The 230,686-nt window shown below is 72.0% G+C and carries 143 protein-coding genes and 1 pseudogene (1 of these 144 cut by a window edge); 64 read left to right on the top strand and 80 right to left on the bottom strand.

The features are described from left to right. Positions 1-87: 87 nt before the first annotated feature. Both ABEA10_RS19805 and ABEA10_RS19800 read left to right on the top strand, forming a co-directional pair. The gene (locus ABEA10_RS19805; RefSeq protein WP_345465770.1) at positions 88-1,308 is read left to right on the top strand and encodes an MFS transporter; all 1,221 of its coding nucleotides are present in this window, start codon (positions 88-90) and stop codon (positions 1,306-1,308) included. Between the two features lie 10 nt (positions 1,309-1,318). After that, positions 1,319-2,503 (top strand): MalY/PatB family protein, encoded by a 1,185-nt coding sequence (locus tag ABEA10_RS19800; protein WP_345465768.1) that lies wholly within the window; start codon positions 1,319-1,321, stop codon positions 2,501-2,503. Here ABEA10_RS19800 and ABEA10_RS19795 read toward each other — a convergent pair. Then, positions 2,474-3,874, bottom strand: a complete 1,401-nt coding sequence (locus tag ABEA10_RS19795; protein WP_345465766.1) for a cation:dicarboxylate symporter family transporter — start codon at positions 3,872-3,874, stop codon at positions 2,474-2,476. The two genes, ABEA10_RS19800 and ABEA10_RS19795, sit on opposite strands and share 30 nt — an antisense overlap. Positions 3,875-4,072: 198 nt before the next feature. On the opposite strand from ABEA10_RS19795, the gene ABEA10_RS19790 reads away from it, so the two are divergent. Both ABEA10_RS19790 and ABEA10_RS19785 read left to right on the top strand, forming a co-directional pair. Continuing rightward, positions 4,073-5,692 carry a sensor histidine kinase gene (locus ABEA10_RS19790; RefSeq protein ID WP_345465764.1) on the top strand — a complete coding sequence of 540 codons (1,620 nt, stop codon included), beginning with the start codon at positions 4,073-4,075 and terminating at the stop codon, positions 5,690-5,692. Beyond that, complete coding sequence (locus ABEA10_RS19785) at positions 5,689-6,372, top strand: response regulator (protein WP_345465762.1); 684 nt, start codon at positions 5,689-5,691, stop codon at positions 6,370-6,372. The genes ABEA10_RS19790 and ABEA10_RS19785 overlap by 4 nt, the downstream gene beginning before the upstream one ends. Here the strand turns inward: ABEA10_RS19785 and ABEA10_RS19780 are convergent. Next, on the bottom strand, positions 6,369-7,583 hold the full coding sequence (locus ABEA10_RS19780) for a phospholipase D-like domain-containing protein (RefSeq protein ID WP_345465760.1): 1,215 nt from the start codon (positions 7,581-7,583) through the stop codon (positions 6,369-6,371). The two genes, ABEA10_RS19785 and ABEA10_RS19780, sit on opposite strands and share 4 nt — an antisense overlap. A gap of 205 nt (positions 7,584-7,788) precedes the next feature. Here ABEA10_RS19780 and ABEA10_RS19775 point away from each other — a divergent pair, with 205 nt between their 5' ends. From ABEA10_RS19775 to fxsT, 5 genes are all read left to right on the top strand, one after another. Continuing rightward, positions 7,789-9,750, top strand: a complete 1,962-nt coding sequence (locus ABEA10_RS19775) for a potassium transporter Kup (RefSeq protein WP_345465758.1) — start codon at positions 7,789-7,791, stop codon at positions 9,748-9,750. A gap of 620 nt (positions 9,751-10,370) precedes the next feature. Next, complete coding sequence (locus ABEA10_RS19770) at positions 10,371-12,524, top strand: FxsB family cyclophane-forming radical SAM/SPASM peptide maturase (protein WP_345465756.1); 2,154 nt, start codon at positions 10,371-10,373, stop codon at positions 12,522-12,524. Positions 12,525-12,591: 67 nt separating this feature from the next. Continuing rightward, positions 12,592-13,308, top strand: coding sequence for an AAC(3) family N-acetyltransferase (locus ABEA10_RS19765; protein WP_345465754.1), 717 nt, complete (start codon positions 12,592-12,594; stop codon positions 13,306-13,308). Positions 13,309-13,378: 70 nt separating this feature from the next. After that, positions 13,379-14,590, top strand: a complete 1,212-nt coding sequence (locus tag ABEA10_RS19760) for a TIR-like protein FxsC (protein WP_345465752.1) — start codon at positions 13,379-13,381, stop codon at positions 14,588-14,590. Positions 14,591-14,605: 15 nt separating this feature from the next. Then, positions 14,606-18,529 carry an FxSxx-COOH system tetratricopeptide repeat protein gene (gene fxsT, locus ABEA10_RS19755; RefSeq protein ID WP_425550926.1) on the top strand — a complete coding sequence of 1,308 codons (3,924 nt, stop codon included), beginning with the start codon at positions 14,606-14,608 and terminating at the stop codon, positions 18,527-18,529. Positions 18,530-18,545: 16 nt separating this feature from the next. Here fxsT and ABEA10_RS19750 read toward each other — a convergent pair whose 3' ends face one another. Further along, positions 18,546-19,403, bottom strand: a complete 858-nt coding sequence (locus ABEA10_RS19750; protein WP_345466193.1) for an alpha/beta fold hydrolase — start codon at positions 19,401-19,403, stop codon at positions 18,546-18,548. 517 nt (positions 19,404-19,920) lie between these two features. Here ABEA10_RS19750 and ABEA10_RS19745 point away from each other — a divergent pair. Continuing rightward, positions 19,921-20,427, top strand: a pseudogene (locus tag ABEA10_RS19745) (double zinc ribbon and FHA domain-containing protein); the annotation flags it as partial. 430 nt (positions 20,428-20,857) lie between these two features. Here the strand turns inward: ABEA10_RS19745 and ABEA10_RS19740 are convergent. The 4 genes from ABEA10_RS19740 to ABEA10_RS19725 form a co-directional block, all read right to left on the bottom strand. Next, positions 20,858-21,190, bottom strand: a complete 333-nt coding sequence (locus ABEA10_RS19740) for a hypothetical protein (protein WP_329247246.1) — start codon at positions 21,188-21,190, stop codon at positions 20,858-20,860. Between the two features lie 394 nt (positions 21,191-21,584). Then, a complete protein-coding gene (locus ABEA10_RS19735) occupies positions 21,585-23,885 on the bottom strand; it encodes a xanthine dehydrogenase family protein molybdopterin-binding subunit (protein WP_345465746.1) in 2,301 nt (766 codons plus the stop codon). Beyond that, complete coding sequence (locus ABEA10_RS19730; protein WP_345465744.1) at positions 23,882-24,859, bottom strand: FAD binding domain-containing protein; 978 nt, start codon at positions 24,857-24,859, stop codon at positions 23,882-23,884. Before ABEA10_RS19730 ends, ABEA10_RS19735 begins: the two co-directional genes overlap by 4 nt. Further along, complete coding sequence (locus ABEA10_RS19725; protein ID WP_329247237.1) at positions 24,856-25,338, bottom strand: 2Fe-2S iron-sulfur cluster-binding protein; 483 nt, start codon at positions 25,336-25,338, stop codon at positions 24,856-24,858. The genes ABEA10_RS19730 and ABEA10_RS19725 overlap by 4 nt, the downstream gene beginning before the upstream one ends. A 78-nt stretch (positions 25,339-25,416) precedes the next feature. Here ABEA10_RS19725 and ABEA10_RS19720 point away from each other — a divergent pair, with 78 nt between their 5' ends. Beyond that, positions 25,417-26,067, top strand: coding sequence for a TetR/AcrR family transcriptional regulator (locus ABEA10_RS19720; RefSeq protein ID WP_345465741.1), 651 nt, complete (start codon positions 25,417-25,419; stop codon positions 26,065-26,067). A gap of 49 nt (positions 26,068-26,116) precedes the next feature. Here the strand turns inward: ABEA10_RS19720 and ABEA10_RS19715 are convergent, their stop codons facing one another. From ABEA10_RS19715 to ABEA10_RS19700, 4 genes are all read right to left on the bottom strand, one after another. Then, positions 26,117-28,009, bottom strand: coding sequence for an arabinofuranosidase catalytic domain-containing protein (locus ABEA10_RS19715; protein WP_345465738.1), 1,893 nt, complete (start codon positions 28,007-28,009; stop codon positions 26,117-26,119). A 250-nt stretch (positions 28,010-28,259) separates the two neighbouring features. After that, a complete protein-coding gene (locus tag ABEA10_RS19710) occupies positions 28,260-29,138 on the bottom strand; it encodes a DUF2207 family protein (RefSeq protein ID WP_486303799.1) in 879 nt (292 codons plus the stop codon). Continuing rightward, positions 29,053-29,625: a DUF2207 domain-containing protein gene (locus tag ABEA10_RS51525; RefSeq protein WP_486303798.1), complete on the bottom strand. Its 573-nt coding sequence runs from the start codon at positions 29,623-29,625 to the stop codon at positions 29,053-29,055. The genes ABEA10_RS19710 and ABEA10_RS51525 overlap by 86 nt, the downstream gene beginning before the upstream one ends. Positions 29,626-29,685: 60 nt before the next feature. After that, positions 29,686-30,945 carry a S8 family serine peptidase gene (locus ABEA10_RS19700; protein ID WP_345465734.1) on the bottom strand — a complete coding sequence of 420 codons (1,260 nt, stop codon included), beginning with the start codon at positions 30,943-30,945 and terminating at the stop codon, positions 29,686-29,688. A 193-nt stretch (positions 30,946-31,138) separates the two neighbouring features. Between ABEA10_RS19700 and ABEA10_RS19695 the strand changes: the two genes are divergently transcribed. From ABEA10_RS19695 to ABEA10_RS19680, 5 genes are all read left to right on the top strand, one after another. After that, positions 31,139-34,453, top strand: coding sequence for a right-handed parallel beta-helix repeat-containing protein (locus tag ABEA10_RS19695; RefSeq protein ID WP_345465732.1), 3,315 nt, complete (start codon positions 31,139-31,141; stop codon positions 34,451-34,453). A gap of 145 nt (positions 34,454-34,598) precedes the next feature. Then, the gene (locus ABEA10_RS19690; RefSeq protein WP_345465730.1) at positions 34,599-35,342 is read left to right on the top strand and encodes a sigma-70 family RNA polymerase sigma factor; all 744 of its coding nucleotides are present in this window, start codon (positions 34,599-34,601) and stop codon (positions 35,340-35,342) included. A 35-nt stretch (positions 35,343-35,377) separates the two neighbouring features. Further along, a complete protein-coding gene (locus ABEA10_RS19685; protein ID WP_345465728.1) occupies positions 35,378-35,611 on the top strand; it encodes a hypothetical protein in 234 nt (77 codons plus the stop codon). A gap of 96 nt (positions 35,612-35,707) precedes the next feature. Then, the gene (locus tag ABEA10_RS51180) at positions 35,708-35,956 is read left to right on the top strand and encodes an ATP-binding protein (RefSeq protein WP_425550931.1); all 249 of its coding nucleotides are present in this window, start codon (positions 35,708-35,710) and stop codon (positions 35,954-35,956) included. After that, positions 35,892-36,110, top strand: a complete 219-nt coding sequence (locus ABEA10_RS19680) for a helix-turn-helix domain-containing protein (protein ID WP_345465726.1) — start codon at positions 35,892-35,894, stop codon at positions 36,108-36,110. Before ABEA10_RS51180 ends, ABEA10_RS19680 begins: the two co-directional genes overlap by 65 nt. 5 nt (positions 36,111-36,115) lie before the next feature. Here ABEA10_RS19680 and ABEA10_RS19675 read toward each other — a convergent pair whose 3' ends face one another. Both ABEA10_RS19675 and ABEA10_RS19670 read right to left on the bottom strand, forming a co-directional pair. Beyond that, entirely contained in the window at positions 36,116-36,751 is a 636-nt protein-coding gene (locus tag ABEA10_RS19675; protein WP_345465724.1) for an NAD(P)-dependent oxidoreductase, read from the bottom strand. 14 nt (positions 36,752-36,765) lie between these two features. Beyond that, positions 36,766-37,686: an EamA family transporter gene (locus ABEA10_RS19670; RefSeq protein ID WP_345465722.1), complete on the bottom strand. Its 921-nt coding sequence runs from the start codon at positions 37,684-37,686 to the stop codon at positions 36,766-36,768. 107 nt (positions 37,687-37,793) lie between these two features. Here ABEA10_RS19670 and ABEA10_RS19665 point away from each other — a divergent pair, with 107 nt between their 5' ends. Further along, positions 37,794-38,294, top strand: coding sequence for a MarR family winged helix-turn-helix transcriptional regulator (locus ABEA10_RS19665; RefSeq protein WP_345465720.1), 501 nt, complete (start codon positions 37,794-37,796; stop codon positions 38,292-38,294). A 230-nt stretch (positions 38,295-38,524) separates the two neighbouring features. Here the strand turns inward: ABEA10_RS19665 and eccCa are convergent, their stop codons facing one another. Beyond that, positions 38,525-42,475 (bottom strand): type VII secretion protein EccCa, encoded by a 3,951-nt coding sequence (gene eccCa / locus ABEA10_RS19660; RefSeq protein WP_345465718.1) that lies wholly within the window; start codon positions 42,473-42,475, stop codon positions 38,525-38,527. 233 nt (positions 42,476-42,708) lie between these two features. On the opposite strand from eccCa, the gene eccD reads away from it, so the two are divergent. From eccD to ABEA10_RS19595, 13 genes are all read left to right on the top strand, one after another. Further along, complete coding sequence (gene eccD, locus ABEA10_RS19655) at positions 42,709-44,106, top strand: type VII secretion integral membrane protein EccD (protein WP_345465716.1); 1,398 nt, start codon at positions 42,709-42,711, stop codon at positions 44,104-44,106. A gap of 30 nt (positions 44,107-44,136) precedes the next feature. After that, positions 44,137-45,624 (top strand): type VII secretion protein EccB, encoded by a 1,488-nt coding sequence (gene eccB / locus ABEA10_RS19650; RefSeq protein ID WP_345465714.1) that lies wholly within the window; start codon positions 44,137-44,139, stop codon positions 45,622-45,624. A 107-nt stretch (positions 45,625-45,731) separates the two neighbouring features. After that, the gene (locus tag ABEA10_RS19645) at positions 45,732-46,073 is read left to right on the top strand and encodes a hypothetical protein (protein WP_345465712.1); all 342 of its coding nucleotides are present in this window, start codon (positions 45,732-45,734) and stop codon (positions 46,071-46,073) included. 44 nt (positions 46,074-46,117) lie between these two features. Beyond that, complete coding sequence (locus tag ABEA10_RS19640; protein WP_345465710.1) at positions 46,118-46,441, top strand: WXG100 family type VII secretion target; 324 nt, start codon at positions 46,118-46,120, stop codon at positions 46,439-46,441. Positions 46,442-46,525: 84 nt separating this feature from the next. Continuing rightward, complete coding sequence (locus tag ABEA10_RS19635; RefSeq protein WP_329247184.1) at positions 46,526-46,990, top strand: type VII secretion system-associated protein; 465 nt, start codon at positions 46,526-46,528, stop codon at positions 46,988-46,990. A gap of 50 nt (positions 46,991-47,040) precedes the next feature. Then, positions 47,041-50,184 carry an AAWKG family protein gene (locus ABEA10_RS19630; protein ID WP_345465704.1) on the top strand — a complete coding sequence of 1,048 codons (3,144 nt, stop codon included), beginning with the start codon at positions 47,041-47,043 and terminating at the stop codon, positions 50,182-50,184. Positions 50,185-50,224: 40 nt separating this feature from the next. After that, entirely contained in the window at positions 50,225-50,689 is a 465-nt protein-coding gene (locus ABEA10_RS19625) for a YbaB/EbfC family nucleoid-associated protein (protein ID WP_345465701.1), read from the top strand. Next, positions 50,682-51,044 carry a hypothetical protein gene (locus ABEA10_RS19620; RefSeq protein WP_345465699.1) on the top strand — a complete coding sequence of 121 codons (363 nt, stop codon included), beginning with the start codon at positions 50,682-50,684 and terminating at the stop codon, positions 51,042-51,044. Before ABEA10_RS19625 ends, ABEA10_RS19620 begins: the two co-directional genes overlap by 8 nt. Before the next feature lie 16 nt (positions 51,045-51,060). Then, complete coding sequence (locus ABEA10_RS19615) at positions 51,061-106,926, top strand: toxin glutamine deamidase domain-containing protein (protein ID WP_345465697.1); 55,866 nt, start codon at positions 51,061-51,063, stop codon at positions 106,924-106,926. Positions 106,927-107,133: 207 nt separating this feature from the next. Further along, positions 107,134-107,823, top strand: coding sequence for a type VII secretion system-associated protein (locus tag ABEA10_RS19610; RefSeq protein ID WP_345465695.1), 690 nt, complete (start codon positions 107,134-107,136; stop codon positions 107,821-107,823). 263 nt (positions 107,824-108,086) lie between these two features. After that, positions 108,087-111,146: a hypothetical protein gene (locus tag ABEA10_RS19605; RefSeq protein WP_345465693.1), complete on the top strand. Its 3,060-nt coding sequence runs from the start codon at positions 108,087-108,089 to the stop codon at positions 111,144-111,146. A 67-nt stretch (positions 111,147-111,213) separates the two neighbouring features. Further along, positions 111,214-112,173 (top strand): hypothetical protein, encoded by a 960-nt coding sequence (locus tag ABEA10_RS19600; protein ID WP_345465690.1) that lies wholly within the window; start codon positions 111,214-111,216, stop codon positions 112,171-112,173. Between the two features lie 74 nt (positions 112,174-112,247). After that, positions 112,248-113,333 carry an RICIN domain-containing protein gene (locus ABEA10_RS19595; protein WP_345465688.1) on the top strand — a complete coding sequence of 362 codons (1,086 nt, stop codon included), beginning with the start codon at positions 112,248-112,250 and terminating at the stop codon, positions 113,331-113,333. Between the two features lie 40 nt (positions 113,334-113,373). On the opposite strand, the gene ABEA10_RS19590 is transcribed toward ABEA10_RS19595, so the two are convergent. Then, positions 113,374-115,596 carry an ATP-binding protein gene (locus tag ABEA10_RS19590; protein ID WP_345465685.1) on the bottom strand — a complete coding sequence of 741 codons (2,223 nt, stop codon included), beginning with the start codon at positions 115,594-115,596 and terminating at the stop codon, positions 113,374-113,376. 309 nt (positions 115,597-115,905) lie between these two features. Here ABEA10_RS19590 and ABEA10_RS19585 point away from each other — a divergent pair, with 309 nt between their 5' ends. Then, positions 115,906-117,951 (top strand): ATP-binding protein, encoded by a 2,046-nt coding sequence (locus tag ABEA10_RS19585; RefSeq protein ID WP_345465682.1) that lies wholly within the window; start codon positions 115,906-115,908, stop codon positions 117,949-117,951. Between the two features lie 78 nt (positions 117,952-118,029). Here ABEA10_RS19585 and ABEA10_RS19580 read toward each other — a convergent pair whose 3' ends face one another. The 11 genes from ABEA10_RS19580 to ABEA10_RS19530 all read right to left on the bottom strand — a co-directional run bounded on the left by ABEA10_RS19580 (position 118,030) and on the right by ABEA10_RS19530 (position 130,979). Next, positions 118,030-118,821 (bottom strand): ABC transporter permease, encoded by a 792-nt coding sequence (locus tag ABEA10_RS19580; RefSeq protein WP_345465680.1) that lies wholly within the window; start codon positions 118,819-118,821, stop codon positions 118,030-118,032. Continuing rightward, the gene (locus tag ABEA10_RS19575; RefSeq protein WP_345465678.1) at positions 118,818-119,762 is read right to left on the bottom strand and encodes an ATP-binding cassette domain-containing protein; all 945 of its coding nucleotides are present in this window, start codon (positions 119,760-119,762) and stop codon (positions 118,818-118,820) included. The genes ABEA10_RS19580 and ABEA10_RS19575 overlap by 4 nt, the downstream gene beginning before the upstream one ends. A 447-nt stretch (positions 119,763-120,209) precedes the next feature. Beyond that, a complete protein-coding gene (locus ABEA10_RS19570; protein ID WP_345465676.1) occupies positions 120,210-121,721 on the bottom strand; it encodes a sulfatase family protein in 1,512 nt (503 codons plus the stop codon). Beyond that, entirely contained in the window at positions 121,718-123,223 is a 1,506-nt protein-coding gene (locus tag ABEA10_RS19565) for a sulfatase family protein (protein ID WP_345465674.1), read from the bottom strand. Before ABEA10_RS19565 ends, ABEA10_RS19570 begins: the two co-directional genes overlap by 4 nt. Then, entirely contained in the window at positions 123,220-124,242 is a 1,023-nt protein-coding gene (locus ABEA10_RS19560) for an aliphatic sulfonate ABC transporter substrate-binding protein (RefSeq protein ID WP_345465671.1), read from the bottom strand. Before ABEA10_RS19560 ends, ABEA10_RS19565 begins: the two co-directional genes overlap by 4 nt. Next, positions 124,242-125,066, bottom strand: a complete 825-nt coding sequence (locus tag ABEA10_RS19555) for an ABC transporter ATP-binding protein (RefSeq protein ID WP_345465668.1) — start codon at positions 125,064-125,066, stop codon at positions 124,242-124,244. The genes ABEA10_RS19560 and ABEA10_RS19555 overlap by 1 nt, the downstream gene beginning before the upstream one ends. Next, positions 125,063-125,890 carry an ABC transporter permease gene (locus tag ABEA10_RS19550; protein ID WP_345465666.1) on the bottom strand — a complete coding sequence of 276 codons (828 nt, stop codon included), beginning with the start codon at positions 125,888-125,890 and terminating at the stop codon, positions 125,063-125,065. The genes ABEA10_RS19555 and ABEA10_RS19550 overlap by 4 nt, the downstream gene beginning before the upstream one ends. Next, a complete protein-coding gene (locus tag ABEA10_RS19545; protein ID WP_345465664.1) occupies positions 125,887-127,128 on the bottom strand; it encodes an ROK family transcriptional regulator in 1,242 nt (413 codons plus the stop codon). Before ABEA10_RS19545 ends, ABEA10_RS19550 begins: the two co-directional genes overlap by 4 nt. Before the next feature lie 186 nt (positions 127,129-127,314). Then, the gene (locus ABEA10_RS19540; RefSeq protein WP_345465662.1) at positions 127,315-128,649 is read right to left on the bottom strand and encodes a family 43 glycosylhydrolase; all 1,335 of its coding nucleotides are present in this window, start codon (positions 128,647-128,649) and stop codon (positions 127,315-127,317) included. Positions 128,650-128,774: 125 nt separating this feature from the next. After that, complete coding sequence (locus ABEA10_RS19535) at positions 128,775-129,635, bottom strand: hypothetical protein (protein WP_345465660.1); 861 nt, start codon at positions 129,633-129,635, stop codon at positions 128,775-128,777. Positions 129,636-129,821: 186 nt separating this feature from the next. Further along, the gene (locus ABEA10_RS19530; protein ID WP_345465658.1) at positions 129,822-130,979 is read right to left on the bottom strand and encodes an RNA-guided endonuclease InsQ/TnpB family protein; all 1,158 of its coding nucleotides are present in this window, start codon (positions 130,977-130,979) and stop codon (positions 129,822-129,824) included. Between the two features lie 339 nt (positions 130,980-131,318). Here ABEA10_RS19530 and ABEA10_RS19525 point away from each other — a divergent pair, with 339 nt between their 5' ends. Continuing rightward, on the top strand, positions 131,319-132,476 hold the full coding sequence (locus ABEA10_RS19525; protein WP_345465655.1) for a low temperature requirement protein A: 1,158 nt from the start codon (positions 131,319-131,321) through the stop codon (positions 132,474-132,476). 10 nt (positions 132,477-132,486) lie between these two features. Here ABEA10_RS19525 and ABEA10_RS19520 read toward each other — a convergent pair whose 3' ends face one another. The 3 genes from ABEA10_RS19520 to ABEA10_RS19510 form a co-directional block, all read right to left on the bottom strand. After that, positions 132,487-133,710 (bottom strand): MFS transporter, encoded by a 1,224-nt coding sequence (locus ABEA10_RS19520; RefSeq protein WP_345465653.1) that lies wholly within the window; start codon positions 133,708-133,710, stop codon positions 132,487-132,489. A gap of 67 nt (positions 133,711-133,777) precedes the next feature. Further along, on the bottom strand, positions 133,778-139,246 hold the full coding sequence (locus tag ABEA10_RS19515) for a hypothetical protein (protein WP_345465651.1): 5,469 nt from the start codon (positions 139,244-139,246) through the stop codon (positions 133,778-133,780). Next, the gene (locus ABEA10_RS19510; protein WP_345465649.1) at positions 139,247-140,566 is read right to left on the bottom strand and encodes a GumC domain-containing protein; all 1,320 of its coding nucleotides are present in this window, start codon (positions 140,564-140,566) and stop codon (positions 139,247-139,249) included. Between the two features lie 500 nt (positions 140,567-141,066). On the opposite strand from ABEA10_RS19510, the gene ABEA10_RS19505 reads away from it, so the two are divergent. From ABEA10_RS19505 to ABEA10_RS19495, 3 genes are all read left to right on the top strand, one after another. Then, on the top strand, positions 141,067-142,392 hold the full coding sequence (locus tag ABEA10_RS19505) for a C40 family peptidase (RefSeq protein ID WP_345465647.1): 1,326 nt from the start codon (positions 141,067-141,069) through the stop codon (positions 142,390-142,392). A gap of 454 nt (positions 142,393-142,846) precedes the next feature. Continuing rightward, positions 142,847-143,476 (top strand): hypothetical protein, encoded by a 630-nt coding sequence (locus tag ABEA10_RS19500; protein WP_345465645.1) that lies wholly within the window; start codon positions 142,847-142,849, stop codon positions 143,474-143,476. Positions 143,477-143,701: 225 nt separating this feature from the next. Beyond that, a complete protein-coding gene (locus tag ABEA10_RS19495) occupies positions 143,702-144,913 on the top strand; it encodes a hypothetical protein (RefSeq protein ID WP_345465643.1) in 1,212 nt (403 codons plus the stop codon). Between the two features lie 6 nt (positions 144,914-144,919). Here ABEA10_RS19495 and ABEA10_RS19490 read toward each other — a convergent pair whose 3' ends face one another. The 3 genes from ABEA10_RS19490 to ABEA10_RS19480 all read right to left on the bottom strand — a co-directional run bounded on the left by ABEA10_RS19490 (position 144,920) and on the right by ABEA10_RS19480 (position 147,853). After that, positions 144,920-145,288 carry a hypothetical protein gene (locus ABEA10_RS19490; RefSeq protein WP_345465642.1) on the bottom strand — a complete coding sequence of 123 codons (369 nt, stop codon included), beginning with the start codon at positions 145,286-145,288 and terminating at the stop codon, positions 144,920-144,922. A 146-nt stretch (positions 145,289-145,434) separates the two neighbouring features. After that, entirely contained in the window at positions 145,435-147,234 is a 1,800-nt protein-coding gene (locus ABEA10_RS19485) for a chloride channel protein (protein ID WP_345465640.1), read from the bottom strand. Between the two features lie 115 nt (positions 147,235-147,349). Continuing rightward, complete coding sequence (locus tag ABEA10_RS19480) at positions 147,350-147,853, bottom strand: hypothetical protein (RefSeq protein WP_345465638.1); 504 nt, start codon at positions 147,851-147,853, stop codon at positions 147,350-147,352. A gap of 92 nt (positions 147,854-147,945) precedes the next feature. On the opposite strand from ABEA10_RS19480, the gene ABEA10_RS19475 reads away from it, so the two are divergent. Further along, positions 147,946-148,875, top strand: coding sequence for an ArsR/SmtB family transcription factor (locus ABEA10_RS19475; protein ID WP_345465636.1), 930 nt, complete (start codon positions 147,946-147,948; stop codon positions 148,873-148,875). Between the two features lie 66 nt (positions 148,876-148,941). Here ABEA10_RS19475 and ABEA10_RS19470 read toward each other — a convergent pair whose 3' ends face one another. Further along, positions 148,942-149,601 (bottom strand): TetR/AcrR family transcriptional regulator, encoded by a 660-nt coding sequence (locus ABEA10_RS19470; RefSeq protein WP_345465634.1) that lies wholly within the window; start codon positions 149,599-149,601, stop codon positions 148,942-148,944. A 209-nt stretch (positions 149,602-149,810) separates the two neighbouring features. On the opposite strand from ABEA10_RS19470, the gene ABEA10_RS51175 reads away from it, so the two are divergent. Both ABEA10_RS51175 and ABEA10_RS19455 read left to right on the top strand, forming a co-directional pair. Continuing rightward, the gene (locus ABEA10_RS51175; RefSeq protein ID WP_425550925.1) at positions 149,811-152,183 is read left to right on the top strand and encodes an MFS transporter; all 2,373 of its coding nucleotides are present in this window, start codon (positions 149,811-149,813) and stop codon (positions 152,181-152,183) included. Positions 152,184-152,206: 23 nt separating this feature from the next. Then, positions 152,207-153,025, top strand: coding sequence for a YceI family protein (locus tag ABEA10_RS19455; protein ID WP_345465632.1), 819 nt, complete (start codon positions 152,207-152,209; stop codon positions 153,023-153,025). Between the two features lie 12 nt (positions 153,026-153,037). Here ABEA10_RS19455 and ABEA10_RS19450 read toward each other — a convergent pair whose 3' ends face one another. From ABEA10_RS19450 to ABEA10_RS19440, 3 genes are all read right to left on the bottom strand, one after another. Further along, positions 153,038-153,898: a helix-turn-helix domain-containing protein gene (locus tag ABEA10_RS19450; RefSeq protein ID WP_345465629.1), complete on the bottom strand. Its 861-nt coding sequence runs from the start codon at positions 153,896-153,898 to the stop codon at positions 153,038-153,040. A gap of 183 nt (positions 153,899-154,081) precedes the next feature. Beyond that, positions 154,082-155,461: an MFS transporter gene (locus ABEA10_RS19445; protein WP_345465627.1), complete on the bottom strand. Its 1,380-nt coding sequence runs from the start codon at positions 155,459-155,461 to the stop codon at positions 154,082-154,084. 74 nt (positions 155,462-155,535) lie between these two features. Next, on the bottom strand, positions 155,536-156,726 hold the full coding sequence (locus tag ABEA10_RS19440; RefSeq protein WP_345465625.1) for a cytochrome P450 family protein: 1,191 nt from the start codon (positions 156,724-156,726) through the stop codon (positions 155,536-155,538). Positions 156,727-156,994: 268 nt separating this feature from the next. Here ABEA10_RS19440 and ABEA10_RS19435 point away from each other — a divergent pair, with 268 nt between their 5' ends. Both ABEA10_RS19435 and ABEA10_RS19430 read left to right on the top strand, forming a co-directional pair. Next, positions 156,995-158,044 carry an ROK family protein gene (locus ABEA10_RS19435; RefSeq protein ID WP_345465623.1) on the top strand — a complete coding sequence of 350 codons (1,050 nt, stop codon included), beginning with the start codon at positions 156,995-156,997 and terminating at the stop codon, positions 158,042-158,044. Between the two features lie 263 nt (positions 158,045-158,307). Further along, positions 158,308-159,876: a carboxylesterase/lipase family protein gene (locus tag ABEA10_RS19430; RefSeq protein WP_345465621.1), complete on the top strand. Its 1,569-nt coding sequence runs from the start codon at positions 158,308-158,310 to the stop codon at positions 159,874-159,876. A 69-nt stretch (positions 159,877-159,945) separates the two neighbouring features. Here the strand turns inward: ABEA10_RS19430 and ABEA10_RS19425 are convergent, their stop codons facing one another. From ABEA10_RS19425 to ABEA10_RS19350, 16 genes are all read right to left on the bottom strand, one after another. Continuing rightward, complete coding sequence (locus ABEA10_RS19425; RefSeq protein WP_345465619.1) at positions 159,946-160,713, bottom strand: sulfite exporter TauE/SafE family protein; 768 nt, start codon at positions 160,711-160,713, stop codon at positions 159,946-159,948. Positions 160,714-160,790: 77 nt separating this feature from the next. Further along, positions 160,791-161,549 (bottom strand): GntR family transcriptional regulator, encoded by a 759-nt coding sequence (locus ABEA10_RS19420; RefSeq protein WP_345465617.1) that lies wholly within the window; start codon positions 161,547-161,549, stop codon positions 160,791-160,793. 111 nt (positions 161,550-161,660) lie between these two features. Then, positions 161,661-162,599 carry a phosphotriesterase family protein gene (locus ABEA10_RS19415; protein WP_345465614.1) on the bottom strand — a complete coding sequence of 313 codons (939 nt, stop codon included), beginning with the start codon at positions 162,597-162,599 and terminating at the stop codon, positions 161,661-161,663. Next, positions 162,596-163,492: a shikimate dehydrogenase family protein gene (locus tag ABEA10_RS19410; protein ID WP_345465611.1), complete on the bottom strand. Its 897-nt coding sequence runs from the start codon at positions 163,490-163,492 to the stop codon at positions 162,596-162,598. The genes ABEA10_RS19415 and ABEA10_RS19410 overlap by 4 nt, the downstream gene beginning before the upstream one ends. 23 nt (positions 163,493-163,515) lie before the next feature. Beyond that, positions 163,516-164,148: a bifunctional 4-hydroxy-2-oxoglutarate aldolase/2-dehydro-3-deoxy-phosphogluconate aldolase gene (locus tag ABEA10_RS19405; protein WP_345465609.1), complete on the bottom strand. Its 633-nt coding sequence runs from the start codon at positions 164,146-164,148 to the stop codon at positions 163,516-163,518. Then, positions 164,141-165,106 carry an NAD(P)-dependent oxidoreductase gene (locus ABEA10_RS19400; RefSeq protein WP_345465607.1) on the bottom strand — a complete coding sequence of 322 codons (966 nt, stop codon included), beginning with the start codon at positions 165,104-165,106 and terminating at the stop codon, positions 164,141-164,143. The genes ABEA10_RS19405 and ABEA10_RS19400 overlap by 8 nt, the downstream gene beginning before the upstream one ends. Next, complete coding sequence (xylB, locus tag ABEA10_RS19395; protein WP_345465604.1) at positions 165,099-166,595, bottom strand: xylulokinase; 1,497 nt, start codon at positions 166,593-166,595, stop codon at positions 165,099-165,101. The genes ABEA10_RS19400 and xylB overlap by 8 nt, the downstream gene beginning before the upstream one ends. Beyond that, positions 166,592-167,626 carry an ABC transporter permease gene (locus ABEA10_RS19390; protein ID WP_345465602.1) on the bottom strand — a complete coding sequence of 345 codons (1,035 nt, stop codon included), beginning with the start codon at positions 167,624-167,626 and terminating at the stop codon, positions 166,592-166,594. Before ABEA10_RS19390 ends, xylB begins: the two co-directional genes overlap by 4 nt. Then, entirely contained in the window at positions 167,623-169,173 is a 1,551-nt protein-coding gene (locus tag ABEA10_RS19385) for a sugar ABC transporter ATP-binding protein (RefSeq protein ID WP_345465600.1), read from the bottom strand. The genes ABEA10_RS19390 and ABEA10_RS19385 overlap by 4 nt, the downstream gene beginning before the upstream one ends. Then, a complete protein-coding gene (locus tag ABEA10_RS19380) occupies positions 169,170-170,210 on the bottom strand; it encodes an ABC transporter substrate-binding protein (RefSeq protein ID WP_345465599.1) in 1,041 nt (346 codons plus the stop codon). Before ABEA10_RS19380 ends, ABEA10_RS19385 begins: the two co-directional genes overlap by 4 nt. 24 nt (positions 170,211-170,234) lie before the next feature. Next, on the bottom strand, positions 170,235-170,837 hold the full coding sequence (locus ABEA10_RS19375) for a glucose-6-phosphate isomerase family protein (RefSeq protein ID WP_345465596.1): 603 nt from the start codon (positions 170,835-170,837) through the stop codon (positions 170,235-170,237). Between the two features lie 86 nt (positions 170,838-170,923). Continuing rightward, positions 170,924-171,757: a GntR family transcriptional regulator gene (locus tag ABEA10_RS19370; protein WP_345465594.1), complete on the bottom strand. Its 834-nt coding sequence runs from the start codon at positions 171,755-171,757 to the stop codon at positions 170,924-170,926. A gap of 56 nt (positions 171,758-171,813) precedes the next feature. Beyond that, positions 171,814-172,467, bottom strand: a complete 654-nt coding sequence (locus tag ABEA10_RS19365) for a hypothetical protein (protein WP_345465591.1) — start codon at positions 172,465-172,467, stop codon at positions 171,814-171,816. Positions 172,468-172,813: 346 nt separating this feature from the next. Continuing rightward, on the bottom strand, positions 172,814-174,133 hold the full coding sequence (locus ABEA10_RS19360; protein WP_345465588.1) for an acyltransferase family protein: 1,320 nt from the start codon (positions 174,131-174,133) through the stop codon (positions 172,814-172,816). A 14-nt stretch (positions 174,134-174,147) separates the two neighbouring features. Then, positions 174,148-175,164 (bottom strand): hemolysin family protein, encoded by a 1,017-nt coding sequence (locus ABEA10_RS19355; RefSeq protein ID WP_345465586.1) that lies wholly within the window; start codon positions 175,162-175,164, stop codon positions 174,148-174,150. Next, complete coding sequence (locus ABEA10_RS19350; protein ID WP_345465583.1) at positions 175,161-176,501, bottom strand: hemolysin family protein; 1,341 nt, start codon at positions 176,499-176,501, stop codon at positions 175,161-175,163. The genes ABEA10_RS19355 and ABEA10_RS19350 overlap by 4 nt, the downstream gene beginning before the upstream one ends. A 410-nt stretch (positions 176,502-176,911) precedes the next feature. Here ABEA10_RS19350 and ABEA10_RS19345 point away from each other — a divergent pair, with 410 nt between their 5' ends. Then, positions 176,912-177,100, top strand: coding sequence for a hypothetical protein (locus tag ABEA10_RS19345; protein WP_329247021.1), 189 nt, complete (start codon positions 176,912-176,914; stop codon positions 177,098-177,100). A 55-nt stretch (positions 177,101-177,155) separates the two neighbouring features. Here the strand turns inward: ABEA10_RS19345 and ABEA10_RS19340 are convergent, their stop codons facing one another. Continuing rightward, a complete protein-coding gene (locus ABEA10_RS19340; protein ID WP_345465581.1) occupies positions 177,156-178,328 on the bottom strand; it encodes a hypothetical protein in 1,173 nt (390 codons plus the stop codon). A 278-nt stretch (positions 178,329-178,606) separates the two neighbouring features. Between ABEA10_RS19340 and ABEA10_RS19335 the strand changes: the two genes are divergently transcribed. Continuing rightward, on the top strand, positions 178,607-179,740 hold the full coding sequence (locus tag ABEA10_RS19335) for a GAF domain-containing sensor histidine kinase (RefSeq protein WP_345465579.1): 1,134 nt from the start codon (positions 178,607-178,609) through the stop codon (positions 179,738-179,740). Between the two features lie 76 nt (positions 179,741-179,816). Here ABEA10_RS19335 and ABEA10_RS19330 read toward each other — a convergent pair whose 3' ends face one another. Both ABEA10_RS19330 and ABEA10_RS19325 read right to left on the bottom strand, forming a co-directional pair. Beyond that, positions 179,817-180,119: a hypothetical protein gene (locus tag ABEA10_RS19330; RefSeq protein ID WP_329247013.1), complete on the bottom strand. Its 303-nt coding sequence runs from the start codon at positions 180,117-180,119 to the stop codon at positions 179,817-179,819. Next, positions 180,116-181,138, bottom strand: a complete 1,023-nt coding sequence (locus ABEA10_RS19325) for an alpha/beta hydrolase (RefSeq protein WP_345465576.1) — start codon at positions 181,136-181,138, stop codon at positions 180,116-180,118. The genes ABEA10_RS19330 and ABEA10_RS19325 overlap by 4 nt, the downstream gene beginning before the upstream one ends. Positions 181,139-181,423: 285 nt before the next feature. Between ABEA10_RS19325 and ABEA10_RS19320 the strand changes: the two genes are divergently transcribed. The 4 genes from ABEA10_RS19320 (at position 181,424) to ABEA10_RS19305 (ending at position 184,501) form a co-directional block, all read left to right on the top strand. Further along, the gene (locus ABEA10_RS19320) at positions 181,424-181,945 is read left to right on the top strand and encodes a MarR family winged helix-turn-helix transcriptional regulator (protein ID WP_345465574.1); all 522 of its coding nucleotides are present in this window, start codon (positions 181,424-181,426) and stop codon (positions 181,943-181,945) included. Between the two features lie 215 nt (positions 181,946-182,160). Further along, positions 182,161-183,198 (top strand): PP2C family protein-serine/threonine phosphatase, encoded by a 1,038-nt coding sequence (locus ABEA10_RS19315; protein ID WP_345465572.1) that lies wholly within the window; start codon positions 182,161-182,163, stop codon positions 183,196-183,198. A gap of 217 nt (positions 183,199-183,415) precedes the next feature. Next, entirely contained in the window at positions 183,416-184,150 is a 735-nt protein-coding gene (locus ABEA10_RS19310; RefSeq protein WP_345465570.1) for an acetate uptake transporter, read from the top strand. Positions 184,151-184,309: 159 nt separating this feature from the next. After that, positions 184,310-184,501: a hypothetical protein gene (locus ABEA10_RS19305; protein ID WP_345465568.1), complete on the top strand. Its 192-nt coding sequence runs from the start codon at positions 184,310-184,312 to the stop codon at positions 184,499-184,501. Between the two features lie 6 nt (positions 184,502-184,507). Here the strand turns inward: ABEA10_RS19305 and ABEA10_RS19300 are convergent, their stop codons facing one another. Next, positions 184,508-185,932 (bottom strand): MFS transporter, encoded by a 1,425-nt coding sequence (locus tag ABEA10_RS19300; protein ID WP_345465566.1) that lies wholly within the window; start codon positions 185,930-185,932, stop codon positions 184,508-184,510. A gap of 198 nt (positions 185,933-186,130) precedes the next feature. Between ABEA10_RS19300 and ABEA10_RS19295 the strand changes: the two genes are divergently transcribed. Next, the gene (locus ABEA10_RS19295; protein ID WP_345465564.1) at positions 186,131-187,000 is read left to right on the top strand and encodes a hypothetical protein; all 870 of its coding nucleotides are present in this window, start codon (positions 186,131-186,133) and stop codon (positions 186,998-187,000) included. Between the two features lie 96 nt (positions 187,001-187,096). Here ABEA10_RS19295 and ABEA10_RS51170 read toward each other — a convergent pair whose 3' ends face one another. Together ABEA10_RS51170 and ABEA10_RS51165 are read right to left on the bottom strand one after the other, a co-directional pair. Beyond that, positions 187,097-188,248, bottom strand: coding sequence for a hypothetical protein (locus tag ABEA10_RS51170; protein ID WP_425550924.1), 1,152 nt, complete (start codon positions 188,246-188,248; stop codon positions 187,097-187,099). 7 nt (positions 188,249-188,255) lie between these two features. Continuing rightward, positions 188,256-189,008: a hypothetical protein gene (locus ABEA10_RS51165; RefSeq protein ID WP_425550923.1), complete on the bottom strand. Its 753-nt coding sequence runs from the start codon at positions 189,006-189,008 to the stop codon at positions 188,256-188,258. Positions 189,009-189,274: 266 nt separating this feature from the next. On the opposite strand from ABEA10_RS51165, the gene ABEA10_RS51160 reads away from it, so the two are divergent. Further along, on the top strand, positions 189,275-189,640 hold the full coding sequence (locus ABEA10_RS51160) for a helix-turn-helix transcriptional regulator (protein ID WP_425550930.1): 366 nt from the start codon (positions 189,275-189,277) through the stop codon (positions 189,638-189,640). A gap of 92 nt (positions 189,641-189,732) precedes the next feature. Beyond that, positions 189,733-190,413, top strand: a complete 681-nt coding sequence (locus ABEA10_RS19285; RefSeq protein WP_345465560.1) for an esterase/lipase family protein — start codon at positions 189,733-189,735, stop codon at positions 190,411-190,413. Between the two features lie 127 nt (positions 190,414-190,540). On the opposite strand, the gene ABEA10_RS19280 is transcribed toward ABEA10_RS19285, so the two are convergent. The 3 genes from ABEA10_RS19280 to ABEA10_RS19270 all read right to left on the bottom strand — a co-directional run bounded on the left by ABEA10_RS19280 (position 190,541) and on the right by ABEA10_RS19270 (position 194,346). After that, on the bottom strand, positions 190,541-191,644 hold the full coding sequence (locus tag ABEA10_RS19280; RefSeq protein WP_345465558.1) for a calcium:cation antiporter: 1,104 nt from the start codon (positions 191,642-191,644) through the stop codon (positions 190,541-190,543). Between the two features lie 139 nt (positions 191,645-191,783). Beyond that, entirely contained in the window at positions 191,784-192,614 is an 831-nt protein-coding gene (locus ABEA10_RS19275) for an alpha/beta fold hydrolase (RefSeq protein WP_345465556.1), read from the bottom strand. A 139-nt stretch (positions 192,615-192,753) separates the two neighbouring features. Beyond that, entirely contained in the window at positions 192,754-194,346 is a 1,593-nt protein-coding gene (locus ABEA10_RS19270; protein ID WP_345465554.1) for an alpha/beta hydrolase, read from the bottom strand. Positions 194,347-194,566: 220 nt separating this feature from the next. Between ABEA10_RS19270 and ABEA10_RS19265 the strand changes: the two genes are divergently transcribed. The 5 genes from ABEA10_RS19265 (at position 194,567) to ABEA10_RS19245 (ending at position 198,934) form a co-directional block, all read left to right on the top strand. After that, positions 194,567-195,217, top strand: a complete 651-nt coding sequence (locus ABEA10_RS19265; RefSeq protein WP_345465551.1) for a hypothetical protein — start codon at positions 194,567-194,569, stop codon at positions 195,215-195,217. A 331-nt stretch (positions 195,218-195,548) separates the two neighbouring features. Further along, positions 195,549-196,118: an SCO family protein gene (locus ABEA10_RS19260; RefSeq protein WP_345465550.1), complete on the top strand. Its 570-nt coding sequence runs from the start codon at positions 195,549-195,551 to the stop codon at positions 196,116-196,118. Further along, positions 196,115-196,594: a copper chaperone PCu(A)C gene (locus ABEA10_RS19255; RefSeq protein WP_345465548.1), complete on the top strand. Its 480-nt coding sequence runs from the start codon at positions 196,115-196,117 to the stop codon at positions 196,592-196,594. Before ABEA10_RS19260 ends, ABEA10_RS19255 begins: the two co-directional genes overlap by 4 nt. After that, positions 196,584-197,894: a Dyp-type peroxidase gene (locus ABEA10_RS19250; protein ID WP_345465546.1), complete on the top strand. Its 1,311-nt coding sequence runs from the start codon at positions 196,584-196,586 to the stop codon at positions 197,892-197,894. The genes ABEA10_RS19255 and ABEA10_RS19250 overlap by 11 nt, the downstream gene beginning before the upstream one ends. Further along, positions 197,894-198,934 carry a cytochrome c oxidase assembly protein gene (locus ABEA10_RS19245; protein WP_345465544.1) on the top strand — a complete coding sequence of 347 codons (1,041 nt, stop codon included), beginning with the start codon at positions 197,894-197,896 and terminating at the stop codon, positions 198,932-198,934. The genes ABEA10_RS19250 and ABEA10_RS19245 overlap by 1 nt, the downstream gene beginning before the upstream one ends. A gap of 20 nt (positions 198,935-198,954) precedes the next feature. Here the strand turns inward: ABEA10_RS19245 and ABEA10_RS19240 are convergent, their stop codons facing one another. The 8 genes from ABEA10_RS19240 to ABEA10_RS19205 form a co-directional block, all read right to left on the bottom strand. Then, a complete protein-coding gene (locus tag ABEA10_RS19240; RefSeq protein WP_345465542.1) occupies positions 198,955-199,227 on the bottom strand; it encodes a DUF202 domain-containing protein in 273 nt (90 codons plus the stop codon). Next, positions 199,224-200,804, bottom strand: coding sequence for an MFS transporter (locus ABEA10_RS19235; RefSeq protein ID WP_345465540.1), 1,581 nt, complete (start codon positions 200,802-200,804; stop codon positions 199,224-199,226). The genes ABEA10_RS19240 and ABEA10_RS19235 overlap by 4 nt, the downstream gene beginning before the upstream one ends. Before the next feature lie 235 nt (positions 200,805-201,039). Beyond that, a complete protein-coding gene (locus ABEA10_RS19230) occupies positions 201,040-202,824 on the bottom strand; it encodes a SulP family inorganic anion transporter (RefSeq protein WP_345465538.1) in 1,785 nt (594 codons plus the stop codon). A 252-nt stretch (positions 202,825-203,076) separates the two neighbouring features. Continuing rightward, the gene (locus ABEA10_RS19225) at positions 203,077-203,847 is read right to left on the bottom strand and encodes a phosphatase PAP2 family protein (RefSeq protein WP_345465536.1); all 771 of its coding nucleotides are present in this window, start codon (positions 203,845-203,847) and stop codon (positions 203,077-203,079) included. Between the two features lie 99 nt (positions 203,848-203,946). Beyond that, a complete protein-coding gene (locus ABEA10_RS19220; RefSeq protein ID WP_345465534.1) occupies positions 203,947-206,109 on the bottom strand; it encodes an MMPL family transporter in 2,163 nt (720 codons plus the stop codon). A 136-nt stretch (positions 206,110-206,245) separates the two neighbouring features. Continuing rightward, positions 206,246-206,800 carry a TetR/AcrR family transcriptional regulator gene (locus ABEA10_RS19215; RefSeq protein WP_345465532.1) on the bottom strand — a complete coding sequence of 185 codons (555 nt, stop codon included), beginning with the start codon at positions 206,798-206,800 and terminating at the stop codon, positions 206,246-206,248. 98 nt (positions 206,801-206,898) lie between these two features. Next, positions 206,899-207,111 carry a P-loop NTPase family protein gene (locus ABEA10_RS19210; protein WP_345465530.1) on the bottom strand — a complete coding sequence of 71 codons (213 nt, stop codon included), beginning with the start codon at positions 207,109-207,111 and terminating at the stop codon, positions 206,899-206,901. Beyond that, complete coding sequence (locus ABEA10_RS19205) at positions 207,111-207,305, bottom strand: hypothetical protein (RefSeq protein ID WP_345465528.1); 195 nt, start codon at positions 207,303-207,305, stop codon at positions 207,111-207,113. The genes ABEA10_RS19210 and ABEA10_RS19205 overlap by 1 nt, the downstream gene beginning before the upstream one ends. Between ABEA10_RS19205 and ABEA10_RS19200 the strand changes: the two genes are divergently transcribed. After that, the gene (locus tag ABEA10_RS19200; RefSeq protein ID WP_345466189.1) at positions 207,237-207,518 is read left to right on the top strand and encodes a sensor histidine kinase; all 282 of its coding nucleotides are present in this window, start codon (positions 207,237-207,239) and stop codon (positions 207,516-207,518) included. The genes ABEA10_RS19205 and ABEA10_RS19200 overlap by 69 nt on opposite strands. Beyond that, entirely contained in the window at positions 207,455-207,985 is a 531-nt protein-coding gene (locus ABEA10_RS19195) for a LuxR C-terminal-related transcriptional regulator (RefSeq protein WP_425550922.1), read from the top strand. Before ABEA10_RS19200 ends, ABEA10_RS19195 begins: the two co-directional genes overlap by 64 nt. Before the next feature lie 67 nt (positions 207,986-208,052). On the opposite strand, the gene ABEA10_RS19190 is transcribed toward ABEA10_RS19195, so the two are convergent. Beyond that, positions 208,053-209,039: an alpha/beta hydrolase gene (locus tag ABEA10_RS19190; protein WP_345465526.1), complete on the bottom strand. Its 987-nt coding sequence runs from the start codon at positions 209,037-209,039 to the stop codon at positions 208,053-208,055. A gap of 190 nt (positions 209,040-209,229) precedes the next feature. After that, on the bottom strand, positions 209,230-209,856 hold the full coding sequence (locus ABEA10_RS19185) for a response regulator (RefSeq protein WP_345465524.1): 627 nt from the start codon (positions 209,854-209,856) through the stop codon (positions 209,230-209,232). A gap of 300 nt (positions 209,857-210,156) precedes the next feature. Here ABEA10_RS19185 and ABEA10_RS19180 point away from each other — a divergent pair, with 300 nt between their 5' ends. Then, positions 210,157-211,323 carry an acyl-CoA dehydrogenase family protein gene (locus ABEA10_RS19180; RefSeq protein ID WP_425550921.1) on the top strand — a complete coding sequence of 389 codons (1,167 nt, stop codon included), beginning with the start codon at positions 210,157-210,159 and terminating at the stop codon, positions 211,321-211,323. A 3-nt stretch (positions 211,324-211,326) separates the two neighbouring features. On the opposite strand, the gene ABEA10_RS19175 is transcribed toward ABEA10_RS19180, so the two are convergent. Genes ABEA10_RS19175 through solA form a run of 5 tightly spaced genes read right to left on the bottom strand, consistent with a single transcriptional unit; the run spans position 211,327 to position 218,642 of the window. Next, positions 211,327-212,445, bottom strand: a complete 1,119-nt coding sequence (locus ABEA10_RS19175; RefSeq protein ID WP_345465522.1) for an NAD(P)/FAD-dependent oxidoreductase — start codon at positions 212,443-212,445, stop codon at positions 211,327-211,329. Continuing rightward, positions 212,442-213,692 carry an MFS transporter gene (locus tag ABEA10_RS19170; protein ID WP_345465520.1) on the bottom strand — a complete coding sequence of 417 codons (1,251 nt, stop codon included), beginning with the start codon at positions 213,690-213,692 and terminating at the stop codon, positions 212,442-212,444. Before ABEA10_RS19170 ends, ABEA10_RS19175 begins: the two co-directional genes overlap by 4 nt. Before the next feature lie 20 nt (positions 213,693-213,712). Beyond that, a complete protein-coding gene (locus tag ABEA10_RS19165) occupies positions 213,713-215,443 on the bottom strand; it encodes a hydantoinase B/oxoprolinase family protein (protein ID WP_345465518.1) in 1,731 nt (576 codons plus the stop codon). Next, positions 215,440-217,491: a hydantoinase/oxoprolinase family protein gene (locus tag ABEA10_RS19160; RefSeq protein ID WP_345465516.1), complete on the bottom strand. Its 2,052-nt coding sequence runs from the start codon at positions 217,489-217,491 to the stop codon at positions 215,440-215,442. Before ABEA10_RS19160 ends, ABEA10_RS19165 begins: the two co-directional genes overlap by 4 nt. After that, complete coding sequence (gene solA, locus ABEA10_RS19155) at positions 217,488-218,642, bottom strand: N-methyl-L-tryptophan oxidase (RefSeq protein WP_345465514.1); 1,155 nt, start codon at positions 218,640-218,642, stop codon at positions 217,488-217,490. The genes ABEA10_RS19160 and solA overlap by 4 nt, the downstream gene beginning before the upstream one ends. A gap of 74 nt (positions 218,643-218,716) precedes the next feature. Between solA and ABEA10_RS19150 the strand changes: the two genes are divergently transcribed. After that, positions 218,717-219,601, top strand: a complete 885-nt coding sequence (locus tag ABEA10_RS19150; protein ID WP_329246913.1) for a MurR/RpiR family transcriptional regulator — start codon at positions 218,717-218,719, stop codon at positions 219,599-219,601. Positions 219,602-219,683: 82 nt separating this feature from the next. Here the strand turns inward: ABEA10_RS19150 and ABEA10_RS19145 are convergent, their stop codons facing one another. Then, on the bottom strand, positions 219,684-220,328 hold the full coding sequence (locus ABEA10_RS19145) for a cutinase family protein (RefSeq protein ID WP_345465510.1): 645 nt from the start codon (positions 220,326-220,328) through the stop codon (positions 219,684-219,686). 240 nt (positions 220,329-220,568) lie between these two features. Between ABEA10_RS19145 and ABEA10_RS19140 the strand changes: the two genes are divergently transcribed. Further along, complete coding sequence (locus tag ABEA10_RS19140; protein ID WP_345465508.1) at positions 220,569-222,443, top strand: serine/threonine-protein kinase; 1,875 nt, start codon at positions 220,569-220,571, stop codon at positions 222,441-222,443. A 120-nt stretch (positions 222,444-222,563) separates the two neighbouring features. Next, complete coding sequence (locus ABEA10_RS19135; RefSeq protein WP_345465506.1) at positions 222,564-223,790, top strand: choice-of-anchor Q domain-containing protein; 1,227 nt, start codon at positions 222,564-222,566, stop codon at positions 223,788-223,790. A 128-nt stretch (positions 223,791-223,918) separates the two neighbouring features. On the opposite strand, the gene ABEA10_RS19130 is transcribed toward ABEA10_RS19135, so the two are convergent. Continuing rightward, positions 223,919-224,347: a hypothetical protein gene (locus tag ABEA10_RS19130; protein ID WP_345465504.1), complete on the bottom strand. Its 429-nt coding sequence runs from the start codon at positions 224,345-224,347 to the stop codon at positions 223,919-223,921. Between the two features lie 224 nt (positions 224,348-224,571). Here ABEA10_RS19130 and ABEA10_RS19125 point away from each other — a divergent pair, with 224 nt between their 5' ends. The 4 genes from ABEA10_RS19125 (at position 224,572) to ABEA10_RS19110 (ending at position 229,601) form a co-directional block, all read left to right on the top strand. Beyond that, entirely contained in the window at positions 224,572-226,152 is a 1,581-nt protein-coding gene (locus ABEA10_RS19125; protein WP_345465502.1) for a RecQ family ATP-dependent DNA helicase, read from the top strand. Positions 226,153-226,283: 131 nt separating this feature from the next. Next, positions 226,284-227,000, top strand: a complete 717-nt coding sequence (locus ABEA10_RS19120) for an alpha/beta fold hydrolase (protein ID WP_345465500.1) — start codon at positions 226,284-226,286, stop codon at positions 226,998-227,000. Then, positions 226,987-228,378, top strand: coding sequence for a hypothetical protein (locus tag ABEA10_RS19115; RefSeq protein WP_345465498.1), 1,392 nt, complete (start codon positions 226,987-226,989; stop codon positions 228,376-228,378). The genes ABEA10_RS19120 and ABEA10_RS19115 overlap by 14 nt, the downstream gene beginning before the upstream one ends. Then, positions 228,378-229,601 carry a PP2C family protein-serine/threonine phosphatase gene (locus ABEA10_RS19110; protein ID WP_329246893.1) on the top strand — a complete coding sequence of 408 codons (1,224 nt, stop codon included), beginning with the start codon at positions 228,378-228,380 and terminating at the stop codon, positions 229,599-229,601. The genes ABEA10_RS19115 and ABEA10_RS19110 overlap by 1 nt, the downstream gene beginning before the upstream one ends. Before the next feature lies 1 nt (position 229,602). Here ABEA10_RS19110 and ABEA10_RS19105 read toward each other — a convergent pair whose 3' ends face one another. Next, entirely contained in the window at positions 229,603-230,409 is an 807-nt protein-coding gene (locus ABEA10_RS19105) for a cytochrome c oxidase assembly protein (RefSeq protein ID WP_345465495.1), read from the bottom strand. Next, positions 230,409-230,686: the 3' portion of a DUF2243 domain-containing protein gene (locus ABEA10_RS19100; protein WP_345465493.1), read on the bottom strand. Its footprint extends 304 nt past the window's final position; only the last 278 of its 582 coding nucleotides appear in the window; its start codon lies off the right edge, out of view; its stop codon occupies positions 230,409-230,411. Before ABEA10_RS19100 ends, ABEA10_RS19105 begins: the two co-directional genes overlap by 1 nt.

Below are 230,686 nucleotides of genomic sequence, written 5' to 3'. Positions count from 1 at the left end.
GGGAAATTGAAAGAAGGGCAGAGAGCCCACAGACCCTGCTTTCGCGGGACTTTCGGCCCCTCTGGTCTTCGGCGGTCATGGAGGCGGATGGCGCGGTTCAGCTTGCGTACGGAGACGGCGGCGGATCGGGCCACGGGACCGAGGCCGCCGCGACGCGTGCTGATCGGCCTGTGCGTCACCGAGGTCACCAGCTGGGGCGTGCTGTACTACGCGTTTCCGGTGACGCTGTCGTCGCTCACCCGCGACACGGGCTGGTCGACCGCGACCGCCATGGCGGCCTTCTCCGCCGGAGCGATCGTCTCCGCCCTCGCCGGCATTCTCGTCGGCCGGCTCATCGACGCCCACGGTCCCCGTACCGTCATGACCACCGGCTCGGTCACCGGCGTCGCCGCCGTCGTGGCGATCGCCGCCGCGCCGAACCTGCCGCTCTTCTTCGCCGCCTGGGTTCTCGCCGGCCTCGCCCAGTCGGCCGTGCTCTACCAGCCCGCCTTCACCGCGCTCACCGGCTGGTACGGTCCCGACCGCGTGCGCGCGCTCACCGCGGTCACGCTGGCGGGCGGCTTCGCCAGCACGGTGTTCGCCCCGTTGACCGCCCTCCTGCTGGACCACCTGACCTGGCGCGGCACCTACCTCGCCCTCGCCGTGATCCTGGGCATGGTCACCGTCCCGCTGCACGCCCTGTGCCTGACCCCGCCGTGGCGGCACGGCCGGGCCCGCGGCGCCTCGTCCGAGCGGGACGCCCACGCCCGGGCGGTCGTCCGCAGCGGGCCGTTCGTCGTGCTGACGGCCGCGATGACCTGCGCTGCGTTCGGGTCCTACGCCGCCACCGTGAACCTCGTGCCGCTGCTCACCTCGGACGGGATGGGCACCCACCTGGCCGCCGTCGCCCTCGGCCTCTGCGGCGCGGGCCAGGTGCTCGGGCGGCTGGGCTACCCGCGGCTGGCCGCCCGCACCGCCCCGCGTGGCCGTGCCGCCGTCATCCTGACCGCCGGGGCGGCCACCATCGTCGTCCTGGGCGTCCTCCCCGGCCCGGGGGCGGCGCTGATCGCCGTCGCCGTCCTCGCGGGCGCCGCACGCGGCATGTACACGCTGCTCCAGGCCACGACGGTCGCCGACCGCTGGGGGACCCGTGCGTTCGGCCACGTCAACGGCGTCTTCACCGCTCCGATCACGGTCGCCATCGCGCTGGCTCCCGGAGGCGGCGCCCTCCTCGCCCGCCTGGCCGGCGGGTACCCCGTCTCGTACTGCGTGCTGGCCGCCCTCACCTTCGCGGCGGCCGTGGCGATCCGCCGAAACCGCACTTCGTAGGATTTGTCAGGTGTTCGACGACCTTGACCTGGCCGGGCTGCGGCGGCGCCCGGGAGTGAAGTGGAGCCACGTCGCGCCGGATGTGATCCCCGCGTGGATCGCGGACATGGACTTCCCGCCCCCGCCGTCCGTCCGGGCGGCCCTCGTGCGGGGTCTGGACGACCTCGGCTACCCCGCCTGGGACGACCGTCCCGAGAGCAACCCGCTGCGGGCCGCGTACGCCGAACGGATGCGGCGGCGGTACGGCCTCGCCGTCGACCCCGGTCACGTGCGGGAGTTCACCGAGCTGATTCAGGGGCTGCAGGCGGTCCTGCACGTCGCGACCCGCCCCGGTGACGCCGTCGCGATGCACACGCCGACGTACCCGCCGTTCCTGGAGACGCTCACCGACATGGACCGTCGGCTCGTCCCGATCCCCATGGTCCAGGGCGAGGACGGCTGGGGCTTCGACGCCGGCCGGCTGGCCGAGGACGTCGCCCGGTACGGCTGCCGTGCCCTGGTGCTGGTCAATCCGCACAACCCGACCGGCCGCGTGTTCCGCCACGACGAGCTGGCCGCGATCGCGGAGGTCGCGGACCGGCATGACCTGCTCGTGATCGCGGATGAGATCCACGCGGAGCTCGTCCACGACCCGCACCGGCACGTGCCGTTCGCCTCGCTCGGTCCCGAGGCCGCCGCCCGTACTGTCACGCTCACCTCGGCGACCAAGGCGTTCAACGTCGCGGGCGTGCGCTGCTCGGTCGCTCACGTCGGCGACCGCCGGGTCCGCGAGGCGCTGGCCGCCCAGCCGCCGCTGCTGTTCGGCCAGGTGAGCGCGCTGGGCGTCCTCGCGACGCTGGCGGCCTGGCACGACGGCGACGACTGGCTGGCCGAGGCGCGGGCGACCCTGACCCGCAACCGCGCGCTGGTCGCCGAGGCGCTCCCACCCGGCGTCCGCTACCACCCGCCCGAGGCGGGCTACCTGGCCTGGCTCGACTGCCGCGGCCTCGGCACGGGCCCGGACCCAGCCGCGTACTTCCTCGACGAGGCCCGGGTGCTGCTCTCCTCCGGTCCGGCCTTCGGGCCGGGCGGCGAGGGGTTCGCGCGGCTGAACTTCGCCACGTCCCGGCCGATCCTGGAGGAGATCCTCCACCGTCTCCGCGACGCCGCAGGGCGTCGCGGAGACTCAGGCGTCCGCGCCCGCGACGGCGGGTGAGCCGCCGGTCCGCGAGCCGCGGGCGGTGTCCGGCCCCGAGGGGGCGTCGTCCAGCTGTGTCGTCTCGTCGAACGGGTTCCGCCCGGCCAGCACCAGCCGCGCCCGGTCCCGGTCGAACTCCCCGGTCAGCTTGCCGATGATCACTGTCGCGACCGCGTTGCCGGCGAAGTTCGTCAGCGCCCGCGCCTCGGACATGAACCGGTCGATGCCGACGATGAGGCCGACCCCGTCGACGAGTGCGGGCCGGTGTGACTGCAGGCCCCCGGCCAGTGTGGCCAGGCCGGCGCCGGTCACCCCGGCGGCGCCCTTGGAGGCGACGACCATGAACAGCAGCAGCGAGATCTGCTCGCCGATCGACAGCGGGGCGTCGGTCGCGGAGGCGATGAACAGCGACGCCATCGTCAGGTAGATCGCCGTGCCGTCCAGGTTGAAGGAGTATCCGGTCGGCACGGTGATGCCGACGACCGGCCGGCTCACGCCCAGATGCTCCATCTTCGCGATGAGCCGGGGCAGCGCGCTCTCCGAGGACGAGGTGGACAGGATGAGCAGGAACTCACGGGCGAGATAGCGCAGGAGCGAGAACAGGTTCACCCGCGCCACGACCCACAGGAGGAGACCGAGCACGACCACCACGAACAGCACGCAGGTGAGGTAGAAGGCCACCATCATCATCACGAGGCCCTTCAGGGCGTCGACGCCACTCGCGCCGACCACGGCCGCCATCGCGCCGAACGCGCCGACCGGGGCCGCCCACATGATGATCGCCAGCACACGGAACACCAGGCGCTGGATGTGCTCCAGCCCGCGCAGGACGGGCCGGCCCGTCTCGCCCATCGCCTGCAGACCGAACCCGACGAGCAGGGCGATGAGCAGCGTCTGCAGCACCTGCCCCTCGGTGAAGGCCGACACCAGCGTCGTCGGGATGATGCCGAGCAGGAAGTCGACGGTCCCCGTGCTGCCCTCGCCGACCTGCTCGTGGCCGGCGTGCCGCGCGGCGTCCGTCAGGTGCAGACCGGCTCCGGGATGCAGGATGTTGCCGACGACGAGGCCGATGGCCAGCGCGAACGTCGACAGGGTCAGGAAGTAGGCCAGGGCCAGGCCGCCGACCGCGCCGACCTTCGCGGCCCGGGTGACCGAACCCACGCCCAGCACGATCGTGCAGAAGATGATCGGGCTGATCATCATCTTGATGAGGTTCACGAACCCGGTGCCGAGCGGCTTGAGCTCGGTGGCGAAGCCCGGCGCCGCCAGGCCCACCACGACGCCGACGATCACCGCGGTGACCACCGCGAGGTAGAGGAAGTGCGTACGGTCGCGTCGTCTGCGGGGACGCGGTCCCGTCGGTTCTATCGGCGCGGTTGCGGCGGACATCCGATCTCCTTGCTCGTGGTGTCACCGGCGCTCGGTCACCGGTGTCACCGGCGCTCGGTCACCGGTGTCATCGGCCCGAAAGCTGCAAGGACTATGCGGCGTTCAGTGACTCAGGTCACGTTTTCGTTCATTACGTTCATCGAAATCCGCCTTCACGCGCCGGTAACGGGCAACGCGGACAGCGGGCACACTGACGAGATGCGCCACCTATCCCCAGGACACCGGCGTCGCAGCCTGGCGGGACAGCTCTTCCTCATGCAGGCGATCGTCGTCGCCGTCGTCGTGACCGGCGGTGCCGGCCTCGCCTCGGTGAAGGCCGAGCGCAGCACGGTCGACGCGGCCCGCCACCAGGTCACCGCCGCGGCGGCCGGCATCGCGGACGCGCCGACGACGGCCATGGCCGTGGCCGGCGCCGACCCGTCCGGGGCGCTCCAGCCGTACGCCGACCAGGTCCAGCGCGACACGGGTGTGGAATTCGTGACGATCATGAGGCCGGACGGCATCCGCTACACCCACCCCAACCCCGCGATGATCGGCAAGCGCTTCCTCGGCCACACCGAGCGGGCGCTCGCCGGGCACACGTTCACCGAGACCTACACCGGGACGCTCGGGCCGTCCGTCCGCGTGGTGACCCCGGTGTTCGGCCCGCGGCACCAGGTGGTCGCGCTGGTCAGCGTGGGGATCACCGTACGGACCATCAGCGCGCAGGTCAGGGCCCAAGTACTGGCGCTGGTCGCGGTCGCCGTGCTCGCCCTCGCGGTCGGCGGCGCGGGCACCTACCTGGCCAACGCGCGGCTGCGGCGGCACACGCACGGGATGAGCACCGCCGAGCTGAGCCGGATGTACGAGTACCACCACGCGACCCTGCACACCGTGCGGGAGGGGCTGCTGCTGCTCAGCCCGGACCATCGCATCGTCCTGGCCAACGACGGCGCGCGCGAGCTGTTCGGTCTGCCCGCCGACCTGGACGGCCGGCACGTGACCGACCTGGGACTCCCGGAGGCGCTCACCGAGGCGCTGTCGGGTGACACCACCTGCGTCGATGAGATCCATCTGACCCGTGACCGCGTCGTCGTGGTCAACAAGTCCGCCGTCACCTCGGGCACCCGTGACCTCGGCAGCGTCGTCACCCTTCGCGACCACACCGAACTGCAGGCGCTGAGCGGTGAGCTGGACTCCGTGCGCGGGTTCGCCGAGTCGCTGCGCTCGCAGACGCACGAGGCCGCCAACCGGCTGCACACCGTCGTCTCCCTCATCGAGCTCGGCCGTACCGACGAGGCCGTGGCGTTCGCCACGTCCGAGCTGGAGATCGCGCAGCGGCTCACGGACCAGATGATGGAGGCGGTCGCCGAGCCGGTGCTCGCCGCGCTGCTGCTCGGCAAGGCCGCGCAGGCGAACGAGAGGGGCGTCGAACTCGTCGTCACGCCCGACACCCGGGTCGACGATGACGCGATGCCGGACGATCTCGAGGCGCGCGAGCTGGTGACGATTCTGGGGAACCTGGTCGACAATGCCATCGACGCGGCGGCCGACGGCGAAACCCGCCCCCCGAGGGTCTTCGTCACCGTCCGCACCGACGCCGGCGCGCTCGTCCTCCGGGTCGCCGACACCGGCCGTGGCGTCGAGAGCGACGCCGTACGAAACGTGTTCCGGCGCGGCTGGTCGACCAAGCCCGGTGATCGCCCGTCCGGCCGGGGGCTGGGCCTCGCCCTCGTCGCCCAGGCGGCCGCCCGGCACGGCGGGCGCGTGGACGTGGACCGGGACGTCGGAGCGGTGTTCACCGTCACGCTCCCGCTGCACGAGGAGGTGAACGCATGATCGAGGTCCTCGTCGTCGAGGACGACCGGCTCGCCGCCGAGGCGCACCGGCAGTACGTCGAACGGGTGCCCGGCTTCGCCGTCGCGGACGTGGTCCACTCCGGCGCCGAGGCGCTCCGCGTGCTGGACCGGCGACCGGCCGACCTGATCCTGCTCGACTTCTACCTGCCGGACCGCCACGGCCTGGAGATATGCCGGCGCCTCCGCGCCGCCGGCCACCTCGCCGACGTGATCGCGGTGACCTCGGCGCGTGACCTGGCCACGGTCCGCTCGGCCGTGTCCGTCGGCGTGGTGCAGTACCTGCTGAAGCCCTTTACGTTCGCCACGTTCCGCGCCAAGCTCGAACGCTACGCCCGGTTCCACTCCACGCTCGGCCGGCCGGGCGAGGCGGCCGGCCAGGACGAGGTGGACCGCGCGCTCGCCACTCTGCGCAGCCCCGCCGGGTCCGTCCTGCCGAAGGGCGTGAGCGCGCCGACGCTGGAGTCGGTACGGGAGATCCTGCTCCGCACCGAGGAGGGCGTCACCGCCGAGGCGACGGCGAAAGCGGCGGGCGTGTCACGCGTCACCGCCCGCCGCTATCTGGAGTACCTGGTCGACCACGGCTACGCCGAACGATCGCCGCAGTACGGCCAGGTCGGCCGCCCGGAGCTCCGCTACCGGCGGGCGACGACTCGCGATTAGCTGTCGGCGGCTTCCTCCGGGTTGACCGGGATCGTGGGCTTCTCGCCGAGGGCCCGCTGCTTCGCGGTGATCGCCGGGATCGCCGAGAGCTGGTCGTTGAAGTTCGCCAGGTAGGAGGCGTACACCGACGAGTTCGTGACCTTCATGTCCGACTCATCGTTGTGGTACAGAGCGTTGGCGGTGTAGTTCGCCGAGCCGGTTATGACGATCTTCTGCCCGCTCACACCGTTGTACCTGCCGTCGATCAGCAGATACTTGTCGTGCGTGTAGTGCTCGGCGTATCCGTCGGCGCCCTGGCCGTGGGTGGTGTCCCGTACGTCGATCTTGGAGTCGGCCAGCGTGGACCGGACCGACGAGGAGACCTGGCTCTTGGTGTACGCCACGGTGACCTTGCAGCCCTTGGACGCCATGCCGGCGAGCTGCTTGGCGAGCGAGAGCCGGTTGTCGGTCCACTCGAACATCGCGACGCGGACCTGGCTCGGGTACGTCTTGGAGCAGGTGACCAGTTGCAGCACGCCCAGGATCGTGTCACTGGCCCCGCTGGCCTTGGGCCAGTAGTACGCCTTCGGGTTCGAGCCGTACGTCCAGTAGTAATTGGGCTTGTACGTGCCCGCCGCGCCCTTCGTCATGTCGGTGAAGGTCTTGACGTAGGCGTTGTAGAGGCCGGTGTTGCCGACCACGGTGTAGCTGTTGTTCGAGGCGACCTCGGCCTGCGTGTCGGTCGGGTTCGCGCTGGAGAGGGTCACCGTGCGCGTTCCGCCGCCGGAGAAGAGGAAGAACTTCGTGTGCAGGTAGGCCGACGGCGCCCCGCTGGTGTAATGGTGCGCGACGCACCCGCCGTAACACAGCGCCGCGTAGCTGCTGGCGCTCGTGGTGCTCACCTTGCTTCCCAGCTCGGAGACAAGGCGCGACCAGATCGAGTTCTTGGCGTGCTGGTCCATGAGGACCTTGACGTAGACGCCGCGCTTGTGGGCGGCGATCAGTTTGTCGGCGAAGTCGCCCAGATTGATGCTGTAGAACGCGGCGCGGATCACCGAGCCCTTGGGCGCGGTGTCGATGTTGTTCTCGATCTGCTGCATGATCGCGTACTGCGCGGCCGTGTCGCCCTCGGGATCGTTGAAGACCGGGCCGGCCTGCGGGTTGAACGCGGCGTCCGCCTGGCCCGTGCCGACATACCCGATACCCGCGCCGATCAGCACCACGGCGGCCATCCATGTGACCGCACGGCGGACCCAATGCGCCATTAGCTTCCCCCCGCTACACACACGCCCCAAAAAGACCCAAGCGGACCTTACCGTGAATGATCGACTCGACCTAGTACGCGGCCTGTGTCGGCCACCCGCGCGTATGGGCGATGTGCGCGACCAGGCATCCCCCTGGTGGGTGGGCGCCGGGCCGTCCGGTTAGGTAGGCACCATGACTGATTCCGCGCACGTCACCGGCGCTTCTTCCGCCAAGGCGCCGCACGGCTCTCGTCCCGGTGCGTCCGGGGGCGCCGCCGGGCAGCTGGCGCTGATGCTGGGCGCGCTCGGTGTCGTGTACGGAGACATCGGCACCAGCCCGCTGTACGCCCTGCAGACGGTGTTCTCGATCGACCACGGGGCGGTGCGCCCGACGAGCGGCGACGTCTACGGCGTGATCTCGCTGGTGTTCTGGTCGGTCACGCTCATCGTGTCGGTGAAGTACGTCGTCTTCATCCTCCGCGCCGACAACGACGGGGAGGGCGGGGTGATGGCGCTCGCCGCCCTCGTACGCCGGGTGCTCGGCGGTGTGCGCGGCAGGGCGGCCGCCGTCATGGCGCTGGGGGTGTTCGGCGCCTCGCTGTTCTACGGCGACAGCGTCATCACGCCGGCGATCTCGGTGATGTCGGCGGTGGAGGGCCTGAAGGTGGCCACGCCCAGCCTGTCCCACGTGGTGGTCCCGGTCGCGGCGACGATCCTGACGCTGCTGTTCGTGGCGCAGCGGTGGGGCACGCACCGGGTGGGGAGCTTCTTCGGGCCGGTGATGGTGCTGTGGTTCCTGGCGATCGCCGTCGCGGGCGTCCAGGAGGTGGTGCGGCGTCCCGGCATCCTCGCGGGCCTGTCGCCGACGTACGCGGGCGCGTTCGTGATCGACCACCCGTACGTCGCGTTCATCGCCATGGGTGCGGTGGTGCTGTCGATCACCGGTGCCGAGGCGCTGTACGCGGACATGGGCCACTTCGGCCGCCGGCCGATCCGGCGTGCCTGGTTCGCGGTGGTCTTCCCCGCGCTGACGCTGAACTACCTGGGCCAGGGTGCACTGATCCTGCGCGACCCGCACAGCACCGCGAACCCGTTCTTCCTCCTTCTCCCCGGCTGGGCGCGGGTGCCGATGGTCGTCCTGGCGACGCTCGCCACGGTGATCGCCTCCCAGGCGGTGATCACCGGCGCCTTCTCGGTGTCACGTCAGGCCGTACGGCTCGGGTTCCTGCCGTACCTGCGGATCCGGCACACGTCGCCGCGCGAGGTCGGGCAGGTGTACGTGCCGGCCGTCAACTGGATCCTGTTCGTCGGCGTGCTGGGCCTGATGCTCGGCTTCCGTTCCTCCGAACGCCTCGCGACGGCGTACGGGGTGGCGGTCACCGCCACTCTGATCATCACCACCGTGCTGTTCCTCGTGGTGGCGCGAGCGCACTGGGGCTGGGCCGCGTGGAAGCTCGTGGTGGTGGCGGTCGTGATCGGCGGCGCGGAGGTCACCTACTTCGCGGCCAACCTGACGAAGGTCGCCCACGGCGGCTGGCTGCCGCTGCTGATCGCGCTGTCGGTGTTCACGATCATGAAGACCTGGGAGCGGGGCCGCGAGATCGTCACCGAGCGCCGTACGGCGAAGGAGGGCCCGCTGCCGGAGTTCATCGGGACCCTCCGCGGGTCGGACGTCGTCCGCGTGCCCGGCGCTGCGGTCTTCCCGCACCCGACGAAGGAGACCACGCCGCTCGCGCTGCGCGCGAACGTCGAGCACAACCGGGTCGTCCACGAGCACGTGGTGATCGTCTCCACCGTGGACGAGAACGTCCCGCACGTCCCGGTGGCCGAACGCGCCGCCATCGACGATCTCGGCTACCGGGACGACGGGATCGTGCACGTCACCCTCAGGTACGGCTTCCAGGACGACCGGGACATCCCGGCGGCACTGCGCCGCCTGGCGTCGGACGGCGCGAACGCCGAGCTGGACATCGACCCGGACCAGGCGTCGTACTTCCTGTCGAGGGTGACGTTGCAGGTGACCCGGTCGCCCGGTATGCGAATGTGGCGTAAGCGCCTGTTCCTCGCGCTGGCCAACAACGCCGCGAGCCCGGCGGAGCGGTTCGCCCTGCCCGAGCTCCGGCTCGTGGTCATGGGCTCTCAGGTCGACATCTGATCCGGCGCCGTGTCCAGGGTTTGCTCTGGCTGGCGGGCGATGGCCGAGCGCCGGGTTTGGCTTTAGCCAACTCGGCACAAAATCACTTAAGAGAATCGCCTGATCCCGTGACGGCGGCGAGGTGATCTGGGGGTAAGTGAGTGTGCCGGATATGAGCCGCCCAATCCCGCTACGACCACGTCGTCTCGCGATCAGGTCGGTCGACAGAGCGGCAAGATGATTCGGACGGCTTGATACGTCGAGTTTGCGCAAGCTTAACGTCCGATCCTGCACGCTGGCGGCGGAAAGGAGTTATCTTGCTAGCCTGCAAAGTCAGGCTACCCTTCCGGCACGCCGCTGGGGATGTGGCGGTGTTCGGCGTAGGTCGCCGTGGACCCCAAGCGCTCCAGGCGTCGTGCCGTCCTTCTCAACCGAGCTGGATGGTCGATATGAACGACATAATGATCGCGGCGCCTTCGGACGCATCCGAAGTCATTGACCTCTGTGAGGCTCCATTGTCCGAGCTGCCCACTGGCCTGGCCGCAGAAGCGATGGTGGACCGGTTCGTCCACGAGGAGCGCAAACCCCGGGCCTACGCGGTCGGCGCCTTCAACTCTTACATATAGATCATAAGCCGCACGATGGGCACACGACTCCCGTTTCGGCAATTTGTGCTCAAGGTGCAGAGTAGATGTGATCTCGCCTGCGATCACTGCTACGTCTACGAACATGCCGACCAGAGCTGGCGCGGTAAGCCGATCACCATGGCCGTCGAGACGATGGCGCAGGTGGCGACCCGCATCGGGGAGCATGCGAAGAGCCAGGGGATCGACCGGGTCCACGCGGTGCTGCACGGCGGCGAACCCCTGCTCTGCGGCCCCGAGCGGCTGTCCGCGCTGATCCGCGCGCTGGAGTCGGGAGTCCGCGGAATCTGCGATTTGGACCTGCACATCCACACCAACGGTGTGCTGCTCGACCGCCGGTTCTGCGAGCTGTTCCGCGCTCACGACGTCAAGGTCGGTATTTCGCTCGACGGTGACCGTGCGGCGAATGATCGGCATCGGCGTTACCGGGATGGGCGGAGCAGTTTCGACAAGGTGGCCAGGGCCATCGAACTGCTCCGTACCGGATATCCCGAGATCTATTCGGGGCTCCTCTGCACGATCGACGTCAGAAACGACCCCATCGCGGTGTACGACGCCCTGGTGTCCCATGATCCGCCGGCGATCGATCTGCTGCTCCCGCATGCCACCTGGGACGATCCTCCATTCCGCGCCGGCGAGACCGATTACGCCGACTGGCTCGCCGCCATCTTCGACAAGTGGCTCGCCGACGGCCGCCCGGTACCGATACGCACGTTCGACTCCATCATCAGCACGAGCCGGGGCGGCCCCGCGCTGACCGAGTCGCTGGGACTCGAACCGAGCGACCTCCTGGTCGTGGAGACCGACGGGACGTTCGAGCAGGCGGACTCCATCAAAATCGCGTTCGACGGCGCCCCGGAGACCGGCAAGGACGTTTTCCGGCACTCGATCGATCAGGTCGCCGAGCACGAGGGCCTGGCCGCCCGGCAGCGGGGGAGCGACGGGCTGAGCGCGACATGCCGCGCCTGTCCGGTACTCGACAGCTGCGGAGGCGGCCTCTTCGCGCACCGCTACCGCACCGGCTCGGGCTTCGACAACCCCAGTGTCTTCTGCGCCGACCTGAAGAAGCTGATCGAGCACGTCGAACGGCGCGTATCCGCTCCCCGCCACCCCGTGCCCCGCGCGGCTCTGCGGTCGATCGCGGCCGGGCAGGGCACCGTGGAGGCGCTCACCATTCTCCAGCGGGGGCAACGAAGCATTCGCCGGGCGTTGATCGCCTCGGTGCGCGGTCAGGCCGGCCCGTCTCCGGAGTGGGATCTGCTCTGCCGCATCGAGCCCGCCATCGTGGACGAGGTGTTCGCCCATCCGTACAACCGGGTCTGGGCGGTGGACCGGCTGCGCGGCCCGGACCGGCGGGACGACGGGCGGCTGGCGGCCCTCGCCTGCGCGGCGGCGGCCCGCGCCGGCATGTCCGCGACCCTGCGCCTGCCGGTGACCGACGGAGCGGTCTTCCTGCCGACCGTCGGCCGCTACGAGGTCCCCGGCGCGAGCGAGACGACGGTCGAGATCCGGGACGGCGAGATCACGGTCGAGCGCGCCGCCGCCGTACACCGGGTGCGGCGGCTGGAGGTCGGCGGTCACCCGCTGATGGTCGAGGACCTCGATCCGGTCCGTGACTGCCACGGCCGGCCGGCCGCCGGGCGACTCACCGACGAGCAGGCAGGGCACTGGCAGGCGGTGTTCGGCGCGGCCTGGGACATCATCGCGGAGCGGTGCCCCGAATACCTTCCCACGCTGACGGGCGCCCTCTCCGCGGTGGTGCCGGTCGTGGGGGAGCCGGCAGGGTCATCGGCGCGGAACGCCTTCGGCTCGGTCGCCCTCGCCCTTCCGCCGGATCCCGAGACGTTGTGCGTGCTGTTGCTGCGGGAGACGCAGCGGATCAAGCTCGGTGGCGTCCTGGACATGCTGGATCTGTTCGAGCCCCGCGCCTCCACTGTGTCGGTCGACACACAACGCCTTCTGTCCGACTCGTATGCTCGGCTGGCCGTTACCGACTTCCGGCGACGGCGTTCGCAGGGGCGGTTCGGCATCGAGGCGGCGACGGATGTGAAGGCGACTCTCGATTCGATTCTCGCGTCGGACTCGCTGACCCGGCTCGGCCGGGGATTCGTCGAAGAGATGCGCCGCACGCTGGACGCGTGGTCGGCTTGAGATGACGCGGGACGACCTCCTCTCCGATCTTCACGCGTTAGGTCTGTGTCCCGGCGGGGACCTCCTGGTGCACGCGTCGATGCGGCGCGTCGGCCGGGTCGCCGGCGGTGCGACGACGCTGGTGGAGGCGGTCTCCGAGGCGCTGGGGCAGGACGGGACCCTCGTCGTGCCCACTCCGACGGCGGAGAACTCCGACTCCTCCCGCGCGTACCTGGCACGAGTCGAGGGGATGACGGCCGCCGAGCGGCGTCTCTACCGCGCCGCGATGCCCGCCTTCGACCCGGCGCGCACGCCGTCCACGGGGGCCGGGGTCTTTCCCGAATGCGTCCGGCTCGCCCCCGGCGCGCTGCGCAGCGAGCATCCGCAGATGTCGTTCGCGGCCCTGGGCGCGCGGGCGAAGGTGATCGTCGACGGTCATGCGCCGCACTGCCACCTGGGCGAGGAGTCCCCGCTCGCCCGGTTGTACGACCTCGACGCCGAGGTGCTCATGCTCGGCACCGGATATGACACGTGCACGGCTCTTCACCTGGCCGAATACCGCTACACCCGGAAACCGCCGACGCGCGGCTACAACTGCGTGATCGAGCAGGACGGGCGGGCGCGGTGGTGGAGCTATGAGGACGTCGTCCTCGACGACCGTGACTTCCGCGCGGTCGGCGCGGCCTTCGACGACACCGCGTACGTCAAACGGGGCCGGGTGGGTTCCGCCGACTCCCGGTTGGTATCGCTACGGCGGTTGGTCGACTTCGCGGCCGGCTGGTTCGCCGCCACGCGTAAACGCTGAGCGCATCTCTCAGAGAGAAGAGGGGGCTGTTGCCAGTTCCGCCCGTATAGTCGGAGATCGGGAGGAATGTATGACCTTGGGAATATACGGCGACGATGACCGGCGTCCCTACTTCTTTCTCAGCTATGCGAGGTCTCGCTTCCGGCCCGACGACGGTACCGACCCCGATCGCTGGGTGACGAAACTGTTCAATGATCTCTGCCACGACGTCGGCATCGTTACCGGAATGCCCACGCCTGGATTTATGGACAGGCAAATACCGGCCGGGACGCAGTGGCCCGATCATCTCGCCGAGGCGCTGGCGAGCTGCCGCGTGTTCCTGGCGCTCCTGTCGCCCGCGTACTTCACGAGTGAATACTGCGGCAAGGAGTGGGCGGCGTTCTTAGGCCGCGTGAAGAGCCAGCAGGCCGGCCTCGACCGTCCGTTAGCGATCATTCCGGCGCTGTGGACGCGGCTGGGCCCGTCCGAACTCCCACCCGACCTGAAGTCCATGCAGTACATCCCTCCCGGCTTTCCGTCCCAGTACGCCGCGGAGGGTTTCTACGGCATCATGAAGCTGGGACGCTACCGCGAGCAGTACAAACAGGCCGTCCTCCAGCTCGCCCGCCTGGTCAAGGAGACCGCCGAGCAGGCGGACCTGGCGACCGGGCCGATCTCCGACTTCGACGCCCTCGGCAACGCCTTCGCCGACTATCGCGGCGGTGAGCGAGGCCGCCGGCCGATCAAGCTCACGGTGGCCGCGCACCGCCTCGACAAGCTCCCACCCGGGCGTGACACGTACTACTACGGGCGGACCATGCCCGAGTGGACCCCGTATCGCAGCGCCGACTACACCACGCCGATCGCGCGGTACGCCGAGCAGGTGGTCGCCGAACTCGGCCACGAGCCCGTGGTGGACAGCCTCGACGAGCCCACGGCCGATCCGGACGCGTCGCCCACCGTCCTGATCGTCGACCCGTGGGTCAGCCGGGATCCGACGATCGGCGAGGAGCTTCGCCGGATCGACGAGGAGCCGGTGAACGTCCTCGTGCCGTACAACGCCGACGACCGGCAGACCGCCGACGCGGAGAAGGACCTCAACCGGACCGTCGACGCCGTGCTCAGCCGCAGCCTGGTCCTTCCCGGTTCGGTGAAGTCGATATCGAGCAAGGAGGCGTTCCGCGCGGCACTGCCGAAGGCCGTGGGTGAGGCGATCAACCGTTACTTCAAGGAGGCCCCGGTGCACCCGCCGGAGATCGAGCCGACGATGGCGCGACCGAGCCTAGAACTGCCGGAGAAATAGTCGTTTGGGGGACTCGTGGATAACACGACCGGAACTATAGTGACCTTCTATTCCTATAAGGGAGGCACTGGCCGCACGATGGCGCTGGCGAATGTCTCCTGGATTCTTGCTATGGCCGGTAAACGAGTTCTCGCCGTAGACTGGGATCTTGAGTCGCCGGGCCTGCACCGGTTCTTCCAGCCATTCCTCGATCAGGACGTGGTGGCCGCGACCGATGGCGTCATCGAATTGCTGACGCGATATTCGTGGGCCGCCACCGAGCAGCACGAGAACGCGCGAGACTGGCATCTGGAGTTCGCCCGGATACTCCGCTACGCGGTGTCGCTGGACTGGGACTTCCCCGGCGACGGGACACTCGACTTCGTCTCCGCCGGCCGCCAGAACCGCGACTACTCATCGTTGATCAGCAGCATGGACTGGGACAACTTCTACGGCCGGCTCGGCGGCGGCCAGTTCTTCGACGCGCTGCGCGCGGACATGAAGCGGCACTATGACTACGTGTTGATCGACAGCAGGACCGGCCTGAGTGACATCGCCGACATCTGCACGGTGCATTTCCCGGACGTCCTCGTCGACTGTTTCACCCTCAGTGACCAGAGCATCGACGGTGCGTCGGCGGTGGCCCGGCACATCGACGAGCGCTACGGCGACCGCGGCATCCGCATTCTTCCTGTTCCGATGCGTATTGAGTTCGGGGAGAACGCCAAGGTGGAGGCCGGCCGCGCCCTGGCGCGGGCGCGGTTCGACCGGTTCCCGAAAGGTCTCACCCATGAGGAGATGAACCGGTACTGGCTCTCCGTCGAAATCCCGTATCGGCCCTTCTACGCGTTCGAGGAGACTCTCGCGACGTTCGGCGACACGCCGGGCTCGCCCAACTCCATGCTGGCCGCGTTCGAACGGCTCGCCGCCGAGATCACCGAGGGGCGGATCGACTCCTTCTCTCCCATGGAGGAGCAGCTCCGCCTGGCGACGCTCGATCGCTTCGCCAGGCGTGGTCCCGCCGAGAGCTCCGAGGTGCTCGTCGTCTACGCCGCCGAGGACCGGCCCTGGGCGGACTGGATCGCCGGCGTGCTGGGCCTGGCGGGCTTCCGGGTCACGGCCAACTGCACCGACGTGGCGTCGCCGGAGGAGTTCGAGCTCCGGATGGACCGGAGCAACCACGCGATCGTCCTGCTCTCGCCGGCCTTCATCGGCTCCGAGCGCGGCCGGCGGGCCTGGGAGACGGTCGTGCCGGCGCGCAGCGGCGCGACCCTCCAGCAGGTGACGGTTCTCCGCATCCTGAACGCCAAGCTCGAGCCGTTCTTCTCGCAGCTGACGCCGCTGGACCTCACGGGCCTCGGCGAGGAGCAGTCCGCCGACGCCGTCCTGCGGGCGCTCGGCCGCCCGGGCCGTACCGCCGAGCCGATCAGCGAGCACGGGCGGCTGACCGCCCGGTTCCCCGGCGCGGCGAGGACCTCACCGCCGGTGTGGAACGTCGACCGCCGCAACGCCGTCTTCACCGGGCGCGGCCAGGTGCTCGAACAACTCCGCGACCAGCTGCTCGGCGCGACCCAGCGCGTCGTGCTGCCGCAGGCGCTGCACGGGCTCGGAGGCGTGGGCAAGACCCAGGTCGCGCTGGAGTACGCCCACCGCTTCCGCGCCGACTACGACGTGGTCTGGTGGGTGCCCGCGCTGCAACCCGACTCGATCAGAAGCGCGCTGGCCGCCATGGCCGGCCGGCTCGGACTGCGAGTGGGCGACAACGTCGCCGAAGCCGCCAACGCGGCTCTGGAGGCCCTTCGCCGGGGCACGCCGTTCGCGCGCTGGCTCCTGATTTTCGACAACGCCGACGACCCGGCCGAACTCGAGCAGTTCCTCCCCGGCGGCGACGGCCATGTGCTGATCACCTCGCGGGACCCGGCCTGGACCCAGTTCGCCAAGCCGATCGCCGTCGACGTCTTCACCGAGCGGGAGGCCGCCTTACACCTGCTGCGTCGGGTGCCGGGCCTCGCCCCGGACAACGCCGTGAAGATCGGCCGGGCGCTGGGGTTCCTGCCCCTGGCCATCGAGCAGGTGGCCGCGTGGCTGGAGGCCACCTCGATGCCGGCGAGCGAATACCTGAGCGCGCTCGAACAGCAGACCGCCTCGACGCTCAACCTCAGCACGAAGGAGTTCCCCCAGTCGGTGGCACTGACGTGGAACGTGTCCTTCCGGCAGCTCAGAGAGGCGTCGCCGGCCGCGGCCCGCCTGCTCGAACTCCTCGCCTTCTTCTCCTCCGACCCGATCTCCCTGGACCTGATCTACAGCGACCAGACGGCCGAGATCCTCGTCCCGTACGACGAGACCCTGCGGGACAAGCTGGTCCTGGGCAAAGTGGTGCGGGAGATCAGCCGGTTCGCGCTGGCCAAGGTGGATCAGGGCAACAACTCCATCCAGGTGCACACGCTGGTGCAGGCCGTCATGCGGGAGGGCATGGAGCCCGAACGCGCGAACGAGACCATGCACGACGTACACAAGATCCTCGTGGGTGCGCGTCCTCCGCGCGGAGACACCGACGACCCCGGCAACTGGCCGAGCCTGGACAAGATCATGCCGCACGTCGAATCCTCGCGCGCCGCGGAGTGCGACGAGGAGGACACCCGGCAGATGTTCATCGACCTCGTCCGCTACCAGTGGAAACGCGGCAACTACGAGGGTGCCCTGTCCAGCGGTCGGTACCTGGCCGACCTGTGGCGCGACCGGCTCGGCGAGGACTACTGGCAGCGGCTGTTCCTGCTGTCGCAACTGGCCAACGTCCACCGCTCGCAGGGCCGGTTCACCGAGGCCTACGAGCTCGACACGCACGTCTGGAACCGGCAGAAGAACTCACCCGCGATCGGGCCCACGCACCCGCACACGCTCATCACGGCCAGCGGGCTGACCGCCGACATGCGCGCGCTCGGCAAGTTCGACGACGCCCTCGAACTGGACGAGCAGACGTACGCGGCGCTTCAGGACCTCTACGGGGAGGACCACCCCCGGACGCTGATGGCGGCGAACAACCTGGCCGTGTCGCACCGCTCGGTGGGGAACTACTACAGCGCGCGGACGCTGGATGAGGACACCCTGGAGCGCCGGCAGGCGGCACTGGGGCAGAAACACCCCTACACGCTGTTCTCGGCCGCGAACCTGGCCCGCGACCTGCGGGAGGGCGGGCAGTACGAGGAGTCCGTGACGCGCCTGCGCGCGACCTACGAGACCTACATCGAGGTGCTGGGCGACCAGCTCCCCGACCCCCTGCGCGCCGCCAAGAGCCTCGCGGTGGCGCTGCGGAAGGCCGGGCGTACCGACGAGGCCCTCAAGCTGGCGGAGGGCACCTACGACCGCTACCGCCAGTTCTACCCCGACTCACCGGACGCCGTGGCGGCCGACGCGGAGGTCGCCGTGTGCCTGTGGGCGATCGGCGACGGCGCCGCCGCCCGGGACCGTACCCGCCGGACGCTCGGCGTGCTCCGCGACGCCCTGGGCGAGGACCACCACTACGGCCGGCTGCTGGAGAACAACCTGGCCGTCTTCCTCCGGGACGTCGGCGACGTCGGTGGCGCGTACGAACTCGCGGCGTCGACCGTGCCGAGGCTCCGCGCGACCTTCGGGGAGGAGCACCCGTTCACGCTGGTCGGCATGCTGAACCTGGCGAACAGCGCCGCCGATCTGGACCGGTACGCCGAAGCCGCCGAGCTGGAGCAGGAGGCGATCGCGAAGCTGACCGATCGCCTGCACGCGACGCACCCCGACACGCTGGCCGCTCGCTGCAACCTGTCCGCCAGCCTGGAGGCGCTGGGCCGCACCACGGAGGCGAGGGCACACCGTCAGGAGGCGATCGCGGTCCTGAGCCGGCTCCTCGGTGAGGACCACCCCGACGTCATCGCCGTCCGGCACGGCCGGCGTCTCTCCCGCGACCTCGAGCCGCAGCCCGCCTGATGAGACCGCCGGCCGATCAGGATCCGGCGAGCCAGCGCAGCATGTCGGGCATGACGTTCAACGCGCCGAAGTGCGCGCTGCCGCGTTCCACGATCACGAACGAGAAGGGGATGTGGTCGCCGAGCCAGCGTGAGTGACCGACCGGGGAGAACGTGTCCTCGGCGCCGTGCCACAGCATGATCGGCCGTTCGATGCCGCCGGGTTCGAAGCCCCAGGAGGTGGCGAAGGCGTGCAGGTCGTCGAACCAGCCGTCGGCGGAGTTCCGCACGGCCTCGGCGTAGTTCTCGATGAGCTGGCGCCGGATGCCCGCGTCGGCCACGATCCGGCGGTCGGACTGGGTGAGCTCGTCGTAGAGGCTCGTGACCAGCTGCGCGGGGTTCGCCCGGATCCGGTCGGCGATCGGCCGGAGGCGGGCCATCACCGCGCCCCCGTCATCGCGGACCGCCTGGTAGGCGTCCACGTTCGACTCGGTCATGTCGGCGAACCAGTCGAGCCCGTCGGCCTCGCTCGGCGCCAGCCCGACGAGTACCGCTGCGCGGGTCGTCCGTTCGGGCAGGAGGGCGGCGCACGCGAGGGCGTGCGGTCCGCCGCCGGAGCGCCCGAGGACGCCGAACCGCTCCAGCCCCAGAGCGTCGGCTATCTCCGACACGTCGGCGGCCACATCGGCGACCCTGCGGCCGGGCCTGCGGTCGGAACGGCCGTAGCCGGGCCGGTCGAAGGTGATCAGCCGGACGCCGAGCTGGTAGAGCACGAGGGGCCGCGGAACCGGGCCGAGACGGCTGCCCGGCGTGCCGTGAAGGAGTAAGACGGGACTCCCGTCCGGTGCGCCCCATTCCTCCACCGCGACTCTTCTTCCATCGCGCAGGTCGATCATGATCGTCAAGCCGGCCTCCCCTGAACACACCCGTGACCCGTCAGAGACTGACGTTTTTCCGGGGAGATTTCCAGCCCGTCGCGGATCGATTGATCACTCTCGCGGGCCAGATAATCTTGACCGGGTTCGTACGGTTTCGTGCGGGTAATGTCGCCGACCGGCCGGTGCCGGATTCGCCGGTACGGGCGGTTCGCTGAGATGGTGTCCGTCTGGACTGGACGCGCCACCGCACCGGCGAGGCTCTCCAGGGGCGGCGCAACGAGCGTCGCCGGTGGAGGTCACGACGCTTCTTCGTCACGGTGGGAACTCTTCGCCGCGGCGAGGTGTTGATCAGTCAACGTTTCGCCAACCCTCAGGCGGGATATCTTCAAGATCGTTTCCGGTTCGTACGCAGCGTGACGGGCGGCGTGCCGCGGACGAACCGAAGGCGTGGTGCCACCGGAGGACGAATGCCCGACGCGGGTGCCGTACGGTGCACGAGGCACCCCCGAAGCCACAGGTAGGAGGTGGAGCGACGATGCCGAGCGCTTCCTGTACGCAGTGCGGTCACACCAATCCGGACGGTGCCCGCTTCTGTTCGAACTGCGGCACTCCGCTCACTCACGGTGTTCCCCCGATGACAGACGAGCCCGGCGATTCGACGTCGACGATGTCGTTCAGCGCGATCGAGGACGCCGTCGCGGCCGAACTGGCCGACGAGCCGGTCGCCGATCATGTGGGAGTCGAGTCGCTCCCGCCCAACACGGCACTGCTCCTCGTGAAACGAGGACCGAACGCCGGCAGCCGGTTCCTGCTCGACCGCGAGACCACCACCGCGGGCCGTCATCCGGAGAGCGACATCTTCCTCGACGACGTCACCGTGTCGCGAGGGCACGCGGAGTTCTACCGGCAGGGCGCGCGGTTCTCCGTACGCGACATGGGCAGCCTCAACGGCACCTACGTCAACCGGCGGAGGATCGACGAGACCGCCCTGTCCAGCGGTGATGAGGTCCAGATCGGTAAGTTCCGCCTAGTCTACCTCAGCAACGCGCTCGAGAGCGTGCCCGTCGGTGCGCCGGAGGCCGCCCCCCGCCCCCGGCGTGGCTGGTGGTCCCGATGGCGGCGGTGACGCCGGGGTGATGTCAACCGTGGGTGTACACGCAGATGTCAACCGTGGACTGACGAAAGTCGCCCGGCGACTTTCGTATTCTCGCGGTCTGGGAGCGAAAGATTGGCCGGACCGCAGCGAGGATTGGGGGGTTCTCGCGCTCCGGCCGGATGGGGCCCGACTGTGTGTCGATGTCCACGGGGCCCCAGAGCGGACGTCCGCACCGGTTCCTTTGGGGGAGGGGACCGGGGTCGCGGACGTTCGCGCGTTCGGGACCAGGGCGTGTCTCAGAGTCCCCGGCCGCGCAGTAGGACAGCGGGACTTTGAGACTCGCCCCAGGGCCGCGGGCCGCCACTGATCGGCGGGGCTACTCGTCGGTCTCCTCGGGGATGGCCGGCAGCTTCTGGGTGAGCACGCTTTCGGACGTGACGTTCGCCCTGGCGATCATGTTCCGCCGGTGTCGCAGCGCGCCGTTCTCCCGCAGCAGGTCATCGACCTCGGCCCGCAGCCGGGCCACGCGCTTGCTCATCCGGAAGTGGACCGTCACACTGCCGACGCCGACCCCCACCGCGAGCGCGGCCAGGGCGGGCATCCACAGCACGGCGACCGCGGCGACCACCAGAGGCAGGACGATCAACATGACCCGGGCATGGTCGCCGATCCAGTCCAAGGCGGCGTTGAGACGCCTCGGGATCTTCACGCGTACTCCTTCCACTGCGGCGGCACCGGCGTCACGGCGCGCGGGCGTCCGCTCCTGTGGAAGCGAGAGCCGGCGCGCGCGACCGGTACCGCGCGTACCCCCGACAAGGCGAACGACACGAAGCATCCCGAGTGCCGGCCGCCCGTACATGAGGCCGGCCCTTGCGTACGGACCGCGCCGCGATGCGGCAAAGCGGGGCTGACCAGCACGAATCACCGGGCGTCGTTCGACTTCTTTCGGTGTCCAAGTCTGTCACGCGCCCGGGACCGGCCCGTCCCCACCCGTGCCACGCGGCAGTGTCACCACGGCCCGCCGGAGCGGGCCTGGTCACCGTCTCCCGGCTCAGGGCGAACTTCTGCGCCGTGGCGCCGTCGCAGTCCCGGAGTCCTGGTGCCTACCCGGGGAGGACCCTGTCCAGGGTGATCGGCAGGTCGCGTACGCGGCGGCCGGTGGCGTGGTGGACGGCGTTGGCGATCGCGGCCGCGACGCCGGTGATGCCGACCTCGCCGATGCCGACCAGGCCGAGCGGCATCGTCGGATCCGGTTCGTCCAGGTAACAGATGTCGATCGGCGGAACGTCGGCGTGCACCGGCACGTGGTACCCGGCCAGGCTCGGATTCATGATCCGGCCGTTCCGTGGATCGACCAGCGTCTCCTCCGACAGCGCCATGCCGATGCCCATCACGATGCCGCCGCGCAACTGACTCGCGGCGGTCTTGGCGTTGACCACGGTGCCGACGTCGAAGGACCCGAGCCAGCGCGACACCCGCACCTCACCGGTGTCCGGGTCGACGCGGACCTCGCAGAACTGCGCCCCGCACGCGGCCTTGACCCAGCGGCGCCGGTCGAGCAGAACCTTCCCCATGAAGCGGGCCTGCCCGACCGCCGCGCCCAGGCCACGGTCCGCGCCGACGGAGACCTCGACGTGTTCGCGCCCGGCTCGGGCGAGGATCGCGGCGTACGTCTCGCCGGGACCGGCCTTCTCCCAGAGCCCGCCGTCGCGCGCCTCCACGGCCTCCGGCCGTCGTGCCCGCAACGGCGAGCCGGTGCGCCGCGCGAGCGTGAGCACCGACCGTTTCAGCTTCTCGGACGCGGCCAGCAGGCTCGCGGCGACGCTCGCGGTCTGCATGGACCCGCCCGCGCCGGGGGCGATGGGCAGGGTCGAGTCGCCATACTCCACGCGCACCGCCGTGAACGGCACGCCCAGGGCGTCCGCCGCGATCTGCGCCTGCGCGGTGGCCACACCCATCCCCATCTCCTGCATGCCACAGCGGACGAGGACGGTGCCGTCGGCGGAGAGCCGTACGGTCACGTTGGCGGCGAACTGCAGCGACGGATGGTAAGCCGTCGCGACGCCCATGCCGACGAGCCACCGGCCGTCGCGCATCGACCCCGGCTCCGGTGTGCGGGCGGACCAGCCGAACCGCTCGGCACCCAGGGCGTACGCCTCACGCAGCATCCGGTGTGAGAACCGCTTGCCGTCGATCGGATTCCGCGACGGCTCATTGCGCATACGCAGTTCGATCGGGTCCAGGCCCAGCCTCCCGGCCAGCTCGTCGACGGCCGACTCCAGCGCGAACGTGCCGATCGACTCGCCGGGCGCGCGCATCGGGGTGTTCGAGAGCAGGTCCAACTCGACGATCTTCTGCTCGAGCAGGATGTTCGGCGCGTCGTACAGGTGCCGCGACTGCGAGGTGACCTGTTCGGGGCCACCGCCGACGTGTCCCCGGCGGGTCACGCTCGTGTGGAGCAGGGCGGTCAGGCGGCCGTCGGCGTCGGCTCCCAGCGCGACCCGCTGGATCGAGGGCGTACGGCCGCCGACCGTGCGGTAGACGCCTTCACGGGTCAGCGCGAGGCGTACCGGCCGGCCGGTCGCGCGGGAGGCCAGTGCCGCGATGATCGTGCCCGCCCAGACCATGCCCTTGCCGCCGAAACCGCCTCCGACATACGGCGCGATCACTCGTACGGAGTCCAGCGGTATGTCGAAGCGGAGGGCGAGGTGGCGGCGGAACCAGTCGATGTTCTGCGTGGAGTCGTACACGGTGAGGCGGTCGCCGTCCCAGGCCGCCGTGGTCGCGTGCGGCTCGATGGCGTTGTGGTTGTACGGCGGCGTGGTGAACCGCAGGTCCACGCTGACCGGTGCCGTCGCGACCGCGGCCTCGGCGTCGCCCTTGCGTGCGCCGCCGGGCATGATCATGTTGCCCTTCTGCGGGGTGGCTTCGCCCTCGTGCGCGGCGAAGTCGACGATGGCGGGCAGCTCGGCGTAGGCCGGGCGGACCAGGGCGGCGGCCTCGCGGGCGGCGTCGAGGCTCTCGGCGACGACGACCGCGACCGGCTGGCCGTTCCAGTGCACCTCGTCGGTGCCCAGGTAGTTCAGCGAGGTGCCGGAGACGAGCGTGCTCAGGTTCAGCGGGTTCACCGCCGGGGGCGGCTTGAGCGCGGGCGCGTTCTCATGCGTCAGCACGGCGATGACGCCGGGAACCTCGCGGGCGGCCGCGGTGTCGACGGCGGTGATCCGGGCCCGGCTCACGGTGGCGTGCACCAGGGCGGCGTGCGCGAGGTCGGGATAGGGATACTCGGCCGCGTACCGGGCGGCGCCGGTGGTCTTGGCCGGTCCGTCCACGCGGTCGATCGGGCGGCCGACGTTCTTGCCGCCGATGTCGCGGGGCAGGCTTGGAGCCTCGGTGACGGTCATGGTTCCAGCTCCCTCAGTGTCGCGACGATCGTGCGGCGGGCCAGGCCGATCTTGAACGCGTTCCCGGGACGGCCCACGGCGGCGGCCAGCTCGGCCTCGGCGGCGCGCCGGTAGCTCTCCTCGGTGGCCGGCGCGCCCGTCAGGACGTGTTCGGCCTCGTGGGCCCGCCACGGCTTGGGCGCGACGCCGCCGAGGGCCAGGCGGACCGCGGCCACCGTGCCGTCCCGCACCTCCAGCGCGGCTGCGACGGAGACCAGCGCGAAGGCGTACGACGCGCGGTCGCGCACCTTCCGGTAGCGCGACGTCGTGGCGGCCGGTGGGGGCAGCTCGACCGCCGTGACGAGCTCGTCGGGGGCCAGGTCGGTCTCCACGTGCGGCGTGTCACCGGGCAGGCGGTGGAACCCGGCCAGCGGGACCCGCCGGGCGCCGCGCACACTCTCGACCTCCACCTCCGCGTCGAGCGCGGCCAGCGCGACGCACATGTCGGAGGGGTGTGTGGCGATGCATGCGTCGCTCACGCCGAGCACGGCGTGGTCGCGGTTCAGCCCGCCGACCGCGTCGCAACCGCTGCCCGGCTCGCGCCGGTTGCAGGCGGCGGCTCCGTCGTAGAAGTACGGGCAGCGAGTGCGCTGGAGCAGATTGCCGCCGACCGTGGCCATGTTGCGCAACTGGGCCGAGGCGCCGCTGAGCAGCGCCTGCGACAGCACCGGATAGTGGGTGCGGATGAGCGGGTGCGCGGCCAGCTCGGCGTTGCGTACCGCGGCGCCGATCCGTACGCCTCCGCCGGGCAGCTCCTCCACCTCGGTGAGCGGCAGCCCGGTGACGTCGACGACCGTGGCCGGTGCCTCGATGCCCTCGCGCATCAGGTCGACGAGGTTGGTGCCGCCGCCGAGGAACTTGGCCTCCGGCTCGGCGGCAATCGCCCGCACCGCCGCCGCCACGTCGGGCGGGCGTACGTACGCGAACGACCTCATGACCCCGCCACCTCCCGGATGGCGTCGACGATGCCGTTGTACGCGCCGCAGCGGCAGAGGTTGCCGCTCATCCGTTCCCGGATCTCCGCGCCGGTGAGCGCCGTGCCGTCCGGCGGCGTGACGGCGCTCGGCGCGCCCGCCGCGTGCTCGGCCAGCATCCCGATCGCCGAGCAGATCTGCCCGGATGTGCAGTAGCCGCACTGGAGGCCGTCATGACGGACGAACGCCTCCTGGAGCGGATGGTCGAGTCCTTCGATCGTGGTGATGTCGCAGCCGTCGTACTGCACCGCCAGAGCCAGGCAGGAGTTGATCCGCCGGCCGTCGGCGAGGACCGTGCACGCACCACAGGCGCCCTGGTCACAGCCCTTCTTGGTGCCGGTGAGCCCAAGGTGGTCGCGCAACGCGTCGAGCAGGCTGACCCGCGGCTCGAGATCGAGCCGCTCCGTCGTCCCGTTGACCCGCATCCGTATCTCGGTCATGGCGCGAAGTTAACAGAACGCCGGACTCTTAACAAGAGAACATCGTTCTTTTAACATGCGTCGTATCCTGACGGCACCATGAAGCAGGCGTTCGTCCGGGCCCGGCGGCCGGAGCACAAGCGGCAGCGGCGCGAGGCGATCCTCGCCGCCGCGCGGGATCTCGCCGCCGAGTCGGGCGTGCGGAACGTCAGCCTGGGCGGTGTGGCGGCGGCGGTCGGGCTCGCCAAGTCCAACATCGCGCGCTACTTCGGCACGCGCGAGGAGATCTTCCTGGAGCTGGCCGCCGAGGGCTGGACCGAGTGGAGGGCCGCGGTGGCCGAACGCCTCCGCGAGGCGCACGGTGCGGAGGCGACGGTCGCCGCGCTGGCCGAGACGCTCGCCGAGCGGCCGCTGTTCTGCGACCTGCTCAGCCACACCTCCACGACGCTGGAACACAACGTCTCGGTGCCGGCCGCGCGTGCCTTCAAACGGACCGTGCTCGGGGTGGTGGCCGAGCTGGGCCGGGAGGTCGCACGGGCGCACGGCGACCTCACCGTGCAGGAGGGTTACGAACTCACCGGCGCGGCGGCCGCGCTCGCCGGCACCCTCTACCCGGCCGCCAACCCGCCGCCCACACTCGTGGAGCTGTACGCCCAGGACCCCGAGATCGCCGCCACCTGCCTGCCGTTCGTCCCCACGCTGACCCGCGCGCTCAGGGCGCTGGCCGCGGGGCTGCCGACGCTGCGCTGAGACAGCGACGGGGCCCACGGATGACCCGCGGGCCCCGTCGGGCGCCGGGCTAACTCAGCGCGAACCTCTGCGCCGCCGAGCCGTTGCAGTCATAGATCTGCAACCGGGTGCCGTTCGTCGTGGCTCCGCTCGGGGAGTCGAGGCAGCGGCCGGACTGGGGGTTGCGCAGCGAGCCGTCGGCCTGCTGCTGCCAGACCTGGCCGCCGGCGCCGTTGCAGTCCCAGAGTTCCACCTGCGTGTTGTTCGCCGTGCCGTTGCCCACGATGTCCAGGCACCGGCCCAGCGTCCTGAGCGCGCCGCTGGAGAGGTGCGTCCAGTGCTGGTCCACGGCGTACGACTGGCAGTCCCAGATGTTGACCGCCGTGGAGTTCGCGCCGTTGTCGTCGCCGAGGACGTCGACGCACTTGCCGCCCGGCCCGACGATCGCGCCGCCTCCGTTGACCGCGAACTTCTGCGCCGCGGAGCCGTTGCAGTCATAGATCTGCAACCGGGTGCCGTTCGTCGTGGCTCCGCTCGGGGAGTCGAGGCAGCGGCCGGACTGGGGGTTGCGCAGCGAGCCGTCGGCCTGCTGCACCCACTTCTGGCCGCCGGCGCCGTCGCAGTCGTACAGCTCCACCTGCGTGCCGTTGGCGGTGCCGTTTCCGTTGATGTCCAGGCAGCGGCCGAGCGTGCGCAGCGTGTTGTCGGCGAAGTGCTCCCAGTGCTGGTCCTCGGCGTAGCTCTGGCAGTCCCACAGCTGCACCGGGGCGAGGTTGACGCCGGTGTCGTCGGCGGCGACGTCGACGCACTTGTTCCCCGGGCCGATGACCGTGCCCTGCGGGCCGTTCGGCACGTTCATCTGGCCGGAGTAGCCGACCGAGACGATGTTGGCCTGTACGGCGTTGTCGGCGGCGTCGGTCGGGTAGCCGGAGGTCATCACGCCTTCGAAGAACGTGCCCATGTTCCAGTTGCTGTTGTCGCCGCCCGTGCCCAGGATGATCGAGCCCTCCTGGTGCATGGGGATGTAGCCGCCGCGGTTCGGCAGCGCGCCGTTCCACCACGTGCTCAGGCCGCCGGACTGGGCGTTGCCGCCCTTGAGCGCGTACGTGGTCTGGCCGTTGTTCTTCAGCAGGGCCGTGACGTAGGTGCTGTTGTTGCCGAGGTTCGCGGTGTTGGAGCCGTTGGCGCCCTGGAACATGCCGTTCTCCAGGTCCGCCTCGACCCACGGCCCCGAGCCGGTGCACGGGGCGAAGTAGCAGGTGGTCGCGATGCTGACGGCGTCCATGTGGCCGTTGCCGGTGTCGGCCGGTGTGGCCTCGGCATTGCCGTAGTCGAAGCAGCACGCGGACCCGACGTGGGTGCCGCTCGCGACCATGTACATGCCTTCGGGCTGTCCGTTCTGGGCGACGCCGGACCCGACGGCGTGCCGGTAGCCGTGCCGGGGGGAGATCCACACGCCGTACGCCTTGTGACCGCCGGCGGTGACCGCGATCTCGCTCGCGTCCGCGGGGTAGTCGGCCCCCGTCCCGGCCGTGCCGGCCGGGGACGGCGTGAGGTCGTTGTGGCGCGAGGTCTGGTCGTAGATCTTCGTGATGCCGCACGTGGTGCCGTTGCAGAACGCGTCGTGGTCCCCCGCGTTCGCGTAGCCGCCCGCGGACAGCACGCCCACGTCGTGCGTGGCGTGGTCGGAGGCGCGGGTCAGCTGGTAAAGCGGGCCCGAGTAGCCCGCGAACAGGGCGCGTACGGTGCTGTGCGCGGCGACGCAGGGCGTGCCGGCGGCGCCGTAGATGTCGCAGGGGAGGGAGGTGGCGGCCCGCGCCGTTCCGGTCAGCCCGGCGAGGGTGAACAGGGCGAGGACGAGGGCGGCGAGGACGTACCGGACGCGGGCGGCTCCCGGCGTCGGCGGGGATGCGGCGGGGAGGACGGCGGCAGGCACGCGTGGGGCGGGGCGAGGTCTGCGCATGGCGACGGGCTCCTGGGTGCGGAGGGATGGGAACGCCTGCGGGCCGGCGCCGCAGACGCGGGGGCGGGGAATGCACCTAGGTGTTGATTTACGTTAAATAGCCGGAGGAATCATGTCAATCATTGTTTAATTCGCCGGGCTGTCATGTTCGATCGCGTTGATTTCGCGTCATTTGCATTTTCATTCTGCTGGGGCGCATGAGTCAGAATCGAGCGCGTTTTCCGTACGCGCGCCTCGGACGGGGAAGGCGTCACCAGCTACCGCCTCCGCCACCGCCACCGCCGTCACCGACGGACATTCCTCCGCCGCCGCCGGAGGGACCGAGGGGATGGTGATTGACGTCTCCGCCGTAGCCGGAGACGCGACCGGAACCGCGGCTCGTACGACCGGTGGTACCGCGCAGGGGGCGGTGCCGGGCCCATGCCGCCGCCAGGCTGTTGATCGAGGCGGCGACCGTCTCTTCCGTCTCCTGCTCACGCTTGCGCCCACGTCCGCGCTTGCGCCCGGCGACCGTGAACCAGTCCAGTTCGCTGCGGAGCGCCGGCGGCGCCAGCGCCTTGGCCCAGATGTGGGACCGCTCGAACGCCATCGCGTAGGGGAACGCGCGCGACAGGGCGGCGAGGTCGTCGACCGGCGGTTCGCCCTTCACCGTCGTCCGCCATGCCTCCGCCCGGGCCTCCGCCCGCGCGCCCGCCGCCCGGCGCGGCACGGTGTACCGTCCCACCACGGCGAGCGCCGGCACGATCACCAGTGCGGTCAGGCTCACCCACGCCGCGCCGGCGAACGACGACACGGCGCAGGAGAGCCCGAACAGGATCACGCCCACGACCGCGGCCGACCACGCCGCCACGTCTCCCTGGACCGCCTGCGCCCGCCGGGACCTGCGGTACCAGCCGAGCTCGACGAGCGAGCGCTCCAGCGACTCACGCATCGGGCTCAGCGGCGCCCGTGTCCGCATCATCTGGACGGACGCGGTGCGGTTCGTGCCGAAGACGCCGGCGAGGAACCGGCGTTCGACGTCGAGAAGGTCCTCCTCCGCCGCGTCATCCCGGATCGCCCGGACCCGCTTCTCTTCGTCGGCCAGCCGGTACGCCTCCAGGCGGATGTGGCCGCGTACGGCCAGATCCACCAGGGTCGCGGCGAGGGCGGCCCGGTCCGCGCGGGGACCGGCCACCGCCAGGGCGGAGCCCGACGCGGACGGTGAGCCCGGCGTGGGTGGGCAGCCCGGTGGCGGCGAACATCGCGGTGGTGCCCGCCGGCATCGCCCGTTCGCACCGCGCCGTGGCGTGTTCGGCGCCTGCCGCGCAGGTCACATCCTGGATGGGGACGGGCGAGCGTACGGTCACGTCGGCGCGCGTGATCGGGACGCCCCATTCGGCTCCGATCGCGTTCCAGGTCAGGAGGGGGCCGGAGGCGTCGCGTGTCAGCGCGCGGTCGACGTCGTAGTCGATCGCGTAGGTCTGGGTGCCGGTGACGGCCCGGTGCGGATCGCCGATGCGCAGCTTCTCCGTGTCGTCGTCCTCCCGCACGGTGAGCGCGCCCGCGGGGCCGGGCGGACTGGTCACGCGGAACCCGCTGAACCCCAGCACCCGGTCGTGGCGCACGTCGTACCGCACGCGCTCGGGGATCCAGCGTTCGATGCCGTGCCGCCCCGGACCGGGGGCGAATTCCCCGTCCTACCGCGCGGCATCCTGCCCGTCGCGCCCGGCCGGGCGCCAGTGGCGGGCACGGCCGCGCGGGATGATCACGGCGGCGGCGGCCACCAGCGCCACCAGGCCTCCCCCCACCGCCGCGACGACCAGTGCCCGGCCGCGCGCCGCGTCAGAGGCCGACCCGGGCATCCGGATGGCGCTCTCGGGCGGCGGCGCGGTCGCGGTCACCGGGGACGAGACGGCGGACACCGCGGCGTACGGATCCAGCACCGGGATCGCCGCCGGGTAGGCGGACACGACCAGCCGCCGGGCGACCTCGGCGGCGGTGAGCCGGGGCTCGTACGCCCGGATGAGCGCCGCCGTCCCCGCGACGTTGGCCGCCGCCAGCGACGAGCCGGAGCCGATGAAGTGCCCGGTGCCCTTCGGCCCGTGGCTCACCACCGCGTCGCCGGGCGCGGCGATGTCGGCGGCGAAGACGCTCGGGGCGTCCTTCGGGCGTGTGCCGCCCTCGCCGTAGTCCTCGACCGAGACCACCTGCGGGATGAAGGCCGGGAAGTAGGGCTGGGCCGGCGGGGCGCTCGGCGTGGATCCGGCCACCGCCCCCACGCCGGTGCGGGCGATGGGGGTCGCATCCGGCGCCGCGGGCGCGACCACGAGGACGTCCTTGCCGGTGGCGTACTGGACCGCCGCGGTCATCTCGGTGCGTCCCTTGGTGAGGGCCACGCCGACGTACACGACGCGTGCGCCGGCGTCGACCGCGGAGCGGATGCCGGACGCGACCGCGCCGGGATCGGCCTCCCCACGCCGGCCGGTGCCGCGTACCGCGAGGATCCGCGCCCGGGGGGCGACCCCGCCACCGGTCGCGTCGTCGGCGCGGCCGGCGATCAGGCCCGCGGCGAAGGTGCCGTGGCCGACGCAGTCCTTGCCCGCGCCGCCCGGCGCGGAGACCCGGCCGGCCAGTGCCGGGGCGTCCGGCGCGACGCCGGTGTCCACGACCGCGACGGTGATCCCCGCGCCCTGGCTGAGCCGGCGCACCCGTGCGAGGCTGAGGGCGCTCACCGTCCACGGCTGGGCGTGCGCCTCGGTGGGGGAGGCGCCGGTGCAGGACTGGCCGGAGGCGAGGGCCGACGGTATGACGGGCAGGCCGACCGGGGTGGGCTCGACGGCGGGCCGTCGCCGGTACGCGGTGGCCGACGCGGCTCCCGGCAGGGCGGAGACGGCGAGCGTGAGGGTGGCGACGGCCACCGAGGCGACGGCGCGCGCACGCCGAGGGACACGTCGCATGTGCTGAGCCTAAAAGAGCCGTCTTGTCGTTTTCTTGTCGTCGGCGGCAATTATCTCCGCTGGTCCGCGCGGAGCCGGGGGAGGGTGTCAACCGGTCCCCCTGAGCGGCATGATGGTCCGAAGGCGTACAAATCAGCGCCGCCCACGACATCATCGACCAACGGCATCACACCGCTCCCGAGGAGGGTCCAGCGTGTCTCGGCAGTTGCTCACGGTCTCCCCCGACGGGCCGGGCGGTTTCCGGACGATCCAGGAGGCACTGGCCGCGGCACGTACGGGGTCGGTCGTCCGGATCCGGCCGGGCCGGTATGCCGAGAGCCTCGTCATCCGCACCCGGGTCACCATCGTGGCCGAAGGTGAGCGGGGCAGCGTGGAGATCTGCCCGCGCAGCGGCACGGCGGTGATGCTGCTGACGGACGCCGTGATGCTGACCGACCTCACGCTGCGCGGCGGAGGCGACGACGTGCCGGTGGTGGACGCCGCGCACGGTCAGATCGCGATGGAGGGCTGCACCGTGGCCGGCTCCGGGTGGACGGCCGTGCTCGCCCGCGGGGCCGGGTCGCTGGCGATCCGCGGCTGCCGGATCACCAACGCCGAGGGCGCGGGCATCGTGGACACCGCCGAGACGGCCAGTGTCATCGAGGACTGCCTGATCGAGAACCTCGGCACCTCCGCCGTCGTCCTGGGCGAGAAGGCTCGCTCGACCGTACGCGGCTGCCGGATGCGCGACGCGCGCGGCAACGGCGTGCTGGCCAACGGCGAGGCGCAGGGCACGATCGAGGACTGCCACATCGCCACGACGTCCAAGCCGGCCATCGCCCTGGAGGGCGACAGCGCCACCAGGATCGTGCGCACCCACGTGCGCGACTGCGCGGTTGGCATCTACGTCACGAGCGGCTCACGGCCGGTGCTGGAGGACGTCTCGGTCAGCGACATCACCTCCGGCCCCGGCATCGTGCTGGCCGGCGGCGCGGACCCGCTGGTACGGCGCTGCCGGACGTCCCGTACGAAGGACAACGGGCTGGCGGTCACCGAACGCTCGCGCGGCACGTTCGAGGAGTGCGAGTTCACCGGCTCGACCGCTTCCGCGGTCAAGATCTCCGGCTCCAGCTCGCCGTCGCTGGGCGGCACGGCGGTGCGCGAGTGCGGCGACGCGTCGGCGTCCGTGCTGCTGACCGAGGACTCCGTGGCCGAGTTCGACCGGCTGGAGGTGGCGGACGCCGCCGGCACCGCCATCGCCGTACGCTCCGGCGCCAACCCGCTCATCCGGTACGCGACCGTCACCGCGCCCGGCGGGATCGGCGTGGAGATCACCGACGACGGGCGCGGGCGGCTGGAGAACTGCGTCGTCGAGCGGGCGACCGGCGCCGCCGCACGCATCGGCGGCGGGGCCAACGTGTCCTTCCGCGACTGCGCGTTCCGGTCGGCCGGCGACGCGGGCGTGGCGGTCGACTCCGGCGGTATGGGCGTCGTCCTCGACTGCGAGGTGTCCGACAGCGGCGCCTCCGGCGTGGTCGTACGCGAGGGCGGCGACGTGACCCTGACCCGGGCGCGGGTCAGCGGCTCCGGCGCGCACGGCGTACTGCTGTCGGCCGGGGCGCGGGCCACGCTCGACGCCTGTGAGCTGTCCACGAGCCTCGGCGACGGCATCCGGGTCGACACCTCCGAGGCGGTCTCGGTCATCGGCTGCGCCGTACGCGACAACCGTGGTGCCGGCCTGCGTCAGCCCCGCCCCGGCGGGCGGCTGACCGTACGCGACCTGGAGAGCTCCGGCAACGCCGCCCCCGACTCCTGGGGCGTCGAGGCGGGTGAGGACGCCGAGCCCGGAGCGCCCGACAAGCCCGCGGAGACCCCGGCGCCCAAGCCCGCCGGGCCGCTGGAGGAGCTGGACGCCCTCGTCGGCCTGCAAGGGGTCAAGCGGCAGGTGCGCACGCTCGTCAACCTCAACCAGATGTCGCAGCGCCGGGCACGGCTCGGCATGCCCGTGCCGCCGATGAGCCGGCACCTGATCTTCGCCGGGCCGCCCGGCACCGGCAAGACGACGGTCGCCCGGCTGTACGGCGGCATCCTCACCGAGCTGGGCGTGCTGCGCAGCGGACACCTGGTCGAGGTGTCCCGCGCCGACCTGGTCGCCCAGTACGTCGGCGCGACGGCCATCAAGACCACGGAGGCGTTCAACGACGCCCTCGGCGGTGTGCTGTTCATCGACGAGGCGTACACCCTGGTCTCGGAGGGGAAGAACGACTTCGGCCGGGAGGCCATCGACACCCTGGTGAAGCTCATGGAGGACCATCGCGACGAGGTCGTGGTGGTGGCGGCCGGGTACACCGAGGAGATGCAGGCGTTCCTGTCCGCCAACCCCGGCATGGCCTCGCGGTTCAGCCGGACCATCGAGTTCACCAACTACTCGGTCGACGAGCTCGTGACGATCACCGAGAACATGTGCAGGAGCCACCGGTACGAGCTGGACCCGCGCACCCGGCAGGCGCTCGCCGCGCACTACGAGCGCATGCCGCGCGGCGCCACGTTCGGCAACGGCCGCGCGGCGCGCGGCGTCTTCGAGGAAATGGTCGACCGCCAGGCGTTCCGCCTCGCCGGGATGACCGACCCGGCCGAGAGCGACCTCTCGCTGCTCCTGCCCGAGGACGTCAGCGACGACGCCGCGCGGGCGGCCGAACCCTCCGCCGACCGCGAGACCCTGCTGGCCAGCCTTTCCAGCATGGTCGGCCTGCACGCGGTGAAGCGCGAGGTCAAGGACATGGTCGACCTGCTCACCGCGGCCAAGCAGCGGGAGGCCGCCGGGCTGCCCGCGCCCAACATCAGCCGGCACCTGGTCTTCACCGGCTCACCCGGCACCGGCAAGACGACGGTGGCCCGGCTCTACGCCGAGCTGCTGCACGCCCTCGGCGTGCTGCGCCGCGGGCAGCTGGTGGAGGTGGCGCGCGCGGACCTGGTGGGCCGCTACGTCGGTCACACCGCGCAGCTGACCCGGGACGTGTTCCAGACCGCACTGGGCGGTGTGCTGTTCATCGACGAGGCCTACACCCTCACCCCGGAGGGCTCCGGGAACGACTTCGGCCGCGAGGCCGTGGAGACGCTCCTGAAGCTGATGGAGGACCATCGGGACGAGGTCGTCGTCATCGTCGCGGGCTACACCGAGGAGATGCGGCGCTTCCTCAACTCCAACCCCGGCCTGGCCTCCCGGTTCTCCCGGCACGTGGAGTTCGAGGACTACAGCACCGACGAGCTGGTCGAGATCATGCGGGGCCAGGCCGGCGCCAACGGCTACGAGTGCACCCCCGAGACGGTCCAGGCCCTGCGGGCGTACGTGGACGCCATCCCGCGCGACCGCAGCTTCGGCAACGCGCGGCTGGCCCGGCAGCTGCTGGAGACGATGATGACCCGGCAGGCCCGGCGCCTCGGCGGGATGAGTTCACCCGACGTGTCGGCCATGCGTTCGCTGCTGCCCGACGACATCCCGGCGGCGAACACCCCGAGCGCGCACTGACCCGCCGGCGCGCCGACAAGGGGCAGCGGCAAGGAGTCGGCAAGCGGGCACCAAGACCGCCTGCCGAGGATGGGACGCGATGACAGCGGTCGCGTCGGGGATCTGGGGCGGCCTGTTCTGAACGAACGGATGGGGTCGCCTCCTTATGACGCGCAGCCAGGTGCTGGACCGGCCACTGAATCGGACTGTCGTCGCCCCCCGGCCGGTGCGCCCGGCGCAGGACCACGACGTGACGCCGGGCCCGGAGCCGGTGCGGTCGGAGCCGGTGGGGCCGGGCCCGGTGGGGCCGGAGCCGGTGCGGTCGGAGCCCGTGCGGTCGGAGTCCGTGCGGTCGGAGCCGGTGCGGTCGGAGCCCGAGCCGGTGCCGGAAGCGCTGGGGGACGCACTGGGGGACGACGCGTTCTCCCGCACGCTCTTTGAGCGGCACGGCACGGTCCTGCTCAGCTTCGCCGTCCAACTGTGCGGCGGCGACCGGTACCGGGCCGAGGACGTCGTCCAGGAGACCGCCGTACGCGCCTGGCAGCACCGGGGAATCCTCGATCCCACGACGGACCGGGTGCGCACCTGGCTGTTCACCGTCGCGCACCGGCTCGTGATCGACCACCACCGCGCCCGGCAGGCCCGGCCGAAAGAGGTCGCCGACGAGCCCGAAGAGCCGGCCGTACCCGACCCGGCCGACCGGCTCGTGACGCTGCGGGCGGTGCTGGAGACCATGACCGAGCTCACCGAGCAGCAGCGCGAAGTCCTCATCTACACCTATTACGTCGGCTACAGCGTGGAGCAGACGGCGGCCGTGCTCGGCCTCCCGCCGGGGACCGTCAAGTCCCGCGCCCACTACGCCATGCGTGCCCTGCGCGCGTCACTGCGCGCCCAGGCCGTCATGGACTGAGTAATTCGCGATTTCTCACGCGGATGGGAGTTCACGTGATTCGTAAGACTCTGGTGTCGCTGGGGCTCGCGGCGGGAGTGGCGGGCGGCGTCCTCGCCACGGCGGGCTCGGCCTCCGCCGCCTCTTTCGTCCCCGGAGGCGTGTACCCCTCGGTCCAGGCGTGCTCGGACGCCGGCAACGCCGGTTTCCCGCGGGGGCGCTGGGTCGGCTTCTACTGCCAGTCCCTCGGCTACGGCCAGTACGAACTGTGGGTCCAGCCGACCTACTAGAGAAAACCACTACGCAAGCGCGAAAGCCTCTGATCGAACTGATCAGAGGCTTTCGCGCTTGGGGGTTCTAGTCGGCCTGAACGATGGTGACCTCGCCTGTGGGGGCGGTCCGGCCAGGTCGACGACGGAGTCCAGATCATCGGTGAGCTGTTCAACAACGCTCTGAGCCACGCGCCGAGCCCGGACTACGTCGTCGCCGTCGACTGCAACGGCGGAGCCGTCCGGCTCGAGATGTGGGACTCATCCCCGCACCGCCCCACTCTCCTGCCGATCGACTTCGATGGCGAACACGGCCGTGGGATGCACTTGGTCGCGGCTCTCTCGGAGATGTGGGGATGCCGCTGAGCGGCAGGAGTTCGCGCAGGACGCCGTACGGCTCTACGACCAAGGCTGGTCCATCCGCCGCGTGGCGGAGGAGTTCGGCGTCGGCTACGGCCTGATGCGCCGGATCCTGCGGAGCCGGACGGTCCTACGAGACCGCGGCGGGAAGGCCCGCTGATCGTCTCACCAGGCGACCGTGAACCTCGTGCGGTGGTGGGCCGGGCGCTCGGCCTCGTCGAGCAGGGCGACCGCGAGATCCTCCATGGAGATCGCCGACCTTCCCGAGTCGTCGACGAGCAGCGTGTCGGTGCCGGTCCGGTAGGTGCCGGTGCGCTCGCCCGGTTCGAGCAGCGCCGGTGGGCTCAGATAGGCCCAGTCCACGTCGGTGCCGGCCGTACGGCAGACCGTGAGCTGCTCGGCGCACGCCTGCGCGATGGGCCGCCAGTCGGTGGGGAAGTCCGGGGCGTCGACCACGAAGCCGCCGGTGCCCGGTACGGTCAGGGTCGCCGCGCCGCCGACGATCAGCAGCCGGGCCGCCGGGTCCGTACGGGCCACGCCGGTCAGGAGGGCCTTGGCGGTCGCCGCGAGCTCGTGTTCCCGGCCGGGTGCCGGGCGGGTGGCCGCGATCACGACGTCCTGGCCGGTGCTCAGCCGGGCCACCTCCCCGGCGTCCGCGGCGTTGCCCGTACGGACGCGGGCGCCGTCGTGGCGATGGCCGGACCGGCGTACGACGGCGGTGACCTCGTGGCCGCGGTCCAGCGCTTCGGCCACCACGCGGCTGCCGACACCTCCGGCCGCTCCGAACACGGTGATGCGCATGTCTTCTCGTCCTTTCAGCAGGCGCGGGCCGGGGCGGGCGCCGGCGCGGGGTTGGGGGTGGGGAGGGGACGTGAGCCACGCAGCTGGCCGAGCAGCGTGCCGCCGAAGGCGATCGCCATGCCGAGCACCTGGAGCGGGCTGAGCGCCTGGCCGAGCGCGGCCCAGCCGATCACGGCGGCCGACAGGGGGCTGAGCAGGGTGAGGAACGCGACCGAGGTGGCGGGCAGCCGGGACACGCCGCGGAACCACAGCCAGTATCCGACGGCCGTACCGACGACGCCGAGGTAGAGGTAGCCGCCCACCGCGCGGCCGTCGAGGGCGGGCGGTCCGCCCTCGATGATCAGGCTGAGCGGGACGAGGAAGAGCCCGCCGGCGGTGAGCTGCCAGCCGGTGAGCGCGAGCGCGCCGACGCCCTCGGGGCGTCCCCAGCGCTTGGTGAGCACGGTGCCGGCCGACATCGCCGCGGCCCCGGCCAGCCCGGCGAGTACGCCGACGGTGTCGAGCCGCGCGCCCGAGCGCAGGACCACCAGGCTCACGCCCAGCACCCCGACGATCCCGGCGAGCAGGCGGCGGGCGGTCGGCCGCTCGGCGAGCAGCATGGCCGCCCAACCCAGCGCGAAGAGGGGCCCCACCGAGCCCAGCACGGCCGCCACACCGCCCGGCAGCCGGTACGCGGCCAGGAACAGCAGGGGGAAGAAGGCGCCGATATTCAATACGCCCAGGACCGCCGCCCGCCAGATCCACGCGCCGCGCGGAAGCGTCCGGGTGAGGGCCAGCAGGGCCAGGCCGGCCGGAAGCGCCCTCATCAGCGCGGTGAACATCGGCCGGCCGGGTGGCAGGAACTCCGTGGTGACCGCGTAGGTCGAGCCCCAAGCGAGCGGGGTGAGCCCGGTCAGGGCGAGATCACGCGTGTTGGGGAGGCGTGAAAGCGCCATGTCGATCCCTCCACATTGATAATCTCAACGTTGAGGTAACTGTGCACCGAAAAGAGCTTCAACGTCAAGTAGTTCAACATTAAGATTATTAGGGATGAGGGGAACGCATGGGTGACGCGGTGGATCTGGTGCTGGCCCAGTGGGCGCGGGAACGCCCCGACGTCGACGTCTGGCCGATGGGGGTCGTCGGGCGGATCTCCCGCCTGTCGCGGTTGCTCGACCTCCGGCTGAAGGAGTTCTTCGCCGAGCGCGGGCTGGAACGATGGGAGTTCGACGTCCTGGCCACCCTGCGCCGGTCGGGCCCGCCGTACGAGCTGACGGCCGGCGCCCTCAACCGGGCGGCGATGATCACCTCCGGCGCCATCACCAACCGCATCGACCGGATGGCCAAACGAGGCCTCGTCGAACGAGTACCCGACGAGGCGGACCGCCGCTCGGTACGCGTACGACTCACCGATCAGGGCTGGGAGACGGTCGAAGCGCTGGTCGGCCCGCACACCGAGAACGAGGCACTCCTCCTGTCCGCCCTGAACCCCCGCGAACGCGACCGCCTAGCGAGCACACTACGCACCTTGCTGGAGTCCCTGGGAGACACATCACTCGACTAGACCAGCGCCCCGAACCTTCACCGCGCCAGCGAGCCCGAACGGTCCCTGTGAGGGGCACCCTCAGCCGGTCCCGGCATGGTGAGGGGCACCCTCACAGCCGGGCCTGGCGGGTGAGGGGCACCTTCAGCCGGGCCTGGGGTGGTGAGGGGGACCCCCACAACCGGGTTCGGCATGGACAGGGGTACACCCCCATAACCGGGCGGCTCTCGCCTGCGGCTCTCGTGGGTGGGTCAGTCGAGCAAAGCGGTCTGCATTTGCACTGTCTTTCGGCGGGCGATTCGCAGTGCTCGGCCGGGGGGCAGGATGCGGCCCTTGACGTTGCCGAACAGGAAGCCCTCGTCCGGCGGGCAGGACATCAGCAGGGACGGTGTGTTGACCTCCTGGAGCCGCCGCATCATCATCTCGCCCAGGCCGCGTCCGGCGCCTGCGGCGGATCGGGCGACGACCAGGTGCAGGCCGACCTCCCAGCCGAGTGCGAGGTGGGGGATGAGCGGGTCGAACGGGTGCTGCATCGGGCCCGCGCCGACCATGTCGTAGTCGTCGACCAGGATGAACAGCCGGGGGCCGCTCCACCAGTCGCACAGCCGCATCCGGGCCGGTGCGATGTCCGGGCCCGGCACGCGGGCGCGGATCGCCCGCCCGGCGCCGTCCAGGAGGTCGCGCAGCGCGTCGATCGAGACGGCGTGCCCGAGCCGGTATTCGTCGGGCACCGCCTCGACCAGCTCGCGGCGGTAGTCGACCACCATGATGCGGGCCTCTTCGGGCGTGTACCGCTCGGTGATGGCCTTGGCCATGAGCCGCAGCAGGTTCGTCTTGCCGCACTCGGTGTCGCCGACCACGATCATGTGGGGGTTCTCGCCGAAGTCGTGCCACACCGTGGAGAGCCGCTCCTCCTCCAGCCCGAGGGGCACGCGGAAGTCGCCCTCGGGTGCGGGCAGCTCGTGTGCGTGCAGCGTGGCCGGCAGCATCCGCACCGGTGGCGCGGGTGGCCCCGCCCAGCTCTCGCTCACCGCCGCGACCAGCCCCGCGACCCCCTCCGCGAGGTCGCCGGCGCTCTCCACCGAGTCGATGCGCGGCAGTGCGGTGAGGTAGTGCAGCTTGTTGTCGCGGGTGATGCCACGGCCGGGGGCGCGCGGCACCGAGGCGGCGCGGCGCGGGTCGATCTCCGAGTCCATCGGGTCGCCCATCCGCAGCTCCAGGTGTGTCGCGGCCTGGTCGCGTACGGCCGCCGACAGCTCGACCCAGCGGGCGGTGGTGATGATGAGGTGGATGCCGTAGTTCAGCCCCCGGGCGGCGATCGCGTTGAACGTCGGGAGGTACCGGTCGTAGTCCTGCCGGAGGGTCGACCACCCGTCCACGATGAGGAACACGTCGCCGTGCGGCTGGTCGGCGAACTCCCCCTCCGCCCGGCGCCGCCGGTAGGTCGCCATCGAGTCGATCTCGTTGGCGAGGAAGAACTGCTCGCGGTCGGCGAGCAGCGCGGTGACCTCCGCGATCGTGCGGCCGACGCGTTCGGCGTCCATGCGCGCGGCGACCCCGGCGACGTGCGGGAGGCCGGCGAGCCCGACCAGCGTGCCGCCGCCGAAGTCGAGGCAGTAGAACTGCACCTCACGTGGGGTGTGGGTGAGCGCCAGCGCGGAGATGAGGGTGCGGACGAGCGTGCTCTTGCCGCTCTGCGGGCCGCCGGCGATGGCGACGTGGCCGCCCGCGCCGTGCAGGTCGATGACCAGCAGGTCGCGGATCTGCTCGAAGGGCCGGTCGACGATGCCCACCGGCACGGTGAGCTCGCCGCGGAGCTCCCAGTCGACGGTCGTCAGGCCGAGATCGCCGTCGGGTTCGAGCGGCGGGAGGATCTGGTCGAGGGTCGGGGGCAGGTCCAGCGGCGGCAGCCACACCTGGTGGGCGGGCGGCCCGGCGTCGCGCATCCGGTCGACCGCCACCGACAGCAGCGTCTCGCCGGTCTCCTCGGGCTCCTCCTCGCTCTCCACGGGCTCGGGCGGCTCGACCGGCGCGACCCGTGAGGCGGACCACGGCACGACCTGGCTCGCGACCCGTGCCTGGTCGGCCCGGCCACGCGCCCGGTACTGCCCGGAGGAGTAGGCCGCGCGGAACCGCGTCAGCGCCTCCACGCCGGTCTTGAGAAAGCCGCTGCCGGGCTGCGGCGGCAGCGTGTGCGCGTCGGGTACGCCGAGCACGCCGCGGCTCTCCATGGCCGAGAACGTCCGCAGGCCGATGCGGTACGACAGGTGGCTCTCCAGCTGATGCATCCGGCCCTCGTCGAGCCGCTGCGAGGCGAGCAGCAGGTGCACGCCGAGGCTGCGGCCGAGCCGGCCGATCATCACGAACAGCTCCATGAAGTCGCGGTGCGCGGCGAGCAGCTCGCTGAACTCGTCCACCACCACGAACAGGCTCGGCAGGGGCTCCAGCGGCGTGCCGGAGGCGCGCGCCTTCTCGTACTCCAGCACCGAGACGTAGTTGCCCGCGGCGCGCAGCAGCTCCTGGCGCCGCATCAGCTCGCCGTGGAGGGCGTCGCGCATGCGGGCGACCAGGGACGCCTCGTCGGCGAGGTTGGTGATGACCGCGGAGACGTGCGGCAGCTCGTCCAGGCCGAGGAAGGTCGCGCCGCCCTTGAAGTCGACCAGGACGAAGTTGAGCGTCTCGGAGGAGTTGGTCAGCGCCATCGCCAGCACGAGCGTGCGCAGCAGCTCGCTCTTGCCCGAGCCGGTGGCACCGATCAGCATGCCGTGCGGTCCGGTGCCGCCCTGGGCGGACTCCTTGATGTCGAGCTCCACCGGCGTCCCGTCGACGCCGACCGCGATCGGCACCTTCAGCCGCTCGGAGGGAGTGCGCTTGCGCCACAGCGTCCGCGGGTCGTGGCGGTACAGGTCGGGGATGCCGAGCAGCGTGGCCAGGTCGATGGTGGACGACAGGGGTTCCGCCGTATCGCCGCCCACGCCCAGCCGGTACGGCGCGAGCCGCTTGGCCAGCGCGGACGCGCTCCGTACGCCCAGCTCGTCGGGCCGGCCGAGCAGGGTCGTCTGCTCCTTGCGGTCACGGTCGGTACGGACCAGCCGCAGCTCGCCGTCCCGCACGTCGAGGCGCAGAGTCGTACGGCCGGGCCGCCAGGTGAGCGCGCCGCTCAGGTCCAGCACGGTGACGTTGCGCATCCCCGGCCCGTCCAGCGGGTGCCCGGCCGGGACGGTGGCCCCGTCCACCACGATGAGCGTGTACGGCTCCTCGCGTCCGGCGTGCGCCTCCGGGTCGTACTGCGGGCGCTCCCAGAACTCGGCGCCCAGCATGCCCTCCAGCTCCGGAAAGTCGGTGGCGATCATGCGGACGGGCCCGGCGCCGTCGTTGTCGTGCGGGTTCAGGTTGTGCGGCAGCCACTTGGCCCACTCCCAGTCGGCGCGGCGGCCGGGCGCGACGCACAGCGCGAGCCACAGGTCGTCCGGGCAGTGGAAGACGACGAGCTGGGCGATCATCGCCCGGACCATCCCGCGGATGGCGTCCTCGTCGCCGCGCATCAGCAGCCGGGCCCAGGACCGCAGGTAGACGGCGGTGGGCTGATTCGGCACCGTGGCGTACGCGCGGATGAAGCTGCGCAGCGCGTGCGCGGTGAGGGGTTCGAGGTCCTCGACCGGCTTGCTGGACGTCGGCGACAGCCGCAGCCCCAGCTTCTGCTCACCGATCGCCAGCCGCGCCTCGGCGAAGTCGGGGTCCGTCGGCCGGCGCTCCCACATCCGGGTGGTGCCGACCATCGACCACAGCGTCTGCGGCGCCGGGTGCCGCCAGACCAGGGCCTTTTGCTGGTCGCGCACTGCCGAGCGCACCTTGCGCCGGGTCTGGGAGAGATAGCGCAGGTAGTCGCGGCGCGCGCCCTTCAGCTTCTGCTTGCGTTCGCTGCTGCGGCGCATCCCGTTGCCCAGCAGCATGGCGCCCGCGGCGAGGACCATCATGATCAGCGAGATCGGCAGGAAGCCGTTGGCCCTGCTTCCGCCGCCGCGCGTCATGTACATCATGACCATCGCACCGGACATCAGCGCCATCGGCAGGTAGGTCCAGACGGCGGACGAGTCGGGCACGGTCTCCGGGAGCGTGGGCGGCTCCTGGAGGTTGATCTCCCCGTCGGGCATCTCCGGCGCGCGTCGGCGCGCCGGCCTGCGGAAAAGCACGAAACTCAACGAGGGCCTCCTGGCGTGTACGGCACGGCACAGCGGCGGTGGGTCGACGTGTGCGGAGAGCGGCCGAGGAGAGCGAGCGGACTCGTTGCCAGGCATCGTACAGTGGCCAGCCACCGGCCGGATCGCCCGAACCCGGGATGAACCAGGTGTTCGCCGCGTACGTATGCCCAAACGGAGAGCACTGACGAGACCGACCGAACAACACAACACGCCTGAACCTCGAAGGAGGGCCCATGGCCAATGGCACGGCGGCGGGACTGTGCCGGTTGACGGTGCGCGCGCCCTCGAAGGCCATCGACCTCGCCGTCCCCTCAGACGTTCCGGTCGCCGACCTGCTTCCGGCCGTGCTCGGATACGGCGGGGACGACCTCGGGGAGGCGGGCCTCGAGCACGAGGGCTGGGTGCTCCAGCGGCTGGGCGAGGCTCCGCTCGACCACGAGGCCACCCTCGAGTCGCTCGGGCTGCGCGACGGTGACACGGTCTACCTGCGGCCTCGCACCGAGGCGCTGCCCGAGGTACGGCTGGACGACATCGTCGACGGCATCTCGACCACCATGAAGGAGAGCCCGCACGGCTGGAGCCCGCAGGCGAGCCGCCGGCTGCTGCGCGGGCTGACGCTGGCGGCCCTCATCGGCGCGCTGGTCATCATCGCGTTGCCGGGCGGTCCGGCCGTGCAGCGCGAGATCACGGCGGGCGCGTTCGCGCTGCTGCTGCTGGCCGGGGCCGCCGCGGCGAGCCGCGCCGTGGGCGACGCCGCCGCGGCCGCGCTGCTGGGCGCGATGGCCGGCCCGTACCTCGTGCTGGCCGGTTGGCTGCTGCCCGGCGGCGCGCTGGCCGGCCCGGACCACTACCGGACGCTCGGCGCCCGGCTGCTGGCCGCGTCCGCGGCGGAGGCGGGCGGCGCGGTGCTCGCGCTCGCCGTGGTGGCGGCCTACACGGCGTTCTTCGTCGGCGCGACCGTGTTCGCGATCGCAGGCGCGCTCGGCGGCACTCTTCTGATGGTCGCGAACATGCCACCCGAGCACGCGGCGAGCATCGTCGCCCTGGTGGCGGTCGCCTTCGGCGCGTTCGTGCCGTCGCTGTCGTTCCGGCTGTCAGGGCTGCGAACACCGCCCCTGCCGACCAACGCCGACCAGCTCCAGGAGGGCATCGAACCGCGCTCGCCGTCGGCCGTCGCCGCCCGCGCGGTCCTCGCCGACACCTGGATGACCGCCCTGTACGCCACGGCCGGTCTGACCTGCGCCCTCTGCGTGACGGCGCTGGCGCGGGGCGGCCGGCTCAGCCAGCTGCTGATGGCCGCCGCGGTGTCCCTGCTCCTAGTGCTGCACAGCCGGGGCCTGGGCAACGTCTGGCAGCGGCTGTCCCTGGTCGCGCCGGGAGTCTGGGGCGCGGCCATGATGGTCGCCGTCGAGGTCGCCGGGGCCGATCCGGGCGGCCGGACGCTGCCGGCCGTCGGGGTGGCGGCGGCCGCCACGTCGCTTCTCATCTGCGGATGGATCGTTCCGGGCCGCCGGCTCGTGCCGTACTGGGGCCGGGCCGCGGAGATCCTGCACAGCCTGGTGGCGGTCAGCCTGCTGCCCCTGGCCCTGTGGGTCCTCGGCGTGTACGGCGAGCTGCGGGCGATCGGCTGACCGGAGGCTGGAGAGGACGGGCGGGAGACGATGCAGTCACGTCGTGACCAGGTCCAGGCCCACCTGTTCGTCATGGGCCGGATCACCTCCGGGATGCTGCGGGCCGACCCGGACGCGCCGGAGAGCCCGCAGGGCCGTACGAACCGCGGCGCGATCGCCGGGATCGTCGTCGCGGTGCTGCTGTGCGCCGCGGCGTTCATCTGGGGACTGATCTCCCCGGGCCGTTCGAACACCTGGCGTGACTCCCAGAGTCTGATCGTCGACCAGGACACCGGCGCCTCGTACCTCTATGTGGACGGCCGGCTCCGTCCGGTCCGCAACTACGCCTCGGCGCGCCTGATCGGCGGCACCAAGCTGACGACGCGCAAGGTGCGGAACAAGTCGCTGGCCGGCGCGCCGCACGGGCAGCCGGTCGGCATCGTCGGCGCGCCCGACTCGCTGCCGAACCCGGCGGATCTCAGCCGGGACCCGTGGGCGGTGTGCTCCGGCACCGGTGCGGCCGGTTCCGTCGCCACCTCCACCACGCTCGCCGTGGGCGCGAAGACCACGGGCGACGCACCGCTGACGGCGGGCGAGGGAATGCTCGTCACCGGGCCCGGTCCCGACGTGTATCTCGTGTGGCAGGGCAGCCGGCTCCGGCTGAACCAGAAGGGGGGCGCGATGTCCGCGCTCGGCTACGCGGGGCAGACCGTGTCTCCGGTCTCGGCGGCGTTCCTCGACGCGCTGCCGGCCGGACCGGACCTGACCGCTCCCGCCGTACCCGGCATGGGCACCGCCGGACCGACGCTGGACGGCCACGCGACCCGCATCGGCCAGGTGTTCCGGGTCGGCGTGATCGGCGCCGATCCGCACTACTACCAGCTGCGCCAGAACGGCCTGGTAGGGATCAGCGTCACCGTCGCCGACCTGCTGCTGGGCGACCCGGACGTCCGCCGCCTCGCGTACGGGAACCGGACCGCGACCGCGACCTCGCTGTCGGCCGACGTGCTGAACACGCACCTCGCCCCGGCGGACCAGACGTCGCCCCCGGGGGCGATGCCGGAGACGCCACCGCGGCTCGTGGACCGCGGCACGCTCCAGTCCGCCTGCGTACGGGTGACGCCGGGCGGCGCGGGCCCCCGGGTGAGCGTGGTGCTGGCGAACCCGGCCACGCTCGGCCTGGTCGCGCAGGCGCCGACCTCCGCCGCCTGTGTCCCGGTGGATCGCATCACCACCCCGCCCGGCGGCGGCGTTCTCGTACGGGCTCTGGCGGCCGACGGAGGCACGGGCGGCGCCACCGTGTACCTCGTCACCGACACCGGCACCAAGTACCGCGTGCCGACCAGCGGTGACCTCGCGGCGCTCGGCTACTCGGTCGGAGAGGCAGTGGCGCTGCCGTCGACGCTGCTGGCGATGCTGCCGGCCGGCCCGGACCTGAGTTCGGCGGCGGCGTCGGGCTCCGCCACCCCGGCGACGCCACAGCCGTGCGGAAACACCGCGCAAGGCGGTGACAAGTCGACGACAAGTCACGCCCGATAAGGAAAAGGGGCATGGGGCGATGAACCGGATGGTGGACGCGCCACCTCGAAGAGCGCTCTCCATCCTGCCCCCGTTCCGTGCACCCGAACCAGAGAGGAAGGCGAGCGGTGGCAGGCAGCGGAATGCAACAGTCGCAGGTATCGGCGACCAAGAACGGCATCAACGCCCTGGAAGAGGCATTCTCCGGCATCACGAGGATCCGGCAGGACGTCGAGTCGACGCGCTACAACCTCGCCTCCGGCTACAAGGGCTCGGACGGCGGGAAGTTCGGTGACCTCGTCAACAACTGGGAACAGCAGTGTGACGTCATCCTCGGCAACCTGCGCGACATGGTCGACAAGCTCAACCAGACCCTTGTCTCGCAGCACAAGCAGCAGGGCTCGAGCAACGAGCAGATCAACCAGGCGTACAACCAGTCGCAGGCCGTCTTCGACGCCCTGCACGGCTGAGCGCGTCCCCCCTCCCATTCCGCTGACGAGAAACGAGGACACCGATGAGCGAGGACTTCACCGACGGCTACATCTACGTCGACTACTCCCACATGAACAACGCCGCCGACGACCTGGTCTCCCAGACCAAGGCGATCGCGCAGACGATCTCCAACATGGAGATGGAGCTCACCCAGCTCAAGAAGAGCTGGATCGGTGAGGACAAGGACGTCTACACCCAGAAGCAGACCGCGTGGGACAACGCCATCAAGGCGATGGAGGACATGCTCACCGGCCACTCGAAGCTTCTGGACGAGATTTCCGGCAGCTACAAGTACAACGAGAACAACCTCAGCCAGATGTGGTCCGAGGTACGGATCGGCGGTTGACCGCCCGCCTTCGGCCGCTCGTCATACGGGCGGCCGGAGGCGGCGAAAAGAGCCCGACGTCCACGTACTCCGGGAAGGCGAGCAATGGCCGAGAACAAACTGAAGCTGGACAAGGCGGGGCTGAAAAGCTTCATCGACAACCAGATCGTCCCCTTCGCGAACTCCCTCGACAAGGTCGCGAATCAGGACAACGACGAGGGGGTGACGATGGACAGCCTCCTGGGGAACGGCAAGATCCCTGAGCACGAGAACGAGATCTTCAAGATCCAGCACCCGCTGTCGGTCGGCCAGCTCGCGACCGACGACTCGCGCACCCACGGCAAGGCGGTCGTCTCGAAGATCACCGACGTCGCGCAGTCGATCTCGGACATCTACGTCAAGCAGATCAAGCTGTTCAACGACCTGCACCGGAACCTCGACACCACGATCACCAAGCTGATGGACGGTCAGCACGACAATCTGACGAAGATCGACGGAAAGATCTTCCTGGACGGCCTGGGCACGTTGCCCGGCGACTTCCAGGGGACGGGTTCCACCGAGCAGTCCTGAGCGCCGGGTGACATCCCGGCCCACGCACATCTTCCACCGGAGAGCGGACCATGGCGGACGACAGCGACGACAAGGCCCCAGCGTATTCGACGAACGACAAGTGGGCCGAGGCCGTCAACCTGCTCACCGGCTACGTGCTGCCTCCGCGCGGCACGATCTTCAAGGACAAGCTGTACGGCAACGACGACATCCCGCTGATGAAGGTCGAGATCCACGACTGGGACGTCGAGCCGGACCTCGCCGAGCTGAGCGCCATCAACGCGATGAACTGGCGGACGCAGAACTCCGGCTGGCGCATCGAGAACACCGACTTCGTCGTGCCGTTCTTCAACGGGTCGACGAGCGTCGGGTCGACGGTGAACATGCGCAAAGCGCGGATCACACTGCTGGGCACGGACGCCGACCACGACGTCCCGGCGGGTGGCGTGACCCACGGTGCGACGTTCACCGAGAACAGCGGCAATCTCATGGGAGACGACTTCAAGGGGTGGGACTCCCGGCCGCTCGCCAGCTACAGCTACGGCGGTGGCATAGCGCTCAATGAGCTGCTGAACGCCCCGCACTACTCCACCTATGGGTTCTCCTGGAACGACATCCACGTCGATGACAAGAACGCCGTCGACCTGACCGGGTTCGAACGGGCCGCCAAGGCGTTCGACCGGGCGTCGCGGTTCTTCTACCTCTCCCGCGCCACGATCCAGAGCTGGGAGGATGAGCTCGGCGACTCGGAAGACCCGGCGTGGCGGGGACAGGCCGCCGGCGTCTTCTGGGACATCATCCACCAGCTCGGCGTGACGTATCAGAACTACTCCGACACGCTTCCGCTGGAATTCATCTTCTCCAAGGCCGGCGACGACCTGCGCCGGGCGAGGCAGGGCATCTCCAACGCGATCTCCAACCTGCACTCGACCTGGAGCACCTGGGCGCTCTACGAAGGCAACCCGTTGCGGTGGCTGCACGACATCCTGCTCGAGGTCACCGACGACATCTGGGACAACAACCTCGTCAAGGTCCGCGCCAAGGCGCACTACTACGGCGGCTACTACGGCGGCAGCACCACGTGGACGAACGAGGTCGCCAGCGGGGGCTTCACCACCAACGTCGGGTACGGCGACCTGAACGACCTCTCCACCTGGAAGAAAATCGGGGACGAGGCGATCACCCGCTGGCAGACCTCCGTCGTCAACACACTCGGGGAGGCCGGCAGCAAGGCACTCGACGCGGTCAACAACGCCTGGGTCGACCTGACCAAGACCCTGCAGAAGCTGACCACCCAGAGCGTCAGCCTCCAATCCGACTACCAGGCCGACAAGGCCGCCGCGGAACAGGACAAGGCGGACGCCGCGGCGGCCGCCGCGGCGGCGCATGAGAAGGAGATGGAGGACAAGGCGGCGGCCGACGCGGCGGCCGCGGCGGCGCATGAGAAGGAGATGGAGGACAAGGCCGACAAGCAGCGGGCCGACGACCTCGCGCATCAGAAGGCGATGGAGGACAAGGCGGCGGCCGACGCGGCGGCCGCGGCGGCGCATCAGAAGGAGATGGAGGACAAGGCCGACAAGCAGCGGGCCGACGACCTCGCGCACCAAAAGGAGATGGAGGACAAGGCCGAAAAGGAGCGCCAGGAACAGGAGCAGGAACAGAAGGAGCAACAGGCCGAGCAGGAGAAACTGCAAAAGGAGCAGGAGGCCAAGCAGGAGCAGCTGCAGAAGGAGCAGGAGGCCAAGGCCGAACAGCAGTACCAGCAACAGATGGCCATGCAGATGGCCATGCAGAAACAGCAGGAGAAGAAGCAGGAGGAGCAGGAGAAGAAACAGGAACAGCTCCAGAAGGAACAGGAGGCGAAGGCGCAGCAGCAGTACGAGCAGCAGCGCCAGGACCAGCAGGAGCAGGAAAGGAAACAGGAGGAGCAGCAGAAGAAACAGGAGGAACTGGCCCAGCAGCAGTACAAGGAGCAGCAGAAGACCCAGGCCGAGTACCAGCAGAAGCAGGAAGAGCAGGCCAAGCAGCAGTACGAGCAGCAGCGCCAGGACCAGAAGGAGCAGGAGGCGAAGGCGCAGCAGCAGTACGAGCAGCAGCGCAAGGACCAGGAGGAGCAGCAGAAGAAGGCGGAGGCCCTCCAGCAGAGGCAGGAGGACCAGGCCAAGCAGCAGTACGAGCAGCAGCGCCAGGACCAGCAGGACCTGGCCAAGCAGCAGTACGAGCAGCAACAGCAGCTCCAGCAGCAGTTGCCGGGCGGCGGGACCACCGCACAGCAGCAACAGCTCCAGCAACAACTCCAGCAGCAGCAGGACCAGTTCCAGCACCAGCTGGAGAACGCCGTGGGCGGCCAGATGGGCAGCCAGACCCATCTCAACCCCGACGGGACCGTCACCACCGACTACAGCGACGGCAGCTCGACGACCATCAACCCGCACACGGGACTGGAGACGACGACCCTCCCGGACGGCAGCGTCAGCACCGAGCACCTGAGTCCCGGCCACTCCTTCACGAACCCCGACGGCAGCACGACGACGGTCAACAACGACGGGACCCTCACGACTCACTTCCCGGACGGCAGCGTCACCACGGTCAACCCGGAGACGGGCGTGGCGACCACACACGAGCCGGACGGGCAGACCATCACCACGCCGCTGGGCGGAGGTGCCACGCTGCCCCACGTCTCCACCATCGGCTCGAACTACGAGCCCGAGCTGCACGACCTGCCCTACGACGGGACGCTGGGCTCCGCGGCCTCCCTGCCGACGGCCCAGCAGGTGCCCGGCAGCTCCGTGACCGAGGCCGGGAACTACCTGCCGCTGGGCACCCGTATCGACGGGACCACGACCGGCGGCACCCCCACGACGTCCGGCGGGCCCATGGGCGGACCGATGGGCATGGGCGGCATGGGCGGAATGGGGGGCATGGGAGGGGCCGACAAGCAGCGCTCCGGCGAGCGCGTCCGCCAGGTCTACGACGACGATGACATCGTCACCGCCGAGGGCGGCTCCCTCGGCCGGCGGAGCCGCCGTACTCCCTACGAGCCCGAGACCGCGGCGGGCCGGCGCACGCCCACCGCCTCGGGCTACGACCCGTACGGGTCGGACGCCGAACGCGAGGCGACCGAGAGCGGCGAGCGGGAGCGCGAGGCCTGGGTGCCCGAGGAGGACGACGTCTGGGGCACCGACGAGGGCGGCTCGCCCGCCGTCATCGGATGACGTACGCCACGATCACGGCGCGAGGGAGGAGACAGCGCGGATGGATCTGAACGAGGAGATGGCGGCGCGGGTCGCCGAGGCGCGGGAGCGCCTCGAGTCGACCAAGGCCGCGGTGGCCCGGGCGCGTGCCGAGTTGAACGAGGCGTCCACGACCGTACGGTCCAAGGATCGCTCCGTCGAGGTGACGGTCGGCCCGCAGGGCGAGCTGAAGCGGGTGAAGTTCCTGGACGAGAAGTACCGGACGATGGAGGCGGCGCAGCTCTCCGCGGCCATCGTCGAGGCGGCCGCAAAGGGTCGGGCGAGGATGGCCCGCCGGGTGAAGGAGACCTTCTCCGAGATCAGGCGGATCGGTCAGGGCGGCTCGGACCTGCCCGGCTACACCCCCGACTGGGACCAGATCTTCGGATCGGCGCTGAAGGCGGGAGGCCGCCAGGGCGCGACGCGCCGTGACCGGACGGCGCGGAAACTGCACGACGAGATCGTGGAGGACGGCGACGATGTCTGACAAGTTCCAAGCGGACCCGGCCCGGGCCAAGGCGGCCATAGAGAAGATCGAAGGCCTGGGGCACCTGATCAACGGCATCGGCGAGCGCTTCGTGGACGGCCTGAGCAACGCCGGGGACGTCCTCGGCCACGACAAGTTCGGCCGGACCGCGTTCACGCAGCTCAACAACCAAAAGCTCCAGCTTCACCAAGTGCTCATCGCGCTGGGCCGGGTCGCCGACGGATTCCCCGAAGCGCTCAACCTCCAGAGCAAGTACACGCAGAAGACCCAGGCGGGGGTCGTCGACGCCATCAACGAGTACGGCTCCTACCAGGGTGAGGGCCTGCCGGGGAGAGGCGGCGCGCACGGCAGGTAAGTGAGGGCACGGGGTCATGGGTGACGCGCCGGAAGGGCTGACGTTCAACGAGGACGAACGCAAGCTCTTCCTGTTCCTGATGGGGACGGAACCGCCGGAGGCCGTTCCCCAGCAGGTCTACGCGCTCAGAGAGCCGTTCGACACCCTCGACCAGGACCTGGGCTCGCTCGCGGAGCACTACGCCGAGGTCGTCACCGGCATCGACGGCGCGCTGCCCGACGAGGTCATCGAGCAGTTCAAGCAGACGTTCGGCGCGTTCCTCGGCGCGACCGGCGGCATCAACCACATCGACCAGATCAGAGAGGCCGCCCAGCAGATGGGCGACCAGGTCGGCGAGTGGTCGCGGAGCCTCCTGGAGGCCCAGGTCCAGATCATCGCGATGCTGATCGCGTTGATGGTTCAGCTGGCGATCATGTCGGCGCTGGCCGCCTTCACCGGTGGCTCGACGCTCGGCGAGGAGGCGATCGCCGAGCAGACCACGCGTCTGGGCATCGAGATGATCCTGGACCGGCTGCTGTCGCTCCTCCGGTTCGTCATGCCGACGGCCATCCAGGCGGCGATCGGCGCGCTGCTGATGATGGCGGCGAGCCTGATCGCGAGCTCCATCGACGGCGACCCGCGGGGCCCCCACGTCGACTGGAAGTGGGTCGGCGAGGGTGCGCTCGGCGGAGCCCTCGCCGACATCGGCATCCGGGGCATCGGCGGTCTCTTCGACAACCTGATCGGGAACGCCCTCAAGAGCCTGGACAACCGGTTCGTCACCGAGCTGACGAACATCACCGGCGACTTCATCAAGATGGGCGGCGGCGGCGCGATCGCCGGCACCTTCACCCAAGGGCTGATCGACGGCAACTGGCAGGTCCTGCCGATGATGTTCGTCGGGGCCGGCATCGGCGGTGTGGCCTTCGGCGCGGCCGTACGGGGCGCGGCCCTGGGCGGCATGAAGTACCGCATGACGAAGCTGGACATCAACCCCGCCCTCCTCCGGCCGCCGGACCATTCCGACCTGCCGGCCGACCCGCCGTCGAGCCGGCCGCCGGACGACTCCACCGGCGGCACCGGCACGAGGAACATCGACACGCACCGGCCGCCGGAGACGATCGACCTGCCGCCTTCGGACCCGCCGACTCTCAGGCCCGGCGGCCCCGGTGGCGGCGGCCCGCTGCGATCCGGGCCGGGCCTCACGGAACCGCCGCCGCGGGAGACGCTCGACGACGAGCCGATCGTCCCTCCGGAGGTGGAGGACCCGGCGGCCGTGAACGGCAGCCGGACCCCGCCCGGCATCCAGCAGGGGGCACCGGTCCCGCCGAACCTCCCGCGCGCGCGGGTTCCGTCCAGCGAGACGCCGCCGATGCTGGAGGAGAACCCCACACCGCTTGCGGAAACCCCGCCGGTCACGCCGTCCACGAATCCGCTCACCGCCACCACCCGGGCTTCGGGCGGCGTGAACGGCCCGCCGGTGACGCGGGAGAACCTCCCGGAGGACACCTCGCTCACCGAGACCACGCCGTTGCTGGACGCGAACGGCGTGCCCATCGTGAGGCCCCCGGTGCTGGACGAGAACGGCGTGCCGATCGTGGAGCCGCCGCCGACCACGTCGTCCACGCCCCCGGTCGTCACGTCCCGGCTCGCCGAGCCGGCGCCGGCTCAGCTGCCGCCGGCCCGGCCGGAGTCGGCGCCGGCCTCGGTGCCCGGTCGCGATGGCACGTTCCAGGACCGGCCGGTGCCGCCCGCGCGGCCCGTACGCACCGAGTCGGACACGAACCGCTCCGGCGACGACACGCCTCCGGCCGAGCACGAGTCTCCGGCGACCCCCCGCGACACGACGTCGCAGGACCCGAGCACCACGTCGCACGACGGCCCACCGCAGGACACGGGGCACGACAACACGCCGCATGACACGACGCCGCACGACACGACGCCGGTGCCGCACGACCCGACACCGCCGGCGACCCTGGTGTCCGGGCACGAGGACGTCACACCGAACTTCGTCTTCGACGCCGGCGACCACACCGTCCAGCAGCGGCTCCAGGCCGGCCAGGACGCCCAGGTACGCCGCTACACCGAGCGGCTGGAGAACGAGGACCGCCGGTACTGGCGGCAGCGCGACGCCGACCAGCACCTCGACGCCGCCGTCGCCACGTACCTCGTGTCCAACACGCACGGCGTGCCCCCGAACGCCCCCCGCCCCGATCTCGCGACGCTGGTGCGCTCGGCCGGGGTCCCGGAGCACCTCGCCGACGAGGTCACCGCGGCGTACCAGGCGGTCCGCACCGAGTCCGGCGCCCTCACCGAGGACAACGACGCGGCCCTCACGACGCGGCTGACCGAGGCGCTGGAGTCACGCCTGCCCGAGCCGGAGCAGGGCCCCGGCCCGAACACCCGTACGCTGGCCGAACGCCTGATCCGCGAGCAGGCGCGGATCGACGCCGACACGGCGCGGCCGTGGACCGAGCAGGTGCGGGAGCGGTACGACGCCCGCTGGCAGGCGCTCTACCAACGGCACCTGGACGGCGAGCTGACCCGGTCGGAGTTCGAGCAGCGCTTCGACGACCTGGCCGACGGACTGACCGACGAGCTGAAGCTGGAGGCGGCCGTACGCTCGGCCCGCTTCAGAGCCGAGAGCGACTTCGACCTGGCCGGCCTCGGCACGTCGCACTCGCCCGTCGCCGCCGCCCGGCTGCGGGCGCGGTTCGGCGACGATGTCGAGTCGGAGGTGCGCCGGATCGCCGAGCGGCTCGGCCTGCGCGGCGGGCGGGTCGACCCGCAGGTGTGGGACCGGTTCCACACCGAGGCCGACCAGCGGGTCCATGACCTGACGCAGGGCCAGCGCACCCGCGTGGCCCTCGAACAGACCGCGGACCAGTACTTCGGCGGCCTCCTGGAGCAGGCGGGCCTGGACCACGCCTCTCCCGAGGCCCGTACGCTGCGCGCGGAGTACGACGCGGAGTTCGCGGCCCGTACGCGAACCCTGCCGGACGGCACCGAGACCCGTACGCTTCGCCTGGACGACTACGAACGCCGCGCCGCGCAGCTGGAGCCCCAGGTACGCGACCTGAACGATCGCTGGGCGGCCCGCCTGCGCGCCAAGGCCGCCGAAGACGCCCTGCTGACCCGCGCCGGCGAGGACATGGGGCGGTACGAGATCGCCTGGCGGGAGCAGTCCGAGCAGGCGCGGACCGGCGAGGTGGATCTCGACGCGGTGCTCGCCGAGCTGCGCGACGACCTGCGCGCGGAGGGCCGTCGTCTCCTCGGCGACCGCGACACGTCGGAGCTGACCGTCCAGGAGTGGGACGACCACGCCACCACGCTGACCGCCGCGTTCGACCGGCTGGCCGCGGGGATACCCGCGCGGTTCGACGAGTACGCCGGCCGCGTGGCCGCGCTCCGCCGGGTGAGTGAATCGCTGACGGGACTGGAAGGCACCGCCGAGCACATCGAACGGGTCGGCGCGGACTTCCGCGCCGCGATGACCGAGGCGCACCGGGCGGCGGTCGGGCGGCCCGAGGACGGCGTCTGGCCGCCCGAGGAGCTGGCTCGGCGCGAGGCCGCGTTCGACCGGGAGTACCTCCAGCCGTACCTCGCCTCCCTGAACGACCGGCTGGCGTTCGAGTCCAGCCTGGACCGCGCGATGGGCGACGGCGCGACCCGGTTCCACGAGATGACCAGCGAGGCGAGCGGGCTGACCGGCCGGGCCCGTCGGCGGTACGCCATGGACGACCAGGCGTTCGAGGCGATGGCCGGTGAATTCCGGGCAGACTGGGCGACGCTCTTCCACGAGGCACACGGTGTGGGCCGTGACCTGCCCGAGATGCTGGCGTACGAGCGGGAGCACGGCGACGTCTTCGGCACCACCCTGCGGGACGCCTGGACACACTTCCAGGCCGAGGTGGACGCTCCGCGCGTGGCGCGGCTGCGGGCCTCGGCGCTGGAGTCGCTGGAGAACGGGTTCGACGAGGGGCATCCGCCGCTGACGTACCGGCCGGCGCGGGAGGAGTACCAGGAGGGGCTCAACCGGCTCCGGCGGCGCGTCACCGACGGCTGGGACCGCGCGGTGACCGACGAGGAGCGCACCGCGCTCCTCGACACGGTCCGCGCCGGCTTCGACGAGCTCCGCGCCCGGGCCGTGGAGCGCGAGGCGGCCTATCGGGCCTGGGAGGACGACCCCGAGTGGACCCTGGACTTCGCCCGGCTCGACATCACCCGCAAGCCGGTCGAGGCGTACGAGCAGCGGGCCGGGACTGAAGAGATCGAGCCCCCGCCGGCCGTCCCGGAGAGCACACGCCCGCCGACCGTGTCCGAGGGCCCGCCGCGCGACCCGGAGGACCGGCGGCCGTACGTGGAGGACGCTCCCGAGGACGAGAAGCCGCCGCTGCCCGCCGATGACGCCGAGACGGTGCTCCAGGAGATCGAGACCCCGGCCAAGGCGGCTCCCGCGCCGCGCTCCGCGCGGATGGTCGAGGCGGAGAACCGGGTCCGCGAGGAGCTCGCCGCCCTGCGTGCCGAGATCGCCACCCGCGACGAGGCGTACCTGGAGTTCGAGCGACGGCTGACCGCCCGCCCGGGCGACGCCCGGCCGGCCCTGGCCGAGGAAGAGACCCTCCGCGAGTGGTTCGCCGACGAGTGGGCGGGTGGCCGGGACCGTACGGCGCTGGGTGAGGAGCTCACCCGGCGGCTGGACCAGGCGCACGCGGCGGCCCGGGCCGGTGAGGCGTTCGACCGGGAGGTGGCGGGCGGTCGGCGGCGGCCGTGGGGGAAGGACGGCTTCGCGGAGTCGCCCCGGGCGCTGGAGCTGCGCGAACGCTTTGTCCGCGAGACGACCGAGTCCCCGCTCGGCGACGCCGAACGGGCCGGCCTGGTGCAGGAGCTGCGCGAGGAGTACCGCGAGGCGCGGGCCGAGTGGCGGCAGCAGAGGTCCGCGAACCGCGCCTTCGAGGCCGCGCTCACCGTCGACGGCCCGCAGGGACGGGTGGACCTGGGCCGTGCCGCGCACGAGTGGGACAACCTGACCCGCCGCTGGCACGAGGAGGAGCTGACCCGCCTCCGGGAGCGCTACACCGACGAGCGTTCGGCGCTGACCGACCCGGCCGAGGCGGGCCGGCTGACCGAGAGCGTCCGGCAGGAGGCCCAGCGGCTCACCGCCCAGGCCAGGCCGATCGCCGAGCTGGGCCGCCGCCTGGAACAGGTCGCGGAGCGCAACGAACCCGCGCCCGAGTGGTCGCCGGAGATCCAGTCCTGGTACCGCTCCGAGCGGACCGCGCTCACCCGGCAGACGATGGCCCACGTGCGCGACCGGCCGTTCGACGCGAAGCTGCGCGCCCGGCTGGAGTCGGATTACACCCGCAGGCTCGCCGCTCTGCGCGAAGTCGCGGACAGCCGGCAGCTCGCCCGGCAGGAGTTCGCCGGCCTGTCAGCCACGCGTGGGGCCGGGCAGGCGACGATGCGCTCCCACCAGACGGTCGCGTGGGCGAGCCGGCGGATCGAGCAGATCCGCCGCGCGTACGTCGAGGAGCAGCTCACCGACACCGCCCTCGGCGAGGCCGAGCGGAAGGGCCGTGAGTTCGTCTTCGCGCCGCCGGAGACCGCGCCCGGCGACTGGCGCGCACACGCGTTGCGGTCGGCGGAGACCCGGGTGCTCGACCGGTACGAGCAGGTGTTCGCCGAGCACGACGAGGAGCTGGCCGGACTCTCGCAGATCACCGTGTCGCCCGAGGAGCGGACGGCGTTCGAGGAGGCCGTACGGTCCTGGGTGCGCGACAACCCGCAGGCGCGGGACCACCCCCGGTTCGACCAGATCAAGGAACGCCTGGGGGAGGAGTTCGAACGCCGGCTGCTCGCGGGCGACCGGGACCGGCAGGAGGTCATCGACGCGCTCCCTGGCGAGCTGGACCTGGAGGCCGCCCGGCAGGTCGCGATCGGCCACGGCCGGCAGGCCTTCGACCGGAGGTTCGCGCTCTGGAGGCGCCGGCTCGGCGCGAACGAGGGCGGCCTGCCGTTCGAGCTGACCGAGCCGGTCGCCGAGATCGTGCACGAGCAGGAGGGAATGGAGTTCGACCGGCGGTGGGAGGACGCCGTACGGGACGTCTTCCAGCAGACCTCTGACATCCACGAGAACCTGGCGGCGCGCCGTCGCGAGGTCGCCACCCGGCTGCGCGAGCTGACCGACGGCCTGTGGGACGCCTTCGACCGGCGGGCCGGCCTGGCGTCGGAGCAGGGACGCTTCGCCGAGCTGTTCGAGGCGCAGGCCGCGTCGTTCAAGGATCACCTGTCCGACCCCGACCGCGCCCTCCTGGACGGGTTCGCGGCACGGGACGCCACGCCCTCCGAGCCGGGCCGCCGGCAGGTGCTGCACGACGGCCAAGAGGAGCTTCGGACCCGTTACGACCGGCACTTCCCGGCCGGCGAGCCGGTCACCGAGGAGGCCGTGGCGCGGTGGCGGGAGACGTTCGACAAGACGGTCGGGTCCCTGCCGTCCCGCCTCGCGACGCAGACCGCGCGCGAGGCCGCGATCCAGCGCTCCTTCCAGGACCTGGCGACCCGGAACGCCGCGTGGGAGAACGATCCGGGGCTGGGCGAGGAGTTCCGCGACCGGTTCGGCCTCCAGCACGGCGTCACGCCGGCCAAGGGGATTCTGTCGTCGATGCAGACCGCCCTCGGCCGTTCGGTCAACGACCGTTTCGGCGCGCTGTTCACCGGCGAGCAGGACAAGAGCCTGCGGGCCCGGTTCGAAGAGTGGCGCGCGTGGTACGACGACGCCGCCGGGACCGACCGGCTGAACGTCTGGCTCGCCGTGGAGACGGCCCGCCAGAGCGTGGCCGGCAAGGCAGGGCAGATCTTCGCGGAGGAGTCCGCGCGCTGGCAGCGCGAGCACCGGACGCTGTCCGAGGACGAGCTCGCACGGGCCCGGTCCGGCCTGGTGGAGCGCATGCTCGACGCCTACGACGGCGTCTTCGGCCTCGGCGCGCGGAAGACGGAGGACCTGGACGGCCGTACGAGGGTGTGGGACGAGCGCGTGCGGCGCCTCACCGCCGACCTGCCCGCCCACCTCGCGTTCGAGGCGGCGGCCTCCGCCGTCCTGAAGGGCGGGGGCCGGTCGTTCCACGCGCTCAGCCAGGGCCACCGCCTGGACGACGAGGTGTGGCTGGACCGGACGAAGGACCTGTTCCGCGACGACTGGTTCGACGAGTGGCGCGTGCTGATGGCCCCCGAGGACGTCTCGTCGTCCTGGGCGGAGCAGGAGAAGACCACCACCGACGCGTTCGGCGCGGGCCACGACGAGGCCGCCGCCGAGACCCGCCCGGCCACCGAGACCGACGCGCTCACCGAGACCGACGCCCTCACCGAGACGGAGACGCTCGTCGCGACCGACGTGCTCACCGAAACCGGAACACTCGCCGACGGCGAAACACTCACCGAGGAGCGAGGCCTGGAGCCGAGCCCGTACGTCCACGACGCTCCGCTCACGCTGGGCGCACCGTCGAGCGTACGGATGGCCGCTCCGCACGCCGGTCAGTCCGTCCAGCACGCTCCCACCCCGCACTCCCCGTTCCCGACGGTGCCGGGCTGGCCGGCGTCCTTCCGGGACGAGGCGGACCGGCTCGCGGATCTCGCGCCGGAGGAGCGGTGGAACGCGCTGACGGCCCTGTCGCAGCCCCAGCGGGAGACGCTGGCCTCCGCCCCCGAGTTCGTGACCCGGATGAGCGAGCGGCTACAGGGCAGGGACGCCGAGTTCGCGGCCGTGGCGGCACCCCTGATGATCAGGTGGGAACCGGGTCTGGAACAGCCGGGCCTGGCGCTGCACCGACTCCACGCGATCGTCACCGCGATGCTCAGAAATCCGGCCGTCGCGGAGAGGCTGCTGATCTCGGGCGCGCGGGTGCTGATCCTGCCGAGAAACACGCAGCTCACGTCCGTCGGGATGTTCAGCCAGTATGCCGGCCGGCCGGTGAGGGAGGGCTATCCGCGGCTTTGGGACCACGTGCGGTCGGTCACCCAGCGGGGAGTCGCCGTCATCCCGGAAGAGAACCTCACCGGTGCCCCGATCGTCGTCGGAGTCGGCTCCGCGGCAGGGCCTGAATACAACCCGGCCGGTTATTCCTCGGCGGTGCATGAGGTCGCTCATCTGATTCTTGATCACGGTCTTGGCCAAGAAAATCAGAACTATGTCCAGGCTGTGTTCAACAATAAGTGGGAGTGGGCCAGGCAAGGTCACGCCGTATGGTGGCCGGACGGGAACTATCACCCGGAATCTCCGGGCATGAATTATTCAAGTATGAATGCGGCGGAGTTCTTTACTCAGCTCACCAACGCCTATTTCGGGGTGAACGCCGGACACGATCTCTATACGGGAAGCATGCGGAACAACGGTGCCGACTCGGTCCGTGGCGGGGAGCCGTACCTGATTCAGCTGCTGGAATGGATCTACGGACCGGACCCTCAGATCAGCGTGCCGGCGAATCCCCTCGGCGAGGTTTCAGCGGGCGGCCACGGCGCCCTGTTCGCGCCGCCGGCGAACGCCCCGGCGCCGCCGACCCCGCAGATTCACAGCGGCCCGCCCGGGTCGACGCACGAGAATCCGACCTTCCGGTTCCCGACGGTGCCGGACTGGCCGGCGTCCTTCAAGGACGAGGCGGACCGGCTCGCGGATCTCACGCCGGAGGAGCGGCGGAACGCGCTGAACACCCTGTCGCAGCCGCAACGGGAGACGCTGGCCTCCAGCCGCGAGTTCGTGACCCGGATGAGCGAGCGGCTGAGGGACAGGGACGCCGAGTTCGCGGAGGTGGCGGCCCGGCTGATGCTCCAGGTGCCGCCCGAGGTGGAGCAGCCGGCGACGAGCCGGGAGCTGGCCGTGAAGGTCATGACCCGGATGCTGAAGTTCGCGCCGGACGCGGCCTGGCGGATGCTCGACCGCGGCGCGCGGATGCTCATCCTCCCGAGGGGCGTGAGCCTGACCAGCGTGGGGCCCTGGACGGTGGAGGCCGGTCACCTGATCCATGGCGTGCTGGCCGAGACGCACCGCGGCCTGAAGGACGGCACGATCGCCGTCACGCCCGAGGAGGACCTCACCGGTGAGCGGTCTCTCGTAGGCGACCACCCGCAGAACGGCTTCAGCGTCGTGGTGCACGAGTTCGCGCACCTCTTCCACACGCACGGCCTGAACGAGCGCGATTTCGACCGGATCGAGGCCATCTTCGCCGAGCGGAAACAGGGGACGGGCAAATGGCCCGACGGAGATCTGATGGACCCGGCACGGCCGGACCGCCAGAACTACTCGTCCCGCAACGTCTTCGAGTACTTCGCGCAGGCGGTCGCGGTCTTCTTCGAGGTGAACCCCGGCGTCGACGTGATCACCAAGCTGGAGCGGCTCCACACCGCCGAAGAGCTGCGCGCGCACGACCCGAAGATCGTGCAGTTCATGGAGGAGTACTTCGGAGCGGCGGACGAGGGTCTTCTCGACGGCAGTCCGTTCCGGCACACCCAGACGGAGAACGACGCCTACGAGGCGCTGCGCTCGTCCGAGCGCCTGCTCGCCGACGGCGGGCGGGTCCGGTTCGCCTCGCTCTACGCCGGCAAGCAATGGGACCTGGCGATCCGCCGCTACGAGCGTGCCTTCGCCACCGCACTCGCCGGCGATCCCCGTCTCATCGGACCCGTCCGCCGTGCCCTTCGCGAGCTGGACCGCAGGCTCACGGTCGCCGCGCCGGGCAAGTCGGCCATCAAGAGCTACCTGGACCCGACCGGAAAGCTCACCGACGCCGAGTTCGAACAGCGGCTCGACGACGACGCCGGCTGGCGGCTCGGCGAGCTCATGTCCGCGTTCCGCTCGGCCGTCTCGACCAACCGCGAACGGCTCGGCTGGAACCTGACCAAGCGCCCGTTCCCCCTCCGCGAGGGGCGCTGGATCGACGAGATGATCGACCGTGGCTACCGGCCCGGCCGTCGGATGTCCGACCAGCTGGAGTTCGTCTTCCGGGTCTACCGCTACCTGGGGTTCGGGCCGGAGGACCGCGCGCTGTTCCTGCGGGCGGTGCTCGCCACGGGCAGCCCGCTGTACGAGGCCTTCGTCACGTGGCGGTACGCCGGGTTCGGTGACGACCCCGCGCACCCGGTGCCCGAGGAGATCCTGGACGGCGAGGCGGCCGACCTTTACGACTTCGGCCACACGACCTTCGACCCGCGTGGCCTGACCAGCGACCCGGACCTGCTCGCCGACCTGGTGCCGCCACACCTGGCGATGAAGGGCGGTCAGTCGCCGGACTCGTCCCCGGTCTCCGACCCCGACGGGCGGCCGGCCGGCGAGGCGACCGGGCCGGCCGGGCCGGCACCGCCCTCGCCGCTCTCGCTCTCGGCGTCGCACGGCATGCCCCGGGCCTCGTACGAGACCCCGCCGGACGCCCTTGTGGAGGCCGACGCGGTGCTCTACCAGGCGATCCGGGACCGGCTGGGTGACGGGACGTCGGTTCGCGCTACCGGCGGTGTCCCGTCGGTGGAGATTCCGGCTTCGGTGGTGCGCGCGCACGCGCGGGCCTGGTGGTCGGCGATGGGGAACGCGCCGGAGACGACGCCCGAGGTGCTCGAGCGGGTGGTGCGGGAGACCGCCGAACGGGTGGCGCGGGGCGAGTCGCCGGTGCCGTACATGCTCCAGGACGCGACCGGGGGGCTCGCCGACCCGGCCCGTGGGGGCCTGGCGTTCGGTGTCGAGATCGAGTTCGACCTTCCCGCCGGCCCGGTGGAGGCGCAGCGAGCCAGGTACGAGGCGATCATCGCCGAGGGCCGTGCGAGTTCGTGGCGGGAAGCCGTGACCGTGGCGCTCGTCGAGGACCTGAGAGCGGCGGGGCTGACCAGCCAGACCGAGATCGGTGGGTACCACCAGGCGGTCGATCTGGGTTACACCGAAGCCCGGGACGGGTGGCGCCTGGAGAAGGACCCCACCGTGGACGCCGAGCTGATCTCTCCCATCCTGCGTGACACCCCGCAGACGTGGGAGGACCTGCGGACGGCTGTGGGCATCGTCCGTTCGCACGGCGGTCACATCACGAAGCGGACGGCCGGGCACGTGCACGTGAGCACCCGTCAGTTCGGCACCGACGTCAGGGCGTACGAGGCGTTGCGGGCGCTGTTCACCGGCTACCAGGACGAGTTGTTCCGGCTGGGGATGAACCCGCGCGCCGATGCCCACATGGGTCTGAGGTGGGCCCGGCCGCTTCCCGCGGAGCACGCCGGGTACGTCGCGGTCTGGGCCACCGCCAGCGGGGTGCGCGATGACGCGCTGAGCTTCGAGCGTGTTCAGGGCAAGGGCACGGATCACCCGGAGCTCCGGCACATGGACGGAAGCCTGGACGAAGGGGAGATCCAGCAGAACGTGAAGGTCGCCCTGGGCCTCGTGCACGCGGCGCTGCGGCTGGCCGAGGACCCGAACTGGCGGCCGCCCGCCCATGAGGAGGTCGGCGCGCACGCGGGCGTGGTGCAGCGGGTGCGCCACGCGGCGAGCGGGCCCGGGGAGGTGACGGTCTTCGAGCCGGACGCGCCCGAGGTGACCGGACGCCTGCGCGGCATGCTGGACACGATCTTCTGGCGGCCCGAGGACCGCGAACAGGCCATGGCGCGGTACGCGGTGACCTCGTGGTTCGGCGGCCGCGGTGCCCGGCAGGCCGACGACGCCGGTCTCGTCGATCCGGCCTCGGTCCCCGGCCTGGAGGAGCTGGTGCCCCTGGGCAGTGTCTTCGTGACGCGGTCGCCGGGTCTGGCCGTGTTCCGCTCCGCCGACGGCGCGGCCGACCGTGGGGAGGCGGCGCTGGCGGACCGGCTGCGCGCCATGGTCCCCGGCGGCGATGCCTTCGTCGCGATGGTCGCGTTCAACCGCCGGCCCTTCGTACCGCACGCCTTCGGTTTCGGAGGGAGCCGGCGGCTCGTGGCCGCGCAGTTCATCGCGATGCTGCGTCGCCTCGGCTGGGAGCCGGGAACGCCCTTGGTGATCGCCCATCCGTTCGAGGACACTCCCGCCGCGCTGGTCGTGTGGAGTGCGGAGCTGGCCGCCGCGCTGGAGGATCCCGTCTACGTCCCGGCCAGTGCCGAAGAGTCCGGCGAGGACGTCGAGATGCCGTCGGGCCACCTGGCGGGCCTGTCCGGTGTCGAGATCTTCGGCCCGGCCGGTGGCGCCGTGCACGACGACGGCGAGATGGCCGTCCTGCCGGGAACCGCGTGGTTCCGGCTGCCGCCGGGGAACGCCGGCGCCGGACACGACGTCGGCTGGCCCGCCGGGACCGGCTTCGTGCGCTACACCGGTGCCGCCGCGGAGGACTCGCCGGCCACTGAGGTCCTGGGCCCGCCGGACGACGCCTCGCCGCACTCCGCGCTGACCGCGCCCCGGGGCCCGGTGGGCGGCCCGGCTCAGGTGGCCGGTCCCGTGGCGGGGCTGCACGAGCACGTTCAGTCGATGCTCGTGCGGACCGGGTCCGGGGTGCCCGGTGTCCTCGTCCACGACCCGTTCGGCCGTACGCAGGCGCCGCCGGCACCGGCCTTCCTGGCCGGTTACGACTTCTCGCGGCTGCGCGCCGAGCTGCGCGCCGCGTTCTTCCGCGTGCTGGACCTGGCCCGGCCGGGCGTCCCGGACCGGGAGGCCCTGCGGCCCGATCGGCTCGCGACGGGTCCGGTGAGCACGGGTTCGCTCGTAGGGCGGGCGAGCGGGCGGGGGCTGAAGAGCCAGAAGGTCCCGCACATCCTGTACTCGATCTGGACCGGTGGGCCGCTGCACGACGACGGCGGCGACCGGGCGGCGTTCATGGCCAACGTCGCGAACAACGCCTCGCGCGCGAACGGTTTCGAGATCGTTCTCCTCACCGACGTGCCACGTGAGGAGTTCGCGGCGGCCGACCGCGCCTCCGGCGACCTGACGGGGACGGCCGACCACGTACGGCAGATGCTGCGGTGGGCGCGCGCGAACAACGTCCGCCTGATCAACCTCGACGAGGTGTTCAACGCCGAGACGCTGGGGCGGCTCGACGCGGCGATGCGTACCGAGTGGGCGCGCGGGAACCCGGCGGGCTACGGGGCCACGAGCGACCTGCAGAGAGTGAGGATCCTGAGCATCTTCGGCGGCGTCTACTCCGACGGAGGCGACAACCGGCTCGTCGGAGACCTGGTCGCCGCGGCGAAGGCCGCCGCCGGGAGCAGAGACGGGCTCGCCATCGTTTCGGTACGGGGCAAGAGCGGCAGCATGGTCCTGGCGGCGGCCGCCGGCTCCCGCGGCATCCGGGCGTACGAAGAGGTGCACCAGGAGCGGTACGCCCGCGCGTTCTCGGACCTGGCCATCACCGGTTACGAGGAGGACCCGAGGGACTTCGACCAGGAGTTCCACGACGCGCTGAACCAGGAGAACCTCCTCGGTGACGAGCCCGCCGCGACGACGATAGGCCGGGAGAACGTCCTGCGGGCCGGTCCGAACCAGGACGCCTTCGACGACCTCGCCAGACGGCTCGGCCACGGCTCCCAGCCCGGCGTCCGGCGACGGCTCACCTACATCCCCGACGGCGTCTTCGACATCGGCTTCGCGTGGAGCTGGACGGCCGCGCCGCCCGCGGTCCGGCCCGGTCTCGGTGAACTCGGCGTCGAGAAGGTGGCGGACGCCGTCGTCGGCGCGGTGACCTCGTTGTATCGGGAGATGGTGGCCAGGCCGGGCGGGATCTACCTTCCCGCCGCCGCCCGGACGATCGAGCGGTTGCCCCAGGGGCAGCAGGCGGACGCCTGGAACGAGACGCTGGGCACCTTCCACCAGACGCTCGGCCCGTACCGCGGCCAGGTGCGGTGGATCTCCCTGCACAACGTCACGCTCCCGGCCCCGGCGCGCGCCCGGCTGGACGAGCTGTTCCCCGACACCCCCAAGATCACAACGGACGACCTGCGAAGAGGCGCGGGGAAGGCGCCGGTGGGCGGAGGCCCGCAGGAGACTCCGGACGGCGGTGCGGACCCGGTCCAGGCGGCACCGCGCGCGCCGCGGGATCTACGGCCGGCCTCCGGCGTTCCGGCGTCGGCGGTCTACGCGTTCGATCCGGCGAAGGTGATGAGCTGGACTCACCGGGTGCTGCGGGCCGCGCAGGGGTCGGTCGGCATGTACCGGTGGACGAAGTCGGGCCCCAACCCCCTCCAGGGTTTCCGGATCAACGCTCTGCCGCTGTCCGGCAGGCCACAGGACTTCGCTTCCTGGCTGCGCGGTGAGGGACCCGCGCCGTGGTGGCGCAGCTGGATGAACTGCTGGGAAGCGATCCTGTTCACCGCGTTCTGGTCCGGAGCGGTCGACCGGCGCTGGCTGGTGGAGATACACCGAACGGCGACTCACGCGGCGAAACTCCAGTTCAAGGCGGAATTCGACGCCCAGGTCGATCCCAATGTCGCGGGACCGAGGGCCTTCGACACCTATAACGACGTGCTCATGGACCTGATCTCCGGAGGAGAGGTCACCGAGCATCGGCACGATTCCTGGACCGGCCTGACGACGCCGGACATCCCCGCCGGGCATCTCGTCACCTTCGGCGGCGCCAAGCACGTCGCGCTGGCGCTCGGCACCCGCGATGCCCAGGGGCGTCAGGAAGTGCTGAATCACTGGACCTTCCCCCAGGTATGGGCCCGCGGGCAGCAGCTGGGGCCCGGGTTCCTGCAGAAGACCACGGTGGAAGAACTGGCGGCCAGACTTCCCTCCGGTCTGGCCATCAAGTCCGCGCCGCCGGCGTGGCCGGTGGGCGCTTACCATCCCGGTCCCGGAGGAGTGCCGGCCAAGGTCCTGGTGCCGGGCAGGAAGGTCGGCACGCCGGCGAGCGCGGACTGGATGGACCAGCTGTCGGCGGCGCCGGTGGTCAAGGTCGAGACACAGCGTTTCGACCCGTCGATCGGTTTCCTGCGGGCGGCCGAGTCCCCGAACGCGTCGGGCTGGGAAACGCTGGTCCGGATGAACGTCCAGCGGATCCAGGCGCAGAACGGGACCTGGGTTCGCAACCACGTGCTCGTGACGCCGGTCAAGCCGCTGCCCGGCGTCGTCCCCGACGACATCGTGGCGTTGCAGGAGGCGCTGAACCGGGTGCTCGACCAGCACGTGAACCAGGGGTACGAGCTCCCGGAGTCGAAGGATCAGCTCTTCATGGCGGTGAAGCTGGTCATCGATCCCCAGCACGCCGAGGCCGTCCGCGTGTGGCCGGGCCGGGCGGCCGACTCTCCGGACCCACGAGTGCAGGGGCCGGACGCACGGAACATCGGCCTGCGGGACTTCCTCGCCGTCCAGCTGCACGAGCGGCTGCACTCGGCCGGGCTGCCGGACGAGAACGTGGACCCGCTGGCGCTGTTCCGGCGGGCGCTCGCCGGGCGAACGCTATCGGCGATCAAGACTGACGGAATCATGGCGGGCGGCCCCTTCGATCCGTCCGATCCGATGCCGCAGCGGTATCTGCGGATCATCGAGTCGGTGGTCGACGCGACCGCGAACCTGCTCGACCACCCGAAGAGCGCGGCCGTGCCGCGAAGCGCCGCGACCGGTGTCGTCGAACAGCGCGGTGCGGAGGCCGTGGCGGCCACGCCGGTGTACCAGGTGCTGGGGCGGCGAGACGAGATCCCGTCGCACCCGGCCCCGCTCGCGCCGCGCGGGGACGAGGCGACCGACGCCTCGGAGTCCGCGTTCCCCGCTCGCGCGCAGCAGCCGGTGCCGGAGATCACCATTGAGTTCGCGGATGACGAGGCCGGCAGGGGCGGCGACGAGATCGGCACGCCGCCCACTCAGACCATCGGATCTCCTCCGAGCCCGCCTCGGCCCGGCTCCCTCGACGAACTGGCGGAGATGTATCCGTCCGCGGCCTTGCCGACGCCGCCCCGTCCTCCGCTCCGCTTCTTCGACGTCGTGCCGATGGAAGACGTGTGGAAGTACGTCATCGAGGCACAGCATCACGCCGAGGCGCTCGCCGAGCACCCGTCGGATCCCGGCTCCTACTACGACAACGACCAGTCGCCCGGCTACCGGGCGGCGCTGCTTCACGCGTTCAACGAGGTCTTCGGCCGCGAGGACCCGCTGCACCTCGACTGGAACACCTACAGCCACCTTCACACCCAGGTCACCAGGGGCGTGGAGGGGGACTTCGAGCGCAACGGCGTCGGCAGCGACATGGGGCGCTTCCCCCTGAGGGCCGTCGGGCCCGCGCCGGACATCCTCGGTGAGGTCATCGGCGGACGACGTCTCATCGCGTCGTACGACGAGGTGCACATGAGGATCGAGGCGGGTCAGGACGCCGGCGCCCTGACCGTCTACCAGCGCCACATCATCGGTAAGACCTACATCTACACCCTCTACGATGCCGCGGAAACCCCGGCGTTGGTCGATGAGATCTTCGCCAGGTTCCGTACGGAGATCTCCACGGCGACCACGGATCTCGATCGGTTGATCGCGATCGGCCGGACGATCCGCGCATTGCATGTCCTGCACCCGTACGCCGACGGAAACAAGCGGCTCAACGTCTACGTGCTGCTGCCGGAACTGCTCCTGCGGAACGGCTTCCACCCGGTGGTCGGCGACGACCTCTCCGCGCTCTTCAACGGTGGCTACTCCCTCCACCAGATCGCCGCCGTCCTGCTGCGCGGACAGCCCCAGCCCCTGGAGACCGGGCTTCGGCCGGCGGGCGCACCGGCGGTCCACATCCCGCTGACGGACCCGGCCGACGCCACGGCCGCGCGCATCGCGTGGAGCTGGTCGCACAGCGGCTCGAAGGCCCTGGGGAACGGCGCGAACGGCGCCGACGGGTCCCGCGTGCCGCCGGGCCTGGCACGGCGCACCGGCAAGGGCTTCGGCGGCGTCCCCATGACCATCCACGACCTGCCCGAGGGGGAGTCCGAGGGCCCGGCGCGGCGCCCGGGCCGGGGCACCGGCGGCGAGCCGATGACCATCCACGATCTCCCGGAGGGGGAGTCGCGGACCGTACGCCCGGGCATGGGCTCGGGTGGCGAGCCGATGACCATCCACGATCTCCCGGAGGGGGAGTCGCGGAGCGTACGTCCGGGGATGGGCACGGGCGGCGACCCCATGACCATCCACGATCCGCCGACCCCCGTGCGCCCGGCGAAGGTCACCCATCCGTTCGACGGGCGCGGGGAGGCGCTCGGCGCCGGTGACGGGCAGGGCCGGGGCATCCCCGGGCTGAGCAACGAGGACCGCGCCACCGCCAGGGAGAAGCGTGCCGCGCTGGGCGGCCCGACGTTCACGCGGGTCCGGGCGCAGACGCCGCCCAAGATCACGTTCCTGCGCGACGTCACCGAGGCGACGCCGGGGACGGGCGGAGGCACCCGCCCGTCCGGCGGGACGCTCCAGAACCGCTCCGGCGGCGGCAGCACGACACTGCTCGAACAGCCCGTACGGCACACCGACGGCTCCGAGACCACCAACGCCGAGACCCGTACGGACCCGCCCACCGACACGCTCCCCGAGTCGCGGCTCGCCGAACCGGCCACCGAGCCCGGCGACCGGACGCCCGCCGTCGAGCGGACGCCCGCCGTCGAGCGGACGCTCACCTCGCCGGAGGGCAGGGCACCGGTCACCGAGCCGATTTCACGGCCGGAGGGCGAGGCGGCCGTCACCGGGCCGCGTGGGGCGGAGGAGGACGGTCCCGCGCCGCCCGAGACCGAGCCGCGCACTCCCGTGCCCCGCGCGCGGCCGCGGCCGGTGGACGCGCTGCGTCAGGCCCGTACCGAGCTGGACGCGTTGCCGGAGGAGCGCCGCACTCAGGCGATGCGGGACGCGAACATCCTCCTGCGCCACATCGTCGGGCGGGCGCCCGTGGAGGAGCCGGGCGGGCTGATGGGCACGCCGCTGGGCCGGGCGCGGGTGCTGGTGGCGGCCGAGATCGCGCGCTCCGGCCGGGCGGCCGGGTACCGGGCGGCGGAGTGGCTGGCGCGGGATCCGGCCGTACGCGACCCGGCCGGCGGGCGGTCGCTGCCGGTGCTGCGGCTCCGCTGGGAGGACGTGGTCGGCCAGGCCCGAGCGCGGCTGGACCGGCTGCCGGAGGACCGCCGTACCGAGGCGCTGGCGCAGGCGGACGGGCTGCTGGGGGACCTGGTCGGGCGGGTGCCTTCGCAGGAGCCGGGCGGGATGCTGGGTTCGCCGCTGGGGCGGGCGCGGGTGCTGGTGGCGGCCGAGCTGGCGGTGGCCGGGCGCGCGGCGGGTGAGTCGTTCGCGCGGCGGCTGGCGAGGGACCCCGCGGTGCGCGGTCCGGCTCCGGCTCCGCCGGTGCTGCGGCTCGGGCCGGGGGCGGCCGTCGACCGGGCCCGGACGCGGCTGGACGGGCTGCCGGAGCACCGCCGCGCCCAGGTACTGGCCGAGGCCGACGCGATCGTCGGCGACCTGACCGGGCTGCCCCGGCCGCCGCGGGAGGACGAGGAGTACGTCACGCCAGAGGCCCGGCTCAGGACGCTGGTGGCGGCCGAGATCGCCGAATCCGGCCGGGCCGCCGGTGAGGCGCTCGCGCACCGGATGGCTCCGCGCATGGACACGCTGACGGTTCCGTTCCAGCCGGATCTGCGCGTCTTCGCGGACCACAACCGGATCGAGGTCGCGCGCTCCACGCTGACCACGATCCGGAACGACTCCGAGCAGCGGTACGCGCAGCTCCTGGGCGAGGCCCGGCTGATCGTCAAGGAGCTGGCCGGGGCGTTCCCGTCGCAGACCGCCCTGCGCGGGCAGGCCCGGCTGCTGACCGCGACCATGTCGCTGGTCGCCGCGGAGATCCCCTGGGCCGGGTACGCGGCGGCCCGCCGGCTCGCCGCCGACGTCCTCGGCATTCCCCGCGTGCTCCGGCCGCGTGCCGCGACCCGGCTCGTACGCAGCCTCGCGAACGCCGCCCGGCACGACCCCGACCGGGCCCGGCAGACGCTGAACCTGCTGTCCGAGGGCCGGCTCGGGGGGCTCTTCGAGGAGACCGACCACATCGTCCGGACGGCGATCGCGAATCCGGCGAGCGGGCCGGCCCGCGCGCGGGCGCCGCGCGAGTGGCGGCTGCTCATCGCCGCCGAGATCGCCCGGTCCGGCTCGGTGGCCGGCGAAAGGCTCGCCCGTGCCCTGGTCGCGGACACGCCTCTGCCGTCCCCGCCTCGCCGGGCGGCGCCGAAGCGGGTGCGGTTCGCCGACGAGGAGCCGCCCACCGAGACCGCCGAGCCCCCGACCGAGACCGAGAGCCAGACCGGGCCCGAGGTCCCGCCTCTGCCGGAGGTCGAGACCGAGCACCCGCCCGCCTACGACCTCGGCGAGCCCGTCCTGGAGGAGTTCGAGCCCGACGACCTCGGCCCGGTGACCGAGGGCGAGACGCCGGCCGAGGACGAGGCGCTCCCGGCGTACGACGCCATCGGGGACTCGTTCGCCGAGAAGACTCCCGCGGTCACCACGAAGCCCGGCGGCCCGCCGGTGATGCCGGTCGGCGAAGTGATCGCCAAGACCACGGCGGAGGCGTACGAGGGCGGCGTCGTGGCGATCCGGCTGCCGGGGGTGCCGGAGTTCGACGCCAAGACGCTCGCCCGGCTCGCGAAGCTCCGCGTCGAGGGCACCGTGTTCGTCTTCGGCGCCATGCACGACGGCCGGATCGTGCACGACGACCGGGAGCTTCCGGTCGTCGCGGTGGCCTTGGCGATCATGCAGAAGGCGCCGGGCCTGTCGCCGTTCCTGCTGATGAAGGACGGCACGACGATGGCCCGGGAGCTGTCGGAGGCCACGAACGAGCCGGTCATCGCCGCCAAGTACGAGGCGACGCTGGACGAGAAGACCGGCGACCTGGTGCCGCGCCGCCCGGACGGCGACGCCGGCGACCGGCTGGAGCAGGACGAGTGGTTCCAGATCTTCGCCCTCGGGGAGGAGACCAAGCCGTTCTCGCCGGGGCTGTTCGCCGGAGGCCGGGAGGAAGGCAGGCCCGCCCCGGAGCCCGAGCCGACGATCACGGTGCCGGACCCGGTGCCCGTGAAGCTCGAGTCCGAGGGCCCGCCCGCACCGGCGAACCCGCCCAGCCCGCCGAAGCCCTCGGAGACCGGCACCCTTCCGGCGATGGAACCGGCCGACCTGGACCCGATGATCCGCTCGATCGGCGTTCCGCGTACGGGCCTGCCGCAGATGGCCGAGCTGATGGCGATGGTCCGGCAGGAGCTGGACCGGGCCGGCGCCCACTACACCGAGAGCCAGTTCAACCTGCTCCCGCACCGGCTGCTGTCGAACTACCCGTACCTGATCGGCACCGACTCCGAGACGGGAACGCGGGGCCTTCAGGTGCCGATCGGCGACGCCGAGCTGCTGTTCAGCCTCGACCCCCAGGACCCGCACACGCTGACCAACCCGGCGGGCTCCACGATGACGGTGTCGGACCTGCCGCTGGTCGAGGGCGACCACAAGGCCACCGGCACGATCAACTCGGTGTTCGCGACCGGCGCGCACACCCAGACCCAGTCGGGGCAGACCGGGGCGACCCGCGGCACGCTCGCGCTGACGTTCGGCATCGGCGCGACGCCCTTCATCCTCCAGATGGTCAAGGTCGGCGCCACGCTGTCCGGGACCGCCAACCAGTCGAACCGGTCGAGCACCGTCATCACCGACGCCGAGGGCGGCCACGTCGAGGACAACCGGTCCGAGTCGAAGCTGATCGCCTACACCGCGCGCTGGTCGTTCAAGGTACGAACCGACCCGGACAAGAGCTGGACCCGGATCTCGCCGCACAAGCTCGCCCACAACGAGGCGACCGACGAACGGCTGCTGCTGTGGATCCCCGACCACTACCTGGACAAGACGTCCGACCAGGTCACCGCGACCGGCGCACGCGTACGGGACAAGGAGCTCCCGGCGTACTACTTCGCCTCCGGGATGACGAACCTGCCCCGGCTGTTCGACGAGATCGTCGCGTCGCTGCGCACGCGCGGGATGAGGCTGCCGCTCGGCAGCCTGACGCGCCGCGAGCTGCTCCAGAAGCTGTGGAACCTGAACATGCATCTGGACGCGGCCGTCAACAACAGGTCGGGTTACCACTTCGACCTGCACAACCGGTTCGGGCGGCCGGTGGCGAAGATCACCATTCGGTCCGAGCGGCTGGCCGACGTACGGCGTGTGGGCACGACCAGCGACAAGTCGCACATCGAGAACGTCCGGACCGCCATCGACGGCATCAGCGGCGGCCACACCATCACCAACACCAGCAGCCTGACCCTGCCGTACGTGGAGTTCGACCTCGCCCCGATCCCCGGCAACCCGGACGTCGGGCTCGGCTTCTCGGGCGGGCTGACCTACACCTCCACGAACACCAACACGATCTCCGGGGCGCGGACCGGCCTGAACGTCCTCGTGCCGCGTGACGTCTCGCAGACCTCGGCGTACCGGGTCTGGTTCTCCCACCGCGCCACCGTGAGCGTCCGCGGCGGCGCGAAGACACGGTCGGCGGCGACCACCCGGCCGGTACGAGGGCACGCGCTGGTCCGGATGCCGGAGCGGACGGCCTTCGAGTACGGCTTCCCCGTCGACCGCACGGCGCTGAGGCAGCCGCCGAAGAAGGGCGAGAACACCGTCCCGTTCACCGACGACGCGGTCCGCAGCTCCGACCGGCCGGAGACCGACCCCGCGAAGCGGCGGCTGCCGCAGTGGGTCAAGGAGGGCAAGGGCGTCGGCACCGGCCTGGTGATGGTCGCCCCGGAGACCGTCCAGCGGATTCGGGACGCGATCGCGCCCATCCTGCGCCGCGAGGGCTTCCTGCCGAAGGACGACGACGACCCCTTCGCCGACTACACCTGGTACGCCCACGGCAACAAGACCGACAGCCAGGTCGACAACCTCGGGCTGTTCGACAAGATGGTCTCCAGCCGTGGCCTGGACTCCCACTACGACGAGACCCAGCAGGACGGCATGACGTTCACGCTCCGCAAGCGGCGGGGCGGCGCGGGCGTCGACTGGGACGTCGACACCGTCGAGATCACGATCAGGGCGCAGCCGGACGCCGCGCACCCGCCGGAGTTCCTGCGTACGACGAAGAACTTCCACACGGTCAACCTGGCGATGGGCATGGACAGCTCCGGCATGGCCTTCAGCCACTCGCGGAAGATCTCCGTCGGGTTCAAGGCGAAGGGGCTCTTCCAGGCGCTCAAGGCCGCCGTCATGGGCATCGAGTACCAGCGGAGCGTCGGCGCCACGGACGCGCTGAACTACCTCACCAACCTGCCCGACCTGCGGGAGACGAGCGAGCGCGTCCGGGTGGCCCGCGTCACCAACGACTACACGGTCCAGCTGAGATTTCAGCACTCCGGCCGGCAGGGACGGGTCCTCAAGGGCCGGCGCGACCCGGCGCCGATCGAGGTCAAGGGCGGCACCGCCGAGCTGTACGTGCTGCCGCTCGGCACCGACATCGGCGACACGCTGACGGGCCCCACGCCCGCGAGCGTGCTCGACCAGGGCGTCGTCTTCTTCCTGGACACCACGGGCGCCCGCGACGCCGTGCGGGCGCTCGGCCGGCTGGCCGACCCGGCCGGGATGGCCGCCGCCGACCGGAACACCTTCGCCGGCAACATCGAGATGCGGGCGCACATGAAGGAGATCCTGCACGGCGAGTACACCACGGACCGCCCGTTCGAGTCGGGGTTCCTCCGCGACCGGCTCGGCGCGATGGACATCCGGGGCACCCTCGGCGACGTCACCTTCGCCGGCATCTCCGACGACCCGGCCGTCCTGGGCCTGATCAAGCTGGGCCTGGCCGAGTCCAAGATCACCGACAGCAGCTCTCACGGCCTGACCTGGGACCAGCTCGACCTCGCCGGGGGCGGCGAGGTGGGGCACGCCTCGCTGACCGGCGAGAACGACCTCAACCGGCACTGGCAGCGCAACCTGTCTCGCACCAGCGGGCGCGTCGGCGGCGACGAGCGCCTCCAGCTCAGCTTCGAGCGCGAGCTGGCCTTCATCACCACGGTGAACTTCGAGGTCAGCAGCCGCCTGGAGAAGCACGCCAAGCTGGTGCCCACCGGCCGCCCGCAGCACCACACCGAGCGCATGGCCCCGCGGCTGATGGCGTTCGCGCTGCCCGAGACCGAGGCGCTCGCGCACTACGCCGAGGGCCGCCTGCCGCTGTCCGACCGCTACCTGCGGGACATGTTCCGCCGCGTCCAGGCCGGCAGCCTCAAGCTGAGCGGGAACCTCGCCGCGAAGGTGCTGACCCGCTGGCAGGCGAACCTGCCCGACCAGGTGCGGACCACGAAGTTCGCCCGGACGCTGGCCCGCCGGCACGGCCTGGGCGCGGCCCGCATCCAGGACGCCCAGGTACTTGCCGACTTCAACCGGGTCTTCGGCCACGGCCTCGGCGCCGCCCACGACCCGTCCACCTGGTCCTCGCCGCCCGCCCACGTCACCGCGTACACCCGGGGCCGGCAGGCGCTCTCGGAGCAGGATCTCGCCGAGGTGCTGCGGCAGTGGCTGGACGGCGACCTGCGGATGCGCGGCGACGTGGTGGCGCGTGTGCTGCTGCGCTCGTACCGGGACCTGCCGGCGCCGTCGCGGGACCTTCACATCTGGCGCGCGCGGGCGGTCCGGACCCTGGCCCGCCTCCACGGCGACGGCGCGGCCCCGATCCTGAACGGCCGGCTGCGGCACGAGTTCAACACCGCCTTCGGCGTTTCGCTCGCCCGCGCCACCGCCCCGGCGACCCCGCCCGCCCCGCCCGCGGACGTCCGGGCGTACGCCGAGGGCGGGCCGCGGCTCACGAACCGGCGGCTGACCGAGGTGCTGAACGGCTGGCAGGACGGCAGCCTCCCGCTGAGCGACGACCTGCTGGCGCGCGTCCTCATCCGGCGTCACGAGGAGACACCCGAGGTGCGGGTCCGCCCGGCGACGTTCGCCCGGACCCTCGCGCGGCTGCACCGTACGGGCGAGGCCCAGGTCCTGGACCAGCAGGCCCGGACGGACTTCGACCACGCGTTCGGGCAGAGCCTCGGCGCGCCGTTCGACCCGTTCGAGACCCCGGTGATGCCGCCGGACCTCCTCGCGTACACCGAGGGCCGGGGCACGCTGACGAACGAGCGGCTGGCCGAACTCCTTGGTCAGTGGCGCGACGGCGACCTGCGGCTGAGCGGCGACGTGGTCGCGCTGGCGCTGACGCGTTGGTACGAGGAGGTCCCCGAGACGCCGGAGGGGCTGCCGGTACGGCGCGCGCCGCTGGTCGTCGCCCTGGCCGCACGGCACACGGAGGGCGCCGCGCCGATCACCTCCCTGTCGGTCCGCGAGCGGTTCAACACGGCCTTCAAGCAGAAGCTCTCGCACCCGCGGCTGCCCTTCGACCGGATGGTGCTGCCGGAGTACCTCACCCGGGAGGACCCGGGCGGGCGGCACCTCGGCCACGCCGGCATCGACGACCTCACCTACGACAACGGCCGGACCACCTACGACAACGTCCGGCGGCTGGTCGAGCGGGTCGCGCCGGGCATGCTGGCGGCGGGCGCGGAGGTCTGGGACCGCAAGGGCCGCGTGATCGGCCGGATGCAGGGCGGCGTGGACGCGCTGGAGGGGATCTTCGCGCACGGGCGCGACCAGGCGATCTGGGGTGAGCTGCTCGGCGAGGACGGCTACTCGTTCTACCTGGTCAACCCGGTCGGCTGGCTCCTGACCGACGTCGTGGAGATCAGCCTGCGGGACGAGCTGACCTCGGCGCCCGAGGTGCTCGACTACCGGCGCAACCGCGGTCTGGAGGTCTACTCCCACGGCTACATCGGCACCGCGGAGTCCCGGTCGCGCGACGGCTCGCAGGCGTGGATGTTCGCCAAGCTCTCCCCGGGCGGCGGCAAGGGCGGCGGCTCCGCCGACCTGAAGGCGTCCGAGGGACACCACCGCGCGCTGACCCACGCGGAGAACGCCGTCAGCGAGCAGACCGTCTACGACTGGGCCAACCACTACGCCGTACGCCTCCGGCACCGGCTGACGGTGGACGTCCGGCACGTGAAGATGTCCGGGCGCCCGCTGAACAACCTGCTGCTGCGCGGGTTCAAGAAGTGGACGGGCTTCCGGCGCACCGCGCACGACACCTTCGACGGCACGCTGGACCTGCAGATCCCGCACGCCCTGGCCGAGGCGGGCACGATCTTCGGTCCGAGCCCGGTACGCGACCTGCTCCCGCTGCCCAAGCTGCCGGGCAACGCCTTCGTCTCCGGCGTGATCGTGAGCGGCCTGCGGCGCATCGGCGACGGGATGCTGACCGAGCTGTTCGGCCCGAGCTGGTACGAGAAGGTGCTCGGCGCCAAGGCCGCCGACACCGACGTGCTCAAGAGCCTGTCGCTGCCCGTGCTGCTGTCGCGGTCACACCTGGCGAACCACCTGCGGGAGGCGACGGGCGGCGACCGCTATGAGTTCCCCGAGAACCTGTTCGTCGCCGGCGAGTCCGGCGAGCGCGCCAAGATGTGGCTCGAAGGCGACCTGTTCGACGCGCAGGTCATCGGCCGGATGGTCGACGGCACCGGCACCGGCCGCTACATCAAGCACCAGAGCGGCACCACCGCGAGCAGCAGCTCGGACCACGTCCGGACCATCGGCGAGTCCTCCGTCTCCGCCAACGACAAGATCAACCCACTGCCCGCGGCATCCGAGGGCGCCCCGCCGCAGCGCCCGGACCACAACTGGAGCCTGGCGGGCTCCGGCAGCCGCAACACCTCGGCGAACCAGAACAGCGCCGGCACCGAGAACTACCGCCGAGAGCAGCACGCCAAGGAGCAGGGCGCGACGCTGCTGATCCGGATGCGCGGCCAGTTCCGGCTGGGCGCGCAGAAGACGTCGCGCACCTTCTTCCACGACCCGAAGCCGGTCGGCGCGGAGGTCCACAGCGACCCGTTCACCGGCGACGTGTACGTGCTGATGTTCGAGGCGCAGTACCGGACCTTCCTCGCCGACAAGGCCGCGAACGAGGAGGCGGCGCGGCGGAGCCTGGAGCGGCGGGCCGACCCGCGGGCGTGGGCCGGGCTGAACGGCGCGCCGGACGTCGCCCTGACGCCGCTGCTGCGCCGCGCGGCGGAACTCCACTACACGGCCCCTCGCGCCCACCACCACCTGGTGCGTCACCTGCGCGAGGAGGGCCGGGCCGGCGGCCCGCTCGTGCTCACGTACGGGCAGAGCGCCCGGATCGCGACCTACCGGGCGATCCGCCAGTGGTCCACGGACACCCTGGACGCGGCCGTCCGGGCCGGCGCGGACGCCGGCGGCTCCGCGCGCCGCGCGATCGACGCCCGGCGCCAGGCGCTGCGAGGGACGGCCGGCGACCCGGACCGCGCGCTGGCGCTGCTCGAAGGCCGGGAGCGCGGCGTGGCCCTACCGGCCGGCACCCGGGTCGCGGACCTCACTCGTGTCCTGGACGAGGAGACCACCAGGATCATCAACGAGGTCAACGGCGTCCACGCGCTCCGCCCGGACAACACGGCCGGCGCCCCGGCGGCGCTCCCGCCGGAGGTGGCGCTGCTCGGCGTGGACCCGGTGCACCTCGCCCGCGACATCGCGGCCGAGCTCGTCTCGCACGTACGGGTGGACGTCGAGGAGGCGGACGGGACCGCGCGCTCGTACTGGGTGGACCCCGGCGGCCGGATCCACGTCTTCGACCCCGCGTCCGGCACACGCGCCATGCTGTCCGCCGACGAGGCGACGCGTGCCGGTCTCTGGGACGACGGCACGCGCGCCACCGCCGCCGCCCACGGGTTCGACGCGGCCCGGCTCGCGGAGTTCTACCAGACCTCCTGGTCGCACCAGCGGACCTTCGAGCAGGCCGTGCTCGCCGAGGCCGCCGCCCGGCTGGAGCGCATGGCGGTGGAGAACGCCGCGCTGCCCGGCCTGTTCCACCGGGCCGCCGAGGCGACGGCGGCCTGGGAGCCGATCGTGCGCCGCCTCTCGGACGAGGACGCCCGGCTCGCCCGCGCGATCGCCACGGCGCAGGCGGAGGTCGACGACCTGGAGGCCCGCCTCCACCCGCTGCGGCAGCGGGAACAGCAGATCCTGGACGAACAGCGGCAACGCCAGAGTCCGCAGGCCCAGCAGAGCCCGCAGACCCGGCAGAGCCCGCGGGACCGGCAGGCCGAGCAGGCCGCCCAGGCGGAGCTGACGCGTTTGCGCGGGCAGATCGCCCCGCTGGAGGACGGCCTGCGGGAGCCGCGGGCGCGGGTCCGCGACCTGACCGAACAGCAGGAGCCGATCGCCCGGGAGTTCGAGTACACCCGCCGGCGGTTCGCGGCGGTCGAGGGACTGCTCGCCGACCTGCGCGCCACCGGTACGATCCGCCCGCTGACCGAACGCGCGGCGCGGGCCGCCCAGGACATCACGGCGGCCGACGAGCTGCTGCGCGACACGGAGCTGGAGCTGGACGAGCGCCGCATCCGTCTCGCGTACCGGGCCCGCGACGTCACGGACCTGCCGGCCGCGATCGACGCCCTGCACGACACGCTCCTCGGCGCCGGTCGAGGGGCCGTCGCGATCGTCGTGACGGCCGACGGCGCGGGTACCGGCGGGCGGTTCGTCGTGGTGAACGACCGGGACGGGATCCGCTGGTTCGAGCGGGACTCCGGGCTGCCGGTGGAGCCGCCGCGGCGGGCCACGCACCTGTACTCCCTGGACCTCGACGGCGCCGGCCGGCTGGTCGACCCGCCCGGCGCGCTGCGCGACTCGACGCCCGCGTCACGGTCGTTCGCCCAGGTCCGGGAGGTCGGTCGGGGCTGGTTGGTCGGGGGAAACAGCAACGTGGCGCTCGTCACGGTCGCGCCGCATCTGGTCCCCCCGTCCGTACGGGAGCGGGAGGCCGGGCCGGCCACGCTCGAACGGGCGGTGGCCGCGTTCGAGGGCGGCGTCGCCCGGCGGGACGAGCAGCTCAACCGGCTGGCGGGCGCGCCGGAGCGGCGCCTGGTGAGCCTGCTGACGGCGGCGCGCGACGGCGTTCCGTACGACGCGCACCTCTACCGCAACGAGGAGGGGCAGCACGTCGTCGGCCCGGACGGAATGGTCACGCCGGGCTGGACCCGGGTGGGGCCGGTGGCCGACTTCCGGCCGCTGTTCTGGCTCATGCGGGGGGAGCCGGGCCGGGTTCCGAGCGTCCAGGACATCGCGCGGGCCGGTGCCCTGGGCGCGGCGGCGCGGTACCTGTCCACCGAGGGCCCGACACGGGCCGAGCGCGTACGGGAGATGTTCGGCCGACGGCCGGACATGGCGGCGGAGTCGGTCGACCTGCTGCCGGGCGACCTGCCGGAGAACTCCTGGATCTGGTTCTCCGGGCCGAGCGGCACCGGGACGGCGCTGGTCACCGCCGGCGGCCATCGCGTCCTGCTCACCGGGCGGAGCACGACCGGCCTGGTGTCGCTCCCGACGATGATGCGGGCGCTCAACACCGAGTCCCACGCGATCGTCGTCGCCCGGCCCGTACGGCAGCCGGCCGGCGGGAGAGACGTCGCCCCGCCGGAGACGGACCCCGGCGAACGGCCGGCCCGGTCCGGGGACCGGCGCGGCTACGCCACGAAGACCCCGTACGCGCCGCAGCAGGACCCGCGGACGTACGAGCAGCCGCCACCGGGTTTCACCCCGGTGTTCACCCAGAGCGTCTTCCGCCACGGCTCGCGCGCCGCGAACAAGAGCAAGTACGGGGACCAGCTCGTGCGACTGTGGGACCTGGCCGCCGGCGAAGGCGCCCTCACCCGGGACGGTGAGGCGTTCGGCCCGCAGGTACGGTCGCTCCGCGAGGCGATGGCGGCGATCGGGTACGGCAACCTCAGCGGCCGGGGCCGGCAGGAGCTGCAGGGCGCCGCCGCGCGGATGCGCGAGCGCCTGCCCGGGCTGTTCACGAAGATCGCGGAGAGTTCCGGGCGGATCGAGGTCGTCAACTCGGGCAAGGGCCGGGCGGGCGAGAGCGGCAACGTCTTCGCCGCCGCTCTCGCCGCCTCCGACCCGGCCCTGCGACCGTTCATCGCCCCCGCCACGAGCGACCCCGACCTGCTCTACTTCCACCGGGCCGGGGGAAGCGCCGACTACCAGGCCTACCTCGCGAGCGACGAGCGCCTCGCGACCCGGCTCCGGGAGATAAGGGAGCAGCCGGCCAGCCAGGACGCGGCCCGCGACACACTGCTGACGATTTTCACCCCGGCCTTCGTGGAGCGGATCTTCGCCGGAGAGTTCTCCTCCCTCGGCATCGGCACCGGACTCGACGCGGCCCAGGCGGTGTACGAGCTCTACAGCATCGTTCCGGCGATGAGCGTCGAGGGCACCTGGAACCTGGAGCCGTACGTCTCCACGCACGCCGCGTCCTGGTTCTCCTACCTGGGGGACGCGAACACCTTCTACAAGAAGGGGCCGGGCTTCGCCGACACCGACATCACCTACAAGATGGCGAATGTCCTGCTCGACGACTTCTTCGCGAAGATCGAGGCCAAGCGGGCGGGGACCAGTGACCTGGGCGCCGTGTTGCGCTTCGCCCACGCCGAGGTGGTCATCCCGTTCGCCGTGCTGCTGGGCCTGCCGGGCGGCGAGAGGCCGGCGACCCCGGAGCGGCCCTACACCCACGCCGACAACCCCTGGCGGGGCGAGTCCGTGTCGCCGATGGCCGCGAACATCCAGTGGGACGTGTTCCAGAAGGGCGACACGTACCTCGTCCGGATGCTCCACAACGAGAAGGAGACCGCCTTCCCGCCGGGCGTCAGGCCGGTGTCGGCGAACAGCAAGTTCTACGACCTGGAGGAGCTGCGGCGCCACTACGGACGCACGACGGTCCGCGCGCGGGACGCCGAGCCCCGCACGGTCCGGCGCCCCGGCGAGGTGGCCGGCGACGATGACCTGCGGATCCTGCCCGCACCGGCCGATGGGCCACCGCGGGCCGGGACGGACGACGACTTCACGGCGGAGACGCCGACGGCGTTGAGCCGGAGCGAGCTGGACGACCTGTGGAGCGGGGCGCGCCAGGTGCTGCGGGGCGCCGGTGTGCCGGACGACGGGGACCGGGCCGCGGCGCTGCGGGCACGGCTGCCCGAGCGGTACGCGGCGCTGGCCTCGTGGCAACGAGCGAACGGGATGCGCGCGGCGGGCGAGGTGATCGCGCAGATCCACCTCACCGGAAAGAGCTGGGGCCTGGGAGGCAAGGGACCCGGCGCGACGGCCGAGCCGGCCTTCCTCGCCGGGCCGGACGAGGCGGTGTACGCCGGCCGGATCGCCGCGCTGCTGGCCGAGGGCCCGGTGAACCACGCCGAGGTGCTCCGGCAGCTCCGGTTCCGCGCGTCGCTCGGCGACGGGCGTACGGCGGAGACGTTCCAGACCGCGTTCGGCGAGCGCACCGGCACGTCGCTGGACGAGGCGGTGAACGCCGCGGTCGCCGCCGGACGGGCCACCCCGGCCCTCGCCGCGGACGTCCACCGGTACCTCGGCGGACCGCGGGAGGCGACCACCGGAGCCCCGCCGCCCGGTCCGATCGCGGGCTCGGTGAAAGAGGCGTCGGCCTCCGCGGAGGTCCTCGCCTTCACCCGCGACCTGCGCGACGCGATCGCGGCGGAGAACGACGCTGAGGAGATCTTCGCGCGGCTGCGCCTGCTCGACGGGGACCCACGCCGGATGTGGGCCGTCGAGGGCGCGTACGAGGAGCAGTACGGCGCGTCGCTCGTCGATCAGGTGAACGCGCTCTGGGCCCGCCAGTACGGCACCGACCCGTCGCACCGCTGGAGCGAGGTGCTGCCGACCTCCGCCGACGGCCTGTTCGGCGAGGTACGCCCGGAACCGGTCTCCTACGCGGAGGTCAGCCGGTGGTACGACCTGCTGACCGAGCTGCGCTTCCACCACCCCGAGCACGGCGTCCTCCGCCTGCCCATGGAGTACCACTACAACGGCTGTGACCTGCGGGCCCACCTGACGGTGTTGCGGCTTCTCCAGTGGGGCGCGCCGGTGGGCAAGATCGTCGCAGAGCGGGCGGAGCCGGAGCTGGGCCTGCTTTCGGGCAACATGCCGGGCTCGGTGGAACCCACGCTGGTCGAGTGGTTCCATCACACCGCTCCGGTCGTGTGGGCCCGCGACGCCGACGGGCGGCCGGGCTGGCTCGTCATCGACACCGCGCTCGGGCGCGGGCCGCGGACGCCCGGCGAGTGGCTCACCGCCATCGGGGTCGATCCGGCCGACTCCCGGAACCTCTTTCTGACCGGCACGGTCGAACAGGTGCGCGCGGCGGCGCTGAACGAGTTCGGCAAGGCGCCGTCGACGTGGCACTTCGAGAATGGGACCCAGCACCCGATCGGCCGGACCGTGGCGGCCATCACGGGAGCGGAACACGCCCTTCTGCTGGATCGCGTCGAGTCTCTGCGAACCCTCGACGCGAGGATCCACGACCAGATCGATGACCTGGTCGAGCACGCGCGTGCGCTGGACGAGCTCACCTACGTCCGCCGCGCCGCGCGGATCCTGGAGGAGTCGCGCGCCGGCGAGGACCCGGCCCGGACCGCGGCACGTCGCCTGGAGACCGAGCTGACCGGCCCCAGCCCCGTCTCCGGCACCCTGAGCCGTTACCCCGCGCTCGGCCGGCTGGTACGCGACGTGCTCGGCGACTCCCGGCCGGAGCTCGTCTCGCGTCTCTTCCCCGGACCGGCCGGTGCCGCACCGGAGCAGACGCCGGCGGAGGCGCGATCGAGTACGGCCGGTGAGTCACGGCCCGCTCCACCGCCGGAGTGGCCGTCGTGGACGGCGGCCTCTCGGCTCGCGCCGGCCGAAACGCCACCGGCGGCCGAACCGCCGCGAGCCGTCGAGGTCCGCCCGGCCGACGCACCCGTCCGCTACGGCGACGTCTACGAGGACCGGCTCTGGATCAGCAACCGCCGAAACTACGAGAGGGACTTCTCGCGCGCGCTCGGTCTCGACCCACGCCTGGCCGGCGTCGTCCGCCGGGCCAACCACCGCCTGTACACGACCATCGCCCAGCACGTGCCCGCCGACGAGGCCGCGCGAAGCTTCCTGGACGGGTGGGAGGAACAGCCGGCGGTCACGCTGGAGCGCCTCCTCGGCGAGGACTCGCCGTGGTCGCTGGAGGAGCACCTCCGGGCGTTCTTCCGGGCGGTGCAGGCACAGGAGAAGGGGCTCGGCTCGCTCTGGGGCGAGCGACCGCAGCGTTCTCGTCTCCGGCCCGGCGACTGGCTCGACGAACAGATCGCGCGCGGCTACGAGGTGACCCGCAGGCCGGACGACCGTACGGAGTGGGTGTTCCGGTCCTTCCGGCATCTGGACTTCGGGCCGGTGGACCGCGCGCTGTTCCTCCGCGCGGTGCTCGCCTTCCGGTCAGGGATGTACGAGACGCTCGCGGCGTGGCTCGCAGCCGGGCTCGGTGCCGACCCCGCGCACGCGGTACCGGCGGCCGTCCTGCGGACCGAGGCGGCCGACCTGATCGAGTGGGCCGACGCGACGTTCCGGCCGCGCGACCTCACCGACGATCCGCAGCTGCTCGGCGCCCTGACGCCGCCGCACCTGGCGGCAAGGGAGGGGACGACCGTCTCGCGGTGGTCACCGCCCAGGCTCGGTGAGGAGGCGACCAGGCGGGCGTATCCGTGGCTGCCCAAGATCAACCCGTTCTACGCCAAGGGCGGCGACTTCCGGACGAACTGCCTGCTCACGGGGATCGGCGTGGACCTCACCCTGGAAGAGGCCCTGCTGCACCCGGGCGAGGATCCCGCACTCCTCCCGTACTACCAGGTCCCCCCGGACGTCGCCTCGCCGCATGAGCATCTGGCGAACCTCGGCAAGGGCGACCCGCTCGACGTGCCCGGCTACCAGGCGATCCACGACGCGATGCGCACGGCCGGGCGCGGCGCGCGCGGCATCGTCCTGGTCGGCGTGCACGGCACCGACGTCGACCACGTCTTCAACGTCGTCCACGACGAGAACGGCGTCGTCTTCCTGGACGGGCAGAACGGCCGGGAGGCGTACCTGCCGGTCGCCTTCCGCAGCCTGCAGTTCCTGCCCACCAGCAACGGCTTCCCGCGCGACGCGATCGAGGTCAGGCCGGAGCCCTGGCCGCACGGGCGGCTCGTCGGCGCGGACACGACGCCGTTCGTGCCCAAGGACGCGTCGCCCGAGGACCTGGCCCGCATCCGGTACATGGAGGAGTCTCTCCGGTACGAGAAGCGGCTCGCCGAGTACGTGTCGCAGGACGAACGGGTCACCGGGTACATCGGCGAACTCGTGAAGACCCTCTGGGACCACACGTCGGAAGAATCGCGCCCGATGTACGGCACCGACGACGAGTGGGTGGCCGGCCGGGTCGGGAAGTCCCTGGAAGAGCTGCAACGGGTGGTCGACTCCGGCAACCTCCGTGAGCGCATGACCTTCCTGTTCAACGGAGTGGCCAGCGGCATGGTCCCCCGGCTCCTGAGAGGGAGCGAGGGCATGGCCCCGGAGATCGAGGCCGAGCGCACGCAGCGCGTGAACACTCCGGCGCGCGACCACTTCGAGAAGCGGCTCGCGGAGATCAACGCGTCGGACCTGTCCCCGGCCGAGAAGGAGGCGGCCGTCGCGGAGGAGCAGAAGGTCCTCCGCACGACCGAGCAGGCGTCGCAGGTCCGGCCCCCGCTCAGCGACACCGAAAGGGCGCTGATCGGCGAGGGCGAGGCACTGCCGTGGATCCCGGCCGGCCACAACAGCGAGCTGCCCCTCGCCACGAGCGACTTCCAGCACAGTTCGAAGGCGACCGGAGGGCTGGTGGACACCGGCACGTCGGGCTCGGCCTACAAGTTCGCCTACAACCTCAAGCGGATCACCCGGTGGCGAGGCGTGAAGGACCTCGACCACGGGCTCCTTCGCGCCGCAATGTTCGCCGTGATGCGGTCGCAGAGACACCACAGCTTCCACGAGCTGATGCGCGGCTACGCCGTCGCCCTGAAGGAACTCAGGCACGACGACCCGGCCCTGGAGTACGTGGACGACTGGCGCCGGTACCGGCACTTCGCCCCGTACAGCGAGGAAGAGCTACGGCGGAACGTGGCCTACGAGGGCAGGTTCCCCGACGAGCACGCGCTGGATCCGCTCGGCGGCGCGGCCGGGTCGGACCTGACGGGATGGTCGCAGACCAGGCTCGGCCCGGAGGGGATCCGGCGGGAGATCCCCTGGCTGCCCAAGATCAACCCGCTGTACGCCAAGGGCGCGGACTTCCTCACGAACTGCCTGCTCGCTGGCATCGGACTGCATCTCACCCTCGAAGAGATGCGCCTGCATCCGGAGCAGGACCCCGCCCGGCAGGCCTACTACCAGGTGCCGCCGGACGCCGCGTCACAGTACGAGCATCTGGCGAACCTCGGCAAGGGCGACCCGATCGACGTGGCCGGCTACCGGGCCATCGAGGACGCCCTCGACGGCAGGCCCGGCGCGCACGGCCTGGTGCTCATCGGCAGGCACGGCACGGACGTCGACCACGTCGTCGGCGCCGTCAACCTCAAGGGCAAGGTCTACTTCCTCGACCCGCAGACGGGCGGCGACGCGGACCTGCCCTCGGGCTTCCGCAGCCTGCGGTTCCTGCCCATGAGCGGGAACCTCCCGCGCGAGGCCGTCCAGGCCGCCGCGACACCCTGGCCGCGCGGAAGTCTCATCGGCGCGCTGCCCAGGGGCACCGACGGCCTCCCCGCCACGGGGCGGGACGCCGACGACGCCGACTTCGTCGAGTCGCTGCCCTGGGGCAACGCGAGCCGGGACGACCCGGAAGCCCGTTATCCGTTCCCCGCCGGAGGACGGCGGCTGGGGGAGGGCACCGGCCAGGGGATCGAGGGGCTCGGCCCGGAGGAGCGGGCCGCGTGGGCGAAGGATCACGAGAGCGCCCTGGCGGACGCCGACCGCGAGGGACAGCAGCGGCAGGTTCGGCGGGGCCCCGGGTACGACCGTCCGGCGACGGTGGACGATCCGGTGACGCTGAGCGGCACGAGCGCGCCCGTGGCGGGGTCGCCGTTCGAGCGTCCGGGGATGCGGCTGGGCGAGGAGCCCGGCGACGAGGTCGTCGTCGACCCGCAGGATTCGGCGGGCGGCCGGCAGGCGGCGCCTGCGGGCGGGCGGCCTCGGAGCGGCCCGGGATACGACCGGCCGATGACCGTCGACGACCTCCCGGCGGAACCCGTGGCGGAGCCGTCGGCCGAGCATCCGTCCGCACGGACGCGCAACGGCTTCAACGGCAGGCCGATGACGGTCAACGATCCGCCGACGCCGCCCAGGGCCGAGCCGAAGCGCGATCCGTTCGCGGGGCCCGGCCAGGCGCTGGGCGAGGGCGACGGCAGGGGCGAGGGCATCAAGGGCCTGAGCAACGAGGTCCGCGAGGAGTCCGCGAAGAAGCGGGCCCAGCTCGGGACGCCGACGGTGAAGCCCGCGCGGCCGGCGCCGAAGCCCAACATCCACACCCTCGGCGAGCTGACCGACGCACAGGGCCAAGGTGGCCACGGGACCTCCGGAGGCGGCGGCGGAACGCTGCGGTCGCGGTCCGGCGACGGCACCTACACCCTGCTGGAGAAGCCGTCCGAGACGGCGCCTCGGCCCACGACCGGTACGGAACCCGCCCTGAGTCCCGAGCCCATCCCGGAGCCCACCGAGCCTCCGGCCGAGCAGACCGTGACCCACGAGCCGGCGGTCACCGCACAGGAGCCAGTCGTCACCGAGCCCGCGCCCGAGGTGGGCCAGGGCACCGTGCGGGAGGTGCCCGCCACCCCGCCGCCTCCACGCCCGCGTCCGCCGACCGCCCTCGGCCGTGCACGGGAGTACCTCGCCGGGCTGCCCGAGGAGCAGCGCGCGGAGGTGCTGCGGGAGTCGAGAACGATCGTGGGCGACCTCACCGGCCGGGTGCCCGCCGAGCAGGACCCCGGCGGCCGCGTGACCCGGACCGACGCCGCGCGGCTGCTGGTCGCGGCGGAGCTCGCTCGGTCCGGCCGGGCGAACGCCGAAGCCCTGGCCCGGCGGCTGCTGACCAGGCCCGCGTCCGGGCCGCGCCTCACACTTCGTCCCCCCGAGTCCCCCCTGGACCTCGGCCGGGCCCGTACGACGTTGGGCGCGCTGCCGGAGGAGCGTCGTGCGGAGGTGATGGCCGAGTCCGGCACGATCGTGGGTGACCTGAGCGGCCGGGTCCCGTCGGCGCACGATCCCGGTGGTGAGGTGTCGGGCGTCGACCGGGTGCGGCTGCTGGTCGCGGCGGAACTGGCGAGGTCGGGCCGGGCGGCGGGGGAGGCGCTGGCCCGGCGGCTGCTGAGCGAGCGCCCCTCGGGACCCCGGCTCACGCTCCGTCCGCCGCCCCTCCGCGTCGACGAGGGCCGGCTGGACATCGCCCGGACCACGCTGGAGAAGGTGCGGGACGACTCCGAAGCGCAGTACCTGCGACTCCTCGACGACGCCGGAGCGCTGGTACGGGAGCTGACCGGCGACTACCCGAGGCCGGCGGTGATGCGGGGGCAGGCCCGCCGGCAGGCCCTGGTCTGGCTGCTCGTGGCGGCCGAGATCCCCTGGAGCGGGCACCGGGGCGCGTACGACCTCGCGGCCGACCTTCTCGGCCTGCCGCGCCTGCCGGAGTCGGGCGACGCGGTGAAGCTGGTCGAGCGGCTGGCGAACGCTGCCCGGCGCGACCCGGAGCGGGCCCGTACGACACTGGGCATGGTCTCCGACGCGCGGCTTCGGCAGATCGGGGCCGAGACGGACCGGGTCATCCGCGAGGCGATCACCCGGCCGCCCGCCGGGCAGGCCCCCCGCGAACGGGCGCCGCGGGAGTGGCGGACGCTGGTCGGCGCCGAGATCGCCCGCGCCGGGACCGAGGCCGGCAGGGATCTCGCGCGGGCCCTGATGACGCCGCCGAAGAAGGTCCGCTTCGCCGACGAGCCGACCGTGATCGAACCCGAGCCTGAGCCCGAGGAAGGGCTCACGCCCGAGCCGTCGCCGGCCACGGAGACCGAAACCGCCCAGACCGGCACCGCCGAGACCGCGGCCCCGCCCGCCATGCGGATCGAGGACGTGCTTCAGCAGACCCAGGTGGGCGTGGTCAACGGCCGTCCGCTGGCGGTCTGGCTGCCCGGCACGAACATGCCCGAGCCGTCGGTCGCGGCGCGGATGCTGAGCCGGCTCGACGACGTCCTTCCCGCGGGCGTGGTGCTCGTCTTCGGCGACCTGCGCGACGGCCGGCTGATGGCGGGCGACCAGGAGATCACGGTGGAGGCGATCGCCTCGGCCATCGCCGGCCGGGCGCCCGACCTGCGGCCCCTCCTGGCGTTCTCCGGGGGCGCGAAGGTGGCCGAGCCGCTGTCGCGGGCGATGGACGAGCCCGTCCTCGCCACCCCGCACGAGGTGGCGTTCGACCCGGCGACGGGAGAGGTGACCTCCCGCCGTGCCGATGGGCCGGTCGAGGGCGCGGACCCGAAGGAAGAGTGGTTCCGCCTCTACACCCCGGGCGACACGCGGGGTGACCCGATCGTCATGGGCCTGTACGGCGGCAGGCCGGGCGGCGGAGACCGGGTCGCCGAACCCAGCCCCGACCCCGATCCGGGGTCCTCGTCCACCGTTCCCGAGCGACGGGACGGCGACGCGCCGCCGCTGCCGGCACCGCCGGCCCCGCAGCCGCCGGAGCCGGCGCCGGCGATGGTGCCGATCGAGGCCAATCCGGCCGTCCGTTCGATCGGCGTGCCGCGCGCCGGTCTGCCGCAACAGCCGGAGCTCCTGCGGGCGGTCCGGCGGCAGCTCGACCAGGCCGGGGTGAAGTTCACCGAGAAGGAATTCAGCCTGCTGACCCAGCGGCTGCTGGCCAACTACCCGTACCTGCTCAGCGCGAACGACGACGACGGCACGAGCGGCCTGATGGTGCCGATCGGCGACGGCGAGGTGCTGTTCACGCTCGACCCGACCGACCCGCACACCCTGAACAACCCCGCCGGGTCGACGCTCGTCCCCTCGACACTGCCGAAGGTGGAGGGCGAGCACCACGCGGTGGACACCATCAACTCGGTGTTCGCGACCGGTGCGCACACGCAGACCGAGTCCGGGCAGGCGGGCGCCACGCGGGGCGCCATCTCGCTGACCTTCGGCATCGGCGCGACACCCGGCGTCCTCCAGGTGGTGAAGGTCGGCGGCGGGCTCTCCGGCACCGCCAACCAGTCGAACCGGTCCAACACCCACGTCGCCGACGCCGAGGGCGGCCACGTCGAGGACAACCGGGCCGAGGCGACGCTGGTCGCCTACACCGCGAACTGGTCGTTCAAGGTCCGCAAGGACGCGAGCCAGAGCTGGAAGAACACCCGGGTCCACCGGCTGACCGGCCCGACGAACGAACGACTGCTGCTGTGGATCACCGGCCACTACCTCGAAGAGCCGGACGGGGACCAGGTCACGGCCACCGGCGACGCGGTCAAGGGCACGAAGCTGCCCAAGTTCTTCTTCGCGTCGGGCCTGACCAACCTCCCCCGGCTCTTCGACGAGATCGTGTCGGCCCTGCGGGCGAAGGGGCTGAAGCTGCCGATGGGCAGCCTGCCCAGGCAGGAGTTGCTGCAGAAGCTGTGGAACCTGAACATGCACCTCGACGCCGCGGTCAACACCGACCGCGGCTACCGCTTCACGCTGCACGACAAGTACGGGCGGCAGGTGGCGACGGTGGCGGTCAAGTCGCGCCGCCTGGCCGCGACGAGGGTCGGCGCCACCAGCGACAAGTCCCACATCGAGAACGTGCGGACCGCCATCGACGGATCGAGCGGCGGGCACAGCATCACCAACAGCAGCACGGTGACCTTCCCGAGCGTCGAGTTCGACCTGGTGCCGAGCCCGCCCGGCCTGCCCGACCTGGGCCTGGGCGTCAGCGGATACCTGAACTACACCTCCTCGAACGTCGACTCGCTGTCGACGGGCCGGGTCGGCCTCCACGTGGTGGTGCCGCGCGACACCTCGCACACCGCCGGGTACGACGCGTGGTTCTCCCACCAGGCGACGGTCAGCGTCCGCGGCAAGGCGAACAAACGGGCCCCGAGGACCACTTCGGCGGTCACCGGCCGCGCGCTGCTCCGGATGCCGGAGACGGCCGCGTTCGAGCACGGCTTCCCGGTCGACCGTGCGGCGCTGAAGAACCCGCCGCGGCAGGGCGGCGAGGTGCCGTTCCGAAGGGACGCCATCCGCGGCCTCGGCACGCGCCCGAAGGATCCCGCCACCAAGCCCGCTCCGCAGTGGGTCGCGGACGGCAAGGGCCTCGGCATGGGCCTGCCCATGGTGGCCGATGGCACCGTCGAGGAGATCCACCGCCTGCTGGAGACCGAACTGCGCGACAGCGGGTTCCTCCCGGCCGACAGCGAGGACCCGTTCGGCGAGTACGCCTGGTACGCGCACGGCAACAAGACCGACAGCCGGATCGACAACCTCGAGCTGTTCGAGAAGATGGTCTCCAGCCGGGGCCTGGACTCCTACTACGACCAGATCCGCCAGGACGGCATGACGTTCACGCTGCGCAAGCGGCGCGGCGGCATGGGGGTGGACCTGGACGTCGACTCGGCCAAGGTCACCATCACGGCGAAACGGAGCGCCGGGCACGCGCCGCGCTTCCTCCGCAGCACCGACCAGTTCCACACCGTCAACCTGGCGATGGGCATGGACAGCGCCGGGATGTCCGTCGGCCACACCCGCAAGCTCGCGTTCGGGTTCAAGGTGAAGGCGCTCTACCTGGCGCTGAAGACCGCCATGATGGGCGCCGAGTGGCAGCGGATCGTCGGCGCCTCCGACGCGGTCAACTACCTCAACAACCGTCCCGAGCTGCTGGAGTACCCCGGCGTCGTGGACGAGTTCGAGCTGACCGACGACTACGAGATCAAGGTCGAGTACCAGCACTCGGGCACCCAGGGCCGGATCCGCGCGGGACGGCGGAACCCGCCGGCGTGGACGGTGCCGGAGCAGACCTCGCTGGCGTACGTGCTGCCCATCGGCACCGAGAAGGGCCCGACGACGCCCGGCCCGACGCCGGCCAAGGTGCTCGACCAAGGCGTCGTGTACTTCCTCGACACCACCGGTGCCCGTGACGCGGTGCAGGCGCTCGGGCACCTCACCGACCCCGCCGGCAAGGCCTCGTCGATGCGGGACACCTTCGCGGGCACCATCGAGATGCGGGCGCACCTGAAGGAGATCCTCCAGGGCGAGTACACGACCGACCGGCCGTTCGAGTCCGGAGTCTTCCGCGACAAGTTCGGCGCGATGGACATCAGCGGCGCCATGGGCCGGACGACGTTCGCCGGCGCCACCGAGGACAAGTTCGTCCTGGGCATCATCCGGCTGTTCCTGGCCGAAGGCCGCGTCACCCAGCAGAGCTCCAAGGGCTGGACCTGGGACCAGCTCGACGCCGCGGCGGGTGGGGAGGCCGGGGCCGCGAGCCTTACCGGTGAGACGGACGTCAACCGGCACTGGCAGCACAACCGCTCGACCACCATGGGGGCCACCGGCGGTAAGGAGCCGATCCAGCTCGACTTCAACCGGGTCTACATCTTCCGGACCACGGTGGACCTCACCGTCCGCAGCCGCCTGGAGAACCACTCCAAGCTGTGGCCCAGCGGCACGCCGAAGTCCCACACCGAGCGGATGCCACCGCGCACGATGGTGTTCCTGCTGCCGGAGCCGGAGGCGCTCGCCCAGTACGCCGACGGGCACCTCGCGATCTCCGACCGCCAGCTCAAGGACGCCATGCTCCGCTGGAACACCGGCCGGCTCAAGCTCGGCGGCGACCTGGCGGCGAAGATCCTCACGCGCTGGCGGGGCGACGTGCGGGTCCTGCCCAAGGACGCGCGCATCCGGCGCGGCAAGCTGGTCCGCACGATGGCGCGCCTGCACCGCACCGGGGCGACCCCGATCCTGGACCCGCAGGTCAGGGAGCGGTTCAACACGGCGTTCGGCCAGGACCTGCGCGACCCGTACGACCCGTATCTGCGTCCGCGGATGCCCGACGACGTGGTCGCGTACGCCTCGGGCGAGGGACCGGCGCTCACCGACGCGCGGCTGGAGGAGGTGCTGGCCCGGTGGCGCGAGGGCACGACGTGGCTGAGCGGTGAGGTGGCGGCGCGGACCCTGCTGCGCTGGCACGAACAGGTCCCCGACCTGCCGCCCGAGACGCGGGGCGCCCGCAGCGCCGCGATCGGCGCGCTGGCCGAACTGCACCAGGAGGGCGGGGCGCCGATCGAGTCGCTGCCGGTCCGCGAGCGCTTCAACGCCGTATTCGGCAAGTCGCTGGGCAACCCACGCCGGCCGTACCACCTCATGGAGCTGCCCGAGTACCTGACGCGCCAGGACCCGGCCGGCCGTCTCCTCGGCCACTCGGGCCTGTACGACGCGGACTACCAGGGCTATCAGTCCCTGCACCACCTGGTACGGGAGCGGATCGAGCAGGTGGCGCCGGGCATGCTGGCCGCCGGCGCGGAGATCTGGGACGGGAAGGGCCGGCGGATCGGCCGGATGCAGGGCGGCGTCGACGCCCTGCAGTCGATCTTCGCCCGGAGCCGCGAACTGGCCATGTGGGAGGACTTCCTCGGCCGGGACGGCTTCTCCCTCTACCTGGTCAACCCGGTCGGCTGGCTGCTGACCGACGTCGTCGAGGTGAACCTGAAAGACGTGCTGACCTCCGACCCGGAGATCTTCGACTACAAGTGGAACACCGGTCTGGAGAACTACCTGCACGGCTACATCGGCACGGCCAGGTCCCAGTCCCGCGACGGCTCACAGGCGTGGATGCCGGCCAAGCTCAGCGCCGGCAACGCCAAGGCGAGCGGCCCGGTGGACCTCAAGACCGCCGTGGGCCACCACCGCGGCACGACCCGCGCCGAGAACGCGGTCAGCGAGCAGACCGTCTACGACTGGGCGAACCACTACGCCGTGCAGTACCGGCACGAGATGACGGTGCGGGTGCGGCGGCTCAAGATGTCCGGCCGGCCGCTCAACAACCTGCTCCTGCGGGGGTTCGACCGGTGGACCCGGCACAGCGCGACGTCCGGCATCACCGTGCCGGGCACGCTGAACCTCCAGATTCCGCACGCCCTCGCCGAGGCGGGCAACCTGCGCGGTCCCGAGCGGCTGCGCGACCTCCTCCCGCTGCCGAAGATGCCGGGCAACGCGGCCTTCGTCGGCGTCGTCCTGGACGGGCTGTACCCGGCCGCCCGCGCGATGCTCGACCGGCTGCTCGGCCCCGGCTGGGCGCAGAGCACGCTCGGCACGAAGAAGGGCGACCCGAACCTCCGGTCCAGCCTCTCGCTGCCGACGCTGCTGTCGCGGTCGCACCTGACCAACCACGTGCGGGACACGATCGGCGGCAACCGGTACGCGCTCCCCGAAGGCATGATCATCGGCGGGAACAGCTCCGAGCGGGTGAACCTGTCGGTCCAGGGCGAGGTGTACGACGCCCAGGTGATCATGCGGATGTCCGACGGCGGCACCGGCACCGGCCGCTACATCAAGCACCAGAGCGGCACCACCGCGAACAACAGCACGGACCTGGCCCGCGGCGTCGGCGACTACGGCGTCAACGGCGGCGACGTGATCAACCCGCAGGCGCCCCAGCCGGAGGGGGCTCCGCCGCAGCGTCCGGACCACAACTGGAGCTTCAACAACAGCGGCAGCCGGATCACGTCCGCGAACCACAACAGCGCCGGCACCGAGAACTACCGCCGGGAGGGACACGCCAAGGAGCTGGGCTCGCTCCTGCTGCTGCGCCTCCGGGGCCAGTGGTGGGTGGAGGCGCAGAAGACCGAACACCACCTGTTCCGCAGCCCCAAGAAGATCGGCGCGCCGGTCCGTTCCGACCCGGTCTCCGGCGACGTGTACGTCGAGCTGTTCGAGGCCCAGTACGAGGAGCTGCTCGCCCAGATCGCCGAGAACCGGCGGCAGGCCGAGGACGCGCTGCGGAATCGGACGGACCCGGCGGTCTGGAACAGATTGGACACCGCGCCGGTCTTCGACCTGCCCTCGCTGCTGGTCGACGCGGCGGCCGGGAACTACACCGCCGGACGCGCCCACCACCCGATCGTGGATCACATCCGCGCACAGGGCGGCGCGAACGGCCCGCTGGTGCTCACCTTCGGCCAGAACGCGCGGATGCTGGAGTACCGGACGATGCTCCGCTGGGCCGTCAGGACGATGCGGGCGGACCTGCGCGCCGCGCGCGAGCTGGACCCGGACCTGCGGACCCCGGCCTCGCTCCGGCGCTACGAGGAACTTCTGAGCCGGGACGACGCGGGGCCGGCGGGCGGCCTGAGCCACTCCGTCGACGACGAGATCACCGCGATCATCAACGAGGTCAACCGGGTCCACGACCTGCGCCCGGACAACCCGGAGGGCGCGCCCGCCGCGCTGCCGCCGGAGGCGGCCCTGCTGAACGTGGACCCGGTGCACCTGGCCCGTGACCTCGCGGCCGAGTTGCGGGCGCACGTCCGGGTGGACGTCGCGGAGCCGGACGGGAGCACGCGCTCGCGGTGGGTGGACCCCGGCGGACGGATTCACGCGTTCGACCCGAGGACGTTCGACGACATCGCGCTGACCGCGGACCAGGCGTCGCGCGCCGGGCTGTGGAGCGACGAGGTGCGCCGCCTCGCGGTGGGCCACGGCTTCGGCCCGCTGGAGCTGGCCGGGTTCTACCGCCGGTCCTGGACGCAGCAGCAGACCTTCGAACAGGCCGTCCTCGCCGCGATCGACGAGCGTCAGCGGGCTCTGGCGGGGGTGCACGAGGCGCTGCCCGGTCTCCTGGGACGGGCCATGGAGGTCGTCGCCGCGTGGCGGTCGATCGTCACCCGCATCGAGGCCGGGCACACCGGTCCGGCGCGGCCGGCCGAGCCGGAGCAGCGGGCGCTCGACGAGGCACGGGCGCAGGCCCGCTCGGCGCAGATCCTGCTCGACGAGCTGAACGCCACCCGGCCGGGCGACGGCACCACCGTCACCCGGCCGGTGGACGGCACGACCGCGGGGCCGCGCTGGACCGACGAGACCGTACGGGCGGCGAGTGAGCGTCTGACGGCCTGGGAGTCGCTGCTGGACCAACGCCGGGTGGGCCTGGCGTACCGGCCACGGACCGAGCCGACGACCCAGCGGGCCATCGACGGGCTGCACCGGACGCTGGACGCCGCCGGCTCCGGCGCGGTCTCCCTGGTCGTCACCCAGGACGCGGCCGGTGCCGGCGGGCGGTTCACCGTGGTCAACCACCGCGGCCGGATCCGCTGGTTCGAGTCCGAGTCCCGGTTGCCGGTGGAGCCGCCGCTGGACGCCCAGCGGCTCTACTCGCTGGACGTGGGCGGCGATGGCGTGCTGCTCGACCCGCCCGCCGGGCTGCGCGGGCCGGCGGCGTCGGAACGCCGCTTCGGGCCGGTGCGCGACCGGGCGCTCGCCGACGTCGCGCACCATCTCGACCATGGCCTGGTCCGGCCCGGCGCGCGGGAGGCCGCCGCACGCTCGGGGTCTCACCTGCCCCGGTTCGTGACCGAGTTCGAGGACCGGATCGCCTACCAGAACGAGCGCATGGCCGCGCTGACGGCCGCGCCGGGACCGCGCATCGTGAGCCTGGCCACCGCCATGCGCGGCGGGCTGCTCGCCGACGCGCACGTCTACCGCGACGAACACGGGCAGCACGGCGTCGGCCCGGGCGGCCTGAACGTCCCGGGCTGGACCCGGCTGGGCGCCCTGGCGGACTTCGCGCCGGTGTACTGGCTGACCCGGGGAGCGCGGGCGGAAGGCACCACCGCCTGGGACGTCCGCCGGAACGGCCTGGGCGAGGCCGTGCGGTTCCTGTCCGGGGACGTCGGCCAGACCACGGCACAGCGGGTCCGCCGGGCGTTCGGCGAACACGCCGACCGGGAGGTCGAGCAGGTCGACCGGCTGCCGGACGATCTGCCGCCCGGAACCTGGGTCTGGTTCACCGGCGGGGGCCGCAGCGGGGCCGCGGTGGCCACCGGTACCGGGTACCGCGTCCTGCTCACCGGTACGAGCGGCACGCGTGAGGTGCCGGCGTCGCAGGTCCTGGGGGAGTCGGCCCGCCGGCCGCACACCATCATGCTCGCCCGGGCGCGGACCGAGGCCGCCCCCGGCGGGCGACGCGGTCCGGAGAGCGGCACGGTCACGACGGACCCGGGCACGACGCTCGCGCCGGGCGGCACGGTCGCGGGCCGTACGGTCGGCGGCGGGCAGACCGTCGGGGGCTCCGGCCCGTCCCGCGACGCCACCCGGCCGGTACGAACGCGGCGCACGATCGTGGACGACCCGCTGCCGGCCGACCCGCACGTGTACGTCAGCGAGGACGGGCAGCACCGGGTCACGGCCGCCGGGACGACCCGCGGCAGCTGGACGGACCTGGGCGCGGTCGCGGCGTACACACTGACGTCCTGGCTGGTCCGCGGCGGGCCGGAGCGGGGACTGACCGACGCCGTCGTCGTGCACGAGGAGCTGGACCGGGCGATCGCCTTCCTCACCGAGGACTTCGCGCTGGACGAGCACGAGGAGACGGTCCGCACGCTCCTGGCCGGCGTCACCGGCCGTACCGTCGAGCTGACCGACGAACTGCCCACGGGGCTGCCCGAGGGCACGCTGGTCTACTACTCCGGCCCGGAGAACATCGACGGCGCGGTCGTGTTGTCCGGCAGCCGCTACCGCAGCCTGAAGCCCGACGGCACGACCCAGGTCGCCCCGGACCAGGGCGGCGGCGCCCTCCCGTCCGGGCCCGGGCACAACTTCCTGATCGCCCGGCCCGCCACGGCCACCGCGCCGAAGACGACGGGAAGGACGCCGGCGAAGAGCGCCTCCTCGGCCGCGGTGGCGCAGGCCGCGAAGCGCGCCGCGCAGGTGGAGCGGCAGGAGTTCGACCCGGCACGGCTGCAGGCGACGCTGGACGCGCGGCACCTGCGGCCCCTCGACGTGCCCGGCGACGGGAACTGCTTCTACCACAGCCTGATCGAGATCGCCGGTACGTACCTGGAACGGCACATTCCCGGGCTCAGCATGCGAGGAGACCGGCTTCGCGCGGTGAAGGCGCTGCGCGACTGGCTCGCGGACCGGCTGGAGGCCGACCTCGCGGTCGCGGCCCTGGGCCTGCCGTCGCGGTACGCCGGCTTCTTCCACGTGGTCGAGGGCGGGCCCTCGATCGCGCGGCAGCAGCGGGCGCTGGTGGACCAGATCCGGACGATGGACGAGTGGGACGACGAGGCGGGCGACGTCGTCGCGCACCTGGCGGCGTACGAGCTGGGCCTGCGGATCACGCTGATCCAGGACCGGTACGTCACCACGGTCGGACCGGACGGGCCGGCCCACCTCAGCTTCATCCGCCGGCCCGGCCACTATCTGGGGACCCGGAGCGCGCGCACGGACGCGCCGCCGATCCCGTGGCGGACCTTCCGGCCGGTTCCGCCGACCTCCGCGGTCGTGGCCCGTGCGCAGTACGACCGCCAGACCGCGTGGTTGAAGCGGCGGTACGCGAGCGTGCGGACGGACCTCGAACGCCTCACGTCACGGCTCGCCCCGGACATCGTCGATGACCTCAAAGCCCGGGTACACCGGCGGATCGCCGCCCGTGACCAGGAGCTGGCGCGGCACGGCACCGAGACGGCGGCACACCTGCGCCCGCAGCACCGGCTCGACGCCAACGTGAGCGCGGTGGGCGACCTGGAGCGGCTGGTCCATGAATACCAGGCGCAACTGGGCGAATCCACGCGGCCGGTCCCGGCCTCCGCGTCCGGCCAGGGCGTACGGGCCCGGACCCGGATCTCGGACTACCTGTTCAACGAGGTCAACTCCCGGCTCGCCCGTCTCGGCGGGCGCTGGCTCCTCGGCCGGGTCGACCGGGGACAGATGCGCGAGGCGTTGGCCGACCTCCCCCAGGGCGGCCCCACCGACCAGGCCGGCCTGGCCACCGACCTCACGCACCAGATCGCGTTCGGCTCGGCCCCACGCATGCGGGGCGGCGAGCGGCCCGCCGCGGAGCGGCTCCAGGATCCGTTCGCGGCCGGCCCCAGCGGCACCGGCGCGAACGACCACGAGGTCGCCGGCCGGACGTTCGGCGCGGGCCCGGAGGTGCTCGCCGCAGCCGAGCGGTTCCACGCGCGCTTCCACGGGTGGGCGGACGAACGCACCGCCGTGCCGGGGAAGGGCAAGGCCCCCGTACGGGCGGCGGACCTCGCGTCGCGCATGGAGGCACCGCTCTCCCGGCTGGACCTGGGCGACGCCGGCGCCCTGACGAGTGACCGGCCGATCGAGCCGACCGTACGGCTGATGCTGGCGTACCGGGAGCTGGGGCTGCCCGACGGCGACGCGCCGCTGTTCCTCAAGGCGCTCAAGGCCGGCCTGATGAGCGACCTCCTGCCCGAGGAGGCGAACCCGGCGCACCTGTCGATGGTGGATCTGCGGCGGGCCGCGGACGCGGTGGGCCTCGGCGGCGACCGTGCGGTCGGCGACCAGATCATCACGGCCGTCGCGCTCGAGAGGCGGCTGGCCGAGGTGCTGCCGCCGTACGACGGGACGTCGGAGGACTGCGTCTACCGGCTGGAGGCGGTGCGGCGCGAGCTGTACGGCGGCCCGGCGGTGTCCCGCGACGACCTCACGGTCGGGGACAGGCGGCCGGAGCGGGCGCTGGCCGCGGCCCTGGGCGGGGACTGGCGTCCGCTGCACGGACCGCCGGAGAGCGTCGCACCCCTGGTGAGGCGCCTGGGGCCGGGCACGACGGCGTTCCTGCTGGTGTCGACGCAGTACGGCCCGGGCCACGCGTTCGCGCTGCGGAACGAGGGCGGCCACCTGCTGTGGCTGGAGACGCAGGCCGGGCCCGGATCGCGGGTGTACGCCGCCGAGGACGGCGCGCCGATACCGGGCGGGGACGCGCGCGTCATCCTCGTGGACGCGACCGGCCGCGCGGTGGTGCCGGACTCCCTTCCCGCGGCGCCGTACAACGTGGACGCGCTGCGGCTCGCGCCGGAGGAGCTCGGCTTCGCCGCGCAGGGGCGCGAGCACGAGATGATGCACATCGTCCACGGTCACGGCCGGACCACGTTCCAGGGAAGCGAGGAGACCCTCGTCTTCAACCGTGCGACCGGCGTGGTCGTGGAGACCGACACGACGCACGTCTGGGTCGCCGGCGGCCGGTACTTCGCGACGAAACGGGCGGCCGTGGCGTCGCGGCGCGGAAAGGTCAAGCGTAAGTCCGTCAACATCGTCGAGGTCGTCAGCAGGCCGGAGCGGGTCCTGCGGACCGGGGAGGAGCACTACTACGACCCGGCGGTGGTGCGGGCCGGGATCCGCGACGTGAAGAGGCGCCTGAACAACGCGGTGCGGCTCCGCGACGGCGAGGCCGGGCCCGGCTTCCGCGGCACCTCGCTGCGGGACCTGTTCGGCGACGATCCCAACTACGAGTACGGCCCCGACGCCGACGAGCTTTCGGTCCTCCTGCCGCCCGGCTTCGACGACTCGGTGTACACGCACCTCAGTGAGGGCACGCCGACGGCGTTCACGGTGGCCTTCCTGCGAGCCGTCGAGCGGTACGCCGAGGCCGACGACGTCAGGCGATACTTCCGGGACGGGCTGCGGTTCGGCGACGACGTGGTGCTGACGTACCTGGACGAGCGGCTGGGCCGGCGCGTCGGCCGGTTCGCCGGTCCGGCGATGGAGTACGTGCCGGGCGTCGCCGACGTGCGCACCTCGATGACGCTCATGAACACGCACACGTACGCCGCCGCCCGCGTGTTCGTCCGCGGCGACGAACACCTGGCGAAGAACCTCATCCACGGGACGCTGCGCACCTCGTTCGCCGCCGTCCGCGAGTCCATGCCGGCGGAGGTCCGCGGCTTTCTGGAAGGCCACCATGAGGAGATCCGGGCGATGCTGCGCGCGGATCTGCGGCAGCGGCTCGCCCGGGCGATCAGGACCTACGAGCGGCACCCGGACCGCCACCGGCGCTGGCGCAAGTTCGGCCGGGACCCGCTGCCCCTGTTCGAGTACCCGCTGAGGAACGAGAGCATGACCCTCGGCGACTATGTCGACAACATGCTGCTGCCCACCGGGCGGCCCAGGGTCTACGTGGACCAGAACGCCGCGATGAACGTCCGGACCAACATGCGCCGGCTCGACCGCGGGCGGATCGTCACCGAGATCCGTGACATCGGCCCGCAGCGGCAGAGCCTGCGCAGATCGGAGGAGACGGCCGAGGAGTTCGCCGAGCTCGCGCGGCTCATGCACGCGCAGGCCGAGCGGGTGGCGCACAACAACGGCACCGTGGAGGGCCGGGAGTTCAACCGGAGGCTGACTCAGGCCGTGGACACGGTCAGCGCCTACCGTCCGCCCGCCGACGACCTGGCCACGGACGTGACCGACTTCCTCGGCTCGGTGGCGCGGCACGCCCCGGACGTGGTCCGCGATCCCATCTTCCGGGAGAACGTGACGTCGAACCTCCAGGCCGATGCCGTCGTGGCGCTGAGCGACTTCATCGAGAACTCGTCCCGTGAGTACGCACGTGCCGTACGTCGCGCGATCCAGGCCATCCGGGAGGCTCTGGTCATCGAGCGGGGCTCGGCCGAGCGTGCGGCGGCTCACCTCGCCGGCCTGATCGAACGCGCCGGTCTGCTGATCAGGGAGCTGGGCCGGCACTCGGAACGCCGGTACCCGGATCCGGAGTACGCCAACGACGCCGGGACGGCCGGCGCCGGGCCCGTTCGCCGCGGCGTGACCTTCACGGCCGCCGGCTCCTCGGCGCGTTCTTTCGCGGACGAGACCGCGCAGGATCCGCCCCGCTGGCACGACATCCGCTCGCCGGAGGGGCGCGTCGTCGGACGGGCGTTCTTCAACGACGCGGACTGGCGCCTGCGGTCGCCGTTCTACGGAGATCTGCAGGGCGCGGAGTTCCGTTCCTGGTCGGGGAGTCCGGGCCGGGAGGTCAGCGCTCCGGTGGAGGTGCCGATCGGTGACCGCGGCCGCGTGTACATCCTCGCGGGGCACGGGGCGGAGCTTCGTGACCTGTCCGGCCTCGCCAGGACCATGGCCCAGGAGATCGTCCGGCAGGGCTTCACCACCCTGCTGCTCCTGCGCTGCACCGATGAGACGCCGGCGCTGGAGTCGGCGGAGCTGCGGGACGTGGCGCGGGACTTCGAGCTGACCATCGTCGAGGGGACCGGCGCGGTCGCCCCCACGCCCGGCGACATCAACCTCCTCCCGGACGGCTCCGGCCGGGCCACCGGCGTACGCGTCCACGGCTCCGACGGCACCACCAGCCGTTACGACGCCGCCGGGGGACACACCGAGCCGGAGCCGGCCGGCGGTGACACCGCCGAACGGAGCCTGGACCCGTCCTCGTTCGACTACCGGATGCTCATGCACGAGGCGAAGAAGGAGCTTCGCCGGCTCACCCCCGGAACGCGACCGGTCTCCCTGACCCCGGAGACGCTGGTACGGATCCACGACGACCTGCCCGCCAACCTGGCCGGGCAGCCGCTGCGGCTGCGCGGCCTGGCGATCGCGCGGATCCTCGCCCGCGAGCGATCGGCGAAGCCGGCCGTGACCACCGGCGCCCGAGACGGCGGCGAGACCGGCCGGCCCTCCGCGCCGCCCGGTTCGGAGCCGGACGAAGTCTCGGCCGAGCCGCCGGCTCTGCGAATCCTGCCGGGCGAGGACGAGACGTTCGGCGAGGCGCTGGCGCGGGCCCTGAACGCGAACTCCTCACTTCTGCCGGAGCACGACTCCGCGGAGAGCGCCGTGGACCGGTTCTTCGCCGGCCTGACGGAGGAGGACCTGCCCGCCTCCGTACCGCTGGCCGACGAGGCGGCGCAGGCGCGGGTCGAGGAGTTCGAGCGGGCCGGTGTCCGGCTGACGGCCGGGCAGCGCGCGCAGGCGGTCCTCCAGAACGGCCGGCTCACCGTCGCGTCGCTGGACCTCGACCGCGTGCAGCGGTTCCGGCTGGCGATGGAGACCGAGCCGGCGACCTCGGAGGCCCGGGCGGCGATGACCGCGGCCCTGGACGCCGCCGCCCGGCGTCTGGGCATGCGCGTCGTCCTCGGCGAGGCACCGCCCGCCGGGGGCGAGCGACCAGTCCTGCCCGGTCCGGAGCTCCGCAACGGGTCCGCGACTCTCGCCGTCACGGCGAAGAAGCACGTGCGGTGGGCGGACGAAAAGGGCGGCGTCCTGACGACCGCCCACGACCCGGAGGCCATGGATCCCCCCGAACCGGAGCCGGTCGAGGGCCGGGAGCCGGAGCGGGCCGTACGGCGGGGCCCGTGGTACCTGGACTTCGACGCGCTCGGCGAAGCGTCGGTGCGCGGTGTGGACCCGTGGACCGAGGAGGACGTCCGGCTCTGGGCGCACCACGTCGCGAGCGGCTCCCGGCTGCCCGGCGACGGGCCGGAGCTGAGCAGCGGCATCCAGCGTGGGCTGCGGGAGATGCTCCGGACGGGTGATGCGGCCGGGTGGGACCGGCTTTTCCAGCGGGGGCACCTGTTCACGGCCGGCGGTCGTCTGGTGTGGCTCCGGCCGGTACCACGGGACGTACGGGTCGGAACGCAGCAGCCGTCGGGTGGGGTGCGGGAGTACGACGTGTCGTTCGCGTCGTTGGCGGCCGGGGGCAGGAAGGCGCGGGAGGTCTCGGCCGGGTTCGACGGCACACTGCTGACGTTCTTCTCTCTCGGGCTGCGGACGGCCTCGGCGCTCATCCCGGGGTTGCCGTCGTTGGGCATGAGCTCGGCGGACAAGCGTGAGGAGGAGTGGGAGGTCCAGGTCATCGCGGGACGCAAGCTCTTCGTGGGCGGGTACGCGCGCTTCCGCGGCGGCATGGCGGTGCGGGTGTTCGTGGACGGACGGGAGCGCCCGAACGACGTGGTGCTCCCGGCGCGGTTCGACCTCGACCTGCCGGACGAGCTCACCACACCGGGCGCGCCGCGGCCCGAGACGACGGTGCGGACCGTCGGCGGGGGGCGTACGGGGCGGCGGCCCTCCCAGTCCGCGGAGTCACTCACCGCGGTCGATTTGATCCCGGTCGCGGCGGAGCTGCAACGGAGTCTCCTCGGCGCGGGTCTTTCGGCCGAGTCCGTGCTGAAAGCGATGGGCGAGGTCATGGAGCATCTGACCGAGAAGTCGGCGCGCAACCGCAGCCGGCTGGTGCTCGGCACCGGTGTTCCGACGAAGAAGGTGCGGGTGTCGGCGGGGCGCCTGAAGTCCTTCGAGGGACACTTCAAGATCAGGGCGGACATCGAGACCCTGCAGTACTTCGGCGACAGCGAGGTGTCCGTGCGGGAGGACACCGGCAGCGGTCTGACGGACAAGCCGGGGCGCGGCAAGGACAGCGGGACGTCCCTGGGCTTCGGCTTCAACGCCGCCGGGCTCACCGCCCCCGAGCACCACGACGACGCCGGCAAGGGTTTCGTGCACGGGCCGGGGCTCACGCTCGGCTTCTCGCGCGCCGCGGGCCACGGGATGGCCGAGCAGGCCCTCGGCCACACCGTGCTCAACCGGAAGATGACACAGGCCCGCTACCGGTCGGGTCTGCGCGTGAATGTGGAGATCCGTTCGACCACGCACGACATCCCGGACGTCTCGACCGTGGTCGAGTCGGAGGTCGGGGTGCCCAAGATCGAGGCGGCCGACTTCGAACGCCGGTTGACCGGCTCGGCGCAGGACGCGTCCGCGCAGGTCCGGGTGTATGCGTTGCTGCGCGAACCGCGCGGGGTGGTGCCTGAGGAGGCGTACCGTCGTCCGGCGCGCCTCGACCGCGCGATGCCGGTGGACGCCGCCCACGGAGAGTCGCTCGCCCTCGCCTCGCGCCGGGGGCTCGGTTTCGGCACGGGAGCCACGCTGCCCGGCGCGGAGCTCGTGCACGAGCAGCTGCGGGCGGTCATGCTGCGGCGGCACGACACTCTGTCGAAGGGGGTCAAGGCCGACTGGTCGGCGGCGGACCTGCAACTGGCCGCCTGGTACAGCAGGCCCGCCCTGGAGGCGGACCTGTCGACCACGATGGCCGGGATCGAACGCACCGTCCACGTCGGCGGCCGGGACTACCGGCTGGCCGCCCGTGCGTACCTGATGGAGCGGCTGGACCGCGCCGGTGACCCCTACTCCCTGACCGTCAACCTCCGGGCGCTGGCGGCCGCCTCGGCGAACGGGCACCGCGCGACCGAACTGGGCATCCGGCTCGGGGCCGGGCTCGGGGCGCGGGTCACGGCGTTCGCGTGGCTGCGGATCGCGATCGGCGCCGCCGGTGTCGCCGGCGGGTACTCCTACTCTCCCAAGCACCAGCTCACCGGGGGCGCCAAGTCCTACCGCCGCACCGAGACCACCGGCCAGGTGCACGAGCACCCGTACAACGTGATCTACGAGCTGTCGGTCCGGTCGCCCGGCGGGCAGGCCGACGTCTGGTGGATCGACCGGCGTGGGGACGTCACCGCCCGGGTCGTCCTGCCCCAGGAGCACCGTCTGGCGATACCGCCCACACCGGAGCAGATCGCGGCGGCACGGCAGACCTCCGAGTCCTGGCGGTGGCCGCACGGCACGGGCGTCGCCTTCACGCGCGGGGTCTCGGGCCTGTTCCCGGCGTTCTTCGTCCTGCCCGAGCTGTGGCGGCTGGCCGCGCGCATGTACGCCGAAGCGAACGGGCTCCCGGACGCCTGGCTGGAGGACTCCGGCGGGTGGCCGGAGGCGATCAAGAACGCGACGCGTCCGAGCGGGCTCGCGGCCCACTTCGCGTCCCTGACGAGCCGCACCGGGCGGTACGTCGCCCTGCCGCGCGGTAAGGACGGCCGGAAACAGGCGCTGCGGATCCGGCTGCGCGGCTACCGGGTCCGCTATCTCTACGCGAGCGACGGCGTCGAGATCGAGCAGTACGCCCAGGGCAACGCCGCGTTCAAGGACGAGAGCGAGCACAAGTGGGAGGCCGGGCCGACGTTCTCGGCCGGCCCGCAGTTCCGGCTGGGCGGCGAGGCCGAGGACCCCCACTCGCTGAGCCCGGAGGACGGCGGGTGGAGCGACCACTCACCGGGCAGCGAGAACAACACCGGGCCGGGTGGGCGGATCCAGCTCACCGGGCACGCCGAGGCGCGCTGGGAGTGGAAGCGCGAGCACGGCCGGGAGAAGGGCCCGGTGGACATCACCCGCGCCACCTACGGCGGGCGGACGCACACCTACCGGATGGACCCGGTCTTCGAGGTGACCCTGGTCCGCTGGAAGGGAAAGTCGATCAGCTGGCGGTCGCGCTACCTGCGTGCGACCGACGCGCTGGACGTCGTCATCCCCGAGCGGCGGATCTTCGACCTCGGTCTGACCGCGCCGGGGGTGATGGCACCGGTTCCACGGCCTCCGACACGTCACGTGCCGCCCGGCCTGCTCCCGGGAATGTCGTATCCGGAGACGATGGACGCCGCAGGCGTCCTGCCCCGCATCGAGGCCTGGCTGCGCGGCGAGGGGGTGCTGCGTCCGGCACCGCCGCAGGAGCGCCCGAACCTGCTGACGCGGGAACTGGAGGCGGCGTACTCCTCCGACGCGTTGCGCAACCAGTTCACCGCGCTCACCGGTTCGGGAGTGGTCCGCTGGATCCCGCTGCCACGGGCGTTCGGCGCCGTCCGGTACGTGTTCGTCCGGGTCACCGCCCGGATCGCCGCCGCCGACGAACAACTGCCACGACCCGAGGTGAAGCTGACACTGCGGGGGGAGGGGCAGCAGAAGACGACCGCGACGAAGTCGTCGGGATTCGGGTACGGGGCCGGTGCCGACCTGCGGACCCGCGCCGGAACGGAAGGGCACGAGGGCGACCACGGAGGGATCGAGGCGAGCGGTGGGTTCCACCGGTCGTCCGCGCGGGGCGCCGAGAAGACCGAGAAGACGCTGGAGATCTATCGCGCCGGTACGCGGGAGGGGTCACAGGAGTACCGGCACCGGCTGGCGTTCCGGATCGAGCTGGGTCTGAGCGGTGAGCTGCCGGAGGTCCTCAACGTCCCGGTCCGCGGCACACGGCTCGCGTTCGTGGGTCTCGGCCGTCTCACGCACTCCCGATGGCCCGGCCGGCTCTGGTACGCCCACGGGATCTTCCTGCGGCACCACGTCCACGAGCCCGGCCCGGGCGGCGTGACGGGCCGCGTCCGCCTGCTGGTCCCCGACCACATCGCGCTCCTCGACGCGCCTCCAGGAGGATTCGAACCCGTCCTGGGGGCGAATCCGGCCTGGGACGGCCGTCCGCTCTGGAACGGACACGACCCAGAGGCGGTCGCCACGCTCATCGAGAACCTCCACCCGTGGGGGGTCCCGTTCGCGGACGCCGTGGAGCGATGGGCTGGACTGCCCTCCTCCCCGTTCGGCCGCCCGAAGGACCTCAACGCCCCACGCGCCTGGCACGTCCCCGGCCTGGACTTCTCCACCTGGGCGGGACTGCGCTACCTGCACTACACCGCGCAGAACATCATCCGGCCGGACATCAAGGACGTGCTGCGGAACACCTACGAGGTGCCGGTCGGCGGCCGGAAGACGATCGTCGGCGCGGAGATCGTCGCGGCCGAGGTCATCGGCCCGCTCGAAGGCACCGACTTCAAGGGCCGGAACTACACCCAGGAGTCGGAGGCGGACAAGGACACCTCCGAGCACTCTGGCGGGTTCCACCTCTCCTTGGGCCCTGAGGCCGGCGGTGAGATGGGTGCCGCCCGGTCGCTGGGGATCGGCGGTTTCGAGTACGCCCGCGAACGCGCGGAGGAACTGTCCGGTGAACTGGGCGGCACGGACGAGAGGAACAGGGAGGCCACCCGCCGGTACCGCCACTACCGGTTCACCCTCGACCTCGTGATGAGCGGACACCACGGCATCCTGCGGGTACGCGCGCCCTACGGCCTCTACGGGATGATCCCGCTCGAAAAGAACCCCACGGGCGGATACCGGCTGATCGGAGGCCTGGAGGAGTCGCTGCCCGGCCTGTTCGGCCGGCCCCGCCGCCACAACGTTCGTTAGCGGCATGTGAAATGACAATGACGATCGAGAGAATTCGGCTGCGCGGGCTCGACGGCTAATAGCCCCATTGGTAGCTTCAACTTGATCATCTGCCGCGAATGTCGAGGTCATCGGCTCATTGAGCGTCTCGATATTCGCCTGCGGTGAGCGTTGTCCTTTCGACAATAAACGTGTCTGTTCGGAAACAAATATGGGGGCGATGCCCGCGTGCCGATCGACGGTGGAGGCGAGCCGAGCGAGGGTGCGGCCGGAACGATGCCTCCCGTACCGGACTCCATTCGGGAGGCCGCCCGGCGGGCGCCCGACCACTGGCTGGGCGTGGTCGACCCGGCGTGGACCGGAGAGGGCGCCCCGCCGTCATGGGCGGTCGTCGGGCAGTGGCGGTCGAGCGTGGAGGGCGAGATCGTCGAGTGGCGTGACAACGAGGAGTACCGGCCGTCGCCGTCGGCGCTCGGCTGGCCGGAGCCGGCCGATGAGGTCGACGCGGCGGTGCAACGGGCCGCCACGGGCTACGGCCCCGGCGAGGCCGTGACCGAGGCGCTGGCGGCCCTGCCGGAAGCGGCGGTCTTCGTCACGCCGCAGGGCGACCCGCTGCCGGCCACCGCGCCGGACGGCACGACCCCCGTGGTCCCCGTCTTCACCTCCCCCGGCTATCTGCGGGCCGCGGGCCGGCTGGCGTACGCGCGGATGAGCGTGCGCGACCTGGCCGACCGGATCCCCGCCGGCCATGTCATCCACCTCAACCCCTCGGCCCCGGTGAGCATGACGGTGGACACCACGATGCTTCGCGAGGCGCTGGAGAGCGTGCCGGAGCGTGTCGCCGACGATGTGGACGACGTCGCGCGGCCCCGGCCGTCCACCGTCCGCGGCGAGATTCGGGCAACCGGGAACGGTTGAGTGACACCTCTGGTGCGGATGAGAAAAGATCCGGGCAGAATCGGGCAAGGCCGGTGACATCCGGGCGAAAACGGAGTAGATCGGTCTTGAACCCGAACACTGCCGGGTTCGTATGCCTTAACTGAGGGCTGCCTTTCGCCGAAGCCGCCTACGTACGGGGCGAGGGGCCGACCTCGGACCGCCGCGCTGCGGTCACGTGGAGGAGGTGCACCAGTGATCGGCCACCTTCCCCGCGGCGACCGAAGCCGTCACCGGAGGTGATCGTGACCCGCTGGAGAAGGGCGTCCACCCGCCGGGACCGAGGCCGGCAGAACCCGGCCGTCTCGTCCAGGAAGGGCCGTGCCGGCCGCGCGAAGGGCCGGCCCGCGGTCGTGGTCGACGAGTACGACAACCTCATCATGTTGCGCTCCTCCGCGGACACGTCGCCGCGGCCGGAGGGCATGGCCGAGCTCGCCCGCTTCCTCAGCGGCGGTGACGACGCACAGAAGGTGTTCACCGTCGTGGTCGGCGCGGACGGCGAGCTGTGGACCCGGCTCGGCGCCGTCCTGGACTCCCTGCGCGACCGCGGCGTGGAGACCGTGCGCCTCGCGCTGTCGGGCGCGGGCGCGTCGCGCTCCGGACGACCCGCCATCGCGCAGCGGATCGCCGACGCCTGGGGGATCAAGGTGATCGCCCCGGACGCGGGCGTGCTCATCGTCCCCGGAGGCTCGCTGTTCGCGCTCGGCGGCGGCGCGCCCGACCGCGGCTGGCGGTGGTTCATGCCCGGCGCGGAGCCGACGCCGCTCGGCCCGCGCAGCCCCGCACCGCCCTGGCAGCCCGAACTCGCGCGGCTGCCCGGCCGCACCGCCGGCGGCTACATCGTCGAGCAGGTCCCGGCGGGGATCCTGGTGCGGTCGGCGAAGGCGCCCGCCACCCGCGCCGGCGACCTGTGCTACGCGGTGCCGGTCGACGGTGAGCACCCCACCGTCCTCGTCGACGCCTCCGAGTCCCGCGGTGAGCCGGACGTCACCGCCGACGACATCGCGGCGCTGCTGGCCGCGCTGCCGGACTCGACCCGGACGACGGTCCGGCTGGCCCCCTGCGGACCGCGCGACCTGCTGAGCGTCGCCCAGGACACCGCCGAGATACTGGGCGCCGAGGTCGAGGTGCTGACCGGGCTCCCGCTGGTCATCGGCACCGACGCCGAACCCGACGTACGACCCGTCCTGATCGGCGCGGACGCCGAACCGACCTGGGCGCCGTTCGTCGAGGCGGTCGCGTGCCGGCCGTACGACGCGGACGGCCGGGTGGTCGAGCCCCGGCTGGTGCGCTGGCGTTCCCCGATGTCCGGCGTCCGCCGTACGGAGCCGGCGCCCGTGCCGCTCTCGGACCGCTGGCAGGTCTGCGTGACGAGGGCCGGCCTGTCGGTCGGGCCGCGCGGCGAGCAGCCCGCCGTCGCCGAGCGGCCGGTCTCGCCCGAACAACTGGCCGTCGAGCTGAACCTGCGTGGAGCGCCGGCCGACGACGCGCTCTTCGCCGATCTGTCCCGCCTGCTGTCGGAGATCGGGACCGGGGTGCGCGACTTCGTCACCCTGCACCGCGTCCTGCCGTCCCGGCAGCCTGAGGGCGAGGACTTCCGCCTGCTCCGGCTGGCGATCGACCACGGCGTGTCGCTGGCGGAGCCCCGGTCGCCCGAGGCGTCGCCGGAGCCCGCGATGGCGGCGGTACGCACCGTCGCCGTCCCCCGGCGTCCGCGAGAACCCGTCGTCGCACCGGCCCCGCGCCCGTCGGAGGCGAGGACCGGATTCCCGGCGTCCGCCCGCGCCGTCGCGTCCACGTCCGCGACCGCCGGCCCGCCCGCGCGAGCCGCGAACGGCGGCCCGCCCCCGTCCGACGCCCCGGCGACGAACGCCGGCCCGGCGTTCCCCGCGTCCGGCGGTCCGTCCGCGTACGGGCCCGGCGGCTCGGCGGTTCCCGCGTCCGGAGGTCCGTCCGCGTACGAGCCCGACGCCCGGGTGGCGGACGGCGGTCCGGCGTTCCCCGCGATCGGTGATCCGCCCGCGTACGGGCCCGACGGTCCGGCGACGGACGGCGATCCGGCCGACGGCCCGTCCGCGTACGAGCCCGACGGCCCGGTGGCGGACGACGGTCCGGCGGCGCCGCTGGACGGCGGACCCGCGGCGCCCGCGTCCGGCGATCCGGGCCCGTCGGCCGCTGACGAGCCCGCGCCCCGGCGTGACTCCGCGGACCCGGCGCCCGGGGCCGCCGAGGGGCCCGGCCGTGCTCCGGCCGCGCCACCGCGGTCCGGCGGCGCGCAACCGCTCCGCACGGGCTCGGGCGGGACTCCGCCGGCCCCGGTCACGCCGAGCAGGGACGCCTCCGGCACGGCCGCCGGGGAAGCGTTCCGTCCCCCGTCCTCGAAGCCCGTCAGCCCCGCGATTCCCGCGGAACCCACGGAGCCCCCGGCGTCCGCCGCGCCGCCGGTCGCCACGGAGTCCGCGGCCGCTCCCCCGGAACCGTCCCCGCCCGCGAAGACGTCAGCGGGGACACCGGCGAGAACGTCCGCGCCGGCTCCCGCGGCCCGGGGGACGCGTCCCCGGCCGCCGGTGAAGCAGGTCCGCCGCAGCACCGAGGCGGAGCGGGCCGAGTTCCGCGCGCTCGCCCAGCCGGTGTGGGAGCGGCACAGCGCCTCGGTGAACCGGGCGATGACGCAGATGCCCGCGCTGCGCGGCGCCCAGATGGACGCCGCGCGGACCGACCTGGTCGCGGTGCACATCTACCTCTCGGGCGGGCAGGGCGAACTCGGCCGGGGCGACGGGGACGGCATGCCCGCCGGCTACACCGCCTGCCTGGGCTCCGGCCTGTGCCGCCTGCCCTCCTACCGGGGCGTCGTCGTACGCGGCGGGCTGCCCGAAGGGGGCCTGGAACGCTTCATGCCGGGAACCGTGGTGCGCGAGCCCGGCCCGGTCAGCGCGCTACCGCTCAGGGCCGCCGCCGGTCTGTCCGCCGCGGCGGGAGGTTACGTCATCTGGTCCTCCACCGGCCGCCGGGTGCGCCCGCTGCTGGGTTCCGCGTCCGGCGCGGCCTCCGACGAGGTGGTGTTCCCGCCCGGTGCGGCCTTCCGTGTGCTCGACGTACGGTCCGCCGGCCCGGCGCCGATGGTGCTGCTGGCCGAGGTGGTGGGCGGCGGTCCCGTGGACGAGCGGCCCGGCGGACTGGACGACGCCGACCGGGCGGCGCTCGAACGGCTCGACGAGGCTCTGCGTCGCCAGGCGCCCCCGGCCGGCGGCGCGTCCCCGGCCACCTGGCCGGCGCGCTGCGCCGAACCTCTGGGGGAGGCCTGATGCCTCATCGATGCCCGAAGAACCGCAGGCGACCGTCCGCGACCGATCGCGGCGAAGGAGCATGATCTTGTCTGCAGAGTCAGGTCCCGGCGAACGCGCGGAGTCGCTCGGCGTCCGTCGGCCGGTCGAACTGCCGGAGACCGACATGGACGCCGCCGACGGGCTGATCCCGGCCGAGCCGGAGTCGCAGCCGGACTCTGAGCCGGGGTCTGAGCCGAGCGAGTCCGCCGCAGCCGCCACGGCCGCCGTGGACGACGCCAAGGCGCCGGCGGACTCCGCCGCCCCGGACAAGAAGGACGACCGCGCCGCCGTGGCGGAGGACATCGCCGCGGCCACGCAGCCGGGCGCCCTCGACGGCGACGAGATGCCGCCGGATCGCCCGAACAAGCCCTTGCTGGCCGGGGTGGCGATCGGCGGTGCGGTCGTGCTGGCCGTCCCGATCCTGCTGATCGGCACCGGTTCGGACCACGCGAAGAAGCACCCGACCGCCGCCGCGGCCGAGACGGTGCTGCCCGGCGCCGGGCAGCCGCCGACGGGCGCGTTCGTGTCGAGCACCCCGACGCCGTCGCCCTCCGCGAAGAAGGAGGACAAGGCGAAGGCCAAGAAGAAGGCGACGCCCTCCGCCACGCCCTCGCCCACCGCCCACGCGCGGAGAAAGACCGTCTCGCCCCAGATGCCGTCGTCGAGTGCGCCGTCGTCCCGGGTGATCCACGCACCGCGGAACCTCTACCCGGGTGACACGGTACGCACCAACCGCATCGCGCTGACCATGCAGGCGGGCGGCAACCTCGTGCTGCGCGACAAGAGCAAAAAGATCATCTGGTCCACCAGAACCCACAAGCCCGGGGTCTACGCCACGTTCCAGCGCGACGGCAACCTGGTCCTCTACGACGCCGGCAGGAAGGCGGTCTGGGCCGCGGGTTCGTTCGGCCACGACAACTCGACGCTGGTCCTGCAGTCCGACTACAACATGGTGATCGTCGACCACGACGGTCATCCCGTCTGGGCGACCGGCACCAACCGGTGATCCGGCACCGCGCGGCGCCCGCGCCGTACACCCGTCGCATCCGCGACTGATCTCGAGAACGAAGGAAGAAGACCGTGGCTTCTAAGTCAGGATCTGGCGAACGCGCGGAGTCGCTCGGCGTCCGCCGGCCGGTCGAACTGCCAGAGACGGACATCGACGCCGCCGGGGACCTGGCGCCGGCCGACTCCGAGCCGGAGAGCGGCGAGGCCGCCGGCAACGGCGAGGAGACCGCGGATGCCAAGGCGGCCTCGGACGCCGGGGAGACCGCCCAGGCGAAAGAGCCGCAGGCCGAGACCGCCGCGCAGGCCAAGGGCGGACAGAGCCTGGCCACGGCTACCGACGTCGCCGTGGCGACACCCGGGGCCGACGGCGACGCCGACGGGGACGGCATGCCGCCGGACCGGCCGAAGAAGCCGGTCCTGGCGGCGGTGGCGATCGGCGGTGCGGTCGTGCTGGCGGTGCCGATCCTGCTGATCGGCACCGGTTCGCACCACGGCGAGAAGCACCCGACCACCGCCGCGGCCGACAACGTCCTGCCCGGTGACGCGCAGCCGCCGGCGGGAGCCTTCACCTCCCAGTCGCCCACGCCGACCCCGACGCCCACGCCCTCGGCCTCGGCGAAGAAGAAGACCAAGGCCGACAAGAAAAACGCCGACGAGACGAAAACCGTCGCGAGCGCGAAGACGAAGGTGTGGCCGGGCGTCTCCAACGTGCTGCTGAAGAACGCCGCGAGCGGCCTGTGCGCCGACATCCCGGGCTACGGGAAGGGATCGGCCGACGGCAAGGTCGCCCAGTACTACTGCACCCTCGGCGACTCCGACAACCAGGTCTGGTCACTCGGCGTGATGAGCGGCATGAAGGGGCCCGGCGGCACCGCCCTCTTCCTGATCCGCAACACCAAGGACGACCTCTGCATGGACCTGCCCTACTACAAGGGCGTGTCGGCGGGCACCAAGGTGACCGAGTACTACTGCCGGCCCAAGGGCGACAACCAGCTGTGGTACCGGAGCCACACGCACGGCAAGCGGTACCGCATCCGCAACTACGCGAGCCACGGGCTGTGCCTCGGGCCGACGGGCCGCTCCCACGCGCGGGACAAGCAGCTCGAGGTCCACAAGTGCGGAAGCGGCGACGAATGGTCGTGGCCCAGCGGCACGTGACCCGTACGACGCCGCGGGGGTCGGCTCACCCGGGGCGGGGTCAGCTCACCCGGGGCTCGGAACCCGGCGGCCAGTCGCCGGGCATGTCGGCGGGGTCGCACGGATGGCCGGTGTCCTGAGACCGGGCGAGCCGGCGGCGTGCCGCCTCCGCCGCGCGCCGGGCCTCGGCCTGTACGGCCGGGTCGTCCGCCAGGGCCGCCGCGTGGTCGTACCAGACGGCCGCCTCGCCGTGCTGTTCGTCCGCCCCGCAGCGTTCGCCGGCGCGGAGCGCCGCCGCCACCAGGTCGTCGCGGGAGACGAGCGGGCCGGCGGCCATCAGGTGCCGCGAGATCTGCGCGGGGTGGCGGTGCGGTAGCTCACCCAGCGCACGCGCGACCGCGGCGTGCAGCATCTGGCGGCGGGCGGGAGTGAGGTCGTGCAACATCAGCTCGCGGGCGAGATCGGGCATCAGATAGCGGCCGAGCCGGCCGGCGGTGCCCTCCTCCCAGTTCAGCATCCGGGCGATGACGGCCGCGTCGATGAGCGAGAGCAGTTCCTCGCGCGTGATGGCCCGGACCTGCACGAGGAGCTCAGGGTCGAGCTCTCCTCCGGTCACCGCGAGCGCCTCCAGCATCTTCAGCACGCGTTCGTCGAGCTGGTCCAGCCGGGCGCGCAGGACCCGGATGACGGACGCGGGGAGCCGCGCGCCGGGCCCAGTGCGCTGGTCGCCGGGCAGTTCGAGGATCTCGGTGATGAGGAACGGGTTGCCCTCGCCGCGCCGGTGCAGCGCCACCGCCTCGGACTGCTGCGGCTCGCTGCCCATCAGCTCGTCGAACGGCGTGGAGCGGAGCCTCATCAGCTCGTGGACGTCCTCCACGGTGAGCGGGCCCAGGGGGAGCAGGGTGGCGCGGCTCTGCCGGACGAGCAGTGCCAGCAGCTCGCGCAGGCCCACGTCGTCGGTGTCCTGCGTCGTGCAGACCACGACCAGCGGCACGTCGCGCAGCAGCGTGGCGTACATGCCGAGCAGGCGGCGGAACCGGCGACCGGCGCGGTGCAGGTCCTCGATCAGGCAGATGGTGGGCTGGCGGGCGAGCCGCTCGGCCAGGTCGCGGGCGATCGCCTCCGGCTCACCCTCCACCCGGATCTGCGGGAACAGCGCCGACAGCAGCTGCCCGAGCGGATTGAACCGATCGTTCGCGGCCTCCTCTTCGTCCGAGTCGATGTCGCTGCCGCAGCGGACCCACACGACGCGGAACGCCAGGTCCGCGGCCCGGGAGGCGAACTCCTCGGCGAGCCGGGTCTTCCCGATGCCGGACTCTCCGGACAGCAGCACCCAGCGGGTCTCGCCCGCGGCCGCGTCGTTCAGGAGCTCGTCGTAACGGGCCAGCTCGTCGGCGCGGCCGACGAGCGGGCGAGCGATGACCGACGGCCGCGCGGGCCGCGCCGGCCGCACCGGGGGCGTCGTCCGCGCGCCGGGCGGCACGTGTGCGGGGGCCGTACGGACGGGCGCCGGTGCGGGCAGGTCCTGGCGGAGTACGGCGACGTGGACACCGCTCAGCTCGGGTCCCGGCACGGTGCCGAGCTCGTCGGCGAGCAGCGCGCGGATCGTCTCGTAGCGCCGCAGCGCCTCGGCGGGCCGCCCGGCCAGGTAGAGAGCGCGCATCAGCAGCGCCCACGCGGCCTCGCGCAGCGGAGACCGCGTGGTGAGCTCCTCGGCGATGAGGGCCGCCTTGTCGTACTCGCGCTGCTGGAGGAGCACGGTGGCGTTCAGCTCGCCGGCACCCATCCGGATCTCCTCCAGCCGGGAGATCTCACGGGCGGCGAAGGCGTGGTTGGCGGCGTCGGCCAGGGCGGCGCCCCGCCACAGGCCCAGGCCGCTCTCGACCTCACGCCGGGCGTCTTCGAGCCGCTCCTGGGCCAGCAGCTCGCGGGCACGGGTGACCGATTCTTCGAAGCGCGTCGAGTCGCGGGCCTCGGGCGGCGCGTTGAGCGTGTAGCCGGCCGGTCCGCTGACCAGCACGGTGCCCTGCCCGCGCCGCGTACGGTCCGGCTCCAGCACGGCGCGCAGGCGGCTGATGTGGGAGTGGATGGAGGAGACGGCACCCGCGGGCGGACGTCCCTCCCACAGGTCGTCACACAGGCGGTCGGCCGACACCGGATGGCCGTCCTCGACCAGGAGGCGGGTGAGCAGCACGCGTCGCTTGGGCGGGCCCAGGTCGAGCCGGACCTCGCCGGACCATGCCTCAAGCGGGCCCAGCAGCCCGAACCTGACACGGTCGCTCAATGGCTCGCCTTCCACAGTATGGGCGCCATGACGTCGTCGGTCTCGTCTGCGCCGAAGGGGAAAGAGAGGGTCGGCCGCTGCCGATCGGCACCCGACAACATCGTGCCCCGGCTGACTGTTCACCTGACAGGTCGGAAACTGTTCACTCTACGGCGTTTCCGGCGGACTGGTACTTCGCGTGCTGGGGCGGCGTACGGCCGACTGTTCACTCAAATGCTCACATAGGACGCAATGTTGCCTTAGCGTTACGGAGATGATCAAGGGAGGGAGGACGGCGAGAGGAACGGGCCCGCCTCGACCGATGACGACATGAACCCTCGAACCCGACCGTTCACCAGTCTCGGTGAACGGCTGCGGGCGGCACGACACCAGTCCTTCGTCGGCCGTTCCGCGGAACTGGCGCTGTTCCGTACGGCACTACGCCATGCCGCCGACTCCTTCGCCGTGCAGTTCGTGACCGGTCCCGGTGGCGTCGGCAAGTCGGCCCTGCTGCGGCGGTTCGCCGACGAGGCCGCCGCGGCCGGATGGATCGTGGTCGAGATCGGTGAGCACCGGCCGCCGCCGTCCCCGGAGGCGTTCGAGGCCGACGCGATCAAGATGTTCACCGACGAGCCCGCGGTGTTGTTCGTGGACGACTTCGAGACGTACCGACCGCTCGAAGGCTGGCTGCGGGACCGGTTCCTGCCCCGCCTGCCCGCCCGCTCGTTCGTGGTCCTCGCGGGCCGGCGACCGCCCGGGGCCCTGTGGCTGTCGGATCCGGGCTGGGAGGACGTCCTGCAAGTGATCACCCTGGGCGACCTCCCCCGGGACGACGCGGTCGCCCTGCTGACCGCGCGCGGGGTGCCGGCCGTCCGGCACCCGGCGGTGCTCTCCTTCGCCGGCGGCCATCCGCTGGCGCTGTCCCTGGCCGCGTCGGCCGTCGGCGGAATGACCGACGGCGAGGAGGCCCCGTGGACGCCGCCCCACGACGTGATCGGCGCGTTGCTGACCCGCCTGGTCGGCCAGGTGCCCTCACCGCTGCACCGGCAGGCGCTGGAGGTCAGCGCCCACGTCCGGACGACCACCGAGGGTCTCCTGCGCGCCGTGCTGCCGGAGGCCGACGCGGGAGCCCTGTTCGACTGGCTGCGGCGGCTGTCGTTCATGACCTCCGTGCCGTCCGGCCTCCATCCGCACGACGTCGTCCGCGAGGCGCTCGACGCCGACCTGGCCTGGCGCGATCCGGAGCGGTACCAGGACATGCACCGCCGGCTCATCCGTCACTACGTCGGTGAGGCGCGGGCCTGTGCGGACTCGCCGAGCTTCGCCCAGCTGGAGGCGCTGATGTACCTCCTGTGGCACGGCTCCGGCCTGTTCGGCGACCAGGACGAGTACGACTTCCACGAAGACGCCGTCCGGGCGGGCGACCGCAGAGCGCTCCTGGACATCGCCGTCGCGAACACCGACGACGAAACGGCCGCCATCGTGGACTTCTGGCTCGAACGGCGGCCCGAGGCGTTCTCCGTCTACCGGAGTTCCGACTCGGGGGAGCCCGCCGGGTTCGTGCTGACGCTCCGGCTCACCGAGCCCGACGCCGAGGAGGACGCCGTGGACCCGGTCGTGGCAGAGGCGTGGTCGTACGTCCGCCGGGTGAGCCCGCTGCGCGAAGGCGAGCACCTGGTCCTCGCGCGGTTCATGCTGGCGCGCGAGGAGTTCCCCTCACCGGTCTCGGACCTCATCGCCGCACGGCTCGTGACGATGGCGATCCAGGCCGAGGGCGTGGCCTGGACCTGCATGGTCGTCTCCGACCCGGAGCGCTGGGAGCGGTTCGCCATCTTCGGCGAGCAGGACCCGCTGATGGTGCGGGTGGGTGACCGTCTCTTCGCCCTGTTCTGCCGGAACTGGCAGGAGACCCGGCTCGACACGTGGCTCGAACAGCTCATGCCGCGCCGCACGCCCGCGGCCTGGCGGGCGCCCCGTCGCCGCGCCGCACGCACGTACGCGGTGCTGTCGCGGGCGGAGTTCGACGCGGCGGTCCGCGGCGCGCTGCGCTCGTGGAACCGGCCGGCGGCCCTCGCCGACAACCCGCTGGTCCCGGCGCGTGTCGTCGCGGAGGCGGGCGGCGAGCCGGTCGACGCGCTGCGGAGCGTGCTGCACGAGACGGTCGAGAGACTCGCCGACGACCCGCGCGACGCGAAGCTGTACCGGGCGGTCACGATGACGTTCCTGCAGAACGCCCCGACCCAGCAGGCGGCGGCGGAGCGGCTGGGCCTGCCGTTCAGCACCTACCGCCGGCACCTGACCCGCGGCCTCGAACGCGTCTGCGACCTGCTGTGGCAGCGCGAGCTCCTGGGCGCGCGAGGCACGGAAGCCTCATGAACCCTCGGGGTGCCCCGCTCAGGCCATGACGGCCTCGGGGCCCGCGCGGAGGCGGGCCCCGAGGCGTTCGCAGGGCGGTCAGCGGGACGGGTCGCGGTTGAACAGCTTCTTGGACCAGAGGTAGCCGGCCAGCGCGATGCCGACGCACCAGGCGGTCGCGATGATCCCGCTGTCGCCGATCGATGAGCCCAACAGCAGGCCCCGCAGGGTGTCGATGATCGGGGTGAAGGGCTGGTACTCGGCGAACCAGCGCAGCCCGGCCGGCATCGAGTCGGTGGGGACGAACCCGCTGCCGAGGAACGGCAGGAGCATCAGCGGCATCGGCGCGTTGCTGGCGGACTCCGGGGTCTTGCTGATCAGGCCGAGCGCGACCGACAGCCAGGTCAGCGCCAGGACGAGCAGCGTGAGCAGGCCCGCCGCCGCGAGCCACTCCACGGGGCCGGCGGTGGGGCGGAAACCGATCGCCAGCGCGACGGCGACGACGATCGCCATGCTGACCAGGTTCTGGATCACGCTGCCGACGACATGCCCCGTCAGCACCGAGGCGCGGGAGATCGCCATGGTGCGGAACCGGGCGACGATCCCCTCGGTCATGTCCATGGCCACCGAGACCGCGGTCGCCGTGGCGGCGCCGGCGATGGTCATGAGGATGACGCCGGGCGTCACGTAGTTGACGTACTCGTGCCGGCCGCCCGCCGCGCCGCCGAGCCCGTTGCCCAGCGTGCCGCCGAAGACGTAGACGAATATCAGCAGGAAGACCACCGGCATCCCGGCGATCATCAGGGTCATGGACGGGTAGCGGAGCATGTGGCGGAGGCTGCGGCGCAGCATCGTCGCCGAGTCGCGGGCGGAGAGGGTCAGGGCGCTCATCGAACGGGCTCCTTCTCGGGCTGGCCGGTGAGGGTGAGGAAGACGTCGTCGAGATCGGGGGTGTGGACCGACATCTCCTCCACCTCGATCGACTGGTCGTCGAGCCGGGCGAACAGGGTCCGGATCGACCGGACGCTGCCGTCGCTCGGCACGCGCAGGGCGAGTGCCTCCTCGTCGGGGGACACCTCGCCGAGCACCTGCGCGGCCGACCGCAGCGCGTCGACGTCGGCGAACCGCAGGCGGATGTGGCCGCCGGGGATGCGGCGCTTGAGCTCGTCGGCCGTGCCCTCGGCGATCAGCCGCCCGTGGTCGAGCAGGGCGATCCGGTCGGCGAGCTCGTCGGCCTCATCCAGGTACTGCGTGGTGAGGAAGATGGTGACGCCGCCCGCGACGAGGTCGGAGATGATCTGCCACATGGTGCGACGGCTGCGCGGGTCCAGGCCGGTCGTCGGCTCGTCGAGGTAGATGATGCGCGGGCCGCCGACCAGGGTCATCGCCAGGTCCAGCCGGCGCCGCATGCCCCCGGAGTAGGTCGCGGCGGTCTTGCGCGCGGCGTCGGTCAGGTCGAACCGTTCGAGCAGTTCGGCGGTGCGGCGGCGGCCCTCGGCCCGCCTCAGGTGGTGCAGGTCCGCCATCAGGAGGAGGTTCTCCTCGCCGGTGAGGAACTTGTCGACGGCGGAGTACTGGCCGGTGACGCCGATCGCCGCGCGTACGGCGTCGGGCTCGCGGGCCAGGTCGTGGCCGGCGACGCGCACCTGGCCGCCGTCGGCGCCGATGAGCGTGGACAGGATCTGCACCATGGTCGTCTTGCCGGCGCCGTTGGGGCCGAGCAGCGAGAAGATCGTTCCCTCGGCGACCTCCAGGTCGACGCCGTCGAGCACGACCTTGTCGCCGTACGACTTGCGCAGCCCGGTCGCTGTGATCGCTGAGGCGGTGGTCATGATCCCTCTTTCCGGTCGTGGTGAGTCAGAGCCCGGCGGGTGACGTCTCTACTGACGTCAATGCGGTCGGCGGCGGCGTCACGGTGAAGACGGGATCGCCCCCGTACGGCCGAGCCTCGACCGGGCTGGACGCCGGATCGAAGGCGAAGGTCGGGGACGTAGGCGGTGGGGTCCATGACGCCATGATGACATCACTATGACGTCATGGCAAGTGGGACGATGTCGATGTGGCGTCACGGCCATCGAGGGCCGGTCGATGCCGGCGTTTCGGTGCGCAGCCTGCAGCGACCCGCCGCAGGGACTTCCCTGGTCGGGTGGGGCGTAGATCCTGGGATGCGGTCGGAGACGGCGCGGTTGACGCCGGGTGACGTCGCGCGGTTTCAGACGACGGTGTTCTCCAGCGGTTCGCCGCGACGAGCGCGTCGTGGTCGACCAGCGGCCCGGCTGTCACCCAGAAGACGGATCTTCGGCCACCGAATCGTCCACCAGATCGTCCACCACTACCGCCGTCTCGACGCCGGCCGGTGCCGGCTGGCTGGGATGAGGTTGGTCTCCGAGGGCCTTCTGCTCATTCCACAGCCGAACCTTCATCTCTTCCCGGACGCCACGGTACGCCGGGTCGGAATAGACATTGCGCAATTCCTCAGGGTCGGCCTGAAGGTCGTACAGTTCCCACTCGCCGTGGTAGGTGAAGGGGCCGGTGCCGGGAATCCCCATGCCGTCGTTGTAGAAATAAATGATCTTGTAATTGTCGGTTCGGTACCCGTAGTGTGCGGGCGCCTTGTGGAACGCGTCGTCGTGTTCCCAGTAGCGGTAGTACATGCCCTCCGCCGGCGGCGATGTCGGTTCCCCGGTCAGGTCGCCGAAGAAGCTCCGCCCCTGCATGCGGGGATGGTGCGCCGTTCCGGTCGCGTCGAGGATGGTCTGAGCGAAGTCGACGTTCGTGACGATGCCGGTGTGTACCCGGCCGGGCCGGATCCTTCGGGGATAGCTGAGCACCAGCGGCATCCGCAGGGACTCCTCGTACATGAAGCGTTTGTCGAACCAGCCGTGGTCGCCGAGGAAGAACCCCTGGTCGGAGCAGTACATGATCAGCGTGTCGTCGAACACGTCGCGGGCGCGCAGCCAGTCGACGACCCGTCCGACGTTGTCGTCGACGGACGCCACGCAGGCGAGATAGTCCTCCATGAAGCGCTGGTATTTCCACAGGGCGAGCCGCTCCTGGTCGAGCCCTTCGGGCGGGTCCTCCTTGAGATCCTCGGCGTTCAGGTGCTCGGCGATCCGCATCGCCGCGCGCCGCGCCGACGACGATCGGCTCGCGTGGTCGTCGTCGAACGTCGCCGGTACGGCGATCGGTTGGGCGTACATGCCGGCGTGCTTCTCGTCCGGCTCCCAGGGCCGGTGCGGTGCCTTGTGGTAGATCAGCAGGCACCACGGATCGTCGCCGTCAAGGCCCTCCAGCCAGCCGAGCGCCAGGTCGGTGATGACATCGGTGGCGTAGCCCGGCACCTGGCGCCGGCCGTTCTCCGACAGGAGGATCGGATCGAAGTACTCGCCTTGTCCGATCAGCACGTCCCAGTAGTCGAAGTTCTGCGGGTCGTGACCGTCACCCTCGCCCAGGTGCCACTTCCCGACAATGGCCGTACGGTAGCCGGACTCCCGGAGCAGGCTGACGAACGTCGGCTGGGCGGCGTCGATCGGGGTGTCGAGCGTCGAGACGCCGTTCACGTGGCTGTAGGTCCCGGTGAGGATGCTGGCGCGGCTCGGTGAGCAGAGGGCGTTCGTGGCGAAGCAGTTGTCCACGCGCGCGCCGTACGCGGCGATCTCGTCGATCCGCGGCGTCCGGTTGACGACCGACCCGTAGGCGCCGACCGCGTGCGAGGCGTGGTCGTCCGTCAGGATCATGACGATGTTCGGGCGGCGTCCCGCGGCCCCGTCCGTGGACGTGCCGCCGCTCATGCCGGCCCGCCCCGGTAGGTCGCCTCGTCCATCCCGCTCATGGTGGGGTCGTAGGCGACATCGCCGACGTCGTACATCGACGTCATCCAGTGGAAGAAGTTGTCTCCCCGGTCGCGGAGCACGGCGTAGAGCCGGTTCATCATCCGGGTCCGGACCGCCGCCTGCTCCGGATGGTCGTAGACGTTGAGCAACTCGTCGGGGTCGGTGCGCAGGTCGTACAGCTCGTTCGTAGAGTCGGGGTTCACCACCAGCTTGTACCGCTCGGTCCGCAGCATCCGCTGGGGATAGGGGAAGTGGTGACCATGGAACTCGCAGACGATGTCGTCGTCCCACTCCACCGGGTCGTCGGAGGTGAGCGGGACGAGGCTGCGGGAGTCCACCGCGGGTGTGGGATCGATCCCCGCGAGCTCGAGGATGGTCGCTGTGCAGTCCAGGAGACTGACGAACTCCTGCCGGACGACGCCGCCGGGCCTGCCTGGGATGTGCACTATGCCGGCGGTCCGGTAGATGTCCTCGTACATGGCCGGTCCCTTGTCGTGTAGCCGGTGGGCCCCGGTGAACTCGCCATGGTCGGAGGTGAAGAAGACGGCCGTCTCGCCGGTCAGACCGAGGCGCTCCAGCGCGTTCAGGACGCGCCCGATCTGCGCGTCGATGAGTGCGACGTAGCCCCGATAGACCGCGATGAGCTTGCGCGTGACCTCGATCGGGATGGTGTCGAACGTCCAGTGCGCGCTGTAGTTGCGCTGCACCGGCGGCTTACCGTGGAACGTCTCCGCGATCGACTTGGGCAGTTCGATCAGCTCGGGATCGAACATGTCGAAGTACTCGTCCGGCACGATGTAGGGCAGGTGCGGCCCGAAGAAGTTCAGCTGGAGGAAGAACGGCGTGCCGCCGTGGCGGAGGTCCTCGGCGTAACGTTCGAGCAGCTCGATCGTCCGGGTGGCGAGGTAGTACTCGAACGTCGCCTCCACCGGCCCGCAGAACCGGGCGGCGAGCAGGTTGCCCGGGCCGCCGTTGGGAAGGGTGCCGCGGATGCGGTCGTCGATCCGCCACGGCGCCAGCCCGTTCCGCTCCAGGTGGTCGCGGTAGTCCTCGTGGTCGACGGGATTGTGCCAGCCGGGCAGGTGGGGGCCGTCGAAGCCGAAGTCCGCGGCCGTGCGCTCGTGCCCGATGTGCCACTTGCCGATCAGACCGCAGTTGTAGCCCTTGGCGCGGAGCGCGTGCGAGAAGCCGAACTGCGCGTCCGGGAGGTCCTCGATATAGCCGACGTTGCGCTCGTGGTTCGCCAGCAGCTTGTGGCGGAAGGGCGCCTGCCCGGTGAGCAGGCTCGCTCGCGCCGGTGTACAGATGGCGGTCGGGGTGTACCAGCGGTCGAACCGCGTGCCACGCGCGGCCAGGGCGTCCAGCGCCGGTGTCGCGGTGTCCGGGTTCCCGTACGCGCCGATGGTGTCCACCCGGTGCTGGTCGGTCATCAGGAACAGGATGTTCGTCGGCTCGGTCACTTGGCGGCACCCGGGAGGTCGGTCGGGGTAGGTCGGTTGGGAGAACCCGTGAACAGGTCGCCGGTGTAGTAGCTCTTCGGGGACACCGGGGAGGGCAGCTTGCCGGCCTGGGCGAAGTAGTCGTTCATGCCGGCCAGCCACTTGTCGATCGTGCCGTCCCGGGTGTCCTTGTCGAGTTCGGCGACCGGGAGGGTCTTGGAGTTTGCGGCGTCGGCCTTGACCTGGTCGGGCGGGGCACTGATCATCTTCGCGGTGTAATCGATCGTCTGGTCCGGGTGCTCGCTGCGGAACTGCATCGCCTCGCGCAGGACGGCGATCACCTTCTCGACCTTGCCCCGCTCCTTCGCGACGACGTCGTTGCCGGCGACGAAGACGGTCGGGAAGGACACCTTGGCGGAGAAGTCGGCGTTCTTGGCCAGCTCCACGAGCCCGGGCACCCGCTTCTTGATGGTCGCGATCGCCGGGTACCAGAAGCCGGCGGCATCGATCTTATTCGAGGCGAACGCGGACACGATCGTGGACGGGTCCATCGGCACGATCTTGACGTCCTTCTTGGTCATGCCGGCGGACTGCAGGGCGAGGGTGAGGATCATGTCGCCGGACGTGCCCTCCGGCACCCCCACCGTCTTGCCGCGCAGGGCGGCGAGGGAGGTGATGCCGGGCTGCGCGATCACCCGGTCGGCGTTGCCGAGGGTATTGATCGCGATGACCTTCGCCTTGCCGGACGCGGGCAGCCACATGGCGCCGGGGCCGATGTACCCGAAGTCGAGGTCGCCCGTGCCGAGCGCCTGGATCTGCAGCGGGCCGTTGGTGAACACCTTGGTCTTGGCGTCGAGCCCGTGTTTCTTCCACAGACCCTTCTCCTTGGCGACGGCGAGAAGGCTCGTTCCGTTGAAGTCGCCGATGTAGCCGAAGTTCACCCGCGTGGCCGCGGAGCCACCGCCACCGGACGAGCAGCCGGCCGCGGCCAGCGCCATGGCGGCGGCCGCGGCGACGAAGATCCTTCGTGTCATTGTCATCAGATGGCTTCCCTCTCGGTCGACGCCGGTGTCGCGGCCGGGCGATCGGACTCCTGGTGGTAGACCGAGTGCCAGACGCGCCGGCGTATCTCCCCGAACTGGGGGCTGAGCCGCATGTCCTCGGTGCGTGGGTAGGGCAGGTCGACCTCGATCACGTCGACGACGCGGCCCGGCCGCGCCGCCATGACGATCACCCGGGTGGCCAGGAACACCGCCTCGTCGACGTCATGCGTGATGAACATGACCGTGCGGCGGTCCTGGCTCCACGTCTCCAGTAGCTGTTCCTGCAGGTTGACGCGGGTGAGGGCATCGAGCGCCCCGAAGGGCTCGTCCATGAGGAGGATCGAGGGGTTCATCGTGTAGGCCCGCGCGATGGCGCAGCGCTGCTTCATGCCGCCGGAGAGCGTCTTCGGCAGGGCGTCCGCGAAGCGTTCGAGTCCGACCAGGCGGATGAAGTGCTCCGCCCGTTCCCGGCGCTCCGCCTTGGGCACCCGCGCGGTCTTCATGCCGAACTCGACGTTCTGGCGTACGGTCAGCCACGGGAACAGGGCGTACTGCTGGAAGATCACGCCGCGTTCGGGGCCCGGGCCGCGCACCTCCTCACCGTCGACGAGCACCATTCCGCCCGAGGGTTCCTCAAGGCCGGCGAGGGTGTTCATCATCGTGCTCTTTCCACACCCCGACGGGCCGACGACGGTCACGAACTCGTTGTCGGCGATGTCGAGGGTGACGTCCTTGAGGGCGACGAAGTCCTCGCCTCCGACCTGGAAGGTCTTGGAGACGTCGCGCAAGGCGATCTTCGGTTCCGGTGCCGGCGTGTTCAACGGCGCTCCTGCCAACTCGTGAGCCTGTTGCCGGCCAGCTGCAGCAGCCGGTCCATGATCAGGCCCAGGATCCCGATTGAGATGATGCCGACGAAGATCGTCGGGAGGTCGTAATAGAGCTGGGCGTTCTGCATCCGGTAGCCGAGGCCCTTCTGCGCGGCGAGTAGTTCGGCGGCGACGAGGGTGGCCCAGGACGAGCCGAGGCCGACGCGCATGCCGACGAGGATGAACGGCATCGACGCCGGCACGATGACGCGGATGAAGATGCCGCCGTCCTTCGCGCCGAGCACCTGCGCGGCGTTGATGAGCGTGCGGTCGACGCTCACGACGCCCTGATAGGTGGAGATGACGCAGGCGAGGAAGGCCGCCAGGAAGATCACGAAGATCTTGGGGGCCTCGCCGATGCCCATCAGGACGAGCACGAGGGGCAGGATGGCGAGCGGCGGGATGGTACGGAAGAACTGGATCCACGGCTCGAACAGGCCCCGCGCGACGGTGTACCAGCCCATGAGGAAGCCGGCGACGATCGCGGCGGCAGAGCCGAGGAGGAAACCGGCCAGCACCCGTTCGAGGCTCGCCATGACGTCGCCCTCCAGGGTGCCGTCCTGGAGCAGAGTCCAGCCCCGCGAGACGACCGCGACCGGTGTCGGAACGTCGAAACCCGTGAGCGCGAGAATCCACCAGGCGCCGACCCCGAGCACGACCGAGGTCAGATTGAGAAGCGACAAGGTCCGGCTTCTGCGTGGTCGTCCGGTGGCGCGCGCCCGTCCGGTGTCGGCGTTCCCGGCGCCGGTGTGTACGTTCTCGGGGCTTACGACCGTCATCGCAAGCCCTCCTCCGGTCTCGTTCCTGCCACGGTCCTCATGGGATGCTCCTTCGTACGTTCGATCGGCCCGGACGGGGCGACCGGGTCCTCGGGATAGCCGGCGAGCAGCGGGGATTCGTGGAACAACACCGCGATGGCCCCGAGGGCGCCGCCCTCGTCCGCGAGAAGCGCCGGACGGATCACCGGTGCCGCCTCCGCCCGGTAGGACAGCTCATACGTGATGGTCGAGACGACCTGCTGAAACAACATCGGTGCGATGTGGACGATCTCGCCGCTGAGCACGATCTCGCTCGGGTTGAGCATCATGGCGGCGGCGCCGAGGGCACGGCCGACGGCCGCCCCGGCCTCCCGCAGCACCTTGTCGACGGTCGGCTCCGCGATGCGGACCGCCGCGCGCAGGTCGTCCAGCGTCTCGACGCGAACGCCGAGCGAACGGCAGCGGGCGAGGATGGCCGGCACCGAGGCGATGGTCTCGACGCATCCGCGCTTGCCGCAGCGGCACGGCTCGCCGTCCGGGCCCGCCACGGTGATGTGGCCGAACTCTCCGGCGGAGCCGTCCGCCCCGCGTACGAGCTGGCCGTTCACGACCACCCCGCCGCCCACACCGTCGGACAGCCGCACGTAGATGAGGTTCTGCACGGAGTCGGCCGGGGAGCGGAGCGCCTCGGCGAGCCCGGCGAAGCGCACGTTGTTGTCCACGGTCACGGGGGCGCCGAAATGCTCGGCGAAGGTTTCGGCGACCCCGTCCGCCGGGGACCTGTCCCCCCACCCGGGCACACCGACCGCGATCGCCTGGAGCGCCCGGTAGTGCACGCCCTTGTCGACGCTGAGCCTCTTGATGAGGGCGAAGGCGGCCGGAATGCGCTCCGGCCATCCCGCCGACTCCGGATAGCGGGACGTGCCCAACGCGATGACGTCATGGGAGGCGTCCGCCACCGCGACGTTGACGCGCCGGTGCCCGAAGTCCACCGCCATGAACTGCCCGGAGCTGGGATCCAGCGCGAGGCGTTCGGCGGGCCGCCCACTGCCGACCCGCCCGACCGCGTCCGTCCCGACGATCGTGATCGCACCGCGGGCGATCAGATCGCTGGTGATCTCGGAGACCGTGGTGCGTGACAGCCCCACACGAGCGGCGATCTCACCTCGGCTCAGCGCGCCGCGCTGGCGCAGGACCCTGAGGACCCGCTCCTCGTGCGAACGCCGTACGAGAGCGTGCACTCCGCCGGGCGGTGACATGGGCGAAACCGTAAATATGACGTTTTTTTGCGTCAAGGCTCCGACAAAAAGAATCGCCGATTACGACGTGGTGTCGCCAGAATTCATCGGCGCAGCCCAGACCGCCGCACCCGCCCGGCCGTGTGCCCGGCGCCTGGACCATGGCGTCGCCGCAGGTCGGACGGGATGCGACGCAGAAGGTCGGGGTCACCGATGACGGCGCTCGACGTACAGACGATCGCCTTCCGGGCCGGTCCACTCCACCCGCACGACACCGGGCACGGCGGTGTCCTTGATGCGCGACGGGTCGGCCCAGTAGCCGAAGTTGGGGTTGCGGAAGAACGTCGACCAGACCTGGCCGCGGTGATCCACGAAGAGGTTGTTGTGACCGGCGCCGACTCCCGCCGTCCACCGTTCGGAGTACGGTCCCTCGAAGTTGTCCGAGACGGCGGCCACCATGTCGTACTGGTACTGCACGCGGCCGGGGCCGGGTGGGTCGTAGGCATTTCGTGTGCTGCCGTCGGCATTGGCCGACGTCCGGTCCCAGGCGGCCTGGAGGAGGTAGTACTTGCCCCCGTACTTGAACACGTACACGCCCTCGAGGTACGGCTCGGGCGAGTAGGGCGTCTCCTGGAACGTCGGCAGGTTCGTCGCCGGGATGATGTCCTCCATGTCGTCCCGGAACTTCGCGTACAGGTGGTTGTGCAGCACGAGCCACGCGTCGTCGCCCTCGCTGTAGAGGCTGCCGTCGATGTGGTGGTAGGCACCGGGCTCGACGAACGCCGGTCCCCCGACGACAGAATCGCCGAAGGGTTTCTCGAGATTGCCCTCGACGAGCCGGTACGGGCCCTCGACCCCGCCCTCGCTCACGAGCATGAACGAACCGACCTTCCGCGAGTGGTCGCCCATGCACGCGGCGATGTACCACCTGCCGCGGAAGTAGTGCACTTCCGGGGCCCAGACCTCGCCGCGCCTGCCGAATCGGTCGTCGTACCAGTACTGCTGCCAAGGAGCGACGACCGTGCGTCCGGGCCGGTTCTCGTCGACGAACTCCGGTGACCACACCTTGCCTCTCTCGGCGCCGGGCCGGATGCCGGTGGTGTCCACCAGCCTCCACGGCCCGCGCAGCGACGGAGACACCCAGACGAAGATGCCGTCGTTCCACGGGGCGGCCGCGTCGAGCCCGGGCACCCGGGTGGTGCCCGTGGCGACATAGATCGGACGACCGTGGGAGACGAAGCAGTTGACGTAGGTGTCCCGCATCCAGACCCGGCCGAGCTTTTCGTCTCTCGGACGCGGCTCGAGCGGAAGGACGAAGGAGTTGTCCTCACGCGGCCACAGGTCCAGCCGGGTGTCCGCGAGACCGTAGGGCTCGAGGCAGGGCCAGTTCGATGGGTACCGCCGCGCCGGCCTGACCTCCGCCGGGGCCACCTGCGCCGCCCGCGCCGCGGTCGCGGGCAGCGCCGCCGCTCCCAGAAGCCCGGCCGCACCGGCCAGCAGGGACCGCCGACCGACATGCGATCTGTTGTCGGAACCAGTCATCAGTCACGACCTCCTCCATGACGCGGGCGTCCGTGCCCGGCCCCAGGGGACGCTACTGAGAGTTATTCCGACAGTGAACAGACGACAGAAAGTCAGCGGCGGTGAGACAGGCCTGACCGTACCCGTCAGGCCTCTTCGTCGGCGGCGCTCTCCAGCTCGTGGGCCTTCGCGGCGAGCGCCTCGCGCTGCCGGCGCATTCTCAGCACGCGCTCGTTGGTCGAGACGTGTGGGTACGGCTCGGCGGGCACGACCGGGATTCCCCTCTCGGTGGCGGCGGCCGCCAGGGCCTCGCCCACCTGGGGGAGCGAGCACAGCGCGAGCGCGGAGAACAGGCCGGTCGTCATCTCCTTGTTCCGCTGGATAAGCCCGCGATGGATGATCTCGCAGGCGACGGGTTGCGGGCCGTCTTCCTCCTCGGCCTTCTCGGCCTGCTTCTCGAGGTCCACCGTCATGGCGAGCAGAACCTGGAGAACCTTGGTGACCGCCCACTTGCGGCCCGGAACCGGAGGCAGCCGGTTGCGCAGATCGTCGATCGCGAAGTTCCAGAAGGCGCCGACGGCGAGTTCGGAGAGGTTACGGGTGCGGACCTCGGTGACCCTGTCCCACCCGGCCGTGTCGCCGTCGAACCCGATCTCGTCGGGCCCGATCTCGATCGCGCCGAACCTGTCGAGCGGGGCGAGGAGCCGACCCGTCAGGCGGGGTGCCTTCGGGTGAGCGGCGACGATCCCGCCGATCGACAGCTTCCAGGTCTCGGTCAGCGGAAGCGTCGGCGGCCGGACGGCCTTGAGCTGCTCCAGGACCCAGTCGTCGGCCTGTCTGGCGGTCGCCACGGCGCCCCGGCCGGCGGCCTGGATGGCCTCCTTGTCCAGACTCGCGGCCTTGTCCAGGCCCGCGCTCGCGGCTTCCCGGCCTTTGTCCAGGCCCGCGCTCGCGGCTTCCCGGCCCTTGTCCAGGCCCGCGCCGGCCGCGCGCCTGACGTCGCCCACTCGGTCTCTCAAGCCCATGACTGCGCCGCTCCGCTTTCGATCAACCCAGACGCATCATGCCGCATGAGTTCGCGTGACGCGTCCTCAGTGCGAGAGATCGTCAACTTGACTCGGCCCTGAAGAAGGGCCGGGTTTGGAGGTAGCTCCCCGGCTGGCTGCTGGGTGGGCTCCTCCGTCCAGTCACCGCTATGGGGTGGCAGGGACGCGTGACTCACGCCCCGCGGTCCACACAGCTTCGCCTTTGCGGGCGATGTTGCGGGAGGCGTTCCGGTCCGCGTGGGCAACGACCCCGCAGTTCCGGCAGCAGAAAACCGATTGGCTGACCCGGTTCTTGGCCTCGATGTGGCCGCACTCGCAGCACTGCTGTGAGGTGTAGGCCGGATCGACGAAGACCACGGGCACGCCGGCTCGCTTGGCCTTGTAGACGATGAAGTCTGCGAGCTGGGCGAAGGCCCAGGAGTGGAGGGTGACCCGTTGGGGCTTGCGGAGCCGTACCCTCTGCCGGATTCCCTTGAGGTTCTCCAGGGCGATTCCGGATGAGGTGCGTTCAGCCTCGGTCACGATCGTCTTGGCGATGATGTGGTTCTGGTTCGCGGCGTGACGCTTTTCCCTGCGTCTGCGTTTCTTCAGCAGCCGCTTGGCGGACTTGGTGCGCTTGTTCTGGAGCTTGCGGCGTAGTTCGAGCTGCCGCCTGCGGTGCCGGTTGAGTCCCCGTCCGGCGGCCTTGTAACCGGTGGAGGTGGTGGCGATGGCGGCGATGCCCAGGTCCATACCGATGAACCGGCCGGGCTCGTACCGCTCGGCCTCGGGCACCTCACACGTGGCGATCAGATAGAACACCCCGTCACGCCGGATCAGATCGGATTCGCCCTGCCGATAGGTCTGCAGCGTTTTGAGCGCACCCGCCGAGCAGGCGAACGCAATGTTCTTCATCCGGCCGTCGGTGGTCCACACCGACACGGTGGCGGCGTCGTACTGCCACGACAAGCACCGGTCGTCATACGGTTGCGCGGCCTCGGGACGGAACACGATCGGTTTGGTCTCGGCCTTGACCCGACGGCGAGTGCCCGGCTTGCCGAGGTTCCCCGCAGCGATGTTCGCCTTCAACGCGGTGTAGGCGTCACGGACCTTCTTGATGACGTGCTGGGCGGCTTGTGCCCCCAGTCCCCGGGACTTCAGCTCGGCGTAGGTGTGCTTACGCAGCTCGTACAGGTGCGGCACACCCTGCTCGAACGCCACAGCCGATACCCAGTTCGCCGCATCGTTCACCGTGTGCAGGGTCCGCTCAAGCGCCAGCGCCTGCCCGGCATCTGGCATGAGTTTGACCTGCACCACGATCTTCACAGAAGGTAACCGTAGCGTTCTTCTGTGTCATGCAAGGTGGGAATTCACCGATAACCACAGCGTCGCCTACACCCCCTGCGCACACACCTGGTCTCCCGCGCCCGAGCACCGGCCCAGGCGGCGCTAGTACGCCGCACACGAGGGAAGCGATTCCTCCCGGCCCTGAACTCAAGGGGCCGGGGTTCCTCGCTAGGTCATGCTGAACTGTCGGCGTGCGCACCCCTGGCGTCGAGGCGTCCCCGGCCTGAAGACTGTCCTGTCCCGGAGACAGCACCGCCCGATGACGACAGGAGCGTGAGCGTGCCGTCAGCCCGTACGAGAAGCCGGATCTGGGTTCGGATGAGCGCGCGCCCGATCGACGAGCCTCACCGCGTCTCGAGCCCGCTGGAGCTGCTGTTCGATCTCACCTTCGTGGTGGCGGTCGCGGCGATCACCGACCAGCTCGCGCACGGCGTCGCCGACGGGCACGGCCTGAGCCGGCTGATGCCGTTCCTCCAGGTCTTCTTCGCGATCTGGTGGGCGTGGATGAACTTCACCTGGTTCGCGTCGTCGTACGACACCGACGACGTCCCGTACCGGCTGCTGACCATGGTGCAGATGGCCGGCGTGCTCGTCCTCGCCGCGGGCGTGCCGGCCGCGTTCGACCACTCCGACTACCGCGCCGTGACACTCGGCTACTTCATCATGCGGATCGCGCTCGTCGTCCAGTGGCTGCGGGCCGGCGCCGAGGACCGGGCGAGCCGGCGCACCGCGCTGCGGTACGCCGCCGGCATCACCGTCGTGCAGGTGGGCTGGGTGCTCCGTCTCTTCTTCGGCGACGCCTCGTCCGTTCGGCTGCCGCTGTTCGTCTGCCTGGACGTCCTCGAGCTGCTGGTGCCTCTGTGGGCGGAACGCGCCAGGTCCACCAACTGGCACCCGCACCACATCGCCGAGCGCTACGGGCTGTTCGTGATCATCCTGCTCGGCGAGAGCGTCCTCGCCGTGGCCCGGGGAGTGGAGGGCGCGCTCCGCGAGACCGCCATCAGCGGATCCTTCGTCACCATCGCTCTGTCCGGCCTGGCCCTGTTGTTCGCCCTCTGGTGGATCTACTTCCTCGCCCCGGCCGGCGAAGGCCTCCGCGACCGTCGCGACCGGTCGTACCTGTGGGGATACGGCCACTACGCCATCTTCGCGAGCCTCGCGGCCCTCGGCGCCGGACTGGAAGTCGCCGTCGAGCAGACCGGACACGAGATCGAGCCGTCGTCCCGGGCGATCTGCTACGCCGTCGCGATCCCCGTCGTCGTCTTCCTGGCCCTCCTCCGGCTGGTGCAGGCGCCCCTCGCCCCGCAGGGGGCGATCAACCCCGGTGCGGTGGTGGGCGGCGTCGCCGCCGTCGCCCTCCTGCCGTTGGCGGCGCCGGCGATCGGCTCGGCCACCGTGGTCGCGGCCATCGCCGTCGTCTGCGTCCTGCTGGTCACCGTCACCATCGCCGCCGGGCGGGGCCGGCCGGAGGCGTAGGGCCTGCGGGTCATCGCGCTCCGTCCCGGGCGACCTCCGCGCGAGGCTCCGCGGCGCCGGAGGTCACGGACCGCTCGTGCCGGTGGGCGGCCGACCAGGCGAGCAGCGCCAGGACGCAGAACCCGGCCGCGGTCGCGCAGGCGCCGCCCCAGCCCCAGCGGTCGTACGACGCCGTGCCCGCCGTCGTACCGAGCGCTCCGCCGACGAAGTAGACGGTCATGTACACGGTGGTGATCCGGGATCGGGCGCCGTCCACCAGGTCGTAGAGCACCGCTTGGTTGGTCACGTGGACCGCCTGGCTGCAGGCGTCCATGAGCAGCGCGCCGACGACCAGCCAGACCAGCCCGTACGTGCCGGCGGCGAGGACGCCGAACGAGCCCAGAAACAGGACGAGGGCGACGCCGGTGACCGGCCACGCCAGGTTCCGGTGCCGGTCCAGCAGCCGTCCGCCGAAGAGCACACAGCCCGCGCCCGCCGCGCCGACCAGCGCGAAGAGCCCGATCTCGGTCTGGGAGTAGCCGAACGACCGGCTCGACAGCAGAAACGTCACGGTCGTCCAGAAGCAGCTGAACGCCGCGAACTGCGCCGCACCGACCAGCGACCGCAGGCGCAGCACCGGCTCGCGCCGCGCCAGCCGTACGACGGCGCGCATCTGGGCGAGGTAGCCGATCCCGACCTCACGGGCATCGGCCGGCAGTACGCGGCTCACCGTGATCGCGGTGACGGCCATCAGCCCGGCCGCGACGGCGTAGACGCCGCGCCATCCGGCGGCGCCGGCCACGACACCGGCGAACGTACGGGAGAGCAGGATGCCCAGCAGCAGGGCGCCCATGAGCGTGCCGATGATCCGGGCACGCTGGTCGGGAGCGGCGAGCGTGGCGGCGTACGGGATGAGCATCTGCACCACGACCGAGGAGAGGCCGATGAGCACGGCCAGCACGCTCAGCACTCCCAGCCCCGGAGCGAAGGCGGTGGCCGCCAGCGCCACCGCGTCGACCGCCAGCAACGTGGTGAGCAGAGGCCGGCGGGCGATGATGTCGCCGAGCGGTACGACCAGCAGCAACCCGGCGGCGTACCCGAGCTGCGTCGCGGTGACGAGCGCACCGGCCGAGGACTGGGCCGTCCCCAGATCGTGGGCGATGCCGTGGACCAGCGGCTGCGCGTAGTAGATGTTCGCGATCGTGACGCCGCAGGTCAGCGCCAGCAATCGGACCAACGCGCGCGACAGGGCCATGTCCACTCTCCACGGGTACGGGCTTCTCGACGGCCCTCGGCACCATAGCCCGGCCGCCGGCGGCCCCTCACCGCACGGAGCCTCCGGTCCCTCCGCCGCTTTGTTCGGGCGGGTTGTTCACCTCGGCGTTCTGGTCATGGTCGTAGTTCTCGGCCGTGTTGTCGGGCGTGACCGGGGGAGTCGGCGTCGGGGTGGGCGCGGGTGCCGCGGCGGGCGGGGCGGGTGCGGTGGGCTGCTGAGAACCGCTGTCGGCTCCGTCGTCACCGTTCTGCTGGTTGTTCTGGGCAGCGGTGTTCTGGTCATCTCCCTTGTCGTCGCCGGTCTTTTCCCCGTCGTCGTCGTTCTTGTCTCCCGAGTCGGCGCTGTTCTGGTCGTCGGTTTCCTGGCGGCTGCCGGCCGTGGCGTCACTGGGGTCGTTTCCGCCGTCGGTGTCGTCGTCGTTCGCCTTGTAGCAGGGGTTGGTGCCGCACTCGGCGGTCAGCAGGTGGATGCCCGGGTCGGTGACGTTGACCGTCCCGTCGTCCTCCTGCGGACCGTTGTTGTCATGGTCGAAATGAGGGCCGTCATCGTTGTCGAAGTCCGCGCTGCCTCCGGCGCAACCGGCCGGTGGGCAGTTCTGGTCGCCGCTGTTCTGATCGCCGCTCTCGCACGTGTTCACCTGTTCGCACAGGGCTTTCGTGACCTCCGTACCGGGCTTGAACGGCGTCGGCGGTTCGCTGCCGCCGTCGTCGGTGGTGACGAGCGGCGGCCGATGGCCGATGTCGATGGTGGTCTTCGATCCGGTGGGTTTCGAGCCGGTGTCATGAGTGTCTTGGCCGCCGGTCCGCACGCAGTGGTCGTTCGTGTCGCCGTGACCGGTGCAGTCGACGGTGACGTCTCCCTTCTTGGTGACGCAGTGCGTGCGGCCGTCGGTGCCGAAGTCGCAGTGCTGGGTGCCCTGGTCTCCGGCCAGTTGACCGTCGCAGCTCGTGCCGGTGGACGAGGTCCGGCACGTCTGGGTGCGCTTGTCGGGATAGGTCAGCGTGCACGTGTGGTCGGCGGTGGTGCCGGCGCAGCGGGTACCGGACCCGTCGGCGCCCGTGCTTCCGCAGTCCGCGGTGGCCTGGAGGTAGACGCACGAGGTCTCGTCGCCGTGGGCGTTCGTGGTCTGGCAGATCAACCCCCCGGTCGTGGTCGCCTGGCAACCGGGCGGTGTGGTCCCGGAGTGCGACGGACCGTCCTGAGAGTCCCAGCCGCACGTCCCGTCCTTGTGGCAGTAGGTGACGTCGAGGGCTTGGCCGGCGTCGCCCGTGTCGGGCATCGGCCAGCCGCAGGAGCCGTCCTTGTGGCAGTAACCGGTCGCGCCGCTCTGCGCCGTGATGTCCGTGCCCGTGCAGTCGAACTGAGCGCAGATCGCGGAGGCCAAGGCCTCGTTGTGGCCGCCGCTCGTGGTGTTGTTCGCCGAGCAGGTCCCGCCCGGGCAGAGAGAAGCGATCTTCGGGCGCTGGGAGCCGTTGCCGTTCCCGAAGGGCCCGCCACCGCTTCCCCCCATTCCGCCCGTCATCATCGAGAAGCCGAACCCGCCGATACCCGTCTGCACGCTGTCGCGGGTCTGCTCGGACTGCCCCTGTTCGTCATCCCACAGATCGGTCCCACCGGCGTACGCCGTCGTCGAAAACGAGATGTCGCGATCCTCGATGCATCGACCGTTCTCCCGGTGGCCCAGGCAGATGTCGTTGCCGGGTCCGTCGTGCAGGTCTTCGATGCAGTGGCCGTTCTCCATGTGGCCGAAGCAGATGTCGTTGCCGGGTCCGTCGTGCAGGTCCTCGATGCAGTGGCCGTTCTCCATGTGGCCGAAGCAGATGTCGTTGCCGGGCCCGTCGTGCAGGTCCTCGATGCAGTGGCCGTTCTCCATGTGGCCGAAGCAGATGTCGTTGCCGGGCCCGTCGTGCAGGTCCTCGACGCAGCGGCCGTTCTCCATGTGACCGAAGCAGAGGTCGTTGACCAGGCCTCCGTACGGGTCGGGGCCGACGCAACGTCCCCGCTCCATGTGGCCCAGGCAGGTGTCGCATGCCGGACCGCTCCGGCTGCAGTTGAGGTCCGGCAGGCCGCCCGTGGCGTTGGCGGCCGTGGAGTGCTCCTGGATCGACAGGCCGTTCTGCTGAGGCTGTCGCTGGACCGGGATCGGCCCGTACGAGCTGCGCGGCGTCTGATCGGTGCCGGTGGGCCGTTCCACCTCTCTCCCGGGAAGCGGGGAGAATTCCGGCCTGGTGCCGGAGGTGACGCTCGGCTCGGCGTACGGCTGCCACTCCGGGGCCGCCTGCGGCATCTCGGGAACGCTCGCCGGCACGGGGAGCGTTATCGCCGCGCCACCGCCGACCTGGGGGCGGGTGACCACGGTGCGCAGAGTCTCACGCAACTCACGTTCGAGGCCGTCCAGCGTGGCCTGGTCGCCGTCGGTGCGTGCCTGCTCGATGCGGCGCAGCAGTTCGCGGAGCTTCTGCAGATCGGGGTAGAGCAGCGACTGTCCGGGGACGGGCCGTTCGGGTAGCCGGCCGAGGCGTTCGACGATGGTCGCGATCTCGTCCGGTGACACCGAACCCGGGTCCGCGATCAGCCGGTCGTAGAGGCGAGCGAGTTCGTTGAGGAGCCGTCGGCGTTCCAGGTTCGTCGGGGAAGTGGCCGGGTCCTCGTCGTTCTCCTCGGGGGAGACGATGTCGCTCAGCCAGTCGCCGGAGTCGCTCGATGTCGGCGCGGTGCCGGGGTCCTGGGCGGTGTCGGGCGACGCCTCCGGCTGCTCCGTGGGCTCCGGCTGCTGCGTGGCCTCGGGCTGTGCCGTGGCATCGGGGTTCTGCGCGGGGGTCCGGACGGGGGTGGAGGGCACGGTGCGGGAGCCGTCCTCCCTTTCCCAGCGGTCGGCGTCCTGGGTGTTCTTCAGCTCTTCGCGGGCCTGCTGCTGGATCTCAGCCAGCGACTGCAGTGCCGCTTCCTCCGCGTGTTCTCGCAGCTTGCGGCCGAATCCGGGGATCAGGGAGATCGCTTTGTCGATCAGATCCGGCGCCTGGCCGATCGACCGGCCGGCGACGTAGTTGAGGTTGACCCCGGACAGGTTGAACCCGCCGTACGCGGGGCTGATGGCGCCCGGCTGCGGGATCAGCGGGTTCTGGTCGCCGAGGGAGAAGAACGTCGAGGCCACGAACTCACGGCTGAAGTTGTACTCCCAGTCCCGCCGGGTCGCGTGGACCAGCTCCCACAGGGTCTGCCGCGGAGTCAGTCCGGCCGTTCTGGTCTGGCCCTTGTTCTCGTTGGTGTACTGGATCTGGAGGACGCCGCCCACCGAGCCGACCTTGAGCCTGTTCACGAAGATCGGGAAGACGACGAGCAGGCCGACGCCGAAGTCCCACTTGTGCTGGGGCGCCATCCGCGCGCCGGGACTGTCCTTGACGAGATCCTTGCCGGTCGCGGGCTCGGCGTGAGACCACGTCCAGGGCAGTGTGCGTTCCTCCCCGGCGTGCGGCGAGTAGCGCGTCGTGACCTTCAGGTCGACCTTGCCGGTGAGGCCGTAGACGTCGTCGCTTCCGGGCAGCAGGAGCCCGTTCTCCACAGAGACGTACGTCCGGGGGATGACGAGCACGTCGTACCCGTGGACGGGCACGGTGAAGGGGGCGTTCGGCGGGCCGTTGACGCTGCCGGAGTACCTCAGCATCTCCGTCGGGCTGCGCAGCTCGACGCGCTTGAAGTCGTGCTTGGCGGTGACGTCGTAGACGCTGCCGTCAGGCATCCGCACCTCGTACTTCGCCTGGCTGAACACCGTGACCGGCAGCAGCCCGGCGTACGGATTGACCGAGTGCCGGAAGACCCGGTAGTGCGACGTCGGCGGCGTGAGCTGCGTGATCTCGGCGCCGGCCCACTTCAGCGGGTTCCGCGACGTCTCCGGCGACTCGACGTTATGGAGCTCGACGGTGGAGGTGGAGGCCGGCCGGCCGGTCCTCTCGTCGGCCGGTGACGCGATCGTCGTCATGGTCGACCTCGGCGGCACCGGGGTGCGCGCCGGGTCGTCCGGCCGCCACCGGGCGAGGTCGCCGAGGATGTTCCGCAACGCCGCCTGGAGCCGGATCCGGTCGCGCCGGTCCTTCGCGGACGGCGCCGTCTCGGCGTCCAGCGCGGCCAGCTCCTTCTTCGTCCTGGCCAGGGCCCGCAGCAGCGAGGCCAGCCCCGCACGCGCGGCCCGTCGGTCCTCCAACCGGTCGATCCGCGTCCGGTCCTTGCGGCGGAAGTACTCGATGAGGCCGCCGAGACCGTGGGTCCGGCGGAGCCAGACCGACGTACGAAGCGTCTTCGTCACCGCGGCTTCGACGTCATCCGGCCGGCCGCCGCGGGACTGGCGCAGGTTCTCCCGGCGCTCGATCCGGGCGAGGCGGCGATCGAGTGCGTCGATCTCGCCGCGCAGCTTCCTGATCTTCCGGGTGTCCTGGTCCCACTCGGCGAACCACAGGTCGTTCTCCAGCCGGCGTATCCGCTGGAGCACCGAGGCGGCCGACTCGGTGTCGCGCCGCAGCGTGTACCCGCCGTCCATGACCTGCTCGGCGAGTCCGCGTTCCTCGAAGTAGCGGTACACCAGCAGCGCGTACCGCAGCGTCGCGGCGACGGATGACGGCAGGCCCGCGCCGTACTCGCGCAGCAGGGCGGCGTCGCTCGCGGACGGCTTCGTCTCGCCCGCCAGCCGTTCCAGCCGGGCCAGCCACTGCCCCTCGCGGGCCGCGTCCAGCGCGCTCTCGGCCGCGTAACCGGCGATCAGCCGCTGGAGTTTCTCCGCCATCCGACGCCCCAGCGGGCCGACATTCGGATCGGGACGCTGGGCCTGACGCTGCCGCGCGAGCGCGTCGAGGGCGTCCCGCCGGAGCTCCTCGTCCCGGTCGATCAGCGTCTGGAGCAGCGCCAGCGCGTCGCGGAGCGGCCGCGCCTTCTCACGGTCCTCCAGGGCGGCCTTGAGCTCGGGGAACTCCCAGCGGATCCGGTTCTCCTGCGCGTTGATCCGGGCCTGGATCTCCGCGGACCAGTTCTCCGGCTGCCCGGGGTCCGAAGGGTCGTCCCTGGCATCGCCGCCGGTCGCCGTCGGCGGCCGGCGCCGGCCGCCTCCGCCGGAGCCCTGGAAGAACTGCGCCCGCCGGACCGGAGGAGACTGGCTCGTCCTCCGGGGCCGGGTGCGGCTCCGCGCGGAAGAGGTCCGGGCCGTCCGTCCGGCCGGCGTACGGGACGCGGTGGCGCGCCGGGGGCTCGACGCCCGCTGAAGCCGGCCGAGCAGGTCAGGGAGCTCTTCCGGCAGGGAGGCGTCCTGGCCGGGAGGCGGGGCGGCCGTGCTCGTCTCCGCGCGGACCGGGCGTACGCCGGCCGGCGACGTCGGTACGCCGAGGTCGCCGACGAGCACCGCCACGATCACCCCGGTCGCGACGAACCTGACAACCGAGCCGAACCGGCACCGGCCCAGCGCGCCGACGCAGCCGAACACCACGGCGAACGCGCCGGCCACGATGCGGATCGACTCGAGCGTGTGCATCTACGAGAGGTTCGGCCAGGCCGAGGGGGTGGTCGCGGTCGCCGGATCGTCGTCGTTCTGCGGCGGCGCGTACGAGTACGGCGTGGACGTGTCCTCGTCGCCGGTGTCCGTGGACGTGTCGCGGGCGGGGGAGGAGGTCGCGCCGTCGTCGAGGAGGCACAGCGGGACGATGGTGCCACCGCGCTGCCGGTCGGAGACCGGGCAGGGAGCGCACGCACGGTACGTCCCGTCGGCGCCGGGACACAGGAACGTCTTCCCGGCGGCGCTCGTCCGGCGGGCGGTGTCGTGCGCGGGATCGAGCGCGTCGCACACGCGGCGGAGCGCTTCCAGGGCCCGCGAGCCGGACGTCATCGGCGTACCGTCCGCCGCGGCCGTGCCGGCGGGACACGGCACACAGCGCTGGGGCGTCGCCCCGGACGCGGTGCCGCTCCGCGTGATCAGGCAGACACCCGCGTCGCGAGCGGCGTCGGGCGTGTCCGTCGTCGTATCGTCGCCGGGGCGCTCGCAGACCTGCGGTGTGTCACCGCTCGCGCCGTCGTCGCCGAAGGGGATCCGGCGGGGACATGTGGTGCAGTACTGCGGCGTCATGCCCGTCACCGACGTCCTGCCGTCCTCCAGCGCACAGATGTCCGGTCGCCCGGAGGCCGACGCGTCGTCGTACGGCAGGGCGTCGTCGGACGTGAGATCCAACGCGTCCGGCGTATCGGGTGTGTCCGTGCTCAGGGCGTCCGCGAGGTCGCTCAGCTCCGGGTTCGGGTCGTCGATCGTGGTCTTCGGCTCGCCGGCCGGCCGATCGTTCGCGGCGAGCACGACGGGGTGTTTCTTCGCGGCGGCGCGGGCGGCCTTCCACGAGCGTGCCTCCGCGACGAGTCGCTTCTGCTGGGTGGCCAGGGTCTTGTCGCGGGCGCGCAACCGGGACTCCAGCTTCGTGAGCTCGCTCGATGAGGTGCCGTTCGCGCGCATCGCCGCGAGGGTGTTCAGCGACTTGGCGACGAGCCGCCGCTGACGCTGGTTGGCGCGCAACCGGCTCGCGTACGGTGTGCCGGCGGCGACCTTCACGTCCACCATGGCGACCTTGGCCCGGGCCGGCTCATGCTTCTTCTTCGCCGGCTTTCGGGCGTGCTTCGAGGGCTTGGGCGACGCCGGCGCGGTCGGGACCGGCTCCGGTCGCGCGGCGGAACGCTGCGCGTGGCCGCCCCCGTACACCGCCATGCCCACGGCGATGACGCCGCAGACGAGTGCGGCTGCGAGAAAGAGCAAGGGCCAGGACGGGCGCTTGTCGCCGGCCGTTTCACGGCGGGCGAATCCGGGCTTTTTCACGGGGACGACTCCTCGTCGGGTTACCGGGGGATCGACGCGCGTCACCGCCCTGCGGCGTCGAGCGTTCGCGGCGCGGTCGGGCGTCGAGGAAAGGGAAAAGAGCGGCGCCATTGCGCCGTGTCGCGTGTCGCGGCCTGGCCGGCGACCCGCCTTCAAGCGCGTCAGGGAAGATCACCCAACACACCCGGTATCCGAGAACAAAGAATGAGCGCGAGGGACGTCGCTGTCAAGGCCTGCTCGTCAGTCCGGCGAACGTACGGCTTGACGAAAAGTGGAGCTTTGCCGAGAATTACCGTTGCCATCGGCGCGATGGTGGAACCGCTGTGAGATCTCCGCGGCGGTCATCCGGTTGAGCCGGCTGCTGAACAAGTGGTGGCGTGCCGCGTCGGGTTGGTGCCCATCCGTCGTTCCCACGACGGAGCACCGCGTACTGCACTCCTTACTTTCTTCGACCAGGTGCAGGCGTACGCCCGGCGTCGCCGCGCATCCGAGGAGCAGCAATGTCCCGTCGCGTCTCCCACGCCTCCGGCCGCCTGAGCGCCGGTGTTCGCGTCCTGGCCTCCGCCGTCCGCCGCCTGGCGGTGCTGCTGAGACCTACTCCACACACGCTGCTGTGGCCCGTCGTCGCCGCTGTGGCGTGCACCCTCCTGACCGCGGGGGGCCCGCGTTCGGACGTGATCCAGATGGTCACGCCGGCCAAGACGCCGAACCGCCCGGCGTCCGCACACCCGGCGACTCGCGAGCCGGCCGAGCTGACGAAGGTCCGCAGCGCACTGCGGGCGATGCGAGCCGTCCAGCGCGAGCTCGCGGGCGTCCCCGGAGCCTCGTCGGACGTGTACGACCGGGCCACCGGAGAACTCGCCAGGCTGGAACGGACCCTGACCGCCCAGCCGGCCGGTCCGGCCGAAGACGTCTCCCAGCCGGCCGCGTCGGCGGACGCGGTGCGCGCGCGCATCAGCCGCAAGGTTCTCGCCTTCGCCCGTGCCCAGATCGGCAAGCCGTACATCTACGGCGGGGTGGGCCCGCGCGGCTTCGACTGCTCCGGCCTGACGATGGAGGCCTACCGCGCGGCGGGAATCAAGATCCCGCGCACGTCCGACGTCCAGTACTTCCACACCCACCACATCGCGAGGGGTAAGGAGCGCCCCGGAGACCTGGTGTTCTTCAACTACCACCGTGGCATGACCGGCCCCGGCCACGTGGGGATCGTCCTCGACCCGGCTCGCCACACCATGATCGTGGCGCCGCACACCGGCACGACGGTGAAAATCCAGAACTACCTGGCCGTGGGCCGGGTGGACGGTCTCGTGGGCTTCACCCGGCCGGGCCACGGCGGAGCCGGCAAGGCCCCCGCGTCCCCCGCACCCGCCGGCCACCCGAACAGCCGGGACGACCGGCCGAAGACGGTCCGCGGAACGGCCGTCACCCCGATCGTCACCGCCGCCAGGGTGACGCACACACCCACCCGTACGCCGCACGCCCACCCGCATCCGGCCGCCGAGCGACACCCCGCGAAGAAGACCACGACGAAGAAGAAGACCGTGCTCAAGGCGGCCGTGAAGAGGCCCGCGGCGCAGGAGACGGTGATCCGTGCCTCGCGTTCCGCGCCGCTCGTGTCGTGGCCGGAATCCTCCGACCGGCGTGGCGAACGGACGGGAGAAAACCACGCGGCCACGCGGGATGCGGGTTGCGGCGCCGCCCGGCATCGGTCCGGCGCCGACGGGCGCGGCGTCAGACTTCACGGTGGAGTGGGCCAGCGGGCCACCGGCGCCCACGCGACGCGTCACACGGATCAGCGGGATGGTCGCCATGACGCCGGCGAGTAGATCCAGGGCCCGACGTACCTGCGCCCTGCCCGGGTGTGACCGGCCGATCGTTCCCACGGCGGACGGTTCCCCTCGGCTGTACTGCGCGCCCGCTCACCGAGCCGAAGCGCGCCGCCGCAGACGCGCCACCGCGTCCTCCCAGGTCATCGGCACAACGCCCGCCGCCCTCGCGAGCACACGCGAGCCACGGCCGGCCCAGGCCGCGACGGCGAGGACCAACACCGTACGACCGGCACCGGCCACGGCGGCGAAGCCGGCCACGGTACGGCCGCAGGTCGCGGGGGCGAAGCCCGTTACGGTACGGCCGCGGGCCGTAGAGGGAAGGGCGGCCACAGCCCGGCCGGCCCGGGTTCCAGGAGTGAGGACCGGTGCCACTCGGTCATCCGCCGGATCGGCGAGCCGCGTGCGACGAGTTCCTGACCAGGTCATAAGGCGATGGCATCGTCTGCGGGCCGTGATCGCGAGCGGCGTACGGCGCAGGGGCGACCGCCGGGTGCTCCGGCGGAGCGGGACCGGGCTGGTGGTTCTGGTGCTGCTGGCCGTCATGGTGTCCGCTGAGCAGCCCCGATCCGGTACCGGTGCCCCACCGGAACGGCGTACGGCGGCGGCCGGGCAGGCGCGGACGGTCGCACCGGAAGAGCTCATCCGGCAGCGGTCCGGCACGACCGCCCGGTCACTGGCGCTGGCCGACCGCCGCATCCGTACGGTGCGCGACGCCAGGCGGAAGCTGGACCGCCTGCCGGCCGGCCGTAAGAACGCCGACATCGCCGCCGCGATCCACCGGTTGGAGCGGCAGGAGCAGCGGCTCAGCCAGGTGATCAAGGCGCTTCACCGGTGGACGGCCGACTCCGCGAGCTACTCCCGCGACATCGCCCGGCGAAACCGGATCGATGCCGAGATCACCGATGTCGACCGCGCGCTGACGGCGCTGCGCGCCGTACCGCTGCGGGCGAACACCCCGTACCTGCGGGCGGCGACCCGGCGGCTGTCGCGTCGGCGGAAAACCCTGCACCGGGAACGAACCAGCATCACAGGAGCGATCGCCGGCCTGGAGCGGAGGCTGGTCGCCCCGCTGCCGAGCTGATGACCTCCGGAGGCTCGGCGGATGCGCGTTCCGGCGCTACGGAACGCACGGTCGCGTGCTCTAAGTTCTGCGCTGCGTACGCATTTGTCCCAATCTCTGTTCCGGAAACAGTGAAGTTCTGCCGCATACGAGGGCATTGACCAATAAAATGCTCACTGCCGCGTAATTCACGATCAAATAACCTGGTAAAGGATAGATCGGTGACTCCTATTCGGGTGGCCCGCCATGTCCGCTGAGGATGACGCCAAACCGCCGGAGACATGCGCCCTGCCGGGCTGTGAGCGGCCGGTGGAGCCGACCGAAGACGGTTCGGTGCGGCGCTACTGCAGCCGTACTCACCGCGTCCAGGCTCGCCGGTTGCGCAGGTTGGCCGGAGAGATGGGGAGACCGGCGGCCAAGGTCCTCGGCGAGCTCCAGGCCGACGCGGTCACCGATACGGGAGATGAGCAGGACGCTCCCGGTCTCGCGGATCCACCGGTCCAGGGCGCCGCCGGAGATGCCCCCGCCGCCGAAACCGACGATGCGGCCCTGATGTCGGAAACGTCCGTCGAGTCCCCTGATGACGCCCCGGCCGTACCTCCCACGCCGGGCGATGACTCGCGGACCCGCGCGGACGCCCCGGCCGTCGGGCGGCCTGAGAACGCGGACGCGGATCCGCCGGCGGAGGTGTCCGGGGAGCAGGGGGCGCCTGTCGCGACGGCGGGAGACCGGAGGAAGCGCGTCGCGTGGACGGCGGGGGCGGTGGCGGTGGCAGCTGCGGCCGCCGCGGTCCTCCTGTCTCTCGACCACCACCACGCGGCGCCGCCGAACGCCGCGCCCGGTCCACGGGTGACCGCGACCGTCACCGCCGGCCCGAGCCAGGTGACGGTCTCTCCGGTCGGCAAGACGTCTCCGGACCACGGTGGTTCCGGCCGCGACCGTCCGAAGAGTCACGGCGGCGACACCGCCGGGCCGGACGCTCCGGGCTCAGGGGGAACGGCGTCGCGGAAGGACGCACCGGTCAGAGCGCTGTCCGCCGTTCGCTACGGATTCGAGAACGGCAGGCAGGGCTGGAGCGTCTTCTACGGCGACGACAGTCTCAGCGCGGGTGTCGCCTCGGACCCGGCCTATCAGGGCACGCACGCGCTCCGATTGGCCGTGAAGGGTTCTGACTACGGGGCCACCGGAGTCGACCATCCGCCGGGCGTGCACGGCGGCACGGTCGTGACGTACCGGGTCTGGACCGATGGGCGGTCGCCGGGCTCAGCCACGCCGTTCGTCCAGGACGCCGGCTACCACAACCATTTCGTGTCCGGCGCCGCGGTCTCGCTGTCCGCTCACCGCGGCTGGCGCGAGATCACCTGGACCGTCCCCGGCGTCTCGGTCCTCGCCATCGGCCTGCAGGTCGGCCAGTCCAAGAAGGGTGCCGTCCTCGCCCTGGACGGCATCACCTGGTGAGGGACGTCACGGGTCCCGGACGAGCATCCGCTGGTTGATCTTGCAATGAGTACGCTTCCACTTGCAGATCGCGTTCTGCGTGGCGGTTTGGCCGCCGATGTTCTGGTTGGAAACGTTCTGGTGGCCGCGAATGTACGACGGATCGTTCACGGCGAAGATGTTCTTGTTGAACTTTCCGTTCCCTGAGCGGCTGATGATGGTGTGGTTCCTGTCGGCGGAGCCGGCCCCCCCTCCTCTGGTGGGAGTCAGAGCCGCGCTCGCGCCGGTCGCCGGTGTCAGGGCGACCGGCACGACAATGGCCGTCGCGACCAGTGCGCCCCGGGCCAACCGGATGAACGGTTCCGGGGCGCGGTGATGGCTCATGTCGCGGTGCACATCGGCGTGATACCCGTGCCCGAACGACGATCACGGGTGCGGGTGATAAGGGGCGCCGATGATTACTCACTCTTTGCCGTCAGGGCGCTGGATAAGGCGTTATATCCCCAGTTCGGATTCGCACCGGAGGGACCGGCGGAGGACCATCAGCCCCGGCGCGCGGTGTCCTGCCCGCGGAGCGCGTTGAGGATCGTCTGATGGGCGATCCAGCCGACGACGGCGGTCTTGTCGTCACCCAGCACGGGAACACCCGTTCCCTGCGTGTTGACGAGTACGTGCAGGGCGTCGGCGAGGGCGTCGTGGGCGATGACGGGGGTGGGCAGCTCGGCGAGTTCACCGATCGTGGCGGGCGGGCGGTCGCTGTCGGTGAGCGCCTCGGCGGCGGCGCGGGCGGTCACCGTGCCGCAGTACCGGCCGTCGGACGAGGTCACGGGCAGGACGCCGTGCTCGGAGGTGACCAGGAGGCGTGCCGCATCTTCCAACGTGGTGGTGTCGGGCAGCGACGGGGGGACCGGCTCCATCACCTCGGCGACCGGCGTGGTGGCCAGCGGGTTCACCGGTTCCGGGGCGTCGAGGTGGACGCCCCGGCGCCGGAGTTTGAGCGTGTAGATCGTGTCGCCGGTCAGCACGCGGCTGACGACGGTCGCCAGGACGATGGCGAGCATGAGCGGCAGGATGATCGAGTACTCACCGGTGAGCTCGAACATGATGATCACCGCGGTGATCGGCGCGCGGGCCGCTCCGGCGAACACCGCTCCCATGCCGACCAGCCCGTACGCGCCGGGCGAGGTGGCGAGCCCCGGGACCAGATGGTGCGCGATGATGCCGTACGCGCTGCCGGCCATGGCGCCCATGAACAGGCTGGGCGCGAAGACGCCCCCCGAGCCGCCGATGCCGATGGTGAGGCTGGTCGCGAGCGCCTTGCCGACCAGCAGAAGGAGCAGGAAGCCGACGAGGTACCGGCCATCGATGGCGTTCTCCAGAACGGGATAGCCGACGCCGTACATCTGGGGCAGCGCGAGGAGCAGACCGCCGAGGAGGAGCCCGCCGACGGCCGGGCGAAGCCATTCGGGGCCACGCCAGGCCCAGTCGCACAGGTCCTCGACGAGGTAGAGGACGCGGGTGAATCCCACACCGGCCGCTCCGGCGAGCACTCCCAGGCCGGCGTACAGCAGGTACTCGGCCGGGTGGCTCACGTGGAAGGCGGGCAGTTGCAGGAACGCGGTGTCACCGAGCGCGGCACGGCCGACCACGCTGGCGGTCACGCTGGCCAGCACGACCGCGCCGAAGGACTCCGCGGTGAAGTCGCGCAAAATGAGCTCCATCGCGAAGAACACGCCGGCCAGTGGCGCGTTGAACGTGGCCGCGATCCCGCCGGCGGCGCCGCAGGCGACCAGGACGCGGAGCCGGTTCTCGGTCAGCCGCAGGGCCTGGCCGATGCTGGAGCCGAGGGCGGAGCCGATCTGCACGATCGGGCCCTCACGGCCGACCGAGCCCCCCGATCCGATGCACAGCGCCGAGGCCAGGGACTTGACCACCGCGACTCGTGGGGCGATCCGTCCGCCGCGCTGGGCCACCGCGAACATGACCTCGGGGACCCCGTGGCCGCGTGCCTCGCGCGCGAATCGCTGCACAAGCGGGCCGTACAGCAGGCCGCCGACGACCGGGGCCAGCAGTACGAACCAGGGCCCCAGCCAGTGCAGACGCGAGTTGGACGCGTGTCCCGCCGCCGAGTAGTCGGCGTGTCCGGAGAACAGGTGAGTGAAGGTCACGATCAACCAGCGGAACACGATCGCGCCGAGCCCGGCGCCGGCGCCCACCACCAGTGCCGTCACCAGCAGCCCGGACGGGGCCTCCCGCAGACCTGTGATGACGGACGCGAGACCTCTCCGCGTACGGATCGGTCCGCGTCCGTCGGCGGCGAGGGAGTCGGGGCATGCGGACACGGGGAGATCGTTGCGGGGGGACACAATTGCATTATGCAACATTCTTCAGGGCGTCGCGAACCAGGAAGAATGCGATCACGATGACCCGCCGGCGCGACCCGCCTTCAGAGCGGAGTCAGGCCAGCGTCTCGCAGAGGTTCTCCACCGTGGCGTGCACGTCGCTGAAGATCCGGGTGCCGTCGGTGTGCCCGACGACCGTGAAGCTCCCGTGCAGGATGTACCAGCCCTGCGGGAAGCCGGGGCTGTCGACGCGGACGGGGACGCTTCCCCCGCCGTCGAGGCGATACTCCCTGCCGCCGTCCTGGAAGTAATGGATGATGCCATGACCGGACAGGTCTCGTACGACGGAGCGGCCGGTGCTCATGTTGGTGAAGCGGATCGCGAGAGGTCCACGGGCCTCCTCCACCTCGACCGAGCCGTCCGGGTAGGTGGAGAGGGTCCGTGCCTCGGTCGTGTCCCGGACGATGTCGCCCTTCATGGTGAAGGAGCAGACTCCGGAGGTCACGAACGGCTCGCTCGGAGCGGGGTGCCAGTCGCCCGTCCCGGCCGCGCCCGCGGCCGAGGAGAGCAGACCCACCGCCGATGCGGCGAGCGCGGCGATGATGAACGTACGGCGCATTGCCATCCTTCCGTCAACTTTCGTGGTATCGCGCATCATTGAGAGCAAGCGCCGTCACGTGCGAGGGTTTCGGTGTAGAGCGAAAGGCCGAAGTGCTCCGAATTCATTTCACGGCAGAGGACCTCCTGCGGGTCCGCATCGCCTCCGACCCGGCCCCGCTACTGGAGTTGGGCATGGCCATCGCCGCGCTCCAGCGCGACGACGCCGTGTTCACGCGCTGGGCCCGCCGCATCCGGCTGCCTCGCAGCACGCGACCGCTCTTCGAACTGATCCCGCCCACCGCCGGCGGGCCCCTCTTCCTCGACCCGGTCAGCGAGGATTTCGATGACGGCCTGGACAGAGTGCTGTCGACCCCGCGCGACGACGTGGACGCGGAACTCACCCGGAGCTGTCGGCCCACGCCCTGGACGAAGGGGTTGATCGACCGCGATCGCGACGCCTGGCGCACCTTGGAGCGCGCGCTTCGCGGCGCGTACGACGGCCTCATCGAAGCGGAGTGGACCCGCATCCGCGCGAGCTTCCACGCCGACGTCGCATGGCGGCGGATGCTGTTGTCGGAGGAAGGGCTGCGAGCGGCCCTCGTCAGCATCTGTCCTGGTTCCCGGTGGGACGGCACCACGCTGGAGCTGAACGCGCCGTGGGAGAGCGAACGGCTGCTGGGGGGACACGGCCTCACACTGCTGCCGTCCCCGTTCTGGACGGGCGGGCCGCGGACCAACGTCCATCCGGACGGGTCGATGCTGTTGGTCTATCCGGCGCTCACTCCCCTGCCGCTGATCGAACCGGAGGCCGGCGACGGCTTGGGCGCGCTTCTCGGCCAGACCCGCGCGGCCGTCCTGCGCGTACTGACCGCGCCACGGACGACCTCCGAGCTCGCCCGCACTCTGGGGATCAGCGGGGCGTCGGCGTCCGAACACGCCCGGACCCTGCGCCGCGGCGGGCTGGTCGTCACACGCCGCACCGGCAGGGCGGTCACGCATCTGATCACGCCGCTCGGCCTGCGTCTGCTCAACGCGGAGTAAGACCTACCGGATGAGATGGAGCCGAGCGGTTCCGTCCGGTGCTCGCGTGACCTCGCGCGGCGACGCTCAGGAGCCGCCCTGTGCCGGAGTGACCGGCGCCTGCAGCAGTCCGACGATCGCGTCGATCAGGCCGGTGGCCGCGTCGTGCCAGGTGGCGCGGGCGGTGGGCCGCCCGTCGGCCAGGGCGCGTTCGCGCTCCGCGGTCATGTGCACCATCAGCTGGCGGATCATCTCGTCGCGTTCGGCGCGTACCTCGGGGGGCAGTTCGGGCAGGCACCGCTTCAGCCCCTCCACGGCCCGGTTCAGCGACGGCGACGTGAGCGACTCGGCGGTCATGATCTCGCGCAGCTCCGGGTCGGTCTGCACCTGCGCGGCGAACCGGGCGAACCAGCTGGGGCCGTCCAGCGTGGCCAGGTGCTCGGCGTTCGGGCGTACGAGGCAGGCGATCCAGTCGCGAAGATCCGTGGAGCCGGCCGCCTCGGCCACCATCCGTACGCGGATCCGCTCGATGGCCTCGCTGTGCCGGCGCACGATCGCGCGGACCAGGTCGGTCTTGGTGCCGAAGTGGTAGTTGACGGCGGCGTTGTTGCCCTGCCCGGCGGCCTCGCTGATCTGGCGGTTGGACACGGCGAACACCCCGTGCTCGGCGAACAGTCGCTCGGCCGCGGCCAGGATCGCCTCTCGCGTCGCCTGTACTCGTTCGGCGCGTGCCGTTCCGCTCGCCATCGTCGTCTCCTCACCGTCGCAACCTTCTTCCGCTATGATAAGTCAATCACTTGATTTAAAAGCGAGCATCGGGCACGCTCGCCGATGGAGGTTTCCGCATCTCGTGAGTCGAGCGATCGACGCTAGGGCGCGTCTCACAGCGGGGCTTTGAGACGCGCCCTAGTTCCGCCGCATCGGCACCCCTGGACATACGTACGGAGGCTCGACCCATGTCCCACGCCCAGCCCCCCGCGCCAGGGGCGGCCGCCCCGCCGCGGGCGAACGTCGTCGTAGCGGTCCTCGCCTTCGGCGGGATCGTGGTCTCGCTGATGCAGACGCTCGTGATCCCGATCGTTCCCGAGCTTCCCCGCCTGCTGCACGCCACCGCGTCGAACGCCGCATGGGCCGTCACCGCCACGCTGCTGGCCGCCGCCGTCGCCACCCCGGTGATGGGACGCCTCGGCGACATGTACGGCAAGCGCCTCATGCTGCTCTTCAGCCTTGTCATGCTGGTGGTCGGATCGGTCGTGTGCGCGCTGAGCGACTCCCTGACCCCGATGATCGTCGGGCGGGTCCTACAGGGCATGGCGTCCGGCGTGATCCCGCTGGGCATCAGCATCATGCGCGATGAGGTTCCCGCCGAGCGGCTCGCCGGCGCCACCGCGCTGATGAGCGCCTCTCTGGGCGTCGGCGGCGCGCTCGGCCTGCCGGCCGCCGCACTCCTCGCCGACCACTACGACTGGCACACGCTGTTCTGGGTCTCCGCCGGCCTCGGCGTCCTCGTCACCCTGCTCGTCCTCCTCCTGGTGCACGAGTCGGCGGTACGCAGCGGCGGGCGTTTCGACCTGCTCGGCGCCATCGGCATGGCGGCCGGCCTGGTCTGCCTGCTGCTGGGGATCTCCAAGGGCGCCGACTGGGGCTGGACCAGCCGGACGACCCTCGGGCTGTTCGCCGCGGCCGTCGTCGTCCTGCTGCTCTGGGGCTGGTTCGAGCTGCGCGCGAGGCAGCCGCTGGTGGACCTGCGCACCACCGTGCGCCGCCAGGTGCTGTTCACCAACCTCGCGTCGGTGGCCACCGGCTTCGCGATGTTCGGGACGTCCCTGATCCTGCCGCAGATCCTCGAGCTGCCCAAGGCCACCGGGTACGGCCTGGGCCAGTCCGTACTGCACGCCGGCCTGGTCCTGGCCCCGACCGGCCTGGTGATGATGGCCATGGCACCGCTGTCCGCCATCGTCACCAAGAGCATGGGGCCGAAGGTGACGCTGATGATCGGCGTCCTGATCGTGGCCGTCGGCTACGGGCTGAACATCGTGCTGCTGCACGCCGTCTGGGAGCTCATCCTGGCCTCCTGCGTCATCGGCGCCGGCATCGGCTTCGCGTACGGCGCGATGCCCGCGCTCATCATGGGCGCCGTGCCCGCCTCCGAGACGGCCGCCGCCAACAGCCTCAACACCCTGATGCGGTCCCTCGGTACGTCGATCTCCAGCGCGGTCGCCGGCGCCATCCTGGCCAAGATGACCAACACCTTCGGAAACGTCGCCCTGCCCTCCCTGGACGGCTTCCGTACCGTGATGGCGATCGCCGGTGGCGCCGCGGTCCTCGCCTTCCTGCTCGCCATGTTCCTGCCCGGCCGCCGGCGGGCCGCCGCCACCGCGGCGGCGCCCGCGGCGTCGTTCCAGCAGGCGGAGCCGTTCCGGCCCGCCGAGCCGGCCATGGCCGCCCCCATGGCGGCGGCGTCGAACGGGATGGACGGCTTCCCGCAGGCCGGCGGGGCTCCGAGCCACGCGCAGCCTGCGCCGGCCTTCGCCTCCGCCGGGGCCGTTCCGGGCGACGGGGCGAGCGGCGGGATCCTGGTCGGCGGGCGCGTCCACAGCGCGAACAACACGCCCGTGACCGGGGCCGCGGTGACGCTGATCTCGCTGGGCGGCCAGCAGCTCGGCCGCTCGCTGGCGCAGGGGGACGGCTCGTACGGCATCGGAGTGCCCCGCGCAGGTTCGTACTTCCTGATCGCCTCGGCGGCGGGCCACAAGCCCCACGCCTCGACGATCGTCGTCGGTGACACGCCGATGCGGTACGACATCCTGCTCGGGAGCGGCAGCGGCCTGGCCGGTACGGTGCGGGCCGCGGACAGCGGGACACCGGTCGCCGGAGCGGTCATCGTCGTGACCGACGCCCACGGTGACGTCCTGACCACCGGGCAGACCGACGCGCTGGGCGAGTTCACCGTCGACGACCTGACACCGGGCACGGTCACCCTCGCGGTCAACTCGCCCAAGCACCGGCCGCTGGCCCTGCCCGTCGAGATCGAGAGCGGTGAGACCGCTCGCGTCGACGTACGGCTCCAGCCGGGCGCGCAGGTGCGCGGCACCATCCGCGGCGGAGGCGCACCGCTCAGGGACGCACGCGTGACGATCGTGGACGCCGCGGGCAACGTGGTCGCCACCACCACGACCGGGCTCGACGGTGAGTACGCCTTCGCCGACCTGGACGGCGGCGTCTACACCGTCGTCGCGACCGGCTACCGGCCACAGTCCGCCGAGGTGGTCGTCACCGGCGGCGACGTCGACGGCCACGACCTCGAGCTCGCCCCCGGCGACGAGTAGCCAGAAGAAGAGAAGAGAAACGTATGTCACTCACTGCGCGGGTTCGCGCCCGCAACGGCTGGGCCGTGCCGAACGCGGTGCTCACGGTGACCGACATGACCGGCACGCAAATCATGCGTGCGGAGGCCGACGCCGAGGGCGCCGTCGCCGACGACGCGCCCCTGACCCCGGGCCGCTACACCGTCATCGTCACCGCACCCGGCTACACACCCGCCGCGTCCACGGCGCTCGTCACCAGCAGCGGGCGCGCCGAACTCGGCCAGATCGTGCTCGGCCGCCAGGGCGGCGCCGAACTGCCCCCGCCGGGCCCGTGGACCATCGACCCGGCCCACTCCTCCGTGGCGGCGGTGGCCCAGCATCTGGGCCTGTCGAGCGTACGCGGCCACTTCACCGACTTCGGTGGTCGCATCGAGGTCGCCCCCGACGCCGACAAGTCCCGGGTCGAGGCGGTGATCCGCGCCGCCTCGATCGACACCCGCAACGGCATGCGCGACGACCACCTCAGGACGGGCGACTTCCTGGGCGTCGAGCAGTACCCGGAGATCACCTACCGCTCGACCGGCCTGACCCCGGCCGGGCCCGACCGCTGGACCGTCCACGGCGAACTCGGCCTGCGCGGCGTCATCCGCCCCGTCGACCTGGACCTCACCTACCTCGGCACCGGCCCCGACCCCTGGGGCGGTGTCCGCACCGCCTTCCGCGCCACGACCGAGCTGCGCCGTGAGGACTTCGCGATCAACTACAACCAGGTGCTCCAGACCGGGATGGCGATGGTCGGCACCACGCTGAAGGTGGAACTCGACATCCAGGCGGTGCAGGGCGAATCTCTGCCGCAGGCGTGACCACCGTCTCCGCTACCCCTGGGGGAGCTCGTCGATCAGACGCCGGATGAGAGCGCGGCTCTCCTCCGGCGGGACGGCGTCGCCCTCCTCGATGCGGTTCCACGTGTCGGTGAGGTCCACGGTGGTGAAATGGGTGCCCAGGGCGCTGTGGACGAGCGCGAGCCGGTCGCTGACCTCGGGGAATTCCAGCAGGTCGAAGGGGTTCGCGCGCGCCTCGTAGAACGGCGCGCCCCGCGGGATCACCCGGATCGTGGTGTCCGGGCGCATGCTCAGGTCGAGGAGATGGCGCAGCTGGTCCACCATGACCTCGGGCTCGGAGAGCTGCAGGGTCAGCGCGCCCTCGTCGACGATCACGTCGAGGTCGCGTCGCCGGCCACCGGGCCGGTGGCGCTGGCGGCTGTCCAGCAGGTGCCATTCGGCGTCCACGTCGCAGTCGGGGTCGATGCGGGGAGCGATGTGGCGGACGTACGCCTCCGCGCGTGCCAGGTACGGGACGGTCAGCACGCCGTAGGTGCGGATGACCGAGGCCTCCGACTCCATGAGGAGGACGTCGCGGGTGGAGGGTTTCAACCGCTCGGCGTGGGTGCTCAGCCATTCGGGGCCGTTCGGGCGGGACGCCAGATCGATCACCACGTCGGCCACCATGGAGCCCCGGACCTGGTAGCGGTCCATCATCCGCTCCACCTCGACGGGTGAAGGCCACTCGAACCCGGTCTCCACCCGGACCAGCCAGTCCGACCGGCATCCGATCTGAACCGCCGCCTCGTCGTACGACAATTCAAGGAATTCCCGAATTGTCCGTAAGTAAAGCCCCAGTCGGCGCGCGTTGATGTTCGGTTCGCGATGTTCTACAGACACAGGAGCTCCGCTCATTGTCGTGCGGTATGAGACCCAATATGCCACTGGCGGCCCCGGTGAAGCGCCTGATCGGCGCATCGCGCACCCGAGCCCTGGAGCCGGTTCGATTCCGGCCTTCTCGGGGGAGAATGATTCTCTCCTTTCACAAGATTTCTTTCATGCGATCCCAACCCGATTGGGCGGAGGGCCTTTCCGAGGTCACGAGCGGCCGGCGGCCGGCGCGGGCGCGGGCTCCAGCGGAGCGTCCGCGGTGCGGAGGTTGCCGGCGGCGAGGGTCACCGCGATGACGGCGACCGCGACCAGGGCCGCGGACGCCGCCGGGAGGCGGGACGCCGGGGAGGAGGTGTTCAGCAGGGAGCCGAGCACGGCCACGGCGATCAGGGCGCCGCTCTGCCGCAGGGTGTTCTGGACGCCCGACGCGAGGCCGGACTGCGCCGTCGGGACGTTCCCGATCAGCAGGGAGGTCAGCGCGGAGAACACCATCGTGCTAGAGACGCCGATCAGCAGCAGCCCGGTGGCGAGGACGGCGTACGGGGCGCGCGTGCCGGCGCCGGCCAGCGTGGCGATCCCGGCGGTGCAGCAGGCGAAGCCGCCGAGCAGCAGGGCGCGGTGCCCGTACCGGAGCGCCAGCGGGCGGTAGAGGACGAGCGGGCCGATCGTGCTGCCCACGGTCATGGGCAGCAGTGCGACGCCGGACGCCCCCGGGGTCCAGCCGCGCATCTGCTGGAAGTACAGCGACATCACGAACAGCGCGCCGTAGAACAGGAACCCCATGAGGCCGGCGCTGGCGACGGCCGCGGCGCGGACCCGCAGGGCGAAGAATGAGGGCGGCAGCATCGGATGGGCGGCGTGCCGCGCGGTGATCACGTATGCCGCCCCGGCCACGACGGCGGCGCCCAGCAGCCCGAGCGTCGCCGGTGCCGCCCAGCCCGCCGACCCGGCGTCGATCAGCCCGCCGGTGAGCAGGGCGAGTGTCGCGGCGGCGGTGACCAGGCCGGCCCGGTCCACGGGATGGGTGTGCCGGGGCGTCTCGGGGACGCCGGCCCGGACGAGCAGGGTGGCCACCACGCCCACGGGCAGGTTGAGCACGAAGATCGCGCGCCAGCCGACCGCGTCGATCAGAACGCCGCCGACCAGCGGTCCCACCGCCATCGAGATCGCCCCGGTGGCGACCCAGAAGACGGTGGCGCGGGCCCGCGCGTCGGCCTCGGCGAACAGGTGCGGTACGAGCGCGAGCGTCGCGGGCAGCAGCGCCGCCGCGCCGACCCCCTGCACGACACGCGCGCCGACCAGAACGCCGGTGGTGGGCGCCAGGGCGCACGCCGCCGACGCGAGAGTGAAGACCGCCACCCCGGCCAGCAGCGTCCGCCGCAGCCCGAACCGGTCGCCCAGCGCCCCGGCGGTGAGCAGCAGGGCCGCCAGCGTCAGCGTGTAGCCGTTCAGCACCCACTGCGCGCCCGCCATCGAGCTGCCCAGGCCGTCGCGGATGGCGGGCACGGCCACGTTGAGCACGCTCCCGTCCAGGATGATCGCGAAGTACGCGAGGCACATGCCCGAGAACCCGATCCGCTCACTCATGCGCCATCCCAAATAGTGAGATACAAGTCTTACAATGTGGTCAGGATGGGATCATACGCCGGTCGGTGCCGGCGTCACGCGTTGAGGGTCACCGGGAGCGCGGTGAGGCGCCACGTGCCCGGGTCGGGGGCGCGCAGCTCCTCCGGCGTCGCGGTGAGTGCGAGGCCGGGGTGGCGGCGCAGCAGCGCGGCGAGCGCGACCTGCGTCTGCACGCGGGCGATCGAGGCGCCGAGGCAGAAGTGCGGTCCGTGGGCGAAGCCCAGATGTCCGTTCGGTCCCTTCGGGCGGGTGACGTCGAGGCGTTCGGGATCGGGGAAGACGCGCGGATCGCGGTTGGCGGCGGTGACGGCGGCGGTCACGGCCTCGCCCTCGCGCACCCGTACGCCGCAGAGCTCGACGTCCTCGCGCGCGTAACGCGGGATCGACAGCAGTGTCGGGCCGCACCAGCGGATGAGCTCCTCGACCGCGCCGGGCATGAGGTCCGGGTCGTCGCGCAGCGCGTCGCGCTGGCCGGGGTGGGTCAGCAGTGCGACGATGGCGTTGGCGATGAGGTTGGCGGGCGTCTGACCGGCGAGGACCAGGTGCCAGACCAGGGTCACCATCTCGGCGTCGGTGAGCCGGTCGCCGTCCTCGGCCTGGACGGTGATGAGGTCGGCGAGCAGGTCGTCACCGGGCTCGGCGCGCCGGCGGGCGATGGCGGCCTTGGCGCCGTCCATGATGCCCGGGATGGCCTCGGCGAACGCGCGGCCGGCACCGCCCGCGACGGTGGCGCCGTACGCGCGCCAGCGCGGTCGGTCGGGGCCGGGGACGCCGACCAGCTCGCAGATGACGTCCATCGGCAGCGGACGGGTGAAGTGCGGCAGCAGGTCCACCGTCCCGTCATCGGCGGCGTGTGCTTCCACATCGTCGAGGAGTCCCTCGACGATCCGCTCGATCCGCGGCCGGAACCCGGCGGCCCTGCGCGGCGTGAACGCCGGGGCGACCAGCGTGCGCATCCGGGCGTGCTCCGGCCCGTTCATCTCGGACATGGTGCGCATGTAGGGCAGGCAGTCGTCGGGTACGTCGGGCCGCATGAAGCTGTCGGCCCTGATCTCCAGGCGCGGGTCGGCCAGCATCGCGCGCGCGGGTTCGTGGCGCGTCACGACCCACCACGGGTCCAGGCCGGGCACCCGGAGCCGCGCCAGGGGAGCCTGCTCGCGGACGCGCCCGTACGCGGCGAAGGGGTCCCGGACGACCTCCGCGTCACTCAGATCGATCTCCAGCATTTCAGATGCTCCTGTCATACGTTGTGATCATCCAGATGATGACGGTATCCCGATAGGCGCGGTGCGGCAACGCGTCGAGATGTGGCACCATTCGGCCAAACCGGTTGCCAGAAATGGGAGTCAGGGCGGATGGTCGCGGGCCGTGGTGACGCCGTGCGTGAGCTGCACCGGCTCCACGTTCTCGGCGTGCTGCGCGAGCGCGGGCCCGCCAGCCGTGCCGAGCTGATGTCCGCCACGGGCCTGTCGCGGCCCACGATCGCGGGGCATCGTGACCGAGCTGCTGGCCGCCGGAGCGATCCGCGAGGTCGGCAAGGACGCGTCGGGCGCGCGCAAGGGCCGCCCGTCGCAGCTGCTCGCGCCGGCCCTGCCCGGCGGCCGTGCCCTGAGCGTCGACATCGGCCACACCCACGTCCGAGCCATCGTGGCGGACGCGTCCGGTCACGTCGTGCACGAGCGGGTCGTGGCGTTCGAGGAGCGGCTCCGCGCCGAGCGGGCGCTGGCCGAGGCGGCGCGGCTGGTCACCGACGTGGCGGCCGCGGCGAAGGTGGAGGCCGACGGTGTCATCGGAGCCGTGGTGGGCGTTCCCTCACCGGTCGACCTGGCCGGACGGCCGGTCGCTCCCTGGTTCGGCGACCTCGACCCGCTGGAGGCCCTGCGCCTCGACGCGTACACCGACCGGGTGCGGGTGCTCAACGACGCCGATCTGGGGGCCGCGGGCGAGGCCGCCTTCGGGGCCGGGTCGCGCTTCGGCACCTTCGTCTACGTCAAGATCTCACACGGGATCGGCGCCGGTCTGATCGTGGGCGGGCGCATCTACCGGGGGCGCGGCTACGCCGGAAACATCGGCCACATCCGGATGGTCGACGACGGCGACGTCTGCATCTGCGGAAACCGCGGCTGCCTGGAGACGGTCGCCTCCAGTGCGGCCCTGATCAAGGTGCTGCAGCCGGCGCATCCCGGCGTCTCCCTGGGCTTCGCCGACCTGGTGCGCCTGGCCAACGCGGGCGACCGTGGGACGCGGGCCCTGCTCGTCGACGCCGGCCGGACCATCGGCCGGGCGCTGTCCACCCTGGTGACGGCCATGAATCCGGACGCGATCCTCGTCGGAGGCGCGGTCGGCGCCCTCGGCGAACCCGTGCTGCGCGGCATCCGGGAGGCGCTGGACCGCTACACCCATCCGGCCGCGCTGCACGATCTCGTCGTCACCGGCGCCGGGCGCGGAGCGCACGCCGAGGCGCTGGGCGGGATCGCGGTCGCCTTCGGCCTCGTCGAGGACTTCGGGTCGGCGGGCGGTCGCCCGTCCCCTTTTATGTCTTAACTCTTTACATTAACGGCGCCTGACATCGCCGCATTCAGCCATTGACACGGCCGAATGTCCTATTTGCGCTTTGCGCACCAGCTGGTGGTCACCCGTGTCAACCCCGCCCCGCGTCCCACCCGACCACGGTCCCCGTCACTCCGCCGCGCCACCCTCGAGCCCTCCGCCGCACGCGCTGCCTCAGTACGGGACGCGCTGTCCCGTACTGGACGCGCCGTGCCATGCCGCGGATCCGAGCGTGGCCCTCCGCCAAGGAGCTTCACGTGAGAGGCCTTTCCCACCAGCGCCGGGCCGCACTGACCGCGGCCGCGCTCGTTCCGATCCTGACGATCGGCGCCTCGGGCGCCATGGCCCATGCCGCCGACCATTCGGGCCCGGACGCCCCCGCGAGCCCGACCGGCAAGTCGCGGTGGACCGCCCCGCGGCCGGCGGCCGGGTGGAGCGAGGTACGCGACGCGACGCGGTTCGGGCACCGCTGCGCCCAGACCTCCGGCTGGGACCCCGGCTATGAGAACCCGACCCTCACCGAGGACTGCCTGTCGCTCAACGTCTACGCGCCGAAGCAGGCGCAGGGGCGGCGTCCGGTGCTCGTGTGGATCCACGGCGGCGGTTTCACCGGCGGCGCGGGCCAGGACACCAACCCCCGCGAGTTCGTGCAGCAGGCGAACGCCGTCGTCGTCACGGTCAACTACCGGCTGGGCGCGCTCGGGTTCTTGAACCTGCCCCAGCTGCGGCAGGCGAGCGCCGACGGGCCCGGCAACTTCGGGCTGCTCGACCAGCAGGCCGCGCTGCGCTGGGTGCAGGCCAACATCGCGGGCTTCGGCGGCGACCCGCGGAACGTCACGATCGCCGGTCAGTCCGCCGGCGGCTCGTCGGTCTGCGACCAGATCGCCTCTCCGACCGCCAAGGGACTCTTCTCCCGGGCCATCATCATGAGCGGCGGGTGCGGCATGTCGTCGGCCGCGGACGGGGAGAAGACCGGCCTGGCGTTCGTCCAGGCGGCCGGCTGCTCCGGCGCGTCGGACGTGCTCGCGTGCCTGCGCGGCAAGCCGGCCGCCGACCTCCTCGCCGCCCAGCAGAAGGCGGGCGTACGGCCCTCGGTCGGCGGAGCGGCGTTCCCGGCCGACCCCGCGACGGCGGTGCCGGCCGGGCGGACCAACCGCGTGCCCGTGCTGCTGGGGCAGGTCAACAACGAGCGGTCGCTGTTCACCTTCCAGAACTACGACTACGTGGGCAAGCCGCTGACCGCCGACCAGTACGAGGCGCTCGTCCGGTCGACCTACGGCGACGACGCGGGCAAGGTGCTCGCCGAGTATCCGGTGGGCGAATTCGACTCGCCGGACGTCGCGTGGACCACGGTGCAGGACGACTCGGCCTCCTACACCCGCCAGCGGCTCTACGCGCAGCTGTCCCGGTACGTGCCGACGTACGCCTATGAGTTCGCCGAGAGTGACACGCCCCAGTTCACCTCCATCTACCGGATCCAGCAGAAGAGCGAGGCCGCGCGGAACCATCCGTTCGGCGCCACCCACGTCGACGACCTCGGCTACCTCTGGGACTACCTCGGCCAGACGCTGCCGTACACCGACGACGAGCTCGACCTGTCCAACCAGATGATCCGCTACTGGGGCAGATTCGCCACGACCGGCGACCCGAACGGCGCCGCCACCCCGACCTGGCCGAAGTACAGCCAGCGGACCGACCTGATGATGTCGCTCGTGGCCTGCGACACCTCGCCGGCCACCGGCAAGCCCCCGGCCGCGTGCTCGGCGGTCACCGACCGGTTCGGCGCCGAGCACGACACGGCGTTCTGGAAGAGTCTCTCGTCCTGAGACACCGACGTCCGTGGGAACCTGGCGAGCGGCCCACGGCATCGAGCCGTGGGCCGCTTCGCGCGCCGGTCAGCCGTGGAGGGCCAGGTAGGGGGCGAGCCCGATGAGGCTGGCGATGAGGGCGTACTTGAGCGTGCGGGCGGGCAGGCGGCGGGCGATGACCCAGCCGAGCAGGACTCCGGCGAGTTCCGGAACGCCGACCAGGGCGGCGAGGGGCCAGTCGATGGCGCCGGCGGCGAGGTAGCCCAGCGTGCCGACACCGGCGATGACCACGGACTGGACCTGGGCGGCGGCCAGCGCGGAGAGTACGGGCGCGCCGAGGGTGACCAGCAGCGGGACGGCCAGGAGCGGGCCGCCGACGCCGACCAGGCCGCTGGCCACCGCGACACCGAAGCCCACGGCCGCGACCACCTCGGCGCGGAGCTGATGGCCCGCCGGGTCGGCCCGCGGGCGGCGGTCGCGGTACCACACCAGCGCGGCGATACCCGCGGAGAAGACGCCGAGCACGATGCCGAACGCCTGCCCGGAGACGACGCTGTTGATCAGCACGCCCAGCGGTGTGCCGACGACCGCGGCGGCGGCCAGCGTCAGCGCGGTACGGCGGGTGTGCGGGTCGCGGAGGTGCCCGGAACGCGTGTAGGCGGCGGTGGCCAGCGCCCCGGTCGCGACGTGCGTGACGATGGCGGTCCCGGCGACCTGCGCGGGAGTGAGAGCGGTCAGGGCGAACAGGCCGATGGTGGCCAGCACTCCGCCGGGACCGATCGCGGTGATCCCGACGCCGGCCACCAGCCCGAGTACGGCCAGCGCGATGAGCGTGGGCGGCTCCAGGCCGCTCACCGGGGCGTCACCGTGCGGGCATGCGCGAGACGTGGGGGAGCCACGACAGACCTCCAGGGAGAGTCGACGACGACGGGTCAGGGCGCCGAGGGGACGGCGCCGCGGTGCAAAGTGGCCTGCAGGACGAGCCGGTCCGCGCGGATGTGAACGGTCTCGGCGTCGACAGGACGCCCGTCGGCCAGCCGGGTGAGCCGGTCGATCGCGAAGACGGCCGCCCCGGCGGGGATGCCCAGCAGGGCCGCGGTGTCCGCACCGGCGGTCATCGCGTGCACGGCGAGGTCGGCGCGGCCCAACGGCTGCCCGCTGATCCGCTCCAGCAGCACGAAGACGTCCTGGTCGGTCAGCTCGCACTCCAGCAGCGGGCGGCCGATGTCCAGGGGCAGGTAGGTGGCGTCCAGCGAGAGGGGCTCGCCATCGAGCCGACGGAGTCGCTCCAGGTAGACCGCGCCCGCGTCGCGGGACAGCTCCAACCGGCGCGCGACGGCGTCCGGCACGCCGGCGACCGGGTGAGCGGCGCGGACCTCGTTGGTGATCTCGCCGCGGCCGACCAGGGTTTCGGCCAGCCCGGCCAGCCGGTCCAGGCTGTGGCCGTAGCGCTGCTGGGCCACGACGGTGCCGACCCCGCGCCGCCGGGTGATCAGTCCCTCGGCGCGCAGCAGCCCGAGGGCCGCACGGATCGCGTTGCGCGAGGCCCCCAGCTGCGCGGCGAGTACGCGCTCGTCGGGCAGCCTGCCGCCCTCGAACGCCTGGCTGGTGATCTGCTGCCGCAGCACGTCGGCGGCTCGCCGTGCTCGCTCGGCGCGGGGCCGGGAGGACACCGCGGGACCCGTCTCCATGGGCCCGACACTAGTCACAGCACATTACGCCAGAGTTACGCCACCCTTATTGACCTGCATTAACGCGTGACCAGGAGGTTCTGGGCCGACGACAACGGGTTCCGCCACCCCTCAGCGCGGCCGGCTCCACGCCAGCAGCCGTGCGGGGTTGTCCACCAGGACCCGCCGGACGAGGCCGGGGCCGGCGGTCCGCTCCAGGCGCGGCACGAACCGGGCGGGCAGGTAGACGAGACCGGGCATGCCGCCGTACGCGCGGTACCTGGTCCGCCGTGCGACGTCGCCGCCGAGCAGGAGCCGGTCGGCGCCGCCGAGTTCGGCGGTACGCACCAGGCAGTCCAGGATGGTCGAGTCGGGCCACGAGCGGTGCCGGGCCATGCCGTCGTAGCCGAGGTAGGCGCCGGTCGCGCACAGTTCGGCGTGCAGGCCGGGGTCGGGGTTGCGGTCGGCGTGGGCGAGCACGATCCGGTCGGCGGGCACTCCCAGGTCGGCGAGCGACTCGAGCACCTCGAACGCCGCGCTGCCGTGTTCGAGGTGCACCATCACCGGCGCGCCGGTGGCGCGATGCGCGGCCGACACGCCGGCCAGCACTCGGCGTTCGAACGGCCCGATCGACCAGTAACCGATGCCCGCCTTGAGGAGACCGGCGGGCGGCGCGTCCGGCCGGGGGACGGTCGGCGCGGCGTCGTCGCGTACGCCCTCGGTGAGCTCGGCGGTGAACAGCGCGCCCAGCGCGGTGGCGTCCATGCCGAGCAGAGGATGATCGCCGGGATAGTGCTCGCGGCGGTGCGCTCCGGTCGTGAGCACGATGTGCAGGCCGGTGACGCGGGCGATACGGGCGACCGCGAACGCGTCGCGGCCGAGCCCGGCCGGTGTGGCCTCGACCATGGCGTCCACGCCCGCGTTACGCAGCTCGGCCGCCTCCGCCCCGCTCCGCGCCTCGTCGTCGAGCTCGTCGCCCGGCAGCAGCGGGCTCACCTGGAACAGATGCTCGTGGTAGTCGGTACGGCCGAGGTCGGCGGGCGCGAGGTCGCCGAGTACGGTTCTGATCATCGGACCCGCGCGGCGACCCGCGAGAGCTCCTCGACGGTCGGCCCGGTCAGCTCGACGCCGAACACCTCCGCCACCACCTGGGACCAGCCGTGGACGAAATAGCGCCAGCCGTCCACGACGGTCAGCCCCGCCCGCTCGCGCTGGGCGCACGCGGCCCGCAGGAAGTCCAGCTCGCCGCGGTAGTTCAGCTCCCACACCAGCGCCTCGGCCGGGAAGACGGCGTCCGCGCTCAGGGGTGAGCCCGGCCGGTCCTTGCCCAGCCCGGTCGCGTTGATCACCAGGCTGCCCGGCGGCAGCTCGGCCAGGAGCGCGTCCGCGGGACCCTCGACGCGGTGGCCGGCCAGCGTACGGTCGTCCAGCCCGCCCCGGGTCAGCACGTCGCGGAGCCCGGCGAGGCGGTCCGCCGAGACGTCGGTGCAGACGATCCGCTCCGGGGCGTCGGCGCGGCGGGCGAGGTACCAGACGATCGCCGTGCCCGCTCCGCCGGCGCCCAGGCACAGCACGTGGCCGCCGGTCCGCGCGAAGTGGTCCGGCGCCAGGAACTCCTCCAGCGAGAGCCCGGCGGTGATCGGATCCTTGGCGTGCCCGATGAGCCGGCCGCCGTGCTTGGAGATCGAGGAGATCTCCCCGCAGAGGGCGGCGAACTCGTCGATCTCGTCGAACAGGTCGGCCGCCGCCCGGTAGACGGCGATCTTGTGCGTCGTCACCAGCGCGCCCAGCCGGTGGGGGTCGTCCTTGATCTCGGCGACCAGCGCGCGGTACCGGTCCGGAGCGGCGTCGAGCGGGACGTCGTGCCCGATGAGGCGGGCGGTGGGCAGGCCGAGAACGCGCGCCCATTCCGGGAACACGCGCATGATCGACGATCCGCCGGTGCTCACCCCGATGAACTCCATGACGGCTTCGCCGGTGACGGCCGTCATCGGCGCGCGGCGGCGAGCGCCGCGGTGAACGCGCGGGCCCGGGTGGTGATCTCGGCGCGGTCGCCCGCGGCGATCGCGCCCGACGGGCACAGCTCGCCGCCGGCGCCGACCGCGAACGCCCCGGCGGCCAGCCAGTCGGCCAGGTTGTCCGCGCCGACGCCGCCGGTCGGCATCAGCGGCACGTCGGGGAAGGGGCCGCGCAGCGCCTTCAGGTACGCCGGGCCGCCCAGCGACGCGGGGAAGATCTTCACGGCGTGGGCGCCGAGGGCGACCGCGTGCATCAGTTCACCGGGCGTCAGCGCGCCGAGCAGCGTGGTGAGTCCGGTGTCGAACATCGCGCGGGCGAGGTCGTCGCTGGTTCCGGGGCTGACCAGGAACCGGGCGCCCGCGTCGGCCGCGGCCCTGGCCTGCTCGGGCGTTGTCACGGTGCCCGCTCCGACGTACGCGCCGGGATGGTCCCGGCGGACGCGCTCGATCACCGCGGCGGCATCGGGCGTCGAGTAGGTGATCTCGATGCCGGTGACGCCGCCTTCGATCAGCGCGGACACGCAGGTCAGTGCGCTCTCCGGCGTCGGCGCCCGCAGTACGGCGACCACACCGGTCGCGCGCAGTTCCTCGATATCAGCCATTACAGATCCCCCTGTCGGTCACGACGTTCGCGGGTGTGCGTCCGGACAGCGCGTCCAGGACGGCGGTGGTGGCGCCCAGACCCATGCGGTCCACCGCCTCGACGGTGTGGGCGCCGATGTGCGGGGTGACGACGACGCGGTCGGCGAGGTCCTCGTCGAGCAGCGCGCCGCCCACGTGGCCCTCGCCGGCGAGGGTGTCGGTGGCGTACGCCGCGAGCCGGCCGGCGCGCAGGGCCCGGGCCACGGCGTCCTCGTCCACGAGGTCGGCACGCGCGGTGTTGACCAGCACGGCGCCCGGCCGGATCCGCGCCAGCCAGTCCGCGTCGATGAGCGTCGAGCCGCCCGGCGCGTGGAGCGACACGGCGTGGCACTCACGGGCGAGCGTCGCCAGGTCGGCGAGTTCGATGCCCTCGGACGCGGCCACGTACGGATCGCAGGCCAGGACCCGTGCGCCGAAGCCGCCCAGGCGCCGCGCGACTCCGCGGCCGACCCGGCCGAGCCCGACGACGCCGACGGTGAGCGCGCCGAGCTCGTGGCCCCGCGACGGCCGCCAGTCCCCGGCCCGCACGCGGCGGTCGCCGGGAACGACCCCGCGCAGGGCGGCGAGCAGCAGCACGACGGCCAGGTCGGCGACGGCCTCGCTGTTCGCGCCGGGCGTGTTGGTCACCGTGACGCCGCGCCGCGCCGCCGCGGCGAGGTCGACGGCGTCCACGCCCACGCCGTACCGCGCGATGATCCGCAGACGGGGCGCGGCGGCGAGGTGGGCGTCGGTGATCGGCGCGACGCCCGCGATCCACGCCGTCGCCTCGGCCAGCGCGGACTTCAGCTCGGCGAGGTCGTGGACGGGGGAACCGCGGACGACGCGGAGCCCGGCGCGGGTGAGCTCCTCCTCGTACGGGCGGGTGCCGCTGCCGAAGGACCGGGAGGTGACCAGGACCGTTCCGGACGGCTCAGCCATGGGCGTTCTCCCGGTCGAACCACGGCTCCAGCCGCTCGTACGCGTCCAGGAACGCCGCGTGGCGCTCGCGGTAGTCACGGTGGCGCGCGTCGTCCGGGACGAACTCGGCCGACACGTCCGACAGGTCGCGGGCGACCTCGAACCCCGGCACGAGCCCGGCGCCGACCGCCGCCGTGACCGCCGCGCCCAGGCTGTTGGCCTCCTCGCCGATGCGCCGCCGGCGTACGGTCGTGCCCCACACGTCGGCGAGCACCTGGAGCCACAGGTCGCTGGACGCGCCGCCGCCGATCGCGTCGACCCGGTCGACCGGATGACCCGCCTCGCGGAAGGCCTGGACGCAGGTGAACAGGTTGAACGCCACGCCTTCGAGGACCGCGCGGACCAGGTGGCCGGGCCCGTGGTGACGCGCCAGGCCGAGGAACACCCCGCGGGCCGACGCGTTCCAGTACGGCGACCGCTCGCCGAGCAGGTGCGGCAGGAAGTACAGGCCGCGGGTGTCGGCGTCCGCCGCCGCGGCGGTCAGTTCCTCGAACCGCGCCGGGTCCCCGCCGGGCCGCAGCACCTCGGCCGCCCACTCGAAGGAGGCGCCGCCGGTCTGCATCGTCGCGGTCGGGACGTACCGCCCGGGCACCACGTGGTCGAACGTCATCGTGCGCAGCCGCGGATCGTGCAGCGGCCGGTCCGCCGACAGCGACACCCACGACGAGGAGCCCAGATAGGTGTACGCGCCGTCCTCCGGCCCGATCACGCCGGCGCCGAGCGCCGCGAGCGGGCCGTCCCCGCCGCCCAGCACGACGGGGGTGCCGGGTGCCAGCCCGACGTCGCCGGCGGCCCGCGCGCCCAGCTCGCCGGCGACTGTGGTGGCGGGCACGATCGGCGGGAACAGGCCGGGATCGAGCCCGGCCGCCGACAGCACCCGCTCCGACCACGCGCCCGCCGCCTGGTCGTAGGCGTTCGTGCTGGACGCGTCGGACGGGTCGGTGACGAGGCGGCCGGTCAGCCGGTGGACCACGTAGTCCTTGGCGAGGCAGACGTGCGCGACCCGCGCGAACACCTCCGGCTCGTGGTCGCGCACCCACAGGATCTTCGCGAGGGAGTACGTGGGATGGATCCGGTGCCCGAGCAGCCGGTAGGCCTCCTCGGCGCCGAGCGCCTGCTCCAGCCGCTCGGCCTGCGCGGTGCTGCGGTGGTCGGCCCAGATCAGCGCGGGGCGCACCGGGCGATGGGCGGCGTCCAGCAGGACCGCGCCCATCATCTGCCCGCTGAAGGAGACGGCGCGCACCGCCGACGGGGAGGTGCCGGTGTCCGCGAGCAGCCGCCGGGTCGCCGCGCACACGGCGTCCCACCAGTCGTGCGGATCCTGCTCGGCGACGCCGCCGTCGGCGAAGCGCGTGTCGTACCGCACCGTCACCGCGGCGGCCAGACGCCCGTCGTCGTGGTGAAGAGAGGCCTTGTCCCCGGTCGTGCCCAGGTCGTGCGCGACGATCATCCGTTGCCTCCGGCGCCGCGCAGGTTCCGCAGGTGCTCGGCGGCGACCGCGGCGAGGATCAGCACGCCGGTGAGGATCTGCAGCCAGAACGGATCGATGCCGAGCAGCGTGCCGCCGTTGTCGAGCAGCCCGACGACCAGCGCGCCGACGAGCGCGCCGAGCGCCGTACCGCGCGCCCCGAACAGGCTCGCGCCGCCGATCACGCAGGCCGCGATCGCCTGCAGTTCGTACCCGGTGCCGGCCGTGGGCACGCCGTTGCCGAGCCGGGAGGCCAGCAGCACGCCGGCGAGCGCGGCGAGCAGCCCGGACAGGGTGTACGCGGTGATCTGCACGGCGCGGACCGGCACCCCGGTCAGCCGCGCGGACTCCGCGCTCGACCCGACGGCGTACAGGTAACGGCCCCAGACCGTACGGCGCAGGAAGAAGGCCACGACGACGGTGACGATGAGCATCAGCCAGGTCAGGTCGGCCACGCCGAACAGCGAGCCCTCCGCGATCGAGGAGAACCCGTCGGGCAGCGGCTGCACGGTCCGGCCGCCCGTCAGCAGCAGCGTGGCGCCCCGGGCGATCCCCATCATGCCCAGCGTCACGATGAACGGGGGAAGCCGGACGATGGCGACGAGCACCCCGTTGATCAGTCCGGCGAGCGCGCCGACCGCGAGCGCGAGCACGACGGCCCACACGACGGATCCCCCGCCGGTGGTGTCGAAGACCGCCTTGGCGGCGACGATGCCCGAGAGGCCGACGACCGACCCGACCGACAGGTCGATGCCGGCGGTGAGGATGACCAGCAGCTCACCGATGCCGAGGATGGCGTAGATGGAGACCTGGCGGCCGAGGTTGTCCAGGTTGGTGCCGGTGAGGAAGACGTCGGTGGACAGGCTGAGCGCGAACGCGAGGATGAGCAGCACCGGGATCCCGCCGAGCCCGCGGTTGAACACCTGCCCGAGCCGCAGGATCTCACTCTCGTCCGGTTCGGGGCGGGCCTTGCGGCGTGACCCGGCCGGCGGCGCACCGGTGACGTCTGTCATGAGGACTCCAGGGGGTTGAGGTCGGGCCTGTCGTCGGCGCCGCGCGGGCTGGCCAGGGCCAGGACCCGCTCCTCGGACGCCTCTTCGGCGCTCAGCTCGCCGACGAGCCGCCGCTCGCTGACCACGACCACGCGGTCGCACAGGCCGAGCAGCTCAGGCAGGTACGACGAGACCACGACGATCGCCAGCCCGGAGGCGGCCAGGTCGGCGATGATCCGGTAGATGTCGGCCTTGGCGCCGACGTCGACGCCCTTGGTGGGCTCGTCCAGGAGGAGCACCTTGGCGTCCAGCGCGCGCCAGCGCGCGATCAGGACCTTCTGCTGGTTGCCCCCGGACAGCGAGGCGACCGGGTCGGTCCACGCGCCGAACCGCAGGCGCAGGCCGTCGGCGGCGGCCTCCACGTGGTCGCGGACGCGCCGGCGGTGGACGAGACCGCGGACGCCCGCCCGGCGCCAGCTCGCGATCGCGATGTTCTCCTCGATGCTGAGCTCGGGCAGCAGGCCCGACTCCTTGCGGTCCTCGGTGAGCAGCCCGATGCCCCGGCGGGCCGCCGCCCGCGTCGATCCCCTCGGCACCGGGCGTCCGTCCACCAGGACCCGGCCTCCGCCGACCGGGTCCGCGCCGAAGATCGCGCGCAGCAGCTCGCTGCGCCCGGACCCGAGCAGCCCGGCGACACCGACCACCTCGCCGGCGCGTACGGACAGGTCGACCGGGGCGGGGAACCCCTCCGGGCGCAGGCCGCGCACCTCCAGCCGGGCGTCCGCGCCGGAGGGCTCGGGCCGACGGCCGGGGTACAGGTTGGCGATGGCCCGGCCGACCATCATGGCGATCAGCGAGTCCTCGTCCTGGTTCGCGAGCGGGCCGGTGTGCACGTGGGTGCCGTCGCGCAGCACCGTCACGGTGTCGCCGACCTGGAACATCTCCTCGATGCGGTGCGTGATGTACAGCACCGCGACGCCCTCCTCCCGCAGTGCGGCCACGCGCGCCAGCAGGGCGTCGGCCTCTTCGGGCGACAGCGCCGTCGTCGGCTCGTCGAAGATCACGACCTTCGCGTCGTTGGACAGCACCCGGGCGATCTCCACGAGCTGCCGCGTCGCCGTCGGCAGGTCCGCGACCGTCCGCCGCGGATCCAGGCCGACCAGGCCGACGCGGTCGAGCATCGCGTGGACCAGGGACCGCTGCCGCCGCCGGTCGACCAGGCCGGCGCGCGAGGGGAACGCGCCCATGCACAGGTTGTCGGCGACGGACAGGTCGGTGAGCAGGCTGAGCTCCTGGTACACCACGCCGATCCCGGAGTTCCGCGCCTCCACCGGCGTCAGCATCCGTCGCATCGGCTCGCCCTGGAGCGTGTACTCGCCGGCGTCCCGGTGGACCGCCCCGGTGAGGATCTTCATCAGGGTGGACTTGCCCGCCCCGTTCTCCCCGGCGACGCAGTGCACGGTGCCGGGCAGGACGTCCAGGTCGATCCCGTCCAGCGCGCGGACCGGCCCGAAGCTCTTGCCGATCCCGCGCAGGCTCAGCACCGGATCGGCCGTCCCGCCGCTCACCCGTGCGCCCCGGAGGTCTTCGGCGGGTTCAGCAGCTGGGCGAACTGGGCCTTGTCCACGAGGGACTTGTCGATCAGTACGGCGCCGGGGTCGATGTTCAGCGGGGGCGTGCTGCCGCGCACCGCCATGGCCGCCTCGACCACACCCTGGTAGCCGAAGAAGAACGGGTTCTGCACCACGATCGCGCTGAGCGTGCCGGCGCGGACGCCGTCCACCTCGGCCGGGTCGGAGTCGAACGCGATGCTCACCACCCGGTCGGCCGCGTTCTTCTCCTTGACCGCGCGGGCGGCGCCGGTGCCGGAGACGTTGTTGTCGGCGAAGATCCCGACGACGTCGGGCTTGGAGGTGAGCACGTCACCGACCTGGCCCAGCGCCTTGTTGGGGTCGTTGTCGTTGACCAGCGTCTGGCTGATCTGGGCCTTCGGGCAGCCCTCGGCCAGCCCCTTCTTGAAGCCGGTGAAGCGGTCCACCAGCACCTGCTGGCCGGAGACCGAACTCTCGTGCAGGACCTTGCCGTCCGGGTGGCCCTTGTCCTTCAGCAGCTCGCACATGCGCTGGCCCGCCTGCTCACCGGCCTTGATGTTGTCGGTGCCGATGAAGCCCTCGGAGTCGGTGCTGATCGCGTTGTCGACCGTGACGACCTTGATGCCGCGCTTGCGGGCCCGGTCGACGACGCCGTTGAGGGCGCTGGAGGAGTTGGAGGCGAGGACGATGGCGTCGACGCCGCGGGAGATGGAGTTCTCCACCAGCTTGACCTGGCCGTCGATGTCGGTCTCCGACGTCGGGCCGAACAGCCCGAGCCGGATGCCGTAGTCGGCGCCCGCCTTCTTCGACCCGGCCAGCATCGACTGCCAGAACTCCGAGTCGGTCGCCTTGGTGATGACGTCGATCTTGCGTCCGGCGACCGGGCTCGTGCCCGGGCCCGTGTCACCGGAGTCCCCCGCGAACGCGACCTTGCCGATGGTGAGTCCGGCCCCGATCGCGATGAGAGCGATCGCGGTCGCGACTCCGGATGAGACGTAACGGATGCGCGCCATGAGTGTTCCTCGGGTCGTTGCTGATCAGCCGGCAGGGAAGGTGAAGGGGCGCAGTTCGGGACCGCCGGAGCCGTGGAAGACGCGGTGGCCCATCCCGTGCTCGGCCACCCAGCCGTAGTCGTGGCCGGAGTCGCCGGGGTAGACGGCGAGGAACCGGTACGGCTCGTCGCCGACGTTGACGCTGCGGTGCGCCCAGTGCGGAGGGATGTAGCCGATCGAGCCGGGCCGCATCTCGATCCACTGGGGTCGTTCACCGTCGAACAGGAGCAGGCCGCCCAGACCGGACAGGCCCAGGTAGATCTCGCCGCGCGGCCGCGTGTGCATGTGCCCCTTGGTCATGTGGAACTCACCGCCGACCCGGCCGGGGAGGATCGTGGTGATCGACTGCGGCAGCTCGCCTTCCAGCTCCGGCACCGGGGACGAGGCGACCTCGTAGACGACGTCGTCGGACTCCAGCGCGGCGGTCCAGGCGGCCTGGTCGGCGTACAGGCCGCGGAGGTCGGACATCCTGCGGACGAGCACCGGGCCGGAAGGACTCATCCCCCCGGAGCGGTCGTCGAAGCCGACATGCATCGGCGGGACCGGTGGAGTCGCGAACGGTGGCACGGTGTATCCCTCCTCGACCAAGGTAGGGATACTGTCGTCCTGTAATTACAGGATGTCAATAGCTGCGACGATGTCTCATCGTCGGTGATGCCCGTGCGGTCGAGGGGTCAGGAAGCGTGCTTCGGCGTGTGGGCGCCCTTGCCGGACGGCACCGGCGGGTCGTCGTGCACGATCATGTTCGGCACGGTGCTCTGCCGTTCGCGCCGCCGCCGGAGGCTCACCTGGAACCGGCTGCGGTCCCCCCGGTGGTAGGCGACGAAGTACTCGACGGGACGGCCCGTGACGTCCCAGGCGGTGCTGCGCAGGAGCAGCACCGGGTCGCGCGGCCGGACACCGAGGGCCTCCGCCAGGGGCGCGGTCGCCGGGATCGCCTCCACGAGGCGGCGCCCGTGGTCGAGCTCGACGCCGTACTTGTCCTCCAGCAGGCCGTACAGGGACTGGCGGGTGAAGTCCTCGCTCAGGATGCCGGGAGCGACGTCGATCGGCAGGTACGTGCGGGCGAGCACCCACGGCTCGCCCCCGACGTAACGCAGGCGCTCCAGGTAGATGACCTGGTCGGCCTCTGCCAGCTCGAGCGCGGCGGCGACGTCGGCCGGCGCGGGCACCGCGTCGAGGGCGAGCACCCGGCTGCGCAGCTCGTCGCCGCGCGCCGTGACGTCCTCATAGAGCCCGGTCAGGGACTGAAAGAGCGTCTCGTCGGTCTTGCGCGCGGCGGCGAAGGTGCCCTGGCCCTTGCGGCGGACGATCCGCCCGTCCTCCTCGAGCTCGTCCAGCGCCTGCCGGACGACCGTGCGGGACACGCCGTACTCGTCGCACAGCGCCATCTCGCCCGGCAGCCGTGCGCCGGCCTCGATCTCGGTGTCCAGCCGCTGGATGAGCAGCTGCTTCAGCTGCGCGTAGTACGGCAACGGCGATCGCCGGTCGATGCGCCCCTCTGCCATGCAGGCCAGTATCGCATGCTGTCATGTCAGGATGACAAAGCCCGCCCGTTGCGCGTTCACAGCACCCGGCGGGCGCCCGGGAGGCGGCGCAGCCCCGCGGCCAGCGGGAACGCGGTCACCACCGCGACCACCGACACCAGGCCCCAGGCGGCGAGCGCGGGCAGGCCCCGGCCGGCCGGCGCGTACTGCAGGACGACCACGAGGGGGAGGTGGACGATGAAGCACGGGGCGTCCGATCCGACCGCGTACAGCAGGGCGGACCCGCCCAGGCCGCCGGCCAGCCAGATCCATCCCGTACGGGCGGGGAAGCGTTCCAGCCATCCGTAACGGCCGGCGAGCACGCCGAGGGTGAAGAAGGTCGCGTACTGCGGCACCCGGGCGGGCTCGACCTGCAGGAAGTCGAGCACGGGCACCCAGGTGTCCAGCGGGTGGCGCAGCCGGATGACGTACGTGGCCGCGGCCACCGCCAGGGTGAGCAGGATCAGCGCCCGATGACCGGGAACGGGACGCGCCGGGCGAGCGCCGTCGCGCCCCCGTGACAGCAGCCGGGCGGCCTGACGGCACAGCAGGTACAGGAGGCTGTAGGCGAGCAGGTTCTGGATGAACCACAGGTGTCCGAACTGCAGGTCGGGCCGGCTCGGCCCGCTCCAGTCCGCGGGCCGGTCGCCCAGGCCGAGGTACACGTCGGCGAAGTCTGGACCGGCGCCCATTCGTCGTCCGCCGGAGGCTGCCCGCCGTGCGCCTCCGACAGCCTGCGCAGCTCCCTGCGGGCGCCGCGCAGGAGGTGTCCGAACAGGGCCGCCGCAGGGAGCTGCGCAGGAGGTGTCCGAACAGGGCCGCGCCCGTCGCGCCGTCCTCCAGCAGGGCGTGGCGCAGGTAGCCGCGCAGCACCGGGTCCGAGCCGAACAGCCGGGCGGAGACCTCGCCCAGCGAGGTCATCAGGTCGCGCTTCTCCGCACTCTCGGACCCGTGCTCGGCGAACAGCTTCAGCGCCGCCTGGCGCAGCCGCGCCCGTCCCGTCAGATCAGCCTTCGCCGGTGCCCGCATGTCCGCAGGCTAGTGGCTTGGCTCCGGGGCCGGGCGCGACTCCTCCGGCGGTGGCGCGGGGGCGGCGGGGGACCCCGGGCGGGCGTCGCGCGAGCGGCGGGTGAGACGGCGTCCGAGGCGTTGGCAGGGCGCTTCGACGTAGCGGTAGGTGAGCGAGCTGACCCCGATGAGCACGAGGACGAAGACGGCAAGACGGAGGACGTCGTCGTGTTCCGGTGTGCCGCCGAGCTGGTCGGAGATCATCAGCAGCACGGGATGGAGGAGGTACAGGGAGAAGCTGATCTTCCCCAGCCCGGCGAGCCGGCCGGGGATGCGACGGTGACGCAGCGCCCACGCCGCCGCGAACGTCACGGCCGCCAGCACGATCGAGCCGGTCCAGTAGGTGCCGAAGGCGTCCGCCTGCGCCTTCGACATGCTGACGTCGGCGTGCCAGACGGCCGCGGCGACGGCGCCGGCCAGCACGAGAACGGTCGTCGCCGCGGCCGTGCGCCGGCGAATCTGACCGTGCTCGGCGCGGTAGAGGACGGTGCCGGTGAACATCACCGCGAGGATGGCCAGGCCCTGCCACGCGCCGACCCGGCTGTTCACGCCGACCAGGGTGAGGGCCAGCGCGCCGCCGAGCAGCCCGCCCGCGATGCGCAGCGCCGGCCGGGACGAGACGGCCGCGAGGATGGCGGAGGCCATGGTCAGCGCGGCGATCGCGACGATCGGCCCGACGCCCACCCTGGTCGACAGGGCCGCCATCGGCAGCAGCCCGCCGACCACCACGGCGCCCGCCACCAGGAGGAGCGCGACGGGCGCCGAGCGCCGGTGGACGCCGACCACGAACAGCGCGACGACCAGCAGGTAGAAGGCCATCTCGTACGACAGCGTCCACAGGACGTTGATGACGTTCGGCACGGCGAGCACGTCCTGCAACATCGTCAGATGCGCCAGGACGGCGGTCGCGGGCCGATACTGCTCCAGCCCCGCCCGCAGCCCGCGTACGCCGAGCACGAACGGCAGCACGGTGATCGCGCACGCGACCGTCAGCAGCGGGTAGATGCGCAGCAGCCGACTGATCCAAAAGCCCCGCACCTGACCGTGCCGTTCGAGGGATGCGGGGATGATGTAGCCGCTGACGAGGAAGAACACCAGCACGCCGTACAGGCCGGGGTCGAACCACAGCCGCAGGCCGGCCCGCCAGTCGGGCGTGAAGTAGTAGGTGGCGTGGTGGAGGGCGACGACCATCGCCGCGATCCCGCGGAGCAGGTCCAGCCAGGCCAGGCGCTTGGGCGCGCCCGCGGCGGCGGGCCCGGCGCGGCGCGAGGGCAGAGGAACTCGGTTCATCAGCGGAGATCCGGTCAGTGGGGGTTGGCGGTCAGCAGTTCGCTGAGCAGGTCATCGAGACTGACCAGGCCGATGAAGGGGTTGTCGGCGGTGGCGACGACGGCGAGCTGGGCGCGGGAGTTCCGCATGGTGGTGAGAGCGTCGAGCACCCCGCAGTCGGGAGGGAGGGTCGGAACGGAGTACATCATGTCGGCGGCGCGCCCGTTCGCGGTAGGACCGGTGACGGCCTCGCGTACGTGGAGCATGCCGACGACTTCCCGGCCGTCGGCGCGGACGAGGATCCGGGTGTGCCCGCGGTCGGCCGAGGTACGGCGGATGCGCTCGGCGTCGGCGTCGGCGGGCACGGCGGCGACGTCGTCGGCCGGGACGATCAGGTGGCCGATGGTGGCCTCGTGCGTGGCGATGGCCCGGCCGAGAAGGGCGTGCTCGGCCCGGCCGATCAGCCCGAGGCGGCGTGACTCGGTGATCAGATGGGACAGGCGCTGCGGGTCGGCGTGGGACTCGGCTTCGTCCGGTGGGCGGACCCGGACCAGCCGTACCAGCGCGGTCGTGGCGCCGTTGAGCACGGTGATCAGCGGCCGCGCGATCCGGGTGAAGGCGCGGAAGGGCACGGCGAGCGTCCGGGCGGAACGCTCGGGGTCGGTGATGGCCCAGGACTTGGGCACCATCTCGCCGACGACCATGTGCAGGAAGGTCACGACGGCCAGCGCGACGACGAACGCGATCGGGTGACGCACCGCCCCGGGGGCGCCGACGGCCTCCAGCGGAGGGTTGAGGACGTGCTCGAACGCCGGTTCGGTGACGGCGCCGAGGCCCAGCGAGCACATGGTGATGCCGAGCTGTGCTCCGGCGAGCATGAGGGACAGCTCGTCGATTCCGGCGACCGCGGCCCTGGCCGTACGGCTGCCGCGGGCGGCGTCGCGCTCCAGCCGTACGCGCCGCGCGGCGACGAGCGCGAACTCGGCGCCGACGAAGAAGGCGTTGCCCGCCAGCAGCAGGATCGTGATCGACAGGGAGGCCGGCAGGTTCATCGGCTCTCCTCGCGTGCCGTGGACAGCAGGCGCATCGCGATGGTGCGGGGCACGCGCCTGCGTACGCTGAGCACCTCCAGCTCGGCGCGCGCCGACGGACCGTGCCGGGGCTCCACCGCGACCTCGACGCGGTCGCCGATCCGGGGCAGCCGGCCCAGATGGGCCATGAACAGGCCGCTGAGACTGTCGTAGGCCGGGTCGTCGGGGAGCGCCAGGCCGGTGACGTCGCGTACCTGGGCGATCCGCAGCGTGGCCGGCAGCCTCCAGACGCCACCCGCCGCCGGCGCCGGGGTGGGCGCCAGGGCGTCGTTCTCGTCGGCGATCTGGCCGACGAGCTGCTCGGCGATGTCCTCGAACGTGAGGATGCCGGCGAGCCCGCCGTACTCGTCGACGACCGCGGCGAACTCCTCGTGCGCGTCGCGCATCCGGCCGAGGACCAGGTGCAGGGGAACGGTGGCGGGCAGCAGGAGCGCCGGGCGTACGAGGTCGGCGACGAGCCGGTCGTCGACGGTGCCGGGCGGCGCGATCTCCCGTACCCCGGCGATGCCGATCACGTCGTCGATGTCCTGGTCGTAGACGGGGTAGTTCGTGTAGCCGGTCTCGGCGATCCGCTCCTTGAGGCGGGCGACGGTGGCGCCGGCGGGAACGGCGATGACGTCGGGGCGCGGCACCATGACCTCCGCGGCGGTGCGCTCGCCGAAGGTCAGCGCGCGTTCGAGCAGTACCGACAGGTCGTCGGGGATCCGGCCGGACCGGTGGGACTCGCCGATGATGTCGCCGAGCTCGGTCAGCGTCGCCCCGTGGGAGAGCTCTTCGACCGGCTCCACTCCGACCAGGCGCAGCAGCCGGGTGGCGGCGGTGTCGAACAGCCGGATCACCGGGCCGGCGACGGCCAGATAGACCAGCGTCGAGGCGGCCAGGGCCTTCGCCAGGGGCTCGGCGCGGGCGAGCGCGAGGTTCTTGGGCAGCAGCTCGCCGAGGACCATCTGCACGACGGTGGCCAGGACGAAGCCGAGCGCCAGGGCGGCGGGGCCCACGGCCGTGCCCGGCACGCCGAGCGCGTCGAGGACCGGTTCGATCACCGCGGCCGTCGCGGGTTCGGCGATGAACCCCACGACCAGTGCGGTGATGGTGATGCCCAGCTGCGCGCCGGACAGCATGAAGGACAGCCGCCCCATCACGGCCAGAGCGCGCCGCGCCCGCGTGTCACCGCGCCGGGCGTCCGCGTCGAGCCGGGACCGGTCGGCGGTGACGAAGGAGAACTCCTGAGCGACGAAGTAGCCCGTCGCGACGGTCAGGGCCAGCACGGCGGCGAGCCCCGTCAGCGCGCTCAGCATGACCCGGTCCCGGGTCTATGACCGGGGTCCGACGAAGCGGACACCGAACTCCTCCCGTTCAGAGCCGTTCGACGGCGGAGCGGCACGTTCTCTTGAAGAGTACCGCCGTGACGCTTCATCGCCGCACTTCAGGCCGCGAGAGCGGCGGCCTCGAATATCCGTCGACTTGTAGAAGTAGCGGAAATAGACTGAACCTTCAGCAAGGCGTGACCGTCAAAAGAACGAGATCGTCTTCGCGAAACGGGGAGAAACGGCCGCCGACGGCTCACACGGGTATCCAACCAGCGACACAACCGAGCACCGCGAATCATCGGCGTTGCGACAGCGACGCCCCCGAGGACCACCTCAGCAACGTTTCCGCGCGAACCACCTGGCCACCACGAGACTCTGCGAAAGGGGGCGAGTCGCTCGTGCCGCGCACTCAGGTCGAGGAGTTCTCCCACCGGTCGTGGGCGGAGCCACGGGCCGGCCTCGCATGGCGATCCGCCATGCGCCGGCAGCGTAACGTCCGTGCCGCCATGACCTTCTGGACCTTCAACGGCCTGCTCGTCGTCGGTGATTTCGTCGATCACGCCTGGCCCGTACTGCATCGCCGTTGATCCGCCTGGCGCCGAAGCGCCTGGCCACGTGATGAAGTGACCCGGCCTGCGCCGCTCATCGGCCACGGCGCAACGACCTGCGAGCACGGCGCAGGCCGCGGTTCTTCAGGACGCGGACGAGCGTGGCGGCGTCCGCGTCCCGCACCTGCAGGTCTTCGACGGCCGGCGTTCCTTCGGCCGCTCCGCTGGCGGCGATGGCACCGATGATGGCCTGACACGCGGCGTCGGGCGACACCAGCGGCGTGCCGGTGGCGGCCGGCGGGCGCGCGTCGCCCGGCGGCGTCCGGCCCAGGCTGGAGAGGTCGCCGACGACGCGTACGCCCAGCCGCGTGATGGCCTCCGCCGCCTCGGCGCCGATCTCGGCCGCCCGCTCCAGGGCCCAGGCCGGGGTGGTGATCCGGTGCTCTTCGGGGAGCGGCTCGTGCGACGCGCGCATCTGGGCGATCGCGCCGTACCTGATGAACCGCGGGTACACCTTCTCCGGCCACTTGCGGCGCCGGAACTCCTTGTTGAGCAGCCTGACGAGTTCGGCCTCCCCGGAGGTGAGCGAGCGATTGGTCAGGCTCCGCTCCGCCACCAGGATCCCCTCGGGCACCCCCAGGAGCGACTCGAACGTGCGCAGCAGCATCTCCGGCCGCGACTGGTCGACCACCACGACGGTCAGGTTCGCCGGACCGACGACAGAGGTCCACCGTCCGATGAGTTCGTCGTGTCGATGACGCCGCCAGAAGGTCGGCGTTGGTCCGGTGTGCGGCGGTTTGTTGAACATGGTGTCGAGCCAGGCGTCGTACCGCATCCGCAGGCCGTTCTGGACGTACTGCTGCCACTGTGACGGCAGGATCTTGGCCAGCGGGCGCAGCGTCACGACGACGTGCACGTTCGGGCCGCCCAGGTCCTCGACGATCCGTGGCACCGCGTCGTCGTCGCCGTCGGCGAAGAACTCGCTGCTCACCACGGCCCGGTCGGCGCCGGCGCCGGCCACCTCCTCGACCAGCCCGTCCCAGGCGTCGAGGTTCGGCCTGGAGTGCCCCAGCAGCGGCGGCCGTCCGATGACGGCGTGGACGGCGGCCATCGGATGCCGGCCGGTGCCGGGGAAGAGCACGCCGTGGTCGGCCAGGCGTTCGCGGGCCGTGTGAAGGGCGCTTTGCAGAGCCGTCGTGCCGGTCTTGTGCGGACCGATGTGCAGCAGCCGGGTGCCGGGTGCCACCTGAAGGTCGTCCGAACTCACATGCTCTCCTCACCTCACGAGCCGTCTGAGCAGCCTAGGAACGCCGATTTAACGTTTCATTAACCTTTGCTGGGGAGAACTTGAGCGTCGCCGTCCCGTGCCGTGGCCGATCCGCCGGGGCGGCAGGCGCGCGCCCGGCCCACGCCGGTCCGCCGGGCGTAGAGTGAAGAAGCGGCCGTGCGGGTTCAGCCATTCTCAGCTGATCACGGGATACATCGATGAGACCGTGGGCAGGGCAACGGGAGCGCTTCGAAGGCGGGAGCCCAGGCTCCCGTGCCATGAGCCACGACGAGCTCAGGGCGAGCGTGGAGGCGCATGCCGCTCTGCGATACGTCGCGACACTCGTCGCGCGTGGGGCACCGGCGTCCGAGGTGTTCAACGAGATCGCGAGCGAGATGGGCTCGCTCCTCAAGGTCGAGCACACGGCGGTACAGCGCTATGAGAGCGAGTCCGCGATCGTCGTCGGCTCATGGAGCCGGCACCGCGACCCGGGAGTATGGCCGCCGGTCGGCGAGCGCCGGCCGCTGCGGGAGGGGAGCATCCCGCAGCGAGTGCTCCGGACGGGTCGCACCGTGGTGCAGATCGGGACGTACGACCCGTCCGAGGGGCCGGGACGGAGCAGGCGCATCCGCTCGGCGGCGGGCAGCCCCATCGTGGTCCGGGGACGCATGTGGGGTCTGCTGATCGCCTGCTGGGACGGCGGCGAGACGCGCGCCGACGAGACGGTGTGGATGTACGACTTCGGCGTCCTCGCGGCCAACGCGATCACGAGCATCGAGAGCCGTGCCGAGCTCGCCGCGTCGCGCGCCCGCGTCGTCGCGGCCGGCGACGAGGCCCGGCGTCGCATCGAGCGCGACCTGCACGACGGCGTGCAGCAGCGCCTCATCGCTCTCGGCATCGAGCTGCGGCTCGCCGAGTCGGAGGTGTCGCCGGAGGACGAGCGTCTCAGGGAACGTCTCTCACAGGCGGTGAGCGGCCTGATGAGCATCGTCGACGACCTCCGGGAGATCGCCCGGGGCATCCACCCGGCGATCCTGTCGCGGGGCGGACTCGAAGCGGCCCTGGGCACCCTCGCCCGCCGTTCGGCCGTACCCGTCACGCTCGACGTGGACGTCGGCCGGCAGCTCGGAGAACGCGTCGAGGTGACGGTGTACTACCTGGTCTGCGAGGCGCTGACGAACGCGGTCAAGCACGCGAACCCGAGCCGGATCCGGGTCGGTCTTCGCACGGAAGGGCCGGTCCTGTGGCTGTCGGTGCGAGACGACGGCACCGGCGGGGCCGATCCCGCCCGGGGCACGGGCCTCATCGGCCTGCGCGACCGGGTGGAGGCGCTCGGCGGGAGCGTGTGCCTCACGAGCCCGCCGGGCCGTGGCACGACGTTCTCCGCCTCGATCCCGATCGACTCCGCGTGACCCTGGACGAACCAGGTGATCTGGAGCTGTGAGGGCCTGTCCCGCGCGGTGGAGCGTCGAGACAGGCCCTGGGCGGTCAGACGAACACGCGCCGCGAGACGACGCCGTGCCCGAGCTGGTGATCGCTCCACAGCTCGAAGCGATCGCCCGGCCGGAGAAGCTCGAGCGCCTCCTCTTCGGTGACCGTCATGGTGACGACGTGGTGGGTGTCTCCCGGCCGGAGCGGTTCCTGGTCGTCGGTGACGATCACGGCGTTGAAGGCCCTCACGCCCCCCGGCCCGTGGCGGTGCGCGCGCACGACCAGCCTGCGGACGGCGCTCGACCTCCGCTCGGTGGCCGGATCGAGAGTGACGAGTGCACGGAATTTGAGCGACCTCATGTGGTGGTCTCCTGGGGGGTCTTCACTGATGTGCGGATGAACCGGGCCGCGTTGTCCATCGCCTCCCGCGCGGCCGGCAGCAGGCGGTTGAAGGCCTGGAAGACGTGGATCTGGCCTTCCCAGACCTGGAGTTCGCACGGCGTGCCGACCTTGGCCAGGACCTCGGCGAACTGTTCGATCTCCTCGCGCAGGGCCTCCACGCCACCCAGCTGGATGAGGAACGGCGGCAGTGTCAGGCCGTCGCAGTTCAGGAGCGAGAGCCCCGGACCGGACCAGTCGTGGCCGCCCGCGTACTGCAGTCCGCAGCGCTGGGCGATGACCGGGCTGATGAACGGGTCCCGCCGGGATCGGTCGATCTCTGCCAGGTGCTCGCAGCTGAGGTCCACCCAGGGGGAGAACAGCACGACGCCGGCCGGTGCGGGCAGGCTCGACCGGCAGGCCTCGATGGCGACCGCCGCCGCGAGATGACCGCCGGAGGAGTCGCCGGCGATGACGATCCGTCCGGCCGGCACTCCCTGGTCCAGGAGCCAGCGGTAGGAGTCCATCGCGTCGTCGAACGCCGCCGGGTACGGATGCTCGGGGGCGAGCCGGTAACGGGGGACGAGGACGCGAAGCCCCGCCGTCGCCGCGAGCCGTCCGGTGATCACCCGGTGGGTCCGCGGGGAGCAGAAGCTGTAACCGCCGCCGTGCAGGTACAGCACGGCTCCTTCGCCCGGGTCGCGCGGGCGGAGCCATTCCCCGGTGATCGTACGAGGCGCCGTCGATCGGGATCCGCGCGTCGTGGCACGGAACCGCTGCACCCGTGCCCGGGGATCCGGGCGGACCAGGAGCGCGCCGGTCGCGAAGGCCGTACGCATCATCGCGGGGGTCATGAGCCGGCTCGGGAAGTGATCGAGCAAGGGGCGCCAGCCCACGCGCATCATCTCGGCCAGAATCCGGGCCTGCCGGCCCGGGGGACGAAGGCCGGCCGCGGACCGGCTCTGCGGGCGCACCGCGGCCTGGTTCTGGAGAGCGTTCATGGTCGCCACACCACCGATCAGGACTCTGCGTGGTAGGAGATGTCCGTGCGGTACTTCGGAGCACCGGCGTCAACGGGCCGGAGGGCCACACGTTCGCCTGAGGCGGGTTTCGGTTTTAGTCAATTATTGCACTATGCAGCAATTCTTCCCGGAATCTGAGCTGGGCAAACCTTGTGCGGGCTGCGGCGCATCGGGTTCCTGGTGCGGATTATGACGTTTGCCCGGAACCGTATTTGTCCTCTGCAACGTTCGCCGGAGGCCGGGAAAACCGGGTAGAACTGGTCCATGGCAGAGCGTGCGATGTGGTCGTCGCCGGCGACCGAGCCGAGCGGTGAGGACGTGAACGCCGTGACGGCGGCCGTGTTGACCGCGTCGCGGCTTCTGGTCGCCATCTCCGCGCGATCGCTGGCCGCGGTGGAGGAGCGGGTGACCCTGCCGCAGTTCCGGATGTTGGTGGTGCTGTCGGGCCGGCCGAACATGAAGCTCGTGACGCTCGCCGAACAACTCGCGGTGAATCCCTCGACCGCGATGCGCATGGTCGAGCGCCTGGTGGTCGCCGGCCTGGTCGACCGGCGGGTGAATCCGGAGAGCCGCCGCGAGATCCTCCTGCGCCTGACGGACGCTGGGGCGCAGATCGTCGATGAGGTCACCGCCCGGCGGCGTGACGAGGTCGCGGCCATCGTCGCCGCGATGGCGCCCGGCCAGCGAGCCGGGCTGATCGCGGCGCTGCAGGCGTTCACCGAGGCGGGCGGCGAGCCCGCGCTCGGCGAACCGGTCTCCGACACGCTGATGCTGGGCTGGCGGTGATCAGGGGAGACGTCGTCGGAACCGGGCGACATCCCGCACGCCCCCCTTCCTGATCGAGGCTGCTCTTCCCGGGCTTGGACCCGTCGATTCCCGCACAATGCAAGAATTATCCGGTGTCCGGTGCGACGATCCCGGTTCGGGGAACTCCGGGCAGGTGGCGTGGGCCGCTGGCTAGTGTCAGGAGAAACGACTGCGGCAGGAGATGAGCGTCACTCATGAGGAGGCTTGAGCCACTGCTGTGGTGGCTGCCGTTCGTGGTGATGGCGATCGTCGCAGTCGTCGACCTGCTCGAAGGGCCCACGCTGGGCTATCTGCCGTTGCTGGCCCTGGGGCCGGCGTTCGCCAGCCTGCGCCGTGGTGTCCGCGGGGCCCTCCTGGTCGGACTGATCTCCGTCGTGCTGTGCGTGGTGCTCGCGGCGTACGACGGGGTGCTGGGGCATCGGCAGAACAACATGTTGCTCATCTCGCTCGCCGGAGTGACGCTGGCGAGCGCCCTGGCCAGCGCGGTCCGGCAGCAGCGCGAGCAGGAGCTCGCCGACGTACGGACGGTCGCCGAGGTCGCCCAGAAGGTGCTGTTGCGGCCGGTGCCGCGGTGGGCGGGGCCCATACGGGTCGCGGTCAGTTACATCTCCGCCGCCGCGGAGGCGCGCATCGGTGGAGACCTGTACGAGGTCGTCACCAGCCCGCTGGGCGTACGCATCCTGGTGGGTGACGTGCAGGGCAAGGGCCTGGAGGCGGTGGAGACGGCCGCGGCCGTGGTCGGGGCGTTCCGGGAGGCGGCCTACGACGAGCCGGACCTGGCCGGGGTGATCGCGCGGTTGCAGACGTCGCTGGACCGCGTGCTGTCCGGCGAGAGGTTCGTCACCGCGGTCCTCGCCGAGCTCCGCGACACACGGATCAGCCTGGTGAGCTGTGGTCATCCTCCTCCTCTCGCGATCGGAGCCGACGGTGACGTCCACTTCGTCGATCTTGCGGATCCGGCGCCGCCGCTGGGAATGAGGGACCTGAGCGACGTGAAGCCGCAGGCGCGCGACGTCTCCTTCGCCCCGGGCGACCAGATGCTCTTCTACACCGACGGGGTCATCGAGGCGCGGGACCGCGAGGGCCGTTTCTATCCGCTCCAGGAGCGCGCCTTCCTGCTGAAGGAGCGCGGTGCCGAGCAGGCGCTCGAGGACCTGCGCGCCGACCTCGTACGCCACGTCGGAGGCCCGGTCGCCGACGACGCCGCCATGCTGCTCATCCGGCACCGCTGATCGGCGTTCCGCCCGCTGGCGTAAAAGCGATGTTTGGGACGGCTGTGACTGTCGGTGCGTTAGGCCGCAAAAAATGTTCAAGGCGCGTTTCGACCTGTTGAGCTGCGGTAATGGGGCCGATAAGCATCCGTCAATCACGGGGGAGGATGCGATGACCGAACCACGAGGGCATCGCGGCTTCAACAGACCGTCCGGAGCGGGGCCCAGGGAAGAACCCATGCGCCCGCCTCCGGGGGGTGAGGTCGACGAGGAGGAGCGGGAGTTCTCGTTCTGGCAGGATCGCACCAGGGTGTTCCTGCAGCCGATCGCCGCACCCTCCATCCTGGGACTGTTCGGGCTGGCAACGGCGACCATGATGGTCGGTGCGTGGATGGCGGCCTGGTACGGCACCGCCCGCCTGCCGCTGAACCTCTACCCGATCATCTTCGTCGCGGGTGGTCTCGCGCAGTTCCTGGCGGGCATGTGGTCCTACCGGGCCCGCGACGGCCTGGCCACGGCGGTGCACGGAATCTGGGGGGCGTTCTGGCTCGCCTTCGGCCTGTTGCTGGCCACCGTCCCGGCCCTGCTCCCGCCGAGAGGCGGGGTCGCCGATTCCGCGTTCGCGTTCTGGTTCGTGGCCCTGTGTGTCATCACCGGGCTGTGCGCACTCGCGGCGCTGGCCGACAACATGGGCATGGCGGTGTTGCTCGGGCTGCTGTCCGTGGGGGCCGGCTTCATCGCCGCCGGTTACTTCTCGGGGGCGTCCTGGCCCATCCGCGTGGCGGGCTGGCTGTGGGTGATCGGGTCGGCCGTGGCACTGTACGTCGCGGCGGCGATGATGCTCGAGAACAGCTTCCGGCGCACCATCCTGCCGATCGGCCGGTACAGCATGGCGGCGAACATCCCGGGCCGTAGGGCCACCCGACCGCTGGAGTACCGGCAGGGGCAGCCGGGTCTCAGGATCGGACAGTGAGCCGCCCCGCCCGGTAGCCGGCCGCCTCGCCATGATCGTCCTCTGCCGCCCGGACCGCTCGCTGACCGGGCTGGCAGAGGACGCGCTGGTCAAGAGCATTTCTGTGTCCGCTAGGCTCAACGCCGTTGCCCGAGTCGTTGGCCCCCGCGGGAGCACAGAGTGTCAAGAGTGGCCTGGTTCTGCCGGTCGTTGGCGCGCCACACCAGTCGCGCCTACCACCTCGCCTGCGCGCGTGATGACGCGGCGAGACATCGCTACAGCGTGCCCGACGGCGTGTGGGTGTGCGACGAGTGCGACGTCGTCCTGCTGGACGCCGCGGAGGTGTCGCGGCACGGTCCGCACACCCTCTGAGGGGCGCTACCGCTCGTCGGAGGCCTGGGCCGTGGCGACGTCATGGGGGTAGGTCCGCCGGCCCAGGAGGAGAATTCCGGCGCTCGCGACCAGCGGCACCAGCGTGATGAGAAACGCCGAGCGCAGTCCGGTGGCGCTGAACGCCCTTCCCGCCGACAGCAGGTCGGCGAGGAAGCCGAAGGTCACCGGGGCGACGGACTCCGCGGCCATGCGCAGCACCGTACGCACGCTCTCCGCCCGCCCCCACAGGCGGAAGGGGACGACGTCGAGCCGGGCCGCGTCCACCGGAGGGTTGGACGCCGCCAGCGCGGCGGCCGCGAGCAGGAACAGCGGCAGGGCGATCGCCACGGACGTGGTCAGCAGCGCCGGGACGAACAGGCCGGCGGAGATGAGGAAGGCCAGCGCCGGTACGGTCAGGCGGGCGTCGAGGTGGCCACGGCGGATGAGCCGGTCGGCGATGCGCCCGCCCGCGAGCGTGCCGGCCAGCGCACCGGCGCCGACGATCACCACCAGGCCGCTGAGCGTTCCCTGGGCGAGGTGGTATTGCCGCTCGACGAAGACGACGCTGAACGTGCGCAGCCCGGCGTAGAAGAAGTAGCCCATCGCCGATGCGACGATCAGGACGACGTTGGTGGGAATCGCGAGGATGTACCGCGTCACCTCCCAGATCGACATCCGTGCCGGGTCGCGCCGCAGAACGCGGGTGGGCTCGGGCGCCACCTGACGGTCGCGCAACGCCGACCGCGCCGGATCGGGTGGCCGCGCGTCACCGGCTTCCCCTTCCCGTACGCCGGAGGACAGCCGGCGGTGACCGCCGCGAGCCGGTTCCGGCAGCTCCCGCCGGATCACCACGATGAGCGCGACGCCGAGGAGGCCCAGTAGCCAGAAGGCCGATCGCCAGGTCAGCAGCCGGGCGATGTTTCCCCCGGCCAGCAGGCCGACCCCCGCGCCGAGCAGCTCGCCGCTCAGGATGAAGCCGTAGATCCGCGCGCGTTCGGCGGAGGGGAAGTAGTCACCGATCAGCGACGCGAGCGTCGGGCCCGCCGTGGCGGTCGCGGCCCCGAGCACGAGCCGCGCCGGCAGAAGCGAGGTGTAGGAGCCGGCGAACCCGCCGGCCACCGTCGCCACGCTCCAGACGGCGATGCTCGCGGCCAGCAGACCGGTCCGCCGGACCCGGTCGGTGAGCATCCCGACGGGGATCGACGCGAGGCCGCCCATCGCCGACGACACGGCGGTCAGCGAACCGAGCTCGGTGTTGGACAGGTGAAGGCTCCGCTTGAGCTCCGGCCCGGCGGCGCCCACCGTGCCCTTGTCCGCGGAGTCGAGCGCCAGCACGCACGCGAGTACGGCGATCACCCGGAACCGGGCCGGGCCGCCCACGGCCTGGATGATCCACCGCTTCCCCGCCTCGCCCCACCAGCGCATGATCATCGGGACCGCTGGGCGTTCTCCATGCTCAGGGCGTACCTATCCGCCTCCGCACTCATTTGGACACGACGCCTCGCCCGCGTTCCATCCTCTTGGGGAGCGTACGGGCCCACGGGAGTCCGGCACGCGCTCGGACGGCGCTACGGTGAGATTTCATCTTCGCTTTGTGTAGTCAATACATCACTGTTAGTGTTTGTGTTCATGCCCCCCTCAAGTAAGCACGAAGCGATCTGCGAGATGTTTCGCAGTCACCCTGAGCTGGCCGCCGAGATCGTCGATCGTTCGCTCGGCATTTCGCTTCCTCGCTACCGTGAGGCCCGGCTCAGGTCGGAGACCGTCACCGAGGATCGGCTCGCCGAGTTAAGCGCCGACGTGGTGGTCGAGTACTGGGCGGCGGAACGGAACTTCGCCGTGATCGTCGAAGTCCAGAACGACCCGGACAAGGACAAGCCCTACAGCTGGCCGTTCTATCTGATGGGCCTGCGGTATCGCCTGAAGTGCCCGGTCAAGCTGCTGGTCGTGTGCACCTCGCGCCGCGTGGCCGCGTGGGCCTCGCGGCCCATCGACCTCGATCATCCCGGGATGACGCTGAGGCCGATCGTTCTCGGCCCCGATCAGATCCCCCAGGTGCTCGAGCCGGACGAGGCCGCCAGGAGCCCAGAGCTGGCCGTGCTGTCGGCACTGGCACATGGCCACCGGGAGGACGCGGGTAAGACTCTCGAGTCGCTGATCGATGCTTACGGAGTGCTCGATGACGATCACCGGGCTCTCTATCATGATGTCGTATCGGCAGTGCTTCCGCGGGCCACCCGGCACTACCTGGAGACGCTGATGAAGCTTAAGAACTACGAGTACCAGAGTGACTTCGCCCGCCACTACTTCAGCGAAGGCAAAGCCGAGGGGGCGGTCGAGGCGGTGGCCAAGACCATTTTAATGGTGTTGTCGGCGCGTGGTGTCTGCGTTTCCGCTGACGTCCGTGATCGCATCGTCGGCTGTGGGGATCTTGCTCAGCTGGAGGCCTGGGCGCAGCGGGCGGGAGTCGTCACCACGGCGGCGGAGCTCTTCGACTGATCCCTCGCAGGGGAGTGCTGGCCGTTACCGGACGCGCCTGACATCGGACCTTGCCTTCCCTTACTGGCGAGTAAGACTGGCGATGTGTCCGTTGTGTTACGTGGTCGTGACGACCAACTCGCCGTGCTGGAGGGCCTGCTCGACCGGGCCCGGTCCGGGCGGGGCGGTGCGCTCTCCGTTCTCGCCGAGCCCGGTATGGGGGAAGACCGCACTGCTGGAATGGGCCGTACGCCGGGCCGGCCCGGACTTTCGCACGCTCGGCATCCGCGGGATCCGGCAGGAGTCGTCGCTCGCGCTCGCCGGCCTGCACCGCCTGCTGGGCCCCGTCGCGGACCGGATCTCGTGCCTGCCCGAATGCCAGGCCGGGGCGCTCCGCCGCGTGTTCGACGGGAACGGCGCCGCCGACCCGTTCACGCTCTGCACCGCCGTGCACGCCCTGCTGACCGCGACCGCGCGCTCCGGACCCGTCCTGTGCTGGATCGACGACGTGCACTGGCTCGACCGCGCGTCGCTCGAGGCCATGGCGTTCGCCGCGCGGCGGCTGGGCGACGAGCCGGTGGTGATGCTGTTCGCCGCGCACAACGAGCACGTGACCACGCCCGAGCGTGACCGGCTCGCCGGGATCCCGCGGCTGCCGCTTCCCCCGCTGGACGAGGCCGCGAGCACGGAGGTCCTCACCGACCGGTGCCCCACCGGCGTCACCGAGGATCTGGCGGCCGGGCTGACCGAGCTGACCGGCGGCAACCCGCTCGCGCTCGTCGAGATGGCCGCGGCGCTGACGCCCGGCCAGCTCTCCGGGGAGCAGCCTCCTCCGGAGACGCTGCCGCCGGGCAGCCGGCTGCGGGCGGTGTACCGGCGGAGGTTCTTCCGCCTGTCGCCCGATGCCCGCCGGCTGGCCCTGCTCGCCGTCGCCGACGACCGCCTCGACGGCCGGACCCTGACCAGGGCCGCCGAGGCCGACCGCCTGGACCTGCGCGAGCTGGAGGCCGTACGCGCATGGGGGCTGGTGCGGGTCGACGGCGACTCGATCACGGTGCCGAGCCCGGTCATCCGCAGCGCCGTGTACGCCGACGCGCCGCTGGCCGAGCGGAACACCGTGCACGAACTGCTCGCGAGGGTCCTCGACGACGACCGGCAGCGGGCCCGGCGGGTCTGGCACCGCGCCGCGCTCGCCTGCGAGGCGAACGACGTGCTCGCCGCCGAGCTGTGCCAGGCGGCGGCCGAGGCCGGCGCGGCCGGGCGGTACACCGACTCCTCACGTGCGTGGCAGCGAGCCGCGACGTTGACCCGTGACCGGGACGAGCAGGCGACCATGCTGCTCGCGGCGGCGACCGACGCGTGGCTGGCCGGCCGGAGCAGGCGCGCACGGTCTCTCGTCCGCAGGCTCGCGCCCGCGGCGCGGCAGGGTCCGCTCCGTGGCCGCGCCGACCTGCTGCGCGGCGAGATCGAGCTGCGCGACGGGCGGCCGGCCGCCGGGCGCCGGATGCTCCTCGACGCGGCGGACCGGCTGGCGGGCCACGACCGCCGGAGCGCGGTGGTCGCGCTGGCGTACGCGGGCGAGGCGAGCTGCCTGAACGGTGACCTGCGCCGTTACCTGGCGATCGCGGAGCGCGCCGCGGCCCTGCGCGGGCGGCACGAGCCCCCCGAGACCGAGCTCCTCTTCGCCCACTTCGAGGGGATGTCCGCGACCTACCGCGGCCGCCACCAGGAGGCCGTCGAGCCGCTGCGCCGTACGGTGCGGCTGGCGGACGCCACGGACGACTGCGCGGCCAAGGTGTGGGCGGGCATGGCGGCGCAGATGCTCGGCGACGACCAGCGGACACACGAGCTGGCGGGTGAGGCGGTCCGGCTCAGCATCGACGCGGACGCGGCCGTGAAGCCGTGGGCGCTGGCGTACCTCGCCCTCGCCGACCTGTGGCTCGGCCGTCATCCCTCCGCCATGGCGCACTCGATGGAGTGCCTCCGGCTGGCCCGCGCCGCCGGCCAGGAGAACCACGCGATCGACCACCTTGCGACGATGGCGCTGCTCGCCGCGCTCCAGGGCGACAAGGACACCGCCCGCACTTCGTGGAGGCCGCCGTCCGCTGCGACGAGAGGGCGGGCGCGCGGCAGGCGCTGGAGGTCTTCGACCGGTGGGCCGCCAGCACCCGCGACGCCGTACGCCTCGCGCTGTCCCACCGCTGCCATGCGCTGCTGGCCGGCGACGACGCCGAGGGGGACGAGCACTTCCGCGAGGCGCTGCGGCTGCACCAGCGCGGCGACTCGGCGTTCGAGATGGCGCGCACGGAGCTGCTGTACGGGCACCGGCTGCGCCGGGGGCGCAAGCCGCGAGCGGCCCGCGAGCACCTGCGCAACGCCCTGCAGATCTTCGAGTACTACGAGGCGGAGCACTGGACCGAGAACGCGCGCGCCGAGCTGCGCGCGGCGGGGGAGACCGCCCCGGCGCCGGTGCACAAGGGCGCCGCGGACCTCACCACGCAGCAGCGCCAGATCGCCCGGCTGGCCGCCGAGGGCGCCACCAACCGGGAGATCGCGGCGCGGCTGTTCCTCAGCCACCGCACCGTCGACCACCACCTGCGGAACGTCTTCGTACGGCTCGGCATCCGCTCCCGCGTTGAGCTGGCGCGGTTCTTCGGCTGAACCCGGGGACTGGTGATTTCGCCGATGCGCCGCGCCGGGCGCCGAATGAGACTTCGGCCATCCGTCCCAGTCCCCCAGCCAGGAGGGAACCCATGCGCCGATCTCTCGGCACCTTCCTCGCGGCCGTTCTCGCCGCCGTCGCCTGCGTGCTGTCCGCCGGGCAGACGGGCACCGCGAACGCCGCCACCCACGTCCCCGTCGTCTTCGTCCACGGCTACACCGGCAGCGCGTCCAACTGGGTCACCGCCGAGGCGGTGTTCGCGGCGGGCGGCTACAGCACCAACGAGATGTTCGCCTACCAGTACAACTGGGCCCAGTCCAACAAGACCAGCGCGGCCGGGCTGGCGTCGTACGTCCGGCAGGTCCTGGCCCAGACGGGAGCGTCCCAGGTCGACATCGTCAACCACTCCATGGGCGGGCTGGTGAGCGACTGGTACATCAAGGAGCTCGGCGGCCAGCCGTACGTGCGGCACCTGGCCTCCATCGCCGGCGCCAACCACGGCACGACGTACGCCGCCGCCTGCACGATCTACCCCTCGTGCGTGGAGATGCTCCCGGGCTCGTCGTTCGTCCAGACCGTGACCTCGGGCGACGAGACGCCGGGCAACACGAAGTACGCGACCTGGTACTCGGCCTGCGACGGCGTGATCATCCCATACACCAGCACGGAGCTGAACGGCGCCACCAACAACAACGTGGTGTGCCAGAACCACATCGGCTACCTGACCGACACGGTGACCCTCACCGCGGTGCGCTCGTTCCTCGCGACCTGACCCGGTGCGATGAGAACGGCCGGGCCCCGGCGGCGCCGGGGCCCGGCTCCGCGCCCGGTCATGGGTCCTCCTACGTCGGAGGGCGTGACCACTGGGGCGTGTCTTTTGATTCTCTCGCTTCGCTCGGTCATGGGCTGACCGCGAGGGTGAGGAAGGCCGCGAACACGAAGAGGTGCACGCCGCCCTGGAGCAGGGTCGCGCGGCCCGGCACCACGGTCAGGGTCGCGATCACGACCGTCAGCGCCAGCAGGATCAGGTGCGTGGGGCCCAGGCCGAGGACGAGAGGTCCGCGCAGCCAGATCCCGGCCATCGCGATGGCCGGGATGGTGAGCCCGATGCTGGCCATCGCCGACCCGAAGGCCAGGTTGAGGCTGATCTGGATGCGATCGCGCCGGGCGGCGCGTACGGCGGCGATGGTCTCGGGCAGCAGGACGAGCAGCGCGATGACGACGCCCACGACCTTCTGCGGCAGCCCGGCCGCCGCGAGCGCGGACTCGATCGCCGGCGACACCGCCTTGGCCAGTCCCACCACCGCCACCAGGGCCACCAGCAGCAGGGCGAGACTCGACAGCGTGCGGCGCGGCGAGGGACGGACGACGTGTTCTCCGGCGCCGATCGCGCCGCCCGCCTGCTCCGGAGGCAGGAAGTAGTCGCGGTGGCGGACGGTCTGGGTCAGCACGAACAGGGCGTACAGCGCGAGGGAGGCCACCGCCGCGAAGCCGAGCTGGCCGGGGCTGGCCGTCGGGCCCGGACGGCTGATGGTGAACGCCGGTAGCGCCAGGCTGAGCGTCGCGAGCGCCGCGATCGTGGCCAGGGCCGCGCCCATGCCCTCCGCGTTGAACGCCACCACCCGGTGGCGCAGGGTTCCGATCACCAGGGCGATGCCCACGATGCCGTTACAGGTGATCATCACGGCGGCGAACACGGTGTCGCGGGCGAGCGACACCGTCTTCGCGCCTCCGGAGATCATCAGTGACACGATCAGCGCGACCTCGATCACGGTCACGGCGACCGCGAGGACCAGCGAGCCGAACGGCTCACCGACGCGCTGCGAGACGACCTCCGCGTGGTGCACGGCCGCCAGGACCGAGACGGCCAGGAGCACCGCCACTCCGACGGCCGCCACCGGGGACACGGTGCGCCCCCAGACCAGGGACAGCACGGCGACCGCGAGGATCGGCGCGAACCAGGTCCACTGCGCCGCCCACGCCCTCACGCGCAGGCGCGACACGACCCGGTTCCGCTGCCGATCACCTGCCGAAGCGTACGCCGCCGGGCGGTGGGGAACCGCGACCGCGGACGGCACGGGACGACCCGGACATGCGCGAACGTGACCGGCGATGCGCCCAGACGGCGCGCGGCCGGATCGCTCAGGTCCCCTCCCGGTTCGGATGGTGAGCGACCCACTCCGTCAGCAGCGCGAGGAAGTCGGCGGGCCGCTCCATGGAGGGCAGGTGGGCGACGTCGGGCCAATCGACACGGCGGGCGTCGGGCAGCGCCCGGCAGATCCGCTCGGCGCAGTCGTGCGTGGTGTCGAGGTCGTGTCCCCCGATCAGGATGAGGACCGGAGCGGTGAGATCGGGCAGGCGTTCGAGTGCGGGTGGGGCGAACTCGGCCTCGCCGGTCTCACCCAGGGACTCGGCGACCTCGAACGCGCGCCGCTGCATACGGCGTACGTGATCCTGGACGCCGGACGGCACATCGGATGGCGCACGGTCGCGGCCGACCACCCACGTGGCGATGTTGGCCTCCACCGCCGCGTCGAGGTCGCGAGCGGCCAGGGCGCTCTTCTCCGCCGCGAAGAAGTTCTTGAGATCCTCGGTCAACTCCGCCAGCAGGCTGCCGCCCGGCGGGCAGAGCAGCAGGGATCGAGCCAGGCCCGGCCTGGACAGGGCGACCTCGGACGCGACGCCGGCTCCGAACGAGGCACCCACGAGGTGACACCGGGTGATGCCGAGGTGGTCCAGCGTGGACAGGACATCCTCGGCATGCGACCAGGTAGCGCCGGGCGGCCTGCCGGACTCGCCGAAGCCGCGGAGGTCGAGGCGTACGACGTCGGACCCGGCCGTGAGCGTGTCCCACTGCGCGTCCCACATGGTCCGGTCGGCCACGCCGTCGTGAAGGAGGACGATCGGAACGTCGCCGTCGCGACCGGCGCGTTCGTAGGCGATCCCGTGCGGAGTGTGCCGGGGTGCGCTCACAAGATCTCCAGGCGCTGGGGAACGATGACCGGACCACCGAAACACCTGACGAAGCCCAGGGCAAAGCATTTACCGGGCCGCCCGGGCCTGTCTCAACGCCCCGCTGTCCTACTGCGCGGCGCGGGCCCTGAGACAGGCGCTAGGTGATCGGCATGGTCACCGCGATGGGCCAGGCGAGCAGTACGCCACCGACGACGGCGGTCAGCCATGCCGGTGCCCGGGCCGCGCGCAGGGCCGCGGCCTGAACGCCCTGCCAGACCAGGAGCGCGGCCAGCAGCGGTGCCACCAGCAGGATGAAAGACGATGCGGCGCCGACGAGCGCGGCGACTCCCAGGCCGGCCAGCGCGCCCGCCGCGATCCAGGCGTGGATCATGATCGCGGCTCGCCGCCCGTATCCGCCGCACAGCGCCTCGATCCCGCCGAAGAACGCCGCTGCGCACGCGGTGATCGGGAGGAGCGCCCAGGCCCGCGGGCCGACCGGCACGGCGTGCGCCCAGCCGAGCTGGGCCGGTACGGCGAAGGAGACCACCGTCAGGGCCACCAGGACCACGGCCGCTCCGAGGGTCGCGGTCCGTGCGCTGCCGCCGCCGTGGTTGGCGACCCCGATGCGCCCGGTGAGCCGGGCGGTGCCCAGGAGCAGGACGCCGACGACGCCGAAGAACCCGGCGATCGGGGCGGCCACCGCGAGCGGCAGCAGGCCTCGCGGCACCACCGCCATCACCGGTACCGCGGCCAGGACCGCGCCCGCGGGGATGCCCAGCGCGAGCGGAAGCGGGACCCGACGGCGCTCGCGGCCGGGTGCCGGGAGCCGCCGCAGGACGGCCGAGGCGATCGCGCCGAAGCCGAGGACGGCCGCCAGATGCAGCAGCATCGCGGATCCGGCGCGCCGGACCGGGCGGACGCCAACCTGGAGCGGGGTGCCGGCAGCGGAGCCGCCGAGCGACCCGTCGAACCAGGTCGCGACCTCGCGGTGGGTTCGCGGGTGGAACAGAACGCCGACGTGTTCGACACCGGGAACGATTACCGCCCGGCGCGCGGTGCCCGCGCGCGGATCGCCGTACGTGACGCCGGTGCGCGCCTGGGGGTAGGCGGACCGCAGCGCACCGAGGGCGCCGTCGCGGAAACCGGCGAACTCCAGACCGCCGGCGAGCAGCAGGAGGTTACGCGGGCGCGCCGCCTGCGACGTCGGCCCCTGGGAGATCGACACCGTGGCGCGGATCTCCGGGTGCGCGGTGGCGTACCGCAGGACCGCGGCGGCGCCCATCGAGTGGCCGAGCAGCCCGATCCGCGCGGCGTCCACCCACGGCATGGCGCGCAGATGACCGACGGCGACGTCCAGGTCGCGGTCGAGCCGCGCGTCGGCGGCCGGACCGTCGCCCGCGCCCGGCAACCGGGCGGTGCTCGCCCCGTGGCCCGCCAGGTCCACCAGCTCCACGGCGTATCCGCGACGCGCCAGCGTGTCCGCGAACCCCCGCATGAGCTGCCTGCTGGCGGCCAGACCGTGCGCGACCACCACTGCGGGCAGCCGGCCGGTCGTGCCCGCCGGCCGGGCCAGCTCCAGCGGTACGCCGGCCACCACGGTGGAGCGCCGCTCGATGCCCCGGTCCGCGGTGGCCAGGCCCACGGCTCCGATCCCGGCGCACACCAGGGCGAGCAGCAGTGCGACGACGCGGAGCGGCGGGAGCGCCGGTCGTTTCCCCGTACGTGGCCGCACGTCTTCCACGGTCTCCACGATTCGCTCCCTGCCGGTCGAGGCCGACGACGATCATCGCGTGGTCCCCGGTCGCCCGCACGCGGAACAGGCCCCGTGTGCGGACCGTCACGCCGCGCCGCCGCCACCTGCTCCGCTCCTCCGCACGCCCGTCCAGTGATCCAGTGGCTACCGGGTGTCCTCGCCTCCGGCGATGGGGGGTAACCTCGATGTACTACACGTCGTAGTTTTTAGTGAGGTCATGGTTCCGCCTGGGTGGTTTCGGCTGGTGCGCGCCGGGGGTTTCGCCTCGGTGTGCGTCGTGCTGTCCAAGGCCGGGCATGACCTGATGGCGTCGCGTCCGGCGCCGGCGTGGTCGGGCTGGATCGCCCTCGCGGCGGTGAGCGCGGTGGGATACTGCCTGGCCGACCGGCGACGGCCGCTGTGGTGGATCCTGCTCGCCGTGGAGGTCGCGCAGACCTGCCTCCACCTGTGGTTCACCTGGTCCACGCCGCCGAATCCGGGTGCGGCCCCCGGCCGCCTCGGCGTGGTGACGCACGGCGGCATGCACCATCTCTCCGTTGCCGGAACACCGGCGGGGATGTCCCACGGCGGCGGGATGTCGGCCGGCATGTGGGGCGTCCACGCGCTGGCCGGGCTGCTGGTCGCCCTGTGGCTGTACGCCGGTGAGCGGGCGCTGTGGCACGCGCTCGCGGCGATCGTCGGCTCCCTGGTCGGACGCACGCTCCGGTCGCTGCGGATCGTCCTGAGCGGCGGCCTCGGCGCGGATCGCGCGATGTCGGGCGCGAACCCCTGGCGCGGCGAGGACGAGACCCCGCCCGCGCTCGAAGGGCTGCGGCACGCACTGGTGCGGCGCGGGCCACCCCGGCCCGTCGGCATGCACTTCATGTGATCACAAAAGGCGCCGGTGACCCTCCGGCGCCGCTTCACCCGGTTCCGCCTGCCCGGCCGCCGGGCCGCTCATGCTCATGAGCGCTCGCCGGCCGAGCACGACTCGCTCGCTCAGGTGAACGTGCGGGCTGAACGCCGCGGAGCCGTGGTCGCGCCGTACACCCATTCACTTCAGGATCACGATGTTCTTTTTCTCTCATGCCACAGGACGCGGTGCCCGAGGCGCCGGTTCCCGGGCCACGTCCGTCCGGCGGCTCGCCGGGGCGGTCGCGCTCGGGCTTCTCACGGCGACCGCGCTGGGCGCCTGCGGGGGCCGGGCGGAGCCGCCCCCCGTGAAGGTCGCCGGGCCCACTCCCGAACTGCACGGCACGAGGATCACCACGCCGTTGCGCGAGCCCGACCTGACGTTGACCGGCACCTCGGGACGCCCGGTGAACCTCCTCAAGGCCACCGAGGGCCGGCTGACGCTGGTCTACTTCGGCTACACCCACTGCCCGGACGTGTGCCCGACCACGATGGCCGACCTGGCCGCTGCGCTGCGGAAGCTCACCCCGGCCCAGCGCGCCCGGATCGCGGTGGTGTTCATCACCACCGACCCGTGGCGCGACACCCCGAAGGTGATCAAGTCCTGGCTGGCCTCGTTCGACACCTCCTTCATCGGGCTGACCGGCGACTACGCCAAGATCCAGGCGGCGGCCAAGCCGCTCGGGATCGCGTTGGAACGGCCGTCGTCGACCACGGGCGACTACGAGGTCACCCACGGCGCCGAGGTGCTGCCGTTCGGCACCGACCATCGCGCGCACCTCATCTACACGGCCGGCGTCTCCGCCACCGACTGGGCGGCCGACCTGCCCAAGCTCCTGCGGGAGCAGGCCGCGACGGCCAAGGGAGGCAGCGCGTGAACCGGCCGGTGCGGGTCCGTCGTACGCCGCTCCTGGCCCTGGGCGCGGCGGTCGTCGCCGTCGTCGCCGCACTGGTGGCGTGGCGGTCGTCCGCTCCGGCGAGCCGGCCGGACCTGCGGGTCGTGGGCGCGTACGTGCCCCGGCCCGCCTCGCCCGACGTCGCCGCCGCCTACTTCACGGTGGTCGACGACGGAGGCGCCGGGGACGAGCTGACCGGGGTCGCAAGCGACGTCGCCGCCGAGACGATGATGCACCGCAGCACCGGCCGGACGATGGAGATGGTCGGCTCGGTCCCGATCCCGGCCAAGGGACGGCTGGTGTTCCGCCCCGGCGGCTATCACGTCATGCTCGAAAAGCCCGTACGGTCACTGCGGCCGGGGGACCACGTCACGTTGACGCTCCGTTTCCGCAGGTCGGCCCCGATCACCGTACGGGCGCCGGTCGAGCCGATCGGATACCGGCCCGATGGCACGTGACCGTGAGCGGCGCGGCCCGGCCGAGGAATCGCGGGCGGCGCCGGCGCGCACCGGCGACGACGGGCCGCCGGACGGAACGACCGACGGCGGTCGGCGGGGCCGGGGGATGAGCCGCCGCGGGCTGTTCGCGATGACCGCGCTGGCCGGAGGCGCCGCCGTGGCCACCGGCGGCGCGGGCGTGGCCGCGGCGGCACGCGGCGAGTCCGCGCGTGGCCGCGGCGAGCACCGGATCCCCTTCGACGGCCGGCACCAGGCCGGGATCCTCGCGCCGTACGCCGCGCACGGCTGGTTCGCCGCCTTCGACCTGGAGCCGGGCGCCGACGCGGCCCGGCTGCGATCGATGCTGCGCGCCTGGACGGACGCGGCACGCCGGCTGACCGCGGGCCGGGCGCCGTCCGGAGACGACGCGATGGCGACGGGGTACGGCCCGGCCGGGCTGACGATCACGGCCGGATTCGGCGCCTCGCTGCTGCGCCGGCTCCGTGTCCCGGTCCCGGCCGCGCTGGCCCCGCTGCCCGCCTTCCCGCGCGATGAGATCGATCGCGCGCGGAGCGACGGTGACGTGGGCGTGCTGTTCACCGCGGACGACGCCATCGTGGTCGCGCACGCCCTGCGTACGCTCACCCGCCTGGCGCGGGGAACCGCCCGGGCCCGATGGCAGATGAGCGGGTTCAGCACCACCGACGGCGTGGTCACCGGCCAGAACGCCACCCCGCGCAACCTGATGGGCCAGCTCGACGGCACCGGCAACCCCCGGCCCGGCGACCCGGGCTTCGACTCGAAGATCTTCGTCGGCGACACCGGGCCGGCGTGGATGCGCGGCGGGACCTACCTGGTGTTCCGCCGGATCCGCATGCTGCTCGACGACTGGGACACCCTGCCCCGGCATCGGCAGGAGCAGATCGTCGGACGCCGCAAGGACACCGGTGCTCCTCTGTCGGGCGGGACCGAGTTCACCCCCTTCGACCTGGACAAGCAGAATCCCGACGGATCGCTCGCCATCGGGCCGAGCGCCCACGTCCGGCAGGCGTCGCCGCGGTCCAACGAAGGCGCGACCATCCTGCGCAAGGGCTTCTCCTACTTCGACGGCTACCGCGCCGACGGCACGCCGGACGCCGGCCTGCTGTTCCTGGCCTTCCAGGCCGACCCGGCCGACGGCTTCACCCGGATCCAGCAGCGGCTCGCGCTCGCGGACGACCTCAGCCGGTTCCTCCGGCACACGTCCAGCGCGCTGTTCGCGGTCCCGCGCGGCTGCGGCCCCACCGGCTATCTCGGCCACGACCTCATGGAGGCACTCTGATGGACCAACCCATGACCATGGGCGACCCGCTGGCGCCGCTCACCTGGGCCCGGGCGTTCTCCACGTGGCGGTTCTCGCCCGTCACCGCGGCGCTCCTGGCACTCGCCCTGCTGGTCTATCTCGGCGGCGTGGTGGCCGCACGCCGGGGCGGGACGCGCTGGCCGCTCGCCCGTACGGTCGCGTTCACGGCCGGGCTCGCGGTCGCCGGTGCGGCGATCATGGGCAGCCCCGGCGTGTACGGGGACGGCGGTCTGCTGTGGGTGCACATGATCGAGCACCTGATGCTGATCATGGTGTCGCCGTGGCTGCTGTGCCTCGGCCACCCGGAGACCCTGCTGCTGCGCGCCACTCGCGGAGCCGCCCGGGACCGCGTCGAGTCGATCCGGGCGTCGTGGTTCGTCAGGGCCGTCCGCTCGCCGCTCACCGGACTGGCCGGGTACGCGGCGGTGCTGTTCGGCGTCCATCTGTCGGCCTTCATGGACGTGATGATGGGGTCGCCGGGGCTGATGGCGCTCGAGCGCGCCCTCTACCTCGGCGGCGGATACCTGTACTTCTCCCGGCTGCTGACCTCCGACTCTCCCCAGGTCGAGCTGCCGTACCCGCTGCGGCTGTTCAGCCTGTTCATGGGCATGTCCGCGGACACGATCGTGGGGATCGTCCTGCTCCAGGCGATCCATCCGCCCTTCCGTGCCTACGCCGAAATGCAGCCGTCGTGGGGGCCGGGCCCGCTGGCCGACGTCCACGGGGCGGGCGCCGTCATGTGGATCGGCGGCGACGGCCTGATGTTCGTGATGATGCTGGTCGTCGCCGCCCGGTGGCTCACGGACCGGTCGCCGCAGGCCGCCCGGGCCGGTGCCTTCCTGGAGTCGGTCCGGCAGGCGACCCTCGCCGGCACCGGGCACGACGCGTCCGGCAACACCCCGGACCAGAACCGTGAGCGGCTCCGGGCCAGCGGCGACGTCGACGAGGACGACGCGGCCCTGGCCGCCTACAACGCGATCCTCGCCGACCTCAACCGTGCGCCGCGCGACGGCCGGTGACCGGGCCCGTCCCCGGCCGGTCAGCCCTTCACCAGCACGGCCGTGAGCGTCATCAGCGCGACGGTCACGACCGCGGCGGCCATCAGGAGGGGACGCCGGGTGCCGACATGCGTACGGCGGCCGGCACGCCAGACGAGCGCGCTCAGGGCGAGCGCGGGGACGCCGACGGCGGGGTCCACCTTCACCAGCGCGCCGCTGAGCGAGGCGAAGGCGATGGCGGTCCGTCGCCAGGCCAGTTCGGTTCGCTCCTCGGCCAGACCCCGGTCGGAGGTCGCTTCTGGTCGCGGGGTCATCGGCCGCGTGCGGCGGAGAGGACCAGGACCGTCGCGGAGATCACCGCGATCGCCCCGACGGCGAACGTCAGGACCTTCGGCAGGACGGACCGGGGCAGCGGCTCGGACCGGTACAGGGCGCGCCGGTTGCGGCTCAGCTCCAGGTGGCCGATCACCGCGATGACGGCGCCCAGCAGGATCAGCGGGACGGCGAGCGCGGGACGTCCCCACGGCACGCCCGGGAACGGGCGCAGCAGCTGGGCGACCGCCAGCCCGGCCGCGACCAGGGCCAGCGCCGTACGGTTCCAGGCCAGGAACGTGCGCTCGTTGGCGAGCAGGAACCGCGCGTCCGGCGGTGTCTCCGGGGCGGCGATCGGGGTCGCGGGCCTGCCGCCGCGCCAGGCCCGTACGGCGACCGGCGCCGAGAGGACGAGGACCGCGAGGCCGAGTGCGGCGAGGGCGAGCCGGGCGCCGGCGGGTCCGTCGCCGAGCGACCCGGTGAGCGTGACGGTCGCCACCGCCAGCGCCATGCCCGGCTCACCGGCCGCGCCGGGTCGCGCCCGATCCGTCGAGGGCGGCGGGACCGCGTTCCGCGCGATGACGAGCGTGCCCAGGAGGACGCCGAGGGTGGCCAGCAGGACGGCGTTCACCGCTCCCGGCACCGGATCCGCGGCGATGCCGGCGGTGACCGCGAGACAGCCGGCCGCGGCGACCACGCCGCGGAGGCGGTCGCCGGTACGGTGCGCCGGGCCGAGCAGGGCGGCGAGGGCGAACCCGGCGGGCAGCGCGGCCGTGACCAGCCCGGCCACGGCCGGAGGCACGCCGCCGGCCGCGCACAGCCCGGGCAGCAGCACCAGCGGGGCGAACAACGCGAACCGGCCGGCCACGATCCCGGAGAGCGGGGCCCCTCGCCCTTGGCGCGGCGTCGCGGATACCGCCGGTCCACGGCCGGTCGGGTCAGGCTCCGCGATGAGCCCCACCGCGCGTGTCCGGGGGAGCAGACAGCGCCCGGCGACCGCGCCGGCGCATCCGGCCGGAACCCCGGCCAGGAACACCCACCGCCACCCCGCCGAGGCGATGATCAGACCGCCGGCGACCGGCCCCGCCACCAGGCCGAGGAGCGGCGCCGCGCGGAGCACGCCGGTCGCGGCACCCGGTCGACCGGGCACGACGCCGGCGCTCATCAGGGCGAGGCCCCCGGCCTGGACCATGGCCGCGCCCACCGCCTGCACCTCGCGGAACGCGATGAGAACCCCCAGCGAGGGAGCCGGCGCGCACGCCGCCGAGGCCGCCGCGACGACCACGAACCCGTACGTCCAGGTCAGCTTGTGGCCGAGCGCACCGGCCAGCCGGGCGACCGGAGGCGCCGCCGCGACCATGGTCAGCAGCGGGCCGAGCGACACCCACTGGACCGCGGCCGGCGACACGCCGAAGTGCCGCCGCAGCGCGGGCAGTGAGAACACGACGATGCCCATGTCGCACCGCAGGAGGAACGCTCCCGCGCACACCGTCGTCGCCGCGAGCCATCCGGCGTGCCGGTGCTCGCGCACGACCCGGGGCCGGGACGCCTCCGTACGCAGAGCGCCCAGAACCGGCATGTCCCCACCTCTCAACGTTAGTTCTGTAAGGGAAGGACATTACGCAACATAGGCACTCGATGACGCATAGTGACACTGGCCGTACGGGGTGACGACGGTGCGGCCGGAGAGAGAAGGTCTTGACCCGACCGCTCATTGCGTCGCGAGCCGAGTCATGCCCGGCGCCGGGGCGTGTCTCAAAGCCCCGCTGTCGTACTGCGCGGCGCTCGCTACGGACGGGGACTCGAGACACGCCCTAGTGGTGCGGGGCCGGCGGATCCGCTGTGCCGATGAGCGAGCGCGCGTGGACCAGCGCGGCGGCGGGGTCCGGGTGGACCAGGTCGGCGGGCGGGCGTCCGTCGTCGGTCGCCTGGGCGATGAGCCGGTGGTGGCGGGGGCGGACCCCGGCGAGCAGCACGGTCACGCCGCGGCTGCGCAGCTGCATGATCGTCTCACCGAGTACGCGGGCCGCCGTCAGGTCCAGCGCCGAGACACCGGCCATGCTGAGGATCACCACCCGCCGCCCGTTCACCTGGCCCAGGCCCTGGAGGAGCCGGTGAGTGGCGGCGAAGAACCAGGGGCCCTCCAGCCGGTAGAGGCCGATGTCGCCGGTCCCCGCGCGCTCGTGACCGGCGCCGTTCCCGTTCACGCCGCCAAGCTCCGCGCCGTCTCCACCCGCACCGCCGTCTCCGGCCGCACCGTTTCCGTTCGCGCAGTGCGGCTCCAGGGGCATCGCCTCGATGCGTCCGCTGCGGGCGAGCGCGGCCACGGTCACCACGGTCGCGATGACCACTCCGGCGGCGACCGCCGCGATGAGGTTCACCATCACCGTGACGATCAGCGTGAACGTCACGATCAGAGCGTCGCCGGCACTCGTTCGGACGATCGTGGTCAACGACCTGATCTTGATCATGCGCGCGGCCGCGCCGAGCATCAGCCCCGCGAGCGCGGCGCGGGGGATCGCCGAGACCAGGCCGCCGGCCGCGAAGGCGATCACGGCGAGCGCGAGAGCGTGGGTGAGAGAGGCGAGCCGGGACGTCGCGCCGCAGCGGACGTTGACCGCCGTACGGGCCAGGGTCGCCGTCGCGGGAACGCCGCCGACGAGGGGCACCGCCAGGTTGGCCAGGCCCTGTCCGAACAGCTCCCGGTCCGGGTCGCTGCGCTCTCCGGCGCCCAGCGCGTCCACGACCGCCGCCGACAGCAGTCCCTCCAGGGCGGCCAGCACGGCGATCGCCAGCGCGGAGGGCAGGAGGGTCACCGCGACGCCGAGGTGGAGGAAGTCCAGCGACGGCGACGGCAGGCCGGAAGGAACGTCGCCGATCAGCTCAAGGTGCAGGGGGAGGAACCGGGCGGCCAGCGTCGCCGTCGCGATGGCGATCAGGGCGACCGGGAGCTTCGGCAGGCGCCGGCTGCCGACCATCATCGCCGCGGCGACCGCCGCCGCCATCAGCAGGGGTGCCGGGTGTACGTCCTTCAGGTAGTCGCCGACCGACGCGACGGCCGCTCGCCATACCTTCTCCCCGTGCCGCGCGTCGAGCCCGAGCGCGGCCGGGACCTGCTGCAGGGCGATCACGATGGCCACCCCGACCGCGAACCCCTCCACGACCGAGGCGGGCACGCAGCGCGCGTACCGGCCCAGCCGGGCCAGCGCGGCCAGGATGAGCAGGACGCCCGCCATCATCCCGGCGAGCAGGGCGCCCTCCACGCCGTGGTGGCGGATGATCGGGACGAGCACCACGGTCATCACTCCGGTGGGCCCGGACACCTGGAGCGCGCCGCCGCCGAAGATGGCCGCCAGCGTGCCGGCGATCACCGCGGTGGCCAGCCCCGCCCGGGCGCCGAGGCCCGAACTCGCCCCGTAGGCCAGCGCGAGCGGTAGCGCCACGACCGCGACCGACAGCCCCGCCAGCACGTCCCGGCGCGGGTCGCGCCGCATCGCGGCCCAGTCCGCTCGCCCGGGGAGCAGGGCGGTCAGCCGGTCGCGCAGTGCCGGCCGGCGGCGGCCGCGCCGAGCGGCGGTCGCACGCCGGGATGAAAGCATGACCTCTCGCATCACACGCCCCCGTCCGCGCACATGCTCAGTGATGATTTTCCGTCGATTACAGAGAGTAATTACAGATGCGCCTGTGGCGGCAGTTACGGAATAGGCTGACTGCGCTTCCCGAAGGGCATGGGATTGTCGGCGGGCTGGCTACATGTGGAATTCCCAATGCCGACAGGAACAGTAGAATATGTTGGGTACATCAACACGCACAGTTATGGCATCTCGACCTATTCAGTCAAGGGTGTGTCGTCACGGCCGGGGAAGCCCGGGAGCGGGGGTGCCGTCCGGCCTCGACGTGCGTCCGGGTTCGGGCCCGAGCGAGCCGGGGGCGGGCGCCCGGATGAGGAAGAGTGCGACGGCCAGCAGGGTGACGGCCACGATGCCGTCCAGCCAGTAGTGGTTCGCGGTGGACACCACGACGAACAGGGTGGCGGCGGGGTGGGCCAGCCACAGCCAGCGCCGGCGGCCGCGGCCCACGGTGATGAGCCCGACCGCGATGACCAGCGCCCAGCCCACGTGCAGGGAGGGCATCGCGGCGAACTGGTTCGCCAGGCCCTGCGTGTCGACGTCGCCGTACGGGGAGGGGCCGACCAGGCGTCCGGTGTCGACGAGGCCGAAGGCCGGGACCATGCGCGGAGGCGCGAGCGGAAAGGCCAGGTGCAGGGCCAGGCCCGCGCCGGTGAGCGCGGTGAGGACGCGGCGTACCCACACGTAGTGGCCGGGATGGCGCCAGAACATCCAGACCAAGAACACGATCATGGCCGGGAAGTGCACGTTGGAGTAGTAGAGGTTGGCCGCCTTCTCCACCGCCCGGCTGTGCAGGATGAGGCCCTGCACGGAGGCCTCGCCGGGCAGGTGCGCGGCGCGTTCCCAGCTCCAGACCCGCGTGGCGTTGGCGAAGCCCTCCGAGACATGACCGTTGGCCGCCAGCCGCCCCAGCCGGTAGAGGCCGTACAGGACGATGACGAGAAGGAGCTCCCGTACGATCTTCGGCCGGGACTTGGGGGGTGTCGGACGCACGGTCCTGTCCTTTCTGGTCTCCTTGGCCCGACCAACCGACCCCGACCGACCTCCCGGCGCGCACGTGAGACGAAGCCTCGGGGGACGTCGGGTTCGGCGCTAGCGGACGCTGTAGGTGTAGGGGGCCTCCTGCGGTACGGCGGGCTCGCGGCGGAGCTTCTCCCCCTCGATGTCCAGGTCGGGCAGGACGCGGTCGAGCCACCGGGGCAGCCACCAGGCGGCACGGCCCAGCACCGCCATGACGGCGGGCACGAGGGTCATGCGGACGACGAAGGCGTCGATGAACACGCCGACGGCCAGCGCGAATCCGATCGACTTGATGATCGGGTCAGGAGTGATCATGAAACCGGCGAACACCGAAATCATGATGATGGCGGCGGCGGTGACGACGCGAGCGTTTTCTCCCAGACCGTTGATGGTGGCCTGCCGCGGCTTGTCGCCGTGGACGAAGTCCTCGCGCATCTTCGAGACGATGAAGACCTCATAATCCATGGCCAGGCCGAAGAGGATGCCGATCAAAATGATCGGCAGAAAGCTGATCAGCGGTCCAGGAGTGGCCACCCCGACAAGGCCGGCCAGGTGGCCTTGCTGGAAGACCGCGGTGGTGATACCGAAGGTGGCCCCGACGGTGAGCAGGAACCCTACGGCCGCCTTGATCGGCACGAGGATCGACCGGAAGACCAGCATGAGCAGCAGGACCGACAGGCCCACCACGAGCAGGAGGTAGATCGGCAGAGCGTGGGCGAGCTTCTCGGAGATGTCGATGCCGACCGCGGTGGTGCCGGTCAGCGCGACGTCGGCGCCCCGGACGGCGGACACCTTGTCCCGGATGGCGTGGACGGTGTCCTCGGTGGCGGCGTCGCTGGGGCCGGTGGTCGGGATGACGGCGAGCAGGGCGGTGGTCTTCGCCCCGTTGTACTGGGCGGGCGCGACGGCCCGTACGCCGTGGACGCCGTTCAGGAGGGTGGCGGCCTGCTGGGCGGCGGCACGGGTGGCCGTGGCGTCGTGGCCGGAGACCACGGCGACGAGCCGTCCGTTGTAGCCCTTGCCGAAGCCCTCACTGGTCAGGTCGTACGCCTTGCGCTGGGCGGAGTCCTTGGCGGCGGTGCCGGCGTCGGGGAGCGCCAGACGCATGTGCGTCACCGGCAGGGCCAGCGCGCCGAGAGCCACGACGCCGACGAGCAGGATCGGCAGCCGCAGCCGCGTGACGACGCGTCCCCACCGGTACCCGAGCTTCTCCTTCTCGTGGACGCCGACCCGGCCGGCGCGGTGGCGGCGGGGCAGCACCCGTGCGCCGGCGAAGGCCAGCACCGCCGGCAGCAGAGTGAGGGCGACCAGTACCGCGACCGCGACAGTGGCGGCAGCGGCCAGGCCCATGGCGGCCAGGAACGGGATGCCGACCACCGAGAGCCCCGCCAGAGCGATCACCACGGTGGCGCCGGCGAACACCACCGCCGAACCGGCGGTGCCGATCGCGCGTCCCGCCGCCTCATCCGGCTCCATGCCGTCCAGCCGGTACTGCCGGTAGCGGGAGGTGATGAACAGCGAGTAGTCGATGCCGACGGCCAGGCCGAGCATCAGCGCCAGCACCGGGCTGGCGTCGTTGAGCTCCACCACGCTGGTCAGGGAGTACAGCCCGGCCATCCCCACCGCGACGCCGATCAGCGCGTTGAGCAGCGTCATGCCGGCGGCCACCAGCGAGGCGAAGGTGATGAGCAGCACGACCGCGGCGACCACCACGCCGATCCCCTCGGTGGCCTCGCCCCCGCCGCCGTCCTTGGCGACGTCACCGCCGGTCTCCACCCGCAACCCGCCGTGCGCGCCGTGGGCGATGTCCTTGTACGCGGTGCGCTGCGCGCCGGTGATGTCGGCGATCTGCCCGGCGAACTGCACCTGGATGAGGGCGTAGCGGCCGTCGGGCGAGACCGACCTGGCCCGGAACGGGTCGGCGGCCCCGACCACGCCGGGGACCGCCTTCGCCTGCCGGACGATGGGCGCCACCTGCGCCTCGGTGAGCTTCGTGTTCGCGGGGGCGGCGACGACGATGGTCCCGGTGGCGCCGCCGGCGGCGGGGAACTCCTTCTTCAGGGCGTCCATCGCCCGCTGGGACTCGGTGCCGGGCATGCGGAACTCACCACTCGTCGGGCCCTTGAACGCGACCGCCGCCCCGCCCAGGGCGGCCAGCAGGATCAGCCAGACGGCCACGACACGGCCGCGGCGCCGGAAGCACGCGCGGCCGAGCCGGTAGAGCAAGCTCGCCATGGGGAGAACGCCTTTCCTTAAGAAGAACGGGGAGAAGGGCAGCACGAAAAGAACTGCCGGCGGCGGTGATGGGGGATCAGGGCCGGAGCGGTGGCGGCCCGGCGTTCAGTCGGGGTGGGGGAGGGCCCGCGGTGGCTCAGCCGGGCGTACGGCCCAGCGTCCGCAGGGCGCTGACGGTCATCGCCTCACGCAGGGTCTCTTCATCCATCTCCAGTGGGCCGGCGCCGGCCAGGAACATGCCGCCCAGCGCCATGGTCGCGGCCACCCGGTCCAGCGGTGCGGACGAGCCGCCCGCCAGCGCGCCGACCAGGCGCTGTCCGACGCCTTCGAGACCCTCGATGTCGGCCTCCCGCAGCGAGGTGGCGTCGGCCATGTTGTCGAACAGCACCTTGATCTCCTGGCGGAACCGTACGGTCAGGTCCACCAGCCCGGCGACGCCGGCGCGTACGGCCTCCTCGCCCGGCAGGGTCGCCAGCCGGGCGTCGAGCGCGACCACCTCCTTGCCGACCGGCAGCAGCAGTTCGCCGAGGATCGCCTCCTTGTTGCTGAAGTGGTACAGCAGCGAGGCCTTCGAGCATCCGACCTCCGCGGCGATGTCCGCCAGCGACGTTCCGCGGAACCCGTGCTGGACGAACAGCCGCAGCGCCGCGGCGAGCAGCTGGTCGTGCAGACCGGTGGACGAACGCGCCATGGGTCCACACTAGCTGTCCGATCGGTCAGTTCTGACCGATCGGACAGGAAGTCGGTGTGGGTTTCGTCACCGCGGTCGACGACGGCGCTTGTGGTCGGTCAGCAGGCCGGGGCCGGGAGGTGGAGGCGCCCGTCGTGGATCTCGACGATCTGGTCGGCGGCGGTCAGATGGGTGCGGTCGTGGGTGACCAGGATGGTCGCGGTGGCTCGCTCGTGGGTGAGGGCGGTGATCAGCTCGATGATCGCGGCGCCGCGTTCGTGGTCGAGGGCGCTGGTGGGTTCGTCGACCAGGAGGATGGTGGGGCCGTTCATCAGGGCGCGGGCGATGTTGACGCGCTGGCGCCGGTGCCGGCGTCGGGGGACATGAGGGTGGCGGCGACCGCGAGCAGGCTCGACTTGCCGGAGCCGGACGGGCCGGCCACGGCGGTCAAGCACCGCTGCCGACCGCCCACGAGGTCGCCCTGCTGCGCATCGCCCAGTCCGCCCCCGCCAACACCGTCCGCCACGCCCACGCCGGCACCGCCGAGGTCACCCTCAGCTACCTCGGCGACCACGTCGCCGTCGACGTCACCGACAACGGCATCGGCTTCGACCCCGCCCGGCTCCCCGACCCCGACCCGGAGAGCGGCGGCTTCGGGCTGGCGGCGTCGTGGCCGTGGGCGCCACCGCGGAAGACGCCGTCGCCCGAGCCGCCGGCGGCGACATCGACGTCGTCCTGATGAACCTGCGGTTCGGCACGGGCATGAGCGGCGCCGAGGCCACCGCCGCGATCACCGCCCGACCCCACGCCCCCCGGGTTCTGATCGTCACCACCTACGACTCCGACGCCGACACCCTGCCCGCCATCGAGGCCGGCGCCACCGGCTACCTCCTCAAGGACGCCCCGCCCGAGGACCTGGCCGCCGCCGTGCGCACCGCCGCCGCCGGCCGTACCACCCTGGCCCCGACCGTCGCCGACCGGCTCATGAACCGCCTCCGCGACCCCGTCACCGCCCTGACCCGGCGCGAGACCGAAGTCCTCACCCTGGTCGCCGAGGGCCTGTCCAACCAGGCGATCGGCCGCCGGCTCCACCTCACCGAGGGCACCGTCAAATCCCACCTGGCCCGCATCTCCACCAAGCTCGGCGTCGACTCGCGCACCGCCGCCGTCGCCACCGCCACCGACCTCGGCTTCATCCGCCGCTGACCCCGACCGGCGAACGTGGACCGGGGCGCGCGGGCCGTTCTCTCGCCGCCCGCCGAGCGGCCGGCGTTCAGGCGGGCAGGGAGGCGAGCCAGCCGGTCAGGATGGTGTTGACCTCCTCGGGGCGCTCCTGCTGGATCCAGTGGCCGCACCCGTCGAACAGGTGGGAGGAGACCAGGCCCGGCAGGGTCGTGGGGTAGGCCTCGATGGCGTCGGCCATCCACGTGGTGGAGGCGTCCAGCGCACCGCCGGCGAACACCGACGGCTGGGTGATGGGGGCGCCGTCGAAGTCGGCGAGGTCGGCCCAGTCGCGGTCCATGTTGCGGTAGCGGCCCAGCGCCCCGCTCATCCCGGTCCGTTCGAACTCCCCGGCGTACACATCGAGGTCGTCCTCGCTGAGCCAGGCGGGCAGCCGGCCGGTGGGGAACCGGTCGCGCAGCGTCCCGCCCCGGGACACGAAGTGCGGGTCCGGGGCGTCGGCGGGCGGCATGGTGTCGGCGGACAGGGCGGCGTAGAAGCCGGCGAGCCAGCCGCGGACGTCCGGTTCGATCTCGGCCTCGGCCCGCCCGGGCTCCTGGAAGTAGCCGACGTAGAACTCCTCCTCGCCGCCCATCCGCGCGAAGACCTCGCTGGGCCGCGGCCCGCCGCGCGGGGCGTAGGGCACGCTCAACAGCCCGACCGCGCGGAAGACGTCGGGCCGGACGAGGGCGGAGTCGGCGGCGATGGTCGCGCCCCAGTCGTGGCCCACGATCACCGCCGTCCGCTCGCCCAGGGCGTGTACGACGGCGACGTTGTCCTCGACCAGTTCGAGCATCCGGTACGCGGCGGTGTCCTCGGGCCTGGAGGAGCGGCCGTACCCGCGAACGTCGATCGCGACGGCCCGGTAGCCGGCCGCCGCCAGCGCCGGAAGCTGGTGGCGCCAGGAGTACCAGCACTCGGGGAACCCGTGCACCAGCAGCACGAGCGGCCCGGTGCCCTGCTCGACCAGGTGGACGCGGCCGGCGGGGGACGGAACCAGGCGATGGGTGGGCTCCCCGACCGGGACGGGCTGTGACATCGAACCTCCAGAACCTTCGGCGGGTGCGGTTCGGCGGCCGGTGCCGTACCGGCCCACCGGACCGCATCATCCGGCGTACGGGACGACCTGCGCGAATCTCGTTGCGGTTTCCGCAAAGTCCCGGTGCCGTGTCGTGATCGACACCGGGGGAGGCCGGAAGGCGGTCTCGGCGAGCTTTCCCCGCCGCGGCTCAGAGCCAGCCGGCCTCCGCCGCGATCCGTACCGCGTGGGCGCGGTTGCGGGCGCCGAGCTTGAGGGTGGCGGAGGCGAGGTAGTTGCGTACGGTGCCGCCCGACAGGCACACGTGCGCGGCGATCTCCCGGATCTCGTAGCCGCCCGCGTACCGCTGGAGGATCTCGGTCTCCCGGGACGAGAGGGGACTGGGTTCGGCGTCGAGCGCCGCCACGGCCAGCTGGGGTGCGATGACGCGGGCGCCGGTGCCGGCCTGGCCGATCGCGTCGAGCAGCTGCTTGCCGGGAACGTCCTTGACGATCAGCCCGCTGACGTTCGCCGCGATGGCGCGTCGAAGATGCCCGGGGCGTACGACACCCGTGACGACGATGACCTTGCATCGCGGGAGCAGCGCGCGGAGCTCTTCGATCACACTCAGCCCGTCGACGCCGAGCAGGTCGATGTCGAGCACGGCGACGTCGGGCCGTTTCTCGGCCGCGGCGGCGAGTACCGCCCGCCCCGTCGTGGCCTGCGCGACGAGCTGGACCCCGTCCTCCCGCTGGACGAGGGTGGCCAGAGTGTTCTTCCGCAGCCGGGTGTCCTCGGTGATCAGGACGCGGAGCCGGCGCCGCTCTCCGGTGGTCATCGGCTCACCTCGCGGGCCGGGGAGGCCGCGCCGGCGAGGGCGGACGGCGGCGCCGAGCGCCGGACGCGGGCGACTGGAGGACGGGGAACGCTGAGTCACTGATCTGCATCGGCCTTGCTGACGGAGTGGGTGCGCGGCAAGGCTAACCGCGCACCACCGGGCGCAGTCGCCACGATGCGCACGGGTCCTCGCCATCCCGCGCACACCTTCGGCGCGCCACCGGCCGTCCGTACGCCGGGTGAACCTCGCGTTCCGCCGGCGCGCATGATGGAACTGCTGTCGCATCGGGAGAGGACCAGCGTGAGTACTTTGGACATGCTTTCGGAGGACGAGCGGTTCGTCGTCGGCACCGTGCGCGACTTCGTCGACAAGGACGTCAGGCCGGTCGTGCAGGAGCTCGAGCACGCCAACACCTACCCCGAGGCCCTGATCGAGCGGATGAAGGAGCTCGGCGTCTTCGGCCTGGCCGTTCCGGAGGAGTACGGCGGCACCCCCGTCTCCACGCCGTGCTACGTGCTCATCACCGAGGAGCTGGCCCGCGGGTGGATGAGCCTGGCGGGCGCGATGGGCGGCCACACGGTGGTGGCCAAGCTGCTGCTGCACTTCGGCACCGAAGAGCAGAAGCGCCGTTATCTGCCGAAGATGGCCACCGGTCAGGTCCGGGCGACGATGGCCCTGACCGAACCGTCCGGCGGCTCGGACCTGCAGGCCATGCGCACGGTCGCGCGCAGGGACGGGGACGGATACGTGATCGACGGGTCCAAGACCTGGATCACCAACTCCCGCCGGTCGGGGCTGATCGCCCTGCTCTGCAAGACCGACCCGGACGCCGAACCCGCGCACAAGGGCATCTCGATCCTCCTCCTCGAGCACGGCCCCGGCCTCACCGTCTCCCGCGACCTGCCCAAGCTGGGCTACAAGGGCGTCGAGAGCTGCGAGCTGTCCTTCGACGGCTACCGCGCGAGCGCCGACGCCGTCCTCGGCGGCGAGGAGGGCCGCGGCTTCGCCCAGATGATGAAGGGGCTGGAGACCGGCAGGCTCCAGGTCGCGGCCCGCGCGCTGGGCGTGGGCCGGGCGGCGCTGGAGGACTCCCTCGCCTACGCCCAGGAGCGCGAGTCCTTCGGCAAGCCGATCTGGGAGCACCAGTCGATCGGCAACTACCTCGCGGACATGGCCACCTCCCTCTCGGCCGCCCGCCAGCTCACACTCCACGCCGCGCGCGAGGCCGACGCCGGCCGGCGGGTGGACATGGAGGCGGGCATGGCCAAGCTCTTCGCCTCCGAGACCGCCATGCGGATCGCCCTCGACGCCGTCCGCATCCACGGCGGGTACGGCTACTCCACCGAGTTCGACGTCGAGCGCTACTTCCGCGACGCACCCCTGATGATCGTCGGCGAGGGCACCAACGAGATCCAGAAAAACGTGATCGTCCGCCAGCTCGTCAAGCGCGGTGGCCTCGACGCCTGAGTGTCACTGTTCGCCGGGACGGCGTGGCGCGGCGACCGGCGGCGCGGTCGAGGTCGCGAAGCGCTGCGGGCGGTACGCGGCCAGCGGTTCCTGCGGCTCGCCGGCGAGTTCGGCGGCGACCATGCGCGCGAGGACCGGCGCCAGCGTGACGCCGCTGTGCGTGACGAACGCGTAGATCCGCCGGTGCGGGTCGGTCCAGCCCGCGATGGGAAGCCCGTCCGCCGGGAGCGGCCGGTGCCCGACCACCAGCGACCGGGCGGTGACCGCGTCCGTGCCGAGCAGGGCCCGTACGCGGGCGATGATCTCCTCGGCCGTCGGGTGACCGGGGTGGTACTCCTTCTGCGGATCCACCTGGGCGTCCAGGTCCAGCGCCTGCGCGATCAGCCCGTCCGGACCGTCCGGCCGTACGTGCACCGACGAGGTGAACACCACCTGGCGGAGCCGGAGCCCCGGCACGGTCGCGCGCAGCAGGAGGCCGACGCCGGGGGCGCCCACGCTCTCGTGATCGCACAGCGGCGTCGCGGCCCCGAGCAGCCGGGGGGTGACCGTGCCCGCGGCGACGACCACCTGGTCGGCGGCGAGCGTCTCGCCGTCGTCCAGGGTGACGACGGCGCCGGCCTCGTCGGAGCGCAGCGACGTCACCGCACGCCCCTCGACCAGGCGGGCGCCGTACCGCCGCGCCTCCGCGCAGCGGTACGCGACGGTCTCCGCCGGGTGCAGGACCCCCTCGTCCGGGAAGAACGCGGCCCGGTCCGGGGCGGTGGGCAGCTCGGGGGCGATCCGCCGGGGGTCCACCCACTCGGCCCGGTAGCCCCGGGCCGTGAGGGTGGCCATCCGGCGTTCGAGGTCGGCGGCGTGCGCCGGCGCGGTCGCCCACTCGAGGCGCCCGGAGTTCCGGTACCCCGGCGGGCGCTCCGCCAGGTACTCCCGGACTCCCGCGAGGTTCAGCCGGTAGTAGGACTCCGGATGCTTGTTGCCCGCGTTGATCCACGCGAAGCTCGCCGCGCTGGTGCCCGAGCCGAAGCGGTGCGCCTCAATGAGGACGACCCGCCGGCCGCCCGCCGACAGGCGGGCGGCCAGCGTCGTACCGAGAATTCCGCCTCCGACGACGACGGTGGTCATGCCGCCAGCGTCCGCCCGGCGGTCTCGGGAAGCAACCAGGCCGAGCCCGCGACGCAGAGGGCGAACAAGCCCGCGATGGAGATGCCGCCGGACAGGCCGGCCAGCGGCGCCAGACCGGTCACCATCACCGGCCCGAAGAAGGTCAGGGCGCGGGCGACGTTCCACACGAAGCCCGCCACGGTGGAGCGGACCTCGGTGGGGAAGTTCTCCACCACGAGCGGGCCGATCCCGGAGAAGGTCCCGGTGCCGACGCCGGTCACGAACATGGCCACCTGGAGCAGCCCGGTCTGGGTGTCCAGCCGGTTCCACAGCAGGGTGATGGAGAAGATGCCCAGGGCGAGCACGACCGAGTACGCGGTCAGCGTGAGGCGCCGGCCCCAGCGGTCGGCCACCCAGCCGAAGGTCAGGTAGCCGAGCAGGCTGCCGGTCTGTAGCACCATGAACCAGCCGAGCGAGTGGACCACGTTGATGTGCCGCTCTTTCGCGAGGTAGTTCGGCAGCCAGGTGTAGGGGATCCAGAAGGCGAACATGTCGAAGGTGGTCAGCGCGAAGACCACGATCAGCGTCTTGCGGTAGGGCGGGCGCCAGAGCATCGCGCGCATCTCACGCAGCGGTATCCGCTCGGTCTTCCGGCCTCCGCTCGCCTTCGCCTCCCACACCGGCGACTCCGGCATCCAGATCCGGACGATCAGCACCAGTACGGCGGGCGCCGCGGACAGGACCATGGCCCAGCGCCATCCCACGGCCGGGGCGAGCAGCGAGCCGACCACCGAGGACAGCATGATCGACAACGGTGAGGCGGCCTGCAGCAGCGCCGCGAACCGGCCGCGCAGCACGGCCGGGAAGGTCTCGCCGACCAGGGTCTGGCCGACGCCCCACTCGCCGCCGACGCCGATGCCGGCGATGATCCTGGCCACGAACAGCATCCACGTCCCGTGGGTGACGCCCGTGAGCAGGGAGCCGAAGGCGAACAGCAGGATCGAGTACTGCAGCGACTTCTTGCGGCCGACGGCGTCGCCGAGCCAGCCGAAGAGGATGCCGCCGGCCGCGGTGGCCGCGAGCTGGAGGCCGACCAGCCGCGAGTACGTCGACTCGGCGAGGTGGAGGTCGGCGATCACGGCCACCGAGATGAAGCTGAGCACGGTGTTCGTGTAGGCGTCGAAGAAGAAGCCGGCCCAGGACATCGCGAAGATCCGCCGGTGCAGGCTGGTGAGAGTGGAGGTTGCGGGTGGGGTGTCGGTGAGCATGGGACGCCTCCGCAGGGGGGTCAGGTTGTGGCGTTCCTTCGGGTGCGCTCCGCGGCCGTACCGGCGACGTCGACGAGACCCGCCGCGGTGAGCACCACTCCGTACTGGTCAAGGGCCGCGGCAGGACTCACCCTGCCGTCGGCCACGTCCGCCGCGACCGCCCCCGGGTCGCGTTCTAGGGGGTCCCCGTGGCCACCGGAGCCCGGTGCCTCGATCCGTACCGCCTCGCCCGGCTCCAGGTGGATCCCGGAGGCCCGCCCCGAGCGCAGCCGTTCGCCTTTCCCGTCGCGTACGTGCACGACGAACGCGCCGGGATCGCCGGGCAGCCCGCCGCACAGTCCCCAGGGCGGCACCTGCTGCCGGTCCGCGTGCGAGGAGAACTCCGCGCCGGAGTCGAGGGCCTGGATCTCCCGCCGGATGCCGAGACCACCGCGGAACCGGCCGGCGCCGCCGGAGTCGGTGATCAGCTCGTAGGCGTTGACCCGGAGCGGGTACTCCAGCTCGAGCGCCTCGATCGGCAGGTTGGAGGAGTTGGTGATGTGCACCTGCACGGCGTCCAGGCCGTCGCGGTCCGGGCGCGCCCCCATGCCGCCGGCCACCACCTCCGGGTAGACCCAGAAATCTCCGCCCTGTTCGCCGGCCAGCGTGAAGTAGGTGACGGACGAGTGGGAACCGGCGGGGACGCGCTCGGGCAGGGCCTTGGCCAGCGCGCCCAGCACGGCGTCGGCGACGCGCTGGCAGCAGTCCGTACGGCCCGCCACCGGCGCGGGCGGCCTCGGGTTGACCAGGCAGCCTTCGGGCGCGGTGATGGCGATGCCGTCGAAGAAGCCGCCGTTGGCGGGGATCTCCGGGTCCAGGACGGCCTTCACGGCGTAGCAGACGGTGGCCTCGAGCGCGGAGCGTACGACGTTGATGCCCAGCGCGGACTGCGGCCCGGTGCCGGTGAAGTCGACCGCGATCCGCTCGCCGGCGACGGTGACGGTCGCCGCGACGGGTACCGGGGCGCCGCCCGGCTCGTCCGGGTCGAGGTGGTCGGTGAAGGCGTACTCTCCGTCGGGCACCGCGGCCACCGCGGCGCGCAGCCGGCGGCTCGCGTGGTCGAGCAGCGCGCCGGTCGCCTCCCGCAGCGTGGCCGCGCCGTACCGGTCGTGCAGCTCCAGGAGCCGGGTCCGCCCGATGTGGCAGGCGGCGAGCTGGGCGCGGATGTCGCCGCCGCGCTCCTCGGGAAGACGCGAGTTGAGCGTGACGAACGACAGCACGTCGGTGCTCAGCCGGCCCGCGGTGACCAGGCGGACGAGCGGGATGCGCAGGCCCTCCTCGAAGATGGAGCCGCAGTCGCCGGAGTTGGACCCGGGCACGCGTCCGCCCACGTCGGAGTGGTGCGCGATGTCGGCGACGAACCCGATGAGCTCGCCGTCGCGGAACACCGGCGCGGCGACCGTGATGTCGGGCAGGTGCGTGCCGCCGCCGGCGTACGGGTCGTTGGTGATGAACACGTCCCCGTCGGTGAGACCGAGGTCCGCGCCGACGAGGTGCGCGATGAGGCCGGCCATCGAGCCCATGTGGATCGGCATGTGCTCGGCCTGCGCGATGAGCCTGCCCGCGTGGTCGAACACCGCGGTCGAGCAGTCCGACCGCTCTTTGATGTTGGTGGAGTACGCGGACCGGCGCAGCGCCACCCCCATCTCCTCGGCGATTCCCAGCAGCGCGTTTCCGATCACCTGCGTGGTGATCATGTCGGGGGCGCTCATCGCGTGGCCACCTCGATCAGTAGGTTTCCGTGCTCGTCGACCCGGCCGGTCGTGCCGGGCGGGAGGACGGTCGTGGTGTCGAGCTGTTCGACGATCGCCGGCCCGGCGATCCGGTTGCCGGCGAGCAGCGCGTCCCGGCGGTAGATCGTGGCGTCTTCGGTCCCGGCCTCGAACACCACCGGGCGCCGGGCGGCCACCGCCGACGGCGGCGGTGTGGGCCCGCCGGCGGGCAGCGGGGGCGGCTCGTGGCGCGGGATGCGCCCGATCGCCGACACCCGTACGCCGACGATCTGCACCGGGGCGCCTTCGTGGGCGAAGCCGTACGCCTCGGTGTGCAGCGCGTGGAAGCGATCGACGAGTTCGGTCAGGTCGCCCGTGGTGAGGTCACGCGCCGGCAGCGGCACGTCGAGCTCGTAGTTCTGCCGCCGGTAGCGCATCGAGGCGACCGCGGTCAGCTCCCGGTCGGCGGGGTCGATGTGCTCGGCGGCCAGCCAGGACCGCGCCTGCGTGCTCAGCCGGCGCAGTGTGCCGTTCAGCTCCGGCAGCGCTTCGGTGTCGGCGACCTGGTAGACCGAGCCGACCAGGTCGGTGCGCAGGTCGGTGACGAGGAGGCCGAGGGCGCAGAGGGTGCCGGGGTTCGGCGGCACCAGCACCGTGCCGATGCCCAGCTCGGCGGCGATCCCGGCCGCGTGCAGCGGACCCGCCCCGCCGAAGGCGACCAGCACGTGGTCGCGGGGATCGACGCCGGTGGCCACCGAGACGTGCCGGATGGCCCGTGCCATACCCGCCTCGACCAGCCGGAGGATGCCGAGCGCGGTGCGTTCACGGTCCATCCCGAGCTCGCCGGCGAGGCCGTCCACGACGGCCTCGGCCGCCGCGACGTCCAGCCGCATCGCGCCGCCGAGAATGCCCTCGGGGGACAGCCGGCCGAGCACGGCGTGCGCGTCGGTGACGGTCGGCCGGTCGCCGCCGTGCCCGTAGCAGGCCGGTCCCGGCCGGGCCCCGGCGCTTCGCGGCCCGACCGTCAGCGCGCCGCCGGGGTCGACGGCCGCGATGCTCCCGCCGCCCGCGCCGATGGTGTGGATGTCGAGCGAGGGCGAGCGTACGGGGTAGCCGTCGACGTCGCGCTGGGGCGAGACCATCGCGGTGCCCTCGCCGATCAGGCAGACGTCCGTGCTCGTACCGCCCATGTCGAAGGTGATCAGGTTCGTCCGCCCGATCCGCTCGCCGAGATGGCGCGCGGCGACGACGCCCGCGCTGGGGCCGGACAGCAGCGTGCCGACCGGGCGGTCGCGGGTGGCGGCGAGCGAGGCGAGCCCGCCGTTGGACTGGATCACCAGCGGCGCGACCGGCGAGCCCAGCTCGGCCACCCGGCGGCCCAGCCGGTCGAGATAGCGCGCCATGGGCGGCCCGACGTAGGAGTTCATCGTGGTCGTCGTGAACCGCTCGTACTCGCGGAACTCGGGCGTGATCTCGCTGGAGATCGAAACGTAGCCCTCCGGCCAGTGGCGCCTGAGGTGGTCCCGGATCTGGATCTCGTGGACGGGGTCGCGGTAGGAGTGCAGCAGGCAGACCGCGACGGCCTGGATCTCCAGTTCCCGCAGCCTGGCGATGATCGGATCGAGCCGGGCGGTGTCCAGCTCCACGAGTACCTTCCCGGCCGCGCTCAGCCGTTCGTCGACCTCGAAGCACCAGGCCCGCCTGGTCAGCGGCGCCGGCTTCGTCACGAACAGGTCGTACAGCGCGGGCCTGCGCTGGCGGGCGATCTCCAGTACGTCGCGGAAGCCCCGGGTGGTGATCAGCGCGGTGCGAGCGCCGGCGCGCTCCAACAGCGCGTTGGTGGCGACCGTGGTGCCGTGCCCCAGGTACCCGATCGACGCGGCGGTGGCGTCCATCGCGGTGACCAGGCGGTCGATGCCCTCGGCCACGGCCTCGGACTGGTCGCCGGGGGTGGAGGGCAGTTTGTACACGTCGCGTGCGCCGGTGCCGGTGTCCAGCGCGGTGATGTCGGTGAACGTGCCGCCGACGTCGACTCCGATGCGGATCACGCGACCGCTCCCTTCCGGAACCGGGCCGGGTCCAGCCCGGCGATGTCGTAGGCGGTCTCGCCCGTCGTGGCCAGATCGGCGGCGATGTCGCCGAACAGCGGAGAGAGCTTGAACCCGTGGCCGGAGAACCCGGCCATCAGCACGATGCGTGGATCGTCCGGGTGCGGGCCGAACAGCCCGTGGCCGTCCGGGGTGTAGCCGTCGAAGAACGCGCGCAAGCGGATGCCGGTGGTCTCCAGCCCCGGCAGGTACCGGCGGGCCGTCGCCGCGACCTGCTCGGCGTAGGCGGCCTCGACGTCGTGGACGAGCGGGTCGTCCAGCTCCTCCAGCACGGTGCGCGCGATGTGGAGGTTCATCTTCACCGTGCGGTCGTCGAGGGAGGAGAAGAAGGAGAAGTCACCGCCCGGGCCGCTGCGCCGGACGCCGGGCGGGAAGGCCGCCGGACGGAAGCCGCCGGGGTCACGCGCGGCCAGCCAGGCCAGCACCACGCGGCGCACCTCGATCGCCGGTGCGAGCAGATCCCAGAAGCGCCGGCTCCAGGGGCCGAGCGCGGAGACGACGGCGTCGAACGTGGTGGTGCCGCTCGCGGTGACCACGCCGATCCCGTCCGTACGCGGTTTCAGGTCGAGGACCCGCTCGCCGATTCGCAGCTCGGCCCCGTGGGCGCGGGCGCGTCCGGCCGCCGCGCGCAGCGCCGCGCTGGGCAGCAGCGTGCCGCCGGCCCGGTCGACGACGATCACTTCGCCGTCGAGGAGCCGGTGCGGGGGGAAACGCCGTGCCGCCGCGTCCTCGTCGAGCACCTCGACGTCCAGGTCGTGCGTTCGCGCCGAGGCCAGCGTCTCTGTGACGTCGGGGTGGTCGGGCGCGCCGACGGTCAGAGCGCCGGTCGGCAGGAGCAGGCGCTCACCCGAGGCCCGCTCCAGGTCCTGCCACAGCGTGCGGGCCCGCCGCAGCAGGGGGACGTAGTGGCGGCCCTCCTTGTAGGCGACGCGGAAGATCCGTGACTCGCCGCCGGCGGCGCCGTGGGAGTGGCCGGGCTCGCGGTCGTCGATGGCGGTCACCGCGAAGCCACGCTCCACGAGCCGCCAGGCGGTCATCACGCCCATGGTCCCGGCACCGAGAACCGCGATTCGTGGCGAGGCGGGCGTCACTGTTTCTCCTGTTCATACGGCTGTTTCGTGAGCTGAAAAGTAGTTGACACAACAGATGCTGCATACTCTTTGTCGTGAATCCGACGGAACTGACGCGACACGGGAGCTTCATCGAGCGGTTCGCCGCGCACGCCGGTCAGCTGACGCGCTCCGAACTCCGGGTGGCGCAGTACATCCGGCGGCACCCGGAGCGGGCCGTCGTCGCGTCGGCCGCCGCACTCGGCCGGATGACCTCCACGAGCGACGCCACGGTCCTGCGCACGGTGAAGGCTCTGGGCTACCAGGGCCTGCGCGAGATGCACGCCTCGCTCGTCGACCAGCTGCGGCGCCGGCAGGACCTCACGACCCAGCTCGCCGCCCGGGTGGAGGCGGTGGCCCCCGCGACCACCAGCGTGTTCGAACGGGTGCGGCGGGACAGCATCGCCACCCTGCGCGAGCTCTCCGCGCGGCTACCGGACGACCGCTGGGCGGAGTGCGTCCAGGCCGTGGACGCCGCCGACGGGATCCTCTGCTTCGGCCTCGGACCGGCCGGAACGGTCGCCGAGCACCTGGCGATCGCCCTGACCCGGCTGGGCATGACCGCGGTCGCCACCGCGAACAGCGGTATCCGGCTCGCCGACCGGCTGGCCACGCTGGCCTCTGGCTGGGCGCTCGTGGTCTTCGCGCCGCTGCGCATGTTCCGGGAGATCGGCGTGGCGCTGGACCGCGCGCGGGACGTCGGCGCGACGAGCGTGGTCATCACCGAGGCGCTTGCCCGTGAGGTGCGGAACCGGGCCGACATCGTGCTGACCACGCCGCCGAGCGGGGAGGGCGCGGCGAGCGAGACGCTCGCGCCGCTCGTGCTGGCACAGGCGCTGACCATGGAGATCGCCGCCCTGCGGTCGGAGCAGGCGGCTCAGCACGCGCTCCTCCTCGAGCGGCTGAGATCCGGCATCACCGGTACGGCGACCGCACGCTGAGCGCCGCCCGCCGGGCCGTACGGCACAGGTGCCGGTCGGCGAAGGCCGACCGGCACCTGGTTCCAGTGACGGAGGTTTTCTGTCAGGGGATGTAGACCCCGTTGAACCACTGTCCGTGGGCGTCGTCGGTGTACACGTCGACGTTGAAGTTGTAGTTGCCGTGCCTGCCTTCCCACAGGTAGCCGGGCAGTCCCGAGGAGGCGTTGGCGTCGCAGATCACGTCGTCGGTGCAGATCGTCAGCACGGGGACGTCGCCGAAGTAGTCGTCGGCGCCGGCGAGCGGTGCGCCGACGACGGGAGCGATGGCCGGGTGGGCCGCGGCCCCGGCGGCACCCGGTCCGGCGGCGCGCTTGGGGTCGGCGAGCAGGATCGCGTTCACGTTGCCGAAGGTCCGCCAGTTCTCGGTGACCCAGGTGTGGACCACCACGGCGCCGAGAGAGTATCCGACCACTTTGGCGTGCTGGCCCGGGCACTCGTTGCGGTGGTCGCGGATCAGCCGGTTCAGCTCGTTCACGCCCTGGCGGTCGGCGGCGCCGACGGGCACCGCCGGGTACCCGACACGCTGGCTGACATGGCCGGAGTAGATCGTGCTGTTGAGGTCGCCCGTGCCGCCCACCACGATCGTGTAGGTGCCTCCGCAGGAGGCGGCCTGTGCGGCCGGTGCCGCCGGCAGACTGATGCCCGCCAGCGCGACAAGGCCGGCCAGCAGGGTTGAGAACTTGCGCATTGAACCTCCCGCTCGTGACGGTTACGCGGCTTGTGCGACCGGTTCTTCGACGCGCGCGGAAGACGCTAATGCCATCCGATGACATCCCGATGACACGGCGATCATTCGGCCGGTCGGATGAATGGTCGTGGAACGGCCTTTCCCGGTCAGTGCTCCGGGATACCGCACCGTGATCGGCGGCTCTAGGATGCTGTCGCGATTTCCCGCCGAGGGGGCGTCGGCCCCACGATCGAGGTGGCGATGGGCAGGCGAGAGGCCCCGGTTCCCGACGGGCCGCTAAGGGAATTCGCGCTGAAACTCCGGGAGTTGCGCGACAACGCGCCCGGAGCGCCGACCTATCGCGAGCTCGCCCGCAAAGCGCACTATTCCTCGTCCGTTCTGTCGGTCGCCGCCTCGGGGCAGCGCCTGCCGACCTGGGACGTCACCAGCGCCTTCGTGGCGGCGTGCGAGGGCGACGTCGACGAGTGGCGCGAGCGCTGGTCGCGCCTGCGGGCCGAGCTCCAGGCCGCGCATCCAAACCTGATCAGTGAGGCCGGCGCCGCCTCACCGGGCTCCGGCGCCGCGGTCTCCGAGGCGTCCGCGGAGGAGGTTCCCGAGGCGGAGACACCGCCGGTGCCGGTCGCGCCGCTGACCCGGTCCGACCCGGCGAAGGTCGGGCCGTTCCGGCTGCTCGGGCGCCTGGGCGGCGGTTCGATGGGCCAGGTCTACCTGGCGGTGTCGAAGACCGGCCGCCCGGTGGCGGTGAAGGTCGTGCGCCCCCATCTGGCCGAGGACGCGCACTTCCGGCGGCGGTTCGCGGCCGAGGTCGCCGCCGTGCGCCGGGTCGACAGCCCGTACACGCCGGCCGTCATCGACGCCGATCCCCAGGCGGAGGCGCCGTGGATGGCGACCGCCTACATCGCCGGTCCCTCGCTCGGCGACGCCGTGAACGCCGACGGGCCGCTGCCGCCCGACGTGGTGATGAGGCTGGCCGCGGGCATCGCCGAGGCGCTCGCCGACGTCCACGCCGCCGGCGTGCTCCACCGCGATCTGAAGCCGGCCAACGTGCTGCTGGACGCCACCGGCCCCAAGGTCATCGACTTCGGGGTGGCCCAGGCGGACGACGGCAGCCGCATGACCCAGACCGGCGCCAGCGTGGGCACGGTGCCGTTCATGGCGCCCGAACAGGCCGGCGGCGGCGAGGTCACCGCGGCCTCCGACGTCTTCGCGCTCGGCTCGGTCCTCGCCTACGCCGCCACCGGTGTGCTGCCCTTCGGCGACGGTACGACCGGCGAGGTGCTGTACCGGATCATCCACACCGATCCCGATCCGGCCGCGCTCGACTGCCACGACGACGGGCTTCGCGCGCTCATCACCCGGTGCCTGGACAAGGACCCCGCCCGCCGGCCCACGCCGGACCAGATCGTCGAGGCCTGCGCCGATCGGCCGATGCGCGCGGGCTGGCTGCCGGACTCCCTGGACACCTCGGTCCGGCGCTCCGCCGACGACATGTCCGTGCTGCTCGCGCGGGCGGCGGCCCGCCGCACCACGGCCGTACGCCTCGGGGCCGTCGCGGCCGTCGTCCTGGTCGCCGCCGGGGTCGTGGTGGCGCTGTACGCCGCGCGCCCGTCCGGCGCACCTGCACGGACCGGTGGGGCCGCGAGCCCGGGCGGGGCGGCTCCGGGCGCGTGGACGGCGCGATCCGGGCCCTCGTGTTCGACGGGGAAGGCGGTGGCGATGGACACCACCGGCTCCTGGAATCCGCTGGCGGGCAGCGGCACGGCCGGCTGTGGGGACGCCCTGATCCACCGCACGACCGGCAGCGGTGACGGGGCGAACTGGATCTTCTACCCGGGCGTCGGCAAGACCTGTACGTTCCGCATCGACGTCCCTGCTTCGGACGTCGTCACCGCCAGTAACGTCATTTATCAGGCCTGGGACACGATTCCAGGCAAGCACACGGACGAACACCGCATCGGCGGCAATATCCGTACCGACCAGCGGGCCAATCGCGGCCGGGCCATCACCATCACGTTCGGCGCGACCAAGAACGGCACCATCGACCTGCAGATCTACGACGACTATCCCGAGCACGAGATCGAGGCCGCCAGTACGGTCACGGCCACCTGCCGCTGAGCTTGGCGTTCGGTTGTTCGGTTGTTAGTGCTTTGTTCGGCGAACAAGCATTTCCGCCGGTGACCGGCTATTTCCTCTATATCTGGGCTGCTCCCACCTGACCCATCCCGGAGGTCGCCCATGTCTCGGAAATCCTCAACCGCCCGCGTCGTGGCCTCGGCACTGGCCGCGCTCGCGCTGGTGGCCGCGGTCGCCACCGGCGTCGACACGCCTCAGGACACGGCCGCGCTCGCCGACTCGCTGGACGCGCCGAGCGCGGGCGTGCCCGGGGACCAGTACTACGTCGCGACCGACGGCGACGACGCGACCGGTGACGGATCGCGGGCCCACCCCTGGGCGACGATCCAGCACGCCACCGAGAACGTGAAGGTGGCGAGCGGCGGCGCCACGGTGCACGTGGCGGACGGGACGTACAGGGACGCCGTGGTGAACAAGGCGAGCGGGCACGCCGGCGGCTACCTGACGTTCGTCGCCGATCACCGCTGGAAGGCGAAGATCGCGCCGGCCTCGTCCGCCATCCCGTTCGAGAACCGGGGCGACTACGTCCGCATCGAGGGCTTCGACGTCACCAGCGCGGGCGGCGCCTGGAGCGGCATCCTGACGTGGGGCGAGCACAACATCGTCCAGGGAGACCACGTGCACGACATCAGGACCGAGATCGGCTCGGGCGACTGCAACGGCAGCCCGGGCGGGGACGGGATCGGCGACGACGCGTCGTCGCCGGACAACGCGTTCATCGGCAACCGGGTCGACCACATCGGCCCGTACCCGCGCGAGTGCGAGTACATCCACGGCATCTACCCGTCCGGCGCCGGTGACGTCATCCAGAACAACATCACCTACAACAGCTCCGGAAGCGGCATCCGGTTCAACCACAACGCGACCGGCGCCACGATCACCAACAACCTGTCGTTCGCCAACGCCGACCATGGAATCTTCATCACCGGCGGCGTCGACGGCACCGCCGACAAGTTCGTGATCAGCAACAACATCGTGCTGGACAACGCGATGTTCGGCATCAACGTCCGGAGTGACGCGAACGGCGAGCACAACGAGTTCCACGACAACCTGTTCCGGGGCAACAAGAAGGGCACGTACGGAAGGGACAGCAGCGAGGAGTTCACCCCGCCGAACAGCTCAGGCACCGTGACCGAGGACCCGAAGCTGGTCGACTACCGCAGCGACGGCACCGGCGACTACCACCTCACGGCGTCCAGCCCGTGCGTCGACGCGGCCGGCTCCGCGGTTCCGGACACCGACTACGACGGCGTCTCCCGCCCCCAGGGCCACGCCGCCGACATCGGTCCGTACGAGCTCACCACCGCCTCGGCGCCGGGCAGGGGCTGACCCGGTAACCGGCCAGGCCGCGAATTTCCGATCTCTTCGGCGATATCGCCGGAAGCGTACGCAGGCTCCGGTCCCCGCGCACGACGCGGGGACCGGAGCCTGCGATGAACGATTTCGCCGACGGCCCGTCAGCGGCCGTTGTCAGGACACTCGTCCCAGCTGCCGGCGTTGTCGAGATCCCCGTCGTATATCCATCCCTGTGTGGAGGTCCCGGCGATCCGTACATGAGTCCAGGAGTTGTTGTAGGCGTTTACCACGAAGCAGTGGTAATAGACCGTCCGGCCTTTGCCGGGCGTGGCGACGACGGAACACGCCGCGTACGGGCCGCTGTGAATGGGATTCCAGTCGATGACCGAACCGTAGCGCGAATCCGGATTGCTCCACGTCCATCCGCTACAGGACTTCGTGACGGCCGCCTGACTCGGTCCGGCGACGGCGATTCCCGTCCCCATTGCCAAGGCGAGCGCTCCCACGGTCACCGCCGACTTGCCACCGACCCTGCGAAGCGTCTTGGATCTCCATCGCATCGCTTTCCCCACTTTCCTCTGGGTTGGCATCGCAGGAAGACGAGTTCGGCGATCCCGTGACGCCCAGGACCCGGCAAAGCTAAGCTCAACCGGTTCACGCCCGGTTAAAGACCGGTATCAACGCAGTCCACTCGCCATTAATGGATGGAACATCGACCGATCGCCCGCCACGCCCGAGCCCGGTGGCTCAGCCTCACGGGCAGAACAGCTAGGTCTTCGACGGCGGGGTAGGGCTCCGGGCGATGGCCTCGCGGGTGGATGTCGCTGGACTTGCCGAGAAGGTGTTCGGCATTCCCGAGCTGCGGCCTGCGCAGCGAGAGGCCGCCGAGACGCTGGTCGCGGGCCGGGACGGCCTGGTGGTGATGCCCAGCGGGGGCGGAAAGTCGGTGATCTACCAGGCGGCGGCGGTCGCGCTCGGCGGTCCGGCGGTGGTGATCTCGCCCCTCGTGTCGCTGCAGCGGGACCAGACCCGGCGGCTGCGCGAGCGGGGGCTCCCGGCGGTCGCGCTCAACGCCACGGCGGGGGAGAAGCGGCGGAGCGAGGCGTACGGCCTGCTGCGCGGTGGGGCGCCGGCGTTCGTCTTCCTGGCCCCGGAACAACTCGTCCGGGACGACGTGCGCGCGGTGCTGCGCGAGGCGCCGCCGGTGCTGCTCACCGTGGACGAGGCGCACTGCGTCTCCGCCTGGGGGCACGACTTCCGTCCGGACTATCTACGGATCGGCGGGGTGCTGGACGGGCTCCCGCGCCGGCCCGTGGTGGCGGCGCTCACCGCGACGGCCGCGCCGCCCGTACGGGAGGAGATCGTCGAGCGGCTCGGGCTCCGCGATCCGGCGCGTTTCGTGTCCGGGTTCGACCGTCCGGAGATCCGGCTCGCGGTGCCGGGCTTCCACGACGCCGGCGGAAAGGAGGACGCGGTCGTACGGCTCGTGGGCGAGCTGCCCGGTTCCGGCCTCGTGTACGCGGCGACGCGCCGGGAGGCCGAGGCGTACGCGGAACGGCTCGGGGTGCCCGCGTACCACGCGGGGATGCGCAAGAGCGCCCGCGAGGCGGCCCAGCGGGCGTTCATGGACGGGGCCACGATCGCCGCGACGAGCGCGTTCGGCATGGGCATCGACCGGCCGGACGTACGGTTCGTCGTGCACGCCTCCGCGCCGGGGTCGCTGGATGAGTACTACCAGGAGATCGGCCGGGCCGGTCGCGACGGCGAGCCGGCCACCGCGGTCTGCTGCTACCGGGCCGAGGACCTGGGCCTCCAGCGGTTCTTCGCCGGCGGCCGGCCCGACGAGGACCTCCTCGCCCGGGTGGCGGAGGCGGCCGACGGGCCGGTCTCACGCCGGGAGCTGGCCGAGCGCGCCGAGATCTCGGGACGCCGCCTCGGCGGCGTGCTGAACCTGCTGGAGTCGGCCGGCGCCGTCCGGCTGGGCCGGCGGGTGGAGCCGGTGCCCGGCGCTCCGGCACCGGCCGAGGCCGCGGCCGCCGCGGTCGAGGCGGCCGAACGGCACCGCTCGATCGAGCGTTCGCGCGTGGAGATGATGCGGCGCTACGCGGAGCTGACCGACTGCCGGCGCCGGTTCCTGCTGCGCTATTTCGGCGAGTTCACCCAGGACCCCTGCGGCCGGTGCGACAACTGCGAGGCCGGCTGGTCCACCCCCGCGGACGAGGAGGACGCCACGTACGCGCCGGGCGAGCGGGTGCACCACCGGGACTGGGGCCGGGGCACGCTTCTGGGCTACAAGGACGGCCGGCTCACCGTCGTCTTCGACCACGTCGGCTACAAAGAGCTCCTGGAGGACACCGTGGCCGGCGCGGACCTGCTCCGCCCGGTGCGCGACTGACACCGCCCGTTTGGCTCCGTGGACCTGGGTAATGCCAGTGTGTGATGCCCGAACCGAAGGTGGAGACATCCGGCACGCCGCGTGGGTCCGACGCCATGCGGCGGAGCCTTTCCGCGGCCGGCGGATATCGGATGGCCTCGTGGCGTACCGGGCCCCCGGCGGTGACGCCGGTGGTGTGCGTGCACGGTGCCGGGGTCTCGAGCCGGCCGCTGCTTCCGCTGGTGGAGCGGCTGGGGGAGAGCGTTGAGACGTGGACGGTCGACCTTCCCGGCTTCGGGCGGAGTCCCCGGCCGGCCGAGCCGCTCGGGCTCACCGCGCTCGGCGACGCGCTGGCGGACTGGCTGGCGGCGGTGGAGCTGCCGCCGGTATGCCTGCTCGGCAGCTCGTTCGGCTGCCAGGTGGCGACCGACGTCGCGGTGCGTCATCCGGGCCGGGTGCGGTCGCTGGTCCTCGTCGGGCCGACGATCGACCCGATGGGACGCACGTGGCCGCGCACCATCGTGCGGTGGCTGCGCAACGCCGTACGCGAGAGCCCGCGGATGGTTCCGCTGAACCTCGCCGACTACCGCGACTGCGGTACCCGGCGGGTGCTGTTCACGTTCGGCGAGTCGCTGCGGGACCGGATGGAGGACCGCCTGCCGGCCGTCACCGTGCCGACGCTCGTCGTCCGGGGAGAGCGCGACGCGCTGGTGCCGCGGCCGTGGGCGGAGGAGGTCACCCGGCTGGTTCCGCGGGCGCGGCTGGCGACGGTGCCGGACAGCCCGCACACGGTTCCGTTCCGTGCGCCGGAGGCGCTCGCGGCCCTCGTCACCGAGTTCGTACGGCAGGACGCCAATGCGAGCGGATGAGCAGATCGCCGACTTCGACTCGGCCACCGGCATGCTGCGCGTACTCGGTGAGTACCTGCGCGGTCGCGACGCTCCGCTGCTAGCGCGTTACCCGGGCGCCGCCGAGCCGTTCGTGGCCGCGCTGCTCGGCGCGGCGAACCGGCTGCCCCGCCGGCTTCAGGAGAAGGCGTACGCCGCCAGCGGCTGGGCCGAGGCGCTCCCGGCCGACCGCATGGGCGAGGTACGCGCGGACGAACTCGCCGAGTGGGTCGTCGGCCGATACTCGCGGCGGCGCTATCCGGCGGTGTTCGTCGGGTCGTCCAACGGCGCGATGACGCACCTGGCCGCCGCTCTGGGGGCCTGCTGGCTGCCGCAGACCCTGCTGATCCCGGTGCGCCGCCGGGGCGGCCATCCCGACCGGCCCGCCGAGGCGCTGCGCACGCACCGGGACGCCGGGCGCGCGCTGCTGCGGGCCAACCCCGACCTCGAACTCCACCACATGCACGACGCGAACCAGGACCGCCTCATGGTGGCCGGCATGTCCTACTTTCGCGTCAAGTGGCGGCGGCTGCCCGAGGCGTACGAGCGGTTCCTGCGCGAGCGCCTGGCGCCCGGCGGCATGGTGATCAGTGTCGAGTGCGGGCTGAGCTGGCCCACCACCCGGATCGGCGAGCGGCACGTGTTCCAGCACGGCGCGCTGGGCGGAGCGACGGCGGAGGAGTTCCGGCACGGCAGCCCGCGCGTGGCGGAGTTCCTCGCGCGGTACGGCTCGCCGTACGACCGGTGGGACGCCCCGGAACCGGACGGGGTGAGCCCGGAGGCCGAGTGGGGTTTCCAGGACGGTCTGCTGGACTCGCTCGGCGACGTCGCCGCCCGAGCGGGTGCGACTCTGCGGCGGCTGCGGTTCGACGCGCCGGAGGACCTCAGCCCGGTCGTCGCCGACCTGTACCGCGACTGGTACCGGCGCCGTGGCATCGCGCCGGACCGGCTCCTGGTGGAGAACTTTCTGCTGGTCGAGCCCTGGTGGACCCTGCGCACCGGATCGGTGCCGTTCTGGACGGTCTTCAACACCGAGCCGTCCCGGCAGGCACTGCTGCGCCACCTCGACCAGGCCGATCCGTACGATGAGATCCGGCTCATCCTGTTCTCCCACGGCGTCGAGTCGGTCGGCCTCGCGTCCATCGACGACTGGGGCCGCGTGCTCGACCGGGCGCGGAAGGTCGGCGTCTTCACCGGGGTCGACGCCCGTGCCTACCCGCGCGACTTCGCCGTCTTCGCCCGTGCCCATCGCGAGCTCGCCCGGACCCGGCACCGGGTCCCCATGCCCGCCAGGCCTCTCGATGTCGCCGACGTGGACGAGTTCCTGGAGAAGCGGGACGACGTCGGCTGGTCGGCCTGATGGCCGAAGACGCACCGATCGTCGACGCGCTCGCGAAGCTGCTCCAGCGCTCACACCTGCTGGTGCCCGCGGACCTGGCGGCCGAGTTCACCGACGCGGTGCGCCCGCTGGGGATCTCCGAGGTCCGGTTCTATCTGGTCGATCTCCAGCAGCAGCGGCTGCGGCCGATGGCCGGTGCCTCCGGCCGTACGCCTCCGGCGCTCAGGATCGTCTCCACACCGGCGGGGGAGGCCTACCAGACGACCAGTGTGCGGAGCACCCTGGCGGAGGGAGAGCGCCGCCTGTGGATTCCCCTTCTCGACGGCACCGAGCGGCTCGGCGTCATGGAGGTCGTGTCCCCGGGCGACGACGCGGACGTCGACCAGGCGGAGCTGGAGCGATGCCGCATGCTGGCCTCGCTGGCCGCACTGATCATCACCAGCAAGTACGTCTCCAGCGACATCTACGCGCGGCTCCGGCGGCGCCGCGAGATGGCGATTCAGGCGGAGATGGCCTGGGCGTTCATGCCACCGCGGACGCTCGCGACCCGAAGGGTCATCCTGGCCGCGAGCCTGGAGCCGGCGTACGACGTCGGAGGGGACGCGTTCGACCACTCGCTTTTCCGCGATCACCTGTACTTCTCGCTGTTCGACTCGGTCGGCCACGACCTGACCGCCGGTCTGATCTCCAGCGTCGCCATGGCCTCCAGCCGGGCCGCGCGCCGTGCCGGTGGAACGCTGTCCGACAGCGTCGCGCAGGCGGATCGCGCCATCGCCGGCCAGTTCGGTGAGTCACGGTTCGCCACCGCGCTGCTGTGCGACCTCGACATGGACACCGGCGAGCTGAGCTGGATCCCCTGCGGTCATCCTCCGCCGCTGCTCATCCGCGACAACATGGTGATCAAGCAGCTCGTCCGCGAGCCGTGGCTGCCGCTCGGCCTGGGGGACACGGGCGAGCCCATGTCCCCGACCGTGTACACCGAAGAGCTCCAGCCGGGTGACCGGGTGCTCCTCTTCACCGACGGTGTCCTCGAAGCACGCGCGCAGAGCGGTCGCGAGCTGGGAGTGACGGGCCTGAGCGACTTCATCATCCGGCACAGCGCCGAAGGCCTCGCCGCTCCGGAGACGTTGCGCCGTCTCAACCAGGCGATCCTGGACCATCAGCACGGACGCCTCCGCGATGACGCCACGGTCGTTCTCGTGGAGTGGATGCCTGCCGACCCCGAAGAACGCCTCACCCTGTGAGTCACGGGAGCGACGGCGCGGTCCTTTGCCGGCGCGCGGTCCGGGTCGGACGCCACGTGGCGACCAGGGCGGCGGCGAGCAGGAGTTCGGCGATGTCCCCGCCGTAGTACATGATCTCCGCGCCGCCGCGGACCTGCGCGATCGGGGCGTTGACGTCGATGAGGAACCCGCCGTACAGCAGTTGCGCGATGACGGCGTGCCCGGCGATGGCCACGCCGAGGACGACCAGCCGGGCCCGGACGCCGGGTCTCGCCGGCGCGGGGTCGCGCCCGGCGATGACCCACGCGAACAGGCAGCCCGACAGCAGGAAGTGCAGGTGCAGCAGCCAGTGCAGGGCCGGTCGCGCGGCCGTGGCGTCGTACAGCGGGGTGAAGTAGAGGACGGCCAGGCCGCCGGTGCTGAGGCACAGCGCGATGAGCGGATGGGCCGCCACCCGCACCGGCCGGCCGCGCAGGGCGCCGGTCAGCCGCCGGGCGTGCCGGGCGGGCAGCGCGCGCAGCAGCACGCTGACCGGCGCGCCCAGTACCAGGGCCGGCGGGGCGTACATGGCGATCAGCAGGTGCTGGAGCATGTGCCCGCGGAAGTCCTCGTGCGCGAACGGGGCGATCGGCGGCAGCAGGGCCGCGGCCAGCACGGCGCATCCGGTGAGGAACGCCGCCGTGCGCCACCGGTCCCGCGAGCGGTGGGCCGGCCGGGCGCCACGCCGTACGAGCAGCAGGTAGCCGGCCGCGAGCAGCACGACGACGGTCACGGCCGGAACGGCCTGCCACGACCCGTCGTGATGCGCGGGCATCGGGTGGTCGTGCATCAGGAGCTCCGCGGCCGGTCGCGGGCGCCGTCCGGCTCGGGGTCGAAGGGCGTGCCGGAACGCTGGACCAGGTAGCCGACCAGCAGGAGCACGGCGCCGAGCACCAGGAAGCCGATGTCCCACCAGAGCTGGTGGGGACCGGTCCGTACGTGGTGGATGCCCAGGATCTGGTGGTCGAGGAGGCCTTCGACGAGGTTGAAGAGCCCCCAGCCCACGAGTATCCAGCCCCACAGCACCCGGGAGGTCCACACCCGGCGCCGCCGGTGGGTGACCCGGG

The organism is Actinoallomurus oryzae (genome assembly GCF_039541955.1).
GTDB lineage: Bacteria > Actinomycetota > Actinomycetes > Streptosporangiales > Streptosporangiaceae > Actinoallomurus > Actinoallomurus oryzae.
This window is presented reverse-complemented; position numbering and strand designations above follow the sequence as displayed.

Coding starts and splice junctions, on each gene's coding strand:
- ABEA10_RS19805 (WP_345465770.1), top strand. CDS start 88: ATGGCGCGGTTCAGCTTGCGTACGGAGACGGCGGCGGATCGGGCCACG.
- ABEA10_RS19795 (WP_345465766.1), bottom strand. CDS start 3,874: ATGTCCGCCGCAACCGCGCCGATAGAACCGACGGGACCGCGTCCCCGC.
- ABEA10_RS19790 (WP_345465764.1), top strand. CDS start 4,073: ATGCGCCACCTATCCCCAGGACACCGGCGTCGCAGCCTGGCGGGACAG.
- ABEA10_RS19785 (WP_345465762.1), top strand. CDS start 5,689: ATGATCGAGGTCCTCGTCGTCGAGGACGACCGGCTCGCCGCCGAGGCG.
- ABEA10_RS19780 (WP_345465760.1), bottom strand. CDS start 7,583: ATGGCCGCCGTGGTGCTGATCGGCGCGGGTATCGGGTATGTCGGCACG.
- ABEA10_RS19775 (WP_345465758.1), top strand. CDS start 7,789: ATGACTGATTCCGCGCACGTCACCGGCGCTTCTTCCGCCAAGGCGCCG.
- ABEA10_RS19770 (WP_345465756.1), top strand. CDS start 10,371: ATGGGCACACGACTCCCGTTTCGGCAATTTGTGCTCAAGGTGCAGAGT.
- ABEA10_RS19760 (WP_345465752.1), top strand. CDS start 13,379: ATGACCTTGGGAATATACGGCGACGATGACCGGCGTCCCTACTTCTTT.
- ABEA10_RS19750 (WP_345466193.1), bottom strand. CDS start 19,403: ATGATCGACCTGCGCGATGGAAGAAGAGTCGCGGTGGAGGAATGGGGC.
- ABEA10_RS19735 (WP_345465746.1), bottom strand. CDS start 23,885: ATGACCGTCACCGAGGCTCCAAGCCTGCCCCGCGACATCGGCGGCAAG.
- ABEA10_RS19730 (WP_345465744.1), bottom strand. CDS start 24,859: ATGAGGTCGTTCGCGTACGTACGCCCGCCCGACGTGGCGGCGGCGGTG.
- ABEA10_RS19725 (WP_329247237.1), bottom strand. CDS start 25,338: ATGACCGAGATACGGATGCGGGTCAACGGGACGACGGAGCGGCTCGAT.
- ABEA10_RS19720 (WP_345465741.1), top strand. CDS start 25,417: ATGAAGCAGGCGTTCGTCCGGGCCCGGCGGCCGGAGCACAAGCGGCAG.
- ABEA10_RS19715 (WP_345465738.1), bottom strand. CDS start 28,009: ATGCGCAGACCTCGCCCCGCCCCACGCGTGCCTGCCGCCGTCCTCCCC.
- ABEA10_RS19700 (WP_345465734.1), bottom strand. CDS start 30,945: ATGCGACGTGTCCCTCGGCGTGCGCGCGCCGTCGCCTCGGTGGCCGTC.
- ABEA10_RS19690 (WP_345465730.1), top strand. CDS start 34,599: ATGACGCGCAGCCAGGTGCTGGACCGGCCACTGAATCGGACTGTCGTC.
- ABEA10_RS19680 (WP_345465726.1), top strand. CDS start 35,892: ATGGCGAACACGGCCGTGGGATGCACTTGGTCGCGGCTCTCTCGGAGA.
- ABEA10_RS19675 (WP_345465724.1), bottom strand. CDS start 36,751: ATGCGCATCACCGTGTTCGGAGCGGCCGGAGGTGTCGGCAGCCGCGTG.
- ABEA10_RS19670 (WP_345465722.1), bottom strand. CDS start 37,686: ATGGCGCTTTCACGCCTCCCCAACACGCGTGATCTCGCCCTGACCGGG.
- ABEA10_RS19665 (WP_345465720.1), top strand. CDS start 37,794: ATGGGTGACGCGGTGGATCTGGTGCTGGCCCAGTGGGCGCGGGAACGC.
- eccD (WP_345465716.1), top strand. CDS start 42,709: ATGGCCAATGGCACGGCGGCGGGACTGTGCCGGTTGACGGTGCGCGCG.
- eccB (WP_345465714.1), top strand. CDS start 44,137: ATGCAGTCACGTCGTGACCAGGTCCAGGCCCACCTGTTCGTCATGGGC.
- ABEA10_RS19640 (WP_345465710.1), top strand. CDS start 46,118: ATGAGCGAGGACTTCACCGACGGCTACATCTACGTCGACTACTCCCAC.
- ABEA10_RS19635 (WP_329247184.1), top strand. CDS start 46,526: ATGGCCGAGAACAAACTGAAGCTGGACAAGGCGGGGCTGAAAAGCTTC.
- ABEA10_RS19630 (WP_345465704.1), top strand. CDS start 47,041: ATGGCGGACGACAGCGACGACAAGGCCCCAGCGTATTCGACGAACGAC.
- ABEA10_RS19625 (WP_345465701.1), top strand. CDS start 50,225: ATGGATCTGAACGAGGAGATGGCGGCGCGGGTCGCCGAGGCGCGGGAG.
- ABEA10_RS19620 (WP_345465699.1), top strand. CDS start 50,682: ATGTCTGACAAGTTCCAAGCGGACCCGGCCCGGGCCAAGGCGGCCATA.
- ABEA10_RS19615 (WP_345465697.1), top strand. CDS start 51,061: ATGGGTGACGCGCCGGAAGGGCTGACGTTCAACGAGGACGAACGCAAG.
- ABEA10_RS19585 (WP_345465682.1), top strand. CDS start 115,906: ATGAACCCTCGAACCCGACCGTTCACCAGTCTCGGTGAACGGCTGCGG.
- ABEA10_RS19580 (WP_345465680.1), bottom strand. CDS start 118,821: ATGAGCGCCCTGACCCTCTCCGCCCGCGACTCGGCGACGATGCTGCGC.
- ABEA10_RS19575 (WP_345465678.1), bottom strand. CDS start 119,762: ATGACCACCGCCTCAGCGATCACAGCGACCGGGCTGCGCAAGTCGTAC.
- ABEA10_RS19570 (WP_345465676.1), bottom strand. CDS start 121,721: ATGAGCGGCGGCACGTCCACGGACGGGGCCGCGGGACGCCGCCCGAAC.
- ABEA10_RS19560 (WP_345465671.1), bottom strand. CDS start 124,242: ATGACAATGACACGAAGGATCTTCGTCGCCGCGGCCGCCGCCATGGCG.
- ABEA10_RS19550 (WP_345465666.1), bottom strand. CDS start 125,890: ATGACGGTCGTAAGCCCCGAGAACGTACACACCGGCGCCGGGAACGCC.
- ABEA10_RS19545 (WP_345465664.1), bottom strand. CDS start 127,128: ATGTCACCGCCCGGCGGAGTGCACGCTCTCGTACGGCGTTCGCACGAG.
- ABEA10_RS19540 (WP_345465662.1), bottom strand. CDS start 128,649: ATGACTGGTTCCGACAACAGATCGCATGTCGGTCGGCGGTCCCTGCTG.
- ABEA10_RS19525 (WP_345465655.1), top strand. CDS start 131,319: ATGAGCGCGCGCCCGATCGACGAGCCTCACCGCGTCTCGAGCCCGCTG.
- ABEA10_RS19520 (WP_345465653.1), bottom strand. CDS start 133,710: ATGGCCCTGTCGCGCGCGTTGGTCCGATTGCTGGCGCTGACCTGCGGC.
- ABEA10_RS19515 (WP_345465651.1), bottom strand. CDS start 139,246: ATGCACACGCTCGAGTCGATCCGCATCGTGGCCGGCGCGTTCGCCGTG.
- ABEA10_RS19505 (WP_345465647.1), top strand. CDS start 141,067: ATGTCCCGTCGCGTCTCCCACGCCTCCGGCCGCCTGAGCGCCGGTGTT.
- ABEA10_RS19495 (WP_345465643.1), top strand. CDS start 143,702: ATGTCCGCTGAGGATGACGCCAAACCGCCGGAGACATGCGCCCTGCCG.
- ABEA10_RS19480 (WP_345465638.1), bottom strand. CDS start 147,853: ATGCGCCGTACGTTCATCATCGCCGCGCTCGCCGCATCGGCGGTGGGT.
- ABEA10_RS19470 (WP_345465634.1), bottom strand. CDS start 149,601: ATGGCGAGCGGAACGGCACGCGCCGAACGAGTACAGGCGACGCGAGAG.
- ABEA10_RS51175 (WP_425550925.1), top strand. CDS start 149,811: ATGTCCCACGCCCAGCCCCCCGCGCCAGGGGCGGCCGCCCCGCCGCGG.
- ABEA10_RS19455 (WP_345465632.1), top strand. CDS start 152,207: ATGTCACTCACTGCGCGGGTTCGCGCCCGCAACGGCTGGGCCGTGCCG.
- ABEA10_RS19450 (WP_345465629.1), bottom strand. CDS start 153,898: ATGAGCGGAGCTCCTGTGTCTGTAGAACATCGCGAACCGAACATCAAC.
- ABEA10_RS19445 (WP_345465627.1), bottom strand. CDS start 155,461: ATGAGTGAGCGGATCGGGTTCTCGGGCATGTGCCTCGCGTACTTCGCG.
- ABEA10_RS19440 (WP_345465625.1), bottom strand. CDS start 156,726: ATGCTGGAGATCGATCTGAGTGACGCGGAGGTCGTCCGGGACCCCTTC.
- ABEA10_RS19420 (WP_345465617.1), bottom strand. CDS start 161,549: ATGGAGACGGGTCCCGCGGTGTCCTCCCGGCCCCGCGCCGAGCGAGCA.
- ABEA10_RS19415 (WP_345465614.1), bottom strand. CDS start 162,599: ATGATCAGAACCGTACTCGGCGACCTCGCGCCCGCCGACCTCGGCCGT.
- ABEA10_RS19410 (WP_345465611.1), bottom strand. CDS start 163,492: ATGGAGTTCATCGGGGTGAGCACCGGCGGATCGTCGATCATGCGCGTG.
- ABEA10_RS19405 (WP_345465609.1), bottom strand. CDS start 164,148: ATGGCTGATATCGAGGAACTGCGCGCGACCGGTGTGGTCGCCGTACTG.
- ABEA10_RS19400 (WP_345465607.1), bottom strand. CDS start 165,106: ATGGCTGAGCCGTCCGGAACGGTCCTGGTCACCTCCCGGTCCTTCGGC.
- xylB (WP_345465604.1), bottom strand. CDS start 166,595: ATGATCGTCGCGCACGACCTGGGCACGACCGGGGACAAGGCCTCTCTT.
- ABEA10_RS19390 (WP_345465602.1), bottom strand. CDS start 167,626: ATGACAGACGTCACCGGTGCGCCGCCGGCCGGGTCACGCCGCAAGGCC.
- ABEA10_RS19380 (WP_345465599.1), bottom strand. CDS start 170,210: ATGGCGCGCATCCGTTACGTCTCATCCGGAGTCGCGACCGCGATCGCT.
- ABEA10_RS19370 (WP_345465594.1), bottom strand. CDS start 171,757: ATGGCAGAGGGGCGCATCGACCGGCGATCGCCGTTGCCGTACTACGCG.
- ABEA10_RS19365 (WP_345465591.1), bottom strand. CDS start 172,467: ATGGGCGCCGGTCCAGACTTCGCCGACGTGTACCTCGGCCTGGGCGAC.
- ABEA10_RS19360 (WP_345465588.1), bottom strand. CDS start 174,133: ATGAACCGAGTTCCTCTGCCCTCGCGCCGCGCCGGGCCCGCCGCCGCG.
- ABEA10_RS19355 (WP_345465586.1), bottom strand. CDS start 175,164: ATGAACCTGCCGGCCTCCCTGTCGATCACGATCCTGCTGCTGGCGGGC.
- ABEA10_RS19350 (WP_345465583.1), bottom strand. CDS start 176,501: ATGCTGAGCGCGCTGACGGGGCTCGCCGCCGTGCTGGCCCTGACCGTC.
- ABEA10_RS19335 (WP_345465579.1), top strand. CDS start 178,607: ATGAGCCACGACGAGCTCAGGGCGAGCGTGGAGGCGCATGCCGCTCTG.
- ABEA10_RS19330 (WP_329247013.1), bottom strand. CDS start 180,119: ATGAGGTCGCTCAAATTCCGTGCACTCGTCACTCTCGATCCGGCCACC.
- ABEA10_RS19325 (WP_345465576.1), bottom strand. CDS start 181,138: ATGAACGCTCTCCAGAACCAGGCCGCGGTGCGCCCGCAGAGCCGGTCC.
- ABEA10_RS19320 (WP_345465574.1), top strand. CDS start 181,424: ATGGCAGAGCGTGCGATGTGGTCGTCGCCGGCGACCGAGCCGAGCGGT.
- ABEA10_RS19315 (WP_345465572.1), top strand. CDS start 182,161: ATGAGGAGGCTTGAGCCACTGCTGTGGTGGCTGCCGTTCGTGGTGATG.
- ABEA10_RS19310 (WP_345465570.1), top strand. CDS start 183,416: ATGCGCCCGCCTCCGGGGGGTGAGGTCGACGAGGAGGAGCGGGAGTTC.
- ABEA10_RS19300 (WP_345465566.1), bottom strand. CDS start 185,932: ATGATCATGCGCTGGTGGGGCGAGGCGGGGAAGCGGTGGATCATCCAG.
- ABEA10_RS19295 (WP_345465564.1), top strand. CDS start 186,131: ATGCCCCCCTCAAGTAAGCACGAAGCGATCTGCGAGATGTTTCGCAGT.
- ABEA10_RS51160 (WP_425550930.1), top strand. CDS start 189,275: ATGGCGCGCACGGAGCTGCTGTACGGGCACCGGCTGCGCCGGGGGCGC.
- ABEA10_RS19285 (WP_345465560.1), top strand. CDS start 189,733: ATGCGCCGATCTCTCGGCACCTTCCTCGCGGCCGTTCTCGCCGCCGTC.
- ABEA10_RS19265 (WP_345465551.1), top strand. CDS start 194,567: ATGGTTCCGCCTGGGTGGTTTCGGCTGGTGCGCGCCGGGGGTTTCGCC.
- ABEA10_RS19250 (WP_345465546.1), top strand. CDS start 196,584: ATGGCACGTGACCGTGAGCGGCGCGGCCCGGCCGAGGAATCGCGGGCG.
- ABEA10_RS19245 (WP_345465544.1), top strand. CDS start 197,894: ATGGACCAACCCATGACCATGGGCGACCCGCTGGCGCCGCTCACCTGG.
- ABEA10_RS19240 (WP_345465542.1), bottom strand. CDS start 199,227: ATGACCCCGCGACCAGAAGCGACCTCCGACCGGGGTCTGGCCGAGGAG.
- ABEA10_RS19235 (WP_345465540.1), bottom strand. CDS start 200,804: ATGCCGGTTCTGGGCGCTCTGCGTACGGAGGCGTCCCGGCCCCGGGTC.
- ABEA10_RS19230 (WP_345465538.1), bottom strand. CDS start 202,824: ATGCTTTCATCCCGGCGTGCGACCGCCGCTCGGCGCGGCCGCCGCCGG.
- ABEA10_RS19220 (WP_345465534.1), bottom strand. CDS start 206,109: ATGGCGAGCTTGCTCTACCGGCTCGGCCGCGCGTGCTTCCGGCGCCGC.
- ABEA10_RS19215 (WP_345465532.1), bottom strand. CDS start 206,800: ATGGCGCGTTCGTCCACCGGTCTGCACGACCAGCTGCTCGCCGCGGCG.
- ABEA10_RS19210 (WP_345465530.1), bottom strand. CDS start 207,111: ATGAACGGCCCCACCATCCTCCTGGTCGACGAACCCACCAGCGCCCTC.
- ABEA10_RS19190 (WP_345465526.1), bottom strand. CDS start 209,039: ATGTCACAGCCCGTCCCGGTCGGGGAGCCCACCCATCGCCTGGTTCCG.
- ABEA10_RS19185 (WP_345465524.1), bottom strand. CDS start 209,856: ATGACCACCGGAGAGCGGCGCCGGCTCCGCGTCCTGATCACCGAGGAC.
- ABEA10_RS19175 (WP_345465522.1), bottom strand. CDS start 212,445: ATGACCACCGTCGTCGTCGGAGGCGGAATTCTCGGTACGACGCTGGCC.
- ABEA10_RS19170 (WP_345465520.1), bottom strand. CDS start 213,692: ATGCTCACCGACACCCCACCCGCAACCTCCACTCTCACCAGCCTGCAC.
- ABEA10_RS19165 (WP_345465518.1), bottom strand. CDS start 215,443: ATGAGCGCCCCCGACATGATCACCACGCAGGTGATCGGAAACGCGCTG.
- ABEA10_RS19145 (WP_345465510.1), bottom strand. CDS start 220,328: ATGCGCAAGTTCTCAACCCTGCTGGCCGGCCTTGTCGCGCTGGCGGGC.
- ABEA10_RS19140 (WP_345465508.1), top strand. CDS start 220,569: ATGGGCAGGCGAGAGGCCCCGGTTCCCGACGGGCCGCTAAGGGAATTC.
- ABEA10_RS19135 (WP_345465506.1), top strand. CDS start 222,564: ATGTCTCGGAAATCCTCAACCGCCCGCGTCGTGGCCTCGGCACTGGCC.
- ABEA10_RS19130 (WP_345465504.1), bottom strand. CDS start 224,347: ATGCCAACCCAGAGGAAAGTGGGGAAAGCGATGCGATGGAGATCCAAG.
- ABEA10_RS19120 (WP_345465500.1), top strand. CDS start 226,284: ATGGCCTCGTGGCGTACCGGGCCCCCGGCGGTGACGCCGGTGGTGTGC.
- ABEA10_RS19115 (WP_345465498.1), top strand. CDS start 226,987: ATGCGAGCGGATGAGCAGATCGCCGACTTCGACTCGGCCACCGGCATG.
- ABEA10_RS19110 (WP_329246893.1), top strand. CDS start 228,378: ATGGCCGAAGACGCACCGATCGTCGACGCGCTCGCGAAGCTGCTCCAG.
- ABEA10_RS19105 (WP_345465495.1), bottom strand. CDS start 230,409: ATGCACGACCACCCGATGCCCGCGCATCACGACGGGTCGTGGCAGGCC.